The organism is Pseudonocardia thermophila (assembly GCF_900142365.1).
GTDB classification, from domain to species: domain Bacteria; phylum Actinomycetota; class Actinomycetes; order Mycobacteriales; family Pseudonocardiaceae; genus Pseudonocardia; species Pseudonocardia thermophila.
The window spans coordinates 1-230686 of the sequence record NZ_FRAP01000004.1; the positions used below are offsets into that span (position 1 = coordinate 1).

Below are 230686 nucleotides of genomic sequence, written 5' to 3' on the forward strand. Positions count from 1 at the left end.
GCTACAACACTCGACGCGCCCACTCCGCTCTCGGTGGCCGACCCCCAGCCACCCGACTCGCCGCCTAACTGTCAACAACCTCCCGGGTCAGTACACCTAGCGGCGCGGAGCCGGGACCTGGCCAGGATCGTCCTCGAGCGGCCGCGACGGCTCGGCCGCCGGCGAACATCGGCGCGAACGACCGCCGTCTCCTTCCACTCAGCCAGGCCCTGCGCCAGCGCCGACCAGCGTCTCGGCTCCGCTGCCTGCACGACGTCGAATGCGAAGCGCTTCGGCACCCGCGACCCACCCGAACCCGCCCGGCGCCTCACCCGGTCACCACCGCAGCAAGCCGGGTCAGGGCCGCCGTGATCTGCTCCGGGCTGAGGCCGAGCGAGCGGCGTTGGTAGCTGTACACGTCGGGCGCGAGCGGTGCGAGCAGGATGTCGACCAGCGCATCCGGGTCGGGTGTGCCCGCCGCGGTCAGCAGCGCCCGCACGTGGGCCCGCCAGAAGCCGTACGCGCCGGTCTCGAAGCGGGTCCGGCCGATCTCGGCGCCGAGCACCAGGTGGGAGTGGTCCTCCAGCAGACGGACCATCGCGGCGTAGAACGCCGCCAGGCGCTCCCCGGGCGGGGCGCCCGGCCCGAGGGGCGGGTCGCCGCGCAGGAGCTGGTCCTGCAACGCGCGTTCGTGCTCGTCGAGGAGCGCGACCGCGATGGACGCCCGGTCGGGGTAGCGGCGGTAGAGCGTGCCCCGGCCGACGCCCGCCTTCCTGGCGATGTCCTCCATCGTCACGTCCTGCGGCGACCGCTCCGCGAAGAGGGCCGCGGCCGCGTCGAGGATGCGGGCACGGTTGCGCGCGGCGTCAGCCCTCTCCATGAACTCATTGTATGTGGACACGCCGTCCGCTTACACTCGCACAAGCGGACACCGTGTCCACATATGGAGGGATCATGCTGCTGCACCTGGACGCGAGCGCTCGTCGCCCGTCGTTCTCCCGGAGGCTGTCGGCGGCGTTCGCCGCGCACTGGCGGGCCGCCCACCCCGAGGCCCGCTACGTCTACCGCGACCTGGCGGCGGACCCCGTGCCGCACATCGGTCAGGCGTGGACCGAGCTGTGCGACCACATCCTGGAGCACGGCATCACCGACATCGCGCGGTACGGGGAGGCGGCCCGCACCCCGGCCCAGCGCGCGGCGTGGGCGATCGTGGAGCCGCTGCTGGAGGAGGTGGTGGCCGCCGAGGTGATCCTCATCGGCACGCCGATGTACAACTACTCGATCCCGTCGGCGCTCAAGGCATGGCTCGACCAGATCACCTTCCCGAAGATGTCGCTCGCGGGCCGGTCGATCGTGGTGACCAGCGCACGCGGTGGCGCGTACGGCCCGGGCACTCCCCGCGAGCCGTACGACCACCAGGAGCGCTATCTGCGCGACTTCTTCGCGGGCCACTTCCGCATCGAGGACGTGACCTTCATCCACGTCGAGCTGGTCAACGCCCTCATCGACCCGGCTCTGGCCCACCGGCGCGAGCAGCACGAGGAATCGCTGGCCGCCGCGCTGCAGGAGGTGGCCCGGTGAGCTGGCTGATCCTGGTGATGGCCGGCGTGGTCGAGGCGGCGTGGGCGCAGAGCATCAAGCCGACGGAGAACTTCACCCGACCGCTGCCGACGCTGGTCTGCCTGGTCCTCATGGCGCTGGCCGTGTGGCTGCTCTCGCTGGCGATGAACTCGGTGCCGGTCGGCACCGCCTACGCCGTGTTCACCGGCATCGGTGCCGCCGGTGCGATCACGCTCGGCGTCCTGGTGCACGGCGATCCGATCTCCGCGGGCCGGGTGGCCGCGTTGACGTTGATCATCGGCGGTGTCGTGCTGGCCCGGGTCACCGGCTGACGCCTGACAGGAGCCCCGGGCCGACGCTCCGGTGCCGCTCGCACGATCCGGGGACCGGTTCGTCATCGACCGCGGCGCGTTCCGCGAAGAGGGCCGCGGCCGCGTCGAGGATGCGGCGCTTCGCTCAGGTGCTCCTCCATCGCACGCCGGCCCGGTGGCCGAGAAGGGTACCGAGACACGGCCCGTGCGCCCTTCGTCGGCAGGCCGTGAGAACGGTCGACACGAATCACACCACGCACGGCGAGGGGACACAGGGCCACGGATGGCAGATGCCCCGGTCACGAGGCTGGGCGCGGCAGCGCTCGTCACACTCGCGCACCCGCGACCGGCGGTGGTCGACCCGCTGCCCGATGCCGCCCTCCCGCCGGCGGCGGGATGCTCGGGTCGTGGCGCCGGGCGCGCGGACGCGTTGCCTCACGATCGGCTTCCACGCGGGCGGATCACAGGCTACAGCGCACGGCGAATGTCCTGGTCACAGACGTGGGCGCGGCAGGGTTCGAACCTGCGACCGCTCGGTTGTAAGCCGAGTGCTCTCCCGCTGAGCTACGCGCCCGGATGGCGCCGGGGACCTTACCGTCCCGGCGCCCACCACGGCGAACGGCGTCAGAGCGCCGCGATGGCTTTCTTCCACGCGGACTGGTCGCGGGCCTCGCCGGGGGCGTTGACCTCGGCGAAGCGGACGATGCCCTCCTTGTCGACCAGGAACGTGCCCCGCACGGCCATGCCGGCCTTCTCGTTGAACACGCCGTAGGCCTTGGCGACCTCGCCGTGCGGCCAGAAGTCCGACAGCAGCGGGAACTGGTAGTTCTGCGCGTCGGCCCACGCCTTGAGCGCGAAGGGGTGGTCGACCGAGATGGCCAGCACCTGCACGTCGTCGTTCTGGAACGTGCCGAGCTCATCACGGACCGCGCACAGCTCGCCGGTGCAGATGCCGGAGAACGCGAACGGGTAGAAGACCACGAGGACGGCGCGCTCGCCGCGGAACGACGAGAGCGTGACCTCCTGCTTGTTCTGGTCGGGGAGCGTGAAGTCAGGGGCGGTGGAACCCACCTCGGGGGCCATCGATCTCTCCTTGCGCGGGGTCTGGGTGCACCGAGCCTATCCGTAGCCACGGGCGCGGGCAGCGGCTCGATGCACCACGAGCCCGGGCAGGAGCCCGCGGGGGTTCGCACCGCCCCTGGGTGAGGCACCGGCGGGGCCGGGCTCACCGACGCGACTTCACCGCTTTGGGTCCGACGAGCCGGGCACCGGCCCAGTCCTCGGTGACGCTGATGTTGGACGTCTGCGAGAGTCCGGCGGTCGCCGCCGCCTCGGCGATGTCGCTCGGCTCGACGTAGCCCGGGCGCCCCGTCTTCGGGGTCAGCACCCACACGACACCGTTCTCGGCGAGCAGGCTCATGGCGTCGACGAGATCATCAGCGAGATCTCCGTCACCGTCCCGCCACCAGAGCAGGACGACGTCCATGACGTCCTGGGCGTCCTCGTCGAGCAGCTCGTCCCCGCACCGCTCCTCCACGGCGTCGCGAACGGCCTCGTCGACGTCGGTGTCCCAGCCCAGTTCCTGCACCACCATGCCCGGCTCGATGCCGAGCTTGCCGGCGATGTCGGACCCTCGTCCGGCATCATCCGCGGTTGCCACCCGTGTCCCCTTTTCCTCGATCCGGTCTCCCGGTTGACAACGCTATACGTCGTCTCCGGATGCGGAATCCGAACACGAAGCGGATCAGTACGCAACCACTCGTTACGAGATCGAGCACCGGGGGGCACGATAGGGGGTGAACCGGAGAAGCACACCCCGCTCCAGCGTCAACAGGGAGATCCCTTGACCGCCCAGTCCCGTCCAGCGACGCCGCGACGAGTCCACGTCATCCGTGACGGCCTCGCGGCGCACCTGCCCGACATCGACCCCGAGGAGACGGCCGAGTGGCTGGACTCCTTCGACGCCGTGCTCGACGCGGCCGGTCAGCAGCGGGCCCGTTACCTGATGCTGCGCCTGCTGCAGCGCGCGCGTGAGCGCCACGTCGGTGTTCCCGCGCTGACCAGCACCGACTACGTCAACACGATCCCGACCGACCGCGAGCCGTGGTTCCCGGGCGACGAGGAGACCGAGCGCGCCTACCGGCGCTGGATCCGCTGGAACGCGGCCATGACGGTGCACCGCGCGCAGCGGCCGGGCATCAGCGTGGGCGGGCACATCTCGACCTACGCCTCCTCGGCGACCCTCTACGAGGTCGGGTTCAACCACTTCTTCCGTGGCAAAGATCACCCGTGCGGTGGAGACCAGGTCTTCATCCAGGGCCACGCGTCACCCGGCATCTACGCGCGCGCCTACTTGGAGGGCCGGCTCACCGAGGACCAGCTCGACGGGTTCCGTCAGGAGCTGTCCCACGGCGGACCGGGGCACGGGCTGCCGTCCTACCCGCACCCGCGGCTGATGCCGGACTTCTGGGAGTTCCCCACGGTCTCGATGGGCCTGGGCCCCATGAACGCGATCATGCAGGCGCGGTTCAACCGCTACGCCTACGCCCGGGGCATCATCCCCTCGGGCGACCAGCACGTCTGGGCGTTCCTCGGCGACGGCGAGATGGACGAGCCGGAGGCTCGTGGCCTGATCCACATCGCGGCCACGGAGGGCCTGGACAACCTCACGTTCGTCGTCAACTGCAACCTGCAGCGGCTCGACGGCCCGGTCCGCGGCAACGGCAAGATCATCCAGGAGCTGGAGGCGTTCTTCCGCGGCGCCGGCTGGAACGTGATCAAGGTCATCTGGGGCCGCGAGTGGGACGCGCTCCTGCACGCCGACCGCGACGGCGCGCTGATCAACCTCATGAACAGCACGCCGGACGGCGACTACCAGACGTACAAGGCCAACGACGGCGCGTACGTCCGCGACCACTTCTTCGGCCGCGACCCGCGCACCAAGGCGCTCGTCGAGAAGATGAGCGACGAGGAGATCTGGAACCTCAAGCGCGGCGGGCACGACTACCGCAAGGTCTACGCGGCCTACGCGGCGGCCATGGAGCACCACGGCCAGCCGACCGTGATCCTCGCCAAGACCATCAAGGGCTACGGCCTGGGCAAGAGCTTCGCCGGGCGCAACGCCACGCACCAGATGAAGAAGCTCTCCCTCGCCGACCTCAAGCAGTTCCGGGACGAGCAGCGCATCCCGATCAGCGACAAGGTCCTCGAGGAGAACCCGTACATGCCGCCGTACTACCACCCCGGCATGGACGCTCCCGAGATCCAGTACATGCTGGAGCGCCGCCGCGCCCTCGGCGGGCCGCTGCCGTCGCGGCGGGTGGCCGCCAAGCCGCTCGTGCTGCCCGGCGACAAGGTCTACGACGCGATCCGCAAGGGCTCGGGCAAGCAGGAGGTCGCCACGACGATGGCGTTCGTCCGGCTGCTGCGCGAGCTGGTGAAGGACCCCGAGATCGGCCACCGGTTCGTGCCGATCATCCCGGACGAGGCGCGCACGTTCGGGATGGACTCGATGTTCCCGACCCAGAAGATCTACAACCCGAACGGGCAGCAGTACACGTCCGTCGACGCCTCCCTGATGCTCGCCTACCGCGAGGCGGAGGACGGCCAGCTGCTCCACGAGGGCATCAACGAGGCCGGGTCGATGGGTTCGTTCATCGCCGCCGGGTCGTCCTACGCGACCCACGGGCAACCGACGATCCCGGTGTACGTGTTCTACTCGATGTTCGGGTTCCAGCGGACCGGGGACTCGATCTGGGCGGCCGCCGACCAGATGGCCCGCGGCTTCCTCATCGGCGCCACCGCGGGCCGCACCACGCTGACCGGTGAGGGCCTGCAGCACAACGACGGGCACTCGCTGGTGCTCGCCTCCACCAACCCGGCGGTCGTGGCCTACGACCCGGCGTTCGCCTACGAGATCGGGCACATCGTGCGCGACGGGCTGCGCCGCATGTACGGCGAGTCGACCGACGACGGCGTGCTGGCCGGCGACGACGTCATCTACTACCTGACGGTCTACAACGAGCCGTACGTGCAGCCCGCCGAGCCCGCCGATCTCGACGTCGAGGCGCTGCTGAAGGGCATCTACCGCTACCAGGGCAGCCCGCGTCCGGACGGACCGCAGGTGCGCCTGCTCGCCTCCGGCGTGGCCGTGCCGTGGGCGCTGAAGGCCCGCGACGTCCTCGCCGAGGAGTTCGGGGTCGGCGCCGAGGTGTGGTCGGTGACGTCGTGGGGCGAGCTGCGCCGTGACGGCGTCGAGGCCGAGCGGCACAACCTGCTGCACCCCGCCGACGAGCCGAAGGTCCCGTTCATCACGCAGGCCCTCGGCGGCAGCGACGCCCCGGTCGTGGCGGTGTCGGACTGGATGCGGGCGCTGCCCGACCTCGTGCGGCAGTGGGTACCGGCGCCGTTCACCTCCCTGGGCACCGACGGGTTCGGCCTGTCCGACACCCGACCGGCGGTGCGACGGCACTTCAACGTCGACGCCGAGTCGATCGTGGTGGCCGCCCTCGCCTCGCTCGCGCAGCGCGGCGAGTTCGACAGGGCGGAGGTCGCCGAGGCCGCCCGGCGCTTCGCCATCGACGACCCGCAGGCCGCGGGTCCGCAGACGACCGACTCCGGGGTCGCCTGACGCCCGTCCGGTGGGTGCCCGGGCCACGCCCCGGGCACCCACCCCCAACTCCCCTCGAACCGCGCTGACCGTCCTCCGGATCCGGCTCGCAAGCGGTCCGGAGACCCTCTGAATCGATCTTCGGGGCCGTTCTCGGGCCGCATCCGCCGAGAACCGCGAAATCCGCAGCATCTTGCCCCTCGGCAGGGCGGTCGGAACGCGATACGCTCCGCCGGACGTCAGGCCCGGGGCACGGAGCGGCACTGGTACAGGCGTCCCGATCCGGCACGGACCGATAGTGCCCGGACGGCGCGATGCCGGGGGCAGAGCCCCGGCGCCAGGTACGAGGAGAGCAAGAATGGCTGAAGGCACCGTCAAGTGGTTCAACAGCGAGAAGGGCTACGGCTTCCTCGCACCTGACGGTGGTGGCGCGGACGTGTTCGTGCACTACTCGGCGATCCAGGTCAACGGGTACAAGAGCCTCGAAGAGGGCCAGCGGGTGTCCTTCGACATCGAGCAGGGTCAGAAGGGACCGCAGGCCACCCAGGTCACTCCGCTCAGCTGAAAGCGGTACGGCGGCCCGTGAGGGCCGCCGTACACCGAACCGCACGATCCGGCACCTCGAGTCGCTCGTCAGGTGCCGGGCTGCCCGCCCGTGTGTGCCCGGGCGCGGCTACGAGGCGCGGCTGCGCCACCGACGGGGGCTGCCGCCCGCGCTCAGCCCAGAGTCGCGTGCATCTCCCAGGCGAGGATCTCGGCGCCGTCGGGGCCGCCGGTGACCCGCTGTCCCTCGCCTGCGGTGATGCGGGCGGCGTCACCGGTGCCCAGCGTCCCCGTTCCCTCGAGCTCCACGGAGCCACGGGCGACGAACAGGTGCACCCACGGCGCTGCAGGCAACGCCACCGTGCCGCCCGGCCGCAGCCGGGCGGCGTGGAGCGCCGCGTGCTCCTGGGCGATCGAGATGGCCTTCTCGTCGGCGTGCTCCGGCATCCCGGACGCGACGACGAGCAGGTCGCCGCGATCCAACTCGCCGCCGATGTCGAGCTGCTCGTAGCCGGGATCCAGGCCTGCGCGGTCGGGCAGCACCCACATCTGCACGAAGTGGACGTCCTCGGCGTGCTCGGCGATCGAGGCGTCGAGCCGCCAGGCGTCGTTCTTCTCCGAGTGCAGGATCCCCCGCCCCGCGCTCATGCGCTGGGCCAGCCCGGGGTGGATGACGCCCGAGTGCCCCTCGGAGTCCTGGTGGACCAGCGACCCCGACAGCACCCAGGTGACGATCTCCATGTCGCGGTGCGGGTGGGTCTCGAACCCGCTGCCCGCCTTCACGACGTCGTCGTTGGCGACCAGCAGCAGGCCGAAGTGGGTGTTCGCCGGGTCGTAGTGGCCGCCGAACGAGAAGCTGTGCCGGGAGTCCAGCCAGTCGATCGCGGTCACGAACCGGTCCCCGGCACGGCGCACGTCGACGCTCGGGGTCAGCTTCGGGGTCATGGGGCACCTTCCGTCCGATGTAGTTGCTCGTGCAACCACATCGCGGTCGTGGCTGTTCCTGTCCAGGATCGCATCGCCCGCCGGCGCAGCCGTGCGATGCTGCCCTCGTGACGGCGACCGGTACGGGCACGACCACGGTGTCCGCCGCCACCCGGCGGCGCATCGGGCTCGCCGCGGGCGATCTCGCGCGGGCGTGCCTGCACGAGATGCGCAGGCGGCACCCGTGGTTCGCGGAGCTGCCCGCCGACCAGCGGGCGGGCGTCGCCCTGGTCACCCAGACCGGGGTGGCGAACTTCGTCGCGTGGCTCGGTGAGCGCGGCGAACCGATCCGGCTCACCGCCGAGGCGTTCCGCATCGCCCCGCACGACCTCGCGGAGCGGCTGTCGCTGCGCCAGACCGTGGACCTGGTGCGGATCGCGACCGAGGTGTTCGAGCGCCAGCTGCCGCCGCTGGCCACCGACGAAGCCGAGCGGCGCGTGCTGGTCGACGCGATCCTGCGGTTCGGCCGGGAGATCGCCTTCGCCGCCGCGACCGTCTACGCCGGCGCCGCGGAGAACCGCGGTGCCTGGGACGCCCGGCAGGAAGCGCAGGTCGTCGACGCCGTCGTGCGCGGCGAGGCCGACGACGCGCTGATCTCGCGGGCGTCGGCGCTGGGCTGGAACCCCACGGCGCGGCTGCGCGTCGTGGCCGGCAACTCCCCGCAGGATGCCGCCCGCGCCCCCGCCCTGCTGCGCCGCGAGGCCGACCGGGCGGGGCGCGCGGTGCTGGTGGGCTCGCAGGGCGGCCGACTGGTCGTGCTGGTCGCCGATCCCGGCGGGCTGGACGCCGCGGCGCTCACCAGCTCGCTCGTCGAGGCGTTCGGGCCCGGCCCGGTCGTCGTCGGGCCGCCCGCCGATGGGCTCGCCAACGCGCACGTCGCCGCGCGGGAAGCCCTGGCCGGGCTGCGCGCCGCCCCCGGCTGGCCCGACGCGCCGCGCCCGGTCGACGCCGACGCGCTGCTCCCCGAGCGCGCCCTGCTGGGCGACCCCACCGCGCACGAACGACTGCGGGCGACGATCACCCGCCCGCTGGCCGAGGCCGGCGGCGAGCTGGCCCGCACGCTCGAGGTCTACCTGGAGGGCGGCGGCTCGCTGGAGTCGTGCGCGCGCGAGCTGTACGTGCACCCCAACACCGTGCGGTACCGACTGCGCCGGGTGGCGGAGATCACGGGCCACTCGCCGACGGACCCGCGCTCGGCGCTGGTGTTGCGGGCGGCCGTCATCCTCGGCAGGCTCGGCCCATGACCTGCCGATTTCCTACAACGGAGACCGGAGGCGACCTGCGTCACCTCGGGTGTTCTGGGCCACGATTTGGAGGATCTCTACAAACTGGATCGCCCGACTTGGTGTGCGTCGGTATCCCGACGGCCAACGGGCAGGGTGTTGGGTGTACCCCGTGATCGCCCTCCTCGCGCCCGGTCAGGGCTCGCAGAAGCCCGGCATGCTCACCCCCTGGCTCGACGATCCCGCCGCTGAGGAGACCCTCGCTGCGTGGTCGGACGCCATCGGCCTCGACCTGGTCCGCCTCGGGACCACCGCCGACGCCGAGGAGATCAAGGACACGACCGTCACCCAGCCGCTCGTGGTCGCCTCGGCGCTGCTGGCCGCCGCTCGGCTGACCAGCAAGACCGCCCCGCCCGCCGGGTCACCGGTCGCCGGCCACTCGGTCGGGGAGCTCGCCGCCGCCGCCATCGCGGGCGTGCTGACCCCCGACGCGGCCGTGTCGCTGGCCGCGGTGCGCGGCCGGGAGATGGCCGCTGCCTGCGCGCTCGAACCGACCGGCATGAGCGCCGTCCTCGGCGGGAACCCCGACGAGGTGCTCGCCACGCTGGACCGGCTCGGCCTCGACCCGGCCAACCGCAACGGCGGCGGGCAGGTCGTCGCCGCCGGTCCGACGGCCGCGCTCGCCGAGCTGGCCGCGAACCCGCCGGCGAAGGCGCGGATCATCCCGCTGGCGGTCGCCGGCGCGTTCCACACCCGGTTCATGGCACCCGCCGAGGAGGCGCTGCGCAGCCACGCGGAGGGGATCTCCCCCACCGACCCGACACTGCCGCTGCTGTCCAACGCCGACGGCGCCGTCGTCACCACCGGCGCCGAGGCGCTCACGCGACTCGTCGCGCAGGTCACCCGGCCCGTCCGCTGGGACGCCTGCATGGCGACGCTGGGCGAGCTGGGCGTCACCGCGGTCATCGAGCTGCCGCCGGCCGGCACCCTCGTCGGCCTGGTCAAGCGCGACCTCAAGGGGGTCGCGACCCTGGCCCTCAAGTCCCCCGACGACCTCGAGAAGGCCGCCGCACTCATCGCCGACCACGCCGACACCGGAAATGGTGGTGCCGCATGACCACTCTGAAGCTCGCGACGGCCGTCGCCGGGGCCCGGCTGCTCGGCATCGGCAGCTTCCAGCCCGACCGGGTCGTCTCCAACGACGATCTAGCCAAGATCATGGACACCAACGACGCGTGGATCCGCGAGCGCGTCGGCATCCGCAACCGGCGCATCGCGCCGAAGGAGCTGTCGCTGGTCGACATGGCCGTCGAGGCCGGCAGCCGGGCGGTGAAGGACGCCGGGCTCACCCCCGCCGACATCGACACGGTCATCGTGGCGACCTGCACGCTGCCGGTCCAGATCCCGAACGCCGCCGCGCAGACCGCCGACCGCATCGGCATCTCCGCGCCGGCCGCGTTCGACCTCAACGCCGCCTGCGCGGGCTTCTGCTACGCGATCGGCACCGCCGCCGACCTGGTGCGGGCGGGCACCGCGAAGCACGTGCTCGTGATCGGCGCGGAGAAGCTGTCGGACTGGCTCGACTGGACCGACCGCTCGACCGCGATCATCTTCGCCGACGGGGCGGGCGCCGCCGTCGTCGGACCGGCCACCGATCCCGCCGACGTCGGCATCGGCCCGGTCTCGTGGGGCAGCGCGGGCGATTTGGTCTCCACGATCTACGTCAAGCAGGAGAACCGGGCGATCCACCAGGAGGGCCAAGCGGTGTTCCGCTGGGCCACCACGAAGATCGCCCCGGTCGCGCTGCGCGCCCTCGAGCTAGCCGGCATCACCCCGGCCGACGTCGACGTGCTGGTGCCCCACCAGGCCAACCTGCGCATCGTCGACGCCATCGCCAAGCGGCTGCGCAAGGAGGGCGCCCGCGAGGACATGGTGGTGGCCGACGACATCCAGGAGTCGGGCAACACCTCGTCGGCGTCGATCCCGCTGGCGCTCGACCACATGCGTGCCGAGGGCCGGGTCCGCTCCGGCGACACCGTCCTGATCGTCGGGTTCGGCGCGGGGCTGTCCTACGCGGGCCAGGTCGTGGTCTTCCCGTAGATTCCACACCAGGCCCACGCCCGGAGATCCACACCGGATCTCCCACCGAGTGTCCCACCAGAAGGAGAACACCGTGGCTGACAACGCCGAGATCCTCGCCGGCCTCGCCGAGATCGTCGAGGAGGTCGCGGGCATCGACACGGCCGACGTGACGGCCGAGAAGTCGTTCGTCGACGACCTCGACATCGACTCGCTGTCGATGGTCGAGATCGCCGTCCAGGCGGAGGACAAGTTCGGGGTCAAGATCCCCGACGACCAGCTGGCCGAGCTCAAGACCGTCGGCGACGCCGTCGACTACATCGCGAAGAACCAGTGACCCAGGGACGAACGAACTCCGACATCGAGGTCGTCGTCACCGGTCTGGGGGCGACCACCCCCCTCGGCGGTGACGTCCCCTCGACCTGGGAAGCCGTCCTCGCGGGCCGGTCCGGGGTGCGCCGGATCGACGGCGAGGTCGACTGGGTCGAGAAGTACGACCTCCCGGTGAAGATCGCCGCGCCGCTCGCCGTGGAGCCCACCGACGTCCTCCCGCGCGTGCAGGCGCGCCGGCTCGACCGGTGCGAGCAGGTGGCGCTGGTCGCCGCCCGCGAGGCCTGGGCGGACGCCGGCAGTCCGGAGGTGGAGCCGGAGCGGCTCGCCGTCGTCGTCGCCACCGGCATCGGCGGCGCCCTCACCCTGCTCGCGCAGGACGATCTGCTGGAGAACGAGGGCCTGCGCAAGGTCTCCCCGCTGACCGTGCCGATGCTCATGCCCAACGGGCCCGCGGCCTGGGTCGGGCTGGAGTTCAAGGCGCAAGGCGGGGTCCACGCCCCGGTCTCGGCGTGTGCGTCCGGCGCCGAGGCGCTGGCGTGGGCGCTGCGGCTGCTGCGGGCGGGTGAGGTCGACGTCGTCATCGCCGGCGGCGCAGAAGCCTGCATCACCGGCATCACGGTGGCCGGGTTCGTGCAGGCCCGCACCCTGTCGCAGCGCAACGACGAGCCGGAGCGCGCCTCGCGGCCGTTCGACGTCGACCGGGACGGGTTCGTGCTCGCCGAGGGTGCCGGGATCATGGTCCTGGAGCGGTCGGAGTTCGCAGCGGCCCGCGGAGCCAAGGTGTACGGCAAGCTGGCCGGGGCCGGCCTGACCGCCGACGCCTACCACATCACCGGCCCGGAGCCCGAGGGCGTCGGCCAGTCGCGGGCCATCCGGAAGGCGGTCGAGTCGGCGGGGCTCTCCCCCACCGACGTCGGGCACGTCAACTGCCACGCCACCTCCACGGTCGCCGGCGACGTCGGCGAGACCCGGGCGGTGAAGAAGGCGCTGGGCGATCACCCGATCCTCACCGCGCCCAAGTCACAGCTCGGGCACATGGTGGGCGCCGCGGGCGCCGTCGAGAGCATCATCACGCTGCTCTCGGTCAAGGAGGGGATCATCCCCGCCACCCTGAACCTGGAGAACCTCGATCCCGGCGTCGAGCTGGACGTCGTCGCCGGAGAGCCGCGGAAGGTCGACCTGCAGGCCGCGATCTGCGACTCCTTCGGGTTCGGCGGGCACAACGCCGCCATCGCCTTCACCAAGGCCTGATCCCCCGGCGCCCGGGCTCGTGGTTCCCCCGAGCCCGGGGCCGGGACCCCGTCGAGAACGACGTTGGCGTGATCAACAGGGCTCGTCGATCACGCCAACGTCGTTCTCGACGCCCCTTCGACCGCCCGCTCAGCCGACCTGGTGCAACCAGGTGACGGGGGCGCCGTCGCCGGCGGAGCGGTAGGGCTCCAGCGCGTCGTCCCATGCGGTGCCCAGCAACTCGTGGATCCGTCCCGGAACCTGGCTGAGCGGCGTCTCGGCGAGGACGGCACGCAACTGGTCCTCGGGGACCACCGTGTCACCGTTCGCCGACATCCGCCCGTGCCACAGGCCGAGGGTCGGGACGTGGCTGTACCGCTCGCCGTCGACCCCGGGGGTGGCCTCCTCGGTCACCTCGAAGCGCAGCATCGGCCAGGCGCGCAGCGCCCCAGCAAGGGCACCCCCACTACCGACGGGCCCGGTCCAGGTGCACTCGGCCCGCATCGCTCCGGGCACGATGCCCTGCGGCGACCACTGCAAGGACACCTTGGTTCCGAGCACGCCGGAGATCGCCCACTCGACGTGCGGACAGACCGCAGTCGGCGACGAGTGGATGAAGACCACGCCGCGTGCGTTCACTGCAGACCTCCAACGTCGACGAGGATCGTCTTCCCCAACGTCCTCATCCCGTCGGCGAGCTGCCGTGCACCTATTCGGTTGTCGATCGCTACCGATAGATCAGCTCCGTGCGCTCAGTGTGCCTGCATCCGGGTCATCCTGGCCAGCACCAACGGCGTGTCGGGCGTGTCGTGTCGCCGACCGCCGCCTAGATCGTGTAGCGCGCGACATCACCGTCCAGTGTGAACCGCAGCGCCCCCCGCTCGACGAGCACGTCCAGGTGCGCCAGCGTCTCCAGCACGGCCAGCATCTCGTTGAACACGTCCAGCTCGTCCAGCCGGCGTTCGCGGCGGGTCCAGCGCAGGGCGCCGGCCACCTCGACGGCCGTCGACCGGCCCTCGCGCACCGCGGCCAGCGTCTGGTCCAGGCGGGTGGCGTGGTGGGCGAGCAGCTGGTCGACCCGCTCGTGCACCCGCATGCCGACCGGGCCGTGCGCGGGCAGCAGCAGCGCGTCGGGCCGGCTGCGGACCAACTCCAGCGAGGAGAGGAAATCGGAGAGCGGGCTGGAACCCGGCATCGGCTCGAACCCGATCGACGGGGTGATCCGCGGCAGCACGTGGTCGCCGCCGAAGAGCAGCCCGGCGGGATCGTCGGCGAACACGACGTGGCCGCGCGTGTGACCAGGGGTCGCGATCGCGGTGAGCTCGCGCTGCGCCTCCCCCTCCCCCACGGTGAAGACCGCACCGTCGGTGATCCACTCGTCGGGCAGCGACCACTCCACCGGATCGATCCGGGGCCTCGGCTGGGACTGGAGCCTGCGCAGCAGGTCGTCCGCGCCCGCGCGGATCAGCCGCGGCTCCTGCCCGGCGAAGGCGAGCCCGCCCGCGTTCAGCCGGTCCAGGCCGGGCTTCTCCCCCTCCCCGAGGTACACCCGCGCGCCGAACTCCTGGCGCAGCGTCACGGCCATCGCGTAGTGGTCGCGGTGCACGTGGGTCACCAGGAAGCGCCGCACGTCGCCGAGGCCGCCGCCGAGGTCGGCGAGCGCCGAGACGAGCAGCTCGCGCGACTGCTGCAGCGCCCAGCCGGAGTCGACGAGGGTGAACCCGTCGCCGTCGACCAGGGCGTAGACGTTGACCGCCCGCAGACCGTCGTTGGGCAGGGGAAGCGGGATGCGGTAGACGTCGGGCGCGCACCGGTACACACCGGGCGCGGTCCAATCGCCTCCGGGTTCGTCGTCGGGGACCACAACCGGACCTTACGTCGTGGGCGTTATCCGGGGGCGGTGAACTCGTCCACACCGGAATCCGCCGGCTGGAGCATCCCGGGCCCGTAGACCGCCCGGAACGTGGCGAGCATGTCCTCCAGCGGCAGGTCGGCGTGCACGCCGCGGTCGCGGCCGTAGGTCATGTACACCGAGCCGTCCGGGGTGAACGCGTGCAGCAAGGCGTCGCTGCGCCCGTCGAAGTCGATCGGCGGCACCCCGAACCGGGCGCACAGCTCCTTGTTGAACGCCGGGGTCGCCTTCACCCAGCGGCCGTCGAGCAGCATCTCGCTGTAGCCGTGCCAGACGAACTCGTCCTTGCCGCCCATCCGCTCCCGCAGCCGCGGGGTCTGCAGGTGGTTTCGGACGTCGGCGAAGCCCAGCCGGGCCGGGATGCCCACCGCCCGCGCCGCCGCGGTCAGCAGCACCGCCTTCGGCACGCACCAGTTGGCGCGGCTGGTCACCACGGTGCTCGCCTTGTACGCGGCCGGGTCCTCGGTGACGACGAACGGGTCGTACCAGATGTCGTCGCGGACGCGGGTGAACAGCGCCACCGCCTGCTCGACCGGGTCGCGCAGCCCGGCGACGGCGTCCCGCGCGTAGTCGACGACAGCGGGGGCGTCGCAGTCCACGAAGCGGCCGGGGCTCAGGTACGGATCCGCCATACCGAGCACGCTACGTCGAATTCATCCGTCGGCGCAGCGCGCGTACCCCGTCGGGTGACCGACCCTGCACTACGGTCCGAGGCAGCGCACGCAAGGTGCTCGAACGGGCAGGGAAGACGGGTCACGGAGGACACGCACGATGGTCGACGAACCCGCGGGGTCACCGCACGTGATGGGCGAGGGGAACGGGTCGGTCGTCCCGGCACCGTTCCTGACCATCGCCGAGGTCGCCCAGCGGATGCGCGTGTCGAAGATGACGGTCTACCGCCTCGTGCACAGCGGAGAGCTGCCCGCGGTGCGGTTCGGCCGGACCTTCCGCATCCAGCAGACGGCCGTGGACGACCTCATCCGGGCAGCCCGCTACGAGGCGGGGTGAGCGGCGGGGCCTGCGTCGAGAACGAAGTTGTGGTGATCAACAAGCTCTGCTGATCACCACAGGTTCGTTCTCGACGCAGACCTGACCGAAGGGTCAGGAGCTCCGCCACCTGGGAACCGGTGTTCGACGAGCTGGCGGAGCGGAACACCGTGATCGCCCCGGACCTGCTCGGCCACGGCGCCTCGGCGAAGCCGCGGGCCGACTACTCCGTCGCGGCGTACGCCAACGGGATGCGGGACCTGCTCGGGGTCCTCGGAATCGACCGCGTCACCCTCGTCGGGCACTCGCTCGGCGGCGGGGTCGCGATGCAGTTCGCCTTCCAGTACCCGACCGCACCGAGCGGCTGGTGCTCGTCGGCAGCGGCGGCGCCGGCACCGTGATCCGATCGTGATCCAGCGGTCGGTAGTTCGACGCTCCCGCCCCGCCGCGCGCCACGGCATCGTCGCGGCATGTCGATCCCGCCCCGCTCGATCCCGCCCCGCGACCCGCTCGGCGCTCTCGCCGCCGAGCTCGCCGCCATCGGGCAGCGGCTCGACAGGATGGCGGCCGAGCTCGACCAGCTGCGCCACCACGGCGCGGCCCCGCAGGCCGTCACCACGCACGCCGCCGCGCCCCCGCCCGGCTTCACCCCGCCCGCGCCGCTCCCGGTACCCGTGCTGCCTCCGCCCAGCCCCGTGCTGCCGCCTCCGGCTGCCCCGCGGCCAGCGCTCGCCGACCGGGCCGCGGCCGTCGGCGGGGCGCGGCTGCTCGCCTGGACGGGTGCCGCCCTCACCCTGCTGGGCGTGGTGCTGCTCCTCGCGCTCGCCGCGTCCCGCGGCTGGTTCGCCCCGCCGGTGCGGATCGCCGGCGGCGCCGCGCTCGGTCTCGGGCTCGTCGGTCTGGGCTGGTGGCTGCACCGCCGGACGGCCCGGATCGGCGCCGAGGCGGTCACCGCCACCGGTTTCGCCACTCTCTACCTCGTCATCGCGGGCGCGAGCGCGGTCTACGGCTACCTCGACGAGGTCCCGGCGATCGCGCTGGCGTTCGTCGTCGCTGTGGCCGGGCTCGGGCTCGCCGATCACCGCGCCTCGCGGTGGCTCGCGCACGGCGTCGCGATCGGCGCGCTCCTGCTGGCCCCTGTCCTGGCCGGCGGCTGGCTGCTGGTCACGCTGGCGCTGGCGATGGTGATCGCGGCGTCACCGGTCGTGCGGCACCGACGGTGGGCCGATCTGGCGCTCGTCGTGGGCGGGCTGGCCGCCCTGCACGGCAGCTCCGCCTGCGGCCTGCTCGCCGACGGCCCCGACACCCGCGGCACCGCGCTCGCGACCGCCGTCGCGGCCCTCGTGGTCGGCCTCGCCGCGGCCGCGGCCGCCGCGCGGCGCATCCCTGCCGCCGCGTTCGCCGCCCTCGTCCCGTTCGCCGCGCTGCCTGCCCTCGTCACCGCCGTCGTGCTGGGCGGCACCACCGGGGCCTGGCTCGCCGCGGGGACCGCGGTGGCGCTCGGCGCGGTTGCCGCCCTCCCCTGGTCCGCCGGCGCCGCGCGCCTGTCGGCGGCCACGACCGCCGCGGTCGCGCTGCTCGCAGCCACCGCGCTGGCGTTCGACGGCGCCACGCTGACGCTGGTGCTGCTCGGGCAGGCGCTCGTCGCCGCGGTCGCCGGGCTGCGGCTGGGCAGCCGGTTCGCCACCGGCCTGGCCACCGCGCTCGGGCTGGTCGGCCTGCTGCGGGCGCTCGTGTCCGATGCGCCGCTCGCCGATCTCGTCGAGCGCCGCTACCTGCTCGACGCCGGCGACTGGCTGCCGCCCGGCCGGCTGCTCACCGCCGCCGGCACCGGCGCGCTGGTCGTCGCGCTGGCGGTCGTGCTGCTGGCCGCGTGCGGTCGGCTCGGCTGGGTGCGCGCCGACTCCGCGACCGCTCCCGCGTGGGTCACGCTGGGCGTCGTCGGCCTCTACGGCGTGACCGCCCTGGTCGTGAACGCCGCCCTGCTGGTCGATCTCGATCTCGGATTCACCGCCGGGCACGCGCTGGTCACCGTCTCGTGGACGGTCGCGGCGCTGGTGCTGCTCGCCCGCGGGATCACCCGGCCCGCGCTGCGGGTCGCCGGGATGGCGCTGGTGGCGGCCGCCGTCGCGAAGCTCGTGCTGTTCGATCTCGGCGCGCTCGACGGCGTGTCCCGGGTGGCCGCGTTCCTCGGTGCCGGCCTGGTCCTGCTCGTCGCCGGCACCCGCTACGCGCGGCTGATCGGCGACCGCTCGCAGGAGAACGGGACGTGACGAACGGCCGCCGCCGGCGTCCCGGCGGCGGCCGTTCTCCGAGCTACCCGATCAGCTGCAGCCGCTGGTGGAGCCGCACCCTTCGCACACGTAGCAGGATCCGGCGGGCCGCATCTTGGTGCCGCAGGTCATGCACAGCGGCGCGTCGGCGGCCTTGCCCAGGCGCAGCTCCAGCAGCTCGGTGGAGCTGCCGACCTCCACCGGCGCCGGCGAGGCGCCCTTCTCCGGTGCGGGCTGCGCGTCGACGGTGCTGCGCAGCGCGTCCATGTCGACCTCGGCGGGATCGGCGCCGTAGTTCTCCGCGACCTGGTTGCGCCGCTCCTCGGCCGAGAAGATGCCCAGCTGGGCGCGCTTCTCGTACGGCAGGTAGTCCAGCGCGAGCCGGCGGAACAGGTAGTCGAGCACGCTGGTGGCGATCCGGATGTCCGGGTCGTCGGTCATGCCGGCGGGCTCGAACCGCAGGTTGGAGAACTTCGAGACGTAGAACTCCAGCGGGATGCCGTACTGCAGGCCGACCGATATCGACATGGAGAACGCGTCCATCACGCCGGCCAGCGTCGAGCCCTGCTTGCCGAGCTTGACGAAGATCTCGCCCAGGCCGTCGTCCGGGTAGGAGCCCGCGGTGAGGTAGCCCTCGGCGCCGCCGACCGTGAACGACACGGTCTGGCTGGGGCGCTTCTTCGGCAACCGCTTGCGCACCGGCCGGGCCTCGACCTGCGGCTCGGCGGTCGGCTTCGCCTTCTTGCTCGCCGAGAGCGGCTGGCCGACCTTGCAGTTGTCGCGGTAGATCGCGAGTGCCTTGAGGCCGAGCTTCCAGCCCTCCATGTAGATCTTCTCGATGTCCTCGACCGTGGCCTCCTCGGGCATGTTCACGGTCTTGGAGATCGCGCCGGACAGGAACGGCTGCACCGCCGCCATCATCCGCACGTGGCCCATCGGGGCGATCGCGCGCTCCCCCATGGCGCAGTCGAACACCTCGTAGTGCTCGGGCTTGAGGCCGGGCGCGTCGACGACGTGCCCGTGCTCGGCCACGTACTCGACGATCGCCTCGATCTGCTCCACCTGGTAGCCGAGCCGCGCCAGCGCCCGCGGGACCGTCTGGTTGACGATCTGCATCGAGCCGCCGCCGACGAGCTTCTTGAACTTCACCAGCGCCAGATCGGGCTCGATGCCGGTGGTGTCGCAGTCCATCATCAGCCCGATGGTGCCGGTGGGCGCCAGCACCGAGGCCTGCGAGTTGCGCCAGCCGTTGCGGGCGCCGATCTCCAGGCAGTCCTGCCACACCTCGGTGGCGCGCTTGTGGATCGGCGCGCTCGCGACGAACGTGCGCACGTCGTCGTTCGCGGCGGCGTGCTTGCGCATGACGCGCTGGTGGGCGGAGGCGTTGCGCTCGTAACCCTCGTACGGGCCGACCACGCCGGCCAGCTCCGCCGAGCGCTTGTACGACGCCGCCGTCATCAGCGAGGTGATCGACGCGGCCAGCGCGCGCCCGCCGTCGGAATCGTACGCGTGGCCGGTGGCCATCAGCAGCGCGCCCAGGTTGGCGTAGCCGATGCCGAGCTGGCGGAACCTCCGCGTGGTCTGCGCGATCGGCTCCGTCGGGAAGTCCGCGAAGCAGATCGAGATGTCCATCGCGGTGATGATCAGCTCGACGGCCTTCTCGAACCGCTCGACGTCGAACGTGCCGTCGTCCTTGAGGAACTTCAGCAGGTTCAGCGACGCCAGGTTGCAGCTGGAGTTGTCCAGGTGCATGTACTCCGAGCACGGGTTGGACGCGGTGATGCGGCCCGACTCGGGGCAGGTGTGCCAGTCGTTGATCGTGTCGTCGTACTGGATGCCGGGGTCACCGCACGCCCACGCCGCCTGCGCGATCGTGCGGAACAGCCAGCGGGCGTCGACCTTGTCGATCACCTCGCCGGTGAGCCGGGCCCGCAGGCCGAACTCACCGCCGGCCTCCACGGCGCGCATGAACTCGTCGGACACGCGCACCGAGTTGTTGGCGTTCTGGTACTGGACCGAGGTGATGTCGGCGCCGCCGAGGTCCATGTCGAAGCCCGCGTCGCGCAGGACGCGGATCTTCTCCTCCTCCTTGGCCTTGGTCTCGACGAACTCGACGATGTCGGGGTGGTCGACGTCGAGGACGACCATCTTCGCCGCGCGCCGGGTGGCGCCGCCGGACTTGATGGTGCCCGCGCTCGCGTCGGCGCCGCGCATGAACGACACCGGGCCGGAGGCGGTGCCGCCGGAGGACAGCAGCTCCTTCGACGAGCGGATCCGGGACAGGTTCAGACCGGCACCGGAGCCGCCCTTGAAGATCAGGCCCTCCTCCCGGTACCAGTTCAGGATCGACTCCATCGTGTCGTCGACCGAGAGGATGAAGCACGCCGAGACCTGCTGCGGGCTGGACGTGCCGACGTTGAACCAGACCGGCGAGTTGAAGCTGAACACCTGGTGCAGCAGCATCCAGGTCAGCTCGTGCTCGAAGATCTCGGCGTCCTCCTCGGACGCGAAGTAGCCGTTCTCGACGCCGGCGCGCCGGTAGACCGACACGACGCGGTCGATGAGCTGACGCAGGCTCGACTCGCGCTGCGGGCTGCCGACGGCGCCGCGGAAGTACTTGCTGGTGACGATGTTGGTGGCGTTCACCGACCAGAAGTCGGGGAACTCCACGCCGCGCTGCTCGAAGTTCACCGAGCCGTCGCGCCAGTTCGTCATGACGACGTCGCGCTTCTCCCACGTGACCTCGTCGTAGGGGTGCACCCCGGGCGTCGTGAAGATCCGCTCCACGGTGATCCCCCTCGGCTGCGCCGCCGACGACTCGGCCTTGGACGTCGTCTTCTTGCCTCGCCCGGAGCGCGGCGCGCTCGGTGTCCTCGACGTCCCGACGGTCTCGGCCATGCTCTTCCTTCCTCGAGATCCGGCGGGCTGGGGACCGCCGGAGCTCTGCTCGGACCTTCCTGCGGGCACGCCGGGGCGCCCGTTCCTGCGGTGTGCGTCTCGTTGCACGGTCGTGCGGGTCGTGCCGCTGCGGTCTGCGGCGTTCGTGCTGGTACGGGTGTGGATCGGTCGATGGGTGCCGTGCACGCAGCGCCGCCTCGACGCGACCCCGATCAGTTCGGGGGCGCCGTGGCTCCGCTGCCGTGGATGCGCCGGAGCTCGGCGATCTCCTTCTCGAAGTCCTCTATGGATGAGAACGAGCGGTAGACGCTCGCGAAACGGAGGTATGCCACCTCGTCGAGCTCCCGCAGCGGACCGAGGATGGCCAGGCCGACCTCGTGGCTGGGGATCTCGGCCGTGCCACCGGCGCGGATCGACTCCTCGACCCGGTGCGCGAGCTGCTGCAACGCGTCCTCGTCGACCGGGCGGCCCTGGCAGGCGCGGCGGACCCCGTTGACCACCTTCTCCCGGCTGAACGGCTCGGTGACCCCGCTGCGCTTCACCACGGCGAGGACGGGCTCCTCCACGGTGGTGAACCGGCGCCCGCACGCGCCGCACGACCGCCGGCGGCGGGTGGCCTGCCCGTCGTCGACCTCTCGCGAGTCGATGACCCGGCAGTCGGAGTGCCGGCAGAACGGACAACGCATGGTGGAACCGGGCCCCTCACAGGTCGTCTTCGGAACGCGACCGGTTGGCGAACGACAACCATGTAACCACAACATATTGGGGTCGACCAAGTCGGACCCCCCTATCGGTGCCGGCTCCGCGCCCGAAGGGGCAGTACGCTGCGCCGAGCGGTCCGGCCGTGCGCGCAGCGTCATCCGGCGGCCACGGGCCGCGCGTCACCGCACCCTCGCGACCACCGGTGTGAGGGAGCGATGCACCGGGTCCAGTGACCGCGCGCACTGCGGGAACGCGGCCGCGACCGCCGAACCGCCGCTCAGCGCGTAGCCGCGCGACCCTCCGGCGACACCAGCACCGCGACCTCCGCCGCACCGTCACCCGCGCTGCGCGCCTCGGCCGCCGCCGACGCCAGCAGCCCCAGCAGCACCACCGTGGCCGCCGCCCCGACGAACAGCCCGACCCCGGCGAGGAACCGCCGGCCCGCGTCCGGAGCGAGCGCGAACCGGCGACCGACCGGCCGGTCCCAGCCGGCGGCCCGCATCGCCGCGCGCACCGCACCCCGCCCCGACTCGCGCACCGGCCCCCGCCGCGGCGCGGGCACCTCGACCGCGGCCGGCGCCGACCCCGCCGGCGCCCGGTCCAGCAGCCGTTCGCCGGCCCGCCCGCCGAACAGCGGCACGACCACCGCGACGGGCTCCGCACGCCCGGCCGCCCACGCCTGCCGCGGCGAACGGCCCGCCGGGACGGCCACCACGGGCCGGACCGGCCGCGGCCGGCCGCCCCGGCGGCGCACCCGGGGCGCCGCCTCGTCGACCGCACCCTCGGCGACACCCGCCGGCGCACCCTGCGCCGTGCCCACCGCCGCCGTGCCCACCGCCGCCGTGCTCGCTGCCTCGATCCGCATGAGCGCCTCCTGTCGTCGCCCCGCCCCGACCCGACCCGAACGCTCGCACAAGTGTTCGAACCGACGTCGGGGACTGTGTACCACCCGGCGCCGACGAAAATCGACAGAAGTCCGCGTGTCGTTCGAACATGTGTTTGTGCTGAGGTGGGATTCCGGCTACGGTTCACCCGGAAGCACGACCGGGCCGGCCGTTCCAGGCGGTGCGAGCCGCACGGACCCCGGCGGGCCGCCACCACCACGAGACCGCGCACCGGCGCAGGCCCCAGGACACCGAAGGAGCGACACGATGGCACCCGACCAGCCCGAGACACCGACCGGCGAGGGCGCCGGCGCCGGGACGGGGGCCCGGGTCAGCACCTTCCCCGAGCCGGCGGCGGAGGCCCCCGGCCTCACCCCGCGCCAGCGCAAGGTGCTGGAGGTGATCCGCGACTGGGTCAACCGGTTCGGCTACCCGCCGAGCGTGCGGGAGATCGGCGACGCGGTCGGGCTGACCTCCACGTCGTCGGTGCACCACCAGCTGCGCGCCCTGGAGAAGAAGGGCTACCTGCGCCGCGACCCCAACCGCACCCGCGCGGTCGACGTACGCGGGCCGGAGGAGCACGGCGACACCGACCCGCACACCGGAGCCAGCGCGGCCGACGAGCGGCCCACGCCCGCGTTCGTCCCGGTGCTGGGCAACATCGCTGCGGGCGGCCCGATCCTGGCCGAGCAGGCCGTGGAGAGCGTGTTCCCGCTGCCGCGGGAGATCGTCGGCGAGGGCGAGCTGTTCCTGCTCAAGGTGCGCGGCGACTCGATGGTCGAGGCCGCGATCACCGACGGCGACTGGGTCGTGGTGCGCCAGCAGCCCGACGCGGAGAACGGCGAGATCGTCGCCGCCATGCTCGACGGGGAAGCCACCGTCAAGACGTTCAAGCACCGCGACGGACACATCTGGCTGATGCCGGCGAACCCGGCCTACCAGCCCATCCCGGGCGACGACGCGACCATCCTCGGCCGCGTGGTCGCAGTGCTGCGCAGGCTCTGAGCAGCGCAGGGACCGCGGTTCAGGCCCGGCGGCGCCCGCGCAGCCCCATCGCCAGCGCGAGCAGCAGGAGCAACCCGGTGACGATCCCACCGCCGATCACGGCAGGCCCCCAGACCGGGCCGGACGACGGCTCCTCCGCCGCGGGCGGCTCGAACACGGCGTCACCGCCGGCCACGAGCGCAGCGGCCCCGCGCACGGCACGCAGCTCGCCGCGCACCCCGTTGCGGGTCTCGCCCGCTGAGTAGAGCGTGCCGTCCGGGCCGAACGCGATCGCCTCGCCCTGCGGCTCGTCGGGCAGCGGCACCCGCACCGCTGCTGCTCCGGTCACCGCGGCCGCGACGTCGCCGTCGCGCACCGGGTACAGCCAGGCGTCGGTGTAGCTGCGCAACGCGACCACGCTGCCGTCCGCGCTCTGCGCCGCGCCCGTGACCAGCCGGCTGCCGAGCCCGCCCAGCGGCCCCGTCGTGCCGTTCGAGGCGGGCAGCGCGGCGGTCCCGACGCGCTCCAGCGGGGTGGGGCCCACCCCGGCTGGGGGTTCGACCGTGCGGTACACCCCGGCTCCGAACGGGCCCTCCTTCGTGACGATCACGGGCCGGCCGGCGCCGTCGACGACGAGCGCCTCAGCGTCGTGCGCCCCGTCGGGGTAGGTGAGCCGGTGCAGCCGCGGCTCGCCCTGCTCGGGCAGCACGATCACGGCGACGGTGTCGCGCACGCGGCCGTTGTCGCCGATGTCGCCGACCCACAGCGCGCCGTCCGGGCCGAGCGCGAGGTCCTCGGCGTCGCGCGGATCGATGTCCGCGGTGCGGGTCTCGACGATCGCGCAGGTCACCGGGTCGATCCGGTGGACGGTCACGCGCCGGCCGCCGTCCGGGATCGCCCAGATGCCGCCAGCGGCGTCGACGACCAGCCCGGACAGCTCGGCGAGCCGCCGGTCGGTCACCGTGCACAACAGCTCCGGTTCGGGGACCGCCGCCGCCGTGCCCACCAGGGCGGCGAGCACCACGGCGACGCTCGCGAACCGGCGCCGCGAGCAGGGGTACCGGGCCGCTACGGCGCCACCTCTTCCACCGCCGCCCCGGTCTCTTCTTCGGCGGCCGCACCGGTCCGTGCGTACGGCAGCAGCGCCTGCGCCAGGTCAGGGCCGACCCGGGCGTGCAGCAAGGTGCCTTCGGCGGTGTGCTTCTCCTCGAGCACCTCGCCGTCGGCGTGCACCCGCGACACCAGCGCGCCCTGCGTGAACGGCACCAGCGCCGTCAACTCGACCTCGGGCCGCGGCAGCCGGGCCGCGATCTCGGCGCGGAGCTTGTCGATGCCGTCGCCGCGGCGGGCGGAGACGAACACCGCGTCGGGCAGCAGGTGGCGCAGCCGGGCGAGCTGCAGGTCGTCGGCCGCGTCGATCTTGTTGACGACGAGCAGCTCCGGCGGCATCCGTCCGTCGCGCTCCTCACCGATCTCGACGAGCACCTGCCGGACGGCCTTGATCTGGTCCTCCGGCAGCGCGTCCGAGGCGTCGACGACGTGCAGCAGCAGGTCCGCCTCGGCGGTCTCCTCCAACGTGGAGCGGAACGCCTCGACGAGCTGGTGCGGCAGGTGCCGCACGAACCCGACGGTGTCGGTCAGGGTGTACACGCGCCCGTCGCTCGTCGTGGCCCGCCGAGTGGTCGGGTCCAGCGTGGCGAACAGGGCGTCCTCGACGAGCACGCCGGCGTCGGTGAGCCGGTTGAGCAGGCTCGACTTGCCGGCGTTGGTGTAGCCGACGATCGCGACCGACGGCACCTCGTGGCGCCGGCGGGAGCTGCGCTGCGTCTCGCGGATCTGCTTCATGCCGGCGATCTCGCGGCGCAACTTGGACATGCGGGCGCGGATGCGCCGGCGATCCAGCTCGATCTTCGTCTCACCGGGGCCGCGGCCGCCGATCCCGACGCCGCCCGCGGCGCGGCCGCCGACCTGGCGGGACAACGCCTCACCCCACCCGCGCAGCCGCGGGAGCAGGTAGGACAGCTGGGCCAGCTCGACCTGCGCCTTGCCCTCCTTCGAGCGGGCGTGCTGGGCGAAGATGTCGAGGATCAGCGCGGTCCGGTCGATGACCTTGACCTTGAGCCGTTCCTCCAGCTCGCGCAGCTGGCCGGGCGACAGCTCGCCGTCGCAGATCACGGTGTCGGCGCCGGCCTCCTCGACCGCGGCGCGCAGCTCGTCGACCTTCCCGGCACCGATGAACGTGGCTGGGTCGGGCCGGGACCGGCGCTGCACCAGGCCGCCGAGGACCTGGGAGCCCGCGGTCTCGGCGAGCCGGGCGAGCTCCTCGAGCGAGGCGCGCATCTGCGCCGACGTACCCTCCGTCCAGACGCCGACCAGCACGACGCGCTCGAGGCGCAGCTGCCGGTACTCGACCTCGGTGACGTCGGTGAGTTCGGTGGACAGGCCCGCGACGCGGCGGAGCGAGGAGCGCTCCTCCAGATCCAGGTCGCCGGTCGTGGTGCGGGGTCCGGCCGTGGTGGCGGACAGGACGGGTTCAGTCATCGTGGTAGCCATGCTCCCACGTCAACGCCGGGTTGTCCGCCGGGATTCCCGCTGCTGATCCCGATGGGTCTCGCGGTGCCGGCTCAGGCGGGGTTCGCCCACCACTCGTCGGACAGCTCGCCCTCGGCCACGAGGACGGCGGGCCCGCACAGCGTCGTGCCGTCGGGGGTGACGGTGACGCGCAGCCGCCCACCCGGCGTGGTGACGGCGACGGTGCCCTCGGCGCGCCCGGCGTGGTGCAGGGATGCGACCACGGCCGCGACGGTGCCGGTGCCGCAGGAGCGGGTCTCCCCCACCCCGCGCTCGTGCACGCGCATCGTGATCGCGTCGTCGCGCAGCGGCGAGACGAACTCGACGTTGACGCCGTTCGGGAAGAGGTCCGGATCGTGATCGGGCGCGGCGGTGAGGTCGAGCGCGGCGATCGGCTCGCCGGTGATGCACACCAGGTGCGGGTTGCCGACGTCGACCGCGACGCCCGGGTACACCTTGTCCCCCACGCGGGCGCTGCTGCGCGCCCCGACGACCGCCGGGCCCATGCCCACGGCGACGTCCCCGTGGACGGCGTCGCCCCCGGCGAAGGAGACGCTGCGCAGCCCGGCGCGGGTACCGATGGTGAACTCCGGCTCGCCGACCAGGCCGGCCGCGGCGAGGTAGCGGGCGAACACCCGCACGCCGTTTCCGCACATCTCGGCGATGCTGCCGTCGGCGTTGCGGTAGTCCATGAACCACTCGACGCCGGGTTCGGGCTCGCCGACCCCGGGCAGGGCCTTCCAGCGGACCACCCGCAGCACGCCGTCGGCGCCCAGGCCGCGGCGGCGATCGCACAGTGCGGCCACCCGCTCGGGCGTCAGGTCGAGCGCGCCGTCGGGATCGGGCAGCACCACGAAGTCGTTCTGGGTGCCGTGGCCCTTGCTGAACCGCACCCGATCAGCCTACGCGGGTGATCCGGCCCGGCCGCGCACCACCGCGAGGGCCCGTTCCCGCAGGTCCGGGGCCGCGCCGTCCAGCCATGTGTAGCGCTTGTCACGGCGGAACCAGGACCGCTGCCGGCGCACGAACCGGCGGGTGCCCACCACGGTGTCGACGGCCGCGCGGGCCATGTCCCCGCCCGGCAGCTCAGCGAGCACCTGCTGGTAGCCGAGCGCACGCGACGCCGTCGGGCCGTCGGCCAGCCCGGCCGGGAGCAGCCCGCGCACCTCGTCCACGAGTCCGGCGGCGAACATGCGGGCCACGCGCCGGGCGATGCGCGCGTCCAGCTCCGCCGTGTCCCGGTCGACGGCGAGCAGGACCGCGTCGTAGCGGGGCGGGCCGGGCTCGGGCAGGCGCGCGCGGAACGGTTTGCCGGTCAGCGCGATCACCTCCAGCGCACGCACGATCCGCCGCCCGTTGGTGGGCAGCACCGCTTCGGCGGCGGCCGGGTCGAGCTCGGCCAGCCGGGCGTGCATGGCCTGCGGGCCGCGCTCGGCGAGCTCGGCCTCCAGCCGCGCGCGCAGGGCCGGGTCGGTGCCCGGGAACTCCAGATCGTCCAGCACCGACTGGATGTACAGGCCGCTGCCGCCCACGAGCACCGGGGTGCGCCCGGCGGCGCGCAGCCGCTCGATGATCTCCCGCGCCCGCCGCTGGTAGGCCGCGACCGACGCCGTCTGCGTGACGTCCAGGACGTCGAGCAGGTGGTGCGGCACGCCGGCGCGCTCGGCCGGACGGAGCTTGGCGGTGCCGATGTCCATGCCGCGGTAGAGCTGGGACGCGTCGGCGTTGATCACCTCACCGCCCAGCTCAACGGCCAGCGCGACGCCCAGGTCGGACTTGCCCGTGGCCGTCGGGCCCGCGACGACCACCAGCGGCGGCGGGCTCACCGCTCCCACACCGCCACGTGGTAGTGCACGCCGAACGGCGCGGCCGAGTAGCCGCGCTCGACGCGCCAGGCCGCGCCCTGCGCCGCGCCCGCCATCACCAACCACGGCGCCCGCCCCGACACCCACAGCTCGGCGGCCGGTCCCGGGTCGGCCACGGCGGCGGCGAGCGCCGCGGGATCGCCCGCGGCCAGCGCGTCGGCGACGGCGGCGTCGTAGGCGTGAGCGCGCTCGTCGAAGTAGCCGGGGGCCTTCTCGGTGTGCTTGGCCGAGCCGTCCCCGACGACCAGCAGCGCGGTGGTCGCCCTGGCCAGCTCGGTGCCGAGCGCGGCGCACTCCCGAGCCGGGGTGTCCGGGGCGACCAGCTCGCCGCGCAGCGTGACGCCGAGCCCCTCGGCCAGCCAGGAGGCGATCAGCAGCGGCAGCGGCAGCTCGGGATCGACCGGACCGGCGGCGCCGGGCGACATCCCCACGACGACGTCGGCGCCGAAGCCGGCGAAGGTGCCGCGGGCGTCCGCGCCGACCGAGCGGCGGCCGCCCGCGTCGGACCCGACGACGATCCACTCCGCCGACGCCGAGGCCAGCCGACGGCCCGCGGCCAGCACCGCGGCGCGCAGGTCCGCGGTCTCCTCGGCCGCGCCGGTGGCCAGCTGCGGGACCAGCAGGGGCGGCTCCGGCACGACCGCGATCATCGACAGCACGCGGGCGAGACTAGAACGGGCACGCCCGGTGACGCCGATCGACCGGGAGCGGTGATCCGCGTGCCGAGAGGCCGCACCGCTGCTCCATGCTGTCGCCCGTGCGGGTGGACGTACTGGGGACCCTCAGGGCATTCCGCGGCGGTGAGCCGGTCGAGCTCGCCGGCCGCAAGCAGCGGCAGGTGCTCGCGGCGCTCGCGCTGCACGGCGGCCGGCCGGTGTCCGTCGACGCCCTCGTCGATCTGCTGTGGGGCGACGCGCCGCCGCCGAGCGCCGTGCCGACCCTGCAGGTCTACGTCGCGGGCCTGCGCCGCGCCCTCGAACCCGACCGGCCCGCCCGCACCCGCGCCCAGGTCGTCGTCACGGTCACGCCCGGTTACGCCCTTCGGCTGCCCGACGGCGCCCTCGACGCGGCCCGGTTCTGCACCGCCGTGACCGCCGCCCACCAGCGCCTGAGCACCTGGGCCGGCGGCGCGACCGGGCCCGCCGTCGCCCGGCCCGGGCTCAGCGCCGGTGAGCTGGTCGAGGTGGTCGGAGAGCTCGACGCCGCGCTCGCGTCGTGGCGGGGGATCCCGTACGTCGAGCTGGGTGAGCTGCCCGCCGCGGTCGCGGAACGGGCGCGGCTGGCCGAGCTGCGCATGGTCGCGCTCGAGGACCGAGCGGCCGCCCTTCTGGCCCTCGGCCGGCACGCGACGGTCGCGGCGGAGCTGGAGGCGCTGACGGCGGAGCATCCGCTGCGCGAACGGCTCTGGCTCCTGCGGGTGATGGCGCTGGCCGGTGCGGACCGGCAGGCGGATGGCCTGCAAGCGCTGCGGCAGGTGCGCCGGATCCTCGCCGACGAGCTGGGCCTGGATCCGGGGGCCGCGCTGCAGGAACTGGAGGGCGCGATCCTGCGCCGGGACCCCGCCGTCGTCGGGCGGTCGGCCCCCGTCGCCGGTTCCCCTGCTCGGCCCGCCCCGGCCCGGCCGCTGCCCGGCACCGACCTCAGCACCGACATCGGCACCGGCACTGCCGATCCGCGGTCCTGGCCGCTCGTCGGCCGCGCCGCGGAACTGGCCGAGCTGGAGGAGCTCCTGGCCGTGGCGGCCCGCGGGATCCCGCAGTTCGCGGTGCTGGTGGGCGAGCCGGGGATCGGGAAGACGCGCCTGGGTCAGGAGCTGGCGGCCCGGGCCCGGGAGCACGGTTTCACGGTGCTCGTGGGGCGGTGCTCGGAGGAGGAGACCGCGCCGCCGCTGTGGCCGTGGGCGGGCGTCCTGCGTGGGCTGCAGGAGTCGGCCGAGAGCGGCTCCGAGCAGGTCCGCGCGGACCTTGCGGAGGTCGTCGCGCTGTTCTCGCCGGCGCCGGACCGGAGCACGCGGGCGGCCGGCGCCTTCCTGCCCGACGATGCCGACGCCTCCCGCTTCCTGCTGTGGAGCGCGGTGGCGCGGGTGCTCGTCGCCGCCTCCGGCCAACGCCCCCTCCTGGTGATCATCGAGGACCTGCACTGGGCCGATCCGTCGTCGCTGCGGCTGCTGTGCCACCTCGCCGAGGCGTTCACCGCGGGCCGGATCCTCGTCCTGGCCACCCGCCGCGCCCATCCCGAGCCCACCGGTGTCCTGGCCCGCGCCTGCGCGGCCCTGGCCCGCCGGCACGCGACCCGGCTGGACCTGGCCGGCCTGTCCGTCGCGGAGACCGCGGCGCTGGTGGAAGCGGTCTCCCACCGTGCGCCCGATCCCGGCGAGGCCGAGCGGCTGCGCGAACGGACGGAGGGCAACCCCTTCTTCGTCGTCGAGCTGGTGCGGTTGCTCGCCACCGGGCCTGCCGGGGACCAGGACCTGCCGGCCGCGGTGACCGACGTCATCGCCCGCCGGGTGGCGCACCTGCCGGCGGACACCCGCGACCTGCTGCGCACCGCATCGGTCATCGGCCGCCGGTTCGATCTGGCCCCGCTCGCCGCCGCGAGCGGCTGCGACGAGGAGGGCGTGCTCGACGCCCTCGATCCCGCCCTCGCCGCCGGCGTGATCGCCGAGGAGGAGACGGTTGACCGGTTCCGGTTCGCCCACGCCCTCGTCCGCGACGCCGTCTACGCCGAGCTGCCGAAGGCGCGCCGGGCGCGCCGCCACGCGGCGGTGGCCCGCGCGCTGGAGGCCGGGGCGGGCCCGGGCGCACCGGACCGGCGCTCGGAGATCGCCGCGCACTGGCTCGCCGCCGGGCCCGCCCACGCGGCCGAGGCCTGGCGCGCGGCGGCCGCGGCGGCCGAGCGGGCCCGCCGGGTGTACGCCCACGAGGAGGCCGCGACGCTGTTGCAGGCCGCCCTCGACGCGCAGCGCGCCGACGTCTCGGCCACCTCGCTCGACCGCTACGCCCTGCTGCTGGCCCGCGCCGACGCCTGCCGCTGGTCGGCCGACCGGAAGGGGGTCGACGCGGCGCTCGTGGAGGCGGTGGCCGAGGCGGAGCGGGCGGGCGACCTCGAGCGCATGGCGCGGGCGGCCGTCGGCGTGGCCGAGGGGGCGCTGTGGCAGATCCGCGACTACGGGCAGGTGGAGGAGCGGATGGTCGCCGTCTTGCGCCGCGCCTCGCAGGAGCTGCCGCCGCACGACAGCGAGCTGCGCTGCCGGGTGCTGATCGTGCTGGCCGGCGAGTTGTACTACGGCGGCTCCCCGGCGTACCGGGAGGCCTCGTCGAGCAGGGGATGGCGACGGCCCGCCGGATCGGCGATCCGGCGCTGCTCATCTGGGCCTGCCAGACGGCGTTCCTCGCCCTCTGGCGGGCGGCCACGGCACCGCAGCGGATGCGCCTGGCCGAGGAGGCGGTCCAGGTCGCCGACCGGCTGGGCGATCCCCGGTGGCAGGCCCTGGCGCACACGCTGCTGGCGATCGTGCTGGGCGAGACCGGCCGGATCGACCGGATGCAGGCCGAGATCGACCGCGCCCGGGGCATCGCCGAACCGCTGCGGATGACGTACGTGCTGGTCGTCCTGAGCGATCTCGACTTCGCCTGGCTGGCGATGCGCGGGCGGTTCGCCGAGGCCGAGCGGATCATCGCGTGGCGGGAAGGACTCGCCGCTGGGGAGTCGATCCCCACGCACGCGGAGTCCCTCGTCGGGGCGCGCATGGCGCTGGGCCTGTGGCAGGGCCGTGCGGCGGAGCTGCTGCCGGCGTTCGAGGAGTTCGCCGCGCACAGCCCGTTCAACATGAACCTGCTCGTCCTCGCGCTGCTGGTGCGGGACGGCCGGGTGGCCGAGGCCCGCGCCCGCTACGACCGGCACGGCCTGCGGCCGGTCGGCGACGACTGGATGTCGGTCATCGAGCACTGCCTGACGGCCGAGGTCGCCTTCGCGCTCGGGCTGCCCGCCGTGGCGCGCGCGGCGTACCGGTGGTTGTCCCCGTACGCGGGGCGGGTGTGCAGCGCGGGGTTCAGCCTCGCGATGGGGCCGGTGGACGCGTTCCTGGCCCTGGCCGCCGCAGCCACGGGGGAACTCCGGGTCGCGGCCGGGCACGCCGACGACGCGCTGGCGCTGTGCGCGCGGTGGGAGATCCCGCTGGTCGCGCGGTGGCTGCGCGGCCGGCGGGAGCAGGGCGGGTGCTGACGTCACACGTACGGCCAGATGTGGCGGAAGGCCCTGCGTTCCCGCCGTTCGAACGACCGGCGCCACAGCAGCCGCCACAGCAGTTCCAGCGGTTTGCCCGCCATGCTGGCGACGACCCGCGGCAGGTGGTGGGCGGGCAGCCCGTGCAAGCACCAGGACGCCATGCCGGGCAGTTGTCGCGCAGCGTAGGCGGACTTGAAGTACTCGTGCTCCACCCGCGCCCACTCGGCGTCGGTCAGGTACCGCTGGACCATCGCCATCGCCTCGGTCTCCTCGTGGGCGAGGTGCCGCGACAACCGCTCGCCCACGGCGACGACGCGCACCCCCAGCGCGTCCCGCGCGTCGCCGTCGGGGTGCGCGGCCAGCCGGGCGAAGCCGGCCGCGCAGGCCTGCAGGAGCGGGTCGATCTCGGCGTGCTCGGCCTCCATCGCCGCCAGCGTCTCGCGCCCCACCCGGTCCCCGGCAGCGTCCGCGCGGCGCCGCAGCAGCGGCCACAGGCCGGTGTCCTCCCCGCGGTGGTGCTTGTGCAGGACGGTGGAGAACCACGTCCACCTGTCTGCCAGCGCTCGCCAGGCCGCTCGGTCCTCGACGGGGGTCCGGGCCACGGCGGCGGCGAAGGCAACCAGATCGCGGCGGAAGGCGTAGTGCATGAGGTACATCCCGATCAGGTCGACCGGTCCGGCCGGCGCGGCCGCCTGACGGGGGAACATCACCTGGTCGACGTGCTCGGTGCGGGTCGTTGCTGGCATCGGGTCTCCTCACCTCGGCCGGCGCTCGGTGCGGCCGGACACCCACACCGTGGGCGCGGCCGCTTGGGATCGGCTTGTGCCCGGCTGGAGCCGGGCCTGAAGTCCGTCCCAAGCGGGGCACAAGCGGGCCCGCGCACTCTTCCCTTCCGCCGATCCCGGTCACGATCACGTCTGTGAGAGGAGCCGCCGATGCTCTCCCCGTCCGCCCCCGCCGTCCCCGGCGCCGACTGGCCCACCGCCGTCCTCCCGCTGTTCGAACGGGCCCTCACCTGCGAGTACGCCTCCCTCACGCGGACCGGTGCCCCGATCACGTGGCCGGTCACGCCGTTCCACGAGCCGGGAGCCCGGACCGTCGACGTGTCCACCGGGGTGACCTATCCGAGCAAGGCCGAGCGGGCCCGGCGCGATCCGCGGGTCGCCCTGCTGTTCTCGGACCCGACGGGCTCCGGGATCACCGACGCGCCGACGGTCCTCGTCCAGGGACTGGCGACCGTGCGCGACGCGGACCTGCAGGCGGGCACCGATCGCTACGTGCGCCGCAGCCTGGCGAAGTTCCCGCAGGTGTTCGCCAAGCATCCGTGGTTCGTGCTGCGGCGGCAGACGTGGTACTGGTCCCGGATCTGGATCGAGGTCACGCCGCTGAAGATCATCTGGTGGCCGGGCGGCCGGCTCGACGCCGAGCCGGTGCGCTGGTCGGCGTCCCCGGCCGTGACCGCGCCGCCGTCGGACCCGGCCCCGCCCGGCGCGGCGCCGCGCGCGTGGACCCGGCCTCCCGCGGACTGGCGGTCGCAGGTTCCCCGCGCGGTGCGGCTCGGCGCTCCGGTGCTGACCGTCGGCGACGCCGAGGGCTGGCCGCTCCCGCTGCGGTCCCTCGGCGCCGAGCCGACCCGCGACGGATTCCTGGTCCGGACCGGCCCGGGGTTCTCCGTCGCCGGCGGACCGGCGTGCCTGACGTTCCACGGTCATCCCGCGGACTTCGCCGGCCAGGAGAACGTCGTGTTCGTCGGCACCGCCGCTCCCGTGTCCGATGGCGTGCACGTCACCGTTCGGCGGGCACTGGCGGACTTCAGCCTCCCCGGCGGGCGGATCCGGCAGGCGTGCACCTTCCTGACCAACGGCCGCGCCCTCGCGCCCCGGCTCGCCGGGGAGACCGCCCGCCGGGGTCAGCCGATCCCGCTCGCCCGGCGGCCCCGCTGATCGGCGCTGACCGGGCGCTGACCAGCGCTGTCCGGCGCCCCGGGCGGCCGCCCGGCCCGCACGACGACGGGGTGTTCGGCGACGCTGATCGGCCGTTGGCTGCGCTCTGGGCCGCGGGGGCGTTCCGTTGACGGGATCTACCTGCTTGAATCGCCGAACGCCGTCGAAAACGCCGAGAAGCGCCCGACGGCTCGCGATGTGCACGGCCCCGCCCGGCGGCGGGGCGCCCGTCCCCGCGGCGGGCCGGAGGCGAGGAGGACCAGGTGTCGGAGCAGCAGGCGTGGAGCGGAACCCTCTCGGAGACCGGCGCTGCGGAACCCTCCGCAGCCGCCACCAACGAACCGGAAGCAGCCACACCCGACGCGCCCCCCGCCCCCGAACAGCCTGAACAGGCGGCCCCGCAGGAGCAGCCGGCCGCGCAGCAGGAACAGGGCCAGCAGCGCCCGCCGCGGCCCGCGCCGCCGAAGCCGCGGCCGAAGCGCCACGTCGTGCCGGCGCCCGCCACCGCTCCGGAGGCGATCGCCACGCTGCCGCCGTGCACGGTGCCCACGGCGAGCGAGGATCCGCACCGCTGGGGCCGGGTCGACGCCGACGGCAACATCTTCCTGTTCACCCCGGACGGGGAACGGCGGGTCGGGTCGTGGCAGGCCGGCTCCCCCGAGGAGGGGCTCGCGCACTTCGCGCGCCGCTTCGACGACATCCTCACCGAGGTCGAGCTGCTGTTCGCCCGGCTGGTGGCGGGCGGTGATCCGCGCTCGACGATGTCCAGCGCGCGCAGCATCAAGGAAGGTCTGCACGGGGCGAGCGTCATCGGTGACATGGACGGGCTCGCCGCCCGCATCGACGAGCTGATCGCCTACGCCGACAAGGCCGCCGGGGCCGCCCGCTCGGCCCGCGACGCGCAGCGCGCCGAGGCGACCGCCCGCAAGGAGGCGCTGGTCGCCGAGGCCGAGGCGCTGGCGGCGGAGTCGACGCAGTGGAAGCAGGCCGGGGACCGGTTCAAGGCGATCCTCGAGGAGTGGCGCACGATCCGCGGCGTCGACCGCAAGACCGACGAGGTCCTGTGGCGGCGGTTCTCCAAAGCACGGGAGGCGTTCAACCGCCGACGCGGCTCGCACTTCGCGGAGCTGGACCGCCAGCGGGCCGCTGCGAAGGCGCGCAAGGAGGAGCTGGCAGCGGAGGCCGAGGCGCTGGCCGACTCCGAGGACTGGTCCGGCACCGCCGCCCGGTTCCGCGAGCTGATGACCGAGTGGAAGGCCGCGGGTCGGGCCCACAAGGAGGCCGACGACGCGCTGTGGCAGCGGTTCCGCACCGCGCAGGACACGTTCTTCCAGCGGCGCGCCGCCGTGTTCGCCGAGCGGGACGCCGAGTACCGGGCCAACGCCGAGAAGAAGCGGGCCCTGCTCGACGAGGCCGAGAAGATCGACCTCTCCGACCCGGACGCGGCCCGCGCGGCCCTGCGCAGCATCCAGGAGCGCTGGGAGGAGATCGGGAAGGTCCCGCGCGAGGACATCCGCCCGCTCGACGCGCGCCTGCGCGCCGTCGAGGAGAAGGTGCGCGAGGCCGTGGAGCGGCAGTGGCGGCGCACCGACCCCGAGGCGGAGGCGCGGGTGGCGCAGTTCCGCGACCGCGTCGCCCAGTTCGAGGCGCAGGCGGCGAAGGCGGAGGCCGCGGGGGACAAGCGCCGGGCCGAGCAGGCCAGAGCGCAGGCCGAGCAGTGGCGGGAGTGGCTGCGCACGGCCGAGGCCGCCATCCAGGAGAGGTAGAACCCCCGCGAAGACCTACGAACGGCCTTTTCATGAGGAACGGTGCTTACGAGAGGGCCGTTCGTAGGGGATCCGGGCCCGGGAAGGGCTCGAGCAGCCCGGGCTGCCGCACCTGCCTCAGCGGCGCAGCGCGATGCGCGCCCAGTTCGCCGCCAGCAGCACGATCGCGATCACCGCCAGCACCATCCCGAACGCCGGGCCAGGCTCCCCCACCGGCACGCCGACCTGGCGGGTCCACAGGGCCCACAGGCCGTTGATGGACGCGATGCCGCAGCCGACCGCGCACAGCCACGCCAGCGCCCACAGCCGGGTGGCCAGCGCCAGGGCGGAGATCACCAGCCCGAACCCGAGCGCGGTGAACGTGAACAGCCGCACCAGCACGCCCTGGTTCTCCATGCCGGCGAGCAGCGCCCAGCCCGGGGTGTAGCCCACCCACGGCAGCATCAGCCCGACCAGCAGCACCAGCATGAAGCCGGTGACCAGCAGCGCGGTGGCACCGGGGTCGGTGCGGCGCACCACGGCCCTCTCCGCGCTGCGCAGCTCCTCCTGCAGTGCGGTGAGCTCGTCGGGCACCGGCTCTCCGGCGGGACGGTTGTCGCCGTTCATGATCGACCTCCACATGCGCTCGCCACCGGCGCGGCGGGCGGCGGCGCCCCGAACGTGGGCAGCCCGAGCCCGGTGGTGCGTACCGGCTTCCCGTACGCGTCGCCGGCGCGCGTGCGGCGGTGGCTGCGCACCGGGCCGTCGGCGACGAGGTGGTGCGGGGCGCCGTAGGTGATCTCGACCTCCACGACGTCGCCGGGGCGGATCTCGGCCTCGCCCGGGGTGAAGTGCACCAGCCGCCCGTCGCGGGCGCGGCCGCTCATGCGCCGGGTGGCGTCGTCCTTGCGCCCCTCCCCCGTCGCGACGAGGACCTCGAGGACGCGGCCCTCCAGCGCCCGGTTCTGCTCCCAGGAGATCTGGTCCTGCAGCTCGACCAGCCGCTGGTAGCGCTCCTGCACGACCTCCTTCGGCACCTGGTCGGCCATCTCCGCCGCGGGTGTGCCGGGACGGGGCGAGTACTGGAACGTGAAAGCCCCCGCGAACCGGGCCTGGCGCACCACGTCGAGGGTCGCCTGGAACTCCTCCTCGGTCTCGCCGGGGAAGCCCACGATGATGTCGGTGGTGATCGCGGCGTCGGGGATGCGCTCGCGCACCTCGTCGAGGATCGACAGGAACCGAGCCGCTCGGTAGGAGCGGCGCATCCGGCGCAGCACCGAGTCGGAGCCGGACTGCAGCGGCATGTGCAGCTGCGGGCACACGTTCGGCGTCTCGGCCATCGCCGCGATGACCTCGGAGGAGAACTCGCGCGGGTGCGGCGAGGTGAACCGCACGCGCTCCAGGCCGGGGACCTCGCCGCAGGCGCGTAGCAGCTTCGCGAACGCCTCGCGGTCGCCGAACTCCACGCCGTAGGCGTTGACGTTCTGCCCGAGCAGGGTCACCTCGAGCACGCCGTCGGCCACCAACGCCTCCACCTCCGCGAGGACCTCGCCGGGCCGCCGGTCGCGCTCTTTGCCGCGCAGCGACGGGACGATGCAGAAGGTGCAGGTGTTGTTGCAGCCGACGGAGATCGACACCCAGCCCGCGTACGCGGACTCGCGGCGGGCCGGCAGCGTGGAGGGGAACACCTCCAGCGACTCGGCGATCTCCACCTGGGCCGCCCGGTTGTGCCGGGCCCGCTCCAGCAGGATCGGCAGCTTGCCCACGTTGTGGGTGCCGAACACCACGTCGACCCACGGGGCCCGCCGGACGATCTCCTCGCGGTCCTTCTGCGCGAGGCAGCCGCCGACCGCGATCTGCATCCCCGGCCGCGCCAGCTTCTTCGGGCGCAGGTGCCCGAGGTTGCCGTAGAGGCGGTTGTCGGCGTTCTCGCGCACGGCGCACGTGTTGAGCACGACGACGTCGGCCTCGTCGGTCTCGGACCGCACGTAGCCCGCTTCCTCCAGGAGCCCGGCCATCCGCTCGGAGTCGTGCACGTTCATCTGGCACCCGTAGGTGCGGATGGTGTAACTGCGGGCCACACCCCGAGGGTAGGCCCCGCCGGCCGGGGCGGAGCGGCCCGGGTCGACCGAATCCGGTCGAAGCGCCAGGATGTGCCGGTGCTGGATCGGCGAACCGTGCTGCGAGGCCTGGCCGCAGCGAGCGCGTTCGTCGCGGCGAGCGGGATCTCCGGCTGCTCGTCGCCGTTCGAGAACGTGCGGCTCCGGCTGGCTACCGGCGGCACCCAGGGCGTCTACTACACGATCGGCAGCGCACTGGCCCAGTCCTGGCAGCAGGAGCTCGGCCTGCGCCACCCGCCGGAGGTGCTGTCCACCGCCGGCTCGGTCGACAACCTGAACCGGTTGCTCGACGGCGCAGTGGACGTCGCGTTCTGCCAGGTCGACGCGGCCGCGGAGAGCCTGCGCGCGCTCCCGCGCGACCACCCGGTGCAGGTGCGCGCCCTCGGCCGGGTCTACGACGAGTTCGTCCACGTCGTCGTGCCCCGCGGCGCCCCGGTCCAGCACCTCGCCGATCTGCGCGGGCTGCGGGTCTCGGTCGGCGCCGAGGAGTCCGGCGTCTACGTCGTCGCGCGGCGGCTGCTGGAGGCGGCCGGGCTGACCGTCGACGACCTGCGGGCGGAGTACCTGGGCATCAACGAGTCGGTGAGCGCACTGGCCGACGACCGCATCGACGCGTTCTTCTGGACGGGCGGGGTGCCGACCGGCGGCGTCACGGCGCTGGCCGAGCAGCTGCCGATCCGGCTGCTCGATCTCTCCGACGTGCTCCCCGAGATCCGCGCTCGCCATCCCGTGTACGCGCCCGGCACGGTACCGGCCCGCAGCTACGGCATCGAGAAGTCGATCACCACGGTCCTCGTGCGCAACTTCCTGCTCGTCGACGCGAGGATGCCGGACGACCTGGCGTACGCGCTGATCAAGGCGCTGTTCGAGGCGCAGGACGAGCTGGTGGTGATCAACCCGCTGGCGCTCTCGATCGACCTGCGCGCCGCGATCAGCACCGAGCCGGTGCCGCTGCACCCCGGGGCGCTGCGCTACTACCGGGACGCCAAGGACGCCTGATCGGCCGCGGCCGGCACCCGGGCGCGGGAGAGCACCGCGGTGACCCGCAGCCCGCCGCCCTCCGGCAGGTCCAGCCGCAGGCTGCCGCCACCCACCTCGAGGGTGCGCGCGGCGATCGCCAGCCCGAGGCCGGAACCCTCCACGTTGTCCTGCCCCGGCGCCCGCCAGAACCGGCCCGTCGCCCGCTCGAGCTGGTCGGGGGCCAGGCCCGGGCCGGTGTCGCGCACGCTGATCTCGACCAGCTCGCGGTCGGCGCCGGCCACCGCGGTGGAGACGGTGATCCGCCCGCCCGGTGGGGTGTACTTCACGGCGTTGTCCAGCACCGCGTCCAGGACGGTCTCGATCGCCCCGGCCGGCGCGATCACCCGCAGCCCCCGCGCGCCCTTGCGCTCGAGGGTGATCCCGGTGTGCTCGGCCAGCGGCCGCCACGCCTCCACCCGGTCGGCGACCGGCGCGTCGACCGCCTGCACCGCGAGCGGCACGGTCCGCTCGGCGCGGGCCAGCGCGAGCAGCCCGTCGAGCAGGGTGGACAGCCGCTCGGCCTCCTCCAGCGCGGCCGCGTGGTCCTCCACCGCCTCAGGCGCGACGTGGCCCTCCAGGTTGGACAGCCGCAGCCGCAGCGCGGTGAGCGGGTTGCGCAGCTGGTGGCTCGCGTCGGCGACGAACGCGCGCTGGGCAGCGTAGGCCTGCGCGACGGTCGCGGCCATCCGGTCGAACGACAGCGTCAACCGCCGCAGCTCCGGCGGGCCCGAGTTGTCCGACACCGCCTCCGGCGCGGCCCCGGCGAGCACCGCCGCGGCGACCCGCCCGGTGCCCTCGTCGAGCCGGCGCACCGGGCGCAGGATCCAGCGCACGATCGGCAACGCCACCAGCACGGCCAGCGCGAGCGCCAGCACTCCGGCCGCGGCGATCCCGAACCACACGATGAGCTGCTCGGTGTGCAGCGCCTGGGTCGGCGAGATCGTGATGACCGCGCCGCGCACCTCGGTGTCGTCCAGCACCGGCTCGGCCAACACCATCGGCTGGTCGTCCCAGGGCGCGAGCAGCGGGTACGGCTGCGACGGCCGGGCGGCCAGCGCCAGCGCCAGCCGCTCCTGGCCCTTCTCGTCCAGCTCGGGGACGGGGATCCGAGAGCTCGCCACCACCGTGCGGGTCGCGTCGACCACCACGACGGCGACGCCGAACGTCTCGTCGAAGCGGCGCAGCTGGCCGTCCAAGCCGGTGGTGTCGGCCTCGGTCAGCGGCCGCACCGCGAGCGAGGCGAGGTAGACGGTGTCGGTGAGCCGGTTGGTGAACAACTTCGACTGCGCAGCCTGCGCGCTGTAGATGGCGAGCGGCACGCCGAGCCCCACGGCGAGCAGGCCGACGAGGGTCAGCACGATCACCAGCAATCGCGCACGCACGGCTCGATCCGCTCAGTCCGTGCCCGTGTCGCGCGCGGCCTCGGCGGTCTCGGGCAGCCCCAGCCGGTACCCCACCCCGCGCACCGTCTGCACCAGCTCGGGGCGGCCCAGCTTGGTGCGCAGCGTGGCGACGTGGACGTCGAGCGTGCGGTTGGCGCCGGCCCACGACCGACCCCACACCTCCGCCACGATCCGGCTGCGCGTGCACACCGCGCCGCCGGAGCTGGCGAGCAGCGCGAGCACCTGGAACTCCTTGCGGGTCAGCGTGACGGGTGAACCCGCGACGGTGACCGTGTGCTTGTCCAGGTCGATCGTCACGTCGGCCACGGTCACCACGCCGCCCGCGCCGCCGCCCTGGCCCGCGGGGCGGCGGCGCCGGTAGACCGCGTGCACGCGGGCCACCAGCTCACCGATGTCGTAGGGCTTCACCAGGTAGTCGTCGGCGCCGGAGTGCAGCCCGAGGATGCGGTCGTCGACCTCCCCGCGCGCCGACACCACGATGACCGGTACATCGCTGACCTCGCGGATCGCCCGGCAGACGTCGACCCCGTCGATGTCGGGCAGACCCAGGTCGAGCAGGACCACGTCGACGTCGGTCAGATGATCGACGACGCCCTTCCCGGCCGCGAGCCGGGTGGTCGTCATGCCGTGGCGATGCAGCGCGGGCCGCAGCGCGGCGGCGACCCGGTCATCGTCCTCGACCAGAAGGATGTGCACCGTGCCAGCTTGTCAAATCACCGGCAATCGGTCAGGAGCGTTATCGGAGCGAAACCTCAAGGGTTCCCCAAGGTGCTGGACTGTGCTCCACACCTGGCTCTAGCGTCCCGCCATGCCCGGAGGCTCCGTATGACCGATACCCCGATGATCCGCATGGCGTCCGTCGAGAAGCACTTCGGCGACCTGCACGTTCTGCGCAACATCAACCTCGAGGTCGCTCCCGGCCAAGTGGTCGTCGTGCTGGGACCATCCGGTTCCGGCAAGTCCACCCTGTGCCGCACGATCAACCGCCTGGAGCCGATCGACTCGGGCACGATCGAGATCGACGGGAAGGTCCTGCCGGAGGAGGGCAAGGCTCTGGCCGCCCTGCGCGCGGACGTGGGCATGGTGTTCCAGAGCTTCAACCTCTTCGCGCACAAGACGATCCTCGAGAACGTCACCCTCGCGCCGATCAAGGTCCGCAAGATGAACAAGGCGGAGGCCGAGGCGAAGGGCATGGCCCTGCTGGAGCGGGTCGGCATCGCCGACCAGCGCGACAAGTACCCGGCCCAGCTCTCCGGCGGGCAGCAGCAGCGCGTCGCGATCGCCCGCGCGCTGGCCATGAACCCGAAGGTGATGCTCTTCGACGAGCCCACTTCCGCTCTCGACCCCGAGATGGTCAACGAGGTCCTCGACGTCATGACCACGCTGGCCAAGGAGGGCATGACCATGCTCGTGGTGACCCACGAGATGGGCTTCGCCCGCCGGGCCGCCGACCGCGTGGTGTTCATGGCGAACGGCGAGATCGTCGAGGACGCCCCGCCGGACGAGTTCTTCACCAACCCGAAGTCCGCCCGGGCGAAGGACTTCCTCGGCAAGATCCTCACCCACTAGTCGCTCCGGAAGGGACTCCCGGAACCATGAAGATCCGCAAGCTGGCGCTGGGCCTGATCGTCGGCGCCCTCGCCCTCACCGCCGCGTGCGGTCGGGAAGGCGCACCACCCGCCGCAGGCGGCGACGGCGGCCCGGCCGGCGCCGACGCGCAGCTCACCTACGAGGTCGCGACGGACGTCACCCTGACCGGGTCGCCGACGTTCGACCGGATGAAGCAGGCCGGCAAGGTCGTCATCGGCATCCGCGAGGACCAGCCCGGCCTCGGCTTCAAGGACGCGACCACCGGCGCCCGCTCCGGCTTCGACGTCGAGATCGCCCGCATGGTGGCCGCCGGCCTCGGCTACGGCGACGACAAGATCGAGTACAAGGCCGTGCCGTCGGCCGCCCGCGAGGACACGATCTCGCGGGGCGACATCGACTTCATGGTCGGCACGTACACGATCAACGACAACCGCAAGCAGCGCGTCTCGTTCGCCGGCCCGTACTTCGTCGCCGGCCAGGGCCTGCTGGTCCGCAAGGACGAGACCGAGATCACCGGCAAGGACACCCTCAAGGGCAAGAAGGTCTGCTCGGTGACCGGGTCGACGCCGATCCAGCGCGTGCGCGAGCAGGGGCTGACCGAGCCGGAGAACATCGTCGAGTTCCAGACCTACAGCCAGTGCGTCGACCAGCTGCTCTCCCGCCAGGTCGACGCCGTCACCACCGACGACGCGATCCTGAAGGGCTACGCGGCGCAGGCCCCCGACGATCTGAAGGTCGTGGGCGAGGCGTTCTCGGTCGAGCCCTACGGCATCGGCCTGGCCAAGGACGACGCCGTGCTGCGCGGCAAGATCAACGACCTGCTCCAGGCCGCCATGGACGACGGCACCTGGCAGAAGATCTACGACGCCACCCTCGGCAAGTCCGGGTCGGCCGCCGAGCCGCCCGCCATCGAGCGCTACTGAGCAGCCCGAGTGGCGCCTGGAAGGGGTGGGCCCGGTCCCGCCGGGCTCACCCCTTCGCCGTACCTCCACCCGGCCCGGACAGGGAGAAACCGGTGAACGTCCTCCTCGACAACCTCGGCCTGTACGGCAGCGGATTCCTCACGACCATCCAGCTGTTCGTGATCTCCGCGATCGGCTCGCTGGTCTGGGGCACCGTCTTGGCCGCGATGCGCGTCAGCCCCGTCCCGATCCTGCGCGCCTTCGGCACCGGCTACGTCAACACCATCCGCAACACGCCGTTGACGCTGGTGTTCTTCTTCTTCGCGTTCGCCTACCCGCGCCTGGACATCGTCCGGCTCGACTTCTTCACGCTCGCGTGCCTGTCGCTGATCACCTACACGGCCGCGTTCGTGTGCGAGTGCGTGCGCTCGGGCATCAACACCGTCCCCGTCGGGCAGGCCGAGGCGGCGCGTGCCCTCGGGTTCGGGTTCACCCAGACCATCAGCCAGATCGTGCTGCCCCAGGCCATCCGCTCGGTGGTCCCGCCGCTGACCAACGTACAGATCGCCCTGCTGAAGAACACCACGATCGCCGCCGGGTTCTCGGTGGTCGAGGCGGGCGGCATCTACCAGAACCTGTCCGAACGGGGCTACGACGTGTTCGTCGGGCTCCTGTGGGTGGCCGTGGGCTTCCTGATCCTGGTCACCCCGCTCACGGTCCTGCAGCGACGGCTCGAGAAGCGGTGGAGCGTGACCCGATGACCTCCGTCCTCTACGACACCGCGGGCCCCAAGGCCAGGCTCCGGTACCGGATCTACGGCGTGATCGGCACGATCGCGCTGGTCGCGATCGCCGCGTACATCGTCTACCGGATGGCCGTCACCGGGCAGTTCGAGGCGCGCAAATGGGAGTTCATCCTCTACGAGCAGATCCAGATCCTGCTGCTGGATGCCTGGTGGGCGACCGTCTCGGCGTTCCTCGTGGCGGCGGTGCTCTCGCTGCTGTTCGGGCTGGTGTTCGCCGCCGGGCGGATGTCCGACCACCGCTGGATCAGCCTCCCCGCGACAGCGGTCGTCGAGTTCTTCCGGGCCATCCCACTGCTGATCCTGATCTTCATCCTGTACTTCGGCCTGTCCCGCGGGCTGGGGCTGAACATCTCCACGTTCTGGGCGCTGGTGCTCGGGCTGATGCTCTACAACGGCTCGGTGCTCGCGGAGATCTTCCGCGGTGGCGTGAGGGCGCTGCCGAAGGGGCAGAGCGAGGCGTCGTACGCGCTGGGGATGCGCAAGACCCAGGTGATGACCTACGTGCTGATGCCGCAGGCGCTGCGGGCGATGCTCCCGACGATCATCAGCCAGCTCGTGGTCGTGCTGAAGGACACCGCGCTGGGCTTCCTGATCCTCTACCCGGAGTTGCTCTACCAGGCCCGCTACCTCGGCGGGCAGACGAACCTCGGCTCGCCGATCCTGCAGGTCGGGCTCGTCATCGCGGTCATCTACATCGCGATGTGCCTGCTGCTGTCGTGGCTGGCGAACTACCTGGAGCGGCGCACGAAGCGCAGCCGCAAGGTCGGCCCGCTCGAACCGACGGCGGCGCCGGACGCCGAGATGGAGATCGTGACCGCGGCGCCGGGTGGGGGCGCGGCGCCGCGGACCTGAGCACCCGGGCCCGGGGCGGGTCGCTGCCCCGGGCTCAGGTGTTCTCCACCTCCACGGGCTCCACGCCTTCCTCGGCCGGCAGCTCGAAACCCAGCACCTGCGCGTAGAACGACAGCTCCGCCTCCAGCGCCCGGCGGATGTTCTCCGCGCGGCGGAACCCGTGCTGCTCACCGGGGAACTCCAGGTAGGCCACCGGCACTCCGCGGGAGCGCAGTGCCTCGACGATCACCCGGCTCTGCGCGGGCGGCACCACCGCGTCCTCGCTGCCCTGCAGCACGATCAGCGGCTTGTCGAGCCGGTCGACGTGGTGGATCGGCGACCGCTCGCGCAGGACGTCCGGGTCGGTGCCGACGAGCCGGTCGAGGTAGTGGCTCTCGAACTTGTGGGTGTCGGCCGCGAGCGCGGCGAGATCGGCGACGCCGAAGTGGTCGGCGCCCGCCGCGAACGGCTGATCGGACGAAGCGAGCGCGGCCAGCACGGTGAACCCGCCCGCCGAGCCGCCGCGGATCACCATCCGCTCACCGTCGACCCGGCCCTTCGCCGCGAGCCAGCGCGCCGCGGCGATGCAGTCGGCGACGTCCACGGCGCCCCACGTGCCGTACAGCTCCTCCCGGTACGGCCGCCCGTAGCCGGTGGAACCGCGGTAGTTCACGTCGACGACGGCGAACCCGCGGCTGGTCCAGAACTGCCGGCCGGGTGAGAACGCCGGGGCCGCCGCGGAGGTCGGGCCGCCGTGCAGCTCCACGACCAGCGGCGGCAGGGTCCCCTCCGGGCCGCTCCACTCGGCGTTCGCCGGCGGGTAGAACAGGGCGTGCGCCACCTCGCCGTCGCGGCCGACCGGGAACGTGACGTGCTCCGGCCGCGAGATCGACGCCGGGTCGATCCCCAGGTCACGGGGCGGGCGCAGCGCCTGCATCCGCCCGGTGACCGGGTCCAGCCGGTACACCCCGGCCTCGGTGGTCGGCGTCGCGGCCACCAGCACGACCGATCCGTCGCCGGCGGCGCGCAGCTCGGCGACGGCGGTGAACGGGGTGTCCAGGTCGTGCAGACCGCCGTCGGGATCGCGGCGGACCAGGTCGTCGAACCCCTTGCGGCGGCGGGCGAACACCACCGACCCGTCGGGCAGCACGGCGTAGTGGGAGGTGGCGAACCGCCACTGCGGCCCGCCGATCTCGAACTCACCCCGCACGACCGCGGTGATGTCGGTGTGCGGCCGCCAGCGGTAGAGGTTCCACCACTCGCTGCGGTCGCTGCAGAACCACAGCGACCCGTCCGGCTGCCACACCGGCTCGGTGACCGACTCCCCGTGTCCGCCCGCGACGAGGACCTGCTCGCCCGTCTCCAGGTCCCGCACGATCAGTGCGGCGGTGTCCCACGGCATGTCCGGGTGGTCCCACTGCAGCCACGCGAGCGTGCGGCCATCGGGCGACAGGCGCGGGGCCGCGACGAAGTCCGGGCCGCTGACCAGCACCTCCGGCTCGGACGGGCGGTGCGCGGCGAGCCGGACGATCTCGTTCACGACCGCGGCCGCACCGTCACCGGTGTGCCGCTCCCGCACGCAGATCAGCGTCTCGCCGTCGGGGGCCAGATCCCCGTCGGCGTAGCGGTCGCCGCGCGGGCGCGCCGGCTCCGGGGTGAGCGCCAGGGGCTCCTCACCGGGCACGAACCGGTACAGCCGCTGATCGGCCCAGTCGGTGAACCACACCACGCCGGAGCGGACCCACCACGCGCCGCCGCCGTACTCGTGGACGGCGGTGCGGGCGTTGCGACCCTCCGGCAGCAGGCCGCTGACGGTGCCGTCGGCGCTGCGCCGGACCAGCTGGGTGCGGCCGCCCTCGGCGGGCCGGCCCTCGTCCCAGTAGACGTCGGTTCCGTCGGTCCGCACCTCGCTCAGCCGGACCGTCTGCTCGACGACGCGAGCCGCGGTGAACGGGGTGGTCCATGATCCGTACGGGGCCGTGCGCACGATCTCCACGCTAGTCCGCCGCCCCCGCGGCGCGGCGACCCGACACGGCGAGGGCGGGCGGCCGTGCGGACGATCGACCGTCAGCGCCGATCCGCCAGCACCGATCCATCAGCGCCGATCCACGAGGGCCGTGCCGAGCAGTTCCGCGGCCTCCCGCAGCTCCCGCAGCCGCAGCAGCGGCAGCAGCCCGAGCGCCCCGGACAGGCCGGTCCACCAGCGGATGCGTCCGCGCCGCACGATCCCGATCGCCGGGGCCGCGCAGGACAGCACCTGCGCGGGGATGCCCGGGTACGCCCGGTCGAGCTGCTTCTCCCGGCAGGAGCGCACGATCACCGGCACCCGTACCAGGTCGGGCAGCTCGCGGGCGATCCGCGAGCACTTCGGGCAGCTCACGTCGTAGACGACGACGACGGCGGACGCACTCACGCGGCCAGCATGACAAGCCCGAGTGCGCCGATGCACACCACCGCCAGCGTCGGCCGCAGCAACGGCTCGGCAGCGGTCCACACCCGCAGCCACACGCCGTCGTCCGGCCAGGCGGCGCACAGCATGGGCGCGGCGACCCGGCCGGCCGCGAACCCGGCGGCCACGGCGAACGCGGCCGGGAACGGCACGACCAGAACGATCGCCAGCAGCGCGAGGTGCGGCAGCGCCGACGCCGAGCCGGCGCGCACACCGGTGCCCATCTCGATCCCCAGGTGCAGCGCGGCCCGCTCCCCCAGCCCGCCGCCGGGGAGGGCGGGTCGGCGCAGGTGCGGCAGGGGGAAGCGCAGCATCCCGAACTCGCGGGCGAGCACGGCGAGGGCGGCGGTGCCGAAGAGCACCGCGCGCACGACGGACGGCAGCAGCGCCTGCGGCAGCAGGCCCACGAGCGCGGCCCCGAGCGCCAGCGGCACCGCGCCGATCACCAGGCCCGCGGCGAACCAGCCGATCACCGGGGTGCCGCGGCGGGCCGAGCCGCTGAGCAGAGCGGTGTGGCGGCGGTCGCCCGAGCCGGTGAACCCGGCGGCCGCGCCGCCCACCGCGGCCGCGATGAAGACGGTGAGTCCGGCGGCGTCCGATCCCGGCGCCGCGGTGAGCGCGCGCAGCCCGGCGAGCAGCACGAGCGCGAGCAGCACGAGCGCGGCGGTGAACGGGTGCAGCGCCCAGCGCGGGGCGCGGATGGGTGCGGTCACGGCGCCACGGGGGCGACCACGGAGAAGGTGATCACGAACGTCACCGTATCCGCAGGGCCGGGCGGATCACCACCGCCACGCCGGTGGGATCGGCGGTAGCGTGGCGCTCCACGCCGCCGTACCGGATGAGAGGTCCGCCATGTCCGATCCGGCTTCCGAGAAGCCCGCTGAACCGGCCGACACCGAGATCGTCGACGCTGAGGTCGTCGCCCCCGACCCGGACCCGGCCGCGCTGCTGGCCGAGGCCCGAGCGGCCCAGCAGTCCGCGGTCGCCCCGGACTACGACGAGCGCGGCGTGCCCACGCTCGACTACGTGCGCGCCAAGATCGAGGGCCGGGTCGCCACCGCGATCGGCACCACCGAGCTCACCGGCGAGACCGAGCAGGCCCGGGCACTGGACGAGCAGCTGGCCGAGCGCGAACGCAGAGCCAGGGAGAAGCTGGAGGAGCTGCGTCGCTCGCTCGGCGGATAGCCACCCAGGGCCGAGGAACGACGAACGGCACTCTCGTCAGCAGCATCGCTGACGAAAGTGCCGTTCGTCGGGGAACCCGCTACTGCTTCGCCGCGCGGACGTCCCCGCGCTTGAAGATCTTGTTGCCGAGCCAGATCAGCGGGTCGTACTTGCGGTCGACGACGCGCTCCTTGAGCGGGATCAGCGCGTTGTCGGTGATCTTGATGTTCTCCGGGCAGACCTCGGTGCAGCACTTGGTGATGTTGCAGAAGCCCAGCCCGTGCTCCTCCTGCGCCGCGCGCTTGCGGTCGGCCGCGTCGAGGGGGTGCATGTCCAGCTCCGCGATCCGCATGAGGTAGCGCGGGCCGGCGAAGTGCTGCTTGTTCTCCTCGTGGTCACGCACCACGTGGCAGGTGTTCTGGCACAGGTAGCACTCGATGCACTTGCGGAACTCCTGGCTCCGCTCGACGTCGACCTGCTGCATCCGGTACTCGCCGGGCTTGAGGTCCGGCGGCGGGGCGAACGCGGGCACCTCGCGGGCCTTCGTGTAGTTGAAGCTCACGTCGGTGACCAGGTCGCGGATGACCGGGAAGGTGCGCAGCGGTGTGATCGTGACGACCTCGTCCTCGGCGAACGTGTTCATCCGGGTCATGCACGCCAGCCGCGGCCGCCCGTTGATCTCCATCGAGCACGAGCCGCACTTGCCGGCCTTGCAGTTCCAGCGCACCGCGAGATCGGGTGCCTCGGTCTGCTGCAGCCGGTGCACGACGTCGAGGACCACCTCGCCCTCGTTGACCTCGACCGGGTAGTCGACGAGCTCCCCCTTCTCGGAGTCACCCCGCCACACCCGGAATCGCGCCCAGTAGCTCACTTCGCACCCTCCTGCGCGGTGGCCCGGTGCCCGCCGAGCTCCTCACCGGTGAAGTACTTCTTCAGCTCGTCCATCTCGAACAGGTCGAGCAGGTCGGGCCGCATCGGGACCTGCTCCTTGCGCTCCAGCCGGACGTTGTCCTCGCCCTCCGCCGAGCACACCAGCAGCACCTTGCGCCACTCGGGGTCCATGACGGGGTAGTCGTCGCGGGTGTGGCCGCCGCGGCTCTCCTTGCGTTCCAGCGCGGCCTTCGCCACGCACATGGAGACCAGCAGCATGTTGCGCAGGTCGAGCGCGAGGTGCCAGTTCGGGTTGAACGCCCGCCCACCGGTGACCGAGACCGTGCGGGCCCGCACCGCGATGTCCTCGAGCTTCTTCAGCGCCAGCTCCATCTCGTCGGCCTTGCGGATGATGCCGACGAGCTCGTGCATGGTCTTCTGCAACTCCTGGTGCACGACGAACGGGTTCTCCCCGCCCTCGGCGGCCGTGGTGAACGGCAGGAGCGCCCGCTCGGTGGCCGTGACGACGTCGGCCTCCTGCACCTGGGGGCGCGCGTCCAGGCCGTCGACGTACTGCGCGGCGCCGAGGCCGCAGCGACGGCCGAAGACCAGCAGGTCGGACAGCGAGTTGCCGCCGAGCCGGTTCGAACCGTGCATGCCGCCGGAGCACTCACCCGCCGCGAACAGGCCGGGCACGACCGACATGCCGGTGTCCGGGTCGACCTCGATCCCGCCCATGACGTAGTGGCAGGTCGGGCCGACCTCCATCGGCTCCTTGGTGATGTCGACGTCGGCCAGCTCCTTGAACTGGTGGTACATCGACGGGAGCCGCTTGAGGATCTGCTCGGGCGACAGGCGCGTCGAGACGTCGAGGTAGACCCCGCCGTGGGGGCTGCCCCGGCCGGCCTTCACCTCGGCGTTGATCGCGCGCGCGACCTCGTCGCGCGGCAGGAGCTCCGGCGGGCGCTTGTTGTTGTCCGGGTCGGTGTACCAGCGGTCGGCTTCCTCCTCCGTGGTGGCGTAGAGGTTCTTGAAGACGTCCGCGATGTAGTCGAACATGAACCGCTTGCCCTCGGAGTTGCGCAGGACGCCCCCGTCGCCGCGCACCGACTCCGTGACCAGGATCCCCTTCACCGACGGGGGCCAGACCATGCCCGTCGGGTGGAACTGGAGGAACTCCATGTTGATCAGGGTCGCGCCGGCGCGCAGGGCCAGCGCGTGCCCGTCGCCGGTGTACTCCCAGGAGTTCGACGTCACCGAGTAGCTCTTGCCCACGCCGCCGGTGGCCAGCACGATCGCCGGCGCGTCGAAGCGGACGAACTTCCCGGTGGGCCGGAAGTAGCCGAAGCAGCCGGAGATCCGCCCGTCGGTCTTGAACAGCTCGGTGATCGTGGTCTCGTGGAAGACCTTGATGTAAGACTCGTAGTCACCGGTGGCGGCGTGGTCCTCCTGCTGCAATGAGACGATCTTCTGCTGCAGCGTGCGGATCAGCTCCAGGCCGGTCCGGTCGCCGACGTGCGCGAGCCGCGGGTAGGTGTGGCCGCCGAAGTTGCGCTGGCTGATCTTGCCGTCCGGGGTGCGGTCGAACAGCGCCCCGTAGGTCTCCAGCTCCCAGACGCGGTCGGGGGCCTCCTTGGCGTGCAGCTCGGCCATGCGCCAGTTGTTGAGGAACTTGCCCCCGCGCATGGTGTCGGCGAAGTGCACCTTCCAGTTGTCGTTCGGGTTGACGTTGCCCATGGCGGCCGCGCATCCGCCTTCGGCCATCACCGTGTGCGCCTTGCCGAACAGCGACTTCGTGATGATCGCGGTGCGCTTGCCCTGCAGCCGGGCCTCGATGGCGGCGCGCAGGCCGGCGCCGCCCGCCCCGATGACGACGACGTCGAAGGTGTGGTGCTCGATTTCCTCTGATGTTGCTGCCGATGCGGTCATCGGGTCACCCCACGATCCTCAGGTCGGAGATCCACCCCGCGGAGACGGCCATGATGTAGAAGTCCGTGATCGCCAGCGAGGCGAGTGTGGTCCACGCGAGCTCCATGTGACGGGCGTTGAGCTTCGAGACGAAGGTCCACGCCTTGTAGCGGAGCGGGTGCTTGGAGAAGTGGTTGAGCCGGCCGGCGACGATGTTGCGGCACGAGTGGCAGGAGATCGTGTAGGCCCACAGCAGGATCACGTTGGCCAGCAGGATCAGGTTGCCCAGGCCGAGGCCGAACGAGCCGTCCTTGTTGATGAACGCGACCACCACGTCGTAGGTGTTGATCACCGAGATGATCACCGCGGCGTAGAAGAAGTAGCGGTGCAGGTTCTGCGCGATCAGCGGGAAGCGGGTCTCACCGGTGTACGTGCGGTGCGGCTCGGCGACCGCGCACGCCGGCGGCGAGAGCCAGAAGGCCCGGTAGTAGGCCTTCCGGTAGTAGTAGCAGGTCAATCGGAACAGCAGCAGGAACGGCAGCGTGATCGCCGCGTAGGGCAGGAACCACCAGTCGGGCAGGAACTGGCCGAAGTGCGACGCCTCCGGTACACACCCGACCGAGAAGCACGGGGAGTAGAACGGGGTCAGGTAGTTGTAGTTCTGATCGGCGGTGAAGTACCAGTCCTGCTGGAAGGCACGCACCGTCGCGTACGCGACCCAGAGGACGAGCAGGATGGCGTCCCGCAGCGGCGGGAACCACCACCGATCGGTACGGAGGGTGCGTTCCGCGATCTGCGCCCGGCCGGCGGACGCATCTGTGGTGGATGACACGTCAGTGTGTTCCTCGTCTTCCCGGTGTCGCCGTCGCGGCACTCCCACGACGACGGGGTTGAAGAAACTTGCCGCGGAGCCTACGACGAGGAGCCCCGTCCGGCTCTACCGGTTGACGGGGCTGTGATGTCGATCGTGACGTGTCTCACGCCGTCCCCGCCCGCCCCGCGCCGAGAACGCCGTCGCCGTGATCGATTCGCCTGTTGATCACGACGAGGTCGTCCTCCGACGCACGGGCCGGGCGGGGACGGAAAGGTGCAGTGTGCAGTTGTCGATCCCGGACGGGCTCAGCTCTTGGCGGGAGCTGCGCCCGCCTTGCGCTTGCTCGTCTTCGCGGCGAGGTAGTCGCGGTTGAGCTGGGAGATGACGTCGAGCGGGATCTCCTTCGGGCACGCGACCGCGCACTCGCCGGTGTTGGTGCAGCCGCCGAAGCCCTCGGCATCGTGCTGCTCCACCATCGACAGCACCCGCGAGTAGCGCTCCGGCTGCCCCTGCGGCAGCTCACCCAGGTGGGTGATCTTCGCGCCGAGGAACAGGGACGCCGACCCGTTCGGGCACGCCGCGACGCACGCGCCGCAGCCGATGCAGGTGGCCGCGGCGAACGCGCGGTCGGCCTGCGGCTTCGGGACGGGCACCGAGTGCGCCTCGGGCGCGGTGCCCGTCGGTGCGGTGATGTAGCCGCCGGCGGCGATCACCCGGTCGAACGCCGACCGGTCGACCACCAGGTCGCGCACCACGGGGAACGCGCCGGCGCGGAACGGCTCGACGGTGATCGTCTCGCCGTCGCGGAAGTGCCGCAGGTGCAGCTGGCAGGTCGTGGTGGCCTTCTGCGGGCCGTGCGGCTCGCCGTTGATCACCATGCTGCAGGCGCCGCAGATGCCCTCACGGCAGTCGTGGTCGAACGCGACGGGCTCCTCGCCGTCGAGGATCAGGCGCTCGTTGAGCACGTCGATCAGCTCGAGGAACGACATGTCCTCGCTGGCGTCGTCGACCTGGTAGGTGACGAGCCTGCCGGCGTCGTCGGGACCCGACTGCCGCCAGACCTTGAGCGTGAGCCTCACGCGTAACTCCTCTGGCTGGGGTGGACGTACTCGAACACGAGGGGTTCCTTGTGCAGCACCGGCGGCTGGCCGGTGCCGGTGAACTCCCAGGCGGCGACGTACGAGAAGTTCTCGTCGTCGCGCAGCGCCTCGCCGTCCGGCGTCTGGCTCTCGGCGCGGAAGTGGCCGCCGCACGACTCGGCGCGGTGCAGCGCGTCCAGGCACATCAGCTCGGCCAGCTCCAGGAAGTCGGCCACGCGGCCGGCCTTCTCCAGCGACTGGTTGAGCGTGTCGGCCGAGCCCGGGACCTTGACGTTCTCCCAGAACTCCTGGCGCAGCTCGGGGATGCGCTCGAGCGCCTTGCGCAGGCCGGCCTCGGTGCGCTCCATGCCGCACTCGTCCCACATCAGGCGGCCCAGCTCGCGGTGGAACGAATCCACCGTGCGCGAGCCGTTGATCGACAGGAGCTTGTTGATGCGCTCCTGCACCGACGTCACGGCCTCACGGACGGCTGGGTGGTCGTTCGCCATGGGCGGCACGCCGCGGGCGAGGTAGTCACCGATGGTGACGGGCAGGATGAAGTAGCCGTCGGCCAGACCCTGCATCAGCGCGGACGCGCCGAGCCGGTTGGCGCCGTGGTCGGAGAAGTTCGCCTCGCCGACCACGAACAGGCCGGGGATCGTCGACTGCAGGTCGTAGTCGACCCACAGGCCGCCCATCGTGTAGTGCACGGCCGGGTAGATGCGCATCGGGACCTCGTACGGGTCCTCGCCGGTGATGCGCTGGTACATCTGGAACAGGTTCCCGTACTTCGCCGCCACGGCCGCACGGCCCATCCGCTGGATCGCGTCGGCGAAGTCGAGGAAGACGCCCAGGCCACCCGGGCCGACGCCGCGGCCCTCGTCGCACACGGTCTTCGCGGCGCGGGAGGCGATGTCGCGCGGCACCAGGTTGCCGAACGACGGGTAGCGGCGCTCCAGGAAGTAGTCGCGCTCGTCTTCGGGGATGTCGGCCGGGGCGCGGGTGTCGCCCTTGGCCTTCGGCACCCACACGCGGCCGTCGTTGCGCAGCGACTCCGACATCAGGGTGAGCTTCGACTGGTGGTCGCCGCTCACCGGGATGCAGGTCGGGTGGATCTGGGTGTAGCAGGGGTTGGCGAAGTAGGCGCCCTTGCGGTGCGCCCGCCAGCTCGCCGTGACGTTGCAGCCCTTGGCGTTCGTCGACAGGTAGAAGACGTTGCCGTAGCCGCCGGTCGCGAGCACCACGGCGTCGCCGAGGTGGGTCTCGATCTCGCCGGTGACCATGTCGCGCACGACGATGCCGCGGGCGCGGCCGTCAGCCACGATCAGCTCGAGCATCTCGTGGCGGGCGAACATCTCCACGCCGCCGGCGTCGACCTGGCGCTGCAGGGCCTGGTATGCGCCGAGCAGCAGCTGCTGCCCGGTCTGCCCCTTCGCGTAGAACGTGCGGGAGACCTGGGTGCCGCCGAACGAGCGGTTGTCGAGCAGACCGCCGTACTCACGGGCGAACGGCACGCCCTGCGCGACGCACTGGTCGATGATCTGGACGCTGATCTCGGCCAGCCGGTGCACGTTCGACTCCCGCGCGCGGAAGTCGCCGCCCTTCACCGTGTCGTAGAACAGCCGGTGCACGCTGTCGCCGTCGTTGCGGTAGTTCTTCGCAGCGTTGATGCCGCCCTGCGCGGCGATCGAGTGCGCGCGGCGCGGGCTGTCCTGGTAGCAGAACGACTTGACCCTGTAGCCGAGCTCGGCGAGGCTCGCGGCCGCGCTGGCGCCGGCCAGGCCGGTGCCGACGACGATGATCGTCAGCTTGCGCTTGTTGGCCGGGTTCACCAGCTTCACGCCGAACCGGCGAGCCTCCCAGCGGCCCTCGATCGGCCCGTCGGGGGCCTTGGTGTCGGCGATCGGCTCACCGACGATGTAGTCGGAGTACATCAGCTCACCAGCCCTGTCATCACCGCGAACGGAACGGAGAGGAACCCGACCGCCAACAGCACCGCGAAGACCAGCGCCACCCCCTTGAGGGTGGCCTGGGTCGCCGCGCTGGATCGGCCGATCGTCTGCAGAGCGCTCCACACCCCGTGGCGCACGTGGAAGGCCAGGGCGATGACGGCGAGCGCGTAGAACAGCGTCACGTACCAGCGCTCGGGAGCGAAGTCGGCGATCAGGTTCGCCGCGACCTCCCCGTGCACGCCGTGCGGGTTCAGCGTGCCGGTCGTGAGGTCGAGGAGGTGGTAGATCACGAAGAGGGCGATGATCACGCCGCCCCACCGCATCGTGCGAGCCGCGTAGCTGCCGTTGACCGGGCGACGGTGGACGTAGCGCACCGGCCGGGCCCGGTGTGCGCGACCGGTCAGCACCGCGGCCGACCAGATGTGCCCGATCACCGCGGCCAGCAGCACGATCCGCGTCACCCAGAGCAGCGTGCCGGCCGGCACTGCCGGCTCACCCGCCGTCCGCAGCCACGCCGAGTACTCGTCGATCGCGGTGGCGCCGAAGAACAGCTTCAGGTTGCCGAGCATGTGCACGATCAGGAAGGCGATCAGGATCGCCCCGCTGACGGCCATGATCAGCTTCAGCTGCAGCGACGTCACACGCACCCGGGCGGTGGGCTTCGTAGCCCGCTGGCCGAGAGTCACCATGAGGCGAGAGACTGATCGGCGCGACGCCCGACGTCCAATGCATCGAATCGCCTGTCTCGATAGCCGTACGCTATACCCGTGACACTCCAGCAGCTCGCGTACTTCGTCGCTGTCGCGGACGTGGGGAGCTTCACTCGCGCAGCCGAGTCCGTGGGTGTGGCCCAGCCCACGCTGTCGCGGCAGCTCAAGGCACTGGAGACCGAGCTGGGGGCTGAGCTGGTCGACCGCGGCGGCCGCGATGGGCCCACCCTGACCCCGGCCGGCGAGGCCCTGCTGCCGCTGGCGCGTCGCATGCTCACCGACGCCGCCGCGGCCCGTCGCACGGTCGCCGAGATCGTCGGGCTGCGCCGCGGCCGGGTCCGCGTCGGCGCCACCCCCTCGCTGTGCATCGGCGTGCTCGCCGACGTGCTGCGCGTGTTCCACGAGCAGTACCCGGAGATCTCCCTGGAGCTCACCGAGAGCGGCTCGCAACCGCTGGAGGCCGGGCTGGTGCGCGGCGACCTCGACATCGCGTTGGTGATCGTTCCGCCGACCGGGGTCGATCCGGCGCTGCACACCGAGCCGTTGCTGCGCGAGCGGCTGTCCGTGGCGTCACCGGCCGCGCAGCACCCGGCGGGCCGCGGCTCGATCAACATCCGCGAGCTCGCCCGCCGCCCGCTCGTGCTCCCCCGCCGCGGCTACGACGTGCGCGAGACGACCCTGCGGGCGTTCTCCGAGGCCGGTCTCACCCCGCGGGTCGCGGTGCAGGGCGGGGAGATGGACGCGGTGCTGCAGCTCGTCGAGGCCGGCACCGGCTTCGCGGTGGTGCCGGACCTGGTCTTCGCCGGGCGGCCGCGGCTGCGCCGCACCGTGCTGAACCCGCCCGTCTACCGCACGGTCGCGCTGGCCCGCCGCGCCGACCTCACCCCCAGCCACGCCACCACCGCGTTCCGCAGGACCCTGCTGGACTTCCTCGGCGACCTCACCGCCGCCGGCGGGTTCGCCGGTGAGGTGCTCGTGCTGCCCCGGCGGGAGTCCGGTTAGCCCGTGGGCCGGGGTTCAGAGCAGGTCGGAGCGGCTCACGATCCCGACCAGGCGGCGTTCGGACACCACCGGCACCACCCGCAGCCCGTGCTCGACGAACTCGCCGAGCACCACCTGCACCGACGCCTCCGGGGGCACGGTGACGACCTCGCGGGTCATCGCCCCGCCGACGGTGCGGGACCGGGTGGACGCGCGCCCGTCGAGCGGGTCACGCAGCAGGTCGGCCTCGCTGACGATGCCGACCAGCAGGTCATCGCCCGACACCACCGGCAGCGCCGAGAACCGGTGGCGGGTCAGCAGCTCGATCGCTTCCTCCGTCGACGTGTCCGCGGTCGCGGTGACCAGGTCGCCGCTGGTCATCACGTCGGCCACCGTGAGGTCCTCGCGCGACCAGTCCGGCGACTCGTGCCGCGGCGGGCGCCGCGCGAGCTCGACCCGCGACTCCTCGTCCGGCCGTGAGCCGGTCAGCCGGGCCGCCACCCGGGCGAGCGCCCCGCCGCGCCGGCGCGGCCGCAGCAGGTCGCTGCGGGTCACGACGCCGACGAGGTAGCCGCGGTCGACGATCGGCATCACCCGCAGCTCCCCGTACGCCCGCAGGCGGTGGGTGAGGATCGAGATGTTCGAGTCCGGCTTCATCGCGATGACGTCGGGCGTCATCACGTCGGCCACGATCACGTCGTCCGTGTCGGTGCCCCGCTCGGCCCGGTACCGCAGGACGTCGATCCCACTGATCATGCCGACCAGCCGGTGAGCCTGGTCGACGACCGGCAACGCGCTGAAGCTGTACTCCCGCAGCAGTCGTTCTGCCCGGGACAGCGGAGCATCTGCACGAACGGTGACCACGCGGGTGGTCATGATGTCGCGGGCGCGGAGAGCCATGCACTCGACCGTATCGACGGCCACCGACCGTCGCCGCCCGGACGCGCGGAGGAGTTGCGGTTACCCGTCAGAGTGGTCCGGAACGTCCGGTTCGGATTCCAGCCCGGTGTCCACCTCGGCCAGCTCGGCGCCGCGCTCGGCCAGCGCGCGCCGTACCACCCCGTACACGGTGCCGGGGTCGTAGCCCTTGCGGGCGAGCATCCCGACCAGCCGCCGCGCCGCGGACAGCTGCTGCTCGCGCGTGGTGATCGTCATCGTGCGCAGCCGCTTGACGACCAGCTCGTGGGCGCGGGCCTCCTCCGCCTCCGGGTCGACCTCGGCCAGCGCCTCCCCCACGACCTCGTCGTCGACGCCCTTGCGGCGCAGCTCCGCGGCGATCGCGCGGCGCGCCAGGCCGCGGTAGCGGTGGCGGGACCGCACCCACTGCTCGGCGAACGCGGCGTCGTCGATGAGGCCGACCTCGCCGAAGCGGGACAGGACCTCGTCGGCGGCCTCGTCGGGGATTCCCTTCTTCTTCAGCGCCTGGGCCAGCTCGTGCCGGGTGCGCGCCCGGTCGGTGAGCAGGCGCAGGCAGATCTCCTTCGCGGCCGCGACGGGATCAACACCCGGATCGGCAGCGCCGGCCTCCTGGGCGCGAGCGGCCGGCCGCTGCGCCCGTTCGTGCGCCTGCTCCTTCCGCGGGCCCGCACGCTCGTCCTCAGCCCCGGGACCGGGCCTCTCCCGCTCACGCCGGGGACGCACAGTGCGGTTCGACGACGCGGTGCGGTTCGACGACGCGGTGCGGGCGCCGATGGCCCGAGCGAGCTCGGCGACGGTCGCCGCCTTGCCCGCCGGAGCGGTGGCGGTCGTGCCGCCCGCGGCGGCGAGCTCGTCCGCCGACAGCGCGGCCGGGACCGCCACGTCCTTCCCGGCCGCGCCCAGATCGGCGACTCGCACCGACGACCCGGAAGCGTAGGAGCCTGCAGTGAGGTCGGAGGAGGCGAGGTCGGAGGAGGCGAGGTCGGCGGTCGGGGCCTCCTCGGCGACCCGACCCGCGAGCCCGGCCACCGACACCACCGGGGGCTCGTCGAACTCCCTCGACTCGGACCGGATCCGATCCAGCCGGAACGAGCCCTCGCTCACCTCAGAAGTCGACCGGAGCCGGCAGCGGGTCGACCGAGTCGGCGTCGACCTGCGGGCCGACGCCGAGCTTCTCCTTGATCCGCTTCTCGATCTCGGCCGCGACGTCGGGGTTCTCCCGCAGGAACTTGCGGGCGTTCTCCTTGCCCTGGCCCATCTGGTCGCCCTCGTAGGTGTACCAGGCACCGGACTTGCGGATGATGCCCTGCTCGACGCCCACGTCGATCAGCGAACCCTCGCGGCTGATGCCGACGCCGTAGAGGATGTCGAACTCGGCCTGCTTGAACGGCGGCGCGACCTTGTTCTTGACGACCTTGACGCGGGTGCGGTTGCCCACCATCTCGGAGCCGTCCTTGAGCGTCTCGATGCGCCGGATGTCCAGGCGCACGGACGCGTAGAACTTCAGCGCCTTGCCACCCGTGGTGGTCTCCGGCGAGCCGAACATCACGCCGATCTTCTCGCGCAGCTGGTTGATGAAGATCATCGTGGTGCCGGACGAGCTCAGCGCACCGGTGATCTTGCGGAGGGCCTGGCTCATGAGCCGGGCCTGCAGACCGACGTGGTTGTCGCCCATCTCGCCCTCGATCTCGGCGCGCGGCACCAGGGCGGCCACCGAGTCGACCACGATGATGTCCAGCGCGCCGGAGCGGATCAGCATGTCGGCGATCTCCAGCGCCTGCTCACCGGTGTCGGGCTGCGACACCAGCAGCGCATCGGTGTCGACGCCCAGCGCCTTGGCGTACTCCGGGTCGAGCGCGTGCTCGGCGTCGATGAACGCGGCGATGCCGCCGTTGGCCTGCGCGTTCGCCACGGCGTGCAGCGCGACCGTGGTCTTACCGCTGGACTCCGGGCCGTAGATCTCGATGATGCGCCCGCGCGGCAGGCCACCCACACCCAGCGCGACGTCGAGGGCGATCGACCCCGTGGGGATCACCCCGATCGGCGGCCGGGTGTCGTCGCCGAGGCGCATCACCGAGCCCTTGCCGTGGCTCTTCTCGATCTGGGCGAGGGCGAGCTGCAGCGCCTTCTCGCGGTCGGGTGCGGTCATCGCCGTCTCCACCTCGTGCTCGGTAGGTCGATCAGTGTGTCGATCGGGTGTTCAGTCGTCTTCTCGTGCCATCCGGGGAACGATTCGTGCTGGCGGAAATGACGGTAGAGGCGACCACCGACATTTCGCGGACGAGCGCCGGGCCTGTGGACGGCTCGCCCCCGATGTGGACAACACCCTAGCGAACGGGTGTTCGAAAGCCGAGACCGACACGCCCGGCGGCTGGGATCGCGCGCCCACCGGCGCCCGCGCGACGAACTACCGCCGCACCGGCGGCACGTCGTACTCCTCGCAGACGGCCTTCCAGACCTCCCGCGGGTCGATGCCGTGCTCCAGCGCCTCCTCGACCGTCCGGCCGCCGAGCTGGGCGAACACGTGGTCCCGGGAGACCGCTGCGGCCCGCAGCGCGCCGAACTCGGTCTCCATGAGCTCACGGAACTGGGTCAGTCGCACCCGTACCACGGTAGATGGCAGGCTGACGTCGTGACCGATGCCCGGGCCGTCGCGGCGCACATCTGGGAGCAGCTGGGCGGGGAGCCCGGTGAGCTGGACCGGTTGGAGATCACCGGGCCGGCGCACACGCTGCCCTCCCGGCACGCGGTGACCGGCGCGGGCGCGGCCGCGGTGGGGGCGAGCCTGCTCGCCGCCGCGTCCGGGCCCGTCGCGGTCGACACCCGCGGGCTGGCCGTGGCGCTGTGCAGCGAGCGGTACCTGCGGATCGACGGGCGGTCGCCCGGTGCGGCGTTCGCCCCGCTCTCCGCGTTCCACCGCACCGCGGACGGCTGGATCCGGCTGCACGCCAACTACCCGTGGCACCGCGCCGCCGCGCTCGAGGTCCTCGGCGCGGCGCGCGAGGAGGACGCCGCCGCCGCGATCGCCGGGTGGCGCGCGGTCGACCTGGAGGAGGCGCTGCACGCCGCGGGCGGCGTGGCCGCCGCGGTGCGGACGGCCGACGCGTGGTGGGCGGAGTTCGGCGCTGCTCCGCCGCTGGTCGAGCGGATCGATCTCGCGCCGGCCGCGCCCCGGCCGCAGCGGCGGCCCCGGGTGCTCGACCTGACCCGCGTGATCGCCGGACCGGTCGCCACCCGCACCCTCGCCGCCCACGGCGCCGACGTGCTGCGGCTGGATCCCCCGGACCGCCCGGAGCTGCCCGCGCAGGCGTGGGACACGCTGCCGGGCAAGCGCAGCGCCCTGCTCGACGCCCGCACCGACGCCGCGGTGCTGGAGGAGCTGCTCGCCGGCGCCGACGTCGTCGTCACCGGGTACCGGCCGGGTGCGCTGGACCGGTTCGGGCTCTCCCCCGAGGCGCTGGCCGAGCGGCATCCCGGCCTGGTCGTCGTGTCGCTGTCGGCGTGGGGCCACCGCGGGCCGTGGGGCGCCCGCCGGGGCTTCGACTCGCTCGTGCAGGCCGCGTGCGGCATCGCCGTCGACGAGGGCTCGCCCGAGGAGCCGGGTGCCCTGCCGTGCCAGTTGCTCGACCACGCCACCGGGTACCTCGCCGCCGCGGCCGCGCTGCTCGGGCTGCGCCGCCAGCGCACGGACGGGGGCACCCCGGGCTACCGGCTCGCACTGGTCGCCACCGCGGCCTGGCTGCAGGGGCTGCCGCGCACCGCGGAGCCCGAGCCGGTCGAGCAGGTCGATCCCGCGCCGTACGTCGTCGACGTGCCGGCGCCCGCCGGGGTGCTGACCCTGGCCCGGCCGCCGGGCACGGTCGGCGGGCGACCGCTGACCTGGCCGGATCCCCCGCCCGCCTACGGGGCGGCGGCTCCGGAGTGGCCGGCCGAGCCCGCGCCGGGGACGGTGGCGTCGTGACCGGGCTGACCGACCTGTCCTCGCCGCTGTGGCAGGGCTTCGCGCTGATCGCGATCCTCGCCTCGCTGGCCACGATGCTGCGCTGGTGGTACCACAACCGCCGCAAGTGAGTCGATCGCCCGGCCCCCTCCCGCGGGTGGAGGGACGGCGCGCGTGGACGTGCTGTCGTCCCCTCCCGACCTCGACGAGCGCCTCCCCTGGTTCGTGCCCCGCGGCGGTCCTGCACGAGGAGGTCGCCGCCGCCGTGGCCGCGGAGACGGCGGCGGCCCGGGGGCCGGACGCGCTCGGGCAGCGCCCGTCCTCGAACAGGACGTGGTGCTCATCAACCCGCGACCACGATCCGCCGGAGGCGCACTCCCCCCTCGGGCTCGGCGACCCGGCGGAGGCCCGCCACCGCCTCCGCCGCTGCCGCTGCTGCGCAGCCAGGCTCCCGGCACATCGACGTCGACGTGCGCGATCCGCGCTGCCCGGGCTGCTGTCCCGGCGCCCGGCGGTCCGGCCCCGACCGGGCCGGCGCGGCGGCCGCGGCGGGCGGCGCGCCGGAGTCCTCCGCCGCCGATTCCCGCCGCTGATCCTCCGCTACTGATCCCCCGCCGTCGATGCTCCGCCGTCGATGCTCCGCGCCAACTGGTCTGACCTGTACGGACACCGCTCGGCACGAAAAGGTCGGTGCTCGGGCGCATGATGGGTGCCGTGACCGCACCGTCCCCGCTCGACGGCTTCTCCCCCGCCACCGCCGCGTGGTTCCGGGGAGCCTTCGACGCGCCCACGGCGGCCCAGGAGGGGGCGTGGCGGGCCGCGCAGGCCGGCAAGCACGCGCTGGTCGTCGCACCCACCGGGTCGGGCAAGACGCTCGCCGCGTTCCTGTGGGCGCTCGACCGGCTCGCTGCCGAGTCGCCGCCGGAGGAACCGGCGCACCGCTGCCGCGTCCTGTACGTCTCACCGCTGAAGGCGCTGGCCGTCGACGTGCAGCGCAACCTGCGCTCGCCGCTCGCGGGCATCCGCCAGGCCGCGCAGCGGCTGGGGCTGCCGGTCCCGGAGATCACGGTGGGGATGCGCACCGGCGACACCCCGGCCGAGGAGCGCCGGTCGTTCGCGCGCACCCCGCCCGATGTGCTCGTGACCACCCCGGAGTCGCTGTTCCTGCTGCTCACCTCGGCGGCCCGGGAGGCGCTGCGCGGGGTGCGCACGGTGATCGTCGACGAGGTGCACGCCGTGGCAGGCACCAAGCGGGGCGCGCACCTGGCGCTGTCGCTGGAGCGGCTCGACGCCCTGCTGCCGCGGCCTGCGCAACGCGTCGGGCTGTCGGCCACCGTGCGCCCGATCGACGAGGTGGCCACGTTCCTGGCCGGGGCCCGGCCGGTGAAGGTGGTGGCGCCGCCGACGCCGAAGACGATCGAGATCTCCGTCGAGGTGCCGGTTCCCGACCTCTCGGCCCTTGACGAGCGGCCCGCGCCGGGCAGCTCGGAGGAGGAGGTGGTCGGGTCCGCGGCGGGCACCGCGGTGCGCCCGTCGATCTGGCCGGCGGTGGAGCGGCGGCTGCTGGAGCTGGTGCGCGCGCACCGCTCGACGATCGTCTTCGCCAACTCGCGCCGGCTCGCCGAGCGGCTCACGGCCCGGCTCAACGAGCTGGCCGCCGAGGAGGCGGCTGCCGGGGAAGCGGCCGGGGAGGACATCGTCGATCTCGGCGAGTTCCCCGCCGAGGCGATCGGGGCCTCCGGCACCGGCGGCAGTGCGCCGCCGATCGTGGCGAAGGCCCACCACGGGTCGATGGCGCGCGAGCAGCGGATCCTCGTCGAGGAGGAGCTGAAGAGCGGGCGGTTGCCGTGCGTGGTGGCCACGTCGAGCCTGGAGCTGGGCATCGACATGGGCGCGGTGGACCTCGTGGTGCAGGTGGAGGCGCCGCCCAGCGTCGCGTCCGGGCTGCAGCGGGTGGGGCGGGCGGGCCATCAGGTCGGCGCGGTCTCCCGCGGGGTGGTGTTCCCCAAGTACCGCGGTGATCTCGTCTCGTGCGCGGTGGTCGCCGAGCGGATGGCCGGCGGCGCGATCGAGTCGCTGCGCTACCCGCGCAACCCGCTCGACGTGCTGGCCCAGCAGATCGTGGCGATGGTCGCGATGGACACCTGGTCGGTGGCCGACCTGGCGGCCGTGGTGCGCCGGGCCGCCCCGTTCGCCGCGCTCCCCGACTCCGCGCTGCACGCCGTGCTCGACATGCTCGCCGGCCGCTACCCGTCGGAGGAGTTCGGCGAACTGCGTGCCCGCATCACCTGGGACCGGGTCACCGACCGGTTGTCCGCGCGACCGGGCGCGCAGCGGCTGGCCGTCACCTCCGGCGGCACGATCCCCGACCGCGGGCTGTTCACCGTCACCACGCCGGGCGGGGCGGACGGGTCCGGGTCGAGGGTGGGCGAGCTGGACGAGGAGATGGTCTACGAGTCCCGCGTCGGCGACGTGTTCCTGCTGGGCACGTCGACGTGGCGGGTCGAGGACATCACCCACGACCGGGTGATCGTCACTCCGGCGCCGGGCCAGCCGGGGCGGATGCCGTTCTGGCGCGGCGAGTCGATCGGGCGGCCGCTGGAGCTGGGCCGCGCAGTGGGCGCGTTCGTGCGCGAGATGTCCGGGCTCGACGAGGAGACAGCGCGGGAGCGGGCGGCGGCCGCGGGCCTGGACGAGTGGGCGACCGACAACCTCATCGCCTACCTGCGGGAGCAGCGGGAGGCCACCCGGCAGGTGCCGAGCGACCGCACGATCCTCGTCGAGCGGTTCCGCGACGAGCTCGGCGACTGGCAGGTGGTGGTCCACTCGCCGTTCGGCTCGCAGGTGAACGGGCCGTGGGCGCTGGCGATCTCCGCGCGGCTGCGGGAGCGGCGCGGAGTGGACGCGCGGGCGGCGGCCGCTGACGACGGCATCGTGCTGCGGCTGCCCGACGCGGTCGACGAGTCCGGCGCCGAGGTCGTGCCGACGGCCGAGGACATCCTGCTCGACCCCGGCGAAGTGGAGCAGATCGTCGTGGCCGAGCTGGGATCGTCGTCGCTGTACGCGGCCCGGTTCCGCGAGTGCGCGGCGCGGGCGCTGCTGCTGCCGCGGCGCGATCCCAAGCGCCGCACCCCGCTGTGGCAGCAGCGGCAGCGGGCGGCGCAGCTGCTCGCGGTGGCCAGCAAGTACGAGGGCTTCCCGATCACGCTCGAGGCGATGCGCGAGTGCGTGCAGGACGTCTACGACCTGCCGGGGCTCACTCAGCTCATGAGCGACGTCGCGGCGCGGCGGGTCCGCGTGGTGGAGGTGCAGACGCCCGCGCCGTCGCCGTTCGCGCGCAGCCTGCTGTTCGGCTACGTCGGGATGTTCCTCTACGAGCTGGACGCCCCGCTGGCCGAGCGGCGCGCGGCCGCGCTTGCGCTGGACTCCACGCTGCTCGCCGAGCTGCTGGGCACCGAAGCGATCCGGGAGCTGCTCGATCCCGCGGTGTTGGCCGAGGTGGAGCAGTCGCTGCAGCGGCTCACCCCGCAGCGGCACGCCCGCGACGTCGAGGGCGCGGCCGACCTGCTGCGCTTCCTCGGCGATCTGACCGCCGAGGAAGCCGCGCAGCGCGGAGTCGCCGAGGAGTGGCTGCGCGAGCTGGAGGCCGCCCGGCGGGCTGTCCGGGTGCGGATCGCCGGCGAGGAGCGGTGGCTGGCCATCGAGGACTGCGGCAAGGTGCGCGATGCGCTCGGCACCGCGCTGCCGGTGGGGGTGCCGGAGGCGTTCACCGAGCCGGTGCCGGACCCGCTGGGCGACCTGCTGCTGCGCTACGCCCGCACCCACGGCCCGTTTCCCGCCACGGCCGCGGCCCGCCGGTTCGGCCTGGGCGTGGCCGTCGTCGGCGGGGTGCTCGACCGGTTGGTCGGCGCGGGCCGGCTGGTCCGCGGCGAGCTGCGGCCCGGTGGGGAGGGCGTCGAGTACTGCGACGCGGAGGTGCTGCGCCGGCTGCGGCGGGCGTCGCTCGCGCGGCTGCGGGCAGAGGTGGAGCCGGTGGAGCCGCGGGCGCTCGGCCGGTTCCTGCCGACGTGGCAGGGCGTGCAGTCCGCCCCCACCGGCAACGGGGTGCCGCGGCGCCGCATCCGCCGGGCTCCCGGCCCCGAGGACGTGCTGGGTGTGGTGGAGCAGCTGGCCGGTGCGCCACTGCCGGCGAGCGCGCTGGAGTCGCTGGTGCTGCCGGCCCGGCTGCCCGGCTACTCCCCCGCGCTGCTCGACGAGCTCACCGCGGCCGGGGAGGTCACCTGGACCGGCTGCGGCACCCTCCCCGGCAACGACGGCTGGCTGGCGGTGGCGCCGTCCGACGTCGCCGATCTGCTGCTGCCCGATCCCGAGCCGGACGCGGTCAGCACACCGGTGCACCGAGCGCTGCTGGCCGCGCTCGGCAAACCCGATCCCGGCACGCGGATCGAGCACACCGGGGCGGCGCTGTTCTTCCGGCCGCTCGCCGACGCGGCCGGGCGGATCCTGCTCGACGCCGGTGAGCCGGCCCCGTCCGACGACGTGCTCGTGGCCGCGCTGTGGGACTTGGTGTGGGCGGGCCTGCTCACCAACGACACGCTCGCCCCGCTGCGGGCCCGGCTCTCCGGAGGGCGCAGCACGCACCGACCGCGCCGCAGCCCGGCCCGGGGCCGCTACGCGCAGCTGCGGGCTGCCCGCCCGGCGATGCCGACCCGCAGCGGACCGCCGACCGTCGCGGGGCGCTGGGCGCTCGTGATGGACCGCGAACCCGATCCCACGCGGCGGATGCACGCCCGCGCCGAGTCGTTCCTGGAGCGGCACGGCGTGCTGACCAGGGGAGCGCTCGGCACTGAGCGGGTGACCGGCGGGTTCTCCGGGGTGTACCGGGTGCTGCGGGCGATGGAGGACTCCGGCCGGGTGCGGCGCGGCTACGTCGTCGAAGGCCTGGGCGCCGCCCAGTTCGCGGTGCCCGGCGCGATCGACCGGATCCGGGCGCTGGCGCGGCCCGTCGGCGAGGAGACCCCGCCGGCTCCACCGCCGGCCCCTCCCGTGAACCCGCCTGCGCCGCGCTGGCAGCCCGCAACCGCCGAGCCGGCCGCGGAGGAGCCCACGTCGCGGTGGACACCCGAGCCGGGCTGGGAGCGGCCCCCGCCGCCCACAGCGCCGTCGCCGCGGACCACCGGACCGCCCGCGGTCGTGCTCGCCGCCGCGGACCCCGCCCAACCGTACGGGGCCGCGCTGCCGTGGCCCGCCACAGTCGGCGACACCACCCACCGGCCCGGGCGGAAGGCGGGCGCGCTCGTCGTGCTGGTCGACGGGGCACCCGCGATGTACGTGGAGCGCGGCGGCCGGTCGCTGCTGTCGTTCACCACCGATCGGGCGGAGCTCGCCGCGGCCGCACGGGCGCTGGCCGGTGCCGTGCACGAGGGCTGGCTGGGCTCGCTCGCCGTGGCGAAGGCCGACGGCGAGGCGTCGCTCACCAGCGACGTGGCCGAGGTGCTCACCGAGGCCGGGTTCCGGGTCACGCCGAAAGGGTTGCGGCTGCGCGCCTGACCTGGTGATCCGCCGCACCCCTGCCACCGATGGGTTGCGCGCGCGGAGGAGGAGGAGCGGAAGCGTCGCGAGGAGGAAGCGCGCCGCCGCCGGAAGGAGCAGCGCGGCGACGGCGCCGATGCGGTCGCCGACGCGGTGTCCGACGGCTGCTCGCTCCCCGGTGGCTGCGGCGGCAGCGGGCGGTGCAGCGGCGGGCGGGCGCCTCGGTGGGCGCAGGCGGCCGGCGCAGCAGCAGCAGCGACGGGTGCTGCGACGGCTGCGACTGCGACGCGTGCGACCTCAACCTCCTGTCTCTTTCTCGGTGTCCCTGTCTTCCCGGTGTCTCTGTCGGCGCTGCCGATCCGAGTCCTCGCGCCGTCGTCGCTGCTGCAGCTCACGCGCACGTGCTGCCCCGCCGGCGCGGGACGGAGCTCGTGGTCGGCGCTCATCCGCGGCTACCAGCGCCGGCTCACCCGGTTCACCCCGGCCTGCCCGCAGACGCCCAGCTGCAGCGCCTACGCCCTCGACGCGGTGCGCACGCTCGGCCCGCGCCGCGGCATCCGGGCGGCGGCCGCACGGATCCGCGCCTGCGGACCGAAGGGACCCGGCCTAGCCCCGTTGGGCGAACCGGGCGATCAGGAGCAGCGCATTCGCCGCAGTCGCGCTACGTTCCACCGGATCGAACCGCCGATATCCGTCGAGCAAGGGAGCACGACGATGGCCGGGAAGTTCGAGATCTACGCGGGCAAGGACGGCAAGTACCGGTTCCGCTTGAAGGCCGGCAACGGTGAGGTCGTGGCGACGGGGCAGGGGTACTCGTCGAAAGCGGCGGCGAAGAAGGGGGTCGAGGCGGTCCAGAAGGCCGCTGCGGGCGCGACGATCGTGGAGCTCGCCCAAGCGGAGTCCTGACACCCGGACGCCCCTCGCCGCACGGCCGGGAGAGCGGCACAGTCTCTGCATGCACGAGATTGCCGCGGACGATCGGCGGCGGTTCGCCGCCTGGTTCGCTCCCGAGCGGCCCGGCGGCGCGATGTGCGCCGCGCACGTGGCGCGGACCGGCATCGGGAGCTTCTACGCCGACCGGCTCGACGAGCCGCGCGCGGTGCTGGCGCAGGCCCCGGGCAACGCCGCGCTGCGCGGCGATCCCGGAGCCGTCCGGCCGGAGGCGCTCGACGTGCTGGAGGGTTTCGTCGACGCACCGCCGGAGTGGCTGCCGGTCCTGCGCCAGGCCGATCCCGGCGTCACGCCGTGGGACCGGGTGATGTTCGAGCTGCCCGCCGAGGTCGAGGTGCCGGAGCGGATCGCCGGCATCGACGCCCGGCTGCTCGGCCCCGCCGACACCGCCGCGATCGAGACCTTCGATGCCGACGGGGCGTGGATCCACAAGACGTGGGGCGGCGCCGCCGGTATGGCCGGGTCCGGGACGGCGCGCGGGGTGTTCGTCGAGGACCGGCTGGTGTCGATCGCGGTCGCGTTCTTCCTGGGCGAGGTGTACGAGGAGCTGGGCGTGGTGACCGATTCCGCGCACCGCGGCCGCGGCTACTCGCGCGCCGCGTCGGCCGCGCTGTGCGCCGACATCCGCGCCCGCGGCCACGTCCCCGCGTGGACGACCTCACCGGACAACGCCGCCAGCGTCGCGGTCGCTGAACGGCTCGGGTTCCGCAGGGTCGGCACCGGACTGCTCTACGCGGTGCGGGTGCCGATCCCACCCACGGAGTGATCCCGGCGTGATCAGCCGGAGGCGCTGAGCAGCCCCCGCTGGTAGCCCGCTGCGACGGCGGAGGCCCGGTCGCGGACCTGCAGCTTGGCGTAGATGTGCAGCAGGTGGGTCTTCACGGTCGCTTCGCTGATGAACAGCTGGCGGGCCGCCTCGCGGTTGGTGGCGCCGGCGGCCACCAACCGCAGCACCTCCAGCTCGCGCGCCGAGAGCGCCTGCTGCGGCGGCTGCTGCTCGGCCGAGCGGTCGCGCACCCGGCCCATCAGCCGGCCGGCGACCGCCGGGGAGAGCACCGCCTCACCCCGGTGCGCCGCGCGGATCGCCCGCAGCAGCTCCTCGCGCGGGGTGTCCTTGAGCAGGTAGCCGGTGGCGCCGGCCTCGATCGCGGGCAGCACGTCGCTGTCGGTGTCGAACGTGGTCAGCACCAGCACCCGCACGCCGGGATGGGTGCGGCGCAGCTCGCGGATCGCGTCGACCCCGCCCATGGTCGGCATCCGCAGGTCCATCAGCACGACGTCGGCCGCCGCGCCGGGCAGTCGCGCGAGCGCCTCCGCGCCGTGCCCCGCCTCCCCGACGACGGTCATGTCGGGTTCGGCGTCGATCACGGCGCGCAGGCCGTCGCGCACGACGGGGTGGTCGTCGACGATGAGTACCCGGATCATCCTTCGTCCCGCTCCTGGGCCGGGATCGCCGGCACCGCGGCCGAGACGGCGGTGCCCTCCCCCGGCTCGCTCTCGATCTCCCACCGGCCGGACACGCGCAGCAGCCGCTGCTCCATCGCCGCCAGCCCGAAACCGGACCCGCCGGCAGGTCCGCGGTGGGCGGCCGGGTCGAAGCCGCGGCCGTCGTCGCGCACGTCGAGCACGACGACGTCGTCCATGTAGCTCAGGGTGAGCCCCACACGGGTGGCGCCGGCGTGCTTGCCGACGTTGGTCAGCGCCTCCTGCGCCACCCGGAACAGCGCCACCTCGAGATCGGCCAGCAGCGGCACCGGCTCGCCGGTGGTCTCCATGTGCAGTGCGATCCCGCTCGTCTCGGCCCACCGCTTGGCCATCTCCGCGATCGCCTCGGGCAGCCGGGCCTCGGCGAGCCGGCTCGGGGCGAGCGCGGCGACCGAGCGGCGCGCCTCGGTGAGGCTCTCCCTGGCCAGCGCGCGGGCGGTGTCGATGTGGTGGCGGCGCAGCTGGGCGTCGTTCGCGCGGTCGGCGACGTCGGCGGCCTCCAGCTGCGCGACGATGCCGGTCAGGCTCTGGGCGATGGTGTCGTGGATCTCCCGGGCCATCCGCGCCCGCTCCTCCCGCACCCCGGCCTCGCGGGCGGCGACGAGCAGCTGGGCGTGCAGGGCGGCGTTCTCCTCCAGCGCCGCCGACAGCCGCGCGTTGGCGTCGTCGAGCTCCTCGATGATCGCGCGGCGGGCTCGGCTGAGCTCCGCGGTGAACCCGCCGTACCAGGTGAAGATCCCCGCGACGAACGTGTTGACCACGACCAGGATCGCCCACCCGACCAGCAGCAACGGACTGAACTCGGCGAACCGCCCGCCCAGGTAGGTGTAGGAGACGATCGCCGACGCGACGAGGAGGCCGACGTAGCGCCAGCGGCCGGGCAGGAAGCCGAACGCCGCCGAGTACGCGGCGATCGCGAGGAAACCGAACAGCGGGGAGAACCACACCAGCGGCGCCATCAGCGCCAGCAGTCCCGTCACGTAGACGGGCCCGGCCCGCCGCCCCTGCGCGCGCGGCGGGGTCGATCCGACGAACCACCACGCCCACCCGGCCAGCACGGCCGACAACGGCAGCACGCCGTACCAGACCCACGCCTCGTCGCGGGCGATGAGCGGGGTCGTGCCGAGCCCGATCGCCAGGCCGACGTACGGCGTCCACCGGACGAGGACGGCGTCCATCCGGTTCTCGACCGATGCGATGCGGTCCCCGTCGAAGCGGCTGGACCGCCGGGTGGCGGTGGTCACTCCCACCGGAAGTACCTCACCGCAGCAACGGTAGCGACGACGGCAACCGCGGACAGGACGGTGAGCTGAACCGGGGTGGCTCCGTCGCCGGTCCACGCCGACTGGAACGCCCCGATGCCGGGCGGGACGAACTCGCCGATCCGCACGATCACCTCGGGCAGCAGGAACCTCGGCAGGTACAGCCCGCCGAAGAACTGGGTGACGAGCAGCCCGAGGGTGCCCAGCGCGGCGGCCGCCTTCGCCCGTGGCGCCAGCGCGGCGATGAGCAGGCCGAGTGCGAACATCGACGCGCTGCCGATCACGAACGCGGCGGCGAAGGCGAGCGGGTGCCGCGGCGGCGCGCTGCCGAACACCCCGACGGCCACGACGACCACGAGCACCATCGCGATCGCGGCGGTGACGACGTTGAGCAGCAGCTGCACCTGCAGCACGACCGCGGGCCGCACCGGCGTGATGGCCAGCCTCCGCAGGATCCCCTTCTCCCGGTAGGCGACCAGGTTCGCCGGCATCGTCTGCAGGGCGAGGAAGGCGAGGCTCCAGCCGAGCAGCGACGGGGTGTACCCGCTCAGGAACGCCTGGCCACCGAACGCAGGGGACGGCTCGCGCAGGGCAGGCACCGCGCCGAGTCCGACGAGCAGGACGGTGGGCAGCAGCAGCGCGAGCAGGAGCGTGCCGGGCTCGCGCAGGAACAGCCGGGCCTCGGTGCGGGCGAGGACAGCGGTGGCGGATCGCGCGGTCATGCGGGCTCCTCGACGGGCTCGTGGCCGGTGAGCGCGACGACGACGTCGTCGAGCCGGGCCTGTTCGACCCGCAGTCCGGTGGGAACCACGCCGAGGCGGGCCAGCCGCGTGGTGACGGCGGTCAACAGCTCGCCGCGGCCGGTGATCTCCAGGTCCGGCCCGTGCCGGCGCACGGCGTCGACTTCGGGCAGCGCCCGCAGCACCGCCTCGTCGACGGGTGCGGACGGCCGGAACCGCAGCCGCTGCCCGCCGGCCAGCCCGGCGATCAGCCCGGCGGGGCTGTCCACGGCGACGACGCGGCCCGCGGAGAAGACCGCCACCCGGTCGCAGAGCCGTTCAGCCTCCTCCATGATGTGCGTGACCAGCAGGACGGACACCCCCTCGCCGCGGATCTGCTCGATCGCCGCCCACGTGTCGCGGCGAGCCTGCGGATCGAGCCCGGTGGTCAGCTCGTCGAGGATCGCCACCCGCGGCCTGCCGACGAGCGCGAGCACGATCGACAGCCGTTGCCGCTGCCCGCCGGACAGGTCCCGGTAGAACGCGTCGCGCTTGGGGCCGAGCCCCCAGCGGTCGATCAGCTCCGCAGGATCGGCGGGGTCCTCGTAGAACGCGGCGAACAGCTCCACCGCCTCGCGGACCCGCAGCCGCTCCGGCAGCTCCCCGGCCTGCAGCTGCACGCCGAGCACGCGGCGCAGCGCCGCCCGATCGCGCTGCGGGTCCAGGCCGAGCACCGAGATCGATCCACCGTCCGGGGAGCGCAACCCCTCGATGCACTCCACGGTGGTGGTCTTACCGGTCCCGTTCGGCCCGAGGATGCCCACGATCTCCCCCTCGCCCACGTCGAACGACACGTCGTCGACCACGACGTGGCCGCCGTAGGCCTTGCGCAGATGGCGCACCTCGATGACGGACATGGCTCGATGCTGCGGCAGATGCCCCCTTCTGCGGATCGACCGCTGCGCTGCGGGTCGGTCCACCGATCGGTTGATCCGGGCTATCGTCGGGCGGTGCCCGAGGGCGACACCGTCCACCTGGCCGGCACCCGGCTGCACGCGGCGCTGTCCGGGAGGGTGCTGGTCCGCGGCGAGCTGCGGCATCCGCGGCTGGCCGGCGTCGATCTCACCGGGGCGCAGGTCCTGGGCACGGTGTCGGTCGGCAAGCACCTGTTCACGCGGTTCGCCGACGGGCGCAGCCTGCACTCGCACTTCCGCATGGACGGCGCGTGGCACCTGTACCGGCCGGGTCAGCCGTGGCGGCGACCCGCGCACGAGGCCCGCGCGGTGCTCGCCACGGCCGATCGGGTCGCCGTCGGGTTCGCGCTGCACGACCTGGAGCTGGTGCTGACCGCTCAGGAGGGCCGGCTGGTCGCGCACCTGGGCCCGGACCTGCTCGACCCGGCGTGGTCGGCCGCGCACGCCGCCGAAGCACTGCGCCGGTTCACCGCCCGTGGGTCCTCCGAGGTGGGGCTGGTGCTGACCGAGCAACGGGTGATGGCAGGCATCGGCAATCTCTACAAGTGCGAGACGTGCTTCCTCACCGGCGTCACCCCGTGGACGCTCGCACGGGACGTCCCCGATCCGGCCGCGGTGATCGCGCTGGCGCGGGAGCTGCTGCGGCGCAACGCCGGTCGGCCGCAGCAGTCCACCACCGGGCTGCTCGGCCGCGACGAGCAGCACTGGGTGTTCGAGCGCGCGGGGCGGCCGTGCCGCCGCTGCGGCACCCGGATCCGGATCGCTCCCCAAGGGGAGGGCGTGTACACGCGGCCGGTGTACTGGTGCCCGCGCTGCCAGGTGGGCCCGCAGCCGGACTGATCAGGGCAGTGATCAGGCGGCTGATCAAGCAGGTGATCAGGTGAGTGATCAGGTCGTGCTCCACAGCGCGGCCACGATCGGTCGGCGCAGGTCGGCCCGGCGCACGCACAGCCCGATCCGCATCGGCTCCGGGCCCGGCTCGGCGGGCACCTCGGCGAGCCGCTGCGCGACGACGCTGCTGTCGAGCACCAGCCGCGGCACGATGCCGGTGCCGTAGCCGAGCGCGGCGAGCGTCAGCACGGCCTCGTGGCCATCGGGTTCGGCGGCGACGGCAGGCATCCGGTTGGATCTGCTCCGGAACCAGCGCTCCGCGTTCTCCCGGACCAGTCCGCGCCGGGGCAGCACGAACGGCCCGCCGAGTGGATCATGCCGCCCCGGTGCGCTGACGAACACGAGATCGGTGCTGGTGACCGTGCGGACGAGCATCGACTGCGGCACCCGGTCGGGCACCCCGGCGACGACGGCGTCGACCGAGCCCTCGTCGAGCCGGGCCAGCGCCGCGGCGGCGTCACCGGTGCGCAGATCGACCGTGACGAGCGGGTGCGCGGCGCGCAGCGGCGCGAGCAGATCGGGCAGCAGTGCCTGGCAGGCCGTGACGGTGGCGAAGATCCGCAGGGTGCCGGAGAGATCGCCGGGGGCCGGGTTCCCGGCGCGGAACGCCGCCCAGGCCTGGGTGACCTCCTCGACGTAAGCGCGGAACCGCTGCCCGGCCGGGGTGAGCGCGACCCCGCGCGGTCCGCGGTCGAGCAGCCGCTGCCCGGCCCGCGCCTCGAGCCGCTGGACGGTGCGCGTCAACGTGGACGGGCTGACGTGGCAGTCCAGGCTGGTGCGGCCGAAGTTCAGGGTGCTGCACAGGTGGAGGAACAGCTGCAGCTCCGTCTGCTCGTCGGGCACGTCGACCTGGGCCTTCCGTGATCTGCAACGCTGCGCGCCGTTTCTTGCGCTTGGCGCGGGATGCTAGCCGGCCCTAGAACCGGGGCATGCAACCCGACCTGCAGTCCACGGTGTTCGAACTGGAGACGATCGACGTGCCCGACGGCACCGAGACCGTCCTGCGCGGGGGCCGGCACCTGTTCGGCCTCCTCCCGGCGGCGTTCGCCGGGATCTCGTCGACGGCGTCATCGGCTGGGGCCCGCAGGGCCGCGCCCAGGCGCTCAACCTGCGCGACTCGCTCGCCGGCACCGGCATCGCGGTGCGGGTCGGGCTGCGGCCGGGCTCGTCCTCGGCCGCCGACGCCCGCGCCCACGGCTTCACCGAGGCTGACGGCACGCTCGGCGACTGGTTGGAGATCGTCGCCGCGAGCGATCTGGTGCTGCTGCTCATCGCCGACGCTGCGCTGGCCGCCCACCACGAGGAGGTGTTCGCCGCGCTGCAGCCGGGCGCCACCATCGGGCTCTCGCACGGTTTCCTGCTCGGTCACCTGCGGGAGATCGGCAGCGACTTCCCGCCAGGGCACCCGGTGATCGCGGTGTGCCCGAAGGGCATGGGCGACTCGGTGCGCCGGCTCTACGAGCAGGGCAGACAGATCAACGGCGCCGGGATCAACGCCAGCATCGCCGTGCACGCCGATCCCGACGGGACGGCGACCGACCAGGCACTGGCGTGGTCGGTGGCGCTCGGCTCGCCGTACACGTTCGCCACGACGCTTCAGAGCGAGTACCTCTCCGACGTCGTCGGGGAGCGCGCGGTGCTGCTCGGGGCCGTGCACGGGATGGTGGAGGCGTTGTGGCGGCACTTCCGCATCGCCGGCGACGATCCCGTCAGTGCCTACGAGCGGTCGTGCGAGAACGTGACCGGCCCGATCGCGCGCACGATCTCGGCGGCCGGGCTCGACGGTGTGCGGAACGCCCTCGACGACACCGGTCGGGCGGTGTTCGACCGCGCCTACAGCGCCGCCTACGGTCCGGCGCGCGAGCTGGTCGCGGAGATCTACGACGAGGTCGCCGACGGCACCGAGCTGCGCAGCGTGATCCTGGCCGAGGCGCGGCTGGCGCAGCGGCCGATGTCCCCGATCGCGGGCTCACCGATGTGGGCGGTCGCCCCGCAGGTGCGGGAGCGGCGCGGCACCCGAGAGGCGGCGATCGACCCACTCACCGCGGGCGTGTTCGTGGCGACGATGGCCGCGCAGGTCGACGAGTTCCGCCACCGCGGGCACCCGTGGTCGGAGATCGTCAACGAGACGATCATCGAGGCGGTCGACTCGCTGCTGCCGTACATGCACGCCCGCGACGTCGCGTACATGGTGGACAACTGCTCGCGCACCGCGCGGTTGGGTGCCAGGCGGTGGGGCCCGCGGTTCCAGGCGGCGTACGAGCAGATCGCGCTCCCCCGCGCCACGGACGAGCCGGACGTGGAACTGGTGGCGGCGTTCACCGCACATCCGGTGCACGCGGCCCTGGCCACGGCCGCGAAGCTGCGCCCGCCCGTGGACATCGGCGTGCCCGCCTGACCGACCGCTTCCGCAGGCCCTTGACAGCGACGAACGGCACTCTCGTCAGCAGTGGTGCTCACGAAAGTGCCGTTCGTAGGGTTCCGGGTCCGGACCGGACCGGGTCAGGCGGTGCCGGTCTGCTTGTTCAGGTTCGGGTTCGGCGCGCTCGCGGCCTGGTCGCCCGCGGCGACCTGCGGGGTGACCGAGCCGCCGTGCAGCGACGCCCGGATCTGCTCCAGGCGGCTGGCGCCGGCCATGTCGACCGAGGCCTGCTGCACCTCGAGCATGCGGGCCTGCACGGAGTTCTGCGCGAGCTCGCCGGCACCGATCGCGTTGGCGTAGCGGCGCTCGATCTTCTCGCGCACCTCCTCCAGGGAGGGCGTGTTGCCGGGCGCGGCCAGCTCGCTCATCTGCTGCAGCGAGCGGGCGGCCTGCTCCTGCATCTTCGCCTGCTCGAGCTGGCTGAGCAGCTTGGTGCGCTCGGCGATCTTCTGCTGCAGCGCCAGCGAGTTGCGCTCCACGGCCGCCTTGGCCTGCGCGGCGGCCTGGATCGCCTGGTCGTGCAGGGTCTTGAGGTCTTCGACCGACTGCTCGGCGGCGACCAGCTGGGACGCGAACGCCTGCGCAGCCTGCTCGTACTGCTGCGCCTTCGCCTCGTCGCCCGCGGCCCGGGCCTGGTCGGCCAGCACGAGCGACTGGCGCGCGGAGGCCTGCAGCTTCTCGACCTCACCGAGCTGCCGGTTGAGCTTCATCTCCAGCTGGCGCTGGTTGCCGATGACCGCCGCCGCCTGCTGCGACAGGGCCTGGTGCTGCCGCTGCGCCTCCTCGATGGCCTGCTGGATCTGCACCTTGGGATCGGCGTACTCGTCGACCTTGGACGAGAACAGCGCCATCAGGTACTTCCAGGCCTTCACGAACGGGTTGGCCATCTTCCGCCTCTTTCCGGGTGCCGTCTGTCACCGCTGCCTACGCCGCTGCCCGGCCGCCGGTGTCTCCCCCATCGTGGCATCGCACCGGCCCGGCTTCCACCACACCGGGACGATATCGGGGATCTTCCCGAGACCGTGTACGGGGCGACCCGGAGGGCCAGGCTACCCGGTTCGGCCGGCACCGGTCCCGCAGAACGGGGGCGTGCGAGGATCCCGTCGGTCGGATCGACGGAGCCCCGAGCGAGCGGGTCAGGCGGCGACGCAGACCGCGGACGCGCCCTTCTCGCCGGCCCGGCTGGGCACCACGGGACTGACGGGCGCGGCCGGACGCGACTCGACCGGGGTGTCCGCCAGGACGAGCCTGCGGTCGCGGTGATCCGTGCGGTGGTCGTTGCGGAAGCCGACCGGGAAGCGCGGCGCGGAGGACGCACCGATCGCGCCCGCCGCGTCGACGAGCAGGTCGGCGAGGCTCACGTCGAGGGCCTCGCAGATCGCCGCGAGCAGCTCCGACGACGGCTCCTTGCGCCCGCGCTCGACCTCCGAGAGGTACCCGAGGCTGACGCGCGCGTTGCGCGAGACGTCGCGCAGCGTGCGCTTGCGGGCGGTGCGCAACCGACGCAGGCTGTCGCCGATCGCCTCGCGCATCAGCAGCGCCATGCGTACCTCCCAGAGCTCGTGCAGCCGGCGGGACGCCGGTGGGGTCAACCGTACCGAGAACCGGACGATCGCGTCGCCGGGCACACGCGGATCCGCTGTCCGCCCACGGCGAACGCGCTCACCCGGCCGGCGCCGCCGAGCGCAGCCGGATCGCCCGCAGGACGTAGTCGATCCCGGTCGCGACGGTGAGCACCACAGCCATCATCATCAACGCCCAGCGGGCGCCTTCGACCAGGTCGGATCCGCCGACCAGCTCGGGCAGCGGAAGCACGTACAGTCCGATCGCGACGGTCTGGACGAGGGTCTTCGCCTTGCCGCCGCGGCTGGCCGGGATGATCCCGTGACGCAGCACGGCGAACCGCAGCAGCGTGATCCCGATCTCACGCCCGAGGATCACCACGGTGATCCACCACGGGAGCAGGTGCAGGGCCGAGAGCCCCATCAGGGCCGTGCCCATGAGCGCCTTGTCGGCGATCGGATCGGCGATGGTGCCGAAGGCGGTGACGAGCCCGCGGCGGCGGGCCAGCTCGCCGTCGAACCGGTCGGTGACCGCGGCGGCGACGAAGATCGTGAACGCGCCGAGCCGCCAGTCGACGTCCTGGCCGGAGTGGGCGAACAGCGCCCACGCGAACACCGGGACCAGGAGCAGTCGCAGAACGGTGAGGACGTTCGCGATGTTGAGCACCGGGGGCGGTTCGGCGCCCGTGGGCGAGCTCATCCGGAACCCGAGGCGACGGCAGGTGCCCGCGCCGGCAGCGTGCTGCGCGGGACGAACTCGTACGGTTCGACCACGAGATCGGCGCCCGCGCTGCCGGTGACGACACCGCGGACGAGATCACCGACCTGCAGCTCGGCCACCTCCACCTGACCGTCGAGCAGGACGACCTCGCCGTCGACCTCCGGGGCCTGGTGCGCGGCTCGCCCGGTCGCCTCGCCGTCCCCCACGCTCTCCACCAGCACGGTGACCTCGGCGCCCTCGCGCTCCTCGGCCCGCTGGTTGATCAGCTCGTCGGCGAGCGCGGTGATCCGTTCCACGCGCTCGGCCACCACCTCGGGATCGATCTTGTCCGGGTAGCCGGCGGCCTCGGTGCCGTCCTCGTCGGAGTAGCCGAAGACGCCGACCGCGTCGAGCCGCGCCTCGGTGAGGAACGCCTCCAGCTCGGCGAGGTCCTCCTCGGTCTCGCCGGGGAACCCGACGATGAAGTTGCTGCGGATGCCGGCCTCGGGGTTGAGCGCCCGGATGCGGGCGCACAGATCGAGGAAGTCGGCGCGCGAGCCGAACCGGCGCATGCGCCGCAGCACCGGGGCACTCGCGTGCTGGAACGACAGGTCGAAGTAGGGCGCGACGCCCGGTGTGGTCGCGATGGCCTGGATCAGGTCCGGCCGCATCTCGGCGGGCTGCAGGTACGACACCCGCACGACGTCGATGCCGGGCACGTTGGCCAGCCGCGGAAGCAGGCGGGCGAGCGCGCGTCCGCCGCCGGGCAGATCCTTGCCGTAGGAGGTGGAGTTCTCGCTGACCAGCACGATCTCGCGTACGCCCTGCGTGCCCAGCCACGCCGCCTCGGCGACGACGTCGTCCGGCGGGCGGGAGACGAACGCGCCCCGGAACGACGGGATCGCGCAGAACGCGCATTTGCGGTCGCAGCCCGAGGCGAGCTTGACGTTCGCGACCGGGCCGCCCTTGAGCCGGGTGCGGGCGAGCCCGCTCATCCAGCCGTGGCCCGGGACCGCCACCTCCGCCGCGGCCGCCGGGCGCTCCACCGGTGTGATCGGCAGCAGCGTGCGCCGGTCGACCGGGATGTGCGGCTCCGGCGCGTGCCCGTCGAGGAGGTCGACGAGGCGTTCGGCCAGGTCCGGGTAGGCGTCGAAGCCGAGCACCGCGTCGGCCTCGGGAAGGCTGTCGGCCAGCTCCTTGCCGTAGCGCTCCGCGAGGCAGCCGACCGCGACGACCTTCGCGCCGTGTTCCTTCGCCACGTCCGAGGCGGCGAGCAGCGTGTCGATCGAGTCCTTCTTGGCCTGTTCGATGAACCCGCAGGTGTTCACGATGATCACGTCGGCCGCGACGCCGTCCGGGTTGTCGTCGGGATCGACATCGACGAGCTCCCAGCCGCTGCCCTCCAGCCGACCGGCGATCTCCTCGGAGTCCACCTCGTTGCGAGCGCAGCCCAGGGTGAGCACGGCAGCTCGCCGCGGTGCGGGCAGATCAGACACGCCCTACAGCGTATGTGAAGCAGGTCGCCGCAGCCTGCGGCGGTCTGCGGCAGGTCCGCAATAGGGTGCACGTCGTGGGAATCGCGGTACGGCGGGCCCGCACACCCGACGTGCGGACGATCAAGCAGCTGGTGGACCACTACGCGGGCAAGGTGCTGCTCGCGAAGGAGATCATCACCCTCTACGAGTCGGTCCAGGAGTTCTTCGTGGCCGAGGTCGACGGTGAGGTCGTCGGCTGCGGCGCGCTGCACGTCATGTGGGAGGACCTCGGCGAGGTCCGCACCGTGGCCGTGCGCCCGGACATGGCCGGGCGCGGGATCGGGCACGCGATCGTCTCGGCGCTGATCGACCAGGCGCGCGAGCTGGGCCTGCAGCGGCTGTTCGTGCTGACCTTCGAGAAGCAGTTCTTCTCCCGGCACGGGTTCGAGGAGATCGACGGCACCCCGGTGGAGCCGGACGTGTTCGCCGCGATGCTGCGCTCGTACGACGCCGGTGTGGCCGAGTTCCTCGATCTCGCGCACGTCAAGCCGAACACCCTCGGCAACGTGCGGATGCTGCTGCACCTGTAGGTCCCTATCCTCGCGGGCGTGCCCTTCTCGCCGGTCTGGCGCAGGCCCGCGCCGCAGCTGCGGTCGTGGGTCAGCTCCTACGCGGGTTACCGCCTCGAAGCGGGGCCGCGGGGCGTGCACCAGGGCGTCGCGTCCGGGCACCTGACGCTGATCCTGTGCGTGGACGGCGCCGTCGAGGTGCTGGCGAACGCCGACCCGGCCAAGCCCCCGGGCCGCTACCCGGCGATGGTCGCGGGGCTGGCCGCGGCCCCGGCCCGGATCGCGACCGGCGAGGCGCAGACCGGCGTGCAGCTGGACCTGACCTGGGAGGGCGCACGAGCGCTGCTCGGCGTGCCGGCCGCGGAGCTGGCGGGCGACTCGGTGGACCTGCACGCTGTGCTCGGCCGCCGCTGCGCCCGCCTGCTGGACCGGCTCGCGACGGCCCCGGACTGGCCCGCCCGGTTCGCGGTGCTCGACCAGGAGCTCGCCGCGCTGGCCGACGTAGAGCGCCTGGCCGGGGTGCGGCCGCAGGTCCAGCGGGCCGCGCGGATGATCCGAGCGGGCCGCGGGGTGGTGCGGATCGCCGACGTCGCCGAGGAGATCGGCTGGAGCCGCCGCCACCTCACCGACCTGTTCCGCCGCGAGATCGGGCTCGGGCCCAAGACGATGGCCCGGGTGGTGCGGTTCGAGCGCGTGTGCGCCCGGCTGCGCCGCCCCGACCGGCCCGGCCTCGCCACGGCCGCGGCCGACGGCGGCTACGTCGACCAGGCGCACCTCGCGCGCGACTTCCGGGAGCTGGCCGGGATCACCGCGACGGAGTGGCTCGCCGAGCGGTCCTGACCGTCACTCCTCGTCCTCGGCCGGTGGTGAACCGCCGCGGATGAGGTAGAGCACGCTCTCCAGCTCGTCGGGTTTGACCAGCACCTCGCGCGCCTTGGAGCCCTCCGACGGGCCGACGACCCCGCGGGTCTCCAGCAGGTCCATGAGCCGCCCGGCCTTGGCGAACCCCACCCGAAGCTTGCGCTGCAGCATCGACGTCGAGCCGAACTGCGAGGTGACCACCAGTTCCGCGGCCTGCAGCAGCAGGTCGAGGTCGTCGCCGATGTCCGGGTCGATCTCCTTGGTCTCGCCCGCCTTCTGCGTGGTGACGCCCTCGGTGTAGACCGGTTCGGCCTGGTCCTTGGTGAACGCGACGATCGCGGCGATCTCCTCGTCGTCGACGTAGGCGCCCTGCATGCGGATCGGCTTCGCCGCCCCCATCGGCAGGAACAACCCGTCGCCCATGCCGATCAGCTTCTCGGCGCCGGGCTGGTCGAGGATCACCCGTGAGTCGGTCAGCGACGAGGTGGCGAACGCCAGCCGCGACGGCACGTTCGTCTTGATCAGGCCGGTGACGACGTCGACGGACGGGCGCTGGGTCGCGAGCACCAGGTGGATACCGGCGGCGCGGGCCTTCTGGGTGATCCGCACGATCGCGTCCTCGACGTCGCGCGGCGCGGTCATCATCAGGTCGGCCAGCTCGTCGACGATGCACAGGATGTACGGGTACGGGCGGTACTCCCGCTCACTGCCCGGCGGTGTGGTGATCTCCCCGGACCGGACCTTCTTGTTGAAGTCGTCGATGTGCCGGACCCGGTTGGCCTGCATGTCCTGGTAGCGCTGCTCCATCTCCTCCACCAGCCAGGCCAGCGCCGCGGCAGCCTTCTTCGGCTGGGTGATGATGGGCGTGATCAGGTGCGGGATGCCCTCGTACGGGGTGAGCTCGACCATCTTCGGGTCGATGAGGATCATCCGCACCTCGTCGGGCGTGGCCCGCGAGAGCAGCGACACCAGCATCGAGTTGACGAAGCTCGACTTACCGGAGCCGGTGGAGCCGGCCACCAGCAGGTGCGGCATCTTCGCCAGGTTGGCGCACAGGAAGTGGCCCTCGATGTCCTTGCCCAGGCCGATCACCATCGGGTGCTGCTGCTCGCGCGCGCTGGGGCTGCGCAGCACGTCGCCGAGGCGGACCATCTCCCGGTCGCTGTTGGGCACCTCGATCCCGACGGCGGACTTGCCCGGGATGGGCGCGAGGATCCGCACGTTGTCGGTCGCGACCGCGTAGGAGATGTTCTTCGTCAGCTGGGTGATCTTCTCGACCTTCACGGCCGGGCCCAGCTCGATCTCGTAGCGGGTGACCGTCGGGCCGCGGGTGAAGCCGGTGACCTGCGCATCGACCGAGAACTGCTCCAGCACGCCGGTGATCGCCTCGATCATGGCGTCGTTGGCGGCGCTGCGGGTCTTCGGCGCCGGACCCGCGGCCAGCATGTCGGCGGGCGGGAGCTTGTACGGCGGCGCGTCGCCGTCCGGTGGAGGCACGACGATGCGCAGCTCGCCGGTGTCGGTGGTCGGCTCCGGCGTGGGCTCCGCGGGCGGAGTCGCCACGATCTCCTTGGGCGGCGTGCGCTTCTCCGGCGGTGCGGGCGGCGTGGGGGCCTGCTGGGCGGGCTCGGTACCCACCGGGTCGACGTCGATGACGATGCCCTTGCCGTTGCCCAGGTCGGGCGGTCCGAGGGTCTCGCGCACCAGGTCGGCGACGCTGCCCGCCTTGCGGCGGGTGCGGCGGCGCGGGGGCTCGCCGTCGGCCTCGCCGACCGCCGCGGTCTCCTCCGTCGGCGCGTCGTCGTCATCGATCTCGACCTGGCGACCGAGCAGCCGGCGCACGCGGTCGGGCACGGACCGGACCGGGGTGCCGGTGAGCACGAGGAAGCCGTAGCCGGCCAGCAGCAGGAGCACGGGCACCGCGACCCAGGCGGTGAGGCCCTCGGCCAGCGGGGTGGCCGCGACGTAGCCGAGCGCGCCGCCGCCCTCGATCCAGCGCTCCGGCTCGTCGGGGCGGCCGGAGGCGAGATGGACGATGCCGAGCGCGCCCACGGTGAGCAGCAGCGAGCCGAGCACGACGCGGGGGCGGGAGTCCGGGTTCGGCTCGGTGGTCATCAAGACGATCCCGGACAGCACCAGCAGCACGGGCAGCACGCTCGCCCCGCGGCCGACGACGTAGCCGACGGCAGCGGAGAGCCACTGCCCCACCGGGCCGCCCGCGCCCCACCAGATGCCCGCCGCGCTGACCACGGCCAGCACCAGCAGGATCACGCCGAGGCCGTCGCGGCGGTGGTCGGGGTCCAGCTCGCGCACCCGGCCGACCGCGCGGCCGGTGGCCTTGCCCAGCTTCGCGATGCCGAGACCGACCCCGTCGATGGCGCGGTCGAGCAGGTCGGGGCCGGACCGCGCCGGCCGGCGCGCCGGGGCCCGGCGCGCGGAGCTCGATCCGCGGCTGCGCGAGGAGCCCGAGCTGCGCGTCGACCGGCTCCCGGCACCTCGGCCCCCCGAGCCGCGGTTCGACGTCGCCCGTGTTGCCATGTGCTCACGGTATCCGCCGATGATGATCGACTCCGGGACCGAAACGCCCCTCCCCCGGTGACCGCGCGCACCCGATCGGTGTCCCGAGCCAGGTTCAGACGTAGCGGCGCAGCACCACCCAGGTCGTCGTGCGCACGGTCTCCCGCCAGCGGGAGATGTCGTCGAGGACCTTGTCCAGCGCGTCCGCGGTCGGCGCGGTGACCAGCACGAACAGGTCGTACTCCCCGGTGACCGTCTCGATCTCCGACACCCCGGGCAGGGCCGCGAGCCGCCGGACGTAACCGGCCACGTCGGTGGTGCGGTGGACGATCCCCACCCGGGCCCGGTGCGCGGTGGCCGCGCCCGGCTCGGCCACGTCGGCGTGGTAGCCCCGGATGACCCCGCTGCGCTCCATCCGCTGCACGCGGGCCAGCACCGCGGTGCGCGACAGCCCGACCGCCCGCCCCAGGTCGGCCATCGACGCCCGCCCCTCCCGGCGCAGCAGCTCCAGGATCCGCAGGTCGAGATCGTCGAGCTGACGATTCGTCGGCGCCATGCCGCACATCGTGGCACTTCGCCAGCAGTTCCGACGCGGCGAACCATGCCCACGAACGGGCACCGATCGAACACTGGACGTATGGGTAACGCGGCCAACGTCCCACCGGAAGCGGTGCACGACACCCTTCGCCGGCACCTGCTCGTCGACGGGTTCGACCTCGTCCTCGACATGACGGCCAGCCGCGGATCGTGGCTCGTCGACGCCCGTGACGGCGCGCGCAAGCTGGACATGTTCAGCTTCTTCGCCTCGGCGCCGCTCGGGATGAACCACCCCGGGCTGGTCGACGACCCGCAGTTCATGGCCGAGCTGGCCGCGGTGGCGGCCAACAAGCCGTCGAACTCCGACGTCTACACCACGCACCTGGCGGCGTTCGTCGAGACGTTCTTCCGGGTGCTCGGCGATCCGGCGCTGCCGCACCTGTTCTTCGTCGAGGGCGGAGCGCTCGCCGTCGAGAACGCGCTGAAGACGGCGTTCGACTGGAAGCGCCGGCACAACGCCGCACACGGGCGACCCGCCGAGCTGGGCACGAAGGTGCTGCACCTGCGCCGGGCGTTCCACGGGCGCAGCGGTTACACGCTCTCGCTCACCAACACCGACCCGGTGAAGACCGCGCTGTTCCCCACGTTCGACTGGCCGCGGATCGACGTGCCGGCGATGCGGTTCCCGCAGGACGCCGCCGCGGTCGCCGAGGTGGAGGCAGCGGAGGCGCGGGCGCTCGCGCAGGCGAGAGCCGCGTTCGCCGCGCACCCGCACGACATCGCGTGCTTCATCGCCGAGCCGATCCAGGGTGAGGGCGGCGACAACCACATGCGCCCGCAGTTCCTGCAGGCGATGCAGGAACTGTGCCACGAGAACGACGCTCTGTTCGTCCTCGACGAGGTGCAGACCGGCTGCGGCATGACCGGAACACCCTGGGCGTACCAGCAGCTGGGCGTGCAGCCGGACGTCGTGGCGTTCGGGAAGAAGCTGCAGGTCTGCGGGATCATGGCCGGTGGCCGGGTGGACGAGGTGCCCGACAACGTGTTCCGCACGTCGTCGCGGATCAACTCGACGTGGGGCGGGAACCTCACCGACATGGTCCGCTCCCGCCGCTACCTGGAGATCATCGAGCGGGACGGGCTGATCGAGAACGCCGCCCGGCTGGGCAGGACCGTGCTCGACGAGCTGTCCGCCGTGGACGGGATCAGCAACGTCCGCGGGCGCGGCCTGTTCGTCGCGTTCGACCTGCCGACGCCCGAGGCGCGCAACGCCACCCTCGCGCGGCTGCACGCCGACGGGGTGCTGGTGCTCGGGTGCGGGGAGCGCAGCATCCGCCTGCGCCCGGCCCTCACGGTGACGGAGGAGGAGCTGCACCTGGCGGTCGAGGCGATCGCGAAGGCGGTGCAGTGAGCCCGGGTCCCGCGTCGAGAACGACGTTGTGGTGATCAGAACGCCTTCTTGATCACCACAGGTTCGTTCTCGTCGCGACCCTGGCCTCAGTGACGCGGCCCCGCCCCTCAGTAGTGGACCGCGCCCCTGTTGCCGCCCGCGACGGTGACCGCGTCCCCGGTGATGCCCGCGGCGCGCGGGGAGCAGAGGAAGACCACGACGTCGGCGACCTCCTCGACGGTGACGAGCCGGCGCACGCTCGTGGTCTCGGCGGCCTGGTAGGCGACCGCCGCCGGCACCCGCCCGGTATCGACGAGGCCGGGGTGCACGACGACCACGCCGATGCCGTCCGGGCCCAGCTCGTCGGCGGGGTTCGCGGTGAGCGCGGCGACGGAGACGTTCCGGATCGTCCCGGAGATCGACCCGGTGCGGCGGGCGTTGAGCCCGGAGACGTTGACGATCCGCCCCGACTTCTGCCGCCGCATGTGCGGGGCGACCGCCCGGGCGCAGCGCAGGTAGCCGAGCACCTTCGTGTCGAAGTCGACCGTCACCGCGGCGTCGGTGAGCTCCTCCAGCGTGGGCGGCGTGGGCGTCGCCGGCTGGGCGGCCGTGTTGACCAGCACGTCGATCCCGCCCCACGCGGCCACGACGGCGTCGGCCATCGCGCGCACCGCGGCGTCGTCGGTGGTGTCGGCGGGGACGGCGAGCACGTCGGCGCCGGTCCGGCGCAGTTCGTCCGCGCCGGCGAGGAGCCGCTTCGGGTCGCGGGCGACGAGCGCCACCCGTGCGCCTTCGGCGGCGAGCCCGCGTGCGACGGCGCGGCCGATCGCGCCGGAGCCCCCGGTCACGATCGCCCGCGCCCCGCTCAGCTGCAGGTCCACGTCGGTCCTCCCTCATCCGCCGGAGTCCGGGTCCCGGACCAGCTGGCCCCGGGTCAGCATCCAGCGGATGAACTCCTTGCGACTGGTGGTGCCGGTCTTCATCAGGATGTTGCGGACATGGCTCTCCACGGTGCGCTCGGAGAGGACGAGTTCAGCCGCGATGGCGCGGTTGGACCGAGCCCGTCCGACCAGCTCGGCGATCTCGCGCTCACGCGGGGTGAACGGATCGGCGACGGCCGCCTCGGCGGTGACGCGGTCGAGCAGAGCAGTCGCGTCACGAAGCAGGCCGGGCAGATCGAGCGCGCGGGCGGCCGCGGCGGCGGCCCGCGCGTGCCGGGCGGCCCCGGTGAGATCACCGGTGGCGTGGGCGACCCGGGCGAGCCCGTCCCGGGTCCGCGCGAGGTACGGCCGGGCCCCGATCGCGGTGTTGACGCGCGCCGCCTCCGCGAACTGCGCAGCCGCGGTGGCGGTGTCGCCGCAGACGAGCGCCAGCTCAGCCCGGGTGCGGGCGAACGCGCCGGAGTAGAGGACGGTGCCGGTGCCGAACACGACCAGTTCGGGGAAGACCTCGTCGATCACCGCTCGCAGCCTGCGCGCCGCCGCCGCGTCGCGCAGGCCGATCGCCAGCTCGCACAGGTAGTCCAGCGCGGGCAGGGTCCGCATGTCGCGGGTGCGGTCCAGTTGTTCGACGAGCGGCGCGCACAGCGCGCGGGCGTGGTCGGTGTCGCCGTCGAGCAGCAGCGCCACCGCCATCCCCGCCCGGCCGACGAACGGCTGCCCGGCGACGTCGTCGAGCAGGCGCCGCCAGCCGGGCGGCAGCTCGGCAGGGTCACCGCGCAGCAGTGCGAGGAACACGGCGTGCCCGAGGTAGGTGCCCTCCGCGGACTGGTCGTTCCAGTCCGCGGTCAGCGTGCGGGCCTCCGCGGAGAGGCGGCGGGCGAGCTCGAAGTTGCCGGTCATCGCGGCGACGGCGGCCCGGTGCCGCAGGTGGTGCCAGCGCGCGACGGGCAGCCCGGTCTGCTCGGCGACGGCGCCGACGGCCGCGATGTGCTCGTCGCCCGCGGTGAGGTCTCCCGCCTGGATCGCCGCGTCGCACAGCCAGAGATGCCCCCACAGGACGGCGAGCGGCCTGCCGGTCGCCGCCGCCAGCTCGACCGACCGCCGCCCCAGCACGGCCCGGTCGATGCCGAGCCGGGGATCCTGCGCCACCATCGCGGCGGCGAGGATCGCGTCCAGCTCGACGGCGCGGTCGCCGGCCTCGACCGCGGCGGCCATCGCCTGGCGAGCGTGCTCCTCGGCCTCGGCGATGTCCCCCACCTCGGCCAGCGCGCAGGAGAGCGCCGCGGCCACCCGCGCGGCGAGCGCTGGGTCCAGCGGTGCGGTGAGGGCGCGCCGGCACAGCGCCGCCACCGCCCGGTTGACGCCCGGGTGTCCGTAGCCCTGGACGGTGACGGCGGCTCGGGCGACGACGTCGGGCCGGCCGCTGCGCTCGCCGACCGCCGCGGCCCGCAGGGAGGTCCGCACACTCTCCTCGGGCCGCCCGGCGAGGGCCTGCACCCGGGCCAGGTCGAGCAGCAGCTCAGCCTCGTCGGCGCCCGCCTCCGGGGCGCGCGCGTCGAGGGCGAGCTGCAGGTAGTCCTCGGCCTCGGCGTAGCCGCCGCCGGCACGGGCGTCGTCGGCCGCGCGCACCGCCCACGGCACCGCCCGTGCCGGCTCCCCCGCGCGCACCCAGTGCCGGGCGACCGTCCCGGCGCGGTCGCCCCGCCCGACCGCCCCCGGCTCGAGGAGCTCGGCGACCGTGCGGTGCAGGTCGAGCCGGCGCTGCGGGGGGATGGTGGCGTAGACGGCGTCGCGGACGAGGGCGTGGCTGAACGCGGCGGTGGCGCCGGGCATCGTGACCAGCCCGAGTGCGACGGCCGGGGCGAGCAGCTCGGTCGCGGCGGCGGGGGTCGGCGCACCGAGCAGACCGGTGAGCGTTTCGGCATCGGCGGGGCCACCGAGCACGCTGAGCGCGGCGACGGCGTCCGCGGTCGCCGGGCCTGCGGCGTGCAGCGCCGCCGCGACGAGCCCGCCCAGCTCGGCGGCGCCTCCGAGCGGGCCGTCCCACGACGCCCGGCCGCGCAGCTGGTCGGCCGCGATGCGGGTCAGGGTCCACAGCACGAGGGGGCTGCCACCGGCCCGGTCGATCGCCTCCCGGACCGCGGCCGGATCGGCGTCGGTGACCGCGTGGGACAGCAGCGCGGCGGCGTCGGCGGCGGTCAGCGGACCGAGCGTGACGGGCACAGTGGTGCTGCGCGCGAGCAGCCGCGGCAGGGCGTCGGCGAACGGACCGGCGTCGACCGGGCGGTGGGTCGCGACGGCGAGCACCGGCAGCCTGCGCACCTCGGTGGCGAGGCGCTCCAGCAGCCGCACGGTGGCCGCGTCCGCCCAGTGCAGGTCCTCCAGGACGACCAGCAGCGGTGGTGCGGCTCGCGCCTGGGCGGCGAGCGCGTCGAGGACGCCGGTGTCGGCGGCGAACGCGGCGGCCGCGGCGTCGGCGGGCCCGGCGGTCACGGGTGCGACGTCGGTGGCGAGCGCGGCCCGCACCTCGGGCAGCGCCGCGGCGGCCCGCGTCCAGGGCCAGAGCATCGGCATGCCGTCGGCGTCGACCGCGGCACCCCAGGCGAGGGCGACGTCGCCGGCGCGGTCGACCAGTTCCTCGACGAGGCGGGTCTTGCCGATCCCGGGCGGACCGGAGACGAGGAGAAGGCCCCCGCTGCCCGCGCGTGCGCGTTCCAGCTCGGACCGGACGACGGCCAGCTCGCGGTCGCGGCCGAAGAGCCGGCCGTCCGGTGCGGTCATGGCGGGAGTATGGCCGCATCGGCGGTCCCGGGACAGCGGTCGGTTCCGTGGTGGGGTTCCGTGGCTGCACGGATGCCCGAGCGGCGGCTGTGCGGGAGCGTCGCCGGCATGGATCTGGAGACCGCGGTGCGCCGCGCGTTCGCCCCTGCGACCCGGCGGGGCCGGGTGGGTGTCGAGATCGAGCTGATCCCGCTGGCGTTCGGCGGGCGGCCGGCGCCGGAGCGGGTCGCCGGTGTGCTCGACCCGCGGTGCGCCGCCGGCGCCCGAGCGGCGTTCGAGGCGGGCGGGCAGCTGCGGCTGCGGATCGCTCCGCAGCCGCTACCCGCGCTGCTGGGCACCGTCGCCGGTGTCCTCCGCCGGGTGCGGGAGCGGGCGACCCGGTCGGGGATCGCGCTGCTCGCCGTGGGCACCGACCCGCAGCATGCGGCCGCCGACGTGCCGCTGCTGGTGCCGAGCCCGCGGAACGTCGTCCTGCAGCACGCGTTCGACGCCCGCGGGCCGGACGGGCGACGGATGATGCGGCTGACCGCGGCGCTGCGGGTGTGCGTCGACCTGCTGCCGGGGCGGGCCGGGTACGAGCAGTGGCTGGTCGCCAACCTCGCCGGTCCGCACCTGGCGGCCGCGTTCGCGAACTCGCCGAGCCTGGACGGACGGCCGTCCGGGTGCGCGGGCGCGCGCACCGGCATCTGGACCCGCGTCGACGATCGCCGCTGCGGCTACGACGGCCGCCACCTCGATCCGCGAAACCCGGTCGGCGCCTACCTCGCGTTCGCCGCCGCGGCCCCGCGCTTGCCGCTGCCCGACGCCGGACACCTCGACGCCCTGTTCCCGCCGGTGCGGCCGTGCGGCGGCTGCCTGGAGGTGCGCTACCTGGACGCACAGCCCGACGAGCGCGTCCCGGCCGCGGTGCGGACGGTGCACACGCTGCTCACCCACCCCGTTGCCCGGGCAACCGCTCTGGATCTGCTGCTGCCCGGGCTCGCCGACCTGCCGACGGCGTGGCGCCAGGCGCCCGCCGGCTGGAGTCCGCTCGCGGCCGACCTGCTCACCATCGCCGCCGACGCTGAGCCGGCCCTCGACGAAGTGCTCGTGCGATGACCGACGTCGTCTTCGTCGTGGACCCGGAGGGCCGCGCACCGGCGACGGGGCTCCTGCAGGCCGTGCACGAGCGGGGTGCGCGAACGTGGGCCGCCCGAACGCCTGCGCTGGAGATCGTCGACGGGCGGGCCCGCTGCCGGGTCGACCCGCTGCGGAACGGGGTCGCGCCGACCCGGTTGTGGCTGGACGAGGCCGCGGCGATCGTCGTGTGCCTGCGCCCGCCGCTCACCGAGCTGCACCGGACGGCGACGCTCGTCCTGGACCGCGCTGATCAACGCCCCTGCCGGGTTGCGGGCCGGCGACGGCCTGGCCCTGCGCTTCCCCGGCCTCGGCCCGCCCACGCTGGTCAGCGCGGACCCGGCCGCGCTGCGGGCGTTCGTCGCCGAGCACCGGGTGGTGGTCGCGGCACCCGTCGGTGGGTGCGTCGGGAGCCGGGTGCTGCGGCTGGACCGCCACGACCCCAACCTGCCGCACCTCGCCGACATCGTGACCGCGGCCGGGACCCGGGCTGCGGTGCTGCAGCCGTACCTGCGGGAGACCACCGCGGGCACGACCCGGGTGCACGTGGTGGACGGCGAGCCCGTGGCGGCCGTGCGCCACCCACCCGCCGACGCCGGCCCGGCCGTGACGTGCCGGGTCACCGACCGGGACCGGGAGATCTGCGCCGGGACCGCCCCGGCCCTGGTGGCGCACGGCATCCACTTCGCTGGACTGGACCTGATCGGGCGGTACCTCGTCGGGATCGACGCGACGGGGGCGAGCCTGGGCCGGCCGGGCGCGCCGCTCGCGCCGGAGGTGTGCGCGGAGATCGCGGGGGAGCTGCTCGACGGGACGTTCCTGAGCCCGGTCCCGGCCGGGGCGTGCCCGGCCCCGGCCGGCACCCGGTGAAGGGGACGGCACGCCGTGGCCCGCGAGTCGCGCACCCGCTCGCGCGAGTCCTGCGTTCGGGACGGCGAGTCGCCGGGCCCGGACGCGGGACTCGCCGTCCCGGCGGGCCTCACGAGTGCAGCGTCTCGCTCGGCGACCTCCCGTACGCCTCCCGGTACATCACCGCGAAGCGGCCGGGGTTCGCGAAACCCCACCGGCTCGCGATGGCTGCGACGGTGCCGCCCGACCCCGGGTCCGCTGCACACAGCTCGGCGTGGGCCCGGGCGAGGCGGGTGCGGCGCAGCTGGCTCATCGGGGTCGTGTCGAGGTGGCGGCGGAACGCCTCCTGCAGCGTCCGCGGCCCCACTCGGACGGCGGCGGCGATCTCGGTGACCCCGATCGGCTCGGCGGCGTGCTCGTCGATGAACGCCACCGCCCGGTGCACGACGCTCGCGTCCGCCCTCCCCGGACGCGCGGGCTCGGCCGCGGCCGTGGTGTTCGGGAACGTGTCGAGCACGGTGGCGGCGATGAGCCGCATCGTCTGGGCGTGGATGAGCGGACTGGAGCAGGCGTGCTCGTTGGTCAGGAAGTCGTGGGTCAGGTGCCGCACGAGCCCCTGCCAGTGCCGGGCCTTCTCCGCCGACCGCACCCGCGCGACTCCGAACCGCACCCCGCCCCGCGGCACCGCCCCGATGAGCTCTCCCGCCACCCGGTTGACGATGCCGAGATCGAGCTTGAGCAGCCCGGCGTGGAAGGCGTCCCAGTGGATGTTCATGGGCTGGGACGGGTCCAGCACGAACAGCTCCCCCGGCCCCGGGGCCGCCTCGGCGCGCCCGCCGGCCAGCCGCAGCCGACCGCTGATCATCTGCCCGACCAGCAGGTACCCGAACGGCTCGGTGTCGACCTGGCAGTTCATCGAGTGCTCGTAGCGCGCCACGAAGAACCCGTCGTCGCCCGCGACGTGGTGGCGGAACCGGAACATGGCGGTGCTGCCGGACAGCCGGACGGCGTGGTCGACGTACGTCGCCCGCAGGTAGTCGTGGGCCTCGTCAGGGTCCGTCGTGTCGAAGACGGACCGCTGCACGCGTACCTCCGTCATCGGCCGGCGGCCTCCTGGGATCTGACGCTGCGTAACTGTCCGGTTCGCGAGCGTATGCCGGTCCCGGGACGGCCGACAGGGCCGAACGGCCCAGCGGGCTGTCCGTTCCGCGCGGACGGCTGTCCAGTTCGCGCGGGTTCGCCCGGTCCCGTCTCCCCCCGGTGACCGCGCCGGGGGTACAGACGAAACCGAGCGGGTGACCATCCCGTGAGGAGGACGACACCATGTGCACAGGCAACGGACGGCCCCGACCGGCCCCACCGCAGAAGCCCAAGCACCCACGCTGAGGCCGGACCGGCCGTGCCTAGCCGGCCAGCCGCGCCACGGCCTCGTCCAGCCCGGTCACGTCGGCGTACTTGGCGTCGAGGTCGCGCAGGTTCTGCTCGTGCAGCTCGACCGTGCGGTCCCCGCACGCCTCCCGCACCACCTGGGCCCGGAACCCGTGGTGCAGCGAGTCGGTCGCGGTGGCCCGCACGCAGCCCGACGTGGACACGCCGGCCACCACCAGCGTGTCGACGCCGGCCACGTGCAGGGTCGCGGCCAGCGACGTGCCCACGAACGCCGACGCGTACTGCTTGGCGACGACGAGGTCGCCGGGCTCGGGGGCGAGCGTGAGCTCACCCCACCCGCCCGGTGCCCCGTCGGCGAACGCGGCCAGCGCCGGCACCTTCCGCACGAACAGCCCGCCGTCGGAGAGATCGGCGGCGTACTCCACGACGGTCCAGACGACGGGTCGGCCGCCGGAGCGGGCCGCCGCCACCAGCTGCTCGGTCGCGGCGACGGTGGACGTCGCGTCCGGCAGCGCGAACGGCCCGTCCGGTTCCGTGTAGGCCCGCACGAGATCGATCACGACCAGTGCGGGCGCCGAGCCCCACCCGACCCGGCCGGAGAACGCCGGCCCGTGCGGTCCGCTCACCAGGTCGGCCTCTTCGGCGCCGGCAGCCCCGTCTCGGCCTCGCAGTTGGCGAGGATCTCCTCCAGCGGCGGCCCCATGTCGAAGACGGGCAGCTCACCTTCGCGCTGCGAACGCATCTCGGTGCGCAGGGCCTCCGTCGCGCCCCGGTCCAGCTGTCCCTCGTCGTCGACGACGACCCCGTAGCGCCGGGCGCCGTCCTCGGTGACGAGCCCGCGCCGCACCTCCAGCGCGACCAGCTCGGGATCGCGCTCCAGCGGGTCTCCCCAGCCACCGCCGCCCCAGGTGACGAAGTGCAGGACGTCGCCGGGCTGCACGGGAACCCCGTGGCACTTCGACGGCAGCACCTCGCGGGTGCCGTCGGCGCGCTCGATCCACTTGGTGCCGCGCGCACCGGGCTTGCCGCCGTTGACGCCCCACGGGTAGGTGAGCCAGCGGTCGTCGTGGATGGCGATCTCGCCCGGTTCCTCGAACACGTACGCGACGTCGACGCCGTTGCCGCCGCGGTGCAGGCCCGGGCCACCTGTGTCGGCGACGGTCTCCCACTTCTCGATCCGCAGCGGGTAGTACGACTCCAGGTACTCGCAGGGGATGTTGACGAAGCTCGGCCACAGCGAGTGCCCGTCGGGCCCGTCGCCGAGCGGCCGGCCGGGGATGCCGCCGAACCCGATCGAGTACAGCTGGAACCACTCGCCCGCGCGCTCGCCCGTGGTGTAGTGCCCCGAGTACATGAAGTGCGGCGACGAGGAGAAGCCCGCGGCGTTGAGCAGCGCCGGGTTGGTCTGCCCGAGCAGGCCGCCGAACAGGTCGAACACCCGCCCGATCCCGTGGTTGCGCCCGTTGAGCGACGCCGGGTGCTTCGGCTTCCAGTACGAGCCCTCCGGGATCGTGACCTCGACCAGCGGGTAGAACCCGTCGTTCCACAGGATCTGCGGGTCCGCCACGGTGATCATGTAGATCCCGAAGAACATCCGGGTGAGGTTCTCGTTGATGTAGTAGTTCACCGGCCCGGCGGCCTGCGGGGAGCTACCGGTGAAGTCGATGTGCACCTTCTCGCCGGTGCGGGTGAGGCTCATCTTCAGCTCGAAGGGGCCGTTGCCGAGGCCGTCGTCGTCGACGTAGTCGGTGAACGACAGCGTCTTGCCCTCCTCGAACACCGTGGTGAGCAGCACCTTCATGGCGTCGTAGTTGCGCTGCAGCAGCGCGTCGAGGGCAGCGAGGTAGGTGCCGGTCCCGAACCGCTCGCACATCTCGACGACCCGCCGCCCCGCGGTGCGGCAGGCGGCGACGAGCCCGTTGAGGTCGGCGCGGTTCCAGTCGGGCATCCGCACCTGGTTGAGGATGATCCGCAGCGCGTCCTCGTTGAGCTCGCCCCTGCGGTAGAGCTTGAAGGGCGGGATGACCACGCCCTCCTCGTAGATCGTGCGCGCATCGGTGGGCATCGAGCACGGCGTCTTGCCGCCGACGTCGGACATGTGCCCGAACATCGACGCCCACCCGACGATCCGGCCCTCGTGGTAGATCGGCATCACGACGAGCCAGTCGTTGGCGTGGCTGATCGCGGCACCGCACGCGTACGGGTCGGAGGTGAGCAGGACGTCGCCCTCCTCGATGGTGTCGTCGAACCCGTCGAGGAAATCGGGCACCGAGAGCCCGAACTGGCCGACGACCATCTTCCCGCTCGGGTCGGCGATCAGCGGGAACTCGTCGTGCTGCTCGCGGATGCCCGGCGAGAGCGCGGTGCGGAAGAGCACCTCGTCCATCTCGTAGCGGGCGTTGCGCAGTCCGTTCTCGATGAGGTCGAGGGTGACCGGGTCGACCTCGGCGGCCTTCTCGACGGGGCCGGTCGCGGTCTCGATGATGCGGGCCATCACGCCTCCCGGACGGGTTCGATCAGCAGGGCGCCGGACGGGTGGACGGTCGCGGCGTGGTCGGGCAGGACGAGCGTCGTCGAGTCCATCTCGGTGACGATCGCGGGGCCGGTGATGACGTCGCCGGCGCGCAGGGTGGCCCGGTCGTAGACGCGCGCCTCGACGTGGGCACCGGAGATGTAGATGGGGTGGGTGTCGACGGGCTCGGGCGGGCCCTCGGTCGGCGGGAGCGTCACCGCCGCCACGGACGGCTTCGGCCCGGTGACGGTGGCACGGGCGTTGACCAGCTCGTGGTCGACGGTGAGCAGGAACGAGAACAGCCGCTCGTGCTCCGCGTCGAAGTCGGCGGCGACGCGGGCCAGGTCGGGCTCGGTGACGTCGATCGGGATCTCGAAGCCCTGGCCGTGGTAGCGGACGTCGACCTGGTACGTGGTGGTCTGCTCGGACTCGGGGATCCCCTGCTCGGCGAGCCGCCCGCCGGCCTCGGCCGCCAGCTCGTCGAGGATCTGGCGCAGGTCGTCGGAGGTGAGGTCGGCGAACCGGCGCAGCACCGTGCGGGCGGATTCGCTGCGCGCGGACGTGGTGGCGTCACCGAGGGCGCACAACACGCCCGGGGACGGCGGCACGATCACCGGCCACGCACCGGTCAGCTTGCCGAGCGCGTTGGCGTGCAGCGGGCCGGCGCCGCCGAAGGCGACCAGCGCGAAGTCGCGCGGGTCGAAGCCCTGCTGCACCGACACCAGGCGCAGGCCGCCGAGCATGTTCTCGTTGACGATGTCGACGATGCCCGCGGCCGCGGCCTCGATCGACAGGCCCATCGCCTCGGCGACCTTGCCGACGGCGGCCCGGGCGGCCTCGACGTCGAGCGTGATCTCCCCGCCGGCCAGGGTCCGCGGCAGGTAGCCGAGCACCACGTTGGCGTCGGTGACGGTCGGCTCCGTGCCACCCTTGCCGTACGCGGCCGGGCCCGGGTCGGCGCCCGCCGACTGCGGACCGACCCGCAGTGCCTTCGTCAGCTGCGGCACGTGCGCGATCGAGCCGCCGCCCGCGCCGACGGTGCGCACGTCGACCGAGGAGGCCCGCACGGTCAGGTCGCCGACCTTGGTCTCCCGGCCGATCCGCGGCGAGAGCCCCTGGACGAGTGCGACGTCGGTGGACGTGCCGCCCATGTCGAACGTGATGAGGTCGGAGTAGCCGCACTGCTCGGCCACCCAGACCGCACCGGTCACGCCGCCGGCCGGACCGGACAGCAGCATCGTCACCGGCGCCTCGACCGCGGCGCTGGCCGCCGAGAGCCCGCCGTCGCTGCGCAGGATGGCCAGCTCACCAGGCACCCCGGCCTCGGCCAGGTTCTTCGCCAGGTTCTGGACGTAGAGCTTGACCTGCGGCTGGACGTAGCTGTTCGCGACGGTCGTGATGGTCCGCTCGTACTCGCGCATCTCGGGCAGCACGTCGGACGACAGCGAGACCGGCACACCCGGCAGCACCTCGGCCGCGATCTCGGCGATCCGGCGCTCGTGCCGGGGATCGGCGAACGAGTTGATCAGCGAGACGGCCAGCGCGTCGATGCCGGAGAGCTTGCCCAGCTGGGCGCGGACGTCGTCCTCGTCCAGCTCGCGGATGACGCGGCCGTCGGAGCCGATGCGCTCGTCGACCTCGACGGTGTTCTCGAGCTTGGCCAGCGGCTCGGGCTTGGGCCAGATGATCCAGCCGGCCAGTCCGCCCGGCACGTACGACCGCGCGATCTGCAGGACCTGCCGGAAACCCTTCGTCGTGACCAGCCCTACGGTGGCACCCTTGCCCTCGAGGATGGCGTTGGTCGCGACGGTGGTGCCGTGGAGCACCTTGGCGACGTCCGAGAGGGCGACGCCTGCCTGTTCGCAGACCCGGCGGATGCCGGTGAGGACACCGACCGCCTGGTCCGCGGGCGTCGACGCCGTCTTGGCGCGCCAGGTGGCGCCCGTGTCCTCGTCGACGAGCAGGACGTCGGTGAACGTGCCCCCGACGTCGACCCCGAGGCGGTAGCTCATGACTCCTCCTGTGCTGCAGGGGCTGCCGGCACCATCACGGCGCGGGCGTTGCGGATGTGTGCGGTCATGACGGCCTCGGCCCACGTGGGGTCGCCGGCCCGGCAGGCCGCGACGATCTCGGAGTGGTGGGCGAGGCTGCGCTGCAACGCGGCCGGCCCGTAGGCGTGGAAGTTGCGCAGCACGATCGGCATGCGCACCGCGGCCGCCAGGGCCGAGGCGAGCGCCGGCTGGTCGGCCAGCGCCACGAGCGTGTCGTGGAAGCGGCGGTTGAGCCCGACGAGCGCGTCGAGGTCCTGGTCCGGGCCCGGCGCGCCCACCTCGTGCATCTGCGTCGCGAGGCGGTCGAGCTCATCCAGGTCAGCGGGGGTGGCGTTGCGTGCGGCGAAGGCGGTCAGGCGCGGTTCCAGCAGGACACGCAGGTCGAAGATCCCGGCGAGTTCGGCCGCGGACCAGCTGGCCACCCGGGCTCCCCGGTTCGGGACCAGCTCGACCAGCCCCTCGGCCGCGAGCCGGCCCAGCGCCTCGCGGATCGGTGTGCGGCTGACGCCCAGCCGCTCGGCCAGCTCGACCTCGCCGAGCCGGGAACCCGGGGCGAGCTCGCCGCGCAGGATCATTTCCCGCAGCGTCGCCACGCTGCGAGCCGCCGAGGTCATCGACTGCGTCACCTATTCGTCTCCCGAACACCCGTTGTCCATATTGTGTGCAAAGTAGGCCTATTGGTTGTCCGGGACAAGATTCCGTCGCGTAAAATCTCGACTGATGCATACATCTCGACCCGAGGGGTGCCCGTGGGAAACCTGTTGAGCTCGCCAGTGCCGGCCCGTCCCCGGCTGCGCTCCCTGCTCGCGGGCCCCGACCCGGTGCTCGCCCCGGGCGCCTACGACGCGCTCTCCGCCCGGCTGATCGAGCAGGCCGGCTTCGACGTCGTGTACATGACGGGTTTCGGCACCACCGCCACCCTCACCGGCCGACCCGACGTGGGGCTGCTCTCGGCCACGGAGATGGTCGACAACGCCCGCCGCATCGTCGCCGCCGTCGACGTCCCGGTGATCGCCGACGCCGACACCGGCTACGGCAACGCGATCAACGTGGTGCGCACGATCCAGCTGCACGAGCAGGCCGGCGTCTCGGGTGTGCACCTGGAGGACCAGGTGATGCCGAAGAAGTGCGGCCACATGAGCGGCAAGGCGGTGATCAGCACCAAGGAGATGGTGGGCAAGATCGAAGCGGCCGTCGCCGCCCGCCGCGACCCGGACTTCGTGATCATCGCCCGCACCGACGCCGCCGCCGTCGAGGGCCTGGGCGCCGCGATCGAGCGCGCCCGCGCCTACGCCGCCGCCGGCGCTGACCTGCTGTTCGTGGAGGCACCGCGGACGGAGGCCGACATCAAGACCGTCGCCGATGAGCTGGGCGGCCTCGCCCCGCTGGTGTTCAACTGGGCCGAGGGCGGGCGCACCCCGCCGCTGCCGCTGGAGCGGATCGCCGAGCTGGGCTACCGGCTGGTGCTGTTCCCGATCGGCACGCTGCTCGCGGCCACGGCGGGCATCCGCACGTTCCTGGACACGCTCCGCCGCGACGGCACCCCGTCCGCCGCGCTGCCCGCGCTGCCGGCGTTCGACGAGTTCACCGACCTCGTCGGGCTGCCGGAGATCAACGAGCTGGAGCAGCGCTTCGCGGGCGAGTGAAGGTCTGTCCGCTCCCCCCACGCCGCTCACGCACCGGCCGTCCCCCACCGGACGCGAGCGGCCGTCGACGAGTTGCGGGGGAGGCGCGCAGCGGCCCCGGAGGACGACGCGGGCTGCGCGCACCGGGGAGCACCTCGTCGACTCGACAGGCCGCGACTCGACAGGCCGCGGCCCGACAGGCCGCGCGCCGCGATCCGGCGCCGAAGGAGCCGGGCGCAACACACACGAACGGCGCTCTCGTCAGCAGTGCTGCTCACGAAAGCGTCGTTCGTAGATATCAACCGCCGGCCGCGGGAACCCTCGCCCACTCCTCGGCAAGCAACGCGTAGGACCGCACCCGGTCCGCGTGGCCGTGCGTGATCGTCGTGATGAGCAGCTCGTCCGCCCCCGTCACGGTCGCCAGTGCGGAGAGCTTCGCGGCGACGGTCCGCGGAGAGCCGACGAACTGGGTCTCGATCCGGTCGGCCACGAGCTCCCGGTCCTCGTCGGACCACTCGAAGGCTGCCGCTTCCCGCGGGCTCGGGAACGGGATGGCCCCCTCCCCGCTGCGGATGCTGCGCACCCACGCCGCGTAGCCGGTGGCGAGCTCGCGCGCCGCGTCGTCGTCGGGTCCCACGACGACGTCCGCCGACACCACCACGTACGGGCGGGTGAGCCGCGCGGACGGCCGGAACGCCGCCCGGTAGGCCTCGACGGCCTGCAGCACGGTCGCCGGGCTCACGTGGTAGTTCGCGGCGAACGGCAGGCCGAGCCGACCGGCGAGCCGAGCGCTCTCCCCGCCGCTGCTGCCGAGGATCCAGGTCTCGACCACGGCCCCCTCCCCTGGCACGGCCCCGGCCGCGACCCCGTCGGCGCTGCGCCACGTGCCTTCGAGCAGCGCGAACACCGTGCCGACGAACTCCTCGTACGGCAGCGGTTTCGCACCCGGCTGCTGCAGCAGCTGCAGGGTCGCGGCGATCCGCGGTGACCGGAGGAACCGCTCGACCGGGAACGGCCGCGGGATCAGCACCCCGTCGACGACGTACGGCTCCCGCTCGGGCGGCCGGGTGCGCGACCGCGGGCCGCCGCCGGAGCGGCCGAGCCCGAGATCGATCCGCCCGGGGAACAGGGCGTCGAGCGTGCCGAACGCCTCGACGACGGACAGCGGGGTGCGGTGACCGGTCTGCACGGCGCCGGAGCCGACGCGGATCCGCTGGGTCGCCGCGGCCACGGCCTGGATCATCAGCTCGGGCACGGCGCCGGCGACACCGGGGTTGAGGTGGTGCTCGGCGAGCCAGTAGCGGCGGTAGCCGAACTCCTCCGCGCGCCGGGCGAGGTCGACGGTGTTGCGCACGGCGGCGCGCACGTCACTGCCGGACGGGATGGGGGTGAGATCGAGTACGGAGAGCGGGAGGGACATCGGGGCTCCGGCGGACGACGAGGTGGTGATGGCGACCGGGGCGGGTCACCGACAGCGCTCGTCGAACGCGTGCCCGCGGCGCGACGGCCAGAACGGTTCGAGCAGGACGGGCACGTCACCCAGTCTTGTCCGAGCCACCGGGGAACGGCAAGCGCACCCTATTCCACGACGATTTGTTCGCACATTCCAAAGACTGCGTCCACGAACTGGAACAATCCTCTGACCTGGTCAGACGGCGAACAGCTGCCCGAGATCGGCGAAGGCCTTGAACTCCAGCGCGTTGCCCGCGGGGTCGAGGAAGAACATCGTCCACTGCTCCCCGGGTTCCCCGGCGAACCGCACGTACGGCTCGATCACGAACTCCACGCCGTGCTCCGTCAGCCGGGCGGCCAGCTCGTGGAACTGCGGCACCGACAGCACGATCCCGAAGTGCGGCACGGGCACCTGGTGGCCGTCGACGGCGTTCCGGCCGGCGACCCGGTCCCTCGAGAGGCCGGGGACCTCGTGGGTCACCACCTGGTGGCCGTAGACGTTCCAGTCGATCCAGCGGGTGTCGGACCGGCCCTGCGGGAAGCCGAGCACCTCCCCGTAGAACTCCCGAGCCGCGGCGATGTCGTCGACGGGGATGGCGAGGTGGAACGGGGGCAGTGCGGCGGGCTCGGCGGCCATGGGGTCCTCTCGGCGGCGGACGGAACGCACCCCACGGTAGTCGGCGCTGCACCGACGACACCCACGACGACCACCGGGGCGCGGCCCCGCCCCGGTCCCGGTGGTGCGGAGTGGGTGATGGCTGCGCCCGATCCGCGCGCCGAGCGGCAGGCGCAGACGGAGCGCATGTGAGGCAAGGCTAAGTTCAGAGCTCGACGGCGCGGCAGCCGCCGCACGACGACGAAGGGGATCCGATGCCGCGATCCGACTCCGGTCGACGGCTGTTGCGCAGCTGTGTCCGGGCGCATCGGCGCCCCGTGCTGCTCGCGTCGCTGCTGTTCTGCGGCCACCAAGCGGGCGAGGCGCTCGTGCCCGTCCTCGTCGGAGTGGTGATCGACGAGGCGGTGACGACCGGCGATCCCGTGGCGTTGATCACGTGGCTCGCGGTGCTCGGGCTCGACTTCCTCGTGCTCTCGACGAGCTACCGGCTCGGGGCACGGCAGGCCTGGGCCGGCGACGTCCGCTCCGACCAGCGGCTGCGGATGATGCTCACCCGGCGGGTGCTGGACCCGGCGGGCGGCGCCGAGGCCGGGCGGTTGCCCGGCAGCCTGGCCACGATCGCGACGTCCGACACCAAGCGCATCGGCGTCGTCAACTACGCTCTGCCGCACCTCGTCGCGGCCTTCGCCGCGCTCATCGTGGCCGCGGTGTCGCTGCTGGTCATCTCGGTGCCGCTGGGGCTGCTGATCCTGCTCGGCACGCCCCCGCTGCTCTACCTCGTCGAACGGGCCGGCCGGCCTATCGAGCGGCGGGCCGAGCCCTCGCAGGAGCACGCAGCACGGGCCTCCGGCGTCGCGGCCGACCTCGTCGCCGGCATCCGGGTGCTCAAGGGGATCGGCGCCGAGCGGGCCGCCGCCCACCGCTACGCCGCGATCAACCAGGACGCGCTCACCGCCACGCTCACGGTCACCAACGCGCACGCCTGGTACCAGGGCACGATCCTGACGGCCAACGGCCTGTTCCTCGCCCTGATCGCGTACGTCGGCGGCCGGCTCGCCGCGGACGGTGCGCTCACGGTCGGCGGGCTGGTGTCGGCGGTCGGGCTCGCGCAGTTCCTCGTCGGTCCGCTGCAGGCGATCGGCTGGGCCAACGGGATGTTCGCCCAGGGCCGCGCGTCGGCAACCCGCGTCGCGGACGTGCTGGCCACCGGGCCGGCCGTCACCTCCGGGTCGCGGCCCGCACCGGAGCGGGTCCGCGGCGCGCTGCGGATCGCGCACCTGTCGCACGGCCCGCTGTCCGGGCTCACCCTCGACGTCGCCGCCGGCGAGCTGGTCGGCGTCGTCTGCCCGGACGCGGCCGCGGCCACCGCGCTGCTGGACTGCCTCGGCCGCGAGGTCGATCCACCGGCCGGCACCGTCGCCGTCGACGGGGTGCCGCTCACCGAGTACCCGCCGGCCGTGGCGCGGCGGCTCGTCCTCGTCGCTCCGCACGCCGGGCAGCTGTTCGCCGGCACCGTCGAGAGCAACGTCCGCTCGGCCGCCCCGGACCGCGATCCCGCGCCCGCGCTGGCCGCGGCCCGGGCGGACGAGGTCGGCGCGCAGACCGCCGTCACCGAGCAGGGCTCGTCGCTCTCGGGCGGGCAGCGGCAGCGGGTCGCGCTCGCCCGCGCGCTCGCCGCCGATCCACCGGTGCTGGTGCTGCACGACCCGACGACCGCGCTCGACCCGGTCACCGAGGCGCAGGTCGCCACCGCGCTGCGGATGCTGCGCCGCGACCGCACCACCGTCGTGGTCACGAGCAACCCGACGCTGCTGGACGTCACCGACCGAGTGCTCGTGGTGCGCGACGGCCGGATCGTGGCCGACGGCAAGCACGCTGAACTGCTCGACCGCGCCGACTACCGGGAGGTGGTGCTCGCATGAGGGAGCGCGAGCTGCTGCCCGTCGCGCCTCCGGCGCGGATCCGGGCCGTCGTCGCCGAGCTGGTGCGCCCTCGGAAGTGGGTCGCGCTCGCGGCGTTCGCGGCGCTGCTCGGCGCCATCGGAGCGAACCTCGTCGCCGCACCGTTGCTCGGCTGGATCGTCGACCTCGTCGTCGAGGACCGACCGGCGTCGGCGATCACCGCCCCGGCCCTGCTGCTCGCCGGGATCGCGCTCGTCGAGGGCGCGCTCGCCGTCGTCGGGATCGCGCTCATGGGCCGGCTCGGCGAGACGCTGCTCGCGCAGCTGCGGCGGCGGTTCGTCGAGTCCGTCCTGGCGCTGCCGCTGCGCCGGATCGAGGCGGCCGGGGCAGGTGATCTCACCTCCCGGGTGGGCACCGACGTCCAGGTGCTCGGCGAGGCCGTGCGCGAGGCCGTCCCGGCGTTCGTCCGAGCCGCGCTCATGATCGCGCTCACCGGGGTCGGCCTGGCCGCGCTCGACTGGCGGTTCCTCGTCGCCGCGCTGTGCGCCGTGCCCGTCCAGGCGCTGACGGCGCGCTGGTACCTGCGCCGCTCCCCGCAGCTCTACGCGGCGGAGCGGATCGTCGGCGGTGCCCAGCAGCAGCAGCTGCTCGACACGTTCGGCGGGCTGCGCACCGTGCGCGCGTTCGGGCTCGCCGACGAGCACACCGAGCAGGTGCGGCTGCGCACGGAGGACGTCGTCCGGGTCGCGATGCAGGTGGTGCGGCTGCAGACGCGGTTCTTCGCCCGGCTCAACGCCGCCGAGTTCATCGGCGTCGCCGCTGTGCTCACCACGGGGTTCCTGCTCGTGGGCGATGACCTCGGCAGCGGCGTGACGGTCGGCGCGGCCAGCGCCGCCGCGCTGTACTTCATCAACCTGTTCAACCCGATCAACGAGCTGCTGTTCCTGCTCGACTCGCTGCAGTCGGCGCGGGCGAGCCTGGCCCGCCTGATCGGTGTGGTGGACCTGCCGCCGGAGGCGGAGCCGCAACGGCCCGCCGAGCCCGCCGACGGCCGAGTGCTCGCGAGGGGGCTCGGGCACGCGTACCGACCAGGGCAGGATGTGCTCGCCGACGTCGACCTGGACGTCGCCCCGGGCAGCACGGTCGCGCTGGTGGGGGCGAGCGGCGCCGGCAAGACCACGCTCGCCGCGCTGGTCGCCGGCGTGCACACCCCGACCCGCGGCGAGGTCCGCATCGGCGGCGCGACGCTGGCCGAACTGGGACCGGCGAAGACCCGGGAGACGGTCGCGCTGATCTCCCAGGAGGTGCACGTCTTCGCCGGGTCGCTCGCCGACGACCTGCGCCTTGCCCGACCCGACGCCACCGACGAGGAGCTGCGCGCCGCCCTCGCCACCGCGGGTGCGCTCGAGTGGGCCGATGCGCTGCCCGATGGCCTCGACACCGTCGTCGGCGCCGGCGGACACTCGCTCACCGTGGTGCAGGCCCAGCAGCTCGCGCTCGCCCGGCTCGTGCTCGCCGACCGGCCCGTCGTGATCCTCGACGAGGCCACCGCCGACGCGGGCAGCGCCGGGGCCAGGGAGCTGGAGTCGGCGGCGCGGGCGGTGACCGAGGGGCGCACCGCGATCGTCGTCGCGCACCGGCTGTCGCAGGCCGCGGCCGCCGACACCGTCGTCGTGCTGGACGGGGGCCGCGTCGTCGAGCAGGGCCCGCACGAGCAGCTGCTCGCCTCGGGCGGGCGGTACGCGCAGCTGTGGGCGGCGTGGAGCGGCGTGCGGGAGGGCTAGCGCCGCAGTCCGTCGACGAGGACGGCGACCATGCGCCTGCCGTAGTCCGGTCCGCGGCCGGGCACGGGCCGGCACAGCAGCGCGATCGCGTACAGCAGGTTCTCGGCGCCCACGTCGCTGCGGATCGCGCCGTCCGCGGCCGCCGCGTCGAGCAGGGCCGTGAGCGGGGGTCCCAGCCGCTCCATGAAGTAGCCGGGCAGCGAGGCGAAGGCGGGATCGCCCGAGTGCAGGGCCGACGCGAGCCCGCGCTTGGTCCCGAGCAGCTCGACGTAGCGATCGATCCAGAGCGCGAGCGCCTCGGCCGGTGGGTGGGCGGCGGACAGCTTCGACCCGGCCTCGGCGAGGTCGTCGATCCCCGTCTGCACGACGGCCTTGACCAGGTCCGCGCGCTGCGGGAAGTGCCGGTACAGCGTGCCGACGCCCACCCCGGCGAGATCGGTGATCTCCTTCGCCGGGGCGTCCACGCCTGAGGTGTCGAAGACCGTCCGCGCCGCCTCGACGAGCGCCTCGACGTTGCGCCGGGCGTCGGCGCGCCGCTGTCGGGTCACCGTGGGTCCTCTCGGTTTGCGTAACCGGAAAACCGTTCCATATAGTTCCGGAATCGGTTTCCACTTACGGTCAGCGTACGCCGGCCGGTAGCTCTCGCGGGAGACACCCATGCACCACCGCACCCTCGGCCGGACCGGCATCGCGGTCAGCCCCTACGGACTCGGCGCGATGATGTTCGCGACGTCCGTCGGCAACCCCGACCCCGCCGACTCCGCCCGCATGATCCACAAGGCACTCGACGCGGGGATCAACCTCATCGACACCGCCGACGCGTACGGCGACTCCGAGGAGGTCGTCGGGAAAGCGCTGCGGGGCCGTCGCGACGACGTCGTGCTCGCCACCAAGTTCGGCCGCCCGGTCGATGAGCACCCGCACCACCGGGGCGCATCGCGGCGCTGGATCGTCACCGCCGTCGAGGACTCGCTGCGGCGACTGCAGGTCGACCACATCGATCTCTACCAGGTGCACCGCAGCGATCCCACGACCGACGTCGAGGAGACGCTGGCCGCGCTGACCGACCTGCTGCGCACCGGCAAGATCCGCGCGATCGGCGCGTCGCAGAGCCTCGCGTCCGACATCGTCGACGCCCAGTGGGTCGCCGAACGCCGCGGGCTGGCCCGGTTCCGCAGCGAGCAGACCGCGTACTCCCTGCTCAACCGCGGCGTCGAACGCGAGGTGCTGCCGCTGGCGCAGCGCTTCGGCATGGGCACGCTGATCTGGGGCCCGCTCGCGCAGGGCCTGCTCACCGGGCGCGTGCGCCGGGGCGGGCCGAACGAGCTGCGCCGGGCTCCTCTGCTGCGGCACCTGAGCGACGAACGCCGGCTCGACGTCGTCGAGCAGCTCGTGCCGCTGGCCGCCGAGGCGGGCCTGCGGATGACCCACCTCGCGATGGCCTTCGTCATCGCCCACCCCGGCGTCACCAGCGCACTGCTCGGCCCGCGGACCACGGCCCAGCTCGACGACCTGCTGGCCGGGCTCGAGGTCCGGCTCACCGACGACGTCCTCGACCGGATCGACGCGATCGTGCCGCCCGGGACTGACGTCGGCGCGCTCGACCAGGACTACCGGCCGCCTGCCCTGCTGGATCCGGGCCTGCGTCGCCGTCCGCTGGCCGAGCGCGCCGCAGCCTAGGACACCGCGGGTTCCGGCCGGCGGCTGCCGAGCGGGGTGCGGAACGTCTCCCGCGCGGTCAGCACCGCCACCGCCGACAGGCCGCACAGCCCGGCGGTGAGCACTGCTGCGGGCAGCCAGTGCGTCGCCGCTCCGCCGGCCAGCGCCAGCGCGACGACCGGTGCGAACCCGGCGACCAGCTGGCTGATCTGCAGGCCGATCGCGGTGCCGGTGTAGCGCACGCGGGTCGGGAACATCTCGACGAAGAACGACGGGTAGACGCCGTTGGCGAGCGAGTAGAACCCCCCGGTCGACACGATCGCCGCGACGAACACCAGCACCGGCTCCTGCGCGGTGATGGCCGCGAAGTACCCGAAGATGCCCGCGGCGCAGCCGAGGGAGCCGATGACCATGACGGGGCGGCGGCCGATCCGGTCGGACAACATCCCGCCGAGCGTCTGCACCGGGATCGCGATCACGTTGGCGACGATCGACACCGCGAGCATCAGCGACGCCGAGAGGCCGACCGTCTGGGTGGCGTAGGTGAGGCCGAAGACCGAGACGATCGTGTTGACCGTCGTGAACATCGCGCAGGCCGCCAGCCGCAGCATCGCCGGGCTCTGGCGCAGCAGCTGCCGCAGCGGCGGCGTCGTGGTGGGCGCGGCGGCCTCGCGGACGAACACCTCCGGCTCCTCGATCGTGCGCCGCACCAGGTAGGCGACGGCCAGCACGAGCACGCTCGCCCAGAACGGGACCCGCCAGCCCCAGCTCAGCAGCACGTCCTCGGGCATCGCGGCGACGCCGACGAACACCACGCTGGACAGCACGAACCCGGCGATCGGGCCGTTGATCGCCCACGAGCCGTAGAAGCCGCGCCGGTGGGCCGGGGCGTGCTCGACGACGAGCACGCTCGACCCGGCGATCTCCCCGCCCGCGGAGACGCCCTGGACGAGCCGCAACGCGATCAGCAGGACGGGCGCGGCCAGGCCAGCGGCTGCGTAGGTGGGCAGGCAGCCGATGAGGAACGTCGAGCCGCCCATGAGCAGCAGGGTGACCACCAGGATGCGTTTGCGGCCGAAGCGGTCACCGAGGTTGCCCAGCACGATCGCGCCGAGCGGACGCGCGACGTAGGCCAGGCCGAACGTCATGAGGCTCGCGAGCGTCGCGCTCGTCGCGTCGCCCGCGAACATGATCTTGTTGAAGACGAGCGACGACGCGGTCAGGAAGATGCCGAAGTCGTAGTACTCGAGCGTGCCGCCGAGGAACGCCGCGCGGGCGGCGCGGCGGGCGGCGTCCGGGTCACCGGTGTCGTCGCGTGCCGGAGTGTGCAATGCGGTCTCCTCGCCGTCGAGGGTCGGGGCGGGCGGCAGGATGCCGTCCGCCGTCGGGGTGCGCACGATGCTCGGCGGAACCCGACCGGCGAGGGGAGCTTTCGCGTCCGCCCAGTGGCAACCGACGGACCGATCCGCGGCGCGTCGCGGGGTGGATGCCGGTGAGTGGCAACCGGAGCTCGCGACGGCGCGCGGCTGCGGGTGAGGCTCGGCCCGTGCACCTCCACGTCTCCACGGCCGGGGCGGGCGCGCGGACCGCGCTGCTCGTCCACGGCCTGTTCAGCGACAGCACCTGCTGGCACCGCCTCGTCCCCGCGCTCGTCGAGCGGGGCTACCGCGTGCTCACCCCGGACCTGCGCGGTCACGGCGCCAGCCCGCGGGGCCGCTACTCGCCCACGGACTGGGCGCTGGACCTGATCGACACGTTCGCCGGCGAGCGGATCGATCTCGCGATCGGGCACTCGCTCGGCGGTCTCTCCCTCGCGATCGCCGAGCACGGCCTCGACATCGGCCGCGTCGTCCACCTCGATCCGGCCTGGCGGATGACCGCCGAGCAGGCCGCGGCGTTCCGGGCGGAGTGGACGAGCTGGCTCAGCTGGACCGATCCCGGCCAGCTGCGCGCCACCCTCGCCGCCCGCTGGCCGGACGACGACGTGCAGCTGCGGTGGGCCTCGATGTGGCGCACCGACCCGGCCGTCGTCGCGGGCCTCACCGACGGCGGGGCGTACGACCACTCCCCCGAGGCGGCGCTGCGCCCGTCCCTCGTGCTCGCGGCGGACCCGAGCGAGTACATCACCCCCGAGCACACCGAGGAGCTGCGGCGGCGAGGGCTCGTCGTGGAGGTGGTGGCGGGATCGGGGCACTCGTGGTTCCGGGAGGACTTCCCGGCGTTCCTCCGGCGCGTCGAGAGCTGGGCCGAGGAGCCGGTGGCGGCGCAGGGCTGAGCCGGAGACCCCGCCCGAACCGCACCCCGCGCACGCAACGAACGGCACTTTCGTCCACTCTGAGTGGACGAGAGTGCCGTTCGTTGCACCCCTGGCGGGGTCTGCGGCATTGAGGGTGGGCGACAGGGCCGGCGGTCACGGCCGCGGTGCGCGGGCGCCCGGCCGGTCGACGTCGGCGACGATCCACGGGTCGTCGCCGCCCGCGCGCAGCACGCTGATCTGCCCGTCGGGTTCGAGGATCACCCGCCAGACGTCGCTGCGGCGGGTGATCCCGGCTTGCCGCAGCCGCTGGCGCAGGTCGTCCTCGTCGAGCCGAGCCCGCCGCAGCGCCGCCGGATCCGGCACGCCGTCGCTCATCAGCACCAGCGGTGCGCGCCGCCGGACCCTCCGCAGCACCCGGTGCAGGAGGACCAGGACCAGCAGTGCCACCACACCGGTGACCAGCGTCGGGCTGTCCAGCAGCGTGGTGCGTGCGGCGATCGCGCCGAGCATCGTGGCCAGCGCCAGGTCCGCGGCGGTCAGCGGAGTGCGCACCCGCGGCCCGCCCAGCCGGTGGACGCTGAGCACGATCGCGAACACCACCACGGTCGCGACCACGACCGCCCCGACGGTGGTCGGTGGCGACGTGAGCTCGTCGAGCACCTCGGTCAGCGGACCACCCCGCTCTCGCTGAGCACCACCCGGTGCCCCGCCTGCCGAGGGCCCCGGTCGTCGGGCGATCAGCTTAGAGGATCGCCTGCCGCCCACAGCGCGCCGCGACCATGATCACCGGGCGCCGACCAGCCCCACCGGTGGGCCGCTGGGCAGCTGATTCGCCCCCGGGTGACCTCGTCGGCCAACACCTCCTCCGCACCCGCGGCTGCGAGGTCGGGTCTGCGCGGCGGCCTGCGCCGGCGGGATCTCGGGCACGTCGAGGCCCGCGGTCGTGCCGGTGTCCATGAACCCCAGGTGCGCACCGACGACGAGCGTGCCCTGGGCCGCGTTGGTGAGCGACCATACCGCCGCCTTCGACGCTGCGGACGTGCTCGCAGAGGGCAGCTGCAGCCAGGACAGGACGGACCGGACGCCGACGATCACCCTCCCCGTTCCGCGCGAGCGCCCGGATCACCTGCAGCGGGCCGAGGTAGGTCGTCTGCGGCTCGGCCCGCGCCTCGTCGGGATCCGCGCGCAGCAGCGAATCGGCCGCGGCCCGGCCGGCATCGTCGACGACCAGCGTGACGTGGCGGCAACCCCGGACGGCGCGCGCGATGCGGTCGCGCGTACGCCGCAACGAACGGCCCTTTCGTCCACTCGGGGTGGACGAAAGGGCCGTTCGTTGCGTTCCACGGCTGACTTCGCAGATGCCTAGGCTGGAGACCGTGACGGTGCAGTTGACCGGCTGGGCCGCCGACCCGGAGCGACCCGCCTTGGGCGATGCGTGCCCGATCGAGCGCGCGATCACCCTGCTCGGCCGCCGCTCGACGGTGCTGCTGCTGCGCGAGGCCGCCTACGGCACGAGCCGGTTCGACGACTTCGTCCGCCGCACCGGTCTCACCGAGTCGGTGACCGCAGGCGAGCTCCGCCGCCTCGTCACCGAGGGCCTGCTCGCCAAGCAGCCCTACCAGGAGCCCGGCCGGCGGCAGCGGCACGAGTACGTCCTCACCGAGGCCGGCCACGCCCTCGTCCCGATCCTGCTCGCCCTCGGCGAGTGGGGCACGAAGCACCGCCCGCACAACCCGCACGTGGAGGCGAGGCACGCGGGCTGCGGCGCGCCGATCACGGTGGAGGTGCACTGCACGACCGGGCACCGGGTGCCGGAGGACGAGGTGGCGATCGTCGTCGCCGAAGATCGGGTCGCATAGACTCCTCGACGCGGCCCGACGGGCTCCGAGCGCTGCTCGATGTTGCCCCCACCCGCACGCCGATGACGCGTGCCTTCATAGGGGAACATCTGTGGCTCTGGTCCGTGGCGCGGCGGCCGTCCTGCTGGCCAAGGCCCAGGCGAAGGAGCTGCACGACGAATTGGCCCGGCAGGCCTTCATCCAGTTCGACGCACGGACCGGGGTGAGCGAGCTGCGATCGTGGGAGCGCAGCCTGCCGGAGTTCCTCGACGACCTTCGCCAGGCGGGCCTGGGCCACGTCGAAGTCCTGCTCGAACACAAGCTGCCCTACAGCCCGAAGCGCGTCGACGCCATCCTCTGCGGCATCCACCCGAAGACGCGGCGACCGTCGTACGTGCTGGTCGAGCTCAAGCAGTGGACGAACGCGGAGTCGATCGGGGGCGGCCTCGTGCGGGTCCCCCACTACGGGCAACCAGTGCTCCACCCGGCCGAGCAGGTCCGCCTCTACTGCCACCATCTCGTCGACTTCACACCGATGCTGGCCGATGGACACGCCGGCGTCTGGGGACTGGCCTACCTGCACAACCCCGGAGCCTCCGGATGGCGGCTATCGGAGTACACGATCGACGAGTACGGGCAGCTCTACACCCGCGACCGGCGGCAGGAGTTCCTCGATCGCCTCACCTCCCTGCTCGACGCCGACCCGGCGACCGCGCCCGCCGCGGGCCGCGCCGCCGACGATCTCCTCACGGCCCGTCAGGAGCCGTCCAAGCAGCTTCTCCAGCACGCGGCCGACGAGGTCAAGCACCGCGAGCAGTTCGTGCTCCTCGACGAGCAACAGGTCGCGTACAAGATCGTCGAACAGGCCGTCGACGAGGCCGACCGCAACAATACGAAGACGGTCGTCATCGTCCTCGGCGGTCCGGGATCAGGGAAGAGCGTCATCGCGCTGAGCCTGCTCGGCAACCTCGGAAGGCAGGGCCGGCGGGTGCTGCACGCGACCGGGTCCAGCTCATTCACGCAGACCTTGCGCAAGATCGTCGTCGGCTCGCGCAGCCGCCGTGTGGAGCAGATGTTCCTCTACTTCAACTCGTTCATCGAGACCCCCCCGAACAGCCTCGACGTGCTGATCTGCGACGAGGCCCACCGCATCCGTGAGACGAGCGTCAACCGGTTCACGCGTGCCGCCGCCCGGGCGAAGGCGAAGCGGCAGGTTCAGGAGCTCATCGAGGTCGCCCGCACGCCCGTGTTCCTGCTCGACCAGCACCAGGTCGTGCGACCCGGTGAGATGGGTACCGCGGAGGAGATCCGAGCGGCTGCGGAGGCTCTTGGCTGCCGGGTACGGGTCGTCGAGCTCGCCGGCCAGTACCGCTGCGGCGGATCCGAGCTGTACGACGACTGGGTGCACCGCCTCCTCGGCCTCACCGACCTGCCGCCGGTGCCGTGGTCCGAGCTGACCCACGACTCCGACGAGACCTACGTCGTCGCCGCCCTGCCCGGCCCCGAGGCACTCGAGGGATGGCTGCTGGCCCAGCAGGAGCGCGGCGGAGGAACGGCGCGGATCGCCGCCGGCTACTGCTGGCCCTGGAGCGACCCGGAGATCGTCGACGGCGAAAAGGTGCTCAAGGACGACGTCGTCATCGGCTCCTGGCGCCGCCCCTGGAATGCAAAAGCCGAGAAGACCCGAGTCCGAGGTGTTCCGCCTTCCCACTTCTGGGCCTCCGACCCACGCGGCTTCGGTCAGGTCGGCTGCATCTACACCGCCCAAGGTTTCGAGTACGACTGGTCGGGCGTGATCGTCGGCGACGACTTCGTGCGCCGCGGCGACCGCTGGGTCGCGCGACGCGAGAAGTCGTTCGACGGGCAGGTGAGGCGAGCCACCGACGAGGAGTTCCCGGCGCTCATCCGCAATACCTACAAAGTGCTGCTCACCCGCGGGATGAAGGCCACCGCCATGTGTTCGACCGACCCCGAGACCCAGGCGTTCCTGGAGGAGATGGCGCGCTGACCTGCCTGGCGGCGCCGAGGCGCTGCGTCTGGATGTCGGTTCCTCAGCCGATGATCCGGGGCGTGGATCCAGGACCTGCCCCACCACCGAGCTCACCCGCGACGAGCGCCACCATGAAGGCCAACCGACGCCGCGACACGTAGCCGGAGCTCCGGCTGCGTCGGAGTCTGCACGCGCTCGGCATGCGGTTCCTCGTTGATGCACCGGTGCCGGGCACCTCCCGACGCAGACGCGCCGACGTGCTGCTCCGCGGACTGCGCATCGCCGTCTACGTCGACGGCTGCTTCTGGCACTCGTGCCCTCAGCACCAGCACCTCCCTCGCACCAACCGCGAGTGGTGGCAGCGAAAGTTCGCGTCGATCGTCCAGCGCGACCACGACACGGACCGGGCTGTGCTCGCCGCTGGGTGGACTCCGGTGCGGGTCTGGGAGCACGAGGACCCCGACGAGGCGGCTGGACGGATCCGCTCGCTCGCGGTCGACTTGCGCGCGGTCACGTGACCGGTCTGATCAGCGCACGAACCGGGTGGGCTCGGCGAGGACCCCCGCTGCGCCGTCCGGGTCCGCGAGCCGGGCGGCCAGATCCCGCCGCACGTCGGGGCCGAGCCGCTCGCCGTGAACCGCGAGGTAGGAGTCGAGCCGCAGGTCGGTCGGCCCGTGGCGGAACAGGATCGCGGGCCGGCCCTGGTGCTCGCGGAAGTCCACGGCCTGCGCGATGCCGCGGTGCGCGGTGCCCTGCAGGACCTGGTTCTTCGCGCCGGGCGGCGCGCTCGACGCTCCGCGCTGCTCCTCACCCGCGTTCTGGCCGGCCAGGTAGATCCGCACGCGGCCGGTCTCGTCCACCAGCCCGTGCCGCTCGGCGAGGCGGTCCTTCCACATCGGCCCGGCGTCGAGCAGCTCCGGCCGAAGCACCCAGTCCTCGTGGAACCGCAGGTGCGCCGTCGACGCCCGAACGCCGATCTCCTTCAGCAGCTTCGGCAGGACGTCGCGGGAGAACGTGGGGGTGATCCGCATGTCCTCGCGTGCGGGCGGCCGGGACAGGAGGTCCCGCCACACCCACGGCACACCGACGGCGCTCCCGTCGCGGCCGTAGACGCGTTCCCGCTGGACCTCGTCGAGGTGCGACTGCAATCCGGGATCGCTGAGGAAGATCGCCGCTTCGACCCGCGGGAGCTGGTCGTGCGCTTCAGCCCGATCTTGCGCACCGCCCACTCGAGCCGGCCCTTCAGCTCCTTCGCCTTGGCGTCGGTGAAGTGCAACGGGTTGCGCAGCGTCCGCACCGGGAGCTGCCCTCCTCGCGGAACGTCCACGTGTCGCCGTGATTCACCACGGCACCCGGATGGGCCTTCAGCTCCAGCAGGTACAGCCCGCCCGGCACCGCGATCAGCAGATCGCACTCGTGGATGCGGCCCGACGCGGCGGTGCCGAGAAGGTCGCCCAGGCGCGGAACGGCTCGGCGTCCGGCATGAGCCGCTTGATGTGGTCGAGACCGTCCTGCTCCCACGCGTAGTCGGACGGACGTTCCTGGAACCAGCGCCGCTGCGCGCCGGGGCGGGGAGCCATCGGTCAGTCCTCCTCGTCCACGGTCACGTCGTCGACCGACAGCTCGACGTCTCCGGTCAGCGATCGATCCCGATCGTACGGTGATCGCCAGCACGCCCTCGACCCGCTCACCGCGCCGCCTCCGCGCTGAGCTCCCCCTCCGCACGCCGCAGCCGCCCCTGCTCCACGAGGGTGTCGACGATCGACGTCAGCCGCGCCTGGATCCCCGCACCGATCCTCCCCCAGCCGAAGATCCGGGCCACGTTCACCATCGCGTCCGCCTCGCTGATCGCGCCCGCGTCCCGCACGAGGTTCTCCAGCGCGAGGGCCAGCTCGGTGGGGTGGACGTGGTCGACCGGGCGGCGGCAATCCTCCACCGGTGTGCGGACGCGGACCGTGCCGTTGCCGTACTCGTGGAGGAAGTCGCCCTCGCGGACCACGCCGGACATGCGGATGGCGGAGTCGAGGCGCTCCCGGATCCGGGAGCCGATCTGGCCGATCCGCCAGCGCTCCCGCAGCCGCTGCCGCACGACGTCGATGTGCACCGGCCCCTCGACGGAGACGATCTCCACCACCGCCTTGCGCATCGCGGGCTCCGCGGCGGGCTCGTGGAGCTCGCAGAACAGCGGGCGGGGACCGATCTCGGCGATCGTGTAGGGCTCAGTCCAGTCGGGTGCCATCGAGTAGTCGATCTCCTCGAGCTCGACGGGCACGGCCGACGTCGGCCGCTCCCCACCTCCGCCGCCGAGGAGCCCGCGCACGGGCGCCTGGATCGCCGTCTCGATCGCCTCGCGCAACCGGCGCTCGGCGCCGGCGCGGTCGTGGTACCAGGCCGTGCTCCAGATGCGGTGCAGCGTCCACCCGAGGCCGGTGAGGACCTGGTCGCGCAGCCGGTCACGGTCCCGCGCCACCCGCGACGAGTGGTAGCTCGCACCGTCGCACTCCACGCCCAGCACGTACACGCCCGGCTTGTCCGGGTGGTGCACGGCGATGTCGATCCGGTACCCGGCCGTCCCCACCTGCGGGGTCACCTCGTAACCCCAGGAGCGGATGGTGCGGATCACCGACTCCTCGAACGGGGACTCCGCATCCCCGCCCGCCGACGTGTCGAGGGCGAGCGCCGCCTTGCCCCGCTCGGCGAAGTCGAGGTACCGGCGCAGGTGCATCAGGTTCTCGTTCGCCGACGTGACGATGTCCCCGGCGCTGATCGAGCTGACGATCTCGTTGCGGTAGCGGGCACGGGTGATCGCGACGTTCAGCCGTCGCCACCCACCGGGCTTGTTGAGCGGCCCGAAGTTCATGTGGATCTTGCCGACCTCGTCCGGGCCGTAGCCGATCGAGAAGATCATGACGTCGCGCTCGTCGCCCTGCACCGACTCGAGCGCCTTCACGAAGAACCCGTCGAGCCGGTTCTCGGTGAAGTACCGGTCGAGGTCCGGCCGCTCCCGGCGGGCCTCCTCGACCGCCGCCTCGACGGCCGAGGCCTGCGTCTCGGAGAAGGTGACGACCCCGACCGACTTCCCCGGCCGGGTGTCGAAGTGGTGCAGGACCCGCTCGGCGACCGTCCGCGCCTCGATCGGGTTGTCCCGGGCCCCGCCGCGCCGGTAGACGCCCTTGACGGGGATGAACTCGATGCCGACGTCGGGCCCCTCGTCGTCGGCGCCGGGGAACGTGATGAGCTCCCCGCCGTAGAAGAAGTGGTTCGAGAACGCGATCAGCGACTCGTGCCGCGACCGGTAGTGCCACTTGAGCGTCAGCGACTTGAACGCACCCGACGATTTGGCGAGATCGAGGACCGACTCGAAGTCCTGCGCGTCGTCGGCGCCTTCGTCCCACTCGTCGCTCTCGTCCCCGGACAGAGCGAAGAAGCTGGTCGGCGGCAGCTGCTTGGCGTCGCCTGCGGTGATGAGGGCGTTACCGCGGTAGATGCAGTTGATCGCGTCCATCGGCGCGACCTGGCTGGCCTCGTCGAAGATCACGACGTCGAAGCGGAGATCGGGCGGCAGGAACTGGCTCACCGCCAGCGGCGACATCATGAAGCACGGCTTGATCGCCTGCGTGACGTCGCGGGTGCGGGCGATCAGCTCCCGCACGGGCATGTGCTTGCGCTTCTTCTCCGCCTCGCGGGTGATCACCGCCGCCTGCTCGCCCAGCACGCTGCGCGGGCGGCGCCGGTTGCACGCCTCGATGATCGAGCCCACCGCGGTGTCGACGATCCTGCGGTCGAGCACCCGGAACTCCTCGACGAGCGCGTCGCGGTCCTGCGCCCGCATCGGCTGGAGATCGGGATCGGTGCCCATGACGTGCTCGACCCACTCGGTGAGCACGGCCTTCTCGACGACGTCCCGGAACCGATCCTGGGGGATCCGTTCACGGACGCAGAAGTCGACCGTCGCCTCCAGACCGTGCTTGCGCAAGGTCTCGAGAGCCTTCTGGTACGCGCGCCACTCGAGCGGCCCGCCGGGGTCGTCCTGCAGCTCCCGCAGCAACGCCCGCGCCTCCTCGGCCCGGTCCAGCTCGTCGTGGAGTTCGGCGTGCCGGAAGCTCTCGAAGCACTCGACGACGTCGGTGCGTTTCGCCCGCCACGCGGACACGCGCGCCCGCACCACATCGGGGGCGACACCGTGGCGGAGCGCCTCGACCTGCGCGGTGGTGAGCGGTCCGCCGGCCTGGCGCTGCAGCTCGATCACCCAGCCGGCGGCGGCCCGCAGCGCGCCGAGATCGGTCTCCAGCCCCTGATAGAGCTCGCCCAGCTCGCGACGGTATTGCTCCGCGTCGCGCTCGAAGGCGGTGAACGCCTCGTCAGCCATCCGGCGCAGGGCCAGCACCGTGCGGGTGCCGCGCACGGTCCACGGCCGCCCCGTCACGGATTCGAGCCGGCCGACGACCTCCCGCACCGTCCCCAGCGCGGTGATGTGCCGGTCCAGCCACGCGATGACCTCGGCGAGCGAGAGGCCGAGCAGCTGCGGACCGGGCCCGACGTCGATGACCTGATGGAGCGCGGTCCGCCACGCGCCCAGCGCGGACGCCGCGGCGCGCACCGCACTGACCAGTCGTGGTGCGGGTGTCACGCCGGCGGTCAGGTGCGCCGCGACGCCGGTGAGGTCGGCGCGTGGGAAGCGCGCCGCGATGGCGTCGGCGCGATCGATGGCCCGCGACACCCGGTCGAGGTCCGTGTCCCGGCCGGCGAAGTACGAGCCGAGATCACGTCGGTAGAGCGGGACGACGTCGTTCCAGGCCGCGAGCGCACGCTGCCACTCGACGACGAGGCCGAGGTTCTTGTGGGCGTCGGCGGGCGACACCCCGTCCTTGGTGAAGGCCGCGACCGCCGCCTTGTCCCGCCGGTAGGCGCCGCCCATCCGGCGCAGCCCGGTGTGCTGCGTGCGGAAGCGTTCCTCGAGGCCGGCGGCATCCGCCTCCAGCGCGGAGTCCTCGTAGAACCGGCGCGCCGCCTCCTCGGCGGCATCCAGCGCGGCTCGTCTGTTCACCAGGTCGGACACCGCCTGCCGGGCGACTGCGCGTCCCCGGGGCGACAGCCACCCCGCCTCGGGCCGGTCCTGCTCGTTCGCGATCGCGGCGACGGAGAGCAGCTGATCGATCTCCGGGAACGAGCTCGGCACGGGGAGCTGCAGCACCGCCGCGATGTCGGCGAGCTCAGCCTGGGTCTTCCCGAGGAGCCACACGTCGTTGCGCAGGCGGTCGAGCAGCGCGTCGAGCGCGTCACCGGTCAGCTCGTCGACCTCGAGCGCGGGCGGTGCCATCCCGTCGAGCAGGCGCAGGGCCTCCTCGACGGCGCCGTCGGCCCGAGGAATCCGCTCCCACGGCGCACCTGCCTCGAGCGCGACGTGGCCTCTCCGCTCGTGCACCGTCCGGATCCCGTCGGTGAGCCGATCGACCACCCCGGTGATCTCGGCCGCCGTCGCGTCGGTGATCCACCGTGCCGGCACGGCCGGCCGGGCCGCGTAGTGCTCGAGCAGCGCCGCGAGCCGTTCCCCGTCGGCCAGCGAGCCGAACCCGAACGCCTCGACGACCGGCGCGTTCGTCTCCAGCACGGCCAGCAGGTCGTCCAGACTCCGCTCGGCCGCCAGCAGGCGCGCAGGGATCGCGTGCACGGGGCGCACACCGCGCCACAGATAGGTGGAGCCCTGCTCGGCCGGTCGCCACGCCCGCGCGAGATCCTCCGCGGTGCGCATGATCTCCCCGAACACCTGCGGCGTCAGATCTCGCACCGGCAGGGCCATCCGCGGCGCGGACGGCACCTCGGCCAGCCCCGAGAGCCGGCCGATCACGGAGTGCAGCGACACGTTGAGCGGCGCGCGGGGCTCGTTCATCGCCGCGACGTAGCGGTTGAGCTTCTCCTGGCGCTCGAGCAGCCCCTCGCGATCGCTGTCGCTCAGACCCGCGCGCGCCACCGGGCGGGTCTTCAGCGCCCGCCCGAGTTCGGCCGCGACCTCTTTTCGGGTCGCCTTGCTCGAGTGCAGCTCCAGCAGGTACGCGCCCAGGCCGACCTCGGTGAGCCGGTCACGGACGACGTCGAGCGCGGCGGCCTTCTCCGACACGAACAGCACGGTGCGCCCCGCGTGCAGGAGCGCGCCGATCATGTTCGCGATCGTCTGCGACTTCCCGGTTCCGGGCGGGCCGTCCATCACGAACGAGCGCCCCTCGACCGCGGCGGCGATGCACGCCCGCTGGGAGGAGTCGGCGTCGAGGACGAGCGGGATGCGGTCGGCCGGCACGACCCGGTCGATGTCGCTGTCGGCGATCTCGTCGAACCCGAAGTCGCCGACGGGCACGCCCCGGCCGCCGGCGGCCAGGGCCGTCACGACCGGGTGCGCCGCGATGATCTCCTCGTTCTCCAGGAGATCGCGGTACATCGCCTCCTTGGCGAAGGTGAAGTAGGACAGGACGACGCCGTCCTCGACCCGCCAACCGCGCTTGCCCGCCACCGCCGTCTCGATGCGGGCGCGGACGGTGGCCGGGTCGACGATCTCGTCGGCGGCCTCGCTGCCCAGACCCGGCAGCTCGATGCCCATCTCGCCGAGCTTCAGCGTCAGCGCCGGGTTGATCAGCGGATCGTCTTCCGTTCCGCGCAGCAGCGGCAGCTGCCGCGGCCCGGTGTTCTCGAGCTCCACGGGGACGAGCAGCAGCGGGCTCGAGAAGGCCGTGCCGGTCTCGTCGGCCCACTCGAGCGTGCCGATGGCCAGGTAGAGGATGCGCAGACCGCGGTCCAGGTACTCCTGGTGCGACTTGCGCATGAGGCTCCGCAGCGTGCTCGCCATGTCCTTGTGCGGCATCGGCGACCGCAGGACCGCGATCCGGCGGTTCTCGGGCGTCGGGCCGGGTAGCGGCTCCTTCGACATCTCGACGGCGGCGCCGCGGAAGGTGAAGGCCTCACCGGCGCCGAGTCGCCGCACGACCTCGGCCGGCTGCGGGTCCATGATCCGCACCGCGCTCGTCTTCCGCACCGGGAAGTTGAGCAGCCGGTTCGACCGGGTGAGGTTCACCAGCCCGTCCCGCCACGACCGGACCGCCTCCCGGACGAGCCACGCTTGCTCCTCGCTCACGATGTCAGTGCTCACCTGCTCGTTCTCCGCCCGACGTGCACCCTGATCCCGCCGTTCCGAGCGCAGCCGGACGCACCCGGACGCGTGGGGACACCACTCACCGCGCCACCACCGGACGGGCCTGTTCGAGGCGGCGGCGGGCAGCGGCGATCTCGGCCTCGGTGAAGAAGGACGAGAAGCGCTCGTCGAGGACCAGCGCCTCCACGGTGAGATCGAGCCGATCGACGCTCCACAGCCGCACGAACCCGTCGCTCGGGGTCGGCGCCATGACGAGCCGGCGGATGGCGCCCAGCGCGCCGTGCTGGTGGGCCATCTCCGTGAGCTGGATCGGGTTGTAGTCGACCTCGGTCCGGCACCGCTCGATCAAGGTGAACAGCGCGGCGTCCAGAGCACCGGCCGGTACCGGGATCTCGACCGGTTCCTCGGGCTCGGCGATCCCCGGCGAGGTGTCCGGCCTGTCGCCCGACACCACCTCCCGCAGCCGGTGGACGTAGCCGCGCAGTGCGTCGACCGAGGTGAAGACCTCCACGCCCAGCTCGGTGAGCCGCGGGATGTCGGCCTCGTCCGGGTCGAGCTCGAGCACGACCGGCTTGCCCTGCCCGGCCTGCAGCCCGTCCGGCCAGTACGCCTCGGCGACGGCGAGGACGCGGCCGCTCGCGGGGTCGAGGATCTCCTGACCCAGTTCCGGTCGCGCGAAGCCGAGGCCGGTGAGCTCCTCGACGAGCGCGGCGATCTGCGCCGCGCGGGCGTCGGTCTCGGCGGTCTCGTCGGTGACCACCAGCGGTGGCACGCGCCAAGTCGCGGGCACGCTGCCCGCCATCAGGTCCGCGAGGAAGTCGTTGGCCGCGGCGGCCAGCAGCTTGCGGCGGGCGGCGAGGAACTTCCGATAGTTCTCCGGCCGCCACAGCCGTGGATCGTCGGGGATCCACTGGGATGCGCGGATCGCCGGATCGATCGTCGGGAGGTACTCGGCCGGTGCCCGGTTCGTCAGCGCCATCGCCGACGACGGCGCCACGAACGCGAAGTTCGCCACCGCGTTGACCTCGTTGCGGGTGTAGCCGTGCCCGACGAGCAGCGACTTCGGGAAGATCTCGTGCACCTCGACCGCGCCGGTGTCCAGGCCGGCGGGACGGCCGGTGACCAGGTCCAGGGCCCCGCGGGTGCGGGTGACCATGTAGAGCAGCGGGTACGAGCGGGATCCCCGGCCGGCGCCCTCGAAGTCCTGCGCGTCGATGGTGAGGCTGCCCTTGCGGGTGCGGCGCAGGCTGGTGATGACCCCGTCGATGCCCTCGCGGTCGATCGTCTCGAGGTCCCTGCCGAGCATCGTGTCCGCGGACGTCGCGAACCGTCCACGGACAGCGGCGTGGACGTACCAGCACAGCGCCCGGTCCGCCTCGTGCAGGTCGGCGAACCGGCCGCCGCGGGCGTGCAGCAACCTCCCCAGCACGGGGAACGCGGCGCGCCCCATCAGCACCCGGTCGTGGTCGAGGCCCAGCCGCCCGGCGATGAGGTCGAGCAGGTGGTCGATGTTGTGCAGGGCCTTGTAGAGCGCGTCCTGGAACTCCACGGCCGAGACGTGCTCCAGCGCCGCGAACGGCGCCTTGCCCGTCGCGACGGCGTTGACGTTGCGCAGCAGCCAGTCCGGGGTGAACCGCAGCCCGCGGGCGGCCCAGCGGTCGAGGTTGCGGCGCATCGTCGGGCGCGCATCGGCCCACTCCGCGCAGATCCGGGCGAGCGCGAGATCGCCCTTCGACAGCTTGGTCCCACCGGAGTTGACGCGGTTGAAGATGTCGACGACGACGTCGACGGTCTTGTCCGGTCCCGAGATCGTCTCGATGTGGAAGTCGCGTTCGAGGATGTTGCGCAGCCGCTGGATCCGGTCGACGTACTCCGGGAACCGCTCTGCGGTCTCGGGATGGTTGGACAGCCGCGCGTAGACGGGCGCCGGCCCCTCGACGAACAGCCCGGTGACGTCGATCCAGCGCGGATCCTCCTTCATCTTGACCGGGCCGTAGAACTCGAACGCCTCGGTCTCGACGTTGAACCGCAGACCGCGGAACGCCTCCGGATCGCCCTCGAAGAACGCCGGCGGCCTACCGCGGATGACGCCGTACAGGGTCGTGACCCGCTGCTGGCCGTCGAGCAGGAGGGAGCGCGTCCCCGTGATCCCGGCCGGTCCACCGCGCACGGCCTGGCCCGCGGCGTCGGTCTCCCAGACGAGCAGGGCCCCCACCGGGTAGCCCCGGTACAGCGACCGCATCAGGCCGCGGACCTGGTCGCGGTTCCACACGTAGCCGCGTTGGAACTCCGGGAGGAGCATCGTCCCCGCATCGATCTGATCGAGGATCGCGCCCAACTTCGCCATGCCGGTGCTTCCCCCTGTTGCCCTCGCCCGGAGGCTTCGTCGATCGCGATCAGGTCGTTACGGGCATTCCCGAGATGCGATCAGGATCAGGGACATCTTCGCCGGACATGAGCCAATCGGACTAGCCGCGCTACGCCTCTCGCGCCGCCCGCTGAATTGCGCCGACCCTGATTCCACCCCTATCACTGCCGTTGGTTTACCGGCATTTCCGTAGGCCGACCGCTGACGGTCCGATGGGAACGATCAGTCCTTCGCCATGAACACTCGCCGTGCCTCGGCATGGTCCGGCGTGGACACGTACGCCTGGCCGACCGACAGCCCTTCGAGCGCCTCGGACATGTTCTGCCCGCCCCTACCCCGCATGAAGCCGGCCACCTTGCGGCTCTGCGGGTAGTTGCAGCGGAAGGCGACCTTCGTGCCGGCGTTGCCGAGCACGTCGGGATGGAAGTCCTCCACCCCCTGGCTCGCGACGACGACAGCGACCCCGTACTTGCGCCCCTCCTTCATGATCTTCGGGAGGGTCACGTCGCGGGCGAGCCGGTGCGCCTCGTCCAGAACGACGGCGAGCCGCAGCTGGTTCGTCTGCCCCCACCGGAACATCTCCCGGTAGACCTTGCGCAGCACGAACGCCCCCGCCGCGCGCTGCACCTGCTCCATCAGGGCGTGCACGTCGATCACGACGCCCTGCCGCAGCAGATCGGCGAACGGGCGGCTCTCGCGCGGATCGGTGAACAGGCCGAAGTCGCTCAGCGGGCGCAGCCGCGCGACCACGTTGCGGATTCGGGCGCTCGTGTCGACCGACGCGATGGCGGTGGCGAGATCCTCCATCGTCGGCCAGACCTCCGGGCCTGCCGACCGCGGGAAGCCCTTGGCCTCGTAGATCGCCCGGATCCCGTCGTAGACGGCGTTGCGCTGGATCTCCCCCAGGCCGCACACGTATCCGACGACCTCGGACAGCTCCCATGCCACCTCGCGGTAGCGGGCGGGATCGTCGAGCTCGAACGGCGAGATCGGCAGCCCCTGCGCGGCGTCGAGGACGGCGGCCCCGCCTGCCGGAGCCGCAGCCATGTCGCCGTGGAAGTCGACGACGAGCGCAGGAAGCCCCTGCTCGGCGAAGGCGCTGAGGATCCGCCGCGTGGTCACCGACTTGCCCTGGCCGGGGATGCCCAGCACGAACAGGTGCGGGCTGCCGGCGGTGCTGATGCGCCACCGGACCTCGGCGGCGTGGGCGTCCGTCCCCAGCACGACCTCGACCGAGGTGGGCAGCTCCGGCACCGGACGCGAGGCCGGGGCGGGAGGCGGCTGCGCCACGCCCGCCCGCAGCGGATCGGTGATCAGAACGGTCGACTCGTCGTCGGCAGGCGAAGCGGACACCGCCGAGGGCACGGCCGGGAGCGGCCCGGTCACCTCCACCGGTGCAGGCCGGACGGCGCGCGGCCGGGGTGACGGACGCGGCCGCGGCGGCACCGGGGACGGGGCGGGTTCCGGGCGCCACTCCGGCACCGGGACGACGGGCACGCCGCGCCGCGACTCGAAACCGAGCGCGCCGAGATCGGAAGCGGTGAGCACGTCGATCTTCACGCCACGGTGCTCGGCCGGGAACCCGGCCGCGCCGGCGAGACTGACGACATAGCCGCGCCGCCCGATCTCCGGCACGAGCGCGCCGTCCTCGACCTTCTCGATCATGCGCTCGACCTCGCCGCGGCGACGGAGGTCGAGCAGTCCCATGGCGAGTGCGCGGTCGGCGTGATGGCGCAGGATGCCGCCGAGGCGGGCGAGCTGGAGCTCGGCGTCGATGCGCGGCGGATCGGTGCGGAAGAACGTGTCATGGAGCATCGCCACGGTCGCATCGAGCTGGTCGACGATGTCGTCGACCAGCGCGGCGGGCAGCGCCGCGGCGCGCCGCGACTTCACCTCGATGCACTCCAGCCGCATCGTGCGAGGCGTGGTCCGCACGAGGATCACGTCGCACCGGCGCACGCTCGCATCACCGCGGGTGTCGCCGAAGACCTCCTGGTGGGCGTCCACGGGTACGATCAGGCACCCGTCGAGTTCACCGCGACGGCGCAGGTGCGCGATCAGCGCCGCGAGGCTGACAGCCTCCGCCGCGAGCGTGGAGCGGCCGACGAGACGCAGCGCGAGCCGCCCGGACACGGTCTGCAGGTGGTCGAGGACGACCCGCACCGAGTTCTCGACGGCGGCCAGGTCGAGCCCGTGCATCGCGTCGGCGAGCAGCCGCTCGACCTCCCCGCGATGCGCGGTGGTCACGGTGAGGCGGGGCCCGAGTCCTTCGAGGAAGTCCGGTGCGTAGTCGAGCAGGTAGGGCGCGCCCACGGTGTCGGGTGCGCTGAAGAGATCGACGCCGAGGTTGCGGTCGAGGGTCACGACCCAGTCGGCGCGTTCGTGGGCGGCCCGCAGCGTGGCCAGTTCGGCCTCGCCGAGCTCGGCGGTCAGGGCGAGTGGCCCGCCCTCGTAACCGAGGGCGATCGCGAGCGCGGCCTGATAGCTGCGGTGCGCGTCGACGGCGTCGACGGCCCCCTCGCGGTTGCGCAGCCGGATGGCCGGCGCCGTCCGCCACTTCGGCTTCGGCGCGGCGACCCGCTGCGTCTGCGCCGGCGTGAGCAGGTTACGGAACGACGTGGCCGGATGCGACACTGCGACCGCCGACACCGACGCCGAGTCGGCGGTCTGCGTCCGGGCGAGATCGGCGACGACGGCGACGTTCGCCGCCTCGCGGTCGGACGCCAGCCGGGTGTGCGGGCGAACGGTCAGCCCGAGCGGCGGCGTCAGGTGCGACCGGGCACCGCTCACCTGCTGCGATGCCACGGCCCGCTGCAGGTCGGTGAGGGCGGGCACGGGGTCGGTGTAGGAGAGGCGGTTGCCGTACGCGGTGATCTCCAGACGGGCGGGCGGCGCCGCCAGCTCCTCACCGGCCTCCGGCTCGCGAAGGACCGACTCACCGAGCGCCCGGGCGAGCAGCTCCCCCGATCCGGCGTTGTAGGCGAGCACGCGCAGCCCGTCCTGGCCGGGGTTGACGGCGCGGTAGGCGGCGAACCGCTCCGCCACCGCGGCCGGTGGCACCTCGGCGGCGACGTCGCGGCGGTCGAGGCCGAGCACCTCGAAAACGGCCTGGACGGCGGCGCCCGGCTCGGCTTCCTCGGCGTACAGGTAGATACCGGTGCCGAGGGTCGCCTCCCGGGCGTAGATGTACGGCAGGCCGTTGACCCCGTAGATCGCGAACGGCAGGTTCGCGGGCGTGACCCGCCGGACCAGCCGGCCGTCGACGGCGCGCCGCCGCTTCGCGGCCGTCCGTCCGACGGTGGACAGCTCCTGCGCCCACCGCGTCAGGGTCGCGTCGTACTCGGCGGCCCAGCTCAGCCGCAACGGATGCACCGGAAGGACGATCACCGCGGCGATCGGCGGATGGCCGACGGTGTCGATCGAGAGCCGGACGGTGTCGAGAGCGAGCAGCGCGGTGCGGGTCTCGTCATCCGGTGCCGAGTCGAGCGCCCGGCGGTAGCTCTGGCAGTAGAGCGAGACCTCCTGCCTCAGCTCCTCGTCCCAGACGAGGGTCTCGGCGACGTGCCGCGGACGGCGGGCGTCGAGCTTCTCGAACAGCTTCCGGCGCCGCTCGGTGAACGTCGGCGGGAGGGGCCCGGACACGGGTTCGAACGCCTCCGCGTCGAGTACCTCGCCCAGCCGTCCGTCGGCCTCCCAGGCGACCGCCCGCCCGCGGGACTGCAGCAGCTGGTCCTGCAGTGTGACGAGGGCCGGGCTCAGCGCCAGCTGCACGGTCCGCCTGCCGCCGAGCCGGACGGAGAACGCGCCGCCGTTCCAGGTCGGGCTGCCCTCCGTCAAGTCGTCCTGGCCGTCGAGGGCTGCGTCGAGCCGCGCGAGGGGAAGCGATTCGGCCGAGGCCCGCCGGGCCGCTCCGGTGACCGGCGCCTCCTCCCAGCGCAGGGCGAACTGCTGGCTCTCGTCGACGGCCTCGCCGCCGTCGCGCAGGAGCACCGGCTGGCCGTCGCGGTCGATCGCGGTCAGCCGCACCACCACGAGGCCGTTGTCGGCGACGTCCTCCTCGGTGACGTCGATGCGGATCGTCGCGCGGTTCTTGTCGCCCTTGACGGATTGCCGGGCGACGGGCGCGGTGTCCGGGTCGCGCAGATCGGCGGACGGCACGACCTCGAGCAGCCAGCGATCCACACCTGCGGTGGTGGGCGGATCGGTCCGCCAGCGGACCACCACCGAACCCGGCGTGTCCGGCCCGGTCTCGACGTAGGGCAGCTCGCCGGGGCCGTCCTGGCTCAGCCGGGTTCCCGCGCGCAGCGTGCCGTCGTCCTTCAGGAAGGTCTCGAGCCGGACGCTGTTCAGCTCGGTGGGCGCCCGCTCGACGAGCGGCCACACGTCGAACGTGAGCTCCTCGGGCAGGAGCATCGCCGCCCACGACGGTGCATCCGAGAGATCGACCTCGGGCCGGGTGAGGAACCGGGCGATCCGGTCGCGGGCCGGGCCCTCCACCAGCGCGGCCGCCGTGAGCCGGTCAGCCACGGGCGCCACCGCCCGCCCGGGCCGCGCGATCGCGCGAACGCAGGCCCCGTTGCGCGCCAGCCGCCCGACCAGCTCGGGACCGCCGCGATCGGGGATGAGGCCGACCATCCACAGCGCGGCGCCGACGGTCTCCCACGTCGGCTTCGCCGACACCGTGGCGACGAAGCGGGCCCACGCCTCCACGGGGCGGTTGCGGCCGAGCTCGCGGGCCACCTGGCGGACCCCGTCCTGCACCTCCGGGTCCTCGATCGATTCGAGGAGGGTGTCGGCTGCGGTGGCCAGCAGCCGAGTGACGTCGATCCGGGCGAAGCTGTTGTCCAGCGAGCTGGCCGCCGATCCACTGCCGACCGGCACCATCAGCACCAGCGGCCGTTCCTTGCGGTTGCGGAGCTCAATGGCGCGTTCGGCGGGCACCGACAGCTTCCCGTCGGCCTCGTCCGCGCGATCGACCAGCACGTACACGTCGGCGGCACCGTCGGGCAGCAACTCGCGCAGCAGGCCCACGAGCTCCGCCGCGTCCGTGCGGCGGATGCTGTCGATGCGGACACAGTGGCCGGCATCGCGGCCGTCGAGAGCGACCACGATCTGGTCCGCCACGGCGTCGAGGACGAGCGCGGGCAGGGTCGGCGCAGCGACGGAGGTGCTCGTCATGCGGGAACTCCGAGGGGATGGCGGACGATCTGCACGGAGAAGTCGTCCGAGAGGCTGTCGAAGCAGCCCAGGAGCTGCAGTCGCCGGGTGAACGCTTCCCGGTTCGCGGTGGCGGCCTCCCGGGCCTCGGCGCCGTCGAGGAACGCCGGCGGCCGGTCGACGAGGATGCCGAAGCGATGTTCGAGGGCGGCGAGGACGTCCCGCAGCGGCATGGCGGCGCGGTGGCCCGAGCGGTCCGGTTCGACGAACACCGCGAGCAGGAGCGCCGTCAGCAGCTCGTCGCCCGGCGCGTACCGCCACGACCGGCGGTTGCGGACGTCGCCGCGGATCAGCCCGTAGGACTTCTCGATCCCGCCGACCGACCGATACCACGCCGCGGCGTTCTTCAGCGCCATGTCCAGGTTGACGTGCTCCAGGACGTCGAGCAGCTTGTCGAGCTCGGGCACGTCGGAGCGCTGGAGGCGTTCGAGCAGGTCGAGATCCGGGCCGGTCGCATCGGGCGACGACTGCGCCTGGGCCACGAGATCATCGATGCGCGCCTCGGCGTAGGACTCGACCCGCCGATGATCGCGCAGCTGCGCGAGCTGGACGAGTTTCTCGGCAGCCGACAGGCCGGCGCGGCGTTCTGCCTCGCCGGGGATGCGCGGCAGCGCGTTCTCGACGACGACGAACGTCATCCGGTCCCGGAACGCGAGACGGAGCCGGTCCAGGTCGCGGGCGACACAGGCCCGCGCCATCCGGTCGGACTCGGAACCGAGTACGCCGGTGAAGTCGCAGTAGATCTCCAGCGGGGAGGGCGGGGCGGGCCCGTCGGCCATGTCGGGCGGGGCGACGCCGGTGCGCAGCAGCTCGCGGGCGGCCGTCTCGGCGCGCTGGGTGTAGGCAAGCACGCCGATGGACATCAGCGCGGCGAAGCTCGCCATCAACGCGGGGACGGGCAGCCGGTCGCCGTAGACCCGCAGGTGGTCGAGCAGCATCCGGCCGAGGTCCGCGGTGACGCCGGGCAGCGGGCTCTCGGGCGCGGCGGATGCCACCTCGCGCGCATCCGCCATCGCGAACCCCTCGACGAAGCGGAAGGCGAGCAGTGCGCCGATGTCGAGGGCCGAGGGGTCCTCGAGCCGCGGCTCCCACGTCGGGGCCGGCCCGATGCTCAGGCCGCGGCCCACCGTGCGCACCACCAGCTCCCGGAGTGCCGCGACCGCCGCGCCGGGCCCGGCATCGGGAAGTTCGCGGGCCATCGCTTCGAGCACCAATTGGTAGACGACGTCGTCGACACCGCGGTGGCGGCTGCGCTTCACAGGCAGACCGGCCCGGTACGCAGCCAGGGTGAGCGGCGCGATCGCCAGCATCTGCTCGCCGGTGTTGGCTCGCCCGACCGTGCCCATGTCGACCACGCAGGACCGCAGCCAGCCGTCGAGCAGCCCCAGGTCCTTCTTCTCGTCGAACCCGACGATCGCGCCGCTCTCGAGCAGCGCCTGGCGGTATCCGACGTAGTCGCGGGGATCGGTGCGCGACCGGCTCGATCGCCCGCCCTTGACGCACAGCTCGAACAGAGACGGGAGCACCCGGTCGGGATCCACGTCCAGCAGCGAGAAGACCGTCAGCGGGCGGTACTGGTAGGTGCGCAGCGGCACCGGCAGGGTGATCGTCATCGGGCCACCTCCCGGACGATGCGGCCGTCGGCCGTCGCCGTGGCCACGAGCGAGGAGCCGGCACCGTCGACGATCCTGACGGTGCGGGCGGGCTGCAGGCGGAGCCGATCGCCGAAGCTCTGGATCTCCTGCCGCAGCGCCTCCGACGCGGTGTCACCCAGGATCTCGCCATCGGCGGAACGCAGGAGCAGCTCGGCGGTGTCGAGAGTGATCCGCAGCCGCGCACCGGACGGCAGGTGCTGCAGCTCCAGTTGATCGGGGAACGACTCGACGAACGGGGCGGGCCCGCTGAGGCCGGCCAGCCGGAACTCGGCCGCGGGAAGCTCCTTGATGACGACGATCGAGCGGACCGCGGGATCGTCGAACACCCGGTCGCGCAGGGCGAGGTGCCCTTCGTCCTGGTAGCCGACGAACGCGAGCACGCGGGAGACGCCGAGCAGGATGCGGGTGAGGCCCTTGTCCGGCTCAGCCAGTGCGGCCAGGAACTCGGGCAGGTGGCGGTAGGCGCGCACTTCGTGCTCCGCGCCGGGAACCGACCAGGCGCCGAACAGCGCTGCGCGCTTGAGCTGGGTCATCGTGGCGGCGTCCAGCCCGGCCAGGTCCGGCACGAGCGCGCGGTTGTTGCGCGCCGCGCGGGCCAGCGCAGGTGCGGGCAGTGCGGCCGGGTCCAGCTCCGCCCACTCCTGCACGAGATAGTCCCGGCTCGACCGGTCGAAGGCCAGGTCGAAAGCTTCCCGCCCGGGCCGCGGATCCCGCCCGCTCTCGACGTCGTCGTGCACCTCCTCGCAGGACCTGTCCCCTGTGATCAGCCAGCCGAACGCGGACCGGACGTCGCGTACCGTGGCCCGTCTGCGTCTCCGCAGATGGCTGGTGAGCAGCAGCTCCGAGACCGTCCGGCGGGCCTGGCCAGCGCGCAGGACCTCGGCGTTGCGCCGGATCGGGCACACCTCGCGCACCTCGCAGTCGCGGCAGACCTCCCAGCGGTACAGCGCCGTCAGCTCCCTCAGCACGTTGGCCCCGAGCGAGGGCTCGTCAGGATCGGGCATCGCCAGCGCGCGGCGCTTCAGGTCCACGAGCACGATCCGGGCGCCCAGCGGTACTGCCCCGCCGAGGCGCTGCCGCTCCAGCTCGGTCGTCACCTGCGGGTACACGTCGGCGTGATCGACGCAGAACTGGGCGATCCGGCCGTCGTTGGCCGCGAGCAGCACCGTGTGCTCGTCGGCGCCGACGAAGGCCCGTTCGACCAACTCGTCCGAGGTCAGGTCGCCGTGTGACTCCGACGCGTCGTAGACCGCGGCGAACGTGCGGTTCCCCAGCCGGCGACGCCAGCCGGCCGGATCGGAGTGCAGCGTGACCGCGCCTGCCCGGTCGAGCGCCTCGCCGACCTTGACGAGGAACGACGTCTTGCCGTCGCCGGGGTTCCCGGAGAGCACGACGACATCGAGCTCACCGCGGACGATCGCCGGGAGCAACTCGGTGTCGAGCCGGGTCGGCACGTAGGTGTCCTTGGCGAACACGTCGTCGAGCCCGCGGTTGCCCGCGTTGCCGATCCGGCTGTGCCGGTAGAGCCCGCGCAGCGCGGCGACCGTCGGGTTGACGACGCGGCGGCTGCCGGCCGCAGGCGTGATGTCGCTGGCCCGGCGCACCTCCTCGGCGAACGCGCGCGCATCCGACGGGCGATCGGACGGGTCGTAGGCGACCCCGCGGTAGAGGACGTCGAGCAGGGCCTGCCCGTACCGGGCGAGGTGCTCGGCGGTCGGCGGCACGAACGTGCGCCGCTCGTCGATCCCCGGCCCGGCGTACGGGAGCCTGCCGAGCATGGCGTGCAGCACGGCGGCCGACGCGCTGTAGATGTCGGCCGCGGGCGACCACGTGCGCCGGGTCCAGACCTCCGGCGCGGTGTAGGGCGGCGAACCGACCGCCGACTGCGCGGCATCGGCGCGGGAGGCGAGCCCGAAGTCGATCAGGACGGCCTGGCCGTCTTCCCGGACGACGATGTTGTGGGGGCTCACGTCGCGGTGGTAGATCGAGCGGTCGTGCGCGTCGGCAAGGCCGGTGAGCACGTCGACGGCGATGCGGCGGGCCTGCTCCCGCTCCAACGGCGGACGGCCGTTGGTCAGGTCGTGGAGGGTCTCGCCCGGGACGTACTCCTGCACGAGGCAGCCGGGTTCCGGCTTCGCGAGCCGGTCGTGCATGCGGGCGCAGTAGAAGCTGCGCAGGGCAGCCGCGTTGTCGTACTCGGCCCGGACCTGCTCGGGCGTGGTGCGACCCGGCCGTAGGTGCTTGACCGTGCGGCGTTCGTCGAGGTTCTCGTCGTGGGCGAGCCAGGTGACCGCCCAGGCGCCCTCGCCGAGCACCCGCAGCAGCCGGTAGCGCCCGCCGAGCAGCGCCCCCTCCTGCAGGACGTCGACCGGTTCGGGCGTCACCTCCGGTTCAGGTGGGGCAGGCGGTGGTTGCGGGGTCAGCGCCGCCACCGCCTCGGCCGCCGAGAACGTCTCCCCCGGCGACAGCGAGAGGCAGCGCGCCAGCACCGGCCCGACCTCCGGGTACTCCGCGGCCCGGCGACGCGCGAGATCGTGGTCCGGTTTGTCGGTGGGATCGCAGTACAGCCACTGCACCATGCTGAGCGCCAGGCTGTAGAGATCGTCCTCCGGCCGGAACATCTCGATCGGCACACCCGGCGGATGGAAGGCCGCCGACGGGTGCGTGTCGTCGAGCAGGGGCGCGATGGTCTCCGTCGACGGCAGGTGAGCCCGGTCGAAGTCGCGGAAGCGCACCCGGTTCTGCGGGGTGACCTCGATGCTCGCCGGCCGCAGCGCCCGGTGGGTGATCTCGCGGGCATGGACGTCGGCGAGCGCCTGGAAGGCGTCCCGCACGACAGGCACGCCGATCTCCGCCGGAACGCGGTCGGATTCGTCGACGTGGCGGCGTGAGCGGATCAGCTTGGCCAGGCTCTCGCCGTCCGGGGCGACGACGACGGGGGTGACGACGTGGCCCTCCCAGGGGAACCACGGGTGCACGCCCCACGCACGGTCGGCGGCGGCCAGCGCCGTCAGCGCGGCGTGCTCACGGGTGGCCAGCTTGTGCGCCGCTTTCGGATCTGCCGCGTTGTCCACCGGGACGAGGCACAGATCGACCAGCTCACCGGCGGGCGTCCGCGCGCCGTAGACGATCGCGTTGCCGCGGCGCATCGGCTTGCCCTCGACCCGGTACTGATAGATGTGCACCGGCGGCGCCTCGGGCCCGCGGACGTTCAGGCCCAGCAGGAACTCCATGAGCTGCCGGCGCCGCGCACCCAGGGCGGGTGGACAGGTGGCATCGAGCCGCTGGAGGGTGGCTGCGGCCTCGTCGAGCCGCAGGACGACGTCCTCGCCGAGCCGGTCCGCGCCATCGAGAACCAGGGTGCGATGCGACATCAGGATGTGCCCGCGGACGACCCGATGTCCGCGCGGGAACGCCCGCTCGATCTCCCGCCAGTCCCGGATCCGGCTCTTGATCCGTCCCGCCAAGACCTTGGCTGCATGCTGCACCTGTGTGTTCGGGCTGTGCCGGCGATCGCCCCCGACGTACCAGGCGACCTCGTCGACGACGACGTGCGGCCCCCACGACTTCTCCTCGAGGACGTACACCGCTCGCGGAGAGACGACGATCAGATCGATGTCGACGGTCCCCATGCCGTCCGGTACGTTCCGCCCGGCCACGATGTCCCAGCCTTCGGGCAGCTCCGCCGCGAGCCTGCGGGCCGCGTTCTCCTCACCGGGGCCGTGCCAGTCCCCCAGAACGTGCAGTCGCGCCACGTCGTCTCCCCCACACGATCAACACCTGACCGGAGGATCGACTCCGGTTCCCCGACCGTGACGCGACCGACCGTAGCGGAATGTACGCACGGAGCAGTTGCTACCACCGAACGGGGTCACCGAGCCTGCTCCGCCGGCACGCCGCAGCAGTGCCGCCCGAACAAGATCGGACGAAAGCCCATTCGTGAAGATCCGGACGATCGTTACGGAGGGCTGATCGAGCGGTCCGGGCATCGGAACCGCGTGGTCTGCACCGAGTAACGGCACACCGACGAGCGACGACGTCCGGGTGATCGTGAATGCGACCGTATGCCAGCTCCCCGACGGTCACCGATCCCGGCGGCGAGCGCTGTCTGCTGCACAGGAGGTTCGACGGTGACCACGGCGGCTACCGAGCTGCTCCGCGACACCGACCACGCCTGGGCCGTCGTCGACGTCGAGACCTCGGGCTTCGACCCGGCGAACTGCCGCGTCCTGAGCGTGGCGGCGCTGACCCTCGATCCGGCCGGGCGACCCGAGCAGCGGTTCCACACGCTCGTCGACGCGGGCGTGGATCCCGGGCCGGTGCACGTCCACGGCCTCACGCGGGAGAAGCTGGCGGGCGCGCCGCGGTTCGAGCAGGTCGCGCCGGATCTGCTCGGCCTGCTGGAGGGGCGGGTGCTGGTCGCCCACAACGCCGCGTTCGACCACCGGTTCCTCGCGGCCGAGGCGGACCGGGCCGGGATGAAGCTGCCGGTCGAGCGGCGGCTGTGCACGCTCGCGCTGAGCCGGCGGCTCGGGCTCGCGGTGCCCGACCACAAGCTCGACACCCTCGCCGCCTACTGGGGTGTACCGCGGCAGCGGGCGCACGACGCGCTCGAGGACGTCGAGGTGCTCGCCCGCGTCTTCACCCACAGCTTGCTGCTCGCCACCCGGCTCGACCTGCCGCTGCCCGTCGTCGACTGCGCTGGGAAGGGCGAGAACGTCGCCGGCGACCGGGCCACGACCCCGCGCTGCCCGTGGCGCAACCCCGGCCCGCTCCGGCCGGGCGGCCCGCTCGTGCAGGGCATGCGGGTCGCCGTCACCGGGGCGACGACCACGCCGCGCGCGCGGCTCGTCGCGGAGCTGGTCGCGGCGGGACTCGACGTCGGCCGCTCGGTCAACCGGCTGACCAGCGTGCTCGTCACCAACGACCCGCACCACCGCACCCGCAAGGCCGAGCGGGCCCGCGCCCTCGGCATCCCCGTGATCGACGAGGCGACGCTGCGGCAGCTGCTCTCCGACGTCCGGCCCGGCGATCCGGTGACCCGCCGCACGGCCGCGCCGCGGCGCAGGGTCGCAGCGGCCCCGCGCGGCCCGCTGCACGGCCGGCGGGTCCTCGTCATCGGCGGCACGCACGCGCAGGCGGCCGAGGTCCGCGCCGCGATCGCCGCGCAGGGCGGCTCGGCCGCGATCAACTTCACCGCCACTGTCACCGACGTGATCCTGATGGCCGGCGGCGAGACCGACCGGCGGCTCGCTCGCATCCGCGAGTCCGGCCTGCCCGTGCACACCGGCGCCGCCGCGCTCGGCATCCCGCTCCCCGCCCCGGCCGCGGAGACCGCCGCGACGGCCGTCACCGACTCCGACCTCGCCGAGTACGTCGGCCGCCACCGCAGCGACGCCATCGGTGCCGGGGTGCCGGTGATGGTCCGCGGCCAGGTCATCGACCTGCCCGAGGCCGGCGCCTGGACGGTCAACGCCGCGTGGCGCGCCGACGCGCTCGCCGACGGCACCGAGGTCGATGTCGTCGCCTTCCTCGTCGACGCGGACGAGCGCGTGATCGCCGACGAGGACTTCGTCTTCTACAACAACCCGGTCAGCGACCACGGCGCCGTCTCACTGTCCGTGGACGGTGACAGCGAGCAGAGCATCCGCATCGATCTCTCCCAGGTCGACGAGCACCACACGAAGATCGTCGTCGCCGCGGCGCTGGCCGGCGACGCGACGTTCGGCGACCTCGGCGCGATCACCCTGGCCGTGGACGGCGACCTGGTCACCGCTGCCACCGCCACCCTCGACGCAGCCACCACCGAACGCACCCTCCTGCTCGCGGAGATCTACCGCCGCGACGACGTCTGGCGGCTGCGGGTCATCGGGCAGGGCTACGACGACGGGCTCGCCGGGCTCGCGGTGCGGTACGGGGTGGACGTCGCGGAGGCCTGAGACCGTATTCCGTGCACACCGCTAAGGCCTTCCTGCGCCGGCCGGAACCGAGCAGAAGGCGGCGAAAAAAGTATATTGTCCCCTTATTGTCCAGCCCGGCGTTACCGCACCCGTTACACGGAACATCACACGGAATGCCACTCTCTCGAACCCGGTAGGGACCATTCGGACGAACCTCGGAAACCCCACTGGACAGGGCAGAAGAGTTCACATAACGTCCCCGCACCGGGTGCGACGAATCCGTCTTCGCCACATCGACAAAGGGGTCAACAGTGACGTCGTCCTCATTAGGCAGCCGGTCCAGCGTTCTGATCACATCCCTGCTCTTCCTCACGATCGCCGTGGACGGCTACGACGCGATTTCGCTGGCGTTCGCCGTGCCGTCGCTGGCCCAGGAATGGGGGACGACCCCGGCCGCCTTCACCTTCCCGCTCGCCGCCAGCAACATCGGCGCGGTCGCCGGGTACATGCTGTCCGGGCCGGTCAGCGCCCGGATCGGGCGGCGCGCGACGATCCTCGGCGCCGTCGCCCTCCTCACCCTGGCGACGTTCGCGACCGTGCTGGCCACCACGGTGCCGCTCATGGGCGTGATCCGGCTGGTCACCGGCGTCGGGCTCGGGGCGGTGCTGCCCGCTTCGGTGTCCCTGGCCGCGGATCTGGTCACGCGCACGTGGCGGGACTCGGTGAGCGTCGTCGTGACGATGGGCCTCGGCAGCGGATCGATCCTCGGCGGTCTGATCGGGGCTCGGCTGCTCGCGTCGGCCGGGTGGCAGGCCGTCTTCTGGTTCGGCGGCGCCTTGTCGACGGTGCTGTTCGTGCTGCTGTGGTGGCGGCTGCCGGACGCCCCCGTCGCCGCGGCAGCGGAGGAGGGGCGGCAGCGCCAGGGCGTCGGCGCGCTGTTCCGCACCGGCCTGCGCACGTCGACGCTCCTGCTGTGGGCGTTCGCGTTCCTCGGCTCGACCGTGTCCTACTCACTGGTGTCCTGGCTACCGACCTTCCTGCTCGAGTTCGGGTTCAGCCCGTCGACCGCAGCGCTCGGCACGTCGCTGCTCGGGATGGGCGTGTTCGTGAGCGGGGTGACGCTGGCCATCTGGGTCCGCCGGGCCGGCGCCGCCTTCCCGATCATGGTGCTGCTCGGGATCGCCTTCCTCTGCCTGGCGGCGACCGCGCTGCCCATCAGCGTCGTCCTCGTGCTGACGCTGCTCGCCCTGTCCGTCGTCGGCATCAACTCGGCCTCGATCGGGCAGTCGACGCTGCCGATCAGCGTCTACCCGCAGGCCGCTCGCACCACCGGCGTGGGGTTCACGACCGCGGCGGGCCGGATCGGGGCCATCGCCGGTTCGTCGGCCGGCGGTCTGCTGCTGGCGCTGGGTGTTCCGGCGGGCACGATCATCACGCTGCTCGCCGTGCCGACCGGGATCGCGTTCGTCTGCCTCTTCGTGGTGGCCCGGCGGGGCCGCCGGGCGGCGCTCGACCCGGCGGCGGAATCGAGCACGGCGCTGCCGTCGGAGGCCTGAGGCGACCGGCCGACGGCCGAAGATCCGACCTGTGCGCGAGCCGGCCCGGCCGACGTCGAGCACCGGCGACGTGGTGGACGTCGTCCTCGACCGGCTGGACCGGCTCGATCCCGTCCCGCTGCATGGTCACGACGGTCGGGCCCGGCCCGCGCACGCCGAGCGGGTGGATCGTCGCCGGTGCGGAATTTCCGAGAAGCCGGGCAGGACCGAGGGAATCGGCGGAATCTGTCGGCGGAGCCCCCGTCGGAAGCGCCGGTGCGGATTCCTGGGCAGATCCGCGTGCGCGCGCTGGAAACCCGTAGCGGAAACGGCAGCAGCACGCTGCCTCCGTAAGCGTGCGCTGTTCGACCGTACGGCCGCATGACCTCCCAGTGATTCGGCCCTACCATCGAGCCCCTGAGCGGGACGGTCAGATCGCGCGGAGGCGGACGATGGCGACCAACAGCGACATCTGCCGGATGGACACCATCGAGCTCGCGCGGCGCATCGCCGCGAAGGAGCTCTCCCCCGTCGAGGTGGTCGACGCCGTACTCGACCGGCTGGACCGGCTCGATCCCGTCCTCCACATGTTCACCACGGTCGTGCCCGACCTCGCACGCCAGGAGGCGAAGCGGATCGAGGCCGAGATCGCAGCGGGCCGCGAGGTCGGGCCGCTGGCCGGCGTCCCCACCGGCGTGAAGGACCTGATCTACACGAAGGGGATCCGCACCGCGTCCGGGTCGCACGCCTACCGCGACTTCGTGCCGGACGAGGACGACGTCGTCGTCGAACGGATCAAGGACGCCGGCGCGATCGTGATCGGCAAGACGCAGGTGCCGGAGTTCGGCTACTCCGGCACCGGGCAGACGCCGATCGCCGAGCCGACCCGCAACCCGTGGAACCTCGATCGCACGTCCGGTGGTTCGTCGGCGGGGTCCGGGGCCGCGGTCGCCACCGGCGTCGGGCCGTTCTCGCTCGGCAGCGACGGCGGCGGCTCCATCCGCATCCCGGCGAGCTTCTGCGGGCTGTACGGGATCAAGCCGACGATGGGCCGCGTGCCGCTCTGGCCGGGCACGAAGGACGAGCGCTACCCCGGCGTGTCCAGCTGGGAGTCGCTCGAGCACATCGGCCCGATCACCCGCACCGTCGCCGACGCCGCCCTCGTCCTGTCGGTGATCGCCGGGTTCGACGACCGCGACCGGCTCAGCATCCCCTCCGACGACGTGGACTGGCGGCGCGCCGTCGACGGGGATCTGCGGGGCGTCCGCGTCGCCTACAGCCCGGACCTGGGTTACGCGGCCGTCGACCCGCAGGTGCGGGCCGTGGTCGACCGGGCGGTGACGGTCTTCGAGCGCGATCTCGGGTGCACCGTCGAGCCGGCCGATCCCGGCTGGAGCGATCCCTACGAGGCGCTCCTACCGCTGATCATGTGCGAGAGCGACATCGCGGGCCTGCGCCGGCTCGCCGACGAGCTCGGCGACCGCATGTCCCCGCACCTCGTCGGCGTGCTGCGCACGGAGTGGACGGCCGAACAGCTCACCAGCGCCGTCGTGCAGCGCAAGGCCGTCTACAACGCCTCGTGGCGGTTCTTCCGCAGCTACGACCTGCTGCTCACCCCCACGCTCGCGGTGCCGCCGTTCGAGCACGGCCTGCAGGGACCGCCGACGATCGACGGCCGTGACGTCGACGGGTTCTACTGGCTGTCGTTCACGTTCCCGTTCAACTTCACCGGGCAACCGGCGGCGACGGTTCCGGCCGGCTTCACCGAGGACGGGCTCCCGGTCGGCCTGCAGATCGTCGGGCGACGGCTCGACGACGCGCTCGTGCTGCGCGCCTCCGCCGCCTTCGAGGCCGCGGCGCCGTGGCGGGAGGCCTGGCCGCCGATCCTCGCTGAGCTCGGTCTGTGACCGATCGCGGGTAACACCCGTCAGCGATCACGCGAGTCCGGCAGGTGTCCGATCGACGTGGTTGCGGATGTCTGCTCCTGCTCCTGCTCATCGGCTTCCTCGTGGTGTCGCCGTCCGTGGGGCCACGAGTGCTGATGGACCGGGCGAAGCAGTTCGTCCAGGCGTTGCCGATCACGCTCCCCACGGTCCCGCCGGAGCGCCGGACGACGGCGACGCCGATTCCGACGCGAGCCGTCCCGCGCGCTACCGCCGAGGTGCGTCGCCCACGAACCACCACCGTCCCGCGCCTCGTCCCCACCGTCGCCGCGCCGTCCGGTGGATCCGCCCGGACTCCCACCACCGAGGAGCGGGCGCCGACGGCCGTCTACTACGAGAACTGCGCGGCGGCCCGGAGAGCGGGGGCGGCGCCGATCCGAGCGGGTGAACCGGGGTACCGGCCGGGGCTCGACCGGGACCGCGACGGCGTCGCCTGCGACCACTGACCCGGCATGCTCGCTGCTCACACGCGCCGAGCACCACATGCCCGCACGTGGTGCCCGACGAGGCGCTGTCCGCTCAGCTGTTCATCTGGTTGTTGCCGTGGGCCAGGAAGTTCGCCAGCGCGGCCTGCGTGGCGGCGGTCATCTGGCCGGTCTGCGGCAGCCCCGCGTCCCGCTGCAGGTACGTGATCGCCTGCCTGGTCTGCGCGTTCATGATCCCCGTGATCGGGCCCTCGTAGTAGTTGAGCTGGGCGAGCTCCCTCTGCAGGGTCTCGATCGCCACCGACGGCTGCACCGGCGGGGCGGGCGGGGTGACGTGGTGGTGGATCACGCTCCCACCGGAGGTGTTCGCAGCTGGACCGCCGTCGATCACGATCGTGCTCGGCGTCGGGGCGGGCTCGGCCTGGCCGGGGGTTCCGCTGAACCCGAGGACGAGTCCGGTGGCGATGCCGGCGCCCGCGACGACACCGGCGAGGGCGAGGGCGATGCCCTTGCCGCGGTTGCTCGTCTGCGCGGCGGTCGAAGCGGCCGGGGCGGGGATCGTGGTGGTGGTCATCGGGATCAGCTCCTTCGTCGTGGTTCCCGGGTGTTTCCCCGGTGCCGCAAAGGTCTCGCGAACCGGACTCCGCCACCGTCGGGCGGACGGCCGGTGCAGGGGACGATCCCGGTGTCGGTCGATCGGAGGACCCCGCCGAACCGCGCCGACGGACCGGACCCGTGGGGCCGGAGGTCCTGCGCATCCGGCCCCTCCGGCCCGGGCGCAGGACAGCGCACCTCACCACCCTCGACAGCATGGACTCCCGTGTCGGCACGGCCCCGGCCCGATCGCGTCCCGGACTGCTGGTGGACCGTGTCGCTGACCCCGCCGACCGGATCCCGGCCGACCGGATCCCCGCCGTGCCCGGCGGAGCGAGCGTCGTCCACGAGCTGGTGGACCGGCACGCGACCGGGACGCTCGCGCGGGTACCGGCGCTGCGCCGGCTCGACCGGCACGACATCGCGCACGACCTGACCTACGCCCAGCTCGCCGACGAGACCGCCCGCTTCGCGGGCGTCCTGCACCGGCTCGGCGTCCTGCCGGGTGAGCGGCTGGGCACGCTGCTGCCACCCGTGCCGCAGCTGCCCGTCGCGGTGCTGGGCGCGTTCACGAGCCGTGTGGTGGTGGCGCCGCTCTCCCCCGCGCTCGGACCGCAGCCCGTCCGGGAACGGCTGGCGCTGAGCAGCGCCGCAGTGCTGATCACCACACCGCAGCTGTACGCGTGCACCGTCGCGCCGATCCGTGACCGGCTGCCGGACCTGCGCGCCGTCCTGGTGGTCACCGCGACCGGCGCGGTGCCGCCGGACACGCTCGATCTGGCGGCTCTGATGGACGTGGCCTCGCCGACCTTCGACGCACCCCGCGCCGATCCCGACGACCCGGCTCTGCTGCACGTCAGCGACGGCCCGGCCGGTCCGACGGGCATCCTGCAAGCTCACGAGGTCGTCACCGCGCACCTGGCCACCGCCCGTGCCGCGCTCGATCTCGGACCCGGCGACGTCGTGTGGTGCACCGTCGACCCGGGCACCCCCAGCGGCACGGTCCACGGCCTCCTCGCTCCGCTGGCAGCGGGCGCCACCGTGCTGACCGCCCGCACCGATCTCGACATCCGCCGCTGCTACCGCGTCCTCGTCGACCACCGGGTCACCGTCTGGTGCACAACACCGGGGACGATCCGCCGGCTGCTGCGCTCTCGGACGACCGGACCGGCGCTGCCTGCACTGCGGATGGTGGCCAGTGTCGGCGAACCCCTCGGCGCGGACGCGGCGCGCCGGGCGAGCGCGGTCCTCGGCGTGCCCGTCGTCGACACCGCTGCCCTCGACACCGCTGCCCTCGACACCGCCGCTCTCGACACCGCCGGCTGATCGGGTTCCGCGCCAGGGACGGCACGGTCGGGATCTCGAGCGTGCTCTCGCTCGTGGCGCATCGACGCCTGACCGCTACGGCCTACCGCTGCACGTCGCGGCCCCACAACGGCAGAGGCCCCGCCGGATGATCTCCGGCAGGGCCTCTGACCTGCGGTGGGCGATACTGGGATCGAACCAGTGACCTCTTCGGTGTGAACGAAGCGCTCTCCCCCTGAGCTAATCGCCCTTGCGGGACAACACACTACCTCACCCCACCAACGGGCTCTGCAACCAGGTCCACCCTTCCAGCCCCACCCAGCCCGCGACCACGCCGAACGCGCCGACGACCCACAGGGTGGTCACGACGACGAGGCCGGTGGCGGACAGGACGAGAGCGCGGACGGGGAGGCTCTGGCGGCGCAGCCACGCGGTCCAGGCGTCGTACTTCCCGCGCGCGAAGCGGAGGATCCGCTGCGCCCAGGCGAACTCGCTGGCGAGGATCGCCAGGCCGGTGAAGACGATCAGCCAGCCCGGACCCGGGTACGGGATGGCGACGATCCCGAGGGCGAGCACGACGAGCCCGACGACGGCCACGAGCACGCGCCAGGCCTGCAGGAGCACCGGCCGCCTAGCCAGACGCGCGCGGAAGCCCGACGGTGCCACCGTCGTTCCGACGTCCGGGTCGCCGTCAGCCACTCGGTCCCCTCCACCGGTCACGCTCGCGACTTCCGATCGTACGGAGGACGGCCGTCCGGCCCCGGCAGTTCCGCCGTTCGCGACCTCGCGGCCGGGGGCGCACCGCAGGGGTCCACCGGACGGGGGAGGGAGAGGCCGAACGGGTCGCTGCGGACCGTACCGGCCACGGCACGCCCCGTCACGCTCCACACCGGCGAGGTCTCGGCACGCCGCACCGTCGTCGCAGCTCCGGGGCCCAGCACCAAGAGTTGGTCATGATCACCGGGTCGGTGGTCGCCGGGTCGCGGCGCGCTGACCCGTCAGAGTGATGAAGAGAATTTCGGCCCGCGACTCGCGTCCCACCCGTCACGCCCGCGCGCCGCGATCGTTTCCTCGACTGACAGACCAAGCGGGGACTGGCGAAAGAGGACGAAGGATGCGCGACGAGCACACGGTCATCTGCTCACCGGCGGTGTTCGAGCTGATCGCCCCAGATGCTCCGGTCGTGCCCGTCAATGTCGACCTGACCTACAACAGCCGCGACCCCTACGCCGTGCAGGCGTCGTTCCGCACCGGCCACGGGACGGCGGTCGACTGGGTGTTCGCGCGCGACCTGCTTCAGGAGGGTCTCGTCGGGTCGGCTGGCACGGGCGACGTGCGGGTGCAGCCCGCGCCGGGGAACCCGGGCAAGGTGCAGCTCGAGCTGTCGTCGCCGTCGGGGCACGCGGTGTTCATCACGTGCGCCCAGACGCTCGGCGACTTCCTGCGCCGCACCTACGAGGCCGTGCCGCCGAACTCGGAGTACGACTGGCTCGACTTCGATCTTGCGCTGGCCGACCTCCTGAACGACCCGGCGCGCGACTAAGTCGCAGGTCAGACGGCCTGCACGGCCAAAGAGGGGGGTGGCGTGAACCCCCGCGGAGGCTCTGCTAGAGTTCTTCACGTCAACGCAGCGGAAACGCTGCACAGGCGGACGTAGCGCAGTTGGTAGCGCATCACCTTGCCAAGGTGAGGGTCGCGGGTTCGAGTCCCGTCGTCCGCTCGGAGGAACATCGGACCTCCCGAGCTCGAACCACGGAGCACTCCGAGGGTTCGGCGGAGTGGCCGAGTGGTTTAGGCAAGGGCCTGCAAAGCCCTGCACGCGGGTTCGATTCCCGCCTCCGCCTCGCGCGATTAGCTCAGTGGGAGAGCGCTTCCCTGACACGGAAGAGGTCACTGGTTCAATCCCAGTATCGCGCACCACATCGGGCCCCGGCCGCTCCAGGCGACCGGGGCCTTTTCGCATTCACCTCCCGCATCCATCGTCCCGGCGACCGATGAGTTCCACCTCACACTCCGGTCCATCCCCGGGAAGGATCCGAACGGTGCGTGAGGAGCACCCCATGACGAAGTCGATCAGGGTACTGGTGGCGGGAGCGAGCATCGCCGGCCCGGCGCTCGCCCACTGGCTGCACCGCCGGGGTGCCGAGGTCACCGTCGTGGAGCGGTCCCCCGGCCTGCGGCCCGGCGGCCAGGCGGTCGACGCACGCGGCGTCGCCAAGGAGGTCATCCGGCGGATGGGTGTAGAGGCTGCGGTGCGCGCTGTCCGCACCGAGACCGCGGGCGCCCACACCGTCGACGCGGACGGAACCGTCCGGCAGACCTTCCGGGCGGACGACGCCGGCGGTGACGGGTTCATCGCCGATGTCGAGGTCCTCCGCGGCGACCTGGCCCGCCTCCTCCACGACGACACCCGGGACCGGGCCGAGTACCGCTTCGGCGACCGGATCGTCGACCTCACCCAGCACGCGGACGGGGTGGACGTCGTGCTCGCGAGCGGCGATCAACGCCGGTTCGACCTCGTCGTCGGCGCGGACGGGCTGCACTCGGGACTGCGCGAGCTGGTCTTCGGCCCGCCCGAGCAGTTCGTCCGACACCTCGGGCTGGTGCTGGCCTTCTACACCGTCCCGAACGAGTTCGGCCTGCGCCGTTGGGTACTCAACCACGAAGATCACCCGTCCGGGCGCTCGGTGCTCCTGCGCCCCCTCCCCGACCCCGATCGGGCGATGGCCGTCTTCTCCTTCCCGTCCCCCGACTTCGCCGTCGACCACCGCGACGTCGCCGAGCAGAAGGCGCTGCTGCGGGAGCGCACCGCCGGGCTGGGGTGGGTCGCCCCGCGCCTGCTCGCCCACCTGGACACGGCCCCGGACTTCTACCTCGACCAGGTGGCGCAGGTGGTGATGGACCGCTGGTCGCTCGGCCGGGTCGCCCTGCTCGGGGACGCGGCGTTCTGCTCGTCACCCATGTCCGGCGGCGGTACCGGGCTCGCCCTGGTCGGCGCCTACCTGCTGGCCGGGGAGCTGGCGGCCGCCGGCTGGGACCCCGCGGCCGGGTTCACCCGCTACGAGGAACTGATGCGCCCCTACGTCGAGGCCAACCAGGAGATCGGCCGGCTGCACGCGGAGAGCTTGATCACACCCGAACCGGTCGAGCCCGACGTGGAAGCACTCATGCCGCTCGTCGAGCGCGCGATCAACGGCGTGGAGCTGCCCGACTACGCATGATCGGACAGACGCGTGAAAGCAGGCGAATCCTCATCGTCGGTGTACGTGAGAGTGCCACTCGGCAACTACCATCACGCGTGGCCACCGTGAGGAGGTCTCGGCCTTGCCCCATCCGGATGAACTCGCCACCCGCTTGCGCAAGGCGGGTTGCGTCTTCGCGGAGGAGGAGGCCGATCTGATCATCGCGACCGCCGACTCGGACGAGGAGGTCGACGCGATGGTCGCGCGCCGCACCGCCGGCGTGCCCCTGGAGCACGTGCTCGGCTGGGTCGAGTTCTGCGGACACGTCTTCGCCGTCGATCCCGGCGTGTTCGTGCCCCGCCGCCGCACCGAGCTGCTCGTGGCCCAAGCTGTGGCGCGCTGCCGGCCCGGCGCGATCGTGGTCGACCTGTGCTGCGGGAGCGGGGCCGTCGGGGCGTCGATCGCGGCGGCCCTCCCGGACGTGGAGCTGCACGCCGCCGACATCGACCCGGCCGCCGTGGCGTGCGCCCGGCGCAACCTCGCCGGGATCGGGCAGGTCCACCAGGGCGATCTCGACGAGCCGCTGCCCCGGGGGCTGGCCGGGCGGGTGGACGTGCTCGTCGCCAACGTCCCGTACGTCCCGACGACCGAGATCCCGCACATGCCGACCGAGGCCCGCGACCACGAGTCGCGCGTGGCCCTCGACGGCGGCCCCGACGGGCTGGACCTGCTGCGCCGGCTCATGCGCGTGGCGCCGCGGTGGCTCACCTCCGGCGGCTACGTGCTCGCCGAGGCCGACGTGGGCCAGCGCGACGCGGCGCTGGCCGCCGTCACCGCCGCCGGACTGCGGGCCGAGCACCGGCTCGACCCGGACCAGGGCACGCTCGTGGTGATCGGCCGCAAGCAACCCTGACCCGGAATTAATTGACAACGATTGTCGTTACCGGGGCATGCGCTCGAACATCCACCCCGCCTACCGCCCCGTCGTCTACCAGGACCGCACGACCGGTGACGCGTTCCTGACCGGCTCCACCGAGACGTCCACGCAGACGATCGAGTGGTCCGACGGCCGCACCTACCCGTTGATCAAGGTCGATCGCACGCGCTACTCCCACCCGTTCTGGACGGGCAGCTCGCGCGTGCTCGACTCGGCCGGTCAGGTCGAGAAGTTCCGCCGCCGCTACGGCACCCGCGGCGCCGGCAGGATCTGACGCGGCAACAGGCGCCGCACATCGGTGCCCAGCCGGGCGTCGCGGGGCTTCCACTCCCGCGGGTAGCCCAGCGACGCCTCGACGAACCGCACGCCGTCCTCGACGATCACCCGCGGGATGTGCAGGTGCCCGTAGACGACGGCGGCGGCGCGGAACCGCACGTGCCAGTCGGCCGTGCGGTCCGTGCCGCACCACAGCGCGAACTCCGGGTAGCGCAGCACCCGCGTCGACAGCCGGGTCAGCGGCCAGTGGTTGATCAGCACGGTCGGCAGCCCCGGATCGATCGTGGCCAGCCGCTCCTCCGCCTCGGCGACCCGGGCGCGGCACCACGCCGTCCGGCTCGGGTACGGGTCGGGATGCAGCAGGTACTCGTCCGTGCAGACGACCCCGGCGGCGCGGGCGATCTCCAGCCCCTCCTCCGACGTGACCGCCCCGGCCGGCAGGAACGAGTAGTCGTAGAGCAGGAACAGCGGCGCGACGACGGCGGGCCCGCCCGGCCCCTCCCACACCGGGTAGGGGTCCTCCGGCGTCAGCACCCCCAGCTCACGACAGGCCGCCACGAGATGGCGGTAGCGGGCCTCGCCGCGCAGCGTCACCTCGTCACGAGCGTGCGTCCACAGGTCGTGGTTGCCCGGCACCCAGATGACCTGCGCGAACCGGCGCCGCAGCAGGTCGAGCGTCGCGACGATCTCCCCGGCCCGGTCGGCCACGTCCCCCGCGACGATCAGCCAGTCGCCGTCCGAGCCGGGCTGCAGACCCTCCAGCACCTCCCGGTTCTCCGGGTAACGCACGTGCAGATCGCTGACGGCCAGCAGCCGCGGGGAGCTCACCCCTCAGTGGTACCCGACGCCGTCGGCGGCACCTCCAGCAGGGCGGCGAGCGCCTCCAGCGGCGCACGGGCGAACCGCAGGTCCTCGCCGTCGACGCCGACCGCCCGCACCCAGGTCAGCACGCGGGCGATCACCGCGACCCGGCACGCCAGCTCCGCGTCGGCCACCAGCCGCTCCATCGGCGCGAGATCGGCGAAGGCCCGCAGGTAGGCCGCCTGCAGCCGCGGCCCCTGCTCCCCCGCCATCTGCAGCGGCACCAGCAGGACGGCGAACGGATGGGCGATCACGGCATCGCCCCAGTCGAAGAACCGCACCGCTCCCCCGCCGACGAGCACGTTGCCCGCGTGCAGGTCGTTGTGGTCGACCGAGGCGGGCACGGGTGACTCGGCCAGCGCGGCGCACCAGCCCTCGAACTCCGCCCGCCGGGCCCGCACCGCGTCGACGACGGCGGAGTCGACCGCGTCGCCGTGCCGGGCGACGAACCGGGAGACCGCGTCCACGGCCTCGGCGAACCGCTGCGGCATCACCGCGGGCCGCATGTCCGGCACCCCGTCGGTGACGAGCGCGGCCGCGTGCGGGGTGACCGACCGCTGCAGCTGGGCGTGCCGGACGAGGACGGCCGCGGGCAGCGGGGCGCGCGGGTCGGCGAGCGCCGGGGCGTGGTCGCGCAGCAGCAGCCAGCCCCGCTCGGGATCGAGCGCGATGACGGTCGGCACGTGGTTCGGGGGCCGCAGCGGCGAAGACGCGGTAGAGCGCGAGCTCGTGGGCGGTCTCGCCGGCGGTGGCCTTGAGCCACACCCGCCCGCCCGCGGTCGGCGCGGTGAGCACGCTGCCCCAGCGGCGGACCCGCGGCTGGGTGACCTCCCCGGTGCGCGGCCACGGCGGGCACGCGTCCATCCAGTCGACGGCCGCGGCCCGCCAGCCCGGGTCCGCCCACTCCTGCATCCGCCCCAGCACGGGTCCCGATCCTCCCGCTGAAAACCCTCTCAGGAGCCTCCGAACGCCGGGTTACCATCGGTAAGTTCCGTTGAGGGGGGAAGACGGTATGCAGATCACCACACCGACTCTGACCGGTCTGCGCAGATGGGTCCGCTGGGCCCTGCGCCACGGGCTGATCCGGTTCACGACCAAGCGCGGGGCGAAGGCGGGCGAGCTCTCCGCACGGCTGATCCTGGAGCGCGCGCTGATCGAGGACCCCTACGCCGCCTACGAGGCGCTGCGGGCGAAGGGACGACTGGTCCGCAGCGGCGCGGTGCTGCTCGCCCACGACCACGACGTCTGCACCGAGATCCTGCGCAGCCAGGACTTCGGCGTGGTCGGGCCGAACTCCGTCGCTCCGCCGGGGACGGAGAAGCTCGTGCGGTTCGCCGGACCCGGCCCGGTCGGCCCGATCGAGCCGCCCGCCCTGCTCGTCGTGAACCCGCCGGACCACACCCGGATGCGCAAGCTCGTCACCCGGGCGTTCACCGTCAAGGCGGTGACGAGGCTGCGCGGGCGCACCGAGGAGATCGCCACCGAGCTGCTCGACGCGATGGCGGCCAAGCCGGGTCCCGTCGACCTGATGGAGGACTACGCGAGCCTGCTGCCCGCCACGGTCATCGCCGAGATGATGGGCGCTCCGGTCGAGATGCGCCGCCAGTTCCTCGAGTGGGGCGCGCAGGCCGCCCTGTCCCTCGACTTCGGTTTGCCCTACCGCGAGTTCGTCGAGTCCGAACGGGGCCTGCAGGCGCTCGAGGACTGGATGCGCGGCCACTTCGCCGAGATCCGGCGCAACCCGGGGCAGAACATCCTGTCCGACCTGGTGCGGGCGCACGACGAGGCCGGAGCGCTCGACGACGACGAGCTGGCGTCCATCGCGGTCCTGCTGCTCGCTGCGGGGTTCGAGACCACGGTCAACCTGATCGGCAACGCGGTCGCACTGCTCACCGCGCACCGCGACCAGCTGACGCTGCTGCAGTCGGGCCAGGCGCAGTGGTCCACCGCGGTCGACGAGGCGCTGCGCATGGAGTCCCCGGTGCAGCGGACCGCGCGGCTCGCGCTGCGCGACACCGAGGTCGCCGGGATCCCGGTCCCGGCCGGGCAGGTCGTGATCACGGTGCTGGCTGCGGCCAACCGCGACCCGCGGGTGTTCGCCGACCCGGCCCGCTTCGACGTCACCCGCGCCAACGCCGGCGACCACCTCGCGTTCTCCAGCGGCATCCACTACTGCCTCGGCGCCGGGCTCGCCCGGATGGAGGCCGAGGTGGGGCTGCAGAAGCTGTTCGAGCGCTTCCCCGATCTCGAGCTCGCCGGACGGCCGCGGCTGCGGCCGACCCGCACGCTGCGCGGGTTCGACGCCATGCCGGTGCGGCTCACCCCGGCCCGCGTGGAGCAGCCCGCCTAGTCGAGCGCGGCGAGGGCCTGCTCGACCTGCACCTGCAGGCCGGCCAGCCGGGCCCTGGCGAACTCGTCCGGCGGGGCGTCGCCCATGGCGCCGCTGACGTAGCGGCTGTAGACGCCGGCGCCGATGCACGCCGAGCGCCAGCGGGCGAACGCCACGTAGAACGCGAGGTCGCCGACGTCGCGGCCGGATCGGCGGGCGTAGCGCTCGACCAGATCGGCGGCGTCCGGGAAGCCGGCGGCGAGGCTGGGCCCGTCGATCGTGGGGACCTCGCGGTCGCCGGGCCGGCCCCACGACGCGACGAGCCAGCCGAGATCGGCCAGCGGGTCACCGAGGGTCGCCAGCTCCCAGTCGAAGACGGCGCGCAGCGTGCCGTCCGGGCCGACGGCGACGTTGCCGAGCCGGTAGTCGCCGTGCGCGATGCGCACCTCGGACGGGGGCAGCTCGGCCGCCCGCCGCACGAGCCGGTCGTGCACTGCGTCGACGACGCTGAGGTCCGGCACCAGGGACTCGTGGACCTGGCGGTGCCAGCGGCGCAGCTGGCGTTCGAGGTAGGAGCCGGGGCGGCGCAGGTCGCCCAGGCCGACCGCGTCCGGATCGACGGCGTGCAGGTCGGCGAGGACGTCGATCAGCGCGTACGCGGCGGGGGCGCGGGCCGGCTCAGCGAGCCGGTCGGCGTCCGCGCGGGTGGCGAGCACCAGCCCGTCGACGTAGTCCATGACGTAGAACTCGGCGCCGATCACGCCGGGATCGGCGCAGTACGCGACCGGTCGCGGGACGGGGACGGGCGTGTCGGCCAGCGCGGTGAGGAACCGCCATTCGCGGCTCATGTCGTGAGCGGTGGCGAGCACCATCGCGGTCGGCGGGCGGCGCAGCGCCCACCGGCCGCCCGCGGCGTCGGTGATGCGGTAGGTGAGGTTGGAGTGGCCGCCGGAGATCCGCTCGACGGCGACCGGCCCGTCGACCGGCAGCTCGGGGACGGCGCAGGCGAGCCATGCCGTGAGGGCGTCGGCCGGTACCGCGTCGTCTCCGCCGCGCTGCGCCATGGTGCTCATTCAAATCAGCGGGCCGGCGGATCACCACTGACCGAAGGGCCGGGAACACCGACGGCGGGTCCGGTCGAGGCCGGACCCGCCGTCGGGGATCCCTCCCGCTCGGGGGGCGTCAGCGGGAGGCGTGTGCGGTCCGCGCACGGCGGACCGGCAGCGGCCCGGACTGCTCCGCGGAGGACGGCGCCGGGACGGACGGCGCATCCTCGTCGGGGGCCGGGGCGAACGGCGGCGGCAGCACCACCGGCGCGGGGGCGGCGGCGCGGTAGACCGGCGCGGCCTGACGGGGCGCCGCGATCACCGGCTCGGCGACGGAGGACGAGCTGTGGTCCGGGACGACCAGCGGGGCCTCGGCCATGTGGGCGAGCTCGCACGCCCGCTGGGCCTGCCGATCACGCAGCCACCTGTCGACGCTGAACCGACCGGGACCGGCGGCCGCGAGCACCAGCGCGAACGCGCAGATGACCATCACGTACTCGGCGCCGTTGTCCTTGATGAACAGACCGTGCTGGCCGTGCACGAACACGGTCGCGCCGACGAACTGGAACAGGTAGAGCCCGCAGACGATCGTCGTGAGCGCGCCGCAGAGGATCATCAGCGCCCCGGCCAGCTCGAGCACCGTGACGAACGAGGCCGACACGATGGCCAGCGGGATCGAGAGCTTCTCGAAGCCCTCGGTCGTCGGACCGATCCCCATGACGAACAGCTTCTCGTAGCCGTGGGCGAACATCACCACGGCGAAGGTGACGCGGGCGATCAGCAGGGCGACGTCACTCGCCGGTGCAGACAGGGGTCGGTTCATCGGGTGATTTCCTCCACTCGTCTCGATGGCCCCGGGGAGCTGTGCGTGATCACTCCACCGCGTCGAGTGAGTGCAGTTAACCCGATGGAGCCGCCCTATCACGTCCAGTCAGCGGATCTCTCGGCAACCGAACGCCGGACGTCGACCACCGGCGATGCGCGCACGGCGACTCGTGCAACTGCACGTGCAGATCCGGTCACCTGCCGCAGTCGCCCGCTCGGCGACGTACGTCACAGATCACTCTGCGTCAACTCAAGATCACGACCTGTGATCCACCGAGAACCGACCGCCCACCGAGCGGTGCGTATCCCCCGAGTCGTCGCCTGCGCGGACCCGACCGAACGGCTACCGTCGTTCGGGCACGACGGAACGGGCAGGAGGGGTTCATGGCTGGACCGCTGACACTGGCCATCGACGTGGGCGGCTCGGGCCTCAAGGCCGCGGTCCTCGCGCCGGACGGCGAGATGGTCACCGAGCGGGTCCGCCGTCCGACGCCCTACCCGTGCACGCCCGCGGTGCTGCTCGACGAGCTGGCCGCGCTGGCCGCGGAGACCGGCCATTCCTACGACCGGGTGTCGGTCGGCTACCCGGGCGCGATCCGGCGCGGCAAGGTCCGCGACGTCACCGCGTTCCTCCGGCCGGCGCCGGGCGAAGACTTCGACCCGCTGCTGCGAGAGTTGTGGATCGGCTACGACCTGGCGAGCGCACTGGCCGATCGGTTCGCCAAACCGGTCCGGGTCGCGAACGACGCCGACGTGCAGGGCTGCGCGGTCGTCTCGGGCAACGGGATGGAGCTCGTCGTCACGCTCGGCACCGGCGTCGGCTGCGCGGTGTTCTACGAGGGCATGCTGCTGCCGCACATGGAGCTGTCCCACGGCCGGTTCGGTGAGGGCCGGTCGATCGAGGTCGCCTGCGGCGACCACGAGCGGCACCGGGTCGGCAAGGAGAAGTGGCGCGCCCGGGTGCTGAACGCGCTCGACGCGCTGGAGGCGATGGTGCTGCCCGACCACACCTACATCGGCGGCGGCAACGCCAAGAAGCTCGATCCGGACAAGCTGGGGCCCAACCGCACGATCGTGCCCAACATCTCCGGGCTGCTCGGCGGCATCGCGCTGTGGGAGCGCATGCCGGATGCCCTCGGTCCGGTGAACCCCACACCGGTCGCCACCTGACGCGGCCCGGTGCTCGCGGTGATGTCCGCGCACCGGCAGGATGTGGCACGTGTCCACTCCCGTGATCCCCGAGATCCCTGCAGACATCACCGCCACCCCGGAGTGGGCGGCGCTCGCCGAGCACCGCGCAGCGATCGGGGAGCTGCACCTGCGCGACCTGTTCGCCGATGATCCGGGGCGCGCGGAGGCCCTCACCGCCACCGGTGCCGATCTCGTCCTGGACTACTCCAAGCACCGCATCACGCGCGACACACTGCCGCTGCTCACCGCGCTCGCCCGCGCGGCGCACCTGCCGGAGCGGATCGAGGCGATGTTCTCCGGGGCGCACATCAACACCAGCGAGGACCGCGCGGTGCTGCACACCGCCCTGCGCGCGCCCCGCGACCAAGCGCTGACCGTCGACGGGCAGGACGTGCCGGCCGACGTGCACCGCGTGCTCGACCGGATGGGCGAGTTCGCCGACGCCGTCCGCTCGGGTGCCTGGACCGGCCACACGGGTGAACGGATCCGGGCCGTCGTCAACATCGGCATCGGCGGCTCCGACCTCGGCCCGGTCATGGCGTACGAGGCGCTGAAGGACTACGCCGACCGCGACCTCACGCTGCGGTTCGTCTCCAACATCGACCCGACCGACGTCTCCGAGGCGCTGCGTGACCTCGACCCGGCCAGCACGCTGGTCATCGTCTCGTCGAAGACGTTCACCACGCTGGAGACGCTGACCAACGCGAAGGTCGTGCGCAGCTGGCTGGTCGACGCGCTCGGGGACGAGGAGGCCGTCGCGAAGCACTTCGTCGCGGTGTCGACGAACGCCGAGGCGGTGTCGGCGTTCGGCATCGACGCGGCCAACATGTTCGGGTTCTGGGACTGGGTCGGCGGCCGCTACTCCGTCGACTCGGCGATCGGCCTCTCGCTCATGGTGGCGATCGGCAAGGAGCGGTTCGCCGAGTTCCTCGCCGGCTTCCACGCCATGGACCGGCACTTCCGCACCGCGCCGCTGGAGGAGAACCTGCCGGTGATCGCGGGGCTGCTCAACGTCTGGTACGCGAACTTCTTCGACGTGCAGACCCACGCGGTGCTGCCCTACAGCCAGTACCTGCACCGGCTGCCCGCCTACCTGCAGCAGCTGACGATGGAGTCCAACGGCAAGTCGGTGAAGGCCGACGGCCGCCCGGTCACCACGGCCACCGGCGAGATCTTCTGGGGCGAGCCGGGCACCAACGGCCAGCACGCCTTCTACCAGCTGCTGCACCAGGGCACCCGGCTGGTGCCTGCCGACTTCATCGGGTTCGGCGAGCCCAACCACGTCGTTCCGGTCGACGACGGCACCGACATGCACGACCTGTTCACCGCGAACCTGTTCGCGCAGACCGCGGCGCTGGCGTTCGGCAAGACCGCCGAGGAGCTGGCGGCCGAGGGCACCCCGGCCGAGCTGATCCCGCACAAGGTGATGCCGGGCAACCGGCCGTCGTCGACGATCATGGCGCCGAAGCTCACGCCGTCGACGCTCGGCCAGATCATCGCCTTCTACGAGCACGTGGTGTTCGTCGAGGGGAGCATCTGGGGGATCGACTCGTTCGACCAGTGGGGCGTCGAGCTGGGCAAGGTGCTCGCCCGCCAGCTCGGCCCGGTGCTGACCGCCGCCGAGCCGGACACGAGCGGGCTCGACCCCTCCACGATCGCCCTCGTGAAGCGGTACCGGGCCTGGCGGGGGCGTTGACGTCGCGCTGACGGACGTGCGGACCGGCCGGTGGGTGACCGCGGCCGTCGTCGCGCTGGTGCTCGTCGCCGGGGCCGCGCTGTGGGCGGCCGCCACCGGCGTGGGCCCAGCCGGGGCGGACGCGGCGGCGCTGCGGGAAGCCGTCTCGGTGCGCACCCCGGCGCTGACCACGGTCGCGGTGCTGATCACCAACGCCGGTGGGACGTGGGCGATGACCGCGCTCGCCTGCCTCGCCGGGATCGCGCTGTGGTTCGCCGGGCGGCGCGCCGACGCGGTGTTCGTCGCGGCGGCGACGGGCGGGGCCGCCGCGGCGTTCAGCGGGCTGAAGCGGGTACTGGACCGGCCGCGGCCGCCGGAGGCCACCCGGCTGGTGGTCGAGACGAACGAGTCGCTGCCGTCCGGGCACGCCACGATGTCGATCGTCGTGATCGGGTCGCTGGTGGTGGTCGGGTGGGCGGGGCGCAGCGCGTCGGCGCGCGTGCTGATGGTGCTCGCCGCGGTGGTGTGGGCGGGGCTCGTCGGGCTCACCCGCATCTACCTGGGCGTGCACTGGTTCTCCGACGTCGTGGCCGGATGGGCGGTCGGGGCGGCGTGGCTGGCGGTCTGCGTGGTGGCGTGGATGAGGTGGCGCGCGTGAGACGGCGCGGGTGAGACGGCGCCGCCGGAGCGCGAGCGGGGTGTGAGCGCGGGAACCCCCCGGCCGCTGCCCGAAGGCCCTGCCCGAAGACGCTGCCCTTCGACAACGAACGGCACTTTCGTCCACTCGGAGTGGACGAAAGTGCCGTTCGTTGCGCACCCCCGCAGGCGCTCTCCCCCGGGCGGAACACCCCGGGGCCCGCTCCTGTTGATCGTCGTGTGACGACCTCCCGGGTGCGCGCCCCTGAGCTCCGCGGCCGCCGCTGGCTGGGCACCGGCGGCAAGGACTTGTCCCTCGCCGCTCTGCGCGGCAAGATCGTCCTGCTGGACTTCTGGACGTTCTGCTGCGTCAACTGCCTGCACGTCCTCGACGAGCTGCGCGAGCTGGAGGAGCGCTACGCCGATGTGCTCGTCACGATCGGCGTCCACTCCCCCAAGTTCGCCCACGAGGCCGATCCGGCCGCCGTCGAGGCCGCCGTCGAGCGGTACGGGGTCACCCATCCCGTCCTCGACGATCCTGAGCTCACCACCTGGGACGCCTACGCGGCGCGGGCGTGGCCGACGCTGGTGGTCGTCGATCCGCAGGGCTACGTCGTCGCGCACCTGGCCGGGGAGGGCCATGCCCACGGCCTCGCCGTCCTCATTGAGGAACTGATCGAGGAGCACGGCCAGCACCTGCGCCGCGGTGACGGCCCGTACGTGGCACCGCCCGAGCCGGAGACGGCGCTGCGGTTCCCCGGCAAGGTGATCGCGCTGCCGGCCGGCACGTACCTGGTCTCCGACACCGCGCACCACCAGCTGGTCGAGCTGGCCGCCGATCTGCAGACCGAGGTCCGCCGGATCGGCACCGGCGAGCGCGGGCTGCGCGACGGCGCCGAGCCGCGGTTCAACGAGCCGCAGGGCCTTGCCCTGCTCCCCGACGGCGACGTCGTCGTGGCTGATTCGGTCAACCACGCGCTGCGCCGGGTCCGGCTCGCCGACGGGACGGTCACGACCATCGCCGGCACCGGCACGCAGCTGCGCGACCGCGTCGAGCCCGGCAAGAGCGCCGCTGAGCTGTCCACGCCGTGGGACGTCGTGTGGTGGGACGGGCGGATCGCCGTCGCGATGGCCGGCACGCACCAGATCTGGACGGTGGATCCCGTCACCGGCGCCGCGACCGTGCTCGCCGGCACCACCAACGAGGGGCTGCGCGACGGCCCGCTCGACACAGCGTTCTTCGCCCAGCCGTCCGGGCTCGCGGTGGACGGGGACGTGCTGTGGATCGCCGACTCCGAGACGTCCGCGGTGCGGCGGCTCACGACCGACCTGGTGACGACCGCGACCGGGCAGGGCCTGTTCGACTTCGGCCACCGCGACGGCCCGGCCGCCGAGGCGCTGCTGCAGCACCCGCTCGGGGTGGCGGTGCTGCCGGACGGGTCGGTGGCGATCGCCGACACCTACAACGGCGCCGTCCGCCGCTACGACCCGCGCACCGCGACCGTCACCACGCTGGCGGAGGGGTTGGCCGAGCCGAGCGACGTCCTCGTCGACGGGGATCTGCTGATCATCGTGGAGTCCGGGGCGCACCGACTGGTGCGGATCCCGATCCCGGCCGGCGCCCGGGTCGACGCGGGCGCGCACACCGTGCGGCGGCCGCGCACCGATCTCGCCGCGGGCCGGGTGACGCTGCGCGTGGCGTTCACGCCGCCCACCGGGCAGCACCTCGACACCCGCTTCGGCGACCCGACCCAGCTCACCGTGGCGGCCGATCCGCCGGAGCTGCTCGTGCGCGGCGCCGGCACGGCGGCGGGACTGGAACGCGAGCTGGAGCTCTCCGGCACCGGAGGGGTGTTGTCGGTCAGCGTCGCGGCCGCGGCCTGCGACGAGGGCGACGGCGTGTTCGCGGCGTGCCACCGCTACCAGCAGGACTGGGGCATCCCCGTCCGGCTCGTCCCCGACGGGCCCACGACGCTGGAGCTGGATCTGCGCGCGGTGCGCACCTGATCAGCGCGCGGAGACGAGCGTCCCACCGAGCGCGGTCCGGTCGGCGTGCTGCGCCCGGAACTCGACGAGCACGCCCGGCCGGTGCGCCTCGCCGAGCACCCGGGCCAGGCAGTCGGTGATCCCGGCGGCGAGCCGGGCGAGGATCTCGGTGGCGTCGTCGCGGGCGAGCGCGCGCTCGTTGATGCCGAACTCCACCATCGGCGGCGGGGTGTCGATGATCCGGCCACCGATCCCCCACCGGCCGGCCGGCACCGCGACGAGCACCACCACCGCCTGGTCGCGCACCCATTCGCCGTAGACGTCGACGACGGCGTCGGTGAGCCCGGCGACGAGCTCGGCCTCGCGCCCGACGAGCTGGGCCTCGGCGGCCCGGACGATCACGTGCGGCATCCCGGCACCGTACGGCAGCGGCGTTGCCCCGGCTGACGGATTCTCCGCTACGCGATGACGACCCGCACGTGGCCGAGCACGCTGTGGCCGCTGACCCGCACCAGCGGGGAGTCGGGCCGGATCGGGGCGGGCCGGAACGCGCGCCGCCAGCTCCCCACTCCACGACGGAGTGTTTGCCGAGGTGAGCGGTGCCGGTGTCGCGCACGCGGGTGCCCGGGGAGACGCGGATCTCGGCCTTGCCGAGCAGCGTGTTCGCCCGGACGTCGACGACGGCGCCGCGCGGCAGGTCGCGCAGGTCGATCTCGGCGGCGCCGAGCGCGACGTCGACGAGCACCGGACCGGCGGCCGGGTCCGGGCGGCGGCGGACCTTCGCGAACGCCACCTGCTCCGCCACCCCCTGGGGCTTCGCCGCGGGGCCGTCCCGGGGCGCCGCGAACTCCGGCTTCAGGTCGGCGAGGTACGGCCGCAGCTCGCTCATCGTCCGCGCCGAGTAGACGCCCTCGACCCGTTCGGCGTGCTCCTCCCACGTGATGCGGCCATCGCCGACGGCGGCGTGCAGCACCGCGGCCGCCTCGTCGCGATCGGCGTCGGAGATGCGCAGCTCGACGTCGTTCATGACGGCATGGTATGGCGTCATGATGACGTCATCAAGACATCAGGTGACATCAACTGCGCAGCCACGCCAGCACCGCCATCACGCGGCGATGATCATCGGGCGACGGCGGCAGGCCGAGCTTGGTGAAGATCGACGAGATGTGCTTCTCGACCGCGCCCTGCGAGATCACCAGCTGCCGCCCGATCGCGGTGTTGGTGCGGCCCTCCGCCATCAGCGCGAGCACCTCCCGCTCCCGCGGCGACAGCGTGGCGAGCGGGTCGCGGCGGCGCCGCTTGGAGAACAGTGCCGAGACCACCTCCGGGTCGAGCACCGTGCCGCCCGCGACGACCCGCTCCAGCGCGTCGATGAGATCGTCGAGCCGGCTCACCCGGTCCTTCAGCAGGTACCCGACGCCGCCGCCGGTGGCCAGCAGGTCGTCGGCGTAGGACTCCTCCACGTACTGGGACAGCACGAGCACCGCGATCTCGGGTGCCTTCGACCGCAGCTCCAGCGCGGCGCGCAGCCCCTCGTCGGTGAACGACGGCGGCATCCGCACGTCGACCACGGCGACGTCGGGATGGTGCTCGACACCGGCCGCGACCAGCGACGGGCCGTCACCGACGGCGGCGACGACGTCGGCGCCCGCCTCGTCCAGCAGGCGGACGAGGCCTTCGCGCAGCAGCAGGGAGTCCTCGGCGAGTACGACGCGCACCCACCGAATCATGCCCCGGCACCGAGCCCGCGCAGCGGAATTTCCGCGGTCAGCACCGTCGGGCCGCCGGGCGGGCTGTGCACGTCGAGCGCGCCCTCCACGGTGGCGAGCCGATCGGCGAGCCCGGCCAGACCGTGGCCCTTGCCGATGTGGGCGCCGCCACGGCCGTCGTCGCGGACCTGGACGAGCAGCCGGTCCCCGTCGACCCGCACGGCGACCGTGACGAGCGAGGCGTCCGCGTGCTTGGCCGCGTTCGCCAGTCCCTCGGTGACGACGAAGTACGCGGTGGTCTCCACGGCGTCGGCGAGCCGGACGCGATCGGGCAGATCGATCTCCAGCGCCACCTCGACGGGGCTGCGCGCGGCCGCGGCGGCCAGTGCGGCGGACAGCCCGCGGTCGGCCAGGATCGGCGGGGCGATGCCGCGGGAGAGCGCCCGCAGCTCGGTGAGCGCCTCCCGACTGTGGTCGAGCGCCTCCCCGACGAGCGCGCGGGCCTTGTCCGGATCGGCGGCGTCGAGCCGCCGGGCGGCTGCCTCGAGGTCCATCGTGAGCCGGACCAGCCGCTGCTGCGGACCGTCGTGGATGTCGCGCTCCAGACGGCGCAGCGTCTGCGCCTCGGCCTGCACGGCGGAGCGGCGGCTCGACTCCAGCTGCGCGGCACGGGCCCGCAGCGCCGCGCTCTCGTTCGTCAGCAGCGCGCTGGCCAGGCCGGCCCGGATCGCGGTCATCAGCGACAGCACCGCCGGCGCGAGCAGCAGCACGACGACGCCGAGCACGGTGTGCAGCGTCCGTTCGAGCACGGCCGAGCGGATGCCGGTGATGAGCCACAGGAGGCCGTCGCCGTCGTCGGGCAGCGCCCACATCCACAGGAACGCCAGCAGTTCGCCGATCCCGGCGACCACCCACGTGACGGCGACGACGAACGTCGTGATCCGCACGGGGAAGGCGACGATCGCGTGCACCAGGTCGCGCCAGAGCTGCGGATCGGCGAGCCGGCTCACGGCCCGGCGCAGCCCGCCGGAGAGCTCCCGGTAGTGGTGCGGCGGGAGCGACCGGCCCAGGACCTGCTCGGTGGAGCGGCGTTCGAGCTCGGCGAACCACCGGCTCACCGCGAGCGTGGCGGCGAGGACGGGGATGCCGATCCAGACCACCAGCGTGCCGGCGCCGACCGAGAGACCGGCGGTGGCCAGCACGAACGCCGGGACGGCGAGGAACAGCCCCGTCACGTGGTAGCCGAGCTGCCGCCCGGCGCGCACCGCAAGGGGTACCGCCGTGGGTCCGGCGCTCGCGGTCGTGTCCGTCATGGCTCCCAGCCTCGCCGTGGCGCCCGGGCGGACCCAGCCGGAGCGCCCCCTGCCCAGGGTAGGGCCAACCCGACCCCGGATCAGCGGAAGTCGGGCGCCCGCTTCTCCCGGTGCGCGGCCAGTCCCTCGCGCACCTCGGCCTGCCCGAACCCGTACATCTCCAGCGCGAGCGACGCGTCGAACGCCGGCCCCGCGCTGCGGTACCAGTTGTTCAGCGCCATCTTGGTGAACGAGATGGCCTGCGGGGCGCCCGCGGCGAGCGTGCGCGCCACCTGCAGCGCGCGCTCCTGCACCTCGTCGTCGTCCACGACGAGCGAGACCAGCCCGATCCGCTCGGCCTCCTCGCCGGTGATCGGCTCGCAGGTGAGCAGGTAGTACTTGGCCTTCGCCATACCGCACAGCAGCGGCCAGCAGATCACGGCGTGGTCACCCGCCGCCACACCGAGCCGGGTGTGCCCGTCGACGATCTTGGCGGTGCGTGCGGCGACCGACACATCGGCGAGCAGCGCGACCGCGAGCCCCGCGCCGACGCACGGCCCGTGGATGGCCGAGACGACCGGCTTCGAGCAGTTGATCACGTTGTACACGAGGTCGCGGGCCTCGCGCAGCACCCGGCTGCGCTGCGCCGGGTCCTCCACCATCGTCTCGATGAGGTCGAACGAGCCGCCCGCGCTGAAGGCCCGGCCCTCCCCGCGCACCAGCACGACACGCACGGCGGGATCGCGGTCGATCACCGGCCAGATGTCGGCGAGCTGCTGGTGCGCGTCGGGGCCGACGGCGTTGAGGTTCGGCCCGTCGAGCACGATCCGCAGGATCCCGTCCTCGGGCCGGTCGATCCGCAGCGCGGAGAAGGCGGCGTAGGTCTCAGCGGCGCGGTTCTGCGCAGCGTGGCCCTGTGCGGCGTGGTCCTGTGCGGCGTGGTTCTCAGCGGCGTGGTTCTCAGCAGGGTCCGGCACGACGACCGACCCTAGCCTGAGCGGATGGACCCTGAGCGGATGAACCCGACGCTGTGGACGACCGTCGATCGCTACTGGACTGAGCAGCTGCACGACGCAGACCCGGTGCTCGACGCCGCACTCGCCGCCAACGCGGCAGCCGGACTCCCGGCGATCGACGTTTCACCCGCGCAGGGCAAGCTGCTGCACCTCCTGGCCCGGCAGGCGCGCGCCCGGCGGATCCTGGAGATCGGCACGCTGGGCGGCTACTCCACGATCTGGCTGGCCAGGGCCCTGCCGCCGGACGGGATCCTCGTCACCTGCGAGCTGAACCCGCACCACGCCGAGGTCGCCACCGCGAACCTCGCCCGCGCCGGGCTGGCGGATCGGGTCGACGTGCGGATCGGGCCGGCTCTGGACACGCTCGTGGCGCTGCCCGCGGACGAGCCGTTCGACGTCGCGTTCGTCGACGCCGACAAACCCTCCAACACCGACTACTTCCGGCAGTGCCTGCGGCTCGTGCGACCGGGCGGGACGATCGTCGTCGACAACGTGGTGCGCGGCGGCGCGATCGTCGACGCCGACAGCACGGACCGGAACGTGCTCGGGACCCGGCAGCTCGCCGAGGCCGTCGCCGCTGAGGAGCGGGTGGACGCCACGGTCATCCAGACCGTGGGCAGCAAGGGCTACGACGGGTTCCTGCTGGCGCTCGTGCGGGAGTGAGCGCTCCCCGCTGCTCTGCGTCGCCCATCCGCTACCGGATCGAGGACGCCCTGCCCCGAACGGCCCAGCGACGAGCCGGGGACGCGCGAACCGCGCCGAGGTTGCCCACCTCGCCGATAACGGTTTCGAAACACTCATCGCCGCAGGTCACCGGCGGTATCCGCGGAACCGGGATGCTGAGAATTCCTCAGTCCGGGTGACCGGCACACTCGTTACGTCGCGTGCACCATGTCGTTGGGCCAACCGAGTGGCTGCGCGCGGCGAGGTCGGCCACGGGCAGGGGGACGATGATCGAGCTGGAGGCGGTCTCGAAGGTCTACCGGACCGGGGCCATCGAGCTGCGCGCGCTCGACGACATCAACCTCACCATCGAGGACGGCGACCTCGTCGCGATCATGGGTGCCTCGGGCTCCGGCAAGAGCACCATGATGAACATCCTCGGCTGCCTCGACGCCCCCACGTCGGGGACCTACCGGCTCGACGGCATCGACGTCGGCAAGCTGCGGGAGAACGCGCTCGCCGACATCCGCAACAAGAAGATCGGGTTCGTCTTCCAGTCGTTCAACCTGATCCCGCGCACGTCCGCGATCCGCAACGTGGAGCTGCCGATGGTCTACGGCGGCGGCCGCAACCGCCGCGAGCGGGCCCGGCGCGCCCTGGAGCGGGTGGGGCTGGGCGACCGGCTGAACCACATGCCCAACGAGCTGTCCGGTGGTCAGCAGCAGCGGGTCGCGGTGGCCCGCGCCCTGGTCATGGACCCGACGATGATCCTTGCCGACGAGCCCACCGGCAACCTCGACACCGCCTCGACGATCGACATCATGAACCTGTTCGTCGAGCTCAACGACGCCGGGCGGACCGTCGTGCTGATCACGCACGAGCCCGAGGTCGCCGAGTTCGCCAAGCGGGTCGTGACCCTGCGCGACGGGCACATCATCAGCGACGTCCGCCAGGAGCAGAACCGCGAGCACGTGGTGCCCCCGGACGGGCGCACCGAGCGGTTCGCCAGGATCGATCCTGCCGGGCCCGCGGGCCCGGACGACGCGACCGGGCCGGTGCTGCACAAGGACGGCGGCCGGTGAACGTCTGGGAAGCCGCGCGCATCGCGCTGCACGGCCTGCGCTCCAACCGGCTGCGGTCGGTGCTGACGATGCTCGGCATCATCATCGGCGTCGCCGCGGTCATCCTCTTGGTCGCGTTCGGCAACGGGCTGCAGACCTACATCAACGAGGCGTTCGGGCCGCTGGCCAACCAGCTCACGATCTCCAAGACCCAGGGCAGCCTCAGCGGCAGCGGCGAGCCGAAGGACCTCACCGACGGCGACGTCGAGGCCCTGTCGAACTCGGTGAAGGCGCCCGACATCCTCTCGGTCACCCCGATCGTCAACGGGGTCGCGAACGTCCAGGCCAGCGGCGCCACCACCCGGGCCAGCGTCGTCGGGACCACCGCCGACTACTTCGCCGTGACCGACCGCGAGCTCGTCGTCGGCGAGTACTTCGACGAGCAGCAGGTGCGCAACAAGGCCAAGGTCGCCGTCCTGGGCCCGAACGTGGTCGCGGACCTGTTCGGCGGCGACGCCGGCGCCGCGCTCGGCAAGCAGGTGCGGGTCGGGCGCACGTCGTTCCGGGTCATCGGGGTGGTGACGCCGAACGGCCAGCAGGACGACGTCGTGTTCATGCCGCTGGGCACGGCGCGCGCCTACCTGCTCGGCGGCGGCGACGAGGTCAACCAGATCATCGTCCGCGCTACCTCGACCAACGAGGTCGACGCGGCCGAGGCGCAGATCAACGCGATCCTCGACGACCGGCACCGCATCCGCGAGCCCGAAGCCCGCGACTTCAACGTGCTCAAGCTGCAGACCCTGCTCGACCAGTCGTCGCAGGTGCTGTCGTTCGTCACGCTGTTCACCGCGGCCGTCGCGGGGATCTCCCTGGTCGTCGGCAGCATCGGCGTCGCGAACATCATGCTCGTCACCGTCACGGAGCGGACCCGCGAGATCGGCATCCGCAAGGCCATCGGCGCGCGGCGGCGAGCGATCCTGCAACAGTTCCTGATCGAGTCGATGATGCTGTCCGGCATCGGCGGGATCATCGGGATCCTGCTCGGCATCGGCCTGTCCGCGGCGGCCGGCGTCGTGCTCCCGGCGCTGGTGCAGGACTTCCCCGCGCCCGTCGTCTCGCCCGGCTCGGTGATCCTGTCGTTCTCGATCAGCCTGATCATCGGCCTGATCGCGGGCGGCTACCCCGCCAACCGCGCAGCGCGCCTGCGCCCGATCGAGGCGCTGAGGTACCAGTGATCACGCTCCCCGGCCCCCGTGGCCCCCGACCCCGAAAGGCACTCCCCATGGCCGGAAAGAGGCACCTCACGGCGGGCCTCGCGGCAGTGGCCGTGCTGGTCACGGCGTGCAGTGGTGACAGCTCCCCGGTGCCGACGGTCAGGGTGGACCGCGGCCCGGTCACGACCTCCGTGTCGGCGTCCGGGACACTCGTGTCGATCGACGAGCAGAACCTCGGGTTCGCCGACCGCGGCCAGATCGCCGAGATCCTGGTCAAGGTCGGCGACGAGGTCCGCGCCGGGGACGTGCTCGCCCGGCTCGACGACGGGGCGCTCACCCAGGCGCTCAAGTCAGCGCAGGCGAAGCTGGACCAGCAGCGCGCGTCGCTCGGGAAGATCACCGGCAGCTACTCGATCGAGGGCGCGCAGGCGGCGCTCGACGCCGCGCGGGCCGTGCTGGAGGCCACCGAGGCCAACGTCCACGCCATCAACGAGGCCAACGCCGCGGCCACCCGGCGGGCGGAGGTGCAGCTGGAGTTCGACCGGGATGTGCTGCGTCAGACGAAGAAGGCCAACGCTAGTGGCTGTCAGACCCAGGACAACAACAACGCCCGGATCACTACCACGGACGACCAGAGCAGTAGCAGCGGCTCGGACCGCGGACGGAGCGGTCTCCTCCGCCCCAACAGCATGGGCGAGCCAACGACCGCGGCGCCCGTACGTCCGATCGCCTTCAGTCGCCCGATGGACGACGATGACGACGACGGCTTCGACGCCTCGTCGTGCCCAGCCGTGCAGAACGCGCAGCGCCAGGTGATCGCCTCCGAGACCGCGCTCGTCCAGGCCCGCCACACCGAGGAGACCGCCCGCACCCAGGGCCGGATCTCGATCGAGAACGCCCGCGCCAACGTCGTGCAGGCGGAGAACACCCTGGAGAGCGCCAAGCGCGACAACTCCGCCGACACGAAGGTGCAGGAGGCGGTGCTGCGCGACGCGGAGATCGCCGTCGAGAGCGCCCAGCGCGACCTGGAGAACGCCACGCTGCGCGCCCCGGTCGGCGGGGTCGTGGCGGCGATCAACGCCACGGTGGGCGAGTTCATCCCGGCCGCGTCCGGCGGCACCCCGCAGGCGCCCGGCTCCACGGCCCGGCTGCCCGGCGCGGTCGGCGGCACCGACGCGTCGGCCACGAGCCTGGGCGGCGGTGGTGGCGCGTTCATCACGCTGACGAACGTCGACACGTTCCAGCTGGTGGTGCCGTTCGAGGAGTCCGACGCCGCGCAGATCAGCCCGAACCAGCAGGTCGAGGTGAGCATCGACGCGATCCCCGGCCTGGTGAAGCCGGGCACCGTGGTCGCGGTGGCCCCCAGTGCGGAGACGATCTCCGGGGTCGTGAGCTACTACGTCACGATCGTGCTGAACGAGACCGACCCGCGGCTCAAGGACGGCCAGACCGCCCAGGCCGACGTCATCACGAAGTCGGTCGAGAACGTCCTGCGGGTGCCGTCCACCGCGGTGCGCCAGGACGCCGCGCTGGGGTCCGTGGTGAACATCCCCGGCCCGGACGGCGAGCCGGTGCCGACCCCGGTCACCACCGGCCTGCAGGGCGACGACTTCACCGAGATCACCTCGGGGCTGCGCGAAGGCCAGGAGATCGTCCTGCCGCAGGCCACCGTCTCGACGATCGATCCGCGGGGCCCGCGGAACGGCGGCTGACCCTGACGACCCGGATAGTCGGGGTTGTTGCAGGAGAGCCGCTTTCCCGCCAGATTCCGGCGGGAAAGGGGCTTTCCCGCCATCGACCGGAGGTGCCGTGGATCCCGCTGACCTCACCGACATCCTGACCGCCGTCCGGAAGTTCGTCCGCGACGACGTCGTCCCGCTCGAAGAACAGATCGACGCCGAGGACGCCATCCCCGACCACATCATCGCGACGTGCAAGGAGATGGGCCTGTACGGCTTCGCGATCCCCGAGGAGTACGGCGGCCTGGGGATGTCCATGGTCGAAGAGGTGCAGCTGGCGTTCGAGCTGGGCTGGACCACCCCAGCGCTGCGGTCGCTGTTCGGCACCAACAACGGGATCGCCGGGCAGGTGCTCATCACCGGCGGCACGGAGGAGCAGCGGCGGGCCTGGCTGCCGCGGCTGGCGTCGGGCGAGGTGACCGCGGCGTTCGGGCTCACCGAGGCCGAGGCGGGCTCGGACCCGTCGTCGCTCACCACGTCCGCCCGCCGCGACGGCTCCGACTGGGTGCTCAACGGGGCGAAGCGCTACATCACGAACGCGCTCGTCGCCGACGTCGTCATGGTGTTCGCCCGCACCGACCCGGACGCGCCGGGCAACCGCGGCATCTCCACGTTCCTGGTGCCGGCCGGCACGCCGGGACTGTCCTTCGGGCCGCGCGACCACAAGATGGGCCAGATGGGCACCTGGACGTCCGACGTCTACCTCGACGACGTCCGGGTGCCGGCGGACCACCTGGTCGGCGGCGAGGAGGGGCTGCACAACGGGTTCCGCATCGCCGCGAAGTGCCTCTCGCACGGGCGGACGCACATCGCGGCGCTGTGCGTGGGGATGGCCGACCGGCTGGTGCACGAGTCGATCGAGTTCGCCAGGACCCGCACCCAGGGCGGCCGCCCGATCGCGGCGTACCAGCTGATCCAGGGGCTGATCGCGGACTCGGTGACCGACTACCGGGCCGGGCGCGCCCTCGTGCTCGACGTGGCGCGCCGCTACGACGACGGCACCGACCGGATCTCCGGGCCGTCGGTGGCGAAGTACTTCGCGTCGGAGATGGTGGGCCGGGTGGCCGACCGCGCCGTGCAGATCCACGGCGGCTCGGGCTACATGCGCGGCGTGCCGGTCGAGCGCTTCTACCGCGACGTGCGTCTGTTCCGCATCTACGAGGGGACGTCGCAGATCCAGCAGGTGATCATCGCCCGGGACGCCCTCGGCCCGGCTGCTCGCGGCTGACGCGACGAACGGCCCTTTCGTCCACTCCTGGTGGACGAAAGGGCCGTTCGTCGTCCCCGGGCCCTGCGGATCACATGGGCCCGGGAAACGGCGAGGGCCCAGGCGCACACAGCGCCCGGGCCCTCGTCACCGCAGAGGAAGTGGTCCGTCAGTGGCTGCGCGGCGGCAGGTGGTACTCGAACACCAGCCCGCCCACGGCCAGCAGCACCAGCACCGCACCGATGACCAGCAGCCACACCTGCCAGAACGCGAGCGCGACCCCGCAGACGGCGCACGCCGCGGCCACGCCCATCGGCCAGTAGCTGCCGGGCGAGAAGAACCCGACGTCGCCGGCACCGTCGGACACCTCGGCGTCCGGGTTGTCCTCCGGGCGCTGCTCCAGCCGCCGCGACACGAACCGGAAGTACGTGCCGATGATCAGGCCGAGGCCACCGGTGAGGAACAGCGCGGCCACGCCCACCGGCTCCTGCGTGAGGACCGTGTAGACGATGCCGCAGAGGAAGAAGAACCCGGCGCAGATCTCGAAGATCCGGGACTCGATCTTCATGGTTGCCTCTCAGCTCCCCGCGGCGCTCGGCGGCAGCTGGGCCGAACGGTACGTGCGGTCGGTCGGGAACGGGTAGGTGGTGGTCGCCAGCGGCGCGCAGAGCTCACCGCAGGTCGGGTCCTCGCGGCCGACCGCGGCCAGCGCCTCGCCCGCCGTGTACGGCGCCCCCGTGGCCGGGTTGACCTGGGTGCGCAGCTCGAGCCAGCGGTCGAAGCGAACCGGCGACAGCGCGCGGACCTCGAAGTTCATCATCGCGTGGTAGGCGCCGCACAGCTCGGCGCAGCGGCCCACGAACGCGCCCTCACGGTCGATCCGGTCGATCACCCACGTCGGGTCCTGGTCGTTCTTGTCCGGCAGCGGGAACACGTCCCGCTTGAACAGGAACTCCGGCACGTAGAACGAGTGGATGACGTCGTTGGAGTACTGGTTGAAGGTGATGCTCCGCTCGGTCGGCAGCACCAGGATCGGGATGGTGTCGCTGGTCCCGATCGTCACGACGTCCTTGCCGTCCGGCGTGGTGTGCCCCGGGTAGGAGAAGTCCCAGTTCCACTGCTTCGCGGCGATGTCGACCGTCATGTCGGTCGCCTCGTCCTTGTCCGCGTAGTTCTGCACCAGGACGGTGAAGCCGAACAGGACGGCCACGATGATCGTCGGGATCACCGTGAAGACCAGCTCCAGCGGCAGGTTGTACTGCGTCTGCCGCGGGATGGCGTCGGCCGCCTCCTCCTTCTTCTTGCGGTGGAAGATCACCGCCCAGAACATGGCGCCCCAGGTCACGACGCCCACGACGAGCGCCGCCACCACCGAGCCGATCCACAGATGACGGATCTGCTCGGCCTGCGGGGTGACGCCCTCCGGAAAGCCGAAGCGGAGCACGTCCTCGATGCCGCACGCGGTGAGGAACGGCATGCTCAGGACGGCGAGGGCGGCGATCTTGAGCGCCCGGCGGGCCCCCAAACCTCCCCGCGGGTGCGCGGTCCCGCGACGCCCGTCTCGCTGTGCTCGGCCCACTGCCCGCCGCCTCCCACTGTCGTCGTCGCACGATCGATCGGCCCGGGCGGTTCCCCGGGCTTCTTCGACTTCGCGTAGAGATTAGCCGAGAGGTTCCCGTGCGCCAGGGTCGGGTGCACGTGTCGGTGACCACCCTGTGGATCAGCCGTGCAGATCGGCCGTGCAGATCGGCCGTGCAGATGAGCGCTGTCGATCAGCCCGGGGGCACCGCTGCGCCCCGCCCTCCCCCGACCGGGCCCGACGAGCCGGCGTCGGCATACTGGCTCGCTGTGTGCGGGCTGCTGGGACTGCTGACGGCGGAGGCCGATGCGGCCTCCCGGACCGACGCCATCGTGGAGGCGATGCGGCTCGCCCGGCACCGCGGGCCCGACGAGCCCGGGCGCGCCTGGCACGACCAGGACGTGGTCTTCGGGCACAACCGGCTGTCGTTCATCGACATCGACCACTCGCACCAGCCGATGACCTACCTCGGCGGCCGGTACGTGATGGTCTTCAACGGCGAGATCTACAACTACCTCGAGCTGCGCGAGGAGCTCGCCCGCGAGCACGGGGCCACCTTCGCGACCGAGGGCGACAGCGAGGCGATCCTCGCCGCCTACCACTACTGGGGCCCGGCAGGCGTCTCCCGGCTGCGCGGCATGTTCGCGTTCCTCATCTGGGACACCCAGGAGCGGGTGCTGTTCGGCGCCCGCGATCCGTTCGGGATCAAGCCGCTGTTCTACGCGGTCGGCTCGGCAGGGGCGGCGTTCGCCAGCGAGAAGAAGTGCCTCCTGCACCTCGCCCCGACCCTCGGGCTGCCCGGCGACCCCACCGGCACCGCGCTCGACCAGGTGGCCCTGCAGCACTACCTGACCCTGCAGTACGTGCCGGAGCCGGCGAGCATGCACCGCTCGATCCGCCGGATCGAGTCCGGCACCTGGTTCACGGTGCGTCCGGGCGGTGAGGTCGAGCAGGAGCGCTACTTCCACCCCACATTCCGCGGCACAGCCCCGGCGGCGACCGCCCCGGCCCGCATCGCCGAGGCGCTGCGCGACTCGGTCGCCAAGCACATGCGCGCCGACGTCACCGTCGGCGCGTTCCTGTCCGGCGGCATCGACTCCACGGCGATCGCGGCACTGGCCAAGGAGCACAACCCGGACCTGATCACCTTCACCACCGGGTTCGAGCGGGAGGGCTACTCCGAGGTCGACGTGGCCGCCGAGTCCGCGGCCGCGATCGGCGTGCGGCACGTCGTCCGCACGGTCAAGCCCGACGAGATGATGGAGGCGCTGCCGCTCATCGTCTGGTACCTCGACGACCCGGTGGCCGACCCGGCGCTGGTGCCGCTGTGGTTCATCGCCCGCGAAGCCCGCAAGCACGTCAAGGTGGTGCTCTCCGGCGAGGGCTCCGACGAGCTGTTCGGCGGCTACACGATCTACCGCGAGCCGCTCTCGCTCGCGCCGTTCGAGAAGGTCCCCGGCGTGCTGCGCCGGCTGCTCGGTCGGGTGTCCGCGGGACTGCCCGAGGGGATGCGCGGCAAGGACCTGCTCCGCCGCGGCGCGCTGCCGCTCGAGCAGCGCTACTACGGCAACGCCCGGATCTTCCGCGACGACCAGCTCGCGGCCGTCCTGCGCCAGTACGACCCGTGGCGCTCGCACACCGACGTGACCGCGCCCTACTACCGCGAGTCGGTCGGCTGGGACCCGGTCGCCCGCATGCAGCACGTCGACCTGTTCACGTGGCTGCGCGGCGACATCCTGGTCAAGGCCGACAAGATGACGATGGCCAACTCGCTGGAGCTGCGGGTGCCGTTCCTCGATCCCGAGGTCTACGCGGTCGCCTCCGAGCTGCCGCTGGAGGCCAAGATCGGCGAAGGCACCACGAAGCTCGCGCTGCGCAAGGCGCTCGACGGGATCGTGCCCCCGCACGTGCTGCACCGGCGCAAGCTCGGTTTCCCCGTGCCGATCAGGCACTGGCTGCGCGACGAGATGTACCCGTGGGCGCTCGACATCGTGCGCGACTCGCAGGCCGACCACCTCATCGACCTCGCCGCCGTGCGCAACCTGATCGAGGCGCACCGCGCCGGGCCCGTCGACCACAGCCGGCGCATCTGGACGCTGCTGGTGTTCCTGCTCTGGCACGGCATCTTCGTCGAGGAGCGGATCAAGCCCGAGGTGCCCGAACCCAGCTACCCGGTCCGGATCTAGATCACAGGTTCTCGATCACATACAGCCGGTCGGAGGCTCCAGCACCGGCCGTGGCCGTACTAGGGTTCGATCCGTCACTCGATGGGGGGCTCCCGTGACGGACGTGCGGCCCGGCTCCGCGACCGATGTGCCGCACCGCGCCCGCATGTGGAGCTACTGGCTGGGCGGGAAGGACCACTACGCCGCCGACCGGCGCTGCGCCGATGCGGTGTCGGCCGTCTACCCCCGAGCCGCCGAGGTGATCCGCGCGACCCACGGGTTCGTGCAGCGCGCCGTCCGCCACCTGGCCGAGCACGGCGTGCGCCAGTTCGTCGACGTCGGCCCGGGCCTCCCGGTCGATCGCGATCTGCGCCCCGCGCTGGGCGAGCTGGCCCCCGCCACCCGCGTCGTGCACATCGACCAGGACCCGTTCGTGCTGATCCGGGCCCAGGCGCTGCCGCCGAGCGGCACCGGCATCGACGTCTACCGCGACGCCGACCACCGTGACCCGGCCGCCCTGCTCGCCGCCGCTGCGACCGTCCTCGATCTGACCCGACCGGTGGCGGTGCTGTTCACCGGGGTGCTCGGCTACGTCCGCTCGCCGCAGCGCGCGGCGAAGATCGTCCAGGAAGTGGCCGCGGCGCTCGCGCCGGGCAGCGCGGTCGTCGTGTGGGAGGCCACCGCCACCAGCGCCGGGATGCGCAGCGCCATGGCGATCCGCAACGCCGACGGCGCCGGCTACGACCTCTGGGACGTCGCCGACCTGCGCAGCCTGTTCGCCGGGCTGGACCTGCTCGGCCCCGGGCTGGTACCGGTCGACGAGTGGTGGCCCGGCCGCGCGGTGACGAGCACCGCGCCGGCCGACGCGTACGGAGGCGTGGCCCGGGTCCCTGCCCGCACCGGCGCAGCGCCCGTCACCGGACCGATCACAGGGCCGATCACCGGGCCGATCACCGCACCGATCACCGCGGTCCCCCGGCCGGTCCCGGAGCCCGAGCCCGTCACCACCCCGATCACGGTCCTCGACGCCGCCCCGCCGCCGGCCGCCGAGCTGCGCACCGAGCGTCCCTCCCCGGCCCGCGTGTGGAACTACTGGCTGGGCGGGAAGGACCACTACGCGGCCGATCGAGCCGTCGGCGACGCGGTCCTCGCGCTCTACCCCGGGATCCGCGATCTCGCGGCCGCCTCTCGCCGGTTCCTCGTGCACACCGTGGACCACCTGGCCCGGTCGGGCGTGCGGCAGTTCCTCGACATCGGCTGCGGGCTGCCGACCCGGCCGAACACCCACGAGATCGCGCAGGCGGTCGTGCCCGACGCCCGCGTGGTCTACGTCGACAACGACCCGCAGGTGCTCATCCACTCCCGGGCCTTCCAGGCCGGGCGCGGCGGCGTCGTCACCTACATCGAGGCCGACCTGCGCGACACAGCGACCGTGCTCGCCCGGGCCGGTACCGACCTCGACCTGACGGCGCCCGTCGCCGTACTGTTCATGGGCGTGCTCGGCTTCGTCGACGCACCGGAGATGCACCACGCGGTGCGCTCGATCACGAGCGCGCTGGCGCCGGGCAGTCACCTGGTGCTCTGGGAGAGCACCGACACGAGCCCGCAGATCCAGGCCGCTGTGGCCGCCCAGACCGGGATGGGCCTACCCTACCGGCTGTCCACAGTGGCCGAGTTGCGGGACTGCTTCACCGGGCTCGAGCTGCTCGAACCCGGAATCGTCCCGATCAACGCGTGGCGTCCCGAGCAGCCGCAGCCCGTCCACGTCGACGGCTACGGTGGTGTCGCCCGCGTCGTCGGGCGGTGGTGACCGGATGTCGGCCGGGATTCCGGCCGACGACAACGAGGAGTAGGAACCCGAGCTGTGAGCGAACCCGTCGACCTGCAGACCGATGTCCCGCACGGCGCCCGCATCTGGAACTACTGGCTGGGCGGTAAGGACAACTACGCCGCCGACCGGGAGATCGGGGACGCGGTGGCCGCCGCCGTCCCGTTCGTCCGCCAGTACGCCCTGCTGACGCGGCAGTTCCTGATCCGCGCGGTGACCTATCTGGCCGCCGAGGCCGGCATCCGGCAGTTCCTCGACGTCGGCACCGGGTTGCCCACCGCCCAGAACACCCACGAGGTCGCGCAGGCCGTCGCGCCCGACGCGAAGATCGTCTACGTCGACAACGACCCGCTGGTGCTCGCCCACGCCCGCGCTCTGCTGGCCGGCACCACCAGCGAGGGGATCACCACCTACGTCGACGCCGACTACCGCGAGCCCGAGAAGGTGCTCGCCGGTGCGCGGGAGACCCTCGACTTCTCGCAGCCGGTCGCCGTGCTGTTCATGGGCGTGTTCGGCTACGTCGAGGCCGACGAGATGCACCGGGTCGTGCGCGAGATCGTCGGTGCCACGTGCTCGGGCAGCTACCTGGCCATGTGGGACGGCACCTCGACCAGCGAGGTGGCCATCGCCGGGGCGAAGGCGCAGGCCGACATGGGCTCGCCGTACCGCCTGTCCACCGTCGACGAGCTGGAGGAGTGCTTCAAGGGCCTCGAGATGGTGGAGCCCGGCCTGGTGCCGGTCACCCTCTGGCGGCCCGCGCCCGCCGCGATCGGCGCCCCCGAGCCGATCGACGCCTACGGCGGTGTCGGCCGTAAGCCCTGATCCTCAGGCAGGGGCGGCGCGCCACACAGACACTCCGCCGATCACCAGCCGCACGCGCTGCTGGTCGACGACGGTGAACCCGCCGTCGGCCAGCAGCTGTGGCACTTCCCCCGGTGTGAACACCGCCATCGGCAGGTTCCGCAGGGGGCCCACCGCGGGCAGCCGGCCCGGGCTGCCGTCGAAGTCCGCGAGCACCAGCTCACCGCCCGGCCGCAGCACCCGCCGCACCTCGGAGAGCATCGCCGTGCGCCCCAGCGGCTCCAGGTGGTGGAACATCAGCGAGGACAGCACCCGGTCCACCGACCCGTCGGCCAGCGGCAGGTCCTCGGCGTAGCCGACCTCCCAGCGGGCAGTGCGCACCGCGACGTCCCGGCTGCGCAGCGCGGCCCGGCGGGCGATCGCGAGGATCCGCTCGTCGGGATCGACGCCCACGAGCCGCGCCTCCGGGTGCTCGCGCCCGACGCGGCGCAGCAGCTGCCCGCTCCCGCAGCCCACGTCGACCACCACGGCCGGGCCCGCCCCGTCGAGCCGGGCCGCCTTCGCCGCAGCCGCGTACACCCACGGCGCGCCGATCAGCAGACCGAACGCGTCGTAGAGCCGGACCGACCGGTGATGCCCCAGCGCGGGCAGGAACGACCGATCCCCGTGGCCGTGCCCATGACCGCGCCCATGAGTGCGCTCTTGCTTCGAGTGTGAAGTTCTTTCGCTCATGGCCCCAGGCTGGCAGCCGGTCAGCCTGAGGGGATGTCGGATCCGCAGCGATGGTGGGACGATGTTCCGGTGTCGACCCTGCGCCGCTCCGGACGGCCCGTGCCGGTCCGCGGGCTCGACGTCCTGCCGGCCGGCCAGCGCGTGGCCGTGCACCGCATCGACGGCGGGCAGCACTCCCCGTTGGCCGCCGACCACACCCACGACTTCTTCGTGCTCACCTACGTCGCCGACGCCCCACCGGGCTCGCCGGTCCGGGCGGGCGATCTGCTCGTCGTCGCCCCCGGTGACCTGGTCGGCGCAACCGCGCTGGGCATCGCCGAGCACGACTGGCGCAGTCTGAGCGGCTGGGCGGTGCTGTTCGACGCCGACCTGCTCGGCGCGCAACCGGCGACGTCCCCGCTGGCCTGGGGCACCCATCCGCTGCTCGCCCCGTTCGTCGGCGGGCGCAGTCCCGGGATCGCCCGGCTGAGCGTGCCGCCGGAGGCCCGACCGGCGTGGACCGCGCGCGTCGAAGCGCTGGAGGCCGAGCTGGCGGAGCGCCGCAGCGGCTACCACGCCGCCGCTGTCGCCCACCTGACGCTGCTGCTCGTCGAGGTCGCCCGGCTCGCCGACGCCGACGGCCGGATCGTCGCGGACCTGCAGGACAACCGGGAGCCGCTGCTCGGCGAGGTCTTCGCGGTCATCGAGCGCCGCTACGCCGAACCGCTCTCGCTGCGCGACGTCGCGCGGGCCGTGGGCCGCTCCCCCGGCCACCTCACCACGCGCGTGCGGGAACGCACCGGCCGCACGGTGCTGGAGTGGATCACCGAGCGGCGGATGATGGAGGCCCGCAGGCTGCTCGCCACCACCGACGCGCCGGTCGCCGCGATCGGCGCGGCCGTCGGCGTCCCCGACCCCGGGTACTTCGCGCGGCTGTTCCGCCGCGAGCACGGCATGAGCCCTGCGGCGTGGCGGGACAGGGCGGCCGGCCCGGCGTCAGCCGAGGATCACTCCGGGAGGATCGCGGCGATCTCGGCCGCTGCGTCCGGCCCGTAGGCGTCGCGCAGCCGCTCGACGGCGACCGCGCGGTCCCAGGTCCATTCCTGCCCACCGTGCGACTCCAGCGTGGTCACCGCGATCAGGCAGCCCAGCTGGGCCGAACGCTCCAGCGACAGCCCCTGTGTGTGGGCGGCGAGGAACCCGGCGCGGAACGCGTCACCGACTCCGGTCGGATCGACCTTGCCGGTCTCGGGCACCACTCCGACCTTCAGCTCACTGCCGTCCCGGCAGACGATCTGCACACCGTTCTCACCGAGCGTCGTGATGCGGATGTCGACCCGCTCGGCCACCTGCGCAGGCGTCCACCCGGTCTTCTGCTGCAGCAGCTCCCACTCGTAGTCGTTCGTCATCAAGAAGCGGGCGCCGTCGACCAGGATCCGGATGTCCGGCCCGTCCATCCGCGTGACCTGCTGCGACACGTCCGCCACGAACGGCATGCCGAGCTCGAGGCACTGCCGGGTGTACTTCACCATCGCCGCCGGGTCGCTCGCCCCGATCAGCACCAGGTCCACGCCCAGCGCGGGCAGCCCGGACAGGTCGATGTCCACCGAGCGCGCCATCGCACCGCTGTAGAACGTGCCGATCTGGCGCATCGCGTCGTCGGTCGTGCAGATGAAGCGCGCCGTGTGCAGATCCGGGCAGACCAGGACCTGCGAGGTGTCCACGCCGTGGTCCTCCAGCCACTGCCGGTACTCGCCGAAGTCGGCGCCGACCGCGCCCACCAGCAGCGGCCGCTGCCCGAGCACGCCCAGGCCGAACGCGATGTTCGCGCCCGACCCACCCTTGTGGATCACCAGGTCGTCCACGAGGAACGACAGGGAGATCCGGTCGAGCTGCTCGGCGACGAGCAGCTCGTGGAACTTCCCGGGGAAGTGCATGAGGTGGTCGGTCGCGATGGACCCGGTCACGGCGATGGACACGAACCGCAACCCTACCTGGCGAAGACACCGAGGCCCCGGCCACGCAAGGTGGCCGGGGCCTCGGTGGGCGGGTCAGGTCTGTTGATCGCGTCAGTCCGATCGAGTCGCCCGATCAGTTGAACGAGTCGCCGCAGGCGCAGGACCCGGTGGCGTTCGGGTTGTCGATCGTGAAGCCCTGCTTCTCGATCGTGTCGACGAAGTCGATCACCGCACCGTCGAGGTACGGGGCGCTCATCCGGTCGACGCCCACCTTCAAGCCGTGGAACTCGCGGAAGAGGTCACCGTCGACGACCCGGTCGTCGAAGTACAGCTGGTACCGCAGGCCGGCGCACCCACCCGGCTGCACCTGGATGCGCAGGTGCATGTCGTCGCGGCCTTCCTGCTCGAGCAGGGATCGAGCCTTGAGGGCGGCGGCGTCGGTGAGCACGACGCCGTGCGTCTCGTTCTCGACGGACGTGGCGTTCTCGACGGTCATGGCTCTCCCAAACAACGAAGGCTCGTGCAGAATTCCCGGTCTCGAGTGTAGTCCCACGGCGTGGGAGACGACGGCTGCGCGCGTCACAGCGCCGGGAGCGGATCAGCGGCTCCACCGCTTCGCCACCCGCTCGGCGAGCGACGCCAGCGTGCCCGCCGGATCGGCCAGCGACGCCTCGAGCCCGGTCTGCTCGGCCACCCCGTACGCGGCCTCCACCCCGACCGCGGCCGCCTCCCGCCTGCCCACGCTCACCTGCCCGGCGAGCACGATGCACGGCACGCCGCGCTCGGCGGCCCCGCGGGCGACCGCGGTGACGAGCTTGCCGCGCAGCGACTGCCAGTCGAAGCTGCCCTCACCGGTGATCACGAGCCCGGCCCGGTCCAGCGCCGCGTCCAGCCCGACCAGCCCGCGCACCAGCCCCGCACCGGACACCCGCTCGGCGCCCAGCGCCAGCAGCGCGGCACCCAGCCCGCCCGCGGCGCCGGCGCCCGGTTCGTCGCGCACGTCGCGGCCGGTGTGCTCGGCGAGCACGTCGGCGAAGCGGGCCAGGGACTCGTCCAGCACCGCGATCATGCGGTCGTCGGCGCCCTTCTGAGGGCCGAACACCGCGGCCGCGCCGTGCCGGCCCAACAGCGGGTCGTCCACATCGACAGCGGCGACCAAGCGGAGCCCGGCGATGTCCGGGCGCCCGTCGAGGCGCGCGACGTCGGCGAGGGCCGCGCCACCGGGCGGCAACTCAGCGCCGTCGGCGGCCAACGGGTGGGCGCCGAGCGCGGCGAGCATGCCCGCACCGCCGTCGGTGGTCGCCGAGCCGCCCAGGCCGACGACGATCTCCGTGGCGCCGGCCGCGATCGCCGCGCGGATCAGCTCGCCGACGCCGTGGGTGGTGACCGTGGCCGCCGTCTGCGGGGTGCGCTCGGCCCGCGGCACCAGGTGCAGCCCGCAAACGGCCGCGGACTCGACGTAGGCACACTCCCCCACCTGGAGCCAGGTTGCCGGCACCGGAGCGCCGGACGGGCCGATCACCGTCGTCGTGTGCAAGGTGCCGCCGAGGACCGCGTACAGCACGTCGACGAAGCCCGTGCCGCCGTCGGCGACCGGAAGCAGCTCCAGCTCGTCGCCCGGGGCGGTGCGCCGCCAGCCCTCCGCGATGGCGGCGGCCGCCTCCGGCGCGCTGAGGGTTTCGCCGAAGGAGTCCGGCGCCACGACCACCCGCATGCTGGTTCTCCCTGTTCTCCCCGGTCGCCGGGCCTCCCGTAGGCTAGCCACGTGAAGTTCCTGGGCCGCTCCACCGCCGCAGACTCGGCACCCGACGACGCCTCGGCGTCCGCGAAGAACGACGCGACCCAGAAGACGGCGGATCAGCCGACCGGGAAGAAGCCGGGCGCGAAGCCGCACGGCAAGGGGCGGCCGACGCCGAAGCGCCGGGAGGCCGAGGCCCGCCGCCGGGGGCCCGTGCCGCCGCCGCCCAGGACGCAGCGCGAGGCGATCAAGCGCGCCAAGGCCACCCGGCCCAGCAAGGAGGAGCGCCGCCGCCTCGCCGCCGAGCGCCGCGAGCGCATGGCCGCCGGCGACGAGCGCTACCTGCTGCCGCGCGACCGCGGCCCGGTCAAGGCCTACATCCGCGACGTCGTCGACTCCCGCCCGCACCTCATGGGCCTGTTCATGCCGCTCGCCGGGCTCGTGCTCATCTCCGCGCTGTTCCCGGTGCTCGCGGTGCAGCAGTACATGAGCCTGTTCACGATGATCGTCCTGCTCGTGATGATCGTCGAGGGTGTGCTGCTGGGGATCTCCACCACGCGCAAGGTGCGGGCGAAGTTCCCGAACGAGCAGATCAGGGGCCTGTCGATCGGGTGGTACGCGTTCACGCGCGCGAGCCAGCTGCGGCGGCTGCGGATCCCGAAGCCGCGGGTGCAGCGCGGCGCGAACGTCTAGGCCGGGATCGGTTCGGACCGCCCGCGAGTCCCGCGTTCCGGCCGGCGAGCCATGCACTCGGGCCAGCGAGTCCCGCATCCGGCCCGGCGAGTTGCCGTTGTCGGCGCGGCGAGTCCCGCATCCGGCCCCAGGTGGTCGACGTCCGTCTTCATCCGTCTTCGACCCGATCGGACGCGGCTTGTCGCGGGCACGCCGTAACGCGCAGCTCGCCGGGCGGAACGCAGGACTCGCTGGCCCGAACGCGGAACTCGCCGGGCTGGAGCGGGCAACTCGCCGGGCTGGAGCGGGCAACTCGCCGGGCTGGAGCGGACAACTCGCGCGGGACTCCTGACTCGCGCGCCGTCCTGTGACTCGCGCGCTGTACTAAGCCCGTCGCCGACCGGCCGCATCGCCGTCCCCTACCGTTTCCCCATGATCACGCTCGTGCTCGGCGGCACCCGCTCGGGCAAGTCCGGCCACGCAGAGTCCCTCCTGCCCGCCGACGAGCCGGTGCGCTACCTCGCCACCGCCCGGCGGATCGAGGGCGACGCCGAGTGGGAGGCCCGCATCGCCGCGCACCGCGCCCGCCGACCGCCGGCGTGGACCACGCTGGAGGGCGTCGACGTGGCCGCCACCATCGCCGCGGGCGGCGCACCCCTGCTGGTCGACGACCTGGCGACCTGGCTCACCGGGGTCCTCGACGACGCCGGGGCCTGGGACGCCCACCCGATGCCGTCGGTCGTGCAGGAACGGGTCGGCGAGCTGGTCGCCGCGGTCGCGAACGCCCCCGGCCGGGTCGTGCTGGTCTCGGCCGAGGTCGGGCTGGGGGTCGTCCCGCCCACCCGGGCCGGGCGGTTGTTCCGCGACGAGCTGGGCGCGCTCAACACGGCGCTGGCCGCCGTCGCCGACGAGGTCGTGCTGCTCGTGGCCGGGCTACCGCTGAAGCTGAAGTGACCCCCGGTTCGCAGTGCCGGACAGCGCTGTTAGGAAACACCCTGTGGATCTGCCCGCCGTCCCCGCTCCCGACGCCCAGGCCCGTCGCGCAGCGGTCGCCCGGTACACCGAGTCGGCGGTGGCCGACGGCGCGCTCGGCCGCCTCGCCGAGCTGGGCGTGTGGCTCGCCGCCACCCGCGGCACCTGCCCACCACCGCCACCCGCCCGGGCTCGGATCGTCGTGATCGCGGGCGACCACGGCATCGCCGAGGCCGGGGTATCGATGCACCCCGCCGGATCGACGGCGAAGCAGGTCGCCACGCTGCACCACACGACCTCCCCGGTGGCGACGCTCGCCCCGGAGGGCGGCGCGACGGTCCGCGCGATCGACGTGGCGCTCACCGCGGGTGAGCCGACCGAGGCCGGTCCCTACCGGGTCCGGGCGGGCAGCGGCCGGATCGACCGCGAGGACGCCCTCACCGAGGCCGAGACCACGCACGCCGTCGGCGTCGGCCGCGCGATCGCCGACGAGGAGGTCGACGCCGGCGCCGACCTGCTGGTCCCGGCGTCGCTCGGGGTCGGGGCGACGACGCCCGCCGAGGTGATCGTCGCGGCGTTGACCGGCACCGAACCCGTCGCGGTCGTCGGGCGCGGCAGCGGCATCGACGACAACGCGTGGATGCGCAAGGCCGCCGCCGTGCGCGACGCGCTGCGCCGCACGAAGGGGCACCGCAACGACCCCCTCACGCTGCTGCGGGTCGCGGGCGGCGCCGACATCGCTGCGCTCACCGGGTTCTGCCTGCAGGCCGCGCTGCGCCGCACCCCCGTCCTGCTGGACGGGGGCGTCGTCCCGCTCGCGGCCGCGATGCTGGCCGAGCGGCTCGCGCCCGGTGCGAAGCAGTGGTGGCTGCTCGCGCAGCGCTCCACCGACCCGGCTGCGGCGATCGCCGCCGAACGCCTCGATCTGGAGCCCCTCGTCGAGCTGGGGATCCGGCTCGGTGACGGCACCGGCGCCGCCGCGGCGATCCCCCTGATCCGGATGGCGGCGCTGCTTCTGGCGGGAGCCGCACCGGCGTGAGGGGGCTCGCGGTCGCGCTGTCGCTGCTCACCGTGCTGCCGGTGCGGGTGGCGACGGTCGACCGCGCTGCTGCGGCCGCCGCCCTGCGTTGGGCTCCGGCCGTCGGGTTGCTGCTCGGCACCGCCGCGGGCGGGCTCGCTGTCGGTCTCGCCGCCCTCGGCCTCCCGCCGCTGGTCGCCGGGCTGCTCACCGTCGGAGCGCTGGCGCTGGCCACCCGTGGCATGCACGTCGACGGGCTCGCCGACACCGCCGACGGCCTCGGCTGCTACGGCCCGCCCGAGCGGGCCCTCGCCGTGCTGCGCGACGGCGGCGCCGGACCGTTCGCGGTCGCGACGCTCATCGTCGTGCTCGGCACTCAGGCGGGCACGCTCGGCGCACTCGGAACCACGGCCGTCCCCGCCGCCGCGCTGGCCCTCGCCACCGGACGCGCGTCGTTCGCGTGGTCGTGCCGCCGCGGGGAGCCCGCGGCGCGGCCGGAGGGCCTCGGCGCGCTCGTGGCCGGGTCACAGCCGGTGTGGGTGGCCCCGCTGTGGTGGCTGGTGCTGGCCGCCGCGGCGGTGCCGCTGCTCGGCTGGCGCGGACCGGTCGCGGTGGCCTTCGCGGCGGCGGTGGCCGTGGCGCTGGCCCGGCACACGGCCCACCGGTTCGGCGGCGTCACCGGAGACGCGCTGGGCGCGGCGACCGAGCTGGCCACCACCGCGGCGCTGATCGTCCTCGCCACCGGGGCCTGAGCCCCCCAAACGCAACGAACGGCACTCTCGTCCACTCGGGGTGGACGAGAGTGCCGTTCGTTGCGCCCTGGAGCCGCGGACTCAGGCGGGCACCATCGTGTACATCCACGAGTGCGTGTCCGGGGCCTCGCCGCGCTGGATGGACGTGAGCAGCTCACGCAGCCGCAGCGTGACCGGCCCCGGCTCGCCACCGCCGATGACCACGTCGTCGTCGTGGCTCTTCACCCGTCCGATCGGCGTGATGACCGCGGCCGTGCCGCACCCGAAGACCTCGGTGATCCGGCCGTCCCGCGCACCGTCGAACCACTCCTGGCCGGAGATGCGCCGCTCGGTGACCTCGCAGCCGATCTCCTTCGCCAGCACGAGCAGCGCGTCGCGGGTGATGCCGGGCAGGATGCTGCCGGAGAGCGTGGGCGTGACCAGCTCGGCCTGGTCACCCGAGCCGAACACGAAGAAGAGGTTGTTCGACCCCATCTCCTCGACCCACGTGCGCTCCTCGGCGTCGAGGTAGGCCACCTGCGCGCAGCCGTGCTCGGCGCCCTGGGACTGCGGGAGCAGGGACGCGGCGTAGTTGCCGCCGCACTTCGCCGTGCCCGTACCGCCGAGCGCGGCACGGGTGTAGTCCGTGGACAGCCATACGTCGACCGGCTTCACCCCACCTGCGAAGTACGGCCCGGCCGGGGAGGCGATCAGCACGTAGAGGTACTCCGCCGAGGGCCGCACGCCCAGGCCCACCTCGGTGGCGAGCATGAACGGCCGCAGGTACAGCGAATCCTCGCCGCCCGCGGCGGGCACCCAATCACGGTCGACGTCTAGCAGCTGGCGGATCGACTCCAGGAACAGCTCGTCGGGCAGCTCGGCCATCGCGAGCCGCGCCGCGGAGCGCCTAAAACGCGCGGCATTGGCGTCGGGGCGGAAGCAGGCGATCGAACCGTCGGGCTGGCGGTAGGCCTTGAGCCCTTCGAAGATCTCCTGCCCGTAGTGCAGCACCATTGCCGCGGGGTCGAAGGTGAGCGGGCCGTACGGCTTGAGTTCCGCGTCGTGCCAGCCCTTTTCCGCCGTCCACCGGATCGTGACCATGTGGTCGGTGAAGTACCTCCCGAAGCCGGGTTCGGCCAGGATTTCCGCACGCCGCTCCGGGGGTGTGGGAGACGGGTGCGGGGTACGGGTGAATGCCACGGTCATGCCGGACAAGGTAGCCGGAGGGTTCGACGGTCGGAAGCCCGACCATCCCTTGTCCTATCCCCTGCCGCTGCCGGAACCCAGCCCGGCCGTCATTGCGCCGGCTCCCCCTCGGTGCAGCAGCGCCGGAATCCCTCCGCCTCCAGGCTCAGGTACCGGCGCGTGAGCCCGCCGTAAACGCGGCCGATGAGCCGCCCGATCGGTCCCTCCTGCACGAGCCGGAGGGTCAGCCGGGTCCCCTCACCGTCCGGCTCGATCAGGTGTTCGCCGATCGTTCGGACGCCGGGGCCGGTCGACTCCCACACCATGCCGCCGTCGTCGAGCCGGGTCACTGTCCACACGGCCTTCGGCAACTTCGGCTGGCGCACCTCGGCGCGGGAGCCGACGGCGAGCGGGCCGTCGTCGAGCCGGCGCACCGACGTGATCGACGGTGTCCAGCGCGGCCAGGCCTCGACGTCGACGAGAGCCGCGTGCAACCGCTGCACCGGCGCCGCGACGTGCAGGGTGTGCGTGAACTCCATGGCCGGAATGTACCACGTGGTACACCGATGTACCGTGTGGTACGTGCCGTCTCGGGAAGCGTTGCTGGACGCCGCGATCGCCCACGTCGAGCAGCACGGCCTCGGTGAGCTGTCGATGCGCGGCATCGCGGCCGCGATCGGCACCAGCCACCGGATGCTCAACTACCACTTCGGCTCGCGCGAGGCGTTCGTCCGCGCCCTCGTCGACCGCGTCGAGCAGCGCCAGCGCGACCGCCTCGCCGCACTGCTCGCCGATCCCGACGTTCCCCCGCTCGAGCAGGCCGCCCGGTTCACCGAGCAGCTGCTCGATCCCTCGCTGTGGCCGGCGGAGCGGCTGTTCTTCGAGGTCTACGGGCAGGCGCTGGCCGGCGCTCCGCACACCGCCGGGTTCCTCGACCGCGTCGTCACGGCGTGGCTCGAGCCCGCCGCCGAGCTGCTGGTGCGCATCGGCGTGCCGCGCGAGCAGGCCCGCACCCACGCCCGGCTCGGCCTCGCCGTCACGCGCGGACTGCTGCTGGACCTGCTCGCCACCGGCGACGTGGCGGGGGTGCGCGCCGCGGCCGAGCTGTACCTGCAGACCTACAAGGACCTGCAGGCCGGCATCACGCAGTGACGCGCACCGTGGCCGCCGCCCAGCCCACCGCGATCGCCACCACGGCGATCAGCACCTGGACCGGCGGCAGCGACGCGGCCATCACCAGCGACAGCACCAGCCCCACCGGCGGCGCCCAGCGGGGCCAGCGCCGCCGCTCCGCGGGCAGCCGCAGCGCCGCGAGGTTCAGCACCGCGTAGGCGATCAGCACTGCGCACGCCGACACCGCGATCGTGGCGGCCTGCCCGCCGACGCACACGACGGCGATCGCCACCGCCCCGGACACCAGCCCGGCCCGGCACGACGTACCCCGCTCCCCCGTCACCGCCAGCGCGCGCGGCAGCTCGCCGGCCCGGGCCATCGTCACCACCGTGCCGGTGAGCGCGACCAGTACCCACAGCAGCGCCGACATCGCCACCACGGCGGCCGCCACCCGCACCAGCATGCCCAGCGCCGGAGCACCGCCCGCGTCGACGACGGCGGCGAGCGGCGCGACCTCGGCCGACAGCCGTTCCGCGCCCATCCCGACGATCAGCGCGATCGCGAGCAGGAGCAGCACCGCGAGCCCGATCGCCAGCGTCACGAGCAGGCCGCGGCACAGCGTCGCGGCCGGCTCCCGGGCCTCGCCGCCGGCCATCCCGACCCGCGCGAGCCCGGCGAACGCGAACGACACGAACGCGGCCGCGCCGGTGATCCCGAGCCCACCCCAGCCCAGCTCGGCCGGGTCCGGCGACCAGCCCGCCGCCGGGGCGACCGGCGCGTCCCCGGCCAGGAGCAGAGACACGACGACGACGAACAGCAGGACCGCGAGAGTGCCGCCGACCAGGGCGTAGGTGCCGCGGACCGTCCAGCGGACGCCCGCGACGTTCGCGATCGTGGCGGCCACCAGCACCCCGATCGCGGCGGGCAGCGGCGCCGACGGCAGCACGTAGGAGGCGAAGATCGAGGCCACCGCGGCGGCGGCCGTCGCCCGGGCCACCAGGAACGCGACCGATCCCAGCCGGCCCAGCGCATCGGGTAGCCGGGCCCTGGCGACGTCCAGTGCGCTGAGCTCGCTCAGCCCGGTCGAGCGATCGTGCGCCAGCACCAGCTCGGCGGTGGACGCGGTGGAGCAGTACGCGGCGAACGCGGCGATCAGCACCGCCAGCGGCAGCCAGCGCCCAGCGGCGGCCGCCGCCGGGCCCCAGACGGCGAACGACCCGGCCCCGAGCACGGCAGCCAACCCGAGCACGACCACATCGGTCGTGCCGAGTCGCCGCTCCGCGCGCTCCTGTCTGCCGGGCACCCGTACAGCCAAGCATCTTCGACTGCCCCGTCCGGGCGCATGCCGGTGTCATTAGCATCTCGAAGGGATCTCGCCCCGACCCCGTCCCACCGAGAGGAAGTCGTCCACCGTGTCGACCGAGCTGCTGCCCGCCACCGGCCCCGCCGGATCCGCCGACGTCGAGGCCGTGATCGTCGGGCTCGTGCAGGGCGAGTCCGCCCCCGAGCTCGCCGACGGCGCCGCCGAGGTCGCCGCCGCATTCGGGGAGGGCCGGCTGATCGAGCTGCTGAGCGCGGTCGGCGCCACCGGCAAGGCGGAGGAGATCGTCAAGATCCCGACCGGGGGCGCGATCACCGCGCCGCTGCTGGTCGCAGCCGGGCTCGGCAAGCCGGTCGACGACGGTGACCGCGCCGTCCTCGCCGAGCGCGTCCGGCGCGCCAGCGGGGCGGCCGCCCGCGCGCTGGCCGGCAAGGCGAGTGCCCGGAACACGCTCGGGGCGATCGACGCGGCCGCGGCGGGCGAGGGCAGCGTGCTCGGCGCGTACACGTTCAGCGAGTACCGCAGCTCAGACGGCAAGGCCCCGTTGAGCCGCGTCGAGGTCGACGGGGACGCGGCCGCGATCGAGCGGGCCGCCACCGTCGCTGCGGCCGTCGTCGCGGCGCGGGACCTGATCAACACGCCGCCCAACGATCTCTACCCGGCCACGTTCGCCGAGCGGGCCGCCGCGCTCGCCACCGAGGCGGGGGTCGCCGTCGAGGTCCTCGACGAGAAGGCGCTCGCCGACGGCGGTTACGGCGGGATCCTCGGCGTCGGCCAGGGCTCGACGCGCCCGCCGCGGCTCGTGCGGCTGACGTGGTCCGGCGGCGACGCGCCGCGGGCGAAGGTCGCTCTCGTCGGCAAGGGCATCACGTTCGACACCGGCGGCATCTCGATCAAGCCCGCCGCGAACATGGACCACATGACCAGCGACATGAGCGGCGCGGCCGCGGTCATCGTGACGACCGTGCTCGCCGCCCGGCTGAACCTGCCGGTCGCGGTCACCGCCACCGTGCCGATGGCGGAGAACCTGCCGTCCGGGTCGGCCTACCGGCCGGGTGACGTGCTGCGCATGTACAGCGGCAAGACCGTCGAGGTGCTCAACACCGACGCCGAGGGCCGGCTGATCCTCGCCGACGCGATCGCCCGTGCCGCCGAGGACTCCCCCGACCTGCTCGTCGAGGTCTCCACCCTCACCGGTGCCCAGCAGGTGGCGCTCGGTATGCGCACCGCCGGCGTCATGGGCAGCGACGAGCTGCGCGACCGCATCGCCGCGCTCGGCCGCGCGGTCGGCGAGGACGCCTGGGCCATGCCGCTGCCCGAGCACCTGCGCGAAGGCCTCGACTCGCGCATCGCCGACATCGCCAACGCCGCCAGCGCGCGTTGGGGCGGGATGCTCTCCGCCGGGATCTTCCTGCGCGAGTTCGTGCCGGCCGGGCTGCCGTGGGCGCACATCGACATCGCCGGCCCGTCGTTCAACTCGAACAGCCCGTGGGGGTACACGCCGAAGGGCGGCACCGGCGTCCCGGTCCGGACGCTGGCCGCGCTGCTGCAGGAGCTCGCCGAGGCATAGGGAGTCGCGCATCTCGTCCGGCGAGTCCCGCGCCTCGCCCGGCGAGTCCCGCATCCGGCACCGCGAGTCCCGCGTGCTGTCTGGCGAGTACTGCGATCCGCGCGGTGTGCGCACCAGACGCACACCACACAGGACCCGCGTGCGCGACTCGCCGGGCGACACGCGCGATCCGCCGGCCCGACCTCCGGGCTCGCGAGTCCCGCGTTTCGGCCGGCGAGTCGCGCGGTCGACCCAGCGAGTCCGACATGGCGTCGGCCAGCTGCGTGTTCCGTCCACACAGACCGCTCAGGACTCACCCGTGTCGGACGCAGGACTCGCCGCGCCGGTCGCGAGACTCGCGATCCCAGACGCGCGACGCGCGGCCCGAGACGGGCAACTCGCGGTGCCGAATGCGCAACTCGCGGCCCCGAGTGCACGACTCCCGCCCGACCGAATGCGTGACTCGCCCGACCGGACGCGCGACTCGCCCGCGCGGGTGCACGCCCTCCGCGGCCCTACTGCTCCAGCTCGCGACGCCGCCTCAGGATCCGCTCCCGCGCGTCGTGATCGCGCATGCGCTGCGGGTACCCGACGATCTGCGCGTCGTAGATCGGCAGCGCGAGCTTGCGGGCGAAGCGGATGGCGGCGGCGGGGCCGGACACCCGGCCACGTGTCCAGGCGCCGTCCGCGTCGACCAGCAGCACTGTGGTCGGGGTGACGGTGGTGCGCGGCTCGACGAACGCCTCGACGCCGTGGTGCGCGGCGGCCCACTCGCGCAACCGGTCGAGATCGTCCCCACCGGACGACGAACGACGGCCGCGCAGCCGGTCGAGCAGTCCCACCGCGACCACCTCCTCGCTGCGGTCAAACGCCGGTGGGCGGTGATTCTCTCCCGAACGGACCACATCCCACTTGGAGTAGCCGCGGGTGACAAGATGGGCCCAGGAGCCCGGCTGACCCCGGGCCGACGGAAGTCTCGAGGGAGCTGTCGCGTGCCTGAGCACAACACCGTGCACAACGCGGACGTCGTGATCCTGGGTGCCGGTTCGGGCGGTTACGCCTGCGCACTGCGCGCCGCCGAGCTGGGGAAATCGGTCGTGCTCATCGAGCGCGACAAGATCGGAGGCACCTGCCTGCACCAGGGCTGCATCCCCACGAAGGCCCTGCTGCACGCCGCGGAGGTCGCGGACGCCGCGCGGGAGGGCGCCAAGGTCGGGGTGCTGTCCAAGCTGGACGGCATCGACATGTCCGGCGTCCACAGCTACAAGGACGGCGTGATCACCCGGCTCTACAAGGGCCTGCAGGGGCTGATCAAGTCGCGGAAGATCCAGGTCGTCGAGGGCACGGGCCGGTTCGAGGCGCCGAACGCCGTCGTCGTCGGTGATGATCGTTACGTCGGCACGGACGTGGTCCTGGCCACGGGCAGCTACGCACGCACGCTCCCCGGTCTCGAGATCGGCGGCCGCATCCTCACCAGCACTGAGGCGCTGCGCCTGCCCGAGGTCCCCGGCACGGTCGTGATCCTCGGCGGCGGCGTGATCGGCGTCGAGTTCGCCAGCGTGTTCGCCAGCTTCGGCGCCCAGGTGACGATCGTGGAGGCGCTCCCCCGCCTGGTCCCGGCGGAGGACGAGTTCTGCTCCAAGCTCCTGGAGCGCGCCTTCCGCCGCCGCAGGATCGCCTTCCGCACCGGCGTGAAGTTCACCGGTGCGACGCAGGACGAGAACGGCGTCACGGTGACGCTGGAGACCGGCGAGGAGCTGGAGGCCGACTACCTGCTGGTCGCGGTCGGCCGCGGGCCCAACACCGCCGAGCAGGGCTTCGCCGAGGCGGGCATCGCGATGGAGCGCGGGTACGTGCTGGTCGACGAGCGGCTGCGCACCAACCTGCCCCACGTGTACGCCGTCGGCGACATCGTGCCGGGGCTGCAGCTCGCGCACCGCGGCTTCGCGCAGGGGGTGTTCCTCGCCGAGCAGATCGCCGGGTTGAACCCGCCGCCGATCGACGAGGCCGGCATCCCGCGCGTCACGTACTGCGAGCCCGAGGTGGCGTCGGTGGGCCTGACCGAGGAGCAGGCCCGCGAACGCCACGCAGAGGTGCAGACCCTCACCTACGACCTCGCCGGCAACGGCAAGAGCCAGATCCTGCAGACCCAGGGCGCGATCAAGCTGGTCAAGGCCGGCGCTCCTGGCGAGCCGGGTCCGGTCGTCGGCATCCACATGGTCGGCGCCCGCGTCGGCGAGCTCATCGGCGAGGCACAGCTGATCTACAACTGGGACGCGCACGCCGACGACGTCGCCGCGCTCGTCCACGCCCACCCCACCCAGAACGAGGCACTCGGCGAAGCGCATCTGGCGCTCGCCGGCAAGCCGCTGCACGCACACAGCTGACCGGCTCGCCGGCCGATCGCACAAGGACAGGAGTACCGACCCACATGGCCTTCACCGTCCAGATGCCCGCCCTCGGGGAGAGCGTGACCGAGGGGACCGTCACCCGCTGGCTCAAGCAGGAGGGTGACACGGTCGAGGTCGACGAGCCGTTGCTCGAGGTCTCGACCGACAAGGTGGACACCGAGATCCCCTCGCCCGTCGCCGGCGTGCTGCAGCGCATCGTCGCGGCCGAGGACGAGACCGTCGAGGTCGGCGGCGACCTCGCCGTGATCGCGGACGCGAGCGACGAGCCCGTCGACACCCCGGCCCCGCAGGCCGCTGCGCCCGCCACCGAGGCGGCCGACGACACCGCAGAGGACACCGAGGAGCAGACGGAGGTCGAGCCCGCCCCGGCCGACGCGCCCGCGCCGCGACCCACCCCGGCCGCTGCTGCCCCGGCCGGTGGCTCCGGTGGCGGCGCCCGCACCCCGGTGACGATGCCCGCGCTCGGCGAGAGCGTCACCGAGGGCACGGTCACCCGCTGGCTCAAGCAGGTCGGCGACACCGTCGCCGTCGACGAGCCGCTGCTGGAGGTCTCGACCGACAAGGTCGACACCGAGATCCCCTCCCCGGTCGCCGGCACGCTGCTGGAGATCACCGCCCAGGAGGACGAGACCGTCGAGGTCGGCGCGCAGCTCGCCGTCATCGGCGACGCCGACGCCGCGCCCGCCGCGCCCGAGCCCGCGCCCTCGGCCCCCGAGCCCGAGGCGCCGAAGGCCGAGCCGGAGCCGGAACCCGAGCAGGAGGCGCCCGCTGCGCCCGAGGCGGAGCCGGCCGCTCCTGCTCCCGCCCCGGCTGCGCCCGCTGCCCCGGCCGCGGAGGAGCCCGCCGAGGAGCCGTCCTCGGGCGGCGCCCCGTACGTCACCCCACTGGTGCGCAAGCTCGCCGCCGAGCACGGCGTGGACCTCTCGACGATCAAGGGCTCCGGTGTCGGCGGCCGCATCCGCAAGCAGGACGTGCTGGCCGCGGCCGAGGCCAAGAAGGCGGCGGCCGCTCCGACACCGGCCGAGACCCCGGCGGCGCCCGCTGCGGCTCCTCCTGCTGCCCCCGCAGCCGCTGCGGCGCCGCGTGCCCCGCAGGCCGTGCCGAAGCCGGCCGACGGCGGCCCGCAGCCGGGCACCACGGTGAAGATGTCGCGGCTGCGCCAGATCATCGCGGAGCGGATGAGCGAGTCCCTGCGGGTGTCGGCGCAGCTGACCACCGTGCAGCAGGTCGACGTCACCCGGATCGCCGCGCTGCGGGCGAAGGCGAAGGCGGAGTTCGAGCGCCGCGAAGGGGTGAAGCTGACCTTCCTGCCGTTCTTCGCGAAGGCCGCGATCGAGGCGCTGAAGGCGTTCCCTCAGGTCAACGCGTCGATCAACGAGGAGACGAAGGAGGTCACCTACCACGACTCAGTCCACCTCGCGATCGCCGTCGACACCCCGCGCGGGCTGATCGTCCCGGTCATCCACGACGCCGACCAGCTCAACATCGCCGGTCTGGCGAAGCGGATCGCCGACCTCGCCGAGCGCACGCGGACCAACAAGATCTCGCCGAACGAGCTGTCCGGCGGGACCTTCACGATCACCAACATCGGCAGCGTCGGCGCCCTGTTCGACACGCCGATCATCAACCAGCCGCAGGTCGCGATCCTCGCCACGGGTGCGATCACCAAGCAGCCGGTGGTGGTCACCGACGCCGACGGCAACGACTCGATCGCGATCCGGTCGGTCTGCTACCTGCCGCTGACCTACGACCACCGGCTCATCGACGGGGCCGACGCCGGCCGGTTCGTGTCGGCGATCCGGGCTCGGCTCGAGGAGGGTGCGTTCGAGGCGGACCTCGGGCTCTAACGCCTCGTAGACCGCGGTAAGTCGCGACGAACGGCACTTTCGTCCACTCTGAGTGGACGAGAGTGCCGTTCGTTGCATCCGGGGTGCCGTGCAGCCGGGTCGCGCGACCAGCCGCGGTGGGCCAAGATCGGGTCGTGCGCGTCGTCGTCGCCGGTTCGTCCGGCCTGATCGGTACTGCCGTCGTCGCCCACCTGCGCTCGGCGGGGCACGAAGTGCTGCGCCTGGTCCGGCGCACCCCGGCGGCACCCGACGAACGGAGCTGGGACCCGCCCGCAGGCCGCATCGACGAGGGCACCTTCGACGGGGTCGGCGCCGTCCTCGGTCTGGGCGGCGCGGGCATCGGGGACCGCCCGTGGAGCGGAGCGCGCAAGCAGGTGCTGCGGGACAGCCGCATCGGCGCCACCGAGGTGCTCGCCGCGGCCGTGGCCGAGCACCGGGTGCCGACGTTCGTGTCGGCGTCGGCGGTGGGCTTCTACGGCGACGCGGGCCCGGACGAGATCGACGAGTCCGCACCGCAGGGGTCCGGCTTCCTCGCCGAGCTGGTGCGCGACTGGGAGGCCGCGACCCGGGCCGCGGCGGACGCCGGCGCCCGGGTGGTCACCCTGCGCACCGGGCTGGTGCTGTCCCGGCGCGGCGGGCTGATGGGCCGGCTACGGCCGCTGTTCCGGCTCGCGCTGGGCGGGTGGATCGGGTCCGGCCAGCAGTACTGGCCGTGGGTGTCCCTCGACGACGTGGTCGGCGCGACCCGGTTCGTCGTCGAGCACGACGAGATCAGCGGCCCGGTGAACGTGACCGGCCCGACGCCCGTCACCAACGCCGAGTTCACCCGCGCGCTGGCCGCGGCGCTGCACCGGCCAGCGCCGGTGCCCGTGCCGGAGGCGCTGGTGCGGCTGCTGCCCGGCGGGATGGGCGAGGAGATGCTGCTCCACAGCCAGCGCGCGGTGCCCGCGAAGCTGCTGGCGGCCGGGTACGAGTTCCGCCACCGCACCCTCGACGACGCGCTGGCCGCGGCGGTCGGGGGTTAGCGGACGCTACCGGATCGCCGGGTCCAGCTGCAGGTCCAGCCCGGCGGGCACCCGCGGCCGCGCCACCGGGTGCTCCCGCACGGGCAGGGTGCCGTCGAGCGCGGCGAGGACCGCCTCCTCCAGCGGATCGATCACCTCAGCCACCGGCACCGGGCGGCCGAGCTCGGCCGCCAGGGACGTCACCCCGGCGTCGGAGATGCCGCACGGCACGATGCGGTCGAACGCGGACAGATCGGGGTCGCAGTTCAGCGCCAGGCCGTGCAGCGTCACCCCGGCCTGCACGCGCACGCCGATCGCACCGATCTTGCGCTCGTAGCGGGTCTCGTCGGCGGGCAGCCACACCCCGCTGCGGCCCTCCACGCGACCGGCGTCGGTGAGGCCGAAGCCGTGCACGACGGCGATCATCGCCTCCTCGAGCCGGCGGACGTAGTCGACGACGTCGAGCGGCTCGGCCAGCCCGATGATCGGGTACGCGACGATCTGGCCCGGCCCGTGCCAGGTGATCCGCCCGCCGCGGTCGACGTCGATCACCCGGGAGCCGTCGGTCGGCCGGTCCTCGGGCTGGGTCCGCTTGCCCGCGGTGTAGACGTGGTGGTGCTCCAGCAGCATGAGCACGTCGGGCCCGCGGCCCTCGCGGCGGTCGTCGGCGTGGGCGCGCTGGATCTCCCACGCCACCTCGTAGTCGACGAGGCCGAGGCGGTCGACGCGGACGGGATCGGTGCTGCGGCGGCAGGATCGGCTGGCCATGGCGCTCACGTTACGCCAGCTGGGGTGCGACGCGGGCGGCGATGAGCTCCAGGTGGTCCAGGTCGGACAGGTCGAGGACCTGCAGGTAGACGCGGGTCACCCCGGCCTCCTCCCGCCACCGCCCGAGCGCGTCGACGACCTGGTCCGGGGTGCCGACGAGGGGGTTGTCGACGTGGTCGCCGGCGGCGGTTCCGGTCACGGCGAGGCGGCGCTCCACCTCGGCGTCGGTCGCTCCGACGGCGACGCGCTGGGCGAACGAGCGCACCATGCCGCCGGGGTCGCGGCCGACGGCCGTGCACGCGTTCGCCACCCGCTCGTACTGCGCGACGGCGACGTCGAGCCTGGGGAACGGCAGGTTGAACTCGGCGGCGTAGCGGGCGGCCAGCGCCGGGGTGCGCTTCGGCCCCATCCCGCCGACGATCACCGGGATCTGCCGGCTCGGTTTCGGCAGCGCGGGCGAGTCGGCCACCGTGTAGTAGCGGCCCTCGAACGAGTAGCGCTCCCCCTCCGGGGTCGCCCACAGCCCGGTGATGATCTCCAGCTGCTCCGCGAGTCGGTCGAAGCGCTCCGCCTGCGGCGGGAACGGGATCCCGAACGCGGTGTGCTCGGCCTCGAACCAGCCGGCGCCGAGGCCGAACTCGATGCGGCCGCCGGACATCTGATCGGCCTGCGCGACGGCGATCGCGAGCGGGCCCGGCAGCCGGAACGTGGCGGACGTCACCAGGGTGCCCAGTGCGATCCGCTCGGTCTGCACGGCCAGGGCCGTGAGGGTGGTCCACGCGTCGGTGGGCCCGGGTAGGCCGGTGCCACCCATCGTCAGGTAGTGGTCGGAGCGGAAGAAGCCGTCGAAACCGAGTGCCTCGGCGGCCTGCGCGACCCGGAGCAGGTCGGCGTAGGTCGCGCCCTGCTGGGGCTCGGTGAAGATCCTCAAGTCCACGGGGCTCCAGGCTATCCGAGGCGTAGGGTGAGCACCGTGACGATCGCTCCCGAAGGTCGCAAGCTCCTGCGCCTGGAGGTCCGCAACAGCGAGACCCCGATCGAGCGCAAGCCGTCGTGGATCCGCACCCGCGCGCGCACCGGCCCCCAGTACACCGAGCTGAAGCAGCTGGTGCGCTCCGGCGGCCTGCACACGGTCTGCGAAGAGGCCGGCTGCCCGAACATCTACGAGTGCTGGGAGGACCGGGAAGCGACCTTCCTGATCGGCGGTGAGCAGTGCACCCGCCGCTGCGACTTCTGCCAGATCGACACCGGCAAGCCGGCCGAGCTCGACCGCGACGAGCCCCGGCGGGTCGCCGAGTCGGTCCGGCAGATGGGGCTGCGCTACTCCACCGTCACCGGCGTCGCGCGCGACGACCAGCCCGACGGCGGCGCCTGGCTGTACGCCGAGACCGTCCGCCAGATCCACGCCCTCAACCCGGGCACCGGGGTGGAGCTGCTCATCCCGGACTTCAACGCCCGCGACGACCAGCTCGGCGAGGTCTTCTCCGCCCGCCCGGAGGTGCTGGCGCACAACCTGGAGACCGTGCCGCGGATCTTCCGCCGCATCCGCCCCGGGTTCCGCTACGAGCGCTCCCTCGAGGTCATCACCAAGGCCCGCGCGGCCGGGCTGGTGACCAAGTCGAACCTGATCCTCGGCCTGGGCGAGACCCCCGACGAGGTCACCGCCGCGCTGCAGGACCTCTACGACGCCGGCTGCGAGATCGTCACGATCACCCAGTACCTGCGCCCCTCGCGGCGCCACCACCCGGTGGAGCGCTGGGTCAAACCCGAGGAGTTCGTCCAGCACGCCGAGACCGCCGAGAAGATCGGCTTCGCCGGCGTCATGGCCGGCCCGCTGGTGCGCTCCTCCTACCGCGCCGGACGGCTGTACGCGCAGACGATCGCCGCCCGCGGCGAGCAGCTCCCGCCCGGGCTGGAGCACCTCGCCCACGAGGGAGCCGCCGCCCAGGAGGCGCGGTCCTTGCTGGCCGAGTAGCCACGTATCCTGGGCCGATGGCGGGTGGGAAGAAGGACGCTGCGGCGAAGGAAGCGAAGGCGGCGGCGAAGAAGGAGAAGCGGGAGCAGGCCCGTGCCCGGCGCCGCCAGATCTGGCAGGTCTTCCAGACGCAGCGCAAGGAGGACAAGCTCCTCCTGCCGTTGATGATCGGTGCGCTCGTCGGGGCCAGCGCCCTGGCGTTCATCATCGGGCTGTTCTTCGACCTGGAGTGGGTCCTGCTGCCGATCGGCATCGCGGTCGGCGTGCTGATCGCGGTCAGCATCTTCGGCCGCCGGGTGCAGGCCTCGGTGTTCGCGAAGGCCGAGGGCACACCCGGCGCGGCCGGCTGGGTGCTGGAGAACATGCGCGGCCAGTGGCAGGTCACCCCCGGCGTCGCCGGCACCACCCACCTCGACGCCGTGCACCGCGTCGTCGGCCGCCCCGGCATCATCCTGGTCGCCGAGGGCGCCCCGCACCGGGTGAAGTCGCTGCTCGCGCAGGAGAAGAAGCGCACCGCGCGCGTCGTCGGCACCACCCCGATCTACGACATCATCGTCGGTAACGACGAGGGCCAGGTGCCGCTCAAGCAGCTGCAGCGCCACCTGATGAAGCTGCCGCGCAACATCTCGGCGGCGGAGATGGCCTCGCTCGACGCACGGCTGGCCGCGCTGGGGTCGCGGGCCGCCGCGATGCCGAAGGGGCCTCTGCCGCAGGGCGCGAAGCTGCGCAGCGTGCAGCGCACCGTCCGCAGGCGCTGAGGTCGTCCGGGTCGGGCCCGCACGGCCGGGGTCGCAGGGAGGAACCTCTCCGCCTGCCGTTCACGCCACCAGCACGCCCAGGCGGGTCACCAGTTCCTCCGGCCGCGCTGTCGACGGATCGGTGAGGTACGTCTCGACGATCGGGCCGACCGCCTGGTGCCCTTGCACCCGCACCTGCTCCAGGAGCGCAGCGTACGCGCGCGGAAGCACCTCGTAGGGGCCGACGTGCAGCGTGGTCGCCCACTGCCCGCCGGGCAGCACCTGCTCGTCTTCGAGCCCGGGCGCGGTGCGGGGCACCCCGACGAGCACGTCCATCTCCTCGGCGAGATCGAGCGGGTAGACCGCCGTCAGCGGCTCCCGACCGACGCCCGCGGCGAGCACCCGGCCGCAGAGCGCGCCGATGTCGGCGTCGAGCTCGGCCGCGCGGACGGTGCCGCGCACCCCGGCCAGCTGCTGCGCAGGCTGATCGGCCACGGCGACGTCGTAGCGGACGCGGTCCGGGCTGGCCAGCAGTCCGTCGAGGGCGCGCAGCGTCTGCTCGCGGCGGGCCAGCTCGGCGGCCCACCGCTCCCGTTGGTCGGCCAGCACCTTCGCGACCGCGGCGTCGTCCGGGGCCTCGAGCACCTCCCGGACGACCGGGATCGGCACGTCGAGCCGCCGCAGCAGCGCGATCGTCGTGGCCGCCGGGACCTGCTCGACCGTGTAGTACCGATAGCCCGACGACGGATCGACGTGGGCGGGTTCGAGCAGGCCCTCGGCGGCGTAGTGCCGGACCGCCTTGACCGTCAGGCGGCAGAGGCGGGCGAACGCCCCGATCGACATCACGGTGCCATCATGCGCGCCGTCGCGCGGGTGCGTCCGCGGCGCTCCCCCGGTCGTCGTCGAGCGACAGCTGCAGCCAGGTGCGCAGCTCCTCCGGCGGGACGGTCGACGGATCGGTGAGGTAGACCTCGGTGTGCCCCTCGGCCGGGGTGCGCCCCTGGGCGGCGACGAACCGGCGGAGCGCCTCGAGTGCGGGGCGCTCCGCCGAGTACGGGCCGTGGTGCAGCAGCCGGGCCACTCGCTGGGCCGGGACGTGGCGCAGCCGCACGGCCACCCCGAACGGCGCCGCGGCGGCCGCGACCGCGTCCTCGGTGGCCCCGGCCGGGGCCGGGACGGCGAGCCGCCACTGCCAGCCCTGCGGGGCGTCGAGATCGAACGCCGCAGGGTCACCGCCCTGGGTGTAGGTGCCCTCCAGCGGCACGTCGGTGAGGTCGCCGAGGGCGGCCCGCACGGCGTAGAGCGCCTGGATGGCCGTACCGAACTCCGGCGACTCGGGTGCGCCGGCGCCGTCGACGGTGAGCACGTCGCGGGCCGGGATGTCGATCACGTCGGGAACGCTCGTCGATGTGGTCATGCCCCGACGGTCGACCCTCCCGCAGGGGGAGGGTCAAGCCCGGGTGCGCACCACGATCGAGCGGGTGGCGCGGTCGTGCCAGCCGCGCTCGTCGGCGTCGCGGATCAGCGGTGGCACGACCAGCGCGACGAGCAGGGTGCGCAGGAGCGCGCGCGGCAGCCCGATCACGGCCGTCGAGCCGATGGACGCGACGCGGATGCCGAGCGCCACCATGCCGGCGCTGGCGCCGAAGAACGCCACCGGCAGCGCCGTGATGACGAACCAGACACCCAGCACGGCCCACTGCAGGTACGGGGACTCGAACGGATCCGGCCCGACGAGCAGCAGGGCGATCAGGTAGCCGAGCAACCAGTCGACGACGAGTGCGAACACGCGTCGGCTGAGCGACGCCACCGACGCCGGCCCCTCGGCCGGCAGCCCGAACCGGGCACCCGGATGACCGTCCGGCGCAGGGACGGGAATTTCGGACTCGCTGGTGGACGCCATGGCACTAGGGTAGGCCTCCACCGGGAGAGACTCGTGTCACGCTGGGCGCCCGTTAACGTCTGTGAAACAGCCGAGTGATGGACGGGCAACATCGCCAACCTAAGTTGCCGCTGGAAATCGAGCCGATCGAAGGAGCCGTGCCAGGGTGTTCAGCAACTCGGAAGAGGTCCTCAAGTTCATCTCTGACGAGAAGGTCGAGTACGTCGACATCCGATTCTGCGACCTTCCCGGCGTCATGCAGCACCTCACCGTCCCCGCGGCGACGGCGAGCAACCTCCTCGAGAACGGGGCCGCGTTCGACGGCTCGTCGGTGCGAGGGTTCCAGGCGATCAACGAGTCGGACATGCTGCTTCAGCCCGACATCGCCACTGCCCACCTCGACCCGTTCCGCAAGCACAAGACCCTCAACCTCAACTTCTTCGTGCACGACCCGATCACGGGCGAGCCGTACAGCCGTGACCCGCGGAACGTCGCGCGGAAGGCGGAGCAGTACCTCGCCGCATCGGGCATCGCGGACACCGCGTACACGGGGCCGGAGGCGGAGTTCTACATCTTCGACTCCATCCGTTTCGGGTCCGACCCGCACCAGCAGTACCACTTCATCGACTCCGCCGAGGGCTGGTGGAACACCGGTCGCGAGGAGGAGGGTGGGAACCTCGGCTACAAGGTCAACTACAAGGGCGGGTACTTTCCGGTGCCCCCGGTCGACCACTACGCCGACCTGCGCGCCGACATCGTCGCCAACCTGACCAAGGTCGGGTTCGAGGTCGAGCGCGAGCACCACGAGGTCGGTACCGCGGGGCAGGCGGAGATCAACTACAAGTTCAACACGCTGCTCCACGCCGCCGACGACATCATGCTGTTCAAGTACATCGTCAAGAACACGGCGTGGGCGGCCGGCAAGACCGCCACGTTCATGCCCAAGCCGTTGATGGGCGACAACGGCTCCGGCATGCACGTGCACCAGTCGCTGTGGAAGGACGGCCAGCCGCTCTTCCACGACGAGTCCGGCTACGGCGGCCTGTCCGACACCGCGCGCTACTACATCGGCGGCCTGCTGCACCACGCGCCGTCGCTGCTGGCGTTCACCAACCCGACGGTGAACTCCTACCACCGCCTGGTGCCGGGCTTCGAGGCCCCGGTGAACCTGGTCTACTCGGCGCGCAACCGCTCGGCCTGCATCCGTATCCCGCTCTCGGGCAACAACCCGAAGGCCAAGCGCATCGAGTTCCGCTGCCCCGACTCGTCCGGCAACCCGTACCTGGCCTTCTCCGCCATGGTCATGGCCGGCCTCGACGGGATCAAGAACAAGATCGAGCCGCCGGCCCCGATCGACAAGGACCTCTACGAGCTGCCGCCGGAGGAGGCCAAGGACATCCCGCAGGTGCCCGGCAGCCTCGCCGAGGTCATCGACCGGCTCGAGGCCGACCACGACTACCTGCTCGAGGGTGGCGTGTTCACGCCCGACCTGATCGAGACCTGGATCGCCTTCAAGCGCGAGCGGGAGATCGACCCGCTGCGCATGCGGCCGCACCCGTACGAGTTCGCGCTCTACTACGACGTGTGACGGTCGGCGCGGTCCAGCCGGTCCCACGGACATGAAGGCCCGGCGTCCTGCCAGGAGGCGGACGCCGGGCCTTCGGCACGTCCGGGACGGGTCGAGACCGCAGCTCCCACTACCGCGCCTGTGTGACCTCGCCGGTCCCGCTGATGTGCTGCTGCACCTTCGGGGAGCCGCGGTAGGTGACGTCGCCGCTGCCGGAGACGTCGACGGTGAGCGAGTCGGAGACCGTCACGTCGGCCTCGCCGCTACCGCTGATCCGGATCTCGGTGATCTTCGTGGCGAGACCGGCGGCCTCGTAGGAGCCGGAGCCGTGCACGCTCACCACCTGCTCGTCGACGCTGCCGCCGACGACGACGTCGCCGGAGCCCTCGATGTCGACGGTCAGCGAGGAGCCCCTGATGTCGGGGTGGCGGACGGTACCCGCGCCGGAGATCACGATCCGCTCCAGGGACGGCACCGTGACCGTGTAGTGGATGCGGCTCGCGCCGCGCAGCACCGCGCGGTCCTCCACCGACAGCACCAGGGTGCCCCCGGAGACTTCGCTGGTCAGCAGCGGCAGCAGGTCCGCGGGCGCCTCGACCGTGAGCGACGGCGGGCCGGTCGAGACGTCCACGGTGCCGGAGGTGGCGAGGTCGATGCCCGTGACGTCGGAGATCGTGCGCTGCTCGCTGGTCACCTCACCCGCGCCGGATGCCGCGTTCGGCACAGCGCCGCATCCCGCGACAGCGGCGACGAACAGTGCGGTGGTTGCGAGCCTCCGGCCGGTCCTCGTCCTCATGCGTGCGACGCTAGCGCGCGGCGGAGCAGCGCACGGTGGGGGCAACCCCCGTTGCGGCACGTGTGCGCCGCGGCCGTGCAGACGCGACCATGGGTGAGGTCGCGTCGAGGAGGGAGCAGTGCCGGACAGCGGGCATCGGCCGAGGGGGGAACCCGAGCCGCGGTTCGAATCGGCCGTCGAGCGTCAGATCCGCCTGGCGCAGGAGCGCGGCGCGTTCGACAACCTGCCCCTGGCCGGCAAGCCGCTGCCCGGCGCGGGCCAGCCCTACGACGAGAACTGGTGGATCCGCAGCTGGCTGGAGCGCGAGGTCGGCAGCGCCGAGGCCCTGCTGCCGGAGTCGATCCAGCTGCGCCGCGAGATCGACCGCCTCCCGCAGAAGGTGCGGGACATGGACACCGAGTGCGAGGTGCGCGCGGCCGTCCGCGAGCTCAACCTGCGCATCGCCGAGCACATCCGCCACCCGACCGGCCCCAACGTGCCTGTGACCCCGGTCAAGGTCGACGACGTGGTGGCCCGCTGGCGGGAGGAGCGGCGGGCCCGCCGGCGCAGGCCGCAGCAGGCCCCGCCGCCCCCACCGGAGCCACCGGAGGACGCCACCCCGCCGAAACGCTGGTGGCGGCGCCTGCTCAGGCTCAGGTGAGCCGGAACAGCGGGATGATCCGGTCGGTCTTCTCCTGGTACTCGCCGAACCCGGGCCGCCAGGCGACGATCCGCTCCCAGAGCAGGTCCCGCTCCTCATCGCGGATCTCCTCGGCCGTGACCGCGAACCGCTCGGTCCCCACCTCGACCTCGATGCGCGGGTTGGCCTTGAGGTTGTGGTACCAGGCCGGGTGCTTCGGAGCGCCGCCCGCCGACGCGATGATCACCATCGTGCCGTCGTCCTCCGGGAGGTAGACCAGCGGAACCTCGCGCACCGCTCCCGTCTTCGCACCGACCGCATGCACGATGATCATCGGCGCGCCCTCGAAGGGGCCACCGACCTTCCCCCCGTTGGCCCGGAACTCCGCGATGACCTGAGCGTTCCAGTCGCTCACACGTCCCCCCTGTCTATCCGAATTGGACCCAGGCAGTGGCGACGAGCGCCGCCGTCCCGATCAACCAGAACACCCCGACCCACATTCCGCGGGGCAGCCGCGTGAGCGCAGCGAGCATGTCGGCGTCGGACGTGCCGCCGCGCCGGCCGCGCGGATCGACCAGCCGCCCGCGCTGCAGCTCCCGCACCGCACGCACCCCGCCGAACACCAGGAACCAGCACAGCGCGACGGCGAACCCGGCCCGCACCGACGGAGTACCCCACCACGCCACTGCACCGACCAGCAACCCGGTGACGACGACGGCGAGCGCGCCGTAGCCGTTGCGGATCCACCCGAGGGTGACCGCGAGCGCACCGACCACCGCCCACAGCAGCCACTCCGGCCGGCCCGCGGTGACCACGACCATGCCGCCCAGCCCGATCAGCGACGGGGCCGGGTAGCCGCCGAGGAACGTCAGCACCAGACCCGGCCCACGGGGCGCCCCTGTGGACACGGTCAGGCCGGACGTGTCGGGGTGCAGCCGGATACCGGCCAAGCCGCGCCCGACCAGCACGGCCACGAGCGCGTGCCCGCCCTCGTGGGCGATCGTGACGACGGTGCGCGTCCACCGCCACAGCGGCGTCCACAGCACCGCGAACAGCGCCAGGACCAGCGCGATCACCGCACTGCGCTGGCCGGTCACCACCCGCAGCGCGACGTCGGCGATGCCGTCGAGGACGTTCCGGAGATCGAGCGCGTCGGGCCGGGCCACCGCCTCATCGTGCCGGGACGGCGGTGCCCGGGTGGTCGCTACCCCTGGTGGGCCTGGTCGTAGCCGTAGTCGCTGTCGTAGTCCAGGTCGAACGGGATCCCGCGCAGGGACTCGAGGGAAACGCGGCGACGCTGGGCGGGGATGATCGCGGTTCGGGCCTCCTGGGCCAGGTCGTACGAGTAGTCGCCAGCCTCGTCAACGTCGTTGGACATCGTCGGCTCCTCGCAGCACACCGCACCCGGCAGCTACACTACGTAGCTGTCACCATTCGGACGGTGTACGGCCAATGATCGCCCGCTGGGGGCGACCAAGGCAATACCGTTCACTCTCCGGTCACTCGCGCGCCGCCATGGCCAGCGACGTCCCGAGGGCGATCATGAGCGCGCCACCCGACGCGCCCAGCCGCCGCACCCGTGCCGGCGAGGTCGCGAGCCAGCTGCGCGCCCAGCCCGCGCCGAGCGCGTACGTCGCGTCGACCAGGGCGGCGAGGAGCGCGAACAGCGTGCCGAGGACCGCCATCTGCACCCCCGGTGTTCCCGCGGCGGGATCGGTGAACTGCGGCAGGATCGCCGCGAACAGCACCAGCACCTTCGGGTTCGTCGCCCCGACGACGACGGCCTGCCGGAAGATGCGCGCGGTCATCGGCGCAGGTGGGGCACCCACGGCCGCGGCCAGGTCGCCGCGGTGGCGGATCGTCTGCACACCCAGGTAGACCAGGTACGCGGCACCGACCAGCTTCAGCGCGGTGAACACCTCGATCGACGCGGCCGCGATCGCCCCGAACCCCGCGGCCACCGCCGCGACCACCACGAGGACCCCGGTCGTGTTGCCGGCGACGCTGACGAGCGCAGCCCGCCGCCCGTGCGCCAGCGCCCGGCCGACGATGAACAGCACGCTGGGGCCCGGTACCACCACCAAGACCATCCCGGTGAGCACGAACGCGACGACGGTCTGCAGTGAAGGCACGAGCGTCACGCTAGCTCAGATCGCGCCCGACTCACCCGTCGCCGGATCGCGGCTCGCGCGCCTTCCAGCTGCGCCGGATCGCGCTGGACCCCGCGCTGCTCCTCCGTCGCGGAGCGCGGGTTCGCGCGGTGGTCACCTCCCAGCAGTCCTCGGCACAGGCGCGGCGAGCACCCCGGAGTCGTGCTCGTCGGCCACGTCACCAGCCGTAGAACACGCGCTCCACGACCGCCCGGGCCCGCCGGGTCGCACGGCGGTAGTCGTCGACGAACACCCCCGGGTCCCCGTCAGCCGGGTAGCCCATGGCGTGCGCGACGGCGACGAGCTCGCGCCCCGACCGCGGCAGCTGGTCGCCCGGCTTGCCGCGCACGAGCATGATCGCGTTGCGGGCGCGGGTGGCCATGGTCCAGCCCGCCTCCAGCGCGGCCGCGTCGGAGGGCGAGATCAGCTCGGCGGCGACGGCCTCGCGCAGCCCCTCCAGCGTCGACGTCGTGCGCAGCTCGGGGATGTCGCCCGCGTGCTGCAGCTGCAGCAGCTGCACGGTCCACTCGACGTCGGCGAGCCCGCCGTGGCCGAGTTTCGTGTGCGTGCTGCGGTCGGCGCCGCGGGGCAGCCGCTCCGCGTCGACGCGGGCCTTGATACGCCGGATCTCCGCGACGGCGGCCGCGCTGAGCCCCTCGGGCGGGTAGCGGATCGGGTCGATCAGCTCGATGAACCGCCGGCCCAGGTCCGCGTCGCCGGCGACCGGCCGGGCGCGCAGCAGCGCCTGCGCCTCCCACACCTCCGACCAGCGCTCGTAGTAGGAGCGGTAGGACTCCAACGTGCGCACGAGCGGCCCGTTGCGACCCTCCGGGCGCAGGTCCGCGTCGACGATCAGCGCCGGGTCGGGGCTCGGGGCGCCCAGCGTGCGGCGCACCGTCTCCGCGACGGTGGTGGCGTAGCGGACCGCTTCCCGCTCGTCGGCGCCCTCGACGGGCTCGCACACGAACAGGACGTCGGCGTCGCTGCCGTAGCCCAGCTCGCTGCCGCCGAGGCGGCCCATGCCGATCACCGCGATGCGCGCCGCCCGCTCGGTGCCCTCCGCCTTGAGGGTGCGCTCGACGGCGTCGAGGGTCGCCTGCAGCACCGCCACCCACACCGACGACAGCGCCGCGCACACCTCCGGCGTGGACAGCACCCCCAGCAGATCGGCGCAGGCGACGCGGAGCAGCTCGTGGCGGCGCAGGGACCGGGCGGTGGCCGCCGCGCTGGCCGGATCGGTGTGCCGGGCCACCGACAGCCGCAGCGAGTTCGCGACCTCGGCCGGATCGCGGGTGAGGTCGTCGGAGAACCCGGTGCTCGGCGCCGCGAGCATGCGCAGCACCTCCGGCGCGCGCACCAGCAGGTCCGGGACCAGCGCGGACGTGCCCAGAAGGTGCATGAGCCGGTTGGCGACCTGGCCCTCGTCGCGCAGCAGCCGCAGGTACCACGGGGTGTCCGCCAGTGCCTCGGACACCCGTCGGTAGGCCAGCAGGCCGCGGTCGGGATCCGGGGTGCGGGACAGCTCGTCGAGCAGGACGGGCAGCAGCGCCGTCTGGATGGCCGCCGCCCGGGAGATCCCCGACGTGAGCGCGCGCAGGTGGTTGAGCGCCCCCTCCGGCGACACCCAACCCAGCGCCTTCATCCGCGCCTTCGCTGCCTCCTCCGACAGCCGCCCGACGTCGCCGAGATCGGCCGTCACCCGTGCCACGGCCGACAGCAGCGGTCGGTAGAACAGCTTCTGGTGCAGCCGGCGCACCCGCCGCGCGTTGCGCTGCCACTCGTTGAGGAGCACGCCGACCACGTCGTAGCGCCCATCGGGCCGCATGCGCGCGGCCCGCGCCAGCCAGCGCAGCGCCTCGGTGTCCTGCGGCGGCGGCAGCTGGTGGGTGCGGCGCATCCGCTGCAGCTGCAGGCGGTGCTCCAGCAGCCGCAGGAACCGGTACGACGCGGCGAGGTTGGCACCGTCGTCGCGGCCGACGTAGCCGCCGTCGCGCAGCGCGGCGAGCGCCTCCAGGGTCGTCGGGGAACGCAGTGACTCGTCGGTGCGGCCGTGCACCAGCTGCAGCAGCTGCACCGCGAACTCGACGTCGCGCAGCCCGCCCGGGCCCAGCTTCAGCTCGCGGTCGGCGAGATCGGGGCGGATGTGCTCCTCGACGCGGCGACGCATCGCCTGCACTTCGGCGACGAAATCCTCCCGGCCCGCGGCGCTCCACACCATCGGTGCGACCGCCTCGGTGTAGGCCTTGCCCAGCTCGGCGTCCCCGGCGACCGGGCGGGCCTTGAGCAGCGCCTGGAACTCCCAGGTCTTCGCCCACCGCTTGTAGTAGCTGACGTGTCCCTCCAGGGTGCGCACGAGCGCGCCCTGCCGGCCCTCCGGCCGCAGGTTCGCGTCGACCTGGAAGCAGGCCTCCCCCGCGACGCGCATCATGCGGTTGGCGAGCTTCGTGGTCGCCTGGTCGGCGGGCTCGGCGACGAACACGACGTCGACGTCGCTGACGTAGTTCAGCTCGTGCCCGCCGCACTTGCCCATGGCGATCACGGCGAGCCTGCCCACCTCGCCCACCTCGGCGACCGCCACCGCGAGCGCCGCCTTGAGCGCGGCCGCGGCCAGGTCGGACAGCCGCGCGGTGACGTCCTCGATCTCCATGACGGGCAGCTCCGGCTCCCCGACGGCGGCGAGGTCGGCCGCGGCGAGCGCCATGACCTCGTCACGGTAGACCGCACGCAGCGCGGCGATCGCCTCCGCACCGGTGAGCCGGGCCGCGCTGCCGCCCGGGGACCCGGCAGGCGGCGCGTCGGGATCGGCCCCCACGGCCCGCAGCATCGTGGCCGCCGCGCCCTCCGCGTCGGCCGGGCCGACGTCACCGGCGAGCCGGTGCCAGCGGTCCGGGTGGGTGACGAGGTGGTCGGTGAGCGCGGTCGAGCTGCCCAGCAGCGCGGTGAGCCGGCCGCGCAACCGCACGTCGCTGCGCAGCGCGGCGTCGAGCTCGGTCCGGTCGGAGACGGCGTTCATGAGCCGCTCCATGCCGCGCAGCGCGGCGTTCGGATCGGGGCTGCGGGCGAGCGCCCACATCACCTGCTCGGCACCGGGCGTCGGTCCGTCGTCCCCCCACCAGCCGAACTCCCGGAGAGTGGACTCGGCCCAGCTCTCCGTGAGGCCGAGCAGTGTGAGCGAGGCGCCGGTCCGTCGATCCACGGGGTTGATCCTGCCCCGCGCCTCAGGGAGTGTCGAACTCGCCCGCCCGCACGCCGGCCAGGAACGCCCGCCATTCGTCGGGGGTGAACCGCAGGGGTGGCCGACCGGCCGCGGTGGACGCGGTCGTGCGCAGGAGCACGTCACCGCCGGGAAGCACGGCGATCTCGACCGCACCGCCGTCGGCGTCGCTCGCGACGCTGCTGCGCCGCCAGCGCGGCTCCTCCACGAGGGCCGGGACGAAGTCGAGATCCAGCCCGTCGTAGACCGGCACGAACCCGAGCTGCGGGTAGAGCCGGTTCGGCCCGGGCTCGGCGCGATCGGTGAACAGCACGACGTGCCGGGCCCCCGCGGCCCGCGCCCAGCGGGCAGCCGCGGCGGTGACGGCGGCCGCGTAGCCGCGCCGGCGCTGATCCGGCGGGGTGTAGACGGGCCCGATGCGCGACATCCCGGCGACCGGCAGCCGGGCCGTGGCCTGCGCGACCGGGCGGCCGTCGACGATCCACAGCAGCTCGCCACCACCGGAGCGGGCCAGCTCCTGGCGCATCGCGGCCAGGTCGGGCACCGACAAGTTCGACGAGGCCGTGTCCGCGACGAACCCCGCCCGCCACGAGCACAGCAGCTCCGCGTCGGCGACCCCGGCGGGTCGCACCGCCCCCGGCACGCCCTGCGGCGGGACGAGGGTGCCCAGCTCGTACAGCCGCAGCGTGCGGTCGACGCGCACCGCTCCCCCGTGTCGCGCACGGTGGGCCTCGGCGAACGCCTCCGCCGCCGCGGTGGGCCCGTGCGCCCCACTGACCGCGACGCCCGCGGCCGCCAGCGCGGCGACGGCGGCGGGCGCGTGCTCGGGCGCCAGGCCGGAGACGATCAGCCGGTGGCCCGGACTCGCCAGCAGCGCACCGACCGGGGCGCCGGCCTCGTGCACGGTGGCGAGCAGCGCGGCCGGATCACCGTGGCGCACCATCCCGTCGAGGACGGTCAGCGCGATCGTGTGCCGGGCGGGATCGCGGGCGTAGAGCGGCTGGGCGAGCGCCGCGAACTCCGCGACGCGCTCGTGCAGGACGACCTCGACCATGGGCTCAGGCGTCGGGGTAGCCGTTCGGGTTGTGCGACTGCCAGCGCCACGCATCGGCGCACATGTCGTCGATGGTGCGGGTGGCCTGCCAGCCCAGCTCGGCCTTCGCCCGGCTCACGTCCGCGTAGCTGACGGGCAGGTCGCCGGGCCGCCGATCGACGATCTCGTACGGGATGGGCCGCCCGACCGCGCGCTCGAACGCGTGCAGCATCTCCAGCACCGACGTGCCCTGCCCGGTGCCGAGGTTGAACGCCCGCGCGGGCTCGGTGGCCCGCTCCAGGTACTCCAGCGCCGCGACGTGCCCCTCGGCCAGGTCCTCGACGTGGATGAAGTCGCGGATGCAGGTGCCGTCCGGCGTGGGGTAGTCGCCGCCGAACACCCGCAGCTTCTCCCGCCGACCCACCGCGACCTGCGCGATGAACGGCACGAGGTTGTTCGGGATGCCGCCGGGGTCTTCGCCGATCGTGCCCGACGGGTGGGCGCCGACCGGGTTGAAGTACCGCAGGAGCGCCACTTTCATGCCGGGCACGGCGTGCGCGACGTCGGTGAGGATGTGCTCCAGCATCACCTTGCTGCGCCCGTACGGGTTGACGGCCTCGATCGGCACATCGTCGTCCTCGCGGTAGGGCAGCTTCGACCGCGGCCCGTACACGGTGGCCGACGAGGAGAACACCAGCTTCCGGGTGCCGTGCCGCTCCATGGCGCGCAGCAGCGAGAACGTGGTGTCGAGGTTGTTGGAGTAGTAGGCCAGCGGCTTCTCGACGCTCTCCCCCACCGCCTTGAACCCGGCGAAGTGCACGACCGCGTCGATCTGCTCGGACGCGAAGAGCCGGTCGGTCTTGTCGCGGTCGGTCAGATCGAACACGTGCAGCGGGATCTCCCGCCCGGCCAGGGCCGCGAGCCGGCCCATCACGGCCGGCTTGCTGTTGGAGAAGTCGTCGACCACGACGACGCTGTGCCCGGCCCTCACCAGCGCCAGGACGGTGTGCGACCCGATGTAGCCGGCTCCGCCGGACACGAGTACGTGCATGGCGCACAACGCTAGCCGGGTTCGCCTCGAGCTGTGGCGTGCGGGGGCGGCTGCCATGGTGGAGATCCGTGGGGATCGTCGTCGTGGGGGCGGGCGTCGGCGGCCTGGTGACGGCGTTGGAGCTGCACCGGGCGTCGATCCCGGTGACGGTGCTGGAACAGCGTGGGGCCCGTGGAGACAGCGGGCTCGGCATCAAACCTGCTGCCGCACTCGGTGCGCGTGCTGGCGGACCTTGACCTGCTCGACGAGTTGGTCGCGCTCGGTGTGGCACGGCGAGCCGCGGGTGAACGAACGGCCCTTTCGTCCACTCAGGGTGGACGAAAGGGCCGTTCGTCGCGTCTGGACCTGCCTTCAGAGCACCGGCAGGTACGTGGCCAGCTCGTACGGCGTGACCTGGCGGCGGTAGTTGTCCCACTCCACCCGCTTGTTGCGCAGGAAGAAGTCGAACACGTGCTCGCCGAGGATCTCCGCGACCAGCTCCGAGTGCTCCATCGCCGACAGCGCCTCGGTGAGGTTCTGCGGCAGCGACTCGTAGCCCAGCGCCCGCCGCTCGGTGTCGGTGAGCGACCAGACGTCGTCCTCGGTGGGCGGGCCCAGCTCGTAGCCCTTCGCGATGCCCTGCAGGCCGGCGCCGAGGATCACCGCGAACGCCAGGTACGGGTTGCACGCGGTGTCCAGCGTGCGGATCTCCACCCGGCGCGACGACGACTTGCCCGGCGAGTACATCGGCACCCGGACGAGCGCGGAGCGGTTCGCGTGCCCCCACGACACCGCGGTCGGGGCCTCACCGCCGACGATGAGCCGCTTGTAGGAGTTCACCCACTGGTTGGTGACCGCGGAGATCTCCCGCGCGTGCCGCAGCACGCCCGCCACGAACGCCTTGCCGGTGTCCGAGAGCTCGTACGGGTCGTCGGGGTCGTGGAAGGCGTTGCGGTCGCCCTCGAACAGCGAGAAGTGGGTGTGCATGGCCGAACCGGGCTTGTCCGAGAACGGCTTGGGCATGAAGGACGCCCGCACGCCCTGCGTGATCGCGACCTCCTTGACCACGTACCGGAAGGTCATGATGTTGTCGGCCATGGTCAGGGCGTCGGCGTAGCGCAGGTCGATCTCCTGCTGGCCCGGGCCCACCTCGTGGTGGCTGAACTCCACCGAGATGCCCATCGCCTCCAGCGTCTCGATCACGTTGCGCCGGAAGTGCGGGGCCACGTCGTGGCTGGCCTGGTCGAAGTACCCGCCGGTGTCGGCCGGCACGGGCACGCTGCCGTCACCGGGCAGGTCGCGCAGCAGGTAGAACTCGATCTCCGGGTGCACGTAGCAGGTGAACCCGGCCTCGGCCGCCTTCGACAGCGCCCGCCGCAGCACGTGCCGCGGATCCGCCCAGGACGGCGAGCCGTCGGGCATCGCGATGTCGCAGAACATCCGCGCCGCGTAGTGCCCGCCCGACCCGGTGGACCACGGGAGCACTTGGAACGTGGAGGGATCCGGGCGCGCCACCATGTCCGACTCGTAGACGCGCGCGAACCCCTGGATGGCCGAGCCGTCGAAGCCGATGCCCTCGGTGAACGCGCCCTCCAGCTCCGCCGGTGCGACCGCCACCGACTTCAGGAAGCCGAGGACGTCGGTGAACCACAGCCGCACGAAGCGGATGTCGCGCTCCTCGAGCGTGCGGAGCACGAACTCCTGCTGCCGATCCATTGCTATCCGCCCCGTCTCGTGCGTCCGACGTTCATCGGGCCCGACTCTAGGAACGGCCTGTTACAAGAATGTTTCGGGGGTCCCCCGGGCCTTGTGACGCGCTCGAAGGAGTCACTCACCGCTGCGGCACCTCAGCCCGGCCGGCGGGTCGACCAGATCGACGAGGTAGGCGGTCACGGCGTCGTCGATGCACTTCACGCCGTTGAGCGCCACGCCGTGGCCCTCGCCCTCGTGCGTGATGAGGCTCGCGCCCAGCCCCTCAGCCAGGTCCACGCCCGCCTGGTACGGCGTCGCCGGATCGCCGGTGGTCGAGATCACGACGAGCTTCGGCAGCCCCTGCACCGACGGCACGTGCGGCTCCGACGTCGGCGGCGACGGCCAGTACGAGCAGATGCTCTGCGCCGCGACCGGCGGCTGCCCGTCGTCGGCGAACGGGGCGGCCTCCTTGGCCGCGCGGGCGAGTTCGCCCTCCTCCTCGCGGGTGGTGCGCTGCTCGTCCAGGCAGCTGATGGCGCGGAACGCCTCGATGAAGTTCGAGTACTTCCCGTCCTGGCCGCGGTCGTAGTAGGCGTCGGCGAGGCCGAGCAGCAGCCGTCCGTCGCCGTTGGCGTACATCGACAGCCCCTGTGCGAGGTACGGCCAGAAGTCCTTGCTGTAGAGCGCCTGGACGATGCCGGTGATCGCGTCGTTGTAGGACAGCTTGCGGTCGCCGACCTGCAGCGGCTCCTGGATGAGCGGGCGAATGAGCGCCTGCACCCGCGCCGTCGCCTGAGACGGGTCGGTGCCCAACGGGCAGCTCGGGTTCTTCGCGCAGTCCTTCGCGAACGCCTCGAACGCCTGCTGGAAACCGGCGTTCTGCTTCACGATCCGGTCGATCGTCGACTGCTTCGGGTCCAGCGCCCCGTCGAGCACCATCGCGCGCACGTTCTGCGGGAACTGCTCGGCGTAGGTGTAGCCGAGCCGGGTGCCGGCCGAGTAGCCGATGAAGGTCAGCTTCTCGTCACCGAGCGCCGCGCGCAGGATGTCCATGTCGCGGGCCGCATCGCGGGTGCCCATGTTGGCCAGCACCTCTTCACCGCCGGAGCGGCGGATGCAGCCCTGGACGAACTCCTGGTTCTCCTTCTCGGTCTGCGCGACGCCCTCCGGCGACGGATCGATGTCGAGATCGAGCCGCTCCGCCTCCCACTCCTGGTCGTCGATGCAGTCCAGCGCCGGGGTGGACGCGCCGGTGCCGCGCGGATCGAACCCGACCAGGTCGAACCGCTGGGCCAGCTCGGTGCCGTCCAGGTCGGGCGCGGTGTAGACGACCTGCCGGTTCCCGGACGCGCCCGGCCCGCCCGGGTTGAACACCAGCGAGCCGATGCGGTCCGAGCCGGTCGCCTTCTGCCGCAGCACCGCGATCTGCGCGGTGCGGCCCGACGGGTTGGCGTAGTCGAGCGGCACCTCCAGCCGGGCGCACTCGAACCGTTTCTGCGCGTACTGGTCGCGGTCGCGGTCGGTGATGGCGAAGTCGCCGCACGGCCCCCAGGACAGCTGCTGGTCGTAGAACCTCTCCAGCCCCGGGTCCGCACCCGGGACCGCGTTGCCGGTCGCCCCACCGGCGGAGCAGGAGGCGAGCAGGGCGGCTGCGGCGAGCGCGGCGGGGACCGCGACGAACGAGCGGCGACGGGATCTCACCCGGCACAGCATGCCAGCGGGGCGGGGATCGGGCCGTTCGGGGAGTGCGGTACGTCGCTCACCGTGACGTCATCCTGACGGTGAGCGAGCGATCTACAAGGGCGCGTCCGTCGCCACCGCGTGCAACGTGCCCTCGGCCCGGTTCAGCACCCAGACTCGGTCCCCGTGCCCGACCGCGTCGTACAGCCCCGGGCCGAGGCCCTCGAGGGGCGCGCCCAGCTGGGTGCGCAGATCGGTCGAGAAGCGCCGCAGCGTGCCCGCGTCGACGTCGAACATCCACACCGAGGAGCGGCCGCCGTAGAAGCCGCAGTCGCACAGCGGATCGACCATCTGCGCGTTGTCCACCGGCTGCAGCCCCGAAGCGCCGTCGGTGACCAGCGCGAACCCCTTCGTGCCACCGAGGTAGAGCCGCCCGCTCTCCACCGAGATCTGGCTCGATCCCTCCGGCACCGGCACCGGGTTCCCGAGCGGGGTGCCCGACGCCTCGTCCAGCACGGTGATCGTGCGGTCGGCCTTGTTGAGCACGTACACCTCGCCGTTGCCGATCGTGATCGACGTCGGCCGCGCACCCACCTTGATCGGGTCCCCGACCGGTCTCACCCCGGCGAGGTCGAGCCGCACCACGGCGTTGCGGTCCGGCTGCACCGCCCACACCGCGGTCGAACCCACCGCGATGCCGCCGAGATCGCCACCCATCTCCACGTAGTCACCGACAGCGCCGCTCGCGGCGTCGATCGGCAGGATCGTCGAGGTGTAGTTCCACGCCCAGATGCGCCCCTGCCCGTAGCCGATCTCGACGGGCGCACCGGGCACCTCGATCCGCTGCACCTGCCGGGTCACCGGGTCGATGCGGGAGACCGAGGAGTCGTCGGGGTTGGCCACCCAGAGGAAGCCGTTGCCCTCGACGACCGCGCTCGCGCCGATGCCGACGTCGATCGGTGCTCCGTCGATGCGGCCGGTCGCCGGCAGCACGGGCGGGGGCTCCGGTTCCTTCAGCGTGGGCGCGACGAGGACGGCGCCCAGGACGACCGCCGCCGTGACGGCCGCGGCGACGGCGCCGTAGACGAGCTCCCGCCTGCTGCGGCGCGGCGGCACCTGGCCGGCCCCCGGCAACGGCTGCGGGCCGGACGATCCGGGGTGCGACCCGGCCGCGGCCGGCGCGGCGGCGTAGGCGGAGTGGAAACCGGGCGCGTGCTGCTGACCGGCGAACTGCTGAGGCGCCGGCGGCTGGGTGTACGGCTGGGCCATCGGTTGTGGTGCGGGCTGCGGGAACGGCGCCGGCGTCGCTCGCTGTTCCATCTGCGCCACCGCTGCCAGCGCGGCCCGGCCGAACTCGCCGGCGGTCGGGTACCGGTCCTCCCGCCGCTTCGCCAGCGCCCGCGCCAGCACCGGCTCCAGCGGGCCGCGCAGCGCCGGGTCGACGTCGCCGAGCGCGGGCGCGGGCACGGCGAGGTGCGCGAACATCCGGGCGGCCGTGGTGTCGCGCGGGAACGGCACCTCGCCGGTCAGCGCCTGGAACAGCACACAGGCCAGCGAGTACTGGTCGGCGCGGCCGTCGACGTCCTCGCCCTGCAGCTGTTCGGGCGCGATGTAGGCCAGCGACCCGACGACGAACCCGGCCTTCGTCATGCCGGCGTCGCGGCCGTCCTTGGAGATGCCGAAGTCGGTGAGGTAGGTGTGCCACCGCCCGCCGGGGCGGGTGACGAGGATGTTCGCCGGCTTGACGTCGCGGTGCACCAGCCCACGGGCGTGCGCGGCGTCGAGCGCGTCGGCGACCTGGGCGATCATCTCGACGGCGGCGCGCGGCGCGATCCGGCCCTGCGAGGCGATCATGGAGGCCAGGTCGGTGCCGTCGACGAACCGCATCGTCAGGTAGACGTGCCCGTCGTCCTCTCCGGCGTGGTAGATCGGCACGACGTGCGGGTGGTCCAGCGACGCCGCCAGCCGTGCCTCGCGCCGGAACCGCTCGCGGAACTCCGGGTCGCCGGCCAGCTCCGGGTTGATGATCTTCATGGCCACCGTGCGGTCCAGCGACAGCTGGTGGGCCTTGTAGACCACACCCATCCCACCGCGACCGGCGACGGCGTCGATCCGCAGTCCGCCGATCACGGCGCCGATGTCGGGTGCGATCACCGCGCCATTATGTCGGTATTGACCAGGCCTGTACCTCGGTTCTCCCGCGTAGTCCGATCGGGTCACGGCGGACCGGTGCCCCGGCGACCGACCGCACCGTGTGAACCTCGCGACAACCGGGGCACGACCGCGGATTCCCGGTGTCACGCTTGGGCCGTCAACAACCCCCGACGACCCGGGGACCCGCAGGACGGGCCTCGAGGGAGGACGGACAACGATGTCTGACACGCAGACGGGCGAGGTGCAGGGCCCCTACCGCTCGGCCCCGGCCCCCAAGCGGGTACGGGTGCACCACCTGCGCGAGATGAAGGAGCGCGGGGAGCGGTGGCCCATGCTCACCGCCTACGACGTGTACACCGCCGAGATCTTCGACGAGGCCGGCATCCCGGTGCTCCTCGTCGGCGACTCGGCCGGCAACAACGTGTTCGGCTACGACAACACCATCCCGGTCACCGTCGAGGAGCTTCTCCCGCTGGTGAAGGCGGTGGTGCGGGGCACCCGTACCGCACTCGTGGTGGCGGACCTGCCCTTCGGCAGCTACCAGCTCGGTCCGGAGCAGGCGCTGACCACGTCGTTCCGGTTCATGAAGGAAGCCGGCGCGCATGCGGTGAAGCTGGAGGGCGGGGCGCGGTTCGTCCCGCAGGTCGAGGCGCTCACCGGGGCGGGGATCCCGGTGATGGCGCACATCGGGTTCACCCCGCAGAGCGAGCACCAGCTGGGCGGCTTCCGGGTGCAGGGCCGCGGCGACGCGGGCGACAAGCTGGTCGAGGACGCCCTCGCCCTGCAGGCCGCCGGTGCGTTCGCCGTGGTGCTGGAGATGGTGCCCGCCGACGTCGCGAAGCGGGTGACCGCTGAGCTGGTCATCCCGACCATCGGCATCGGCGCCGGCCCGGAGACCGACGCGCAGGTGCTCGTCTGGTCGGACATGGCCGGCATGAACCGCGGCCGCAAGCCGAGGTTCGTCAAGCAGTACGCCGACGTGGGATCGGTGCTGCTCGACGCAGCGCGCCGCTTCGGCGAGGAGGTGCGCCACGGCGTCTACCCCGCCGAGGAGCACTCCTACACCTGATCGGCCCCGCCCCCGACCCGCACGAGGGCCGGGGGCGGGTGCATCAGGAAATCGCGGTGGCTGATGTTCAGCGCGTACGCCCCGGCGAGCGCGAACGCCACCCGGTCGCCCACCCCGATCCGCTCGACGGGCACCCGCCGGGCCAGCACGTCCTTCGGGGTGCACAGCTGACCGACGACGGTGACCGGGCCGGCGATCGTCGGCCCGGTCCCCGTGGGCAGCACCGTGAACGGCTGGTCGTGCCCCTTCGCGACGGGGGTGCGCAGGTGGTGCGTGCCGCCGCGGCAGATCGCGAACCACTCCCCCGCGCTGCGCTTGAGGTCCAGCACGTCGGTCACGTACCAACCGGAGTAGGCGGTGAGCGCCCGGCCCGGCTCGATCCGCACCAGCGGCCCGTGATCAGGCAGCCGCAGCGCGGCCCGGTAGGCGGCCCAGTCGAACCGTTCGGCGGGGCGGGTGTAGTCGACGTGCATGCCGCCGCCGATCACGACCTCGGCCAGGCCGACGCCGTGCCGGGCGGCGAACGCAGCCGCCCAGTCCAGCACGGTGCGGCCCTGCGCCGCGCACGCCTGCGCGTCGAGCCCGCTGGCCAGGTGGGCGTGCACGCCGAGCAGCTCGATCTCCGGCGGGAGCTCGGCGAGGCAGGCGTCGGCCTCGGCCGGGTCCATGCCGAACGGGCTCGGGCCGCCGCCCATCCGCAGCACCCCGCCGACCCCGCCGGGCACGTTGACCCGCAGCAGCGCCTTCACCCTGGTCCCGGCCGCGCGGGCGGCCGCGGCGAGCCTGCGCACCTCCAGGCGGCTCTCGACGTGGACGCGGTCGGCCTGCCGCGCGGCAGCGGCCAGCTCCTCGTCGGTCTTGCCGGGCCCGCCGAACGCGATCGGAACGTCCGGGCCGAGCACATCGCGGACGTGGGCGAGCTCGCCGCCGCTGGCCACCTCGATCCCGTCGACGTGCCGGGCGACGGTGGCGAGCACGCCGGGATCGGGGTTGGCCTTGGCGGCGTAGTGGATCTCGACCCGGCCGGGCCCGGTGCGCACGGCGGCGGCGATCGCGGCCATGTGGGCGTCGAGGTGGTCGAGGTCGTAGACGTAGGCCGGCAGCGGAGCCTCGCGGGCCGCCTTCGCCACCAGATCGGTGATCATCGCGCGAGGGGGTTCGGCACGGGCACGTACGGGGCCTGCGGGTCCTCGGCGCCGCGCCAGCGCACAACCAGGTTCGCCTTGGCCGGCAGCGTGGGCCCGTCGAGCAGGGTGCGCAGCTCGGGCGGCTCGCCGAGGTCGGCCGCGGTGGCCGCGACGGCGATGCGCACCGGGTCCCACAGCTTCTCCTCGGGGGCGCCGGCCAGCTCTGCGACGGCGACGGCCAGCTCGCCGAGGTTGTTGACGAGCAGGCAGTAACCGATCCGCGCGGCGGCCTGGTCAGGGGTGTAGGCGGTCGCGGCGGCGACGGCGGGATCGAGTGCGCCGAGCAGGTCGGCGTGCCGGTCGGTGCGCAGCCGCACGCCCTCCATGTCGCGCAGCAGCACGCGCTCGGGGATGCCGGCGCGGCCGGTGACGACCAGGACGTTCTGCAGGTGGGGTTCGAGGACCACGCCGTGCGCCGCCCACAGCCGCAGCACGGGGGGGACGAGCAGCGCGACGTAGCGCTCCCACCAGGCCAGCGGATCGACGGTGACGGCGGCGAGCCGGGTGGGGGTCCCTGCCGGGTCGGGTTCCTGGGCGGCGAGGGTGCCGGCCAGGTGCGCCCGCTCGTCCGGGGCGAGCCCCAGCCCGACCCGCACGATGGCGCCGACCCGGTCGGCGAGCCCGGGGTCGGCGACCGTGCGGGCGAACGGCTCGCCGAGCAGCACGAACCCGTCCACCCCGGCCAGCAGCGGAGTGAGCAGCCGGGTGAGCCGGACCGCCTTCTCCAGCTCGGCGGCCGTGGAGTGGCGCATGCAGTTGGTGATCCGCACCGAGAGGCTCGTCTTGACGAACACGTCGGCCTCGGGCTGGTAGAGCGTGCGGACGCTGGACGTCGGGTGCCACGGCGGGCCGGCCGGGCCGAGGTCGACGAGGTCCCCGCGACGCTGTGCTGCGGCCAGCGGCTCGGCGAGCAGGCGGGCCTGCCAGGGATGCAGCGGCAAGGGGCGGTGGCCGTCGGGCACCTCGGGCGCGAGGCCGTCGAGCGTCGGGACGCCGGCAGACCACTCCTGCACCCGGTCGGCGCGGAGGGCGAGCCAGTGCAGCGGGAAGGCGGTGCGGGCCTCCGGGGACCAGCGCCGCCACTGCTCGGGATCGCCGGAGCGCCACTTCGGCGCCGGGTGGCGAGGGTGACCGGCCAGCAGGGCCTGCTCGGAATCGACGTAACCGGCGGCGGGTTCGGCGAGGCTGCGAGCCGGTTGCCGGGGCCGTTGGGCGAGGGCGGCGGCGAGCGCCGCGCGACCGGCGCGCACCTCGGTGGCGAGGCGGCCACCGCCCGGGCCGCACCAGCGGGCCAGGAGCTGCTCCAGAAGGGTGAGCAGGCGCTCGAACCCGATGACGGCCCAGCCCTGGGGTACGCGTTCCTGGACGGCGCCGGTGAAGCGGTGGGCGTGCAGCACGGAGCGCGCCCGCAGCCGGACCCTCAGACAGGCGCCCGGCAGATCGACGGTGAGGTGCTCGGCGGTGGTGCGCACCGCGCCGGCGGGAGCGGCCACGTCACGGACCAGCACCCCGAGCAAGGTGTGTGCCGCGATGGTGTCGGCTGTTCGATCCGTGACCGGTCCATGACACTTAGTGAGCACAGGGTTACCTAAGCACGAACCCGGGGCGGGCTTCATTCGCCAGATAGTTGGGTCCGGTCCGTACGACGTACTTGTTGACGTCCGTGCAGTTCAGCCGGGTCTTCGGCAGCAGCGTGCCGGACGTCACCATCGCCTTCACCGGCCAGCGCCGAGCGGTGAGCATCCGGTGCACGGCCGCGCGGGCGGCCACCGAGCGGGGGTGGTCGCGGTCGCAGAATCGATCGGCCGCGTCGGCGATGCGGTCGCGGACCTCGGGCAGGACCGAGACCGGGAGCAGCGCGCGCACGCAGAGGTGGAGGGTGATCGTCACGAAGAGATCGGCCAGCTCCGCCGGGTCGGTCACGAGCATGCGCGGATCGGTGAAGGCGGGCACCGGCCGGCCGAGCGCGGCGGCGGCATGAGCGGCGTCGACCCGGGCGCCGTCGTCGTCCTTGTAGACCAGCCGCAGCGGCGCGCCGTCCTGCTGGGCGATCGTGATGTTCTGCTGGTGAGACTCCAGCGCGATGCCGTAGCGCACCCAGAGCGCGACGTGCCAGTCGAGCAGCACGGCCAGGTAGCGGGCGCACCAGCGGGGCACGTCGCCCGCGGCCAGCTCCTCCAGCACGGTCGGGCCGCCCGCCCGCGGATCGCGCACCGGCAGCGCCGCGAGCGGAACCAGTCGGCCGGTGGCGATGTCCGCGGGCAGCACTCGCACCATGGCGGCGAGGTGCTCGTCGGGGCCGTGCAGGTAACGGCTCTCGTCGGCGAGCCGGATGCGGGCGGCCAGCTCGGGTTCGCGGGTCAGGACGGCGGCGAGCAGCTCGTGCATCGCGGCGCCGTCGGCGAGGGTGCCCGGTTTGATCGTGCGGCGGTTGCGCAGCCCCAGCGTCGCCGTCGGCAGCGGCACCTTGACGTGCACGCGCGGATCGCCGGCGAGAGCCAGCGTGCGCATCGAGAGCGTCGGCACGACCAGTGGGCCGAGCGGTTCACCGCCGGTGAGCGGGTGCACGGGGACAGCGATCGTGTCGGCGGTGCCGGACGGCCACCACCCCGGTGGATCGGTGGCGAGGGCGGGCGAGAGCTGCACGTCCGCGCGGGGGACGAACCGCCAGTGCAGCGGGAACGTGCGCGCCTGCTCAGGGGCGTAGGCGGCGCGCGCGGCGGCGTCCAGGCCGGGTCGGGCCCGACCCGTCGGGTGGACGGGGTGCTCGCGGACCGCGGCGAGGGCGTCGTAGCGCAGCAGCCCGGCGTAGCCGGTGCGCGGGCCGGGCGGATCGGCGGGCACGGGGTCGCGGGCGGCGTCCAGTGCGGCTCCGCACTCGGCGGCGAAGCCGGCCCAGCCCGCGGTGGCCTCCGCGTCGGCCGGATCGGGGGCGAGCACGTCGAGCAGATCGGTGAGGCGGCGGACGGGGCGACCGGCCACGTCGAGCGCGACGGCGGCGTGCTCGGCGAGGAAGCCGTCCGGGACGACGGTGAACTCGGCGGGGCGACCGTCGGGGAGGGTGGTCCGCCAGCGGTCGCCGTCGAGCCGGCCGCGCGAGCGCAGGCCGAGGTGGTCCTCGCGCAGCAGGGCGGCCAGCACGCGCCGGACGAGCGCCGTCTCGGCAGTGTCGGGTCGGGTGACGGTCGACGTGGTCAGGTGATGCGCCACTCGTGCTCCTCCCGGAAGCGCTCGACCGCGGCGTCGACCGCGGCCGCGTCGGGGCCGGTCGCCCACACGGCGGCGAGGTAGTCGCGGTTGCTGCCGTGCAGGGGCGCGCTGGCCCCGACCTGGCGCAGTCTGCGGTGCCCGACGGTGACCGGGCCGCCCGCGTGCGTTCCGTCGGGCGGGGCGGCGGTGAGGGTGCCGGCGCGCTCGGCGAGCACGTAATCGACGCGGCCGTGGCGGGGTGCGCCGGCGGCTTCCCCGACGTCGGCGGGCAGCGGTTCGCCGCTGTGCACACGCAGGACCGCGGCGAACAGGTCGGCACCGAGGACGTCGCTCGTGACCAAGTCCATGAGGTCGCCGATCAGCCGGTAGTTGACCTCGATGATCCGTACCCGGTCGCCCTGCAGCACCACCTCGGTGTGGCAGGCGCCGAGGCCGACGCCGAGCGCGTCGAGCTGGGCGTCGAGATCAGCGCGGACGGCGGCGAGGGCGGCTGGGGCCCAGTCGAGGCGGATCTCGGTGAACGTCGGCGGCGGGCCGAGGGTGGTGCGCCAGGTGCCGGTGTGGCGGCGGGTGGTGCCGTCACCCAGCGTGTCGAAGGTGAGCAGCGGGCCGTCGAGGAACTCCTCGACGACGAGCGCCGCGCCCGGCCTGCGCTCGCGGATCTCGGCGACCGCCTCCGCGAGCTCGGCACCGTCGTGGACCAGCAGCACGTCCTCGCTGGCCACGCCCTCGCGGGGCTTCACGACAGCCGGGAACACGGGGAACTCGGGCGGATCGTCGGGGCCCAGCTCGGCGTGCGCGACCGGGTCGAGCGGGGCGAGGCAGCGGCGCATGAGCGCCTTGTTCTTGGCGCGGACGGCCGCCTGCCACGGTTTGGCGGGCAGGTCCAGCAGCTCGGCCGCCAGGGCGGTGGCGGCCTGGAGGTGGTCGCTGTTCGACAGCAGCGCGGTCGGGCGACCGTGCCGGGCGGCCAGCTGGGCGACGCGGGACGCGACCGCGCCGGGATCGTGCACCTCGGTGCCGACCACGGCGCGCGGGGCGGCGGGGTTGCCGGCGTAGGCGGCCTGGTGGGCGCCGGGCTGATCGGTGAGCAGCACGACGGGCCGGCCGAGGCGGGCCGCAGCGGGCAGGAACCCCAGCGTCACGGAGTCGGTCGGGTTGCGGGCGGTCAGGTAGATCGTCACTGGTCGATCGCCGTGAACAGCACTCTTCCGGTCGACGGGTCGGCCGCGGTGAGCGTGACGGCGACGGTCACCCCGGCCTTCGGGGCTCCGGCGCAGCGGGCGATCACCGCGGGATCGGGCAGGTACACCTCGCCGGGCTCGCCCTCGGGGCCGGCGGCGCGCAGCACGATCACCTCGAACGTCTCCCCCACCCGGCCGGCCAGGCGGGCGGCCTCGGTCCGGTCGAGGCAGGCGCGGGCGACCCGGCCGGCGAGCGAATCGGACGCGCTCATCACGTCGGGCAGCTGGGGCAGCGCCTCGAGCAGCCAGGAGTCGGGGGTGCGGCCGGCGGCGACCGCGAGGCAGATCTCGGTGCCGAAGCGGTCCACCAGGCGCCGCAGCGGAGCGGTCACGTGGGCGTACGGGGCTCCGATGCCGCCGTGCCCGGGATCCGGCGGCGGCGCCGCGCCGGCGCCGAACGCCGCGTACCCGGCGCCGCGCAGCAGGGTGGTGGCGGCGCGGCGCAGCGCCAGCACCGGGGCCGATCCGTCGTCGGGCAGGCCGGCGAGCACCTCGGCGGCGCTCGCGCCGTCCGGCCAGTCGAAGCCGAGGCGCTCGGCGGCGCGGCGCAGACCGGCGACCGCCTCCGCGTCCGGCGCGGGGAGGGTGCGCAGCAGCCCGATCCCGGCGCGCAGCATCATGTCGGCCGCGACCGTGCCGGCGAGCAGGGAGATCTCGGCGTTCCAGTCCTCGACGGGCAGGCGGGCGCGCACTCGCAGGGTCCAGCCGTCGTCGTCCTGGACGATCTCCTGCTCGGGTAGCTCCAGCTCGATCGCCCCGCGGGCGACCGCGGCGGCCCGGCGCAGCCTGCCCACCTCGGGCAGGGCCGCGATCGCCGGGTGGAGCTCTTCGCGGGCGTCGATCTGGGCCTGCACGCCGGCGTAGTCGAGCCGGGCGCGGGACGCGACGACGGCGCGGCGCACGTCGGTCGCGGTCACGGCGCCGTCGGCATCGAGATCGATGGTCCAGAGGACGGCGCGGCGCGGCCCGTCGGGCAGCAGGCTCGCCGCCTGCTCGGAGAGGACGGGCGGGTGCAGCGGCACCGAGCCGTCGGGCAGGTAGATCGTCTGGCCGCGGCGGCGCACCTCGGCGTCGAGCGCGCCGCCCGGGGTGACGACCGCGCCGACGTCGGCGATCGCGTAGTGCACGCGGAACCCGCGCCCGACCCGCTCGATGCCGACGGCCTGGTCGAGGTCCTTCGAGCCCGGCGGATCGATGGTGACGAGCTCGATGTCCGTGGCGTCGATCCGGCCGGGTTCCGCGGTGATCGCGCGTGCGGCCGCCGCCTCGGCCTCGGCCAGCGCCTCGGGCGGGAATCCGGCGGGCAGTTCGAACTCCTGCCGCACCGCGTCGAAGTCGGGCCCGGGGCGGGAGCCGGTGGCGCCGGGTGCAGGTGCGGGATCGGGACGGACACCGCTGCTGGGCACGCCGAGGAGCCTGCCACGTCCCCGCCGCGAGTTGCCCCGACCGGCAGGGCGAGTCGCCCCGTCGGGTAGGCCGAGCCACCCCGTCGGGGCGACTCGCTCTGCCCGACGGGGCAACTCGCGCACCTACCGCCAGGGAGCCAGCTCGGGGAGCGGGGTGTTCGGCCGGCGGCGCAGGTGGCGACCCGCGGCGCGGCCGGTCAGCCACTCCGCCAGCTCCGCTGCGCTGCCCGAGATCTCCAGCGCGTCGGGGCCAGGCTCGCCGACCGTCCAGCGGCCGGCCGGGTCGCCCGTGGCGACCAGCACGAGAGCGGGGGCGTCGGAGCGGTCGGGGACCGTGGCGGCGGCCTCGGCGATCAGGGCGAGCAGCATCGGCTGCGGTAGATCCACGAACGACGCGCCGACGTCCAGATCGACGGCGTGCACCCAGGTCTCCACAGCCCGCAGCCACAGCACCTCGGTGGCCGGGATGCGCCGGCCCGCGTACTCGACCGTGGCCGACCAGGCTTTCTCGGGCAGGCGGCGCACCGCGTCGGCGAGCCGGTCCGAGGACTCCACGACGTCGGCGCGGATCTCCTCGGGCGTGCGGCGCGCGCCCTCCTCGATCTCGGCCGCCCGCCGGGCGGCGTCGCGGACCTCGCCCGGCGTGCCGGTGCGGGCCGTCTCCAGGACGTCGACCAGCTCGTCGGCGTTGCGGGCGACGTGCGTCAGCAGGTGTGCGCGGGTCCAGCCGGGCAACCCGGAGGGCGCGCCGAACGCGCTGTCACCGAGCCGCGCCATCAACCCGCGCAGATGCTCCGCCCCGTCCTTCGCCCAGGCGAAGGTCGCGGCGGGGTCCTCGCGACCACCCATCAGACGTCCGTCGTCGTGCTCACGGCTGCTCGGCGCGACAGGTGTTGCGCAGCTCGCCGATCCCGGCGATGGCGGTGACCACCGTCGTGCCGTCGGTCAGGTACCGGGGTGGCTTGCGGGCGTGCCCGACGCCGCCCGGGGTGCCGGTGGCGATCAGGTCACCCGGCGCGAGTGTGACGATCGTGGAGATGTAGCGCACGAGGTCGACCACCCCGAAGACCAGCTGGTCGGTGTTCGAGTCCTGCATCGTCTCGCCGTCGAGGACGGTGGAGACGGCCAGGCCGGACCCGTCGGGAGAGGGCAGCTCGTCCTTGGTGACCAGCCACGGCCCGACCGGGGTGCTGCGCTCCCAGGTCTTGCCCTGCAGGAACTGCTTCGTGCGGTACTGGTAGTCGCGCATGCTCACGTCGTTGAGCACGGTGTACCCGGCGACGGCGTCGAGCACGGCCGCCTCGTCGGCCGCCCGCCGCACCGGCTCACCGATGACGATCGCCAGCTCGACCTCCCAGTCGACCGCCTGTGACTCCGGCGGCAGCACGATGTCGTCGCGGGCGCCGACCAGCGCCGGCGGGTACTTCGCGAACAGGGTGGGGTGCGTGGGCGGGGTGTTGCCCATCTCCAGGATGTGGTCCCGGTAGTTCTGGCCCACGCAGATGATCTTCTCCGGCGACGGGACGACCGGCGCGAGGTCCAGCCCGGCGAGGTCGTGGACCGGTCCGGCCGCCGTGGCCGCCCGCTCGGCCCAGTCGGCGTGCTCCAGCAGCGCACGCACGTCGGCGTCGCCGGTCTCGACCGCCCGGCCCGCCGCCTCGTCGATCCGCACCGCGCGCAGCCCTGCCGCGGTGCGGATGGTCGCCAGTCTCATCGCCTCTCCCCCTGTCGCGTCACGCCGGTGAGTCTGCATCGGCCCACCGGCGTGACGCACACGGGGGACACCCCGCCAGGCCGGGATCAGGACAGGTTCGCGTAGAGGGCGCGCTCGAAGTCCTGGTACATGCCGAACACGTCCGGCGTGACGAACGGCAGCGTGTTCGAGTAGATCGACGCGCAGATCCCGGTCGTGCGGTCGATGAAGAAGTGCGTGTTGCACAGGCCGGCCCACGCGCCGGTACCGGCCCGCCGCATTCCCGGAATGTCTTCGGTGTTCAGCAGCAGGCCGTATCCCCATTTGTATCCGGGGCCGGCGTTGAAATCGGCGGTGGACGCCGGGTCGGCGCTCGGAATCGACTCCGGGAACCACAGGTCGCCGATCTGGTTGGTGAACGCCTCCTCGACCGTCCTCTCCGACAGGATGCGCTCCCCGTCGAGCTCGCCGCCGCGCAGCAAGGCGCGCTCGAAGCGGATGTAGTCGCGCGGCGTGGAGTACAGCCCGTGGCCGCCCGCCCAGTACTCCGGCGACGGGTTGAGCTCGATCTCGCTGGCCGTCCACGTGCCGTCCTCGCCCTTGATGTGGACGGGCGTGGTGGCGGCCTTCCACTCGTCGCGCAGGCGGAAGTCGGTGTCGTTCATGCCGAGCGGCCCGGTGATGCCCTCCTTGATCGCGACGTCGAGGGTCTTGCCGCCGGCCGCCTCGACGACCTTGCCGAGCCAGTCGGTGTTGATCCCGTAGACGAACTTCGTGCCCGGGTCGGCGACCATCGGTGCGGTGAAGATGACGTTGGAGCCGGACAGCACGTTGGGGGTGCCGGTGACGGCCTCCCACTTCGAGATGTTCTCGTCCCAGAACCAGTAGCTCAACCCGGTCGTGTGCGTGACCAGCTGCTTCACCGTCGCCCGGGAGGCGGGCGGGCGCAGCCTGGGCGTATCGCCGTCGAAGCCCTCGAGCACCTGGACCTCGGCGAACTCGGGGCAGTAGTCCTCGACCGGGGCGTCCAGGTCGAGCTGCCCGCGCTCGACGAGCTGGAGCGCAGCGACCGTCGCGACCATCTTGGTCATCGACATGATGCGGTAGTGCGTGTCGCCGCTGACCGGCTCCTGGGAGCCGGCGACGCGGACCCCGGCGGCCCCCTCGTAGATGACGCCGTCGCGGTCAGCCGCGATCGCGACGACGTTCGGGACCACCCCCGCGGCCACGGCGTCCTGCAGGACCTTGTCCACTGCGGCGCTCTGCACTGAGCTCACGGTGCCCTCCTCCACATGCTGTTCGACGCCCACGTCCTGAGACGTGGCTCACCCCCAGCCTGGAGAGCGCACCGCACCGTGGTCAACCCGGACACCCCACCCGAAGGACGGGGACGGCAACCCGGAGAAGACGGAAAACAGCAGCGCGCCGGATCGCGGAATCCGCGATCCGGCGCGCCGGGCCGATCAGGTCGATCATGCCCGATCAGGGACGATCGGGCGTGACCGGATGGCGTCAGTCGATGTTCTGGCGGATGCTGTCGTCCACGACGCACGAGGTGTCGTCGACGGTCGGAGCGGCGACCGCCGTGTCGGGGGCGAGGAGGCCCAGGATGTCACCGATCGCGACGCCGACGTTCACCGGCGGGCACACGTTGACGTTGTTGAGCGCGTTGACCTCGCCGATGGCGATCAGGCCGCCCGCGTTGCTGCCCTCGTCCACCCGGTTGACCTTGATGTCGTCGACGCTGCCCCCACGGCCGTGCCCGTGCCCGTGCCCGCCCTTGTCCCCGGCGAAGGCGAGCGGGCTCACCGCCAGCAGGGTCGCAGCGGACGCAGCAGCGACGATTCCAGCCTTCTTCAGCACAGTGATTCTCCTGTCGGGTGATCCCGGCTCATCGGAATGAGCCTTCGTTTCTCCGGCGTCTGCGGGGAGCCTCGCCGGCCGAGAAAGAAGTTAGCGGGATCTTCCGAGGAAGTACGCATCACCTACCACTATCGTGTGATCCACATTGCTCTCCGTGAGGTTATGCGGCCGTTACGGCGAAATTCCCGCGTGGCGAATCCCCCCGGACATCCGCGTAACCTCGACGCAGCGTGATCATCGACCACCCCAATGGCCGCATATCCTTTTCGACAGTCACGCGCAGTGATCAGATCTCTCCACCCTCCTCGGGAGCGTCCTTGCGCGCCCGCACCGGGAGGGACGCGAAGACGTGGGGCGGCTCACGCCACGGATCGGTCTCACCCGCCTCCGCCGCCCGGATGGCCGCCCACACCTTCTGGGGAGAGCAGGGCATGTCGACGTGCCGCACCCCCAGGTGGCGCAGCGCGTCGACGACGGCGTTCTGCACCGCCGGCGTCGACCCGACCGTCGCCGACTCCCCGATGCCCTTGGCGCCGAGCGGGTTCAGCGGTGTCGGCGTCTCGGTCGTCGACGCCTCGAAGGAGATGAGGTCGGCCGCCGACGGCATCCGGTAGTCGGCGAGCGTGCTGGTGAGCGGCTGACCCTCGGGGTCGAAGAGGACCTCCTCGTACAGCGCCTGGGCGATGCCCTGCGCCAGACCACCGTGCTGCTGCCCCTCCACCAGCAGCGGGTTGAGCACCCGGCCGCAGTCGTCCACCGCGACCATCCGCCGCGGCCGCACCCGCCCGGTCTCCGTGTCCACCTCGACGACCGCGACGTGCGCCCCGAACGGGAAGGTCGCGCCGTCCTGCTGCACGTCCAGGCCCGCGGTCAGCTCCGGGCCCGCGCTCGCGACCTGCGCCCAGGTGACCGACGCCCCGGGCACGCCGGCCACGGCGAACTCCCCCGCCTCGGTGAGCTCCACGTCGCTCTCCGCGGCCTCCAGCAGCTCGGCCGCGCGGCGCTTCGCCTGCGCCAGCACGTCGTCAGCCGCGGCCAGCACGGCGCTGCCGCCCAGCTGCAGCGATCGCGAGCCGCCCGTGCCGCCGCCGCGGGGCACCAGGTCGGTGTCGCTCTGCCGGTAGGTGATGCGGTCCATCGGGATGCCCAGACGGTCGCTCACCACCATCGCGAACGCGGTCGCGTGCCCCTGCCCGTGCGCGGACGTGCCCGCCGTGACCGTGGCCGAACCGTCGGCGTGCACCGTGACCGAGCCGAACTCCGAGCCGCGCGCCCCGGCGGTGATCTCCACGTAGGTGCAGATCCCGATCCCGATCTGCACCGGGTCCCCGGAGGCCCGGCGCTCCGCCTGCTCCTCGCGGACCTTCTCGTAGTCGACGATCCGCAGCGCCTCCCGCAGCGGCAGGTCGTAGTCGCCGCTGTCGTAGCGGGCGCCGCTGTTCGTGGTGAGCGGGAACGCCGCGGGATCGAGGAAGTTGCGCCGGCGCAGCTCCGCCGGGTCCATCCCCAGCTCGGCGGCGGCCATGTCGATCATCCGCTCCAGGTGGGCCGCGGCCTCCGGGCGGCCGGCGCCGCGGAAGGCTCCCATCGGGGTGGTGTTGGTGACCACCGTCGCCACGTCGAAGGCCACGACCGGGATGTCGTAGACGCCCTGGCTCATCGTGTACGTCTGGGCGCGGGCGAGGCCGCCGCCGAAGCCCGCGTACGCCCCGGCGTCGCCGAGCACCCGCGCGTGCAGGCCGGTGATCTTGCCTTCCCGGGTGAGGCCGAGCTCGTACCAGGCGACCTGGCCGCGCCCGTGCGGCATCGACACGAGGTTCTCCGAGCGGGTCTCCACCCAGCGCACCGCGCGGCCGAGCCGGCGCGCCACCCCCACCGCCGCGGTGTGCTCGGCGAGCATGCCGGCCTTGCCCCCGAACCCGCCGCCGACGTGCGGGGCGATCACCCGCACCTGCTCAGGGGGCAGGTCGAACAGCCGCGCCGCCTGGTCGCGGAACAGGTGCGGCATCTGCGTCGAGACCCAGATGGTGAGCCGGCCGTCGGTGACCGGGTCGACGGCGATCGCGTTGCCCTCCATCGGGACGACGGCCACGCGCTGGTTGACCATGCGGGCCCGCACCACCACATCAGCGCCGGCGAGCACCGCCTCCGCCACGTCGTCGGACGCGCGCTCGCCGGCCACGACGTTGCTGCCGTGCTCGGGGAACTGCAGCGGTGCGTCGGGAGCCAGCGCGGCCTCCGGGTCGACGACCGCATCGAGCGGGTCGTAGTCGACCTCCACCAGCTCGGCGGCGTCGACCGCGGCGGCGAGGGTCTCGGCGGCGACGACGGCGACCGCCTCCCCGACGAAGCGGACCCGGTCGGTCGCCAACGGCGGGCGGGGCATGGACTCGTTCACCACCATCAGCCCGTGGTGGGCGGGCAGGTTCAGGTCGGCCGCGGTGAACACGCCGAGCACCCCGGGCGCCGCTGCGGCGGCCGAGGTGTCGATGCCGGTGATCACGGCGTGGGCGAACGGGGAGCGGACGAAGACGAGGTGAGCGACGTCGGGGAGCTGCAGGTTGCCGACGAAGGTGCTGGCGCCGGTCAGGAGGTCGCGGTCCTCCACTCTGCGCACCGAGGTACCGAGGATCGATCCAGGCATGGAGTGACATTAGGCACGAGCGACCGGTCGGCGCTCGGGGTTTGACGAATCGGGTCCTGACAGGCGAAAGTGCTCAGGCGACTTCCACGTGACCGCACTCACACCCGGGCGCCCCACCCGGCACCCGGTCGTGCGGTGACGTGACCCCCCGGGAGGCCGGACCGGTCGGGGGCCGGTCCGGTCTCCCGACCCGAACCGCGCCGTCCGGGATGGTTCCGCGGCGGCCCACGGCGGCTCACACGCCGGGCCTCACACGACGGCCCCACACGACGGCCCCACACGACGGCCCCACACGACGGCTCAGAATCGATCTCGAGCGGACGTCACAGCCGGGCTGCCGCGATCGGCGGGTACCGTCTCGGCCGTGCCGTTCCACCACACGGATGTCCTGCCCTTGGGTCCCGACGAGACCGAGTACCGCCGGCTCGACCTCCCGCCGGGCCGCGTGATCGAGGCCGCCGGGCGCACGTTCCTGGAGATCGATCCCGCGACGATCACCGCGCTGATGCGCGAGGCCGTCGAAGACATCCAGCACCTGCTGCGACCGTCGCACCTCGCTCAGCTGCGCGCGATCATCGACGACCCCGAGGCCTCCCCGAACGACCGCTTCGTGGCCACCGATCTGCTGCGCAACGCGTGCGTCGCCGCGGGTGGGGTGCTGCCCATGTGCCAGGACACCGGCACGGCGATCGTCATCGGCAAGCGCACCGAGACCGTGCTCACCGGCGGTGACGACGAGGAGGCCATCTCCCGCGGCATCTACGAGGCCTACGACGAGCTGCACCTGCGCTACTCGCAGATGGCGCCGCTGACGTTCTGGGAGGAGCGCAACACCGGCACCAACCTGCCCGCCCAGATCGAGCTGTACGCCGCGCCCGGCACCACGCCGAAGTACGAGTTCCTGGTGATGGCCAAGGGCGGCGGCTCAGCCAACAAGACCTTCCTCTACCAGGAGACGAAGGCGCTGCTGAACCCGGAGCGGCTCGGCGCGTTCCTGGAGGAGAAGCTGCGCTCGCTCGGCACCGCGGCGTGCCCGCCGTACCACCTCGCCGTCGTCGTCGGCGGGATGTCGGCCGAGTACACGCTCAAGGTCGCCAAGCTCGCCTCGGCCCGCTACCTCGACACCCTCCCGGAGAAGGGCTCCGAGCTCGGGCACGCCTTCCGTGACCACGACCTCGAGCAGCAGATCCTCGAGATGACCCGCCAGTTCGGGATCGGCGCCCAGTTCGGCGGCAAGTACTTCTGCCACGATGTGCGCGTCATCCGACTGCCCCGGCACGGCGCCTCCCTGCCCGTCGGCGTCGCCGTCTCCTGCTCGGCGGACCGCCAGGCCAAGGCGAAGATCACCCCGGACGGCGTGTTCCTGGAGCGGCTGGAGACCGATCCGGCGCAGTACTTGCCGGACGTCACCGAGGCCGACGTCAGCGAGGAGGTCGTACGCATCGACCTCAACCGGCCGATGGACGAGATCCGCGAGCAGCTGTCGAAACTGCCGGTGAAGACCCGCGTGTCGCTGACCGGCCCGCTGGTCGTCGCCCGCGACATCGCGCACGCCAAGATCGCCGAGCGGCTCGACGCCGGCGAGCCGATGCCGCAGTACCTGCGCGACCACCCGGTCTACTACGCGGGCCCGGCGAAGACCCCCGACGGTTACGCGTCCGGCTCGTTCGGCCCCACCACCGCTGGGCGCATGGACTCCTACGTGGAGAAGTTCCAGGCAGCGGGCGGCTCGCTGGTGATGCTCGCCAAGGGCAACCGCTCGAAGCTGGTCACCACCTCCTGCGCCACCTACGGCGGGTTCTACCTCGGGTCCATCGGCGGCCCCGCGGCCCGGCTCGCCCAGGACTGCATCCGCAAGGTCGAGGTCCTCGAGTACCCCGAGCTGGGCATGGAGGCGGTCTGGAAGATCGAGGTGGAGGACTTCCCGGCGTTCATCGTGGTCGACGACAAGGGCAACGACTTCTTCGCCGACGTGAGCCAGCCGACCCTGCAGGTCACCTTCCGGCGCTGACATCGGCGCGAGCCCACTGATCGCGTCGAGATCGACGGTGCCGCGCCCGCAACAGCGCATCCGTCGATCTCGGCGCGGTCTCGTGCGTCAGCCTCGTTCGTCAGCGCCCTCGGTTCGGCGCCCACGGTTCGGCGCCCTCGGTTCGGCGCCCTCGGTTCGGCGCCCTCGGTTCGGCGCCCTCGGTTCAACACCCTCGGTTCAACACCCTCGGTTCAACACCCTCGGTTCAACACCCTCGGTTCAACGCAGCCGGCGCGGACCGGTGTCGTCGCGCTGCGGCGGCGGACCGACCTCGACCCGCGCGCCGGCCACGGAGACCCCGTCGGGGGTCGCCAGCACCGGATCGAGCGCGAGCGTGCGCACCTGCGGCAGGTCCTCGGCGATGCGGCCCACCCGCAGCACCAGGTCCTCCAGCGCGGCCATGTCGACCGGCTCCGTCCCGCGGTACCCGGCGAGCAGCGGCGCCGCCCGCGGTGCCCGCACCAGCGCGGCCGCGTCCTGGTCGGTCAGCGGCACCACCCGGAACGCGCGGTCACCGAGCAGCTCCGTCGCCATCCCGGACAGGCCGAACGACAGCAGTGAGCCGAACGAGGGGTCCTCCACGATCTCGATCACGCAGGACTCGCCGCGCGGCAGCATCCGCTGCACGTACACGTCCGTGCCGCCGGTCACCCGGGCGACGTCGGCGTAAGCGGCCCGCACCGCGTCGGCACCGGCGACGTCCAGTCGGACCCCGGCGAGGTCGCTGCGGTGGCGCCAACGGTCACTCGTCGCCTTCACCACGACCGGATAGCCCATCTCCTCGGCGATCGCCACCGCCTGGTCGGCGTCTCCGGCCCGGCCGAACGGCGCGATCCCGATCCCGAAGCAGCGCAGCAGCGCGACCGCCTCGTCGTCGGTGAGCGCCCGCCGCTCGGTGATCCCCCAGTCGTCGATCAGCTGCCGGGCCGCCTCGGCGTCGACGCCCTCGGGCACCACGTACTCGCCGAACGGCTGCGCCCGCCAACGCGCGTAGCGGGTGATCCGGGCCAGCGCGGCTGCCGCCCGCTCCGGACTGGGGAAGCTGGGCACCGAACCCCGCTTCGGGGTGCGGGCCGGACCGAGCCCGGTGGCGGGATCGGCCGGGGCGTCCGGCGCGGCCTCGTCCACGACCGCGAGCTCGTCGGGCACCCCCTCGGCCGCCAGGAACACCGCCACCACCGGGCGATCGGAGCCGGCCACCGCCTCCCGCAGCGCCCGCGCGTAGGCTGCGCCGGGCATCGCCACCGGCGGCACGAACACCGCCACCAGCGAGTCCGCCCGGTCCGGGCCCTCCTTGGCGAGCGCCGTCCGCACCGCCTCGGCGAACTGCTCCGGCGTCGCCGAGGCCCCCACGTCGACGGGGCTGCCGGCCAGCTCCATCTTCTCGTCGAGCAGCGCGTCGGCCACCAGCAGGCACAGCGCGCTCGAGTTGCCCACGACCGCCACCCGCGGACCTGCCGGCAGCGGCTGGTAGGCGAGCACGAGCGCGGTGTCGAACAGCTGCGGCAGCGTCTCCACCCGGATCACGCCGGCCTGTTCGAACAGCGCCCGCACGCTGGCCTCGTCGAGCTGGGCGCCTCGCTGCGCGAGCGCGGGCGGCGGGCCGGTGTGCCGGCCGCTCTTCACCGCGACGATCGGCTTCGTGCGGGCCAGCCGCCGCGCCAGCCGCGAGAACTTGCGCGGGTTGCCGAACGTCTCCAGGTACAGCAGCACCACCTCGGTGTTCGGGTCGGTCTGCCAGTACTGGAGCAGGTCGTTGCCGGACAGATCGGCACGGTTACCGGCCGACACGAAGGTCGACAGCCCCAGCCCGCGCTGCTTGGCGCTGGCCAGGATCGCGATGCCGAGCGCACCGGACTGCGAGAAGAACCCGACGTGCCCGGGCCCGGGCAGCTCCGGGGCGAGGGTGGCGTTGAGCCGCACCTGCGGATCGGTGTTGGCGACGCCGAGCGCGTTCGGCCCGATCACCCGCATCCCGTGTGCGCGGGCCTCGGCCACCAGCTTGCGCTCGGCCTCCACCCCGACCTCGCCGGACTCGGAGAACCCGGAGCTCACGACGACGAGCGCGCGCACGCCCTTCTCCAGGCAGGAGTCCATGACCTCGTCGATGTTCGCCGCGGGCACGGCCACCACGGCGAGCGACACCGGGTCGGGGATCTCGGTGACCGACTTGTACGCCCGGACACCCCGCACCGAGCGCGCCTCCGGGTTCACCGGGTAGACGGGACCGGTGAAGTTGGCGCGCAGCAGGTTGGCCAGCACCGCGTGACCGATCTTGCGCGGATCGGTGGAGGCCCCGATGACCGCGACCGACTCCGGGTGCAGCACGTTGTGCACGCTGCGCGCCTCGGCCCGCTGCTCGCGCGCGTCGCGCACCGCCAGCGACCGCTCGGTCGGGTCGATGTCGAACTCCAGGTGCAGCACCCCGCCCTCGAACTGCCGGCTGACCTGGTAGCCGGCCTGGCGGAACACCCGCACCATCGCCCGGTTCTCCGCGAGCACCTCCGCCTCGAAGCGGCGCAGGCCGTTCTCCCGGGCGGCGGCGGCGAGGTGCTCCAGCAGGATGGAGCCCAGTCCGCGGTTCTGGTGGGCGTCGGTGACGACGAACGCGACCTCCGCCGAGACCGGCGGGCCCTCCGCGCCGTCGGGCCGCGGCAGCCCCTCGTACCGGCCGACCGCGATGATCTCGTCGCCGAGCAGGCAGATCAGCCCCACCCGGGTGCGGTGGTCGACGTGCGTGAACCGCTCGAGGTCGCGTGGGGGGATCCGCGGGTACGGGCCGAAGTAGCGCAGGTAGCGCGTGTGTTCGGACAAGCCCGCGTGGAACCGCACGAGCGCGTCGGCGTCCGACGGCAGGATCGGGCGCAGGTGCACGATCCCGCCGTCGGACGCGACCACGTCAGCCTCCCAGTGCCGCGGGTACGGTGCCTCCGTTGCGTGCGCCGGGTCGGTGGCGGTCACGGTCAGTCCCGTGGGTCGTCCGGGTCGAGTCCGTGCATCGGGAAGACGGCGCGGCGGGCGTCGATGATCCCGGTGTCGACCCGCTCGCCGCCCTCGGTCCACGGCTGGAAGCTGGTGTCCGCGCCGTCGGTCATCGTGGTCGGCAACTCCTGACGGGTGAGCGTGGTGGTGTGGGCGATCCAGCCCGGCGGGATCGACGTGTTCCCCGGCAGGTCGCGGTCCAGCACGGTCGCCAGCAGGTGCGTCCACGACCGCGGTACCACCCGGAACAGGCCGTACCCGCCGCCGCCGGTGGCCAGCCACTTCCCCCCGGCGGTCTCCTCGGCCAGCTCGCGCAGGCACCGGTAGATCTCCCGGTGCCCGTCCACGGACAAGCTGAGGTTGGCCAGCGGGTCCTCCGCGTGGGTGTCGACCCCGCACTGGGTGACGAGGATCTGCGGCCGGAACGCGGTGAGCAGCGACGGGACCACCGCGTGGAAGGCCCGTAGCCAGCCGCTGTCGGTGGTGTCGGGCGGCAGCGGCACGTTGACCGCGTACCCGGCACCGGCGCCCTTGCCGTACTCCCCCGGCCACCCGGTGCCCGGCCACAGCGTGAGCGGGTGCTGGTGCAGCGAGATCGTGAGCACCCGCGGGTCGTCGTAGA

193 protein-coding genes, 5 tRNA genes and 2 pseudogenes (1 of these 200 cut by a window edge) are annotated in these 230686 nt (G+C 73.1%); 86 read left to right on the plus strand and 114 right to left on the minus strand.

What is annotated here, in order from left to right; translation table 11 throughout:
- Positions 1-307: 307 nt before the first annotated feature.
- Positions 308-859, minus strand: a complete 552-nt coding sequence (locus BUE41_RS06455; RefSeq protein WP_073455965.1) for a TetR/AcrR family transcriptional regulator — start codon at positions 857-859, stop codon at positions 308-310.
- 74 nt (positions 860-933) lie between these two features.
- Here BUE41_RS06455 and BUE41_RS06460 point away from each other — a divergent pair, with 74 nt between their 5' ends.
- Together BUE41_RS06460 and BUE41_RS06465 are read left to right on the plus strand one after the other, a co-directional pair.
- Positions 934-1560, plus strand: coding sequence for an FMN-dependent NADH-azoreductase (locus BUE41_RS06460; RefSeq protein WP_073455966.1), 627 nt, complete (start codon positions 934-936; stop codon positions 1558-1560).
- Positions 1557-1871 carry a DMT family transporter gene (locus BUE41_RS06465; RefSeq protein ID WP_073455967.1) on the plus strand — a complete coding sequence of 105 codons (315 nt, stop codon included), beginning with the start codon at positions 1557-1559 and terminating at the stop codon, positions 1869-1871. Before BUE41_RS06460 ends, BUE41_RS06465 begins: the two co-directional genes overlap by 4 nt.
- A 481-nt stretch (positions 1872-2352) precedes the next feature.
- Here BUE41_RS06465 and BUE41_RS06470 read toward each other — a convergent pair.
- From BUE41_RS06470 to BUE41_RS06480, 3 genes are all read right to left on the minus strand, one after another.
- Positions 2353-2424: transfer RNA gene (locus BUE41_RS06470), tRNA-Val, on the minus strand.
- Between the two features lie 50 nt (positions 2425-2474).
- Positions 2475-2933 (minus strand): peroxiredoxin, encoded by a 459-nt coding sequence (locus BUE41_RS06475; protein WP_073455968.1) that lies wholly within the window; start codon positions 2931-2933, stop codon positions 2475-2477.
- A gap of 142 nt (positions 2934-3075) precedes the next feature.
- A complete protein-coding gene (locus BUE41_RS06480; RefSeq protein WP_073455969.1) occupies positions 3076-3510 on the minus strand; it encodes a DUF3052 domain-containing protein in 435 nt (144 codons plus the stop codon).
- A gap of 183 nt (positions 3511-3693) precedes the next feature.
- On the opposite strand from BUE41_RS06480, the gene aceE reads away from it, so the two are divergent.
- The gene (gene aceE, locus BUE41_RS06485) at positions 3694-6480 is read left to right on the plus strand and encodes a pyruvate dehydrogenase (acetyl-transferring), homodimeric type (protein WP_073455970.1); all 2787 of its coding nucleotides are present in this window, start codon (positions 3694-3696) and stop codon (positions 6478-6480) included.
- Positions 6481-6817: 337 nt separating this feature from the next.
- Entirely contained in the window at positions 6818-7024 is a 207-nt protein-coding gene (locus BUE41_RS06490) for a cold-shock protein (protein ID WP_073455971.1), read from the plus strand.
- A 152-nt stretch (positions 7025-7176) separates the two neighbouring features.
- Here BUE41_RS06490 and BUE41_RS06495 read toward each other — a convergent pair whose 3' ends face one another.
- Positions 7177-7947, minus strand: coding sequence for a pirin family protein (locus BUE41_RS06495; RefSeq protein WP_073455972.1), 771 nt, complete (start codon positions 7945-7947; stop codon positions 7177-7179).
- Positions 7948-8054: 107 nt separating this feature from the next.
- Here BUE41_RS06495 and BUE41_RS06500 point away from each other — a divergent pair, with 107 nt between their 5' ends.
- The 5 genes from BUE41_RS06500 to BUE41_RS06520 all read left to right on the plus strand — a co-directional run bounded on the left by BUE41_RS06500 (position 8055) and on the right by BUE41_RS06520 (position 12872).
- Positions 8055-9230, plus strand: coding sequence for a PucR family transcriptional regulator (locus BUE41_RS06500; RefSeq protein ID WP_073455973.1), 1176 nt, complete (start codon positions 8055-8057; stop codon positions 9228-9230).
- Positions 9231-9381: 151 nt separating this feature from the next.
- Entirely contained in the window at positions 9382-10326 is a 945-nt protein-coding gene (locus BUE41_RS06505; protein ID WP_073456295.1) for an ACP S-malonyltransferase, read from the plus strand.
- Positions 10323-11309: a beta-ketoacyl-ACP synthase III gene (locus BUE41_RS06510; RefSeq protein WP_073455974.1), complete on the plus strand. Its 987-nt coding sequence runs from the start codon at positions 10323-10325 to the stop codon at positions 11307-11309. Before BUE41_RS06505 ends, BUE41_RS06510 begins: the two co-directional genes overlap by 4 nt.
- A 73-nt stretch (positions 11310-11382) precedes the next feature.
- Entirely contained in the window at positions 11383-11625 is a 243-nt protein-coding gene (locus BUE41_RS06515) for an acyl carrier protein (protein ID WP_073456297.1), read from the plus strand.
- Positions 11622-12872, plus strand: coding sequence for a beta-ketoacyl-[acyl-carrier-protein] synthase family protein (locus BUE41_RS06520; protein WP_073455975.1), 1251 nt, complete (start codon positions 11622-11624; stop codon positions 12870-12872). Before BUE41_RS06515 ends, BUE41_RS06520 begins: the two co-directional genes overlap by 4 nt.
- 129 nt (positions 12873-13001) lie before the next feature.
- On the opposite strand, the gene BUE41_RS06525 is transcribed toward BUE41_RS06520, so the two are convergent.
- The 3 genes from BUE41_RS06525 to BUE41_RS06535 form a co-directional block, all read right to left on the minus strand.
- The gene (locus BUE41_RS06525; RefSeq protein WP_073455976.1) at positions 13002-13490 is read right to left on the minus strand and encodes a DUF3145 domain-containing protein; all 489 of its coding nucleotides are present in this window, start codon (positions 13488-13490) and stop codon (positions 13002-13004) included.
- A 187-nt stretch (positions 13491-13677) separates the two neighbouring features.
- Positions 13678-14715 carry an MBL fold metallo-hydrolase gene (locus tag BUE41_RS06530; protein ID WP_073455977.1) on the minus strand — a complete coding sequence of 346 codons (1038 nt, stop codon included), beginning with the start codon at positions 14713-14715 and terminating at the stop codon, positions 13678-13680.
- Positions 14716-14738: 23 nt separating this feature from the next.
- On the minus strand, positions 14739-15395 hold the full coding sequence (locus BUE41_RS06535; RefSeq protein ID WP_073455978.1) for a transglutaminase-like domain-containing protein: 657 nt from the start codon (positions 15393-15395) through the stop codon (positions 14739-14741).
- A gap of 172 nt (positions 15396-15567) precedes the next feature.
- On the opposite strand from BUE41_RS06535, the gene BUE41_RS06540 reads away from it, so the two are divergent.
- The 3 genes and pseudogenes from BUE41_RS06540 to BUE41_RS06550 all read left to right on the plus strand — a co-directional run bounded on the left by BUE41_RS06540 (position 15568) and on the right by BUE41_RS06550 (position 18023).
- On the plus strand, positions 15568-15771 hold the full coding sequence (locus BUE41_RS06540) for a helix-turn-helix domain-containing protein (protein ID WP_073456299.1): 204 nt from the start codon (positions 15568-15570) through the stop codon (positions 15769-15771).
- Positions 15772-15872: 101 nt separating this feature from the next.
- A pseudogene (locus BUE41_RS06545) lies at positions 15873-16144 on the plus strand (alpha/beta fold hydrolase); the annotation flags it as partial.
- A gap of 76 nt (positions 16145-16220) precedes the next feature.
- Positions 16221-18023 (plus strand): DUF2339 domain-containing protein, encoded by a 1803-nt coding sequence (locus BUE41_RS06550; protein ID WP_073455979.1) that lies wholly within the window; start codon positions 16221-16223, stop codon positions 18021-18023.
- 51 nt (positions 18024-18074) lie between these two features.
- On the opposite strand, the gene BUE41_RS06555 is transcribed toward BUE41_RS06550, so the two are convergent.
- The 3 genes from BUE41_RS06555 to BUE41_RS06565 form a co-directional block, all read right to left on the minus strand.
- A complete protein-coding gene (locus BUE41_RS06555) occupies positions 18075-20921 on the minus strand; it encodes a vitamin B12-dependent ribonucleotide reductase (protein ID WP_073455980.1) in 2847 nt (948 codons plus the stop codon).
- A gap of 212 nt (positions 20922-21133) precedes the next feature.
- Positions 21134-21607, minus strand: a complete 474-nt coding sequence (gene nrdR, locus BUE41_RS06560) for a transcriptional regulator NrdR (protein WP_073455981.1) — start codon at positions 21605-21607, stop codon at positions 21134-21136.
- 293 nt (positions 21608-21900) lie between these two features.
- On the minus strand, positions 21901-22488 hold the full coding sequence (locus BUE41_RS06565) for a hypothetical protein (RefSeq protein WP_073455982.1): 588 nt from the start codon (positions 22486-22488) through the stop codon (positions 21901-21903).
- A 286-nt stretch (positions 22489-22774) separates the two neighbouring features.
- On the opposite strand from BUE41_RS06565, the gene lexA reads away from it, so the two are divergent.
- Positions 22775-23512 (plus strand): transcriptional repressor LexA, encoded by a 738-nt coding sequence (gene lexA, locus BUE41_RS06570; RefSeq protein ID WP_073455983.1) that lies wholly within the window; start codon positions 22775-22777, stop codon positions 23510-23512.
- Positions 23513-23531: 19 nt separating this feature from the next.
- On the opposite strand, the gene BUE41_RS06575 is transcribed toward lexA, so the two are convergent.
- The 5 genes from BUE41_RS06575 to BUE41_RS06595 all read right to left on the minus strand — a co-directional run bounded on the left by BUE41_RS06575 (position 23532) and on the right by BUE41_RS06595 (position 28577).
- Positions 23532-24512 (minus strand): NHL repeat-containing protein, encoded by a 981-nt coding sequence (locus BUE41_RS06575; RefSeq protein WP_234997012.1) that lies wholly within the window; start codon positions 24510-24512, stop codon positions 23532-23534.
- A 47-nt stretch (positions 24513-24559) separates the two neighbouring features.
- On the minus strand, positions 24560-26032 hold the full coding sequence (gene hflX, locus BUE41_RS06580) for a GTPase HflX (protein WP_073455985.1): 1473 nt from the start codon (positions 26030-26032) through the stop codon (positions 24560-24562).
- Between the two features lie 83 nt (positions 26033-26115).
- Positions 26116-26955: a diaminopimelate epimerase gene (gene dapF / locus BUE41_RS06585; protein WP_073455986.1), complete on the minus strand. Its 840-nt coding sequence runs from the start codon at positions 26953-26955 to the stop codon at positions 26116-26118.
- 9 nt (positions 26956-26964) lie between these two features.
- Complete coding sequence (miaA, locus tag BUE41_RS06590; RefSeq protein ID WP_073456301.1) at positions 26965-27888, minus strand: tRNA (adenosine(37)-N6)-dimethylallyltransferase MiaA; 924 nt, start codon at positions 27886-27888, stop codon at positions 26965-26967.
- Positions 27885-28577 (minus strand): class III extradiol ring-cleavage dioxygenase family protein, encoded by a 693-nt coding sequence (locus BUE41_RS06595; RefSeq protein ID WP_073456303.1) that lies wholly within the window; start codon positions 28575-28577, stop codon positions 27885-27887. Before BUE41_RS06595 ends, miaA begins: the two co-directional genes overlap by 4 nt.
- A 95-nt stretch (positions 28578-28672) precedes the next feature.
- On the opposite strand from BUE41_RS06595, the gene BUE41_RS06600 reads away from it, so the two are divergent.
- Positions 28673-31522, plus strand: a complete 2850-nt coding sequence (locus tag BUE41_RS06600) for an ATP-binding protein (protein ID WP_073455987.1) — start codon at positions 28673-28675, stop codon at positions 31520-31522.
- Positions 31441-32151 (plus strand): hypothetical protein, encoded by a 711-nt coding sequence (locus tag BUE41_RS30045; protein WP_143172004.1) that lies wholly within the window; start codon positions 31441-31443, stop codon positions 32149-32151. The genes BUE41_RS06600 and BUE41_RS30045 overlap by 82 nt, the downstream gene beginning before the upstream one ends.
- 2 nt (positions 32152-32153) lie before the next feature.
- Here BUE41_RS30045 and BUE41_RS06605 read toward each other — a convergent pair whose 3' ends face one another.
- On the minus strand, positions 32154-32900 hold the full coding sequence (locus BUE41_RS06605; RefSeq protein WP_073455988.1) for a hemerythrin domain-containing protein: 747 nt from the start codon (positions 32898-32900) through the stop codon (positions 32154-32156).
- 189 nt (positions 32901-33089) lie between these two features.
- Between BUE41_RS06605 and BUE41_RS06610 the strand changes: the two genes are divergently transcribed.
- Complete coding sequence (locus BUE41_RS06610) at positions 33090-34097, plus strand: pyridoxamine 5'-phosphate oxidase family protein (RefSeq protein WP_073455989.1); 1008 nt, start codon at positions 33090-33092, stop codon at positions 34095-34097.
- Between the two features lie 488 nt (positions 34098-34585).
- Entirely contained in the window at positions 34586-35863 is a 1278-nt protein-coding gene (locus BUE41_RS06615) for a DUF349 domain-containing protein (RefSeq protein ID WP_407691652.1), read from the plus strand.
- Positions 35864-35980: 117 nt separating this feature from the next.
- Here the strand turns inward: BUE41_RS06615 and BUE41_RS06620 are convergent, their stop codons facing one another.
- A complete protein-coding gene (locus BUE41_RS06620; RefSeq protein ID WP_073455990.1) occupies positions 35981-36469 on the minus strand; it encodes an Rv2732c family membrane protein in 489 nt (162 codons plus the stop codon).
- The gene (gene miaB / locus BUE41_RS06625) at positions 36466-37923 is read right to left on the minus strand and encodes a tRNA (N6-isopentenyl adenosine(37)-C2)-methylthiotransferase MiaB (protein ID WP_073455991.1); all 1458 of its coding nucleotides are present in this window, start codon (positions 37921-37923) and stop codon (positions 36466-36468) included. Before miaB ends, BUE41_RS06620 begins: the two co-directional genes overlap by 4 nt.
- Positions 37924-38001: 78 nt before the next feature.
- Here miaB and BUE41_RS06630 point away from each other — a divergent pair, with 78 nt between their 5' ends.
- Entirely contained in the window at positions 38002-38961 is a 960-nt protein-coding gene (locus BUE41_RS06630; RefSeq protein WP_073456305.1) for a TAXI family TRAP transporter solute-binding subunit, read from the plus strand.
- Here the strand turns inward: BUE41_RS06630 and BUE41_RS06635 are convergent.
- Positions 38937-40364: a sensor histidine kinase gene (locus tag BUE41_RS06635; protein ID WP_073455992.1), complete on the minus strand. Its 1428-nt coding sequence runs from the start codon at positions 40362-40364 to the stop codon at positions 38937-38939. The genes BUE41_RS06630 and BUE41_RS06635 overlap by 25 nt on opposite strands.
- Before the next feature lie 12 nt (positions 40365-40376).
- Positions 40377-41081, minus strand: coding sequence for a response regulator transcription factor (locus BUE41_RS06640; protein ID WP_073455993.1), 705 nt, complete (start codon positions 41079-41081; stop codon positions 40377-40379).
- 144 nt (positions 41082-41225) lie between these two features.
- Here BUE41_RS06640 and gluA point away from each other — a divergent pair, with 144 nt between their 5' ends.
- From gluA to BUE41_RS06660, 4 genes are all read left to right on the plus strand, one after another.
- A complete protein-coding gene (gluA, locus tag BUE41_RS06645; RefSeq protein ID WP_200803801.1) occupies positions 41226-41954 on the plus strand; it encodes an amino acid ABC transporter ATP-binding protein in 729 nt (242 codons plus the stop codon).
- A 26-nt stretch (positions 41955-41980) separates the two neighbouring features.
- Positions 41981-42898, plus strand: a complete 918-nt coding sequence (locus BUE41_RS06650; protein ID WP_073455995.1) for a glutamate ABC transporter substrate-binding protein — start codon at positions 41981-41983, stop codon at positions 42896-42898.
- A gap of 92 nt (positions 42899-42990) precedes the next feature.
- Positions 42991-43638: an amino acid ABC transporter permease gene (locus tag BUE41_RS06655; protein ID WP_073455996.1), complete on the plus strand. Its 648-nt coding sequence runs from the start codon at positions 42991-42993 to the stop codon at positions 43636-43638.
- Complete coding sequence (locus tag BUE41_RS06660) at positions 43635-44534, plus strand: amino acid ABC transporter permease (protein WP_073456307.1); 900 nt, start codon at positions 43635-43637, stop codon at positions 44532-44534. Before BUE41_RS06655 ends, BUE41_RS06660 begins: the two co-directional genes overlap by 4 nt.
- 34 nt (positions 44535-44568) lie before the next feature.
- On the opposite strand, the gene BUE41_RS06665 is transcribed toward BUE41_RS06660, so the two are convergent.
- From BUE41_RS06665 to BUE41_RS06675, 3 genes are all read right to left on the minus strand, one after another.
- Complete coding sequence (locus BUE41_RS06665) at positions 44569-46500, minus strand: S9 family peptidase (RefSeq protein WP_234997014.1); 1932 nt, start codon at positions 46498-46500, stop codon at positions 44569-44571.
- Positions 46501-46608: 108 nt separating this feature from the next.
- Positions 46609-46926 (minus strand): hypothetical protein, encoded by a 318-nt coding sequence (locus BUE41_RS06670; protein ID WP_073455997.1) that lies wholly within the window; start codon positions 46924-46926, stop codon positions 46609-46611.
- Positions 46923-47675, minus strand: coding sequence for a hypothetical protein (locus BUE41_RS06675; protein WP_073455998.1), 753 nt, complete (start codon positions 47673-47675; stop codon positions 46923-46925). The genes BUE41_RS06670 and BUE41_RS06675 overlap by 4 nt, the downstream gene beginning before the upstream one ends.
- Positions 47676-47814: 139 nt before the next feature.
- Here BUE41_RS06675 and BUE41_RS06680 point away from each other — a divergent pair, with 139 nt between their 5' ends.
- Positions 47815-48147, plus strand: coding sequence for a hypothetical protein (locus BUE41_RS06680; RefSeq protein ID WP_073455999.1), 333 nt, complete (start codon positions 47815-47817; stop codon positions 48145-48147).
- A gap of 79 nt (positions 48148-48226) precedes the next feature.
- On the opposite strand, the gene BUE41_RS06685 is transcribed toward BUE41_RS06680, so the two are convergent.
- The 6 genes from BUE41_RS06685 to BUE41_RS06710 all read right to left on the minus strand — a co-directional run bounded on the left by BUE41_RS06685 (position 48227) and on the right by BUE41_RS06710 (position 55438).
- Entirely contained in the window at positions 48227-48997 is a 771-nt protein-coding gene (locus BUE41_RS06685; RefSeq protein WP_073456000.1) for a succinate dehydrogenase/fumarate reductase iron-sulfur subunit, read from the minus strand.
- Positions 48994-50925, minus strand: a complete 1932-nt coding sequence (locus BUE41_RS06690; protein ID WP_073456001.1) for a fumarate reductase/succinate dehydrogenase flavoprotein subunit — start codon at positions 50923-50925, stop codon at positions 48994-48996. The genes BUE41_RS06685 and BUE41_RS06690 overlap by 4 nt, the downstream gene beginning before the upstream one ends.
- A gap of 4 nt (positions 50926-50929) precedes the next feature.
- Positions 50930-51736: a hypothetical protein gene (locus tag BUE41_RS06695; RefSeq protein ID WP_073456002.1), complete on the minus strand. Its 807-nt coding sequence runs from the start codon at positions 51734-51736 to the stop codon at positions 50930-50932.
- 287 nt (positions 51737-52023) lie between these two features.
- Positions 52024-52797 carry a succinate dehydrogenase/fumarate reductase iron-sulfur subunit gene (locus tag BUE41_RS06700; RefSeq protein WP_073456003.1) on the minus strand — a complete coding sequence of 258 codons (774 nt, stop codon included), beginning with the start codon at positions 52795-52797 and terminating at the stop codon, positions 52024-52026.
- Entirely contained in the window at positions 52794-54731 is a 1938-nt protein-coding gene (locus BUE41_RS06705; RefSeq protein WP_073456004.1) for a fumarate reductase/succinate dehydrogenase flavoprotein subunit, read from the minus strand. Before BUE41_RS06705 ends, BUE41_RS06700 begins: the two co-directional genes overlap by 4 nt.
- Positions 54731-55438, minus strand: a complete 708-nt coding sequence (locus BUE41_RS06710; RefSeq protein ID WP_073456005.1) for a succinate dehydrogenase cytochrome b subunit — start codon at positions 55436-55438, stop codon at positions 54731-54733. Before BUE41_RS06710 ends, BUE41_RS06705 begins: the two co-directional genes overlap by 1 nt.
- Positions 55439-55516: 78 nt before the next feature.
- Between BUE41_RS06710 and BUE41_RS06715 the strand changes: the two genes are divergently transcribed.
- Positions 55517-56461 (plus strand): LysR family transcriptional regulator, encoded by a 945-nt coding sequence (locus BUE41_RS06715; RefSeq protein WP_073456006.1) that lies wholly within the window; start codon positions 55517-55519, stop codon positions 56459-56461.
- Between the two features lie 15 nt (positions 56462-56476).
- Here the strand turns inward: BUE41_RS06715 and BUE41_RS06720 are convergent, their stop codons facing one another.
- The 4 genes from BUE41_RS06720 to BUE41_RS06735 form a co-directional block, all read right to left on the minus strand.
- A complete protein-coding gene (locus BUE41_RS06720) occupies positions 56477-57340 on the minus strand; it encodes a CBS domain-containing protein (RefSeq protein WP_073456007.1) in 864 nt (287 codons plus the stop codon).
- Positions 57341-57400: 60 nt separating this feature from the next.
- Positions 57401-58462 carry a regulatory protein RecX gene (locus tag BUE41_RS32655; RefSeq protein WP_073456008.1) on the minus strand — a complete coding sequence of 354 codons (1062 nt, stop codon included), beginning with the start codon at positions 58460-58462 and terminating at the stop codon, positions 57401-57403.
- 1 nt (position 58463) lies between these two features.
- Positions 58464-59507, minus strand: coding sequence for a recombinase RecA (gene recA, locus BUE41_RS06730; RefSeq protein ID WP_073456311.1), 1044 nt, complete (start codon positions 59505-59507; stop codon positions 58464-58466).
- A 258-nt stretch (positions 59508-59765) separates the two neighbouring features.
- Positions 59766-59960: a DUF3046 domain-containing protein gene (locus BUE41_RS06735; protein WP_200803787.1), complete on the minus strand. Its 195-nt coding sequence runs from the start codon at positions 59958-59960 to the stop codon at positions 59766-59768.
- A gap of 30 nt (positions 59961-59990) precedes the next feature.
- On the opposite strand from BUE41_RS06735, the gene BUE41_RS06740 reads away from it, so the two are divergent.
- From BUE41_RS06740 to BUE41_RS06760, 4 genes are all read left to right on the plus strand, one after another.
- Positions 59991-61319: a CoA transferase gene (locus BUE41_RS06740; protein WP_084754525.1), complete on the plus strand. Its 1329-nt coding sequence runs from the start codon at positions 59991-59993 to the stop codon at positions 61317-61319.
- Positions 61320-62012: 693 nt separating this feature from the next.
- The gene (locus tag BUE41_RS06745) at positions 62013-66848 is read left to right on the plus strand and encodes an ATP-dependent helicase (protein ID WP_456107109.1); all 4836 of its coding nucleotides are present in this window, start codon (positions 62013-62015) and stop codon (positions 66846-66848) included.
- 318 nt (positions 66849-67166) lie between these two features.
- Positions 67167-67736, plus strand: a complete 570-nt coding sequence (gene yidD / locus BUE41_RS29520) for a membrane protein insertion efficiency factor YidD (protein WP_159444868.1) — start codon at positions 67167-67169, stop codon at positions 67734-67736.
- 49 nt (positions 67737-67785) lie between these two features.
- The gene (locus BUE41_RS06760; protein WP_073456010.1) at positions 67786-68547 is read left to right on the plus strand and encodes a GNAT family N-acetyltransferase; all 762 of its coding nucleotides are present in this window, start codon (positions 67786-67788) and stop codon (positions 68545-68547) included.
- A gap of 11 nt (positions 68548-68558) precedes the next feature.
- Here BUE41_RS06760 and BUE41_RS06765 read toward each other — a convergent pair whose 3' ends face one another.
- The 4 genes from BUE41_RS06765 to BUE41_RS06780 are packed head-to-tail and all read right to left on the minus strand — an operon-like array spanning position 68559 to position 72164.
- On the minus strand, positions 68559-69206 hold the full coding sequence (locus BUE41_RS06765; protein ID WP_073456011.1) for a response regulator: 648 nt from the start codon (positions 69204-69206) through the stop codon (positions 68559-68561).
- On the minus strand, positions 69203-70516 hold the full coding sequence (locus BUE41_RS06770) for a sensor histidine kinase (RefSeq protein WP_234997016.1): 1314 nt from the start codon (positions 70514-70516) through the stop codon (positions 69203-69205). Before BUE41_RS06770 ends, BUE41_RS06765 begins: the two co-directional genes overlap by 4 nt.
- On the minus strand, positions 70507-71250 hold the full coding sequence (locus tag BUE41_RS06775; RefSeq protein ID WP_073456012.1) for an ABC transporter permease: 744 nt from the start codon (positions 71248-71250) through the stop codon (positions 70507-70509). Before BUE41_RS06775 ends, BUE41_RS06770 begins: the two co-directional genes overlap by 10 nt.
- Positions 71247-72164, minus strand: coding sequence for an ABC transporter ATP-binding protein (locus tag BUE41_RS06780; RefSeq protein ID WP_073456013.1), 918 nt, complete (start codon positions 72162-72164; stop codon positions 71247-71249). The genes BUE41_RS06775 and BUE41_RS06780 overlap by 4 nt, the downstream gene beginning before the upstream one ends.
- A 93-nt stretch (positions 72165-72257) precedes the next feature.
- Between BUE41_RS06780 and BUE41_RS06785 the strand changes: the two genes are divergently transcribed.
- Positions 72258-73061: a DNA-formamidopyrimidine glycosylase family protein gene (locus tag BUE41_RS06785; protein ID WP_073456014.1), complete on the plus strand. Its 804-nt coding sequence runs from the start codon at positions 72258-72260 to the stop codon at positions 73059-73061.
- Positions 73062-73109: 48 nt separating this feature from the next.
- Here BUE41_RS06785 and BUE41_RS06790 read toward each other — a convergent pair whose 3' ends face one another.
- Positions 73110-73955 carry a LysR substrate-binding domain-containing protein gene (locus BUE41_RS06790; RefSeq protein WP_073456015.1) on the minus strand — a complete coding sequence of 282 codons (846 nt, stop codon included), beginning with the start codon at positions 73953-73955 and terminating at the stop codon, positions 73110-73112.
- Between the two features lie 265 nt (positions 73956-74220).
- On the opposite strand from BUE41_RS06790, the gene BUE41_RS06795 reads away from it, so the two are divergent.
- Positions 74221-75510 (plus strand): ketol-acid reductoisomerase, encoded by a 1290-nt coding sequence (locus BUE41_RS06795; RefSeq protein ID WP_234997051.1) that lies wholly within the window; start codon positions 74221-74223, stop codon positions 75508-75510.
- Between the two features lie 104 nt (positions 75511-75614).
- Here the strand turns inward: BUE41_RS06795 and BUE41_RS06800 are convergent, their stop codons facing one another.
- The 4 genes from BUE41_RS06800 to rimO form a co-directional block, all read right to left on the minus strand.
- On the minus strand, positions 75615-76421 hold the full coding sequence (locus tag BUE41_RS06800; RefSeq protein WP_073456016.1) for a PspA/IM30 family protein: 807 nt from the start codon (positions 76419-76421) through the stop codon (positions 75615-75617).
- A 249-nt stretch (positions 76422-76670) separates the two neighbouring features.
- On the minus strand, positions 76671-77078 hold the full coding sequence (locus BUE41_RS06805) for a helix-turn-helix domain-containing protein (RefSeq protein WP_073456317.1): 408 nt from the start codon (positions 77076-77078) through the stop codon (positions 76671-76673).
- A 118-nt stretch (positions 77079-77196) separates the two neighbouring features.
- Positions 77197-77796: a CDP-diacylglycerol--glycerol-3-phosphate 3-phosphatidyltransferase gene (gene pgsA, locus BUE41_RS06810; protein ID WP_073456017.1), complete on the minus strand. Its 600-nt coding sequence runs from the start codon at positions 77794-77796 to the stop codon at positions 77197-77199.
- Positions 77793-79292, minus strand: coding sequence for a 30S ribosomal protein S12 methylthiotransferase RimO (gene rimO / locus BUE41_RS06815; protein WP_234997018.1), 1500 nt, complete (start codon positions 79290-79292; stop codon positions 77793-77795). Before rimO ends, pgsA begins: the two co-directional genes overlap by 4 nt.
- Before the next feature lie 74 nt (positions 79293-79366).
- Here rimO and BUE41_RS06820 point away from each other — a divergent pair, with 74 nt between their 5' ends.
- Together BUE41_RS06820 and BUE41_RS06825 are read left to right on the plus strand one after the other, a co-directional pair.
- Positions 79367-79861 carry an amino-acid N-acetyltransferase gene (locus tag BUE41_RS06820; RefSeq protein ID WP_200803788.1) on the plus strand — a complete coding sequence of 165 codons (495 nt, stop codon included), beginning with the start codon at positions 79367-79369 and terminating at the stop codon, positions 79859-79861.
- 18 nt (positions 79862-79879) lie between these two features.
- The gene (locus tag BUE41_RS06825; protein ID WP_073456018.1) at positions 79880-80680 is read left to right on the plus strand and encodes a helix-turn-helix domain-containing protein; all 801 of its coding nucleotides are present in this window, start codon (positions 79880-79882) and stop codon (positions 80678-80680) included.
- A gap of 3 nt (positions 80681-80683) precedes the next feature.
- On the opposite strand, the gene BUE41_RS06830 is transcribed toward BUE41_RS06825, so the two are convergent.
- Together BUE41_RS06830 and BUE41_RS06835 are read right to left on the minus strand one after the other, a co-directional pair.
- Positions 80684-83239 (minus strand): FtsK/SpoIIIE family DNA translocase, encoded by a 2556-nt coding sequence (locus tag BUE41_RS06830; RefSeq protein WP_073456019.1) that lies wholly within the window; start codon positions 83237-83239, stop codon positions 80684-80686.
- Between the two features lie 94 nt (positions 83240-83333).
- On the minus strand, positions 83334-83774 hold the full coding sequence (locus BUE41_RS06835) for an Lrp/AsnC family transcriptional regulator (RefSeq protein WP_073456020.1): 441 nt from the start codon (positions 83772-83774) through the stop codon (positions 83334-83336).
- An 81-nt stretch (positions 83775-83855) separates the two neighbouring features.
- Here BUE41_RS06835 and lat point away from each other — a divergent pair, with 81 nt between their 5' ends.
- Positions 83856-85166, plus strand: a complete 1311-nt coding sequence (lat, locus tag BUE41_RS06840; RefSeq protein WP_143172006.1) for an L-lysine 6-transaminase — start codon at positions 83856-83858, stop codon at positions 85164-85166.
- Positions 85167-85273: 107 nt separating this feature from the next.
- Here the strand turns inward: lat and BUE41_RS06845 are convergent, their stop codons facing one another.
- On the minus strand, positions 85274-86026 hold the full coding sequence (locus BUE41_RS06845; protein WP_073456022.1) for an SDR family NAD(P)-dependent oxidoreductase: 753 nt from the start codon (positions 86024-86026) through the stop codon (positions 85274-85276).
- Positions 86027-86038: 12 nt separating this feature from the next.
- Positions 86039-88867: a helix-turn-helix transcriptional regulator gene (locus BUE41_RS06850; RefSeq protein WP_073456023.1), complete on the minus strand. Its 2829-nt coding sequence runs from the start codon at positions 88865-88867 to the stop codon at positions 86039-86041.
- A 60-nt stretch (positions 88868-88927) separates the two neighbouring features.
- Between BUE41_RS06850 and BUE41_RS06855 the strand changes: the two genes are divergently transcribed.
- Both BUE41_RS06855 and BUE41_RS06860 read left to right on the plus strand, forming a co-directional pair.
- On the plus strand, positions 88928-89965 hold the full coding sequence (locus BUE41_RS06855; RefSeq protein ID WP_159444869.1) for a glutamate-cysteine ligase family protein: 1038 nt from the start codon (positions 88928-88930) through the stop codon (positions 89963-89965).
- A 288-nt stretch (positions 89966-90253) separates the two neighbouring features.
- On the plus strand, positions 90254-90853 hold the full coding sequence (locus BUE41_RS06860; protein WP_073456025.1) for an ATP-grasp domain-containing protein: 600 nt from the start codon (positions 90254-90256) through the stop codon (positions 90851-90853).
- 109 nt (positions 90854-90962) lie between these two features.
- Here the strand turns inward: BUE41_RS06860 and BUE41_RS06865 are convergent, their stop codons facing one another.
- The 5 genes from BUE41_RS06865 to BUE41_RS06885 all read right to left on the minus strand — a co-directional run bounded on the left by BUE41_RS06865 (position 90963) and on the right by BUE41_RS06885 (position 97398).
- Positions 90963-91931 carry a helix-turn-helix transcriptional regulator gene (locus tag BUE41_RS06865; protein WP_073456026.1) on the minus strand — a complete coding sequence of 323 codons (969 nt, stop codon included), beginning with the start codon at positions 91929-91931 and terminating at the stop codon, positions 90963-90965.
- Between the two features lie 304 nt (positions 91932-92235).
- Positions 92236-92847, minus strand: coding sequence for an isochorismatase family protein (locus tag BUE41_RS06870; RefSeq protein WP_073456027.1), 612 nt, complete (start codon positions 92845-92847; stop codon positions 92236-92238).
- Positions 92844-94715 carry a hydantoinase B/oxoprolinase family protein gene (locus tag BUE41_RS06875; RefSeq protein WP_073456028.1) on the minus strand — a complete coding sequence of 624 codons (1872 nt, stop codon included), beginning with the start codon at positions 94713-94715 and terminating at the stop codon, positions 92844-92846. Before BUE41_RS06875 ends, BUE41_RS06870 begins: the two co-directional genes overlap by 4 nt.
- On the minus strand, positions 94715-96745 hold the full coding sequence (locus tag BUE41_RS06880; RefSeq protein ID WP_073456029.1) for a hydantoinase/oxoprolinase family protein: 2031 nt from the start codon (positions 96743-96745) through the stop codon (positions 94715-94717). Before BUE41_RS06880 ends, BUE41_RS06875 begins: the two co-directional genes overlap by 1 nt.
- On the minus strand, positions 96742-97398 hold the full coding sequence (locus tag BUE41_RS06885; RefSeq protein ID WP_200803789.1) for a GntR family transcriptional regulator: 657 nt from the start codon (positions 97396-97398) through the stop codon (positions 96742-96744). The genes BUE41_RS06880 and BUE41_RS06885 overlap by 4 nt, the downstream gene beginning before the upstream one ends.
- 147 nt (positions 97399-97545) lie before the next feature.
- Between BUE41_RS06885 and BUE41_RS06890 the strand changes: the two genes are divergently transcribed.
- Positions 97546-98430 (plus strand): isocitrate lyase/PEP mutase family protein, encoded by an 885-nt coding sequence (locus tag BUE41_RS06890; RefSeq protein WP_234997020.1) that lies wholly within the window; start codon positions 97546-97548, stop codon positions 98428-98430.
- A 277-nt stretch (positions 98431-98707) separates the two neighbouring features.
- Here the strand turns inward: BUE41_RS06890 and BUE41_RS06895 are convergent, their stop codons facing one another.
- Both BUE41_RS06895 and BUE41_RS06900 read right to left on the minus strand, forming a co-directional pair.
- Positions 98708-99829, minus strand: a complete 1122-nt coding sequence (locus BUE41_RS06895) for an LLM class flavin-dependent oxidoreductase (protein ID WP_073456031.1) — start codon at positions 99827-99829, stop codon at positions 98708-98710.
- Between the two features lie 228 nt (positions 99830-100057).
- Positions 100058-100498, minus strand: coding sequence for a VOC family protein (locus BUE41_RS06900; RefSeq protein WP_073456032.1), 441 nt, complete (start codon positions 100496-100498; stop codon positions 100058-100060).
- A 233-nt stretch (positions 100499-100731) separates the two neighbouring features.
- On the opposite strand from BUE41_RS06900, the gene BUE41_RS06905 reads away from it, so the two are divergent.
- Positions 100732-102399 (plus strand): ABC transporter ATP-binding protein, encoded by a 1668-nt coding sequence (locus tag BUE41_RS06905; protein ID WP_073456033.1) that lies wholly within the window; start codon positions 100732-100734, stop codon positions 102397-102399.
- Positions 102396-104162 carry an ABC transporter ATP-binding protein gene (locus BUE41_RS06910; protein ID WP_073456034.1) on the plus strand — a complete coding sequence of 589 codons (1767 nt, stop codon included), beginning with the start codon at positions 102396-102398 and terminating at the stop codon, positions 104160-104162. The genes BUE41_RS06905 and BUE41_RS06910 overlap by 4 nt, the downstream gene beginning before the upstream one ends.
- On the opposite strand, the gene BUE41_RS06915 is transcribed toward BUE41_RS06910, so the two are convergent.
- Entirely contained in the window at positions 104159-104710 is a 552-nt protein-coding gene (locus BUE41_RS06915) for a TetR/AcrR family transcriptional regulator (RefSeq protein ID WP_073456035.1), read from the minus strand. The genes BUE41_RS06910 and BUE41_RS06915 overlap by 4 nt on opposite strands.
- Positions 104711-104819: 109 nt before the next feature.
- Between BUE41_RS06915 and BUE41_RS06920 the strand changes: the two genes are divergently transcribed.
- On the plus strand, positions 104820-105842 hold the full coding sequence (locus tag BUE41_RS06920; RefSeq protein WP_073456036.1) for an aldo/keto reductase: 1023 nt from the start codon (positions 104820-104822) through the stop codon (positions 105840-105842).
- Here the strand turns inward: BUE41_RS06920 and BUE41_RS06925 are convergent.
- Entirely contained in the window at positions 105839-107218 is a 1380-nt protein-coding gene (locus BUE41_RS06925; RefSeq protein WP_234997022.1) for an MFS transporter, read from the minus strand. The two genes, BUE41_RS06920 and BUE41_RS06925, sit on opposite strands and share 4 nt — an antisense overlap.
- A 149-nt stretch (positions 107219-107367) precedes the next feature.
- Here BUE41_RS06925 and BUE41_RS06930 point away from each other — a divergent pair, with 149 nt between their 5' ends.
- A complete protein-coding gene (locus tag BUE41_RS06930) occupies positions 107368-108096 on the plus strand; it encodes an alpha/beta fold hydrolase (RefSeq protein ID WP_073456038.1) in 729 nt (242 codons plus the stop codon).
- A 135-nt stretch (positions 108097-108231) separates the two neighbouring features.
- Here the strand turns inward: BUE41_RS06930 and BUE41_RS06935 are convergent, their stop codons facing one another.
- Complete coding sequence (locus BUE41_RS06935; RefSeq protein WP_073456040.1) at positions 108232-108738, minus strand: YetF domain-containing protein; 507 nt, start codon at positions 108736-108738, stop codon at positions 108232-108234.
- Between the two features lie 343 nt (positions 108739-109081).
- On the opposite strand from BUE41_RS06935, the gene BUE41_RS06940 reads away from it, so the two are divergent.
- The 4 genes from BUE41_RS06940 (at position 109082) to BUE41_RS31745 (ending at position 112424) form a co-directional block, all read left to right on the plus strand.
- Entirely contained in the window at positions 109082-109444 is a 363-nt protein-coding gene (locus BUE41_RS06940) for a hypothetical protein (RefSeq protein ID WP_143172008.1), read from the plus strand.
- Positions 109445-109454: 10 nt separating this feature from the next.
- A complete protein-coding gene (locus BUE41_RS06945) occupies positions 109455-109937 on the plus strand; it encodes a winged helix-turn-helix transcriptional regulator (RefSeq protein ID WP_073456043.1) in 483 nt (160 codons plus the stop codon).
- Between the two features lie 91 nt (positions 109938-110028).
- Positions 110029-111924 (plus strand): DNA/RNA helicase domain-containing protein, encoded by a 1896-nt coding sequence (locus BUE41_RS06950; protein WP_073456045.1) that lies wholly within the window; start codon positions 110029-110031, stop codon positions 111922-111924.
- Positions 111925-112079: 155 nt separating this feature from the next.
- The gene (locus tag BUE41_RS31745) at positions 112080-112424 is read left to right on the plus strand and encodes a PDDEXK family nuclease (protein WP_268794448.1); all 345 of its coding nucleotides are present in this window, start codon (positions 112080-112082) and stop codon (positions 112422-112424) included.
- Positions 112425-112433: 9 nt separating this feature from the next.
- On the opposite strand, the gene BUE41_RS06960 is transcribed toward BUE41_RS31745, so the two are convergent.
- The 7 genes from BUE41_RS06960 to BUE41_RS06990 form a co-directional block, all read right to left on the minus strand.
- On the minus strand, positions 112434-113054 hold the full coding sequence (locus tag BUE41_RS06960) for a hypothetical protein (protein ID WP_143172009.1): 621 nt from the start codon (positions 113052-113054) through the stop codon (positions 112434-112436).
- Between the two features lie 252 nt (positions 113055-113306).
- The gene (locus BUE41_RS06965) at positions 113307-113486 is read right to left on the minus strand and encodes a hypothetical protein (protein ID WP_073456049.1); all 180 of its coding nucleotides are present in this window, start codon (positions 113484-113486) and stop codon (positions 113307-113309) included.
- A gap of 107 nt (positions 113487-113593) precedes the next feature.
- Complete coding sequence (locus BUE41_RS06970) at positions 113594-119044, minus strand: DUF3320 domain-containing protein (RefSeq protein WP_073456050.1); 5451 nt, start codon at positions 119042-119044, stop codon at positions 113594-113596.
- Between the two features lie 82 nt (positions 119045-119126).
- Positions 119127-121394 (minus strand): GmrSD restriction endonuclease domain-containing protein, encoded by a 2268-nt coding sequence (locus BUE41_RS06975; protein ID WP_073456052.1) that lies wholly within the window; start codon positions 121392-121394, stop codon positions 119127-119129.
- A gap of 243 nt (positions 121395-121637) precedes the next feature.
- Entirely contained in the window at positions 121638-126593 is a 4956-nt protein-coding gene (locus BUE41_RS06980; RefSeq protein WP_073456054.1) for a helicase HerA domain-containing protein, read from the minus strand.
- A complete protein-coding gene (mads7, locus tag BUE41_RS06985; RefSeq protein WP_073456055.1) occupies positions 126590-128245 on the minus strand; it encodes a methylation-associated defense system protein MAD7 in 1656 nt (551 codons plus the stop codon). The genes BUE41_RS06980 and mads7 overlap by 4 nt, the downstream gene beginning before the upstream one ends.
- Positions 128242-132042, minus strand: coding sequence for a protein kinase domain-containing protein (locus tag BUE41_RS06990; RefSeq protein WP_073456058.1), 3801 nt, complete (start codon positions 132040-132042; stop codon positions 128242-128244). The genes mads7 and BUE41_RS06990 overlap by 4 nt, the downstream gene beginning before the upstream one ends.
- 375 nt (positions 132043-132417) lie before the next feature.
- Between BUE41_RS06990 and BUE41_RS06995 the strand changes: the two genes are divergently transcribed.
- The 4 genes from BUE41_RS06995 to BUE41_RS29525 all read left to right on the plus strand — a co-directional run bounded on the left by BUE41_RS06995 (position 132418) and on the right by BUE41_RS29525 (position 138111).
- Positions 132418-134226, plus strand: coding sequence for a TerD family protein (locus BUE41_RS06995; protein WP_200803790.1), 1809 nt, complete (start codon positions 132418-132420; stop codon positions 134224-134226).
- A gap of 272 nt (positions 134227-134498) precedes the next feature.
- A complete protein-coding gene (locus tag BUE41_RS07000; protein WP_073456060.1) occupies positions 134499-135743 on the plus strand; it encodes an MFS transporter in 1245 nt (414 codons plus the stop codon).
- A 431-nt stretch (positions 135744-136174) separates the two neighbouring features.
- Complete coding sequence (locus BUE41_RS07005) at positions 136175-137629, plus strand: amidase (protein ID WP_073456062.1); 1455 nt, start codon at positions 136175-136177, stop codon at positions 137627-137629.
- 134 nt (positions 137630-137763) lie between these two features.
- On the plus strand, positions 137764-138111 hold the full coding sequence (locus BUE41_RS29525; protein WP_084754537.1) for an excalibur calcium-binding domain-containing protein: 348 nt from the start codon (positions 137764-137766) through the stop codon (positions 138109-138111).
- A gap of 73 nt (positions 138112-138184) precedes the next feature.
- On the opposite strand, the gene BUE41_RS07015 is transcribed toward BUE41_RS29525, so the two are convergent.
- Positions 138185-138664 carry a peptidoglycan-binding domain-containing protein gene (locus BUE41_RS07015; protein WP_073456064.1) on the minus strand — a complete coding sequence of 160 codons (480 nt, stop codon included), beginning with the start codon at positions 138662-138664 and terminating at the stop codon, positions 138185-138187.
- A gap of 287 nt (positions 138665-138951) precedes the next feature.
- Here BUE41_RS07015 and BUE41_RS07020 point away from each other — a divergent pair, with 287 nt between their 5' ends.
- Positions 138952-140010: an AMP-binding protein gene (locus tag BUE41_RS07020; protein ID WP_159444871.1), complete on the plus strand. Its 1059-nt coding sequence runs from the start codon at positions 138952-138954 to the stop codon at positions 140008-140010.
- Between the two features lie 157 nt (positions 140011-140167).
- Here the strand turns inward: BUE41_RS07020 and BUE41_RS07025 are convergent.
- Positions 140168-140239: transfer RNA gene (locus tag BUE41_RS07025), tRNA-Val, on the minus strand.
- Between the two features lie 20 nt (positions 140240-140259).
- Positions 140260-140688: a TIGR02611 family protein gene (locus BUE41_RS07030; protein ID WP_234997024.1), complete on the minus strand. Its 429-nt coding sequence runs from the start codon at positions 140686-140688 to the stop codon at positions 140260-140262.
- A 415-nt stretch (positions 140689-141103) separates the two neighbouring features.
- Between BUE41_RS07030 and BUE41_RS07035 the strand changes: the two genes are divergently transcribed.
- From BUE41_RS07035 to BUE41_RS07065, 7 genes are all read left to right on the plus strand, one after another.
- The gene (locus tag BUE41_RS07035; RefSeq protein ID WP_073456070.1) at positions 141104-141532 is read left to right on the plus strand and encodes an SsgA family sporulation/cell division regulator; all 429 of its coding nucleotides are present in this window, start codon (positions 141104-141106) and stop codon (positions 141530-141532) included.
- 104 nt (positions 141533-141636) lie between these two features.
- Positions 141637-141709: transfer RNA gene (locus tag BUE41_RS07040), tRNA-Gly, on the plus strand.
- Positions 141710-141761: 52 nt separating this feature from the next.
- Positions 141762-141833 (plus strand) — tRNA-Cys (locus BUE41_RS07045).
- Position 141834: 1 nt separating this feature from the next.
- Positions 141835-141909: transfer RNA gene (locus BUE41_RS07050), tRNA-Val, on the plus strand.
- A gap of 140 nt (positions 141910-142049) precedes the next feature.
- Positions 142050-143210, plus strand: a complete 1161-nt coding sequence (locus BUE41_RS07055; RefSeq protein ID WP_073456071.1) for an FAD-dependent monooxygenase — start codon at positions 142050-142052, stop codon at positions 143208-143210.
- Between the two features lie 103 nt (positions 143211-143313).
- Positions 143314-144084: a putative protein N(5)-glutamine methyltransferase gene (locus tag BUE41_RS07060; RefSeq protein WP_073456073.1), complete on the plus strand. Its 771-nt coding sequence runs from the start codon at positions 143314-143316 to the stop codon at positions 144082-144084.
- 37 nt (positions 144085-144121) lie between these two features.
- The gene (locus BUE41_RS07065; RefSeq protein WP_073456074.1) at positions 144122-144382 is read left to right on the plus strand and encodes a type B 50S ribosomal protein L31; all 261 of its coding nucleotides are present in this window, start codon (positions 144122-144124) and stop codon (positions 144380-144382) included.
- Here the strand turns inward: BUE41_RS07065 and BUE41_RS07070 are convergent.
- Both BUE41_RS07070 and BUE41_RS07075 read right to left on the minus strand, forming a co-directional pair.
- Positions 144352-145212, minus strand: coding sequence for a metallophosphoesterase family protein (locus tag BUE41_RS07070; protein ID WP_073456075.1), 861 nt, complete (start codon positions 145210-145212; stop codon positions 144352-144354). The two genes, BUE41_RS07065 and BUE41_RS07070, sit on opposite strands and share 31 nt — an antisense overlap.
- A complete protein-coding gene (locus BUE41_RS07075; RefSeq protein WP_159444872.1) occupies positions 145209-145928 on the minus strand; it encodes a phosphotransferase in 720 nt (239 codons plus the stop codon). Before BUE41_RS07075 ends, BUE41_RS07070 begins: the two co-directional genes overlap by 4 nt.
- A 329-nt stretch (positions 145929-146257) precedes the next feature.
- Here BUE41_RS07075 and BUE41_RS07080 point away from each other — a divergent pair, with 329 nt between their 5' ends.
- Positions 146258-147595: a cytochrome P450 gene (locus BUE41_RS07080; protein ID WP_073456077.1), complete on the plus strand. Its 1338-nt coding sequence runs from the start codon at positions 146258-146260 to the stop codon at positions 147593-147595.
- Here BUE41_RS07080 and BUE41_RS07085 read toward each other — a convergent pair.
- Together BUE41_RS07085 and BUE41_RS07090 are read right to left on the minus strand one after the other, a co-directional pair.
- Complete coding sequence (locus tag BUE41_RS07085; protein ID WP_084754541.1) at positions 147592-148647, minus strand: phosphotransferase family protein; 1056 nt, start codon at positions 148645-148647, stop codon at positions 147592-147594. The genes BUE41_RS07080 and BUE41_RS07085 overlap by 4 nt on opposite strands.
- A gap of 109 nt (positions 148648-148756) precedes the next feature.
- Complete coding sequence (locus BUE41_RS07090; RefSeq protein ID WP_073456079.1) at positions 148757-149443, minus strand: DoxX family protein; 687 nt, start codon at positions 149441-149443, stop codon at positions 148757-148759.
- A gap of 386 nt (positions 149444-149829) precedes the next feature.
- Here BUE41_RS07090 and BUE41_RS07095 point away from each other — a divergent pair, with 386 nt between their 5' ends.
- From BUE41_RS07095 to BUE41_RS07110, 4 genes are all read left to right on the plus strand, one after another.
- The gene (locus tag BUE41_RS07095; protein ID WP_073456081.1) at positions 149830-150615 is read left to right on the plus strand and encodes an ROK family protein; all 786 of its coding nucleotides are present in this window, start codon (positions 149830-149832) and stop codon (positions 150613-150615) included.
- 49 nt (positions 150616-150664) lie between these two features.
- Complete coding sequence (pgi, locus tag BUE41_RS07100) at positions 150665-152332, plus strand: glucose-6-phosphate isomerase (RefSeq protein WP_234997025.1); 1668 nt, start codon at positions 150665-150667, stop codon at positions 152330-152332.
- Positions 152333-152348: 16 nt separating this feature from the next.
- Entirely contained in the window at positions 152349-152969 is a 621-nt protein-coding gene (locus BUE41_RS07105; protein WP_084754543.1) for a phosphatase PAP2 family protein, read from the plus strand.
- Between the two features lie 218 nt (positions 152970-153187).
- Positions 153188-154954 carry an NHL domain-containing thioredoxin family protein gene (locus tag BUE41_RS07110; RefSeq protein ID WP_073456082.1) on the plus strand — a complete coding sequence of 589 codons (1767 nt, stop codon included), beginning with the start codon at positions 153188-153190 and terminating at the stop codon, positions 154952-154954.
- Here the strand turns inward: BUE41_RS07110 and BUE41_RS07115 are convergent, their stop codons facing one another.
- The 5 genes and pseudogenes from BUE41_RS07115 to BUE41_RS07135 all read right to left on the minus strand — a co-directional run bounded on the left by BUE41_RS07115 (position 154955) and on the right by BUE41_RS07135 (position 158911).
- The gene (locus BUE41_RS07115; RefSeq protein WP_073456083.1) at positions 154955-155344 is read right to left on the minus strand and encodes a tautomerase family protein; all 390 of its coding nucleotides are present in this window, start codon (positions 155342-155344) and stop codon (positions 154955-154957) included.
- Between the two features lie 505 nt (positions 155345-155849).
- Positions 155850-155981, minus strand: a pseudogene (locus BUE41_RS32845) (DUF1707 SHOCT-like domain-containing protein); the annotation flags it as partial.
- A gap of 28 nt (positions 155982-156009) precedes the next feature.
- A complete protein-coding gene (locus BUE41_RS07125) occupies positions 156010-156651 on the minus strand; it encodes a response regulator transcription factor (RefSeq protein ID WP_073456084.1) in 642 nt (213 codons plus the stop codon).
- An 8-nt stretch (positions 156652-156659) separates the two neighbouring features.
- Complete coding sequence (locus BUE41_RS07130; RefSeq protein ID WP_073456086.1) at positions 156660-157955, minus strand: sensor histidine kinase; 1296 nt, start codon at positions 157953-157955, stop codon at positions 156660-156662.
- 80 nt (positions 157956-158035) lie between these two features.
- On the minus strand, positions 158036-158911 hold the full coding sequence (locus BUE41_RS07135; RefSeq protein ID WP_084754545.1) for an enoyl-CoA hydratase/isomerase family protein: 876 nt from the start codon (positions 158909-158911) through the stop codon (positions 158036-158038).
- Positions 158912-158950: 39 nt separating this feature from the next.
- Between BUE41_RS07135 and BUE41_RS07140 the strand changes: the two genes are divergently transcribed.
- From BUE41_RS07140 to BUE41_RS07160, 5 genes are all read left to right on the plus strand, one after another.
- Complete coding sequence (locus BUE41_RS07140) at positions 158951-159613, plus strand: O-methyltransferase (protein ID WP_073456087.1); 663 nt, start codon at positions 158951-158953, stop codon at positions 159611-159613.
- A 287-nt stretch (positions 159614-159900) separates the two neighbouring features.
- Entirely contained in the window at positions 159901-160695 is a 795-nt protein-coding gene (locus BUE41_RS07145) for an ABC transporter ATP-binding protein (RefSeq protein ID WP_084754546.1), read from the plus strand.
- Positions 160692-161909: an ABC transporter permease gene (locus BUE41_RS07150; protein WP_073456089.1), complete on the plus strand. Its 1218-nt coding sequence runs from the start codon at positions 160692-160694 to the stop codon at positions 161907-161909. Before BUE41_RS07145 ends, BUE41_RS07150 begins: the two co-directional genes overlap by 4 nt.
- A gap of 47 nt (positions 161910-161956) precedes the next feature.
- Positions 161957-163600: an efflux RND transporter periplasmic adaptor subunit gene (locus BUE41_RS07155; RefSeq protein ID WP_084754547.1), complete on the plus strand. Its 1644-nt coding sequence runs from the start codon at positions 161957-161959 to the stop codon at positions 163598-163600.
- 97 nt (positions 163601-163697) lie between these two features.
- Complete coding sequence (locus BUE41_RS07160; RefSeq protein WP_073456092.1) at positions 163698-164855, plus strand: acyl-CoA dehydrogenase family protein; 1158 nt, start codon at positions 163698-163700, stop codon at positions 164853-164855.
- Positions 164856-165003: 148 nt separating this feature from the next.
- Here the strand turns inward: BUE41_RS07160 and BUE41_RS07165 are convergent, their stop codons facing one another.
- Both BUE41_RS07165 and ctaC read right to left on the minus strand, forming a co-directional pair.
- Positions 165004-165402, minus strand: a complete 399-nt coding sequence (locus BUE41_RS07165; protein WP_073456094.1) for a cytochrome c oxidase subunit 4 — start codon at positions 165400-165402, stop codon at positions 165004-165006.
- Between the two features lie 9 nt (positions 165403-165411).
- On the minus strand, positions 165412-166359 hold the full coding sequence (gene ctaC / locus BUE41_RS07170; RefSeq protein ID WP_073456096.1) for an aa3-type cytochrome oxidase subunit II: 948 nt from the start codon (positions 166357-166359) through the stop codon (positions 165412-165414).
- Positions 166360-166682: 323 nt separating this feature from the next.
- Here ctaC and asnB point away from each other — a divergent pair, with 323 nt between their 5' ends.
- From asnB to BUE41_RS07190, 3 genes are all read left to right on the plus strand, one after another.
- Positions 166683-168599 carry an asparagine synthase (glutamine-hydrolyzing) gene (asnB, locus tag BUE41_RS07175; protein ID WP_073456098.1) on the plus strand — a complete coding sequence of 639 codons (1917 nt, stop codon included), beginning with the start codon at positions 166683-166685 and terminating at the stop codon, positions 168597-168599.
- Between the two features lie 94 nt (positions 168600-168693).
- Positions 168694-170388, plus strand: a complete 1695-nt coding sequence (locus tag BUE41_RS29540) for an SAM-dependent methyltransferase (RefSeq protein WP_084754548.1) — start codon at positions 168694-168696, stop codon at positions 170386-170388.
- 54 nt (positions 170389-170442) lie between these two features.
- Positions 170443-171228, plus strand: coding sequence for an SAM-dependent methyltransferase (locus BUE41_RS07190; RefSeq protein WP_073456099.1), 786 nt, complete (start codon positions 170443-170445; stop codon positions 171226-171228).
- A gap of 3 nt (positions 171229-171231) precedes the next feature.
- On the opposite strand, the gene BUE41_RS30675 is transcribed toward BUE41_RS07190, so the two are convergent.
- A complete protein-coding gene (locus BUE41_RS30675; RefSeq protein WP_084754549.1) occupies positions 171232-171939 on the minus strand; it encodes a class I SAM-dependent methyltransferase in 708 nt (235 codons plus the stop codon).
- Positions 171940-172008: 69 nt separating this feature from the next.
- Between BUE41_RS30675 and BUE41_RS07200 the strand changes: the two genes are divergently transcribed.
- Positions 172009-172974, plus strand: a complete 966-nt coding sequence (locus BUE41_RS07200) for a helix-turn-helix transcriptional regulator (RefSeq protein ID WP_073456102.1) — start codon at positions 172009-172011, stop codon at positions 172972-172974.
- Here BUE41_RS07200 and BUE41_RS07205 read toward each other — a convergent pair.
- The 3 genes from BUE41_RS07205 to BUE41_RS07215 form a co-directional block, all read right to left on the minus strand.
- Complete coding sequence (locus BUE41_RS07205) at positions 172926-173855, minus strand: carbohydrate kinase family protein (protein ID WP_200803805.1); 930 nt, start codon at positions 173853-173855, stop codon at positions 172926-172928. The genes BUE41_RS07200 and BUE41_RS07205 overlap by 49 nt on opposite strands.
- A 154-nt stretch (positions 173856-174009) precedes the next feature.
- Positions 174010-174372 carry a HesB/IscA family protein gene (locus tag BUE41_RS07210; RefSeq protein ID WP_073456103.1) on the minus strand — a complete coding sequence of 121 codons (363 nt, stop codon included), beginning with the start codon at positions 174370-174372 and terminating at the stop codon, positions 174010-174012.
- A gap of 102 nt (positions 174373-174474) precedes the next feature.
- Positions 174475-175590, minus strand: a complete 1116-nt coding sequence (locus tag BUE41_RS07215; protein ID WP_073456104.1) for a glycerate kinase family protein — start codon at positions 175588-175590, stop codon at positions 174475-174477.
- Positions 175591-175641: 51 nt separating this feature from the next.
- Between BUE41_RS07215 and BUE41_RS07220 the strand changes: the two genes are divergently transcribed.
- From BUE41_RS07220 to BUE41_RS07235, 4 genes are all read left to right on the plus strand, one after another.
- On the plus strand, positions 175642-176307 hold the full coding sequence (locus BUE41_RS07220) for a DUF3043 domain-containing protein (RefSeq protein WP_073456105.1): 666 nt from the start codon (positions 175642-175644) through the stop codon (positions 176305-176307).
- Positions 176308-176718: 411 nt separating this feature from the next.
- A complete protein-coding gene (gene cobU / locus BUE41_RS07225) occupies positions 176719-177240 on the plus strand; it encodes a bifunctional adenosylcobinamide kinase/adenosylcobinamide-phosphate guanylyltransferase (RefSeq protein WP_073456107.1) in 522 nt (173 codons plus the stop codon).
- Between the two features lie 43 nt (positions 177241-177283).
- Entirely contained in the window at positions 177284-178297 is a 1014-nt protein-coding gene (locus BUE41_RS07230) for a nicotinate-nucleotide--dimethylbenzimidazole phosphoribosyltransferase (RefSeq protein WP_143172011.1), read from the plus strand.
- Positions 178294-179028 carry an adenosylcobinamide-GDP ribazoletransferase gene (locus tag BUE41_RS07235; protein ID WP_073456110.1) on the plus strand — a complete coding sequence of 245 codons (735 nt, stop codon included), beginning with the start codon at positions 178294-178296 and terminating at the stop codon, positions 179026-179028. The genes BUE41_RS07230 and BUE41_RS07235 overlap by 4 nt, the downstream gene beginning before the upstream one ends.
- An 81-nt stretch (positions 179029-179109) precedes the next feature.
- Here the strand turns inward: BUE41_RS07235 and BUE41_RS07240 are convergent, their stop codons facing one another.
- Both BUE41_RS07240 and BUE41_RS07245 read right to left on the minus strand, forming a co-directional pair.
- The gene (locus BUE41_RS07240) at positions 179110-180213 is read right to left on the minus strand and encodes a branched-chain amino acid aminotransferase (RefSeq protein ID WP_200803791.1); all 1104 of its coding nucleotides are present in this window, start codon (positions 180211-180213) and stop codon (positions 179110-179112) included.
- 89 nt (positions 180214-180302) lie between these two features.
- Entirely contained in the window at positions 180303-180731 is a 429-nt protein-coding gene (locus BUE41_RS07245) for an SRPBCC family protein (protein WP_073456113.1), read from the minus strand.
- Positions 180732-180774: 43 nt separating this feature from the next.
- Between BUE41_RS07245 and BUE41_RS07250 the strand changes: the two genes are divergently transcribed.
- Complete coding sequence (locus tag BUE41_RS07250; protein WP_234997027.1) at positions 180775-181344, plus strand: TetR/AcrR family transcriptional regulator; 570 nt, start codon at positions 180775-180777, stop codon at positions 181342-181344.
- On the opposite strand, the gene BUE41_RS07255 is transcribed toward BUE41_RS07250, so the two are convergent.
- Positions 181334-182608: an APC family permease gene (locus tag BUE41_RS07255; protein WP_073456116.1), complete on the minus strand. Its 1275-nt coding sequence runs from the start codon at positions 182606-182608 to the stop codon at positions 181334-181336. The genes BUE41_RS07250 and BUE41_RS07255 overlap by 11 nt on opposite strands.
- Before the next feature lie 109 nt (positions 182609-182717).
- Between BUE41_RS07255 and BUE41_RS07260 the strand changes: the two genes are divergently transcribed.
- On the plus strand, positions 182718-184196 hold the full coding sequence (locus BUE41_RS07260) for a leucyl aminopeptidase (RefSeq protein WP_073456117.1): 1479 nt from the start codon (positions 182718-182720) through the stop codon (positions 184194-184196).
- A gap of 494 nt (positions 184197-184690) precedes the next feature.
- Here the strand turns inward: BUE41_RS07260 and BUE41_RS07265 are convergent, their stop codons facing one another.
- Positions 184691-185017 carry an oxidoreductase gene (locus BUE41_RS07265; protein ID WP_073456329.1) on the minus strand — a complete coding sequence of 109 codons (327 nt, stop codon included), beginning with the start codon at positions 185015-185017 and terminating at the stop codon, positions 184691-184693.
- A gap of 150 nt (positions 185018-185167) precedes the next feature.
- On the opposite strand from BUE41_RS07265, the gene lpdA reads away from it, so the two are divergent.
- The 3 genes from lpdA to BUE41_RS07280 all read left to right on the plus strand — a co-directional run bounded on the left by lpdA (position 185168) and on the right by BUE41_RS07280 (position 189458).
- A complete protein-coding gene (lpdA, locus tag BUE41_RS07270) occupies positions 185168-186562 on the plus strand; it encodes a dihydrolipoyl dehydrogenase (RefSeq protein ID WP_234997029.1) in 1395 nt (464 codons plus the stop codon).
- 44 nt (positions 186563-186606) lie between these two features.
- Entirely contained in the window at positions 186607-188433 is a 1827-nt protein-coding gene (gene sucB / locus BUE41_RS07275; RefSeq protein ID WP_073456118.1) for a 2-oxoglutarate dehydrogenase, E2 component, dihydrolipoamide succinyltransferase, read from the plus strand.
- 134 nt (positions 188434-188567) lie between these two features.
- Complete coding sequence (locus BUE41_RS07280; protein ID WP_073456120.1) at positions 188568-189458, plus strand: TIGR01777 family oxidoreductase; 891 nt, start codon at positions 188568-188570, stop codon at positions 189456-189458.
- 6 nt (positions 189459-189464) lie between these two features.
- On the opposite strand, the gene lipB is transcribed toward BUE41_RS07280, so the two are convergent.
- Both lipB and BUE41_RS07290 read right to left on the minus strand, forming a co-directional pair.
- Entirely contained in the window at positions 189465-190205 is a 741-nt protein-coding gene (gene lipB / locus BUE41_RS07285) for a lipoyl(octanoyl) transferase LipB (protein WP_200803792.1), read from the minus strand.
- A gap of 10 nt (positions 190206-190215) precedes the next feature.
- Positions 190216-191142, minus strand: coding sequence for an LLM class F420-dependent oxidoreductase (locus tag BUE41_RS07290; protein ID WP_073456123.1), 927 nt, complete (start codon positions 191140-191142; stop codon positions 190216-190218).
- Positions 191143-191178: 36 nt separating this feature from the next.
- On the opposite strand from BUE41_RS07290, the gene lipA reads away from it, so the two are divergent.
- Both lipA and BUE41_RS07300 read left to right on the plus strand, forming a co-directional pair.
- Positions 191179-192180, plus strand: coding sequence for a lipoyl synthase (lipA, locus tag BUE41_RS07295; RefSeq protein WP_073456331.1), 1002 nt, complete (start codon positions 191179-191181; stop codon positions 192178-192180).
- Between the two features lie 17 nt (positions 192181-192197).
- Entirely contained in the window at positions 192198-192938 is a 741-nt protein-coding gene (locus BUE41_RS07300) for a DUF4191 domain-containing protein (protein ID WP_073456124.1), read from the plus strand.
- 60 nt (positions 192939-192998) lie between these two features.
- On the opposite strand, the gene BUE41_RS07305 is transcribed toward BUE41_RS07300, so the two are convergent.
- From BUE41_RS07305 to BUE41_RS07315, 3 genes are read right to left on the minus strand one after another with little or no spacing between them, the layout of a single operon-like run.
- Positions 192999-193760, minus strand: coding sequence for a MerR family transcriptional regulator (locus BUE41_RS07305; protein WP_073456332.1), 762 nt, complete (start codon positions 193758-193760; stop codon positions 192999-193001).
- A 10-nt stretch (positions 193761-193770) separates the two neighbouring features.
- Positions 193771-194334, minus strand: coding sequence for a GyrI-like domain-containing protein (locus BUE41_RS07310; RefSeq protein WP_084754554.1), 564 nt, complete (start codon positions 194332-194334; stop codon positions 193771-193773).
- A 33-nt stretch (positions 194335-194367) separates the two neighbouring features.
- Positions 194368-194820 (minus strand): RDD family protein, encoded by a 453-nt coding sequence (locus BUE41_RS07315; protein WP_073456126.1) that lies wholly within the window; start codon positions 194818-194820, stop codon positions 194368-194370.
- A gap of 145 nt (positions 194821-194965) precedes the next feature.
- Here BUE41_RS07315 and glnA (BUE41_RS07320) point away from each other — a divergent pair, with 145 nt between their 5' ends.
- Positions 194966-196387: a type I glutamate--ammonia ligase gene (gene glnA / locus BUE41_RS07320; RefSeq protein ID WP_073456128.1), complete on the plus strand. Its 1422-nt coding sequence runs from the start codon at positions 194966-194968 to the stop codon at positions 196385-196387.
- 109 nt (positions 196388-196496) lie between these two features.
- On the opposite strand, the gene BUE41_RS07325 is transcribed toward glnA (BUE41_RS07320), so the two are convergent.
- A complete protein-coding gene (locus BUE41_RS07325; RefSeq protein ID WP_084754555.1) occupies positions 196497-197162 on the minus strand; it encodes a head GIN domain-containing protein in 666 nt (221 codons plus the stop codon).
- Between the two features lie 118 nt (positions 197163-197280).
- Here BUE41_RS07325 and BUE41_RS07330 point away from each other — a divergent pair, with 118 nt between their 5' ends.
- Complete coding sequence (locus BUE41_RS07330; protein ID WP_073456130.1) at positions 197281-197802, plus strand: DnaJ family domain-containing protein; 522 nt, start codon at positions 197281-197283, stop codon at positions 197800-197802.
- Here the strand turns inward: BUE41_RS07330 and BUE41_RS07335 are convergent.
- The 7 genes from BUE41_RS07335 to galE form a co-directional block, all read right to left on the minus strand.
- On the minus strand, positions 197795-198196 hold the full coding sequence (locus tag BUE41_RS07335) for a nitroreductase family deazaflavin-dependent oxidoreductase (protein ID WP_084754556.1): 402 nt from the start codon (positions 198194-198196) through the stop codon (positions 197795-197797). The genes BUE41_RS07330 and BUE41_RS07335 overlap by 8 nt on opposite strands.
- A 13-nt stretch (positions 198197-198209) precedes the next feature.
- Positions 198210-198947 carry a M50 family metallopeptidase gene (locus BUE41_RS07340; RefSeq protein WP_234997030.1) on the minus strand — a complete coding sequence of 246 codons (738 nt, stop codon included), beginning with the start codon at positions 198945-198947 and terminating at the stop codon, positions 198210-198212.
- Between the two features lie 38 nt (positions 198948-198985).
- Positions 198986-199159 (minus strand): hypothetical protein, encoded by a 174-nt coding sequence (locus BUE41_RS30680; protein WP_159444873.1) that lies wholly within the window; start codon positions 199157-199159, stop codon positions 198986-198988.
- Between the two features lie 121 nt (positions 199160-199280).
- Positions 199281-199913 (minus strand): LysE family translocator, encoded by a 633-nt coding sequence (locus BUE41_RS07345; RefSeq protein WP_073456334.1) that lies wholly within the window; start codon positions 199911-199913, stop codon positions 199281-199283.
- A gap of 196 nt (positions 199914-200109) precedes the next feature.
- Positions 200110-203127 (minus strand): bifunctional [glutamine synthetase] adenylyltransferase/[glutamine synthetase]-adenylyl-L-tyrosine phosphorylase, encoded by a 3018-nt coding sequence (locus tag BUE41_RS07350; protein WP_073456133.1) that lies wholly within the window; start codon positions 203125-203127, stop codon positions 200110-200112.
- A gap of 22 nt (positions 203128-203149) precedes the next feature.
- On the minus strand, positions 203150-204199 hold the full coding sequence (locus BUE41_RS07355) for a GNAT family N-acetyltransferase (RefSeq protein ID WP_073456135.1): 1050 nt from the start codon (positions 204197-204199) through the stop codon (positions 203150-203152).
- 4 nt (positions 204200-204203) lie between these two features.
- A complete protein-coding gene (galE, locus tag BUE41_RS07360) occupies positions 204204-205229 on the minus strand; it encodes a UDP-glucose 4-epimerase GalE (RefSeq protein ID WP_073456136.1) in 1026 nt (341 codons plus the stop codon).
- Positions 205230-205297: 68 nt separating this feature from the next.
- On the opposite strand from galE, the gene BUE41_RS30055 reads away from it, so the two are divergent.
- Complete coding sequence (locus BUE41_RS30055) at positions 205298-205465, plus strand: NAD(P)-binding protein (RefSeq protein WP_234997032.1); 168 nt, start codon at positions 205298-205300, stop codon at positions 205463-205465.
- A 115-nt stretch (positions 205466-205580) separates the two neighbouring features.
- Here BUE41_RS30055 and glnA (BUE41_RS07365) read toward each other — a convergent pair whose 3' ends face one another.
- From glnA (BUE41_RS07365) to BUE41_RS30060, 3 genes are all read right to left on the minus strand, one after another.
- Positions 205581-206924: a type I glutamate--ammonia ligase gene (gene glnA / locus BUE41_RS07365; protein WP_073456137.1), complete on the minus strand. Its 1344-nt coding sequence runs from the start codon at positions 206922-206924 to the stop codon at positions 205581-205583.
- 111 nt (positions 206925-207035) lie between these two features.
- Positions 207036-208601, minus strand: coding sequence for an alpha/beta hydrolase (locus tag BUE41_RS07370; protein WP_084754577.1), 1566 nt, complete (start codon positions 208599-208601; stop codon positions 207036-207038).
- Between the two features lie 93 nt (positions 208602-208694).
- Positions 208695-210734, minus strand: coding sequence for a protein kinase domain-containing protein (locus tag BUE41_RS30060; protein ID WP_073456141.1), 2040 nt, complete (start codon positions 210732-210734; stop codon positions 208695-208697).
- Between the two features lie 217 nt (positions 210735-210951).
- Here BUE41_RS30060 and panB point away from each other — a divergent pair, with 217 nt between their 5' ends.
- Positions 210952-211803, plus strand: a complete 852-nt coding sequence (gene panB, locus BUE41_RS07380) for a 3-methyl-2-oxobutanoate hydroxymethyltransferase (RefSeq protein WP_073456143.1) — start codon at positions 210952-210954, stop codon at positions 211801-211803.
- On the opposite strand, the gene BUE41_RS07385 is transcribed toward panB, so the two are convergent.
- The 10 genes from BUE41_RS07385 to BUE41_RS07430 form a co-directional block, all read right to left on the minus strand.
- Complete coding sequence (locus tag BUE41_RS07385; protein ID WP_073456145.1) at positions 211794-212948, minus strand: alanine racemase; 1155 nt, start codon at positions 212946-212948, stop codon at positions 211794-211796. The genes panB and BUE41_RS07385 overlap by 10 nt on opposite strands.
- Positions 212945-214498 carry an IucA/IucC family protein gene (locus tag BUE41_RS07390; protein WP_200803793.1) on the minus strand — a complete coding sequence of 518 codons (1554 nt, stop codon included), beginning with the start codon at positions 214496-214498 and terminating at the stop codon, positions 212945-212947. The genes BUE41_RS07385 and BUE41_RS07390 overlap by 4 nt, the downstream gene beginning before the upstream one ends.
- 76 nt (positions 214499-214574) lie before the next feature.
- Positions 214575-216200 (minus strand): IucA/IucC family protein, encoded by a 1626-nt coding sequence (locus tag BUE41_RS07395; RefSeq protein ID WP_200803794.1) that lies wholly within the window; start codon positions 216198-216200, stop codon positions 214575-214577.
- Entirely contained in the window at positions 216185-217384 is a 1200-nt protein-coding gene (locus BUE41_RS07400) for an ATP-grasp domain-containing protein (RefSeq protein WP_073456149.1), read from the minus strand. Before BUE41_RS07400 ends, BUE41_RS07395 begins: the two co-directional genes overlap by 16 nt.
- Complete coding sequence (locus BUE41_RS07405; RefSeq protein WP_084754558.1) at positions 217381-218850, minus strand: RNB domain-containing ribonuclease; 1470 nt, start codon at positions 218848-218850, stop codon at positions 217381-217383. The genes BUE41_RS07400 and BUE41_RS07405 overlap by 4 nt, the downstream gene beginning before the upstream one ends.
- 123 nt (positions 218851-218973) lie before the next feature.
- Complete coding sequence (locus tag BUE41_RS07410) at positions 218974-219699, minus strand: maleylpyruvate isomerase family mycothiol-dependent enzyme (RefSeq protein WP_073456151.1); 726 nt, start codon at positions 219697-219699, stop codon at positions 218974-218976.
- A 19-nt stretch (positions 219700-219718) separates the two neighbouring features.
- The gene (locus BUE41_RS07415) at positions 219719-220564 is read right to left on the minus strand and encodes a fumarylacetoacetate hydrolase family protein (protein ID WP_073456153.1); all 846 of its coding nucleotides are present in this window, start codon (positions 220562-220564) and stop codon (positions 219719-219721) included.
- Positions 220565-220650: 86 nt separating this feature from the next.
- On the minus strand, positions 220651-221820 hold the full coding sequence (locus tag BUE41_RS07420) for a serine hydrolase domain-containing protein (RefSeq protein ID WP_084754578.1): 1170 nt from the start codon (positions 221818-221820) through the stop codon (positions 220651-220653).
- 235 nt (positions 221821-222055) lie between these two features.
- The gene (locus BUE41_RS07425; protein ID WP_073456154.1) at positions 222056-222406 is read right to left on the minus strand and encodes a hypothetical protein; all 351 of its coding nucleotides are present in this window, start codon (positions 222404-222406) and stop codon (positions 222056-222058) included.
- Between the two features lie 286 nt (positions 222407-222692).
- The gene (locus BUE41_RS07430; protein WP_073456155.1) at positions 222693-225050 is read right to left on the minus strand and encodes a xanthine dehydrogenase family protein molybdopterin-binding subunit; all 2358 of its coding nucleotides are present in this window, start codon (positions 225048-225050) and stop codon (positions 222693-222695) included.
- A 364-nt stretch (positions 225051-225414) separates the two neighbouring features.
- Between BUE41_RS07430 and BUE41_RS07435 the strand changes: the two genes are divergently transcribed.
- A complete protein-coding gene (locus BUE41_RS07435; protein WP_084754559.1) occupies positions 225415-227061 on the plus strand; it encodes a fumarate hydratase in 1647 nt (548 codons plus the stop codon).
- A 240-nt stretch (positions 227062-227301) separates the two neighbouring features.
- Here BUE41_RS07435 and BUE41_RS07440 read toward each other — a convergent pair whose 3' ends face one another.
- Together BUE41_RS07440 and BUE41_RS07445 are read right to left on the minus strand one after the other, a co-directional pair.
- Positions 227302-230043: a bifunctional acetate--CoA ligase family protein/GNAT family N-acetyltransferase gene (locus BUE41_RS07440; RefSeq protein ID WP_073456158.1), complete on the minus strand. Its 2742-nt coding sequence runs from the start codon at positions 230041-230043 to the stop codon at positions 227302-227304.
- 2 nt (positions 230044-230045) lie between these two features.
- On the minus strand, positions 230046-230686 hold the 3' portion of the coding sequence (locus BUE41_RS07445; RefSeq protein WP_073456338.1) for an acetoin utilization protein AcuC. Its footprint extends 529 nt past the window's final position; only the last 641 of its 1170 coding nucleotides appear in the window; its start codon lies beyond the right edge, outside the window; the stop codon is at positions 230046-230048.

What these genes read in the sequence shown, in the direction of transcription:
- BUE41_RS06455 (WP_073455965.1), bottom strand. Translation starts at nt 859, where the DNA reads ATGGAGAGGGCTGACGCCGCGCGCAACCGTGCCCGCATCCTCGACGCG.
- BUE41_RS06460 (WP_073455966.1), top strand. Translation starts at nt 934, where the DNA reads ATGCTGCTGCACCTGGACGCGAGCGCTCGTCGCCCGTCGTTCTCCCGG.
- BUE41_RS06475 (WP_073455968.1), bottom strand. Translation starts at nt 2,933, where the DNA reads ATGGCCCCCGAGGTGGGTTCCACCGCCCCTGACTTCACGCTCCCCGAC.
- BUE41_RS06490 (WP_073455971.1), top strand. Translation starts at nt 6,818, where the DNA reads ATGGCTGAAGGCACCGTCAAGTGGTTCAACAGCGAGAAGGGCTACGGC.
- BUE41_RS06495 (WP_073455972.1), bottom strand. Translation starts at nt 7,947, where the DNA reads ATGACCCCGAAGCTGACCCCGAGCGTCGACGTGCGCCGTGCCGGGGAC.
- BUE41_RS06510 (WP_073455974.1), top strand. Translation starts at nt 10,323, where the DNA reads ATGACCACTCTGAAGCTCGCGACGGCCGTCGCCGGGGCCCGGCTGCTC.
- BUE41_RS06535 (WP_073455978.1), bottom strand. Translation starts at nt 15,395, where the DNA reads ATGGCGGATCCGTACCTGAGCCCCGGCCGCTTCGTGGACTGCGACGCC.
- BUE41_RS06540 (WP_073456299.1), top strand. Translation starts at nt 15,568, where the DNA reads ATGGGCGAGGGGAACGGGTCGGTCGTCCCGGCACCGTTCCTGACCATC.
- BUE41_RS06550 (WP_073455979.1), top strand. Translation starts at nt 16,221, where the DNA reads ATGTCGATCCCGCCCCGCTCGATCCCGCCCCGCGACCCGCTCGGCGCT.
- BUE41_RS06555 (WP_073455980.1), bottom strand. Translation starts at nt 20,921, where the DNA reads ATGGCCGAGACCGTCGGGACGTCGAGGACACCGAGCGCGCCGCGCTCC.
- nrdR (WP_073455981.1), bottom strand. Translation starts at nt 21,607, where the DNA reads ATGCGTTGTCCGTTCTGCCGGCACTCCGACTGCCGGGTCATCGACTCG.
- BUE41_RS06565 (WP_073455982.1), bottom strand. Translation starts at nt 22,488, where the DNA reads ATGCGGATCGAGGCAGCGAGCACGGCGGCGGTGGGCACGGCGGCGGTG.
- lexA (WP_073455983.1), top strand. Translation starts at nt 22,775, where the DNA reads ATGGCACCCGACCAGCCCGAGACACCGACCGGCGAGGGCGCCGGCGCC.
- hflX (WP_073455985.1), bottom strand. Translation starts at nt 26,032, where the DNA reads ATGACTGAACCCGTCCTGTCCGCCACCACGGCCGGACCCCGCACCACG.
- BUE41_RS06595 (WP_073456303.1), bottom strand. Translation starts at nt 28,577, where the DNA reads ATGATCGCGGTCGTGCCGGAGCCGCCCCTGCTGGTCCCGCAGCTGGCC.
- BUE41_RS06600 (WP_073455987.1), top strand. Translation starts at nt 28,673, where the DNA reads ATGCTGTCGCCCGTGCGGGTGGACGTACTGGGGACCCTCAGGGCATTC.
- BUE41_RS06605 (WP_073455988.1), bottom strand. Translation starts at nt 32,900, where the DNA reads ATGCCAGCAACGACCCGCACCGAGCACGTCGACCAGGTGATGTTCCCC.
- BUE41_RS06610 (WP_073455989.1), top strand. Translation starts at nt 33,090, where the DNA reads ATGCTCTCCCCGTCCGCCCCCGCCGTCCCCGGCGCCGACTGGCCCACC.
- BUE41_RS06620 (WP_073455990.1), bottom strand. Translation starts at nt 36,469, where the DNA reads ATGAACGGCGACAACCGTCCCGCCGGAGAGCCGGTGCCCGACGAGCTC.
- gluA (WP_200803801.1), top strand. Translation starts at nt 41,226, where the DNA reads ATGATCCGCATGGCGTCCGTCGAGAAGCACTTCGGCGACCTGCACGTT.
- BUE41_RS06650 (WP_073455995.1), top strand. Translation starts at nt 41,981, where the DNA reads ATGAAGATCCGCAAGCTGGCGCTGGGCCTGATCGTCGGCGCCCTCGCC.
- BUE41_RS06660 (WP_073456307.1), top strand. Translation starts at nt 43,635, where the DNA reads ATGACCTCCGTCCTCTACGACACCGCGGGCCCCAAGGCCAGGCTCCGG.
- BUE41_RS06680 (WP_073455999.1), top strand. Translation starts at nt 47,815, where the DNA reads ATGTCCGATCCGGCTTCCGAGAAGCCCGCTGAACCGGCCGACACCGAG.
- BUE41_RS06690 (WP_073456001.1), bottom strand. Translation starts at nt 50,925, where the DNA reads ATGACCGCATCGGCAGCAACATCAGAGGAAATCGAGCACCACACCTTC.
- BUE41_RS06705 (WP_073456004.1), bottom strand. Translation starts at nt 54,731, where the DNA reads ATGTACTCCGACTACATCGTCGGTGAGCCGATCGCCGACACCAAGGCC.
- BUE41_RS06710 (WP_073456005.1), bottom strand. Translation starts at nt 55,438, where the DNA reads ATGGTGACTCTCGGCCAGCGGGCTACGAAGCCCACCGCCCGGGTGCGT.
- BUE41_RS06720 (WP_073456007.1), bottom strand. Translation starts at nt 57,340, where the DNA reads ATGGCTCTCCGCGCCCGCGACATCATGACCACCCGCGTGGTCACCGTT.
- recA (WP_073456311.1), bottom strand. Translation starts at nt 59,507, where the DNA reads ATGACCGCACCCGACCGCGAGAAGGCGCTGCAGCTCGCCCTCGCCCAG.
- BUE41_RS06760 (WP_073456010.1), top strand. Translation starts at nt 67,786, where the DNA reads ATGCACGAGATTGCCGCGGACGATCGGCGGCGGTTCGCCGCCTGGTTC.
- BUE41_RS06765 (WP_073456011.1), bottom strand. Translation starts at nt 69,206, where the DNA reads ATGATCCGGGTACTCATCGTCGACGACCACCCCGTCGTGCGCGACGGC.
- BUE41_RS06775 (WP_073456012.1), bottom strand. Translation starts at nt 71,250, where the DNA reads ATGACCGCGCGATCCGCCACCGCTGTCCTCGCCCGCACCGAGGCCCGG.
- BUE41_RS06780 (WP_073456013.1), bottom strand. Translation starts at nt 72,164, where the DNA reads ATGTCCGTCATCGAGGTGCGCCATCTGCGCAAGGCCTACGGCGGCCAC.
- BUE41_RS06800 (WP_073456016.1), bottom strand. Translation starts at nt 76,421, where the DNA reads ATGGCCAACCCGTTCGTGAAGGCCTGGAAGTACCTGATGGCGCTGTTC.
- BUE41_RS06805 (WP_073456317.1), bottom strand. Translation starts at nt 77,078, where the DNA reads ATGGCGCTGCTGATGCGCGAGGCGATCGGCGACAGCCTGCGTCGGTTG.
- pgsA (WP_073456017.1), bottom strand. Translation starts at nt 77,796, where the DNA reads ATGAGCTCGCCCACGGGCGCCGAACCGCCCCCGGTGCTCAACATCGCG.
- BUE41_RS06830 (WP_073456019.1), bottom strand. Translation starts at nt 83,239, where the DNA reads ATGGCAACACGGGCGACGTCGAACCGCGGCTCGGGGGGCCGAGGTGCC.
- BUE41_RS06835 (WP_073456020.1), bottom strand. Translation starts at nt 83,774, where the DNA reads ATGGCGCCGACGAATCGTCAGCTCGACGATCTCGACCTGCGGATCCTG.
- lat (WP_143172006.1), top strand. Translation starts at nt 83,856, where the DNA reads ATGGGTAACGCGGCCAACGTCCCACCGGAAGCGGTGCACGACACCCTT.
- BUE41_RS06850 (WP_073456023.1), bottom strand. Translation starts at nt 88,867, where the DNA reads ATGACCGCACCGGACGGCCGGCTCTTCGGCCGCGACCGCGAGCTGGCC.
- BUE41_RS06865 (WP_073456026.1), bottom strand. Translation starts at nt 91,931, where the DNA reads ATGACGGAGGTACGCGTGCAGCGGTCCGTCTTCGACACGACGGACCCT.
- BUE41_RS06875 (WP_073456028.1), bottom strand. Translation starts at nt 94,715, where the DNA reads ATGGCCCGCATCATCGAGACCGCGACCGGCCCCGTCGAGAAGGCCGCC.
- BUE41_RS06880 (WP_073456029.1), bottom strand. Translation starts at nt 96,745, where the DNA reads ATGAGCTACCGCCTCGGGGTCGACGTCGGGGGCACGTTCACCGACGTC.
- BUE41_RS06885 (WP_200803789.1), bottom strand. Translation starts at nt 97,398, where the DNA reads ATGACCTCGGCGGCTCGCAGCGTGGCGACGCTGCGGGAAATGATCCTG.
- BUE41_RS06895 (WP_073456031.1), bottom strand. Translation starts at nt 99,829, where the DNA reads ATGTCCCTCCCGCTCTCCGTACTCGATCTCACCCCCATCCCGTCCGGC.
- BUE41_RS06900 (WP_073456032.1), bottom strand. Translation starts at nt 100,498, where the DNA reads ATGGCCGCCGAGCCCGCCGCACTGCCCCCGTTCCACCTCGCCATCCCC.
- BUE41_RS06905 (WP_073456033.1), top strand. Translation starts at nt 100,732, where the DNA reads ATGCCGCGATCCGACTCCGGTCGACGGCTGTTGCGCAGCTGTGTCCGG.
- BUE41_RS06910 (WP_073456034.1), top strand. Translation starts at nt 102,396, where the DNA reads ATGAGGGAGCGCGAGCTGCTGCCCGTCGCGCCTCCGGCGCGGATCCGG.
- BUE41_RS06920 (WP_073456036.1), top strand. Translation starts at nt 104,820, where the DNA reads ATGCACCACCGCACCCTCGGCCGGACCGGCATCGCGGTCAGCCCCTAC.
- BUE41_RS06965 (WP_073456049.1), bottom strand. Translation starts at nt 113,486, where the DNA reads ATGGCTCCCCGCCCCGGCGCGCAGCGGCGCTGGTTCCAGGAACGTCCG.
- BUE41_RS06975 (WP_073456052.1), bottom strand. Translation starts at nt 121,394, where the DNA reads ATGGCGAAGTTGGGCGCGATCCTCGATCAGATCGATGCGGGGACGATG.
- BUE41_RS06980 (WP_073456054.1), bottom strand. Translation starts at nt 126,593, where the DNA reads ATGACGAGCACCTCCGTCGCTGCGCCGACCCTGCCCGCGCTCGTCCTC.
- mads7 (WP_073456055.1), bottom strand. Translation starts at nt 128,245, where the DNA reads ATGACGATCACCCTGCCGGTGCCGCTGCGCACCTACCAGTACCGCCCG.
- BUE41_RS07005 (WP_073456062.1), top strand. Translation starts at nt 136,175, where the DNA reads ATGGCGACCAACAGCGACATCTGCCGGATGGACACCATCGAGCTCGCG.
- BUE41_RS29525 (WP_084754537.1), top strand. Translation starts at nt 137,764, where the DNA reads ATGGACCGGGCGAAGCAGTTCGTCCAGGCGTTGCCGATCACGCTCCCC.
- BUE41_RS07015 (WP_073456064.1), bottom strand. Translation starts at nt 138,664, where the DNA reads ATGACCACCACCACGATCCCCGCCCCGGCCGCTTCGACCGCCGCGCAG.
- BUE41_RS07035 (WP_073456070.1), top strand. Translation starts at nt 141,104, where the DNA reads ATGCGCGACGAGCACACGGTCATCTGCTCACCGGCGGTGTTCGAGCTG.
- BUE41_RS07055 (WP_073456071.1), top strand. Translation starts at nt 142,050, where the DNA reads ATGACGAAGTCGATCAGGGTACTGGTGGCGGGAGCGAGCATCGCCGGC.
- BUE41_RS07065 (WP_073456074.1), top strand. Translation starts at nt 144,122, where the DNA reads ATGCGCTCGAACATCCACCCCGCCTACCGCCCCGTCGTCTACCAGGAC.
- BUE41_RS07080 (WP_073456077.1), top strand. Translation starts at nt 146,258, where the DNA reads ATGCAGATCACCACACCGACTCTGACCGGTCTGCGCAGATGGGTCCGC.
- BUE41_RS07085 (WP_084754541.1), bottom strand. Translation starts at nt 148,647, where the DNA reads ATGAGCACCATGGCGCAGCGCGGCGGAGACGACGCGGTACCGGCCGAC.
- BUE41_RS07090 (WP_073456079.1), bottom strand. Translation starts at nt 149,443, where the DNA reads ATGAACCGACCCCTGTCTGCACCGGCGAGTGACGTCGCCCTGCTGATC.
- BUE41_RS07095 (WP_073456081.1), top strand. Translation starts at nt 149,830, where the DNA reads ATGGCTGGACCGCTGACACTGGCCATCGACGTGGGCGGCTCGGGCCTC.
- BUE41_RS07115 (WP_073456083.1), bottom strand. Translation starts at nt 155,344, where the DNA reads ATGCCGCACGTGATCGTCCGGGCCGCCGAGGCCCAGCTCGTCGGGCGC.
- BUE41_RS07130 (WP_073456086.1), bottom strand. Translation starts at nt 157,955, where the DNA reads ATGACGGACACGACCGCGAGCGCCGGACCCACGGCGGTACCCCTTGCG.
- BUE41_RS07140 (WP_073456087.1), top strand. Translation starts at nt 158,951, where the DNA reads ATGAACCCGACGCTGTGGACGACCGTCGATCGCTACTGGACTGAGCAG.
- BUE41_RS07145 (WP_084754546.1), top strand. Translation starts at nt 159,901, where the DNA reads ATGATCGAGCTGGAGGCGGTCTCGAAGGTCTACCGGACCGGGGCCATC.
- BUE41_RS07155 (WP_084754547.1), top strand. Translation starts at nt 161,957, where the DNA reads ATGGCCGGAAAGAGGCACCTCACGGCGGGCCTCGCGGCAGTGGCCGTG.
- BUE41_RS07165 (WP_073456094.1), bottom strand. Translation starts at nt 165,402, where the DNA reads ATGAAGATCGAGTCCCGGATCTTCGAGATCTGCGCCGGGTTCTTCTTC.
- BUE41_RS30675 (WP_084754549.1), bottom strand. Translation starts at nt 171,939, where the DNA reads ATGAGCGAAAGAACTTCACACTCGAAGCAAGAGCGCACTCATGGGCGC.
- BUE41_RS07205 (WP_200803805.1), bottom strand. Translation starts at nt 173,855, where the DNA reads ATGCACTTCCCCGGGAAGTTCCACGAGCTGCTCGTCGCCGAGCAGCTC.
- BUE41_RS07210 (WP_073456103.1), bottom strand. Translation starts at nt 174,372, where the DNA reads ATGACCGTCGAGAACGCCACGTCCGTCGAGAACGAGACGCACGGCGTC.
- BUE41_RS07215 (WP_073456104.1), bottom strand. Translation starts at nt 175,590, where the DNA reads ATGCGGGTGGTCGTGGCGCCGGACTCCTTCGGCGAAACCCTCAGCGCG.
- cobU (WP_073456107.1), top strand. Translation starts at nt 176,719, where the DNA reads ATGATCACGCTCGTGCTCGGCGGCACCCGCTCGGGCAAGTCCGGCCAC.
- BUE41_RS07240 (WP_200803791.1), bottom strand. Translation starts at nt 180,213, where the DNA reads ATGACCGTGGCATTCACCCGTACCCCGCACCCGTCTCCCACACCCCCG.
- BUE41_RS07245 (WP_073456113.1), bottom strand. Translation starts at nt 180,731, where the DNA reads ATGGAGTTCACGCACACCCTGCACGTCGCGGCGCCGGTGCAGCGGTTG.
- sucB (WP_073456118.1), top strand. Translation starts at nt 186,607, where the DNA reads ATGGCCTTCACCGTCCAGATGCCCGCCCTCGGGGAGAGCGTGACCGAG.
- lipB (WP_200803792.1), bottom strand. Translation starts at nt 190,205, where the DNA reads ATGGCCAGCCGATCCTGCCGCCGCAGCACCGATCCCGTCCGCGTCGAC.
- BUE41_RS07300 (WP_073456124.1), top strand. Translation starts at nt 192,198, where the DNA reads ATGGCGGGTGGGAAGAAGGACGCTGCGGCGAAGGAAGCGAAGGCGGCG.
- BUE41_RS07305 (WP_073456332.1), bottom strand. Translation starts at nt 193,760, where the DNA reads ATGTCGATCGGGGCGTTCGCCCGCCTCTGCCGCCTGACGGTCAAGGCG.
- BUE41_RS07310 (WP_084754554.1), bottom strand. Translation starts at nt 194,334, where the DNA reads ATGACCACATCGACGAGCGTTCCCGACGTGATCGACATCCCGGCCCGC.
- BUE41_RS07315 (WP_073456126.1), bottom strand. Translation starts at nt 194,820, where the DNA reads ATGGCGTCCACCAGCGAGTCCGAAATTCCCGTCCCTGCGCCGGACGGT.
- BUE41_RS07325 (WP_084754555.1), bottom strand. Translation starts at nt 197,162, where the DNA reads ATGAGGACGAGGACCGGCCGGAGGCTCGCAACCACCGCACTGTTCGTC.
- BUE41_RS30680 (WP_159444873.1), bottom strand. Translation starts at nt 199,159, where the DNA reads ATGTCCAACGACGTTGACGAGGCTGGCGACTACTCGTACGACCTGGCC.
- BUE41_RS07355 (WP_073456135.1), bottom strand. Translation starts at nt 204,199, where the DNA reads ATGGTCGAGGTCGTCCTGCACGAGCGCGTCGCGGAGTTCGCGGCGCTC.
- galE (WP_073456136.1), bottom strand. Translation starts at nt 205,229, where the DNA reads ATGCACGTACTCGTGTCCGGCGGAGCCGGCTACATCGGGTCGCACACC.
- glnA (WP_073456137.1), bottom strand. Translation starts at nt 206,924, where the DNA reads ATGGATCGGCAGCAGGAGTTCGTGCTCCGCACGCTCGAGGAGCGCGAC.
- panB (WP_073456143.1), top strand. Translation starts at nt 210,952, where the DNA reads ATGTCTGACACGCAGACGGGCGAGGTGCAGGGCCCCTACCGCTCGGCC.
- BUE41_RS07385 (WP_073456145.1), bottom strand. Translation starts at nt 212,948, where the DNA reads ATGATCACCGATCTGGTGGCGAAGGCGGCCCGCGAGGCTCCGCTGCCG.
- BUE41_RS07410 (WP_073456151.1), bottom strand. Translation starts at nt 219,699, where the DNA reads ATGGGTGGTCGCGAGGACCCCGCCGCGACCTTCGCCTGGGCGAAGGAC.
- BUE41_RS07415 (WP_073456153.1), bottom strand. Translation starts at nt 220,564, where the DNA reads ATGAGACTGGCGACCATCCGCACCGCGGCAGGGCTGCGCGCGGTGCGG.
- BUE41_RS07430 (WP_073456155.1), bottom strand. Translation starts at nt 225,050, where the DNA reads ATGCCTGGATCGATCCTCGGTACCTCGGTGCGCAGAGTGGAGGACCGC.